The following is a 176,667-nucleotide window of genomic DNA, read 5'->3' as shown; positions in this document are numbered from 1 at the left end:
CCCGGCATAAGAAAAAGCCCAGGTCACGGGCTATGTGACCTGGACTTTCCTTGAGCCGCCTTCGGGATTCGAACCCGAGACCTACGCATTACGAGTGCGTTGCTCTGGCCATCTGAGCTAAGGCGGCGCGCTGTCCGCACTATGGTGCGATCAGCAACGTCGGTAAGTCTACACAGTTTCCCGAGGTGCTCTGACCACAGCCCAAAAGCGTGGCTCCGGGGTGTGCGCCGACGCCTATGAGCAGTGCTTCTGGCTGGTCGGCAGGGTGCCCTTGAGCAGGTAGGCATCGATGCTCGAGTCGATGCAGCGGCTGCCTCGGCCGTACGCCGTGTGGCCGTCGCCGTCGTAGGTCAGGAGCCTCGCGGAGGAGAGCTGGGAGGCGAGGGACCGGGCCCAGGGGTACGGCGTCGCGGGGTCGCGGGTCGTGCCCACCACCAGGATCGGCGCCGCCCCCTTGGCCTCGATGCGGTGCGGCTGCCCCGTCGTTCTCACCGGCCAGTAGGCGCAGTTCAGCGACGCCCAGGCCAGGCCCTCGCCGAAGACCGGCGACGCCTTCTCGAACGCCGGGAGCGCTCGCTCCACCTCCTCGGGGGTCGAGAACGCGGACGGCAGGTCCAGGCAGCTCACGGCCGCGTTCGCGAACATCAGGTTCGTGTACCTGCCGTCCGCGTCCCGCTGGTAGTAGCTGTCCGAGAGGACGAGCAGGCCCGCGCCGTCGTTCTTCCGCATCGCCGAGGTCAGCGCCTCCCGCAACTGGGGCCAGGCCTCCTGGTCGTACATCGCCGCGATCACCCCGGTCGTGGCCAGGGCCTCGCCGAGCTTGCGGCCGTCCGCGTCACCCGCCGGGATGGGGGACGCGTCGAGCTTCTTGAAGAACGCCTTCAGGTTCCGCCCGGCCTTCGCCGGTGACGTGCCGGGACCGCCGAGCGGACAGTCCGCTCGGCGGACACAGTCCTTCGCGAACGCCTGGAACGCCGTCTCGAAGCCTGCCGTCTGCTGCTCGTTGGTCCGACGGGCCGACAGGGCGGGGTCCATCGCGCCGTCCAGCACCAGTCGCCCGGCCCGGTCCGGGAACAGGCCCGCGTACGTCGCCCCGAGGAACGTCCCGTAGGACGCGCCCACGTAGTTCAGCCGCTGGTCTCCCAGCACCGCGCGCAGGATGTCCATGTCCCGGGCCGCCTCGGTCGTGGAGACATGGCGCAGCAGATCCGGCGTGTGCTCGCTGCAACCCCGCGCGAACCGCTTGAAGGTGTCGACGAGTTGCTTCTCCTCCTTCTTGTCGTCCGGGGTCACGTCGGCCTGTGTGTACGCGTCCATCTGACGGCCGGTGAGGCAGCGGACGGGCTCGCTGCGGGCCACGCCGCGCGGGTCGACGGCGACCATGTCGTAGCGGGCGCGGATCTCCGCCGGGTAGCCGACACCGGCGTACTGCTGGAGATAGGCGACCGCCGAGCCGCCCGGCCCGCCCGGGTTCACCAGGAGCGAGCCGAGGGGCTTGCCCCGGCCCGTGGCCTTCTTGCGCGCGACGGCCAGCCGGACGTCGCCCGACGCCGGCTTGGCGTAGTCGCGCGGCGCCTTCATCGTGGTGCACTCGAAGCCGGGGACGCCGCACGCGCGCCAGGTCAGCTTCTGCGCGTAGTACGGGGCCAGCGTCGACGGCGTGGACCGGGGCAGCGGGGCCAGGACCTCGCCCTGCGCCGTCTTCGAACTCCCGGTCGAGCAGGCCGAGGCGAGGAGCGCGGTGGCGAGCAGCACGCCGCCCGTGCGCACCAGGTGCGGCGGGCGCGGTACGCCGAAGGAACCGAGGAAGCGGGACGCGCGGGAGCGGCGGAGCGGTCCGGAAGTGCGCCTGATCTGCATTTCCCGAGCGTAACCACGCATGCCGCACTGATCGCCGTCCGTCGCGCATGCCCCTCGTACGAGTGACGGAGTCAGGCAGCCCGAGTCAACCGGTCTCAGGTTCCGTCACCTGTAAGAGGTGGCCCCGGCAGTCCTGTCGCCCTCAAGAGGCAGCCCTGCGTCACCCCGCCCGCAGCGCCATCGTCATCGCCTCCACCGCCAGCAAGGGCGCCACATTGCGGTCCAGGGCCGTCCGGCACGCGGCGATGGCCTCGATACGCCGCAGCGTGGACTCTGGCGTACCGCCGCGGGCCAGGCGCTCCAGGGCGTCCTCCGCGTCCGTGTTGGCGAGGGCCGTGCGCGAGCCGAGCTGGAGGGCGAGGACATCGCGGTAGAAGCCGGTGAGGTCGGTGAGGGCCTGGTCCAGGCTGTCGCGCTGCGTGCGCGTTCTGCGGCGCTTCTGCTTGTCCTCCAGCTCCTTCATCACCCCCGCGGTGCCACGCGGCATACGACCGCCCTGCACCGCGCCGAGCGCCGCCTTCAGCTCCTCGGTCTCCTTGGCGTCGAGCTCCTCCGCGAGCTGCTTGGAGTCCTCCGTGGCGGCGTCGACCAGTTCCTGCGCGGCCCGGAGACAGCCACCGATGTCGTCGACCCTCAGGGGGAGCTTCAGCACCGTGGCCCGGCGCTCCCGCGCGCGCTCGTCCGTGGCCAGGCGGCGGGCGCGGTCGACATGGCCCTGGGTGGCACGGGCGGCGGCGTCCGCGATCGCGGGCTCGATGCCGTCACGACGTACGAGCATGTCGGCGACGGCCGCCACGGAAGGCGTGCTCAGGTTCAGGTGGCGGCAGCGGGAGCGGATCGTCGGCAGGACGTCCTCCAGGGACGGCGCGCACAGCAGCCAGACCGTGCGCGGGGCCGGCTCCTCCACTGCCTTCAGGACCGCGTTGGCCGACTTCTCGTTCAGCCGCTCGGCGTCCTCCACGAGGATCACCTGCCAGCGGCCGTTCGCCGGAGACGTGAACGACTTACGGACGGTGTCACGCATGTCGTCGGCGAGGATCTGCGTGCCCACGGCGGCGACCGTGGTCACGTCCGCGTGCGTACCGACCAGCGCGGTGTGGCAGCCGTCGCAGAAGCCGCAGCCGGGGCCGCCACCGAGCGCGCGGTCGGGGCTCACGCACTGCAGCGCCGCCGCGAACGCCCGCGCCGCCTGCGTACGCCCCGCGCCGGGCGGGCCCGTGAACAGCCAGGCATGCGTCATCTTGGACGCCTCGGGCGGCGCGGCGTCGGTTGCCGCCGCGGTGACCAGGGCATCAGCGTCACGGGCGGCCGCGTCGAGCTGCTCGCTCACCTTCGCCTGGCCCACCAGGTCGTCCCACACGGTCATGGGAGACCGCCCTTCCGTCGTTCTTCCCGTCGTTCTTCGCCCCACCGCGATCCATTGTGCGGGTCACCACTGACAGCGGGGTCGGGCGGCGGCACGAAGTCGTGCCTCGGTCCGGCCCCAACCCCGGCGGGCCCGGTCGGGCCCAGCCCCAGGGTCAGCGCCGCCCGCGCCCCTGGCCCTCGTCCCGACCGTCGTCGTCGCGGGGGCCGAGCAGTTCGTCCGCCAGGGTCGGCAGGTCGTCCAGCGGGGTCTCCTCCGCCCAGTCCGGGCGGCGCCGACGGGTCGGCCGGCCTTCGGTGTCCATCTGCGGCAGCTCGCGCGTACGGTCCTCGGCCCCGTCCGGTCGCGGCGCCGGGCGCTCGTCGCGGAAGAAGCCCTGCGGCACACGGCGCGCGGGGTCGTCCCCGACGGCGGGCAGCACGGCCGTCTCGTCGGAGGCACCCGGCGCCACCGGCGGGCGCACCGCCGTCTCGTCGGCCGAACCCTGCGGTATCGGCAGCTTCGCCGTGGTCTCCGCGTCGGACTCGGGGGCCTGCACCGCCGGAAGGACAGCGGTCTCGTCCGCGGCCCCGCCCGGCACGTTCGACGGCGTGATCAGCGGGGTGGGCACGGTGATCTCGTTGTCGGGCGTGGCCGCGTCGCGCGGCTCGTGCCGCTCACGCGACTCATGCGGCTCGTGTCGCGTGGAGTCCGCCGACGCTCCGGTGGCCGTGCCCCTGGCCGGTGTGGCGGCCGAGGTCGCCGCCTCGGCCGCGGCCCGGCGTGCCTCCTCCGCGCGCAGCAGCGCCTCCTCGGCCTTCCGCTGCTTGTCCAGACGCCGCGCCTCGGCCTCGGCGTGCAGCCGGGCCTCCTCCTCGGCCTGCCTGCGCAGCCGCTCTTCCTCGGCCTTCCTGCGCGCTTCCTCGGCCGCCCGCGCCTGTTCCTCGGCCAGCAGCCGCGCCTTCTCCTCCTCGGCACGACGACGGGCTTCCTCGGCCCGCTGCCGGGCCTCCTCCGCCTGTCGCTCGGCCTCGCGCCGCTGCGCCTCCTCCAGCTCGCGCCGCTTGCGCTCCTCCTCCTCGGCCCGAAGCCTGGCGAGCTGCTCCTGGCGCTCGCGCTCCAGCCGCTCTTCCTCGGCCTTGCGCGCGGCCTCTTCCTCGGCCTTCCTCCGGGCTTCTTCCTCGGCCTTCTTGCGCGCCTCCTCCTGGGCCCTCACCTCGGCCTCGGACAGCGGCAGCATCTGGTCGAGCCGATGCCGGATCGCGGTCGTGACCGCCTCGGGATCCTGCCCGGCGTCGACGACCAGGTAGCGGCCGGGGGCCGCGGCGGCCAGGGCGAGGAAGCCGGAGCGCACGCGCGCGTGGAACTCGGCCGGTTCCGACTCCAGCCGGTCCGGCGCCTCGGTGAACCGCTCACGCGCGGTCTCCGGCGCGACGTCCAGCAGGACGGTCAGATGCGGGACGAGGCCATCGGTGGCCCAGCGGTTGATCCGGGCGATCTCCGTCGGGGACAGGTCGCGGCCCGCGCCCTGGTAGGCCACCGACGAGTCGATGTACCGGTCCGAGATCACGACCGCGCCCCGCTCCAGGGCCGGACGGACGACCGTGTCCACGTGCTCCGCGCGGTCCGCCGCGTACAGCAGCGCCTCCGCGCGGTGCGACAGACCGGCGCTGGAGACGTCCAGCAGGATCGACCGCAGCCGCTTGCCGACGGGCGTGGCGCCCGGCTCGCGGGTCAGCACGACCTCGTGCCCCTTGGCCCGGATCCACTCGGCGAGCGCCTCGGCCTGGGTGGACTTGCCCGCGCCGTCGCCGCCCTCCAGGGCGATGAAGAAGCCAGCGGCAGCGGGCTCCTCCACGGGGTCGTCACCGCCCCGCAGCGCATCGCGCAGATCGTGTCGCAGCGGAACGCCGGAGCGGTCGTCGGCCTTGGCGAGGACCAGGGCGGCGACCGGCAGCAGCAGCGCGCCGACCAGCATCAGGACGAAGGCGGCACCGCCGTGTTCGAACACGAACTTGCCGTTCTCCAGCCGGTGCGGCCCGATGAGCCCGGCGACCACCGGTGCCACCAGCGCTCCCAGCGCGACGAAGACCCGTACGACCGCGTGCAGGTGCTCGGTCGTCCGGGCGCGGCGGTGGTCCTCGGTCTCCTGGTCGAGCAGCGCGTGGCCGATGTTCGCGGCGGCGCCCGCGCCGACGCCCGCGAGCGCCACGATCAGCAGCACGCTGGTGACGTCCGGGACGAGACCCGCGGCGAGCAGCGCGACACCGGTGAAGGCGATCGCCAGCGCGAGCAGCCGACGGCGCGAGAAGGACGGCAGCATGTGAGGCGCCGTACGGATACCGACGGCCGTACCGCCGGTCAGCGCGAGGATCAGCAGCCCGTACGTCACCGGGCCGCCGTTCAGGTCCGTGGCCTGCGGGGCGGAGACGGCGACGACGGCCGAGACGGCTCCGGCGACCGCCGCGCAGGCGAGCACCAGGAGCAGGATCGCGCCCGTACGGCCCTTGTCGACGACCGTGCCCGTCCGGGGGCGGCGCAGGCCCTCCAGCGGCGACCGCGCGCGGGGCGTGCGGGTGTCGGGCAGTTCGAGGAAGGTGATCAGCGACAGGGAGGCGGCGAACAGCCCGGCCGCGACGTAGGCGGAGAGGGCCGCGTGGTGCTGGTCGAACCAGGCGATGCCCGTGCCGAGCAGGTTGTTCAGCAGCGACGCCACGACGATCCCGGCGGCGGCCAGGGGCACCGCCACGAACCGCGTACGCAGCGAGAGGCGCCGCAGCGCGTCCAGATGGTCCGGCAGCGGGCGCACCGTGGCGCCTTCCGGGGGCGGCGCGGGCAGCAGGGCGGGCGCCGCGCTCTCGCGGCACACGTTCCAGAAGCGTTCGGCGACGCCGGTCAGGAAGGCGGTGATCAGCAGCGCCGCGAGGGCGTTCGCCGGAGTCCAGTCGATCCACAGGGGGGCGACGATCAGCAGGGCGGCTCGCAGTCCGTCCGCGCCGACCATGGTCCAGCGGCGGTCGAGCGGCCCCTCCTGAGAGGTCAGCGCGGTGAGCGGGCCGAGCAGGACGGCGCCGAAGAGCAGCGTGGCGAGGATGCGCGCGCCGAAGACGGTCGCGATAGCGAACGACACGCCTCGGTAGCCGCCGCCGAAGGAGCCCTCGGTGACGGCCGCCTGGAAGGCGAGCAGGACCAGGACCAGAAGGGCGAGAACGTCGCCGACGCCGCCCACGAGCTGGGCGCTCCACAACCGCTTGAACTGCGGCCTGCGCAGCAGGGCGCGGACGGCGCGCTCGCGTGAATCCGCGATCAGGGCGTCGTCGGGGGCCGGGGTGTGGGCCGTTGGCTGCTCGGCTCGCGTCATGCTTTCAGCCTATCGGCAGCCACGGACAGTCCGGTGCTGCTGCCCGAACACGCGCACGCCCCGACACCAAAGTGTTGCCGGGGCGCATCGCGCAAACCATGACGGACCGCCGAGAAGACGCACGGCGGCCCGCTGGGGAGAACGCGCGGGCTCAGTCCTCCGCGGCCTTCGAGGCGGCGGACGCCGCCGTCTTCCGAGCCGTGGTCTTCTTCGCGGCCGCGGTCGTCTTCTTGGCCGTGGTCTTCTTCGCGGCCGTCTTCTTCGCCGCCGTCGACGTCGCCTTCTTGGCCGTCGTCTTCTTGGCGGTGGTCTTCTTGGCCGCGGCCTTCTTCGCCGTCTTCTTGGCGGGCCCCTTGGCCCGCTTCTCCGCGAGCAGCTCGAAGCCGCGCTCCGGAGTGATCGTCTCGACGCTGTCGCTCGACCGCAGGGTCGCGTTGGTCTCACCGTCGGTGACGTACGGCCCGAAGCGACCGTCCTTGACGACGACCGGCTTGCCGCTGACCGGGTCCGCGCCCAGTTCCTTCAGCGGCGGCTTGGCCGCGGCGCGCCCCCGCTGCTTCGGCTGGGCGTAGATCGCCTCCGCCTCCGCGAGCGTGATCGTGAAGAGCTGCTCCTCGGACTCGAGCGAACGCGAGTCCGTGCCCTTCTTCAGATACGGCCCGTAGCGCCCGTTCTGAGCGGTGATCTCGACGCCCTCCGCGTCCTGGCCGACCACCCTCGGCAGGGACATCAGCCGCAGCGCGTCGGCGAGCGTCACCGTGTCCAGGGACATCGACTTGAACAGCGAGGCCGTACGCGGCTTGATCGCGTTCTTGCCCGTCTTCGGGGTGCCCTCGGGCAGGATCTCCGTGACGTACGGGCCGTAGCGGCCGTCCTTGGCGACGATCGGCCGGTTCGTCTCGGGGTCCGTGCCCAGCGGGCGCTCCCCGCTCGGCTTGGCGAGCAGTTCCTCGGCCAGCTCGACGGTCAGCTCGTCCGGCGCGAGGTCGGCCGGGATGTCGGCACGCTGGTGCTTCTCGGAGTCCTTCTCACCGCGCTCGATGTACGGACCGTAGCGGCCGACCCGCAGCACGATGTCGTGGCCCACGGGGAACGACGACACCTCGCGCGCGTCGATCGCGCCCAGGTCAGTCACCAGTTCCTTGAGGCCGCCGAGGTGGTCCCCGTCGCCGTTGCCGGCCTCCGCGGCGCCGCCGTCGCCCGTGCCCTCGCCGAAGTAGAACCGCTTCAGCCACGGCACGGCCCGCGCCTCGCCGCGGGCGATGCGGTCGAGGTCGTCCTCCATCTTGGCGGTGAAGTCGTAGTCGACAAGCCGCCCGAAGTGCTTCTCCAGGAGGTTGACCACGGCGAAGGACAGGAAGGACGGGACGAGGGCCGTGCCCTTCTTGAACACATAGCCGCGGTCCAGGATCGTGCCGATGATCGACGCGTACGTCGACGGGCGGCCGATCTCGCGCTCTTCCAGCTCCTTGACCAGGGAGGCCTCGGTGTAGCGAGCCGGGGGCTTGGTCGCGTGGCCGTCGGCGGTGATCTCCTCGGCGGTCAGCGCGTCGCCCTCGGCGACCTGCGGCAGCCGGCGCTCGCGGTCGTCCAGCTCGGCGTTCGGGTCGTCGGCGCCCTCGACGTAGGCCTTCAGGAAGCCGTGGAAGGTGATCGTCTTGCCGGACGCGCTGAACACGGCGTCGCGCCCGTCGGCGGCCGTGCCACCGATCCGGACCGTGACCGAGTCACCCGTGGCGTCCTTCATCTGCGAGGCGACGGTCCGCTTCCAGATCAGCTCGTAGAGCCTGAACTGGTCGCCGGACAGCCCCGTCTCCGCCGGGGTGCGGAAGCGGTCGCCCGACGGGCGGATCGCCTCGTGCGCCTCCTGCGCGTTCTTGACCTTGCCCGCGTACGTACGCGGCTGCTGCGGCAGGTAGTCGGCGCCGTACAACTGCGTGACCTGGGCTCGGGCCGCCGCGACCGCCGTGTCCGACAGCGTCGTGGAGTCCGTACGCATGTACGTGATGTAGCCGTTCTCGTACAGCTTCTGCGCGATCTGCATCGTGGCCTTCGCGCCGAAGCCGAGCTTGCGGCTGGCCTCCTGCTGCAGCGTCGTCGTACGGAACGGCGCGTACGGCGAGCGGCGGTACGGCTTGGACTCGACCGAGCGCACCGCGAACCGCGTGTCCTGCAGGGCGGCGGCCAGCGCGCGGGCGTTGTCCTCGTCGAGGTGGAGCGTGTTCGCGCTCTTCAGGCGGCCCAGCGAGTCGAAGTCACGGCCCTGCGCGACCCGCTTGCCGTCGACCGTCGCGAGCCGTGCCACCAGGGACGACGGGTCGGACGGGTCACCGGCGCGGCCGGTCCCGAACGTGCCGGTCAGGTCCCAGTACGAGGCGGAGCGGAACGCCATGCGCTCGCGCTCGCGCTCCACGACGAGCCGCGTGGCCACGGACTGGACACGGCCGGCCGACAGCCGGGGCATGACCTTCTTCCACAGGACGGGAGAGACCTCGTAGCCGTAGAGGCGGTCGAGGATGCGCCGGGTCTCCTGGGCGTCGACCAGCTTCTTGTTCAGCTCGCGCGGGTTGCGCACGGCCTCCTGGATCGCGTCCTTGGTGATCTCGTGGAACACCATCCGCTTGACCGGGACCTTCGGCTTCAGCACCTCCTGGAGGTGCCACGCGATGGCCTCGCCCTCGCGGTCCTCATCGGTGGCGAGGAAGAGCTCGTCGGAGTCGCGCAGCAGCTCCTTGAGCTTCTTGACCTGCGCCTTCTTGTCGGCGTTGACGACGTAGATCGGCTGGAAGTCATGATCGACGTCCACCCCGAGACGCCGGACCTCGCCCGTGTACTTCTCCGGCACCTCGGCGGCGCCGCTCGGAAGATCGCGAATGTGCCCGACGCTCGCCTCGACGATGTAGCCGGGGCCGAGGTAGCCCTTGATCGTCTTCGCCTTGGCAGGCGACTCGACGATGACGAGTCGGCGGCCGCCCTGTGCGGTCTCGCTGGTCGGGGACAACTTCGCTCTTCTCTCCGGTCGACGTTGGCGCCTCCCCAGGCCTTCGTCTGGGGGTCGGATCATGGTGGCGCTGCGGACTGTGACGGTACATCCCGTCCTCGTGTCGAAGGGGAAAAGCCCACAACGGCCACTCGAACGGTAACCCGACTACCACCATTCCTGCCGCCCGGAGTGTCCGGCATCTCCTCGAACCCTATTCGGAGCGTTACCCTCCGGTTACTGGGCTCTCCGGCGTCGTACTGCGGGGAAACCGCGACGTCACAGGCCGTGTGAGCGCCGCGCCACGGCGCGATCCCCGCCAGGGCGACGACGCGCGCGTGGGCGGCATGCGACGTGGCTCACACCGCGGCCACGGTCAGCCGCGGCGTTGGCTGGTTTCGCTTCCCGCGGAGCCGCCCCCTTACCGCACCGGCTCCAAGAACCCCTGCTCGATCAGCAGCCGGATCTGGGCGGGCGTCCGATCGCGCAGCAACACCGGGTCCTCGCCGACGAGCTGGGCGATGGCGTCGAGGATGCGCCCGGCGCTCAGCGTGCCGTCGCACACGCCCGCGAAGCCCGCGCCGACCGTGTCCACCTTGGTGGCGCGGCGCATGCCGCGGTGCTGGCGCAGCACCACGTGCTCGGGGTCCTCGGCGCCGGGCAGCCCGACCTGTTCCTGGACGATCTCGGCGGCGAGCCTGAAGTGCCCGGCGAGCAGGGCCGCGTCGTCGTGCGCCCGCAGGTAGTCGACGCGGTCGAAGTGCGCGCGCACGGTGTCGCCGAGGGGCTGTTCGACCGGGTGCGGCCACTCCTCGACCGTGATCGAGGGCTCGGCGGCATCGGTCCTGCGCAGGGCGATCCAGCCGAAGCCGACCGCCCGTACCTTGCGCGCCTCGAACTCGTCGAGCCACGCGTCGTACCGCGCCTGGTACTCCGTCGCGTCACGGCGGTGGTCTCCGGCGTCGCGCAGCCACAACTCGGCGTACTGCATGACGTCCTGGACCTCGCGCTGCACGATCCAGGCGTCACAGCCGCGCGGCACCCAGGAGCGCAGCCGGTCCTGCCAGTCCTCCCCTTCGACGTGCTGCCAGTTGGCGAGGAACTGCGCGAACCCGCCCTGGTTCAGCCGCTCCCCCGCCTGCTGAACGAGCGCGCGGCACAGATCGTCCCCGCTCATGCCGCCGTCGCGGTAGGTGAGCCGGGCGCCGGGCGAGATCACGAAGGGCGGGTTCGACACGATCAGGTCGTACGTCTCGCCGTCCTGGACCGGTTCGAAGAGCGAGCCCTGGCGCAGATCCGCGGCCGGGGCGCCGGACAGCGCCAGCGTGAGCGCGGTGATGTGCAGCGCGCGCGGGTTGACGTCGGTCGCGGTCACGCGCGTGGCGTGCCGGGTGGCGTGCAGCGCCTGGATGCCGGAGCCGGTGCCGAGGTCGAGGGCAGCGCCGACGGGGGGCCGTACGGTGATCCCGGCGAGGGTGGTGGAGGCGCCGCCGACGCCCAGGACGACGTTCTCCTCCGGGCTGCCGATGCCGCCCGCCCCGCCGACCGCGCAGCCGAGGTCGGACACGATGAACCAGTCCTCGCCGCCGGGCCCGCCGTAGGGCCGGACGTCCACGGTCGCGGCGACCTCGTCCGTGCCGGTGCGCAGCAGCCAGCCGGCCGCCACGCACCCGTCGACGGGCAGCACACCCGCCACGCGCGCGTGCGGCACGGGCTGTTGCAACAGGAACAGCCGTACGAGCGCCTCCACCGGGGTGTCTCCGCGCGTCGCCCGGAGCGCGGGGACGGTCTCGCTCCGGGCGAGCGCCGCGTACGCGGGTGCGCCGAGCAGTTCGAGCAGCCCGTCGGCGGTGAAGGAGGCCGCGAGCAGGGCGTCACGCAGCTCCGCGGTGACGTCGGCGTGGTCGAGGGAAGGCAGGGTGGCCGGACTGGAGTTACTCACGCCCCCATTGTGGCGTGGGAAGTCCCGTCGCCGGTGTCCCCCGCTGCGGGAGCCCGTTCCTCATTGCTCCGCGCGTACGCGCATGCGTCCGTACGCGCGCACGGAGATACGTACGCGCGTACGGAGGGCGCCGGGCGCGCCGCTCAGCCGGCCGACGGCGAAGCGGACGCGGAACCGGGCTTCTTGCAGCTCTCCACCTTCGCCATCGCCTTGCCGACGTCGCCCTCCACGAGCTTGTTCATCGCGTCGTCCCCGATCTTGCTCAGCTCCTGGCTCTGCTTCGCTATCCCGTTGAGCCCTACGACGAACTTCGTCTGGTCCTTGGTGTCGAGTTCGTCCGCCTGCTTCTTCAGATCGGCGTACGCCGTGGCCTTGTCGTTGAGCTCCTTGACGGCCTTCTTCTGCTTGGCCGCGCCGTCGTCCACATCCGGCGCCCCCGCCTTCTCGAAGGCCGCCCCGACGCCCTTGTGACCGTCGGACAGGTCCTGGAAGGCCTGGGCGTAGGTCTTCTGGACCTCCTTCGGCGGCCTGGCCTCCGACTTGCCCTCCTCCAGCGCGGCGTTGGCCTCGGAGATCTTCTTCACCTGCGGCTTCGTCGCGTCACAGACCTTCGTGGCCCAGGCCGTCAGCTTCTCGTCGTTCCCACCGCTGCTGGAGCATCCCGACAGCGCCAGTGCCAGTACCGCACCGCCGGACAGTGCGGCAGCAAGCTTCTTGTTCACCGGATTGGTCCCTTCCATGGCTCTCTCGGCCCCGGAAGATACACGCCGCCTGGCCGACGCCCGGGTGCCGAATGCCGCGTATGCCCGTCGTTGCGGCTGTTTGCCCCGGGCGAGAGAAGGCTCACGGGAGGGGACGGAAGGCGAGCGCACACGAACCGGGCGGGCGCACGGCGTCGTGATGAACGCTGTGCGCCCGCCCGGTCGGCGCATGTCCGGCCGCGGCGGGCCGGATGCGCGAGGGGGTGCCGGGGAACCGGCTAGGACACCACCGCCGGATCGGCTGACTTGGCGACCCTCTCGGCCTCGCCCTCCTCGTCACCGACCGCGATCCCGCGCCGCTTGGAGACGTACACGGCGAACATGATCACGAGCAGGGAGAGGACGGCGATCAGGATCCGGACGCCGACGTTCCGGTCACTGCCGTACGAGAACTTGATGACCGCCGGCGCGATGAGCAGGGAGACCAGGTTCATCACCTTCAGCAGCGGGTTGATCGCCGGGCCCGCGGTGTCCTTGAAGGGGTCGCCGACCGTGTCGCCGATCACCGTCGCCGCGTGCGCCTCGCTGCCCTTGCCGCCGTGATGGCCGTCCTCGACGAGCTTCTTGGCGTTGTCCCAGGCGCCACCGGAGTTGGCGAGGAAGACCGCCATCAGCGTGCCGGCGCCGATCGCGCCCGCGAGGAACGCGCCGAGCGCGCCGACGCCGAACGTGAACCCGACGGCGATGGGCGCCATGACGGCGAGCAGACCCGGTGTGGCCAGCTCCCTGAGGGCGTCCTTGGTGCAGATGTCGACGACCCTGCCGTACTCGGGCTGCTGCGTGTAATCCATGATCCCGGGCTTCTCGCGGAACTGCCGCCGCACCTCGAAGACCACCGCGCCCGCCGACCGCGACACCGCGTTGATCGCCAGCCCCGAGAAGAGGAAGACGACCGCCGCGCCCACGATCAGGCCGACCAGGTTGTTGGGCTGCGAGATGTCCATGATCAGGCTCAGCGGTCCGCCGTCCCCGACCCTCTCGCCCACGTTCTGGGCGGCCGTGGTGATCGCGTCACGGTACGAGCCGAACAGCGCCGAGGCCGCGAGCACGGCCGTGGCGATGGCGATGCCCTTGGTGATGGCCTTGGTGGTGTTGCCGACGGCGTCCAGGTCGGTGAGCACCTGCGCGCCCGAGCCCACGACGTCGCCGGACATCTCGGCGATGCCCTGGGCGTTGTCGGAGACCGGGCCGAAGGTGTCCATCGCGACGATCACGCCGACCGTGGTGAGCAGGCCCGTACCGGCCAGCGCCACCGCGAACAGCGCCAGCATGATCGATGTGCCGCCGAGCAGGAACGCCCCGTACACGCCGAGTCCGATCAACAGCGCGGTGTAGACGGCGGATTCCAGACCGACGGAGACACCGGCGAGGACCACGGTGGCGGGCCCGGTCAGTGAGGTCTTCCCGATGTCCCGCACGGGACGGCGGTTGGTCTCGGTGAAGTAGCCGGTCAACTGCTGGATCACGGCGGCGAGCAGGATGCCGATCGCCACGGCGACCAGCGCGAGGATCCGCGGGTCACCGCTCTTGGCCCGGATCGTCACGTCGGAGACGCCCGTGAGGTCGGCGTACGACGACGGCAGATAGCTGAAGACGGCCACGGCGACCAGCGCCAGCGAGATCAGCGCGGAGATGAAAAAACCCCGGTTGATCGCCGACATGCCACTGCGGTCGGCGCGGCGGGGTGCCACCGCGAAGATGCCGATCATCGCGGTCACGACGCCGATCGCGGGCACGATCAGCGGGAAGGCCAGCCCGGAGTCACCGAACGCCGCCTTGCCGAGGATCAGCGCGGCGACGAGCGTGACGGCGTACGACTCGAAGAGGTCGGCCGCCATACCGGCGCAGTCGCCGACGTTGTCGCCCACGTTGTCGGCGATGGTCGCGGCATTGCGCGGGTCGTCCTCCGGAATGCCCTGCTCGACCTTGCCGACCAGGTCGGCGCCGACGTCGGCGGCCTTGGTGAAGATGCCGCCGCCGACACGCATGAACATGGCGATCAGCGCCGCACCGAGGCCGAAGCCCTCCAGGACCTTCGGCGCGTTCGCGGCGTACACGAGCACCACACAGGAGGCGCCCAGCAACCCGAGCCCCACCGTGAACATGCCGACGACGCCGCCCGTACGGAAAGCGATCTTCATGGCCTTGTGCGAAACGGCAGTGAGATCCTTCTCCGGTTCGCCCGCCGCCGGGGTCGCCTCGCGCGCCGCCGCGGCGACGCGCACATTGCTTCGTACGGCGAGCCACATACCGATATAACCGGTGGCCGCCGAGAACGCGGCACCGATCAGGAAGAACACCGAGCGTCCGGCACGCTGATTCCAGTCGTCCGCGGGCAGCAGCATGAGGAGAAAGAACACGATCACGGCGAATACGCCGAGCGTGCGCAACTGCCGTGCCAGATAGGCGTTGGCGCCTTCCTGGACCGCCGCCGCGATCTTCTTCATGCTGTCGGTGCCCTCGCCCGCCGCGAGTACTTGCCGCACCAGGATTCCGGCGACCACGAGGGCCGCCAGGGCCACCGCCCCGATGACCATCACGATGTGACGGTTGCTGTCGGTCAGTACGGCGGCTGCGAGGGAAGTGGGGTAGTGAAACTGCTGAGGGGTGGAAAGCCCCGCCATTCGTCCTCCTTGACGCTTGGGCTGAGCTCAAGATGTGGACGGATTGTAGGTAGCGGAACCCGGTCAAAACAGGGCCAGGTAAACGGAAACGAGCCTTCACGCGCTCTTCAGCAAAAGATCGTGCGCGAGGCATTGAACCCGAAAGCGGTAATGCCTCAAAGACATTGACGAGATGGACGCTTGATCAAATTATCGCGCAAATGACGGTGAAGCAATTCATGGATTGCGGTAGGACTGTACAAAAAGAAGGGCCCTGTCCATGTTCTGGACGGGGCCCTTCTGTGGTGACTCGTATGGGGTGACTCGTGTGGGGCGGTGAGCAGAGGGGGTGCGAGGAGGGTCAGGCGGGGAGCGTGCCGGGCGGCATGGTCGGCCAGCTCATCCTGATCAGTCCGCCGTCCTTGCCGGCGGACACCTCGACGTCGTCGACGAGGCCCTTGATGACCGCGAGGCCCATCTCGTCCTCCTCGGTCTCCGCATCCGGATCGGCGGCACCGGGTCCACCCGGTGCTCCACCGATCGGCGCATGCGGCGCCTCGTCGCCGACCTCGATGGAGAACTGCTTCTCCTCCTCGGTCAGCATCACCCGCACCGGCGCCGAGATGCCGCTGCTCTGGTGCAGTCCGACGGCACGAGAACAGGCCTCGCCCACGGCAAGCCTGACCTCGTCGAGTACGGCCTCGTCCACCCCGGCCCTGCGCGCCACCGCTGCCGCCACCAGTCGGGCGGTCCTGACGTGCTCGGGCAACGCGCTGAAGCGGAGCTCAACGGTGGCCATACATCCCCCTCGGAACTTCGGGCGTGGGGTCCGGGAACCGGGCCGCACGAGCCCGGCACCCCTACTTGCTTCTGCCGTCTCCGGGCATCTCGGCCCGGAACCGGTCAGTCGGTAGCCGCCACCGCTTCCTCGACCGAGGTGTGGATCGGGAACACCTTGGTGAGGCCGGTGATGCGGAAGATCTTGAGAATGCGCTCCTGGTTGCACACCAGCCGCAGGGAGCCCTCATGGGCACGCACGCGCTTCAGGCCGCCTACCAGCACGCCGAGCCCGGTGGAGTCGAGGAAGTCCACGCCCTCCATGTCGACGACGAGGTGGAAATTCCCGTCGTTCACCAGCTCGACCAACTGCTCACGCAGCTTGGGCGCGGTATATACGTCGATTTCGCCACCGACCTCGACGACCGTACGATCGCCGACGGTACGGGTCGACAGGGACAGGTCCACGGATCCTCCAGCACCTTGCTATCGAGCGGTCGTCCCTCGGGACACCTCGGCAGAGCCCCCGGGACGGTTCGCCAGCCGCGATGGCATTCAATCACTTACCGGCAGGCGTGCACGACGCCTTGGTCCCATTGTCCGTCACGCCAGTGACACACTCGGTGCCGATGGCCAAGAATCACCGATCCGATCGACCCACGGCGGACCCCGTGGCCCGCCTTGCCCCGGACACGGTCCTGAACCGGCTCGCCGCGGGGCCGAGCCGGGCTGCGCGCATCACCCATACGGAGCACCTGCCCTCACGCGAGGGCCGCCATGCCATCTGGCCGGACAGGATCCGCTCCGAGGTCATCGCCGCCGTCCAAGCCGCGGGCATCGAGCACCCCTGGGCCCACCAGGCGGTCGCCGCCGAGCACGCCCTGGACGGCGACTCGGTGGTCGTCGCCACGGGCACCGCCTCGGGCAAGTCGCTCGCCTACCTGGTGCCGGTGCTGTCGCGCCTGATGGAGGGCGCGGAGGCCCCGAACGGGCGCGGCGCGACCGCCCTGTACCTCGCCCCGACGAAGGCGCTGGCAGCGGATCAGTGCCGATCCGTGAAGGAACTTTCACAACCTCTGGGCACGGCGGTCCGCGCGGCCGTGTACGACGGTGACACGCCGCCCGAGGAACGCGAATGGGTACGCCAGTACGCCACCTACGTCCTCACCAACCCCGACATGCTGCACCGCGGCATATTGCCCTCCCATCCACGCTGGTCCTCCTTCCTCCGCGCCCTGAAGTACGTCGTCATCGACGAGTGCCACACCTACCGCGGCGTCTTCGGCTCCCATGTCGCCCAGGTCCTGCGCCGTCTGCGCCGCGTCTGCGCCCGCTACGGCTCCTCTCCCGTCTTCCTGCTCGCCTCCGCGACCGCCGCCGAGCCCTCGGTGGCCGCGGGCCGCCTCACCGGCCTCCCGGTCGTCGAGGTGGCCGACGACGCCTCCCCCCGCGGCGACCTGGTCTTCGCCCTCTGGGAGCCCCCGCTCACCGAACTGCATGGCGAGAAGGGCGCGCCCGTCCGCCGCACGGCCACCGCCGAGACCGCCGATCTGCTGACCGACCTGACCGTGCAGGGCGTCCGCTCGGTCGCCTTCGTACGCTCCCGCCGCGGCGCCGAGCTGATCTCGGTGATCGCCCAGGAACGTCTGGCCGAAATCGATCGCTCCCTGGCCCGCCGGGTGGCCGCGTACCGCGGCGGCTACCTCCCCGAGGAGCGCCGCGCTCTCGAACGCGCCCTCCACTCCGGTGAACTCCTCGGCCTGGCCGCCACCACCGCACTCGAACTCGGCGTCGATGTCTCGGGCCTGGACGCCGTCCTCATCGCCGGCTACCCGGGGACCCGGTCCTCGCTGTGGCAGCAGGCGGGCCGCGCCGGCCGGGCCGGACAGGGCGCCCTGGCGGTCCTGGTCGCCCGCGACGACCCGCTGGACACCTTCCTCGTCCACCATCCCGAGGCCCTCTTCGCCCAGCCGGTCGAGTCCACCGTCCTCGATCCGGACAACCCCTACGTCCTCGCCCCGCACTTGTGCGCCGCTGCCGCCGAACTCCCGCTGACGGACGAGGATCTGGAGCTGTTCGGACCCGCCTGCGAGGCACTGCTGCCGCAGTTGGAAGCCGCGAAGCTGCTCCGTCGCCGGACGAAGGCCTGGCACTGGACCCGCCGTGAGCGGGCCGCCGACCTCGCCGACATCCGCGGCCAGGGCGGGCGTCCCGTGCAGGTCGTCGAGACGGGCACCGGGCGACTGCTCGGCACGGTCGACGCCGGCGCCGCGCACACGACGGTGCACGAAGGGGCGGTCCATCTGCACCAGGGCCGTACGTATCTGGTGCGCTCCCTCGACCTGGAGGACTCGGTCGCCCTGGTCGAGCAGGCCGACCCGCCGTATTCGACGATCGCCCGCGACACGACGTCCGTCTCCGTCCTGGAGACCGACATCGAGGTCCCTTGGGGCAAGGGGCGGCTGTGCTACGGATCCGTCGAGGTCACCAACCAGGTCGTCTCCTTCCTCCGTCGACGTGTGATCACCGGTGAGGTGCTGGGCGAGACGAAACTGGACCTCCCTCCTCGTACGCTGCGCACCCGTGCCGTGTGGTGGACGGTCACCGAGGACCAACTGGACCAGGCCCGGATCAACCCGGAGATCCTCGGCGGCGCCCTGCACGCCGCCGAACACGCCTCGATCGGCATGCTTCCGCTGTTCGCCACCTGCGACCGCTGGGACATCGGCGGCGTCTCCGTCCCGCTCCACCCGGACACCCTGCTGCCCACGGTCTTCGTGTACGACGGCCACCCGGGCGGCGCGGGCTTCGCGGAGCGCGCCTTCCACACAGCCCGTGCCTGGCTGACCGCCACCCGCCAGGCCATCGCCTCCTGCGAGTGCGAGGCGGGCTGCCCGTCCTGCATCCAGTCCCCCAAGTGCGGCAACGGCAACGACCCGCTGCACAAGAGGGGGGCGGTGCGCCTTCTCACGGTGCTGTTGCGCGGGGCACCGGAGGAGAAGGAGAGCCCGGCGGCCGAGCCGCAGGAGGAGAGCCGGGCGGCGCCGGGGACACCGTCGTCGGCCCCACCGGATCCGCCGGGCCCGCTCTCGCCCTGACCTCGGCGGAGAGCGGCCCCACGGCCGTCGCCGCCGTGACGTCCGAGACGCCACCCATGACGACGCACCGCAGCAGCCGGCTGTCCTGGGCTTCCGTGACGCGGTGCGCCACGGCGCACGCCGCCTCGCTTCCCTCCATCCAGTGATCGGCGGCGGCAAGCGCCGCCAGGTCGGCCGCGGCGGCGGCACGATGACGCGCCAGCACGGCCTTCCCCTGGAACAGCAGCACCCCGAACACGGCGCACAGAGCACCGATCAGGCACACCACCCAGACGGTCGCCGAGCCGCGGTCCGAACTCAGCGACCGCATCCGGGTGTTGAAGGCCGTCGGCCCGGAGCGCCGGCTCTCTCCCGTCGGCCCGCGCTGTCTCACGTGCCCGCCCGCCGGTTCACATCTCCTCACTGGCGCACCCCCATCGTGTCCTCCGCCAACGCCACTGCTTCTTGGCGCACTTCGAGCGGCAGTGCGGCCGGACCCGGCGTGCGGGCGAGGACCGTCACATGCACCAGGTCGCCCTGGCGGCTCGTGGTGACCTTCGCTCCCTTCGGCGCGGCCCGCGCCGCCGTGTCCTCCACCACACCGGGTGACTCCTGCCGGGCTGCCGCGCGAGCCCCTGCCCGAGCGGCGTCCACACACTGAATCTGCGCGGACACGGCCAGCAAGGCCCAGACGAAGACTCCGAGGACGAAGACCAGGACGGGCAGGACGACCGCGGCCTCCGCCGTCACGAACCCACCGTCCCGGCGCCCTCCGCGGCGTCCGAGGCGCCCCTTCTCCCCGTCACATCCGGACATCGAGCGCCCGCTTCACGATTCCCTGCAGTTCCTCGCTGACCTGCCCGCTCGTCAACACCTTGTAGAGGAGCGCCGCGAAGGCCACTGCCGCGATAATGCCGACGGCGTACTCCGATGTGACCATGCCCGCGTCCCCGCGCACGGCCGCCCGTACCCGCCCTGTCAACGCCCGCATCCGGGCTCGTACTCGTTCTGATTTGCTCATCTCAACCCCCGTGCAGTTCTCGTCCTGTCGACCTGACCGATCTGTTCGCTCCGCTGGAACCGATCGGTCCGTCCGGCGCCTCCCGGCCACCGGGCTCATCCGATCCGTCGTCGTTCACCGCGTACCGCGCGCGGTCATCCGCCACCTCCTTTCAGAAGCCCTCCCGCGAGTCCGATCACGACGGGGAGCACCCCGACCGCGATGAAGGCGGGCAGGAAGCACAGCCCCACCGGCGCGGTGACCATGACGCCCGCCCGGCGCGCCCGTGCCGTCGCCGCGCGCCCCCACTCCGCACGGGCCTGTGTCGCGAGGCGCCCGACGGGCACGGCCGCCGGTACGCCGGAGTCACCCGCCCGTTCCAGGAGCCGTGCCAGCGCTCCGGCGCCGGGGAGGGCGGCCAGCCGCCGCCAGGCATCGGCCGGGTCGCCGCCGAGCCGTACCTCGGCCGCCCCGCGGGCCAGTCGTTCGCCGACCGGGCCGCCCAGCGCCTCGCCCACCGCCTGGGCGGCCGACACGGGGCTCGCGCCCGCGGTGATGCACGCCGCCAGCAGATCCGCGGCCAGCGGAAGCCGACGGGCCACTTCGGCGGGGTCGTAGTCCCGCGTGAGACGGTCGCGTTCCTCCCGGGCTCGCCACCGCTTCACACCGATTCCGGTGATCGCCCCGGCGACCAGTCCGCCCACGCCCCCGATCAGCGCCCACCCGCCGCACAGCGCCCCCACGACCGGCAACCACCGCCGAACGGCGTTCCGCACTTCGTTCCGCCGCACACCGTCGGGCACCGGGCCCGCCCGCGCCCGCGCACCGCGTCGAGCGAAGGACATCCAGGGAATTCCCGAACTGCCGTCCTCACACGTGCCGTTCTGTGCCAGCGCCGCATCCAGCCGACGCCGCACTCTGCGCTCACGTCCTGCCGTGACGAGCAGCCACGCCGCCCAGCACAGCGCGGACGCTCCCCAGACCACTTCCCACCTGTGGACGGTCTCGGCGCTCATGCCGCCTCCGCTCCTCGCACGATCCGCAGCGCCCACCACAGCCCCACGCCCTCCAGCACGCCGCCGAGCACGAGGCAGGCCAGACCCGCGCCCGTGTGCAGCAGTACGTGCAGTGGGCGGGCGCCGAGCCCGGTGCCGAGCAGCAGGCCGAGGATCGGCAGGCCCGCGAGCAGCACCGCCGTCGAACGGGCCCCCGCCAACTGGGCCTGTAGATCGGCTCGTTGATCTCGCTCGGCTCGCAGCGCCGCCTCCAGCCGGTCGAGCCCGGAGGCCAGGCCCGCGCCACGGTCCACGGCCACTCGCCAGCACGCGGCAAGTCCCGACAATCCGTCGGCGCCCGGCTGCTGTGCCGCTCGGGCGAGTGCGCCCGGCACATCCCCGCCGAACCGCGCTGCCGCCAGCACCGTCGCCTGGGCCTCGCCGAGGCCACCACCGTCGCGGGCCACGCGCAACAGCGCCTCTCCGGGTTGGCACCCCGCGCGCACCTCCCCGGCGAGCGCCCCGCACAGCGCGATCACCGCCTCGCCGCGCCGGTCGCGCGCCAGGCGTGCCTCCCGCGCGAGCCGCACCCGGCGCAGCAGCGGCACACCACCGGCTCCGGCCAGCAGGGGCAGGACGGACGCACCGAGCACCGCGATCACCGCGCCCACGGCGACCGACCACCACTCGGCCCGCAGCCTCCGCACGCGTGCGCGGCCCCCTGCCCAGGGCGGGGAACCGCCCCCTGGCGCCTCGCCACCGCCCGTGACCAGCAGCCGGGCTCGCCGCCCCGTGGTACTCGAGGCGCTCATCACCCACGCCGCCGTACCGGCACACACCAGCCCCGCACCCACCGACAGCTGTCCGACCTCCGTCACGGCGCCCCACTCCCCTCTCTCCCACCTCGCAGCAGCTCCCGCAGCCGCTCCCAGCCCCGCTCGCGGGTGAACGCCGTGGCGCCCCACCGCAGCGCGGGCACGGTCACCACCAGGCCCGACGTGTCCCGTTCCAGCACATGGACCTCCGCGATCCGGCGCCGCCCGTTCCGGTCGCGCACCAGGTGGAGAACCACCGACAGCGCAGCCGCCAATTGGCTGTGCAGCGCGGCACGGTCCAGGCCCGCCGCCGTCCCGAGCGCCTCCAGCCGGGCCGGCACCTGCGCCGCCGCGTTCGCGTGGAGCGTGCCGCAGCCGCCCTCGTGCCCGGTGTTCAGGGCGGCGAGCAGGGACACCACCTCGGGGCCGCGTACCTCGCCGACGACCAGCCGATCGGGTCTCATCCGCAACGCCTGCCGCACCAAGTCCTCGAGCTGGACGAGCCCCACGCCCTCCTGGTTCGCGGGCCGTCCTTCCAGACGCACCACATGGGGATGGTCGGGCCGCAGCTCCGCCGAGTCCTCTGCCAGCACGATCCGTTCGGACGGCGGCACCATGCCCAGCAGCGCGCTCAGGAGCGTGGTCTTCCCCGAACCGGTCCCGCCACTGATCACATAGGAGAGCCGAGAAGTGATCAGCGCCCGCAGCACCCGGTCCCCACCCGGCGGCACCGTCCCCGCCGTGACCAGTTCGTCAAGGGTGAACGCCCTTGGCCGTACGACCCGCAGGGACAGACAGGTCGAGCCGACCGCGACGGGTGGCAGAACCGCATGGAGCCGGGTGCCGTCCGGCAGTCGGGCATCGACCCAGGGTCTGGCGTCGTCGAGCCGCCGCCCCGCAATGGCCGCCAGGCGTTGCGCGAGACGGCGTACGGCCGACGCGTCGGGAAAGGACACCGGTGTCAGCTCCAGCCCACCGCCCCGGTCCACCCATACCCGATCCGGGGCCGCCACCAGGACGTCGGTCACGGCCGGATCGGCGAGCAGGGGGTCCAACGGGCCGCTGCCGACCAACTCGGAGCGCAACTGGTGGGCAGCGCCCAGCACTTCCGCGTCCCCGAGCACCTTTCCCTGCGCCCGCAGGGCCTGTGCCACATGCGCGGGAGTCGGCTCGGCCCCGCTCTCGGCCAGCCACTGCCGCACGCCGTCCAACAGCCGTGCGCGTTCACCGAATTCGGTCGCGCCCTCACGGCTCTCTCCCGTCCGCGCGCCCAACCTCGCGTCAGCGCCCGCGCCCACCGGCTCAGCCCAGCCCGTACTCATGCGTCCGTCCCCCGCCCCGCCGACGCCCGCTCCCAGAAGGCCGAGCAGAACCGGGCGAGCGGCCCCCGCGCCGCTCCGCCGGGCGGCACCGAGCCGTCCGGCGGCGGTGTCTCGTACGGCACTTCGCCGACCAGGGACAGTCCCAGCAGCCGCGCCACCTCACGGTCGTCGAGGCCGGGCGCGTACGGCCCTCGTACCGCGATCCGCAGATCGGCCAGGACCATGCCGACGGCCGTCGCCACCCGCCGGGCGGCGGCGATCGCGCGCAGTTCGGCAGGGACCACCAACACCCCGACATCCACTTGGACAAGGACTTCCGCCACGCCCTCGTCGACGCGGCGCGGAAGGTCGACGACGACCGCGCCACCACGCCGCCGGCCCGCGGCGAGGACCGCACGAACCGCCTGCGGCGGGACGGCGACCGTGTCGCCGCGGTCCCAGCTCAGTACCCGCAGTGCGTGCAGCTTGGGCAGGGACTCCTCCAGGGCGCCTCCGCCGACCCGGCCGCGGGAGGCGGCGAACGCCGGCCAGCGCAGTCCTTCGGCGGTCTCTCCTCCGAGGAGCACATCGAGCCCGCCGCCCAGGGGGTCGGCGTCCACGAGCAGCGTGCGCGTCCCCTCTCGTGCCGAGGTGACGGCCAGGGCGCAGGCCAGTGTGGACGCGCCGGCTCCGCCGCGGCCTCCCATGACGCCCACGGTGAGCGCGGGCCTGCCCACGCCCTCGGCCACGTCGGCGATGCGGTCGACAAGCCATTGCTCGCCGTCCGGCAGCAGCAGGACATGGTCGGCGCCGATCTCCACGGCCCGCCGCCAGACATCGGAATCGTCCTGATCCCGCCCGACCAGCACCACTCCGCGTCTGCGCACGGCCCCGCGTACGCGGCGCACCGCATCGTCGCCGACGATGACAAGCGGCGCGGCCTCCCAACTGCCCCGGGGCCGGGGCACCCCGGGATGGACCTCCGGTCTGGCGCCCGCCGCCGCGCACAAGCGCAGCAGGTCGTCGAGGAGTTCGGCGTCCTCGGTGACGATCAGCGGCCCGCTCCGCCCTTCGGCGACGGCCGCCCCGTCCTGTGTGATGGCTCCCGCCACGATCTCCAGCCCCCTTCGCTGCGTCTTCCGCCCGGCGCGCGGAGCCCTTGCGGCCCCGCGCTTCCCGCTCGTGCGGAGAACCGGCAACCGGCCTCCATATGAACGGCCGATACGAACCGGCCATACGCGCTCGACAAACCGAACCGGCCATCAACTCGCAGTCGGTGGGAGCGCGCTGGAATCACGGTGCAGCGATCCCGGAAATCATGTGGATCTTGGTCGAAAACTGTGGACTGCTGAGTGGTTGTGAATATCGCTGTCACCCATAACGGTGAGCCCTCGACGACTTCCACAGAGCAGCGCGGCAGCTACGTACCGTGACGGATCTTGGGAGTGAGCGATCATCGCGCGGAGAGCCGCTGCGAAGCTCCGGGACGGACCGAGCAGAGGCGAAAACCCACCCGGACATGCGACGACCCCCGCCGGGGGGGAGAGCGGGGGTCGTCCCCACGGCCGACTCGGGGGGGGAGGAGTCGGACCGGGTTAGCACGGTCGCGAACGATCCGTGACTTCCATGGTGTACCCGAGAGCCTTCTCAGGCAAACCCACACGCCTCACCTTACGCCGAATGGTGGGCGCCTATGCTCGGAGCCGTGGAAAACCACTCCTTGCCCCGGACAGCGGCCTTCTTTGATCTGGACAAGACGGTCATTGCGAAGTCGAGCGCACTCACCTTCAGCAAGTCCTTCTACCAAGGCGGACTGATCAACCGCAGAGCCGCCTTGCGTACCGCATACACCCAGTTCGTGTTCCTGGCGGGCGGCGCCGACCACGACCAGATGGAACGGATGCGCGAGTATCTGTCCGCGCTGTGCCGCGGTTGGAACGTCCGACAGGTCAAAGAGATCGTCGCCGAGACGCTTCACGACCTGATCGACCCCATCATCTACGACGAGGCCGCCTCCCTCATCGAGGGCCACCACACCGCCGGACGCGACGTCGTGATCGTGTCCACATCAGGCGCCGAGGTGGTCGAACCGATCGGTCATCTGCTCGGCGCCGACCGGGTGGTGGCCACCCGGCTGGCCGTGGGCGACGACGGCTGCTTCACAGGCGAGGTGGAGTACTACGCGTACGGACCGACGAAGGCGGAGGCGGTCAGGGAACTCGCCGAGTCCGAGGGGTACGACCTCTCACGCTGCTACGCCTACAGCGACTCGATGACCGACCTGCCGATGCTGGAGTCCGTCGGCCACCCGCACGCGGTGAACCCGGACCGGGCGCTGCGCCGTGAGGCACTCGCGCGTGAGTGGCCGATTCTGGACTTCCATCGACCGGTCCCGCTCAAGCAGCGGCTGTCCGTACGGCCGCGCCCCGCGCTCGTCGCAGCGGCCGCGATAGGCGCGGCAGCGGCGACAGCAGGACTGGTCTGGTACGCGAACCGACGACGGACACCAGCCGTGTGAACCCACGCGGGCGCCCGCGAGCTCACATCACGCGCCCGGTTCGTACCTCTTTGAGTAGGAAAGTAAAGAAGCACATCCAGGACTTCCACTCGCTCCGGCCCTGGAGTACAAAGGACTTAAGGCCCGCGAGACCAAAGGAAGCCATCCGAAAGGATCACCTTTATAACGCAACTGGCCCCACGGACCGAAGCATGAACACTGGGCACCCACGCGACGTCGACCCGTCGATTACGGGCCAGCCGCACCAGGACACGGGCAGAGGTACCCGACCTGATGGGCAACACATCGAGGACGCTTGGTAACCCGATGGACATGCCAGCGGCGGTACGAGATCTCGTACCGCCGCAACTCTGCGACAAGGGGCCCGCACCGGGCCCTTCCTCATGACCAGGTGCCGCCCAGGGACTACGCCGCGCCGCGCTGGAGCGCCTCGCAGACCGCGGTGGACTCGCGGGCGCCCAGCTCGACCGCCTTCGCACAATGGGCGATCCACACCGCCATGCCCTCCGGGGTGCCGGACGCATAGCCGTCGAGCGCCGCCGCATAGGCCGCGCGCCCCAGTTCCGCGTGTCCGACCTCCGCCGAACAGACCGCCTTCGGGTCGAGACCGCTCCCTACGAGGACGATGCGCTGGGCGGCCCGCGCGACCAAGCCGTTGTGGGATGTGAAGGGACGCAGGGCGAGGAGTTCGCCGTGCACGACAGCCGCGGTGACGAGGGCGGGGGCCGAACCACCCGCGACGATCAACTCGGACAGTCCATCGAGGCGACCCGACACCTCGGCCGCGCCGGGCAACGGCAGTTCCACGAGCGGCTCGTCGACGAGCTCGCCGTCCTGCCGCGGGCGCCCCACTCCGAGGCCGGAGTCCGCAGCCGCCACCAAGTGCAGCCGCGCCAGCACCCGAAGGGGCGACTGCCGCCAGATGGACAGCAGTTGCCCGGCCTCCGCGGTCAGCCTGAGAGCCGCGCCGACTGTACGGGCCTCGTCCTCACCGCTGAAGTCCGTGCGCCGACGCACCTCCTCCAGAGCCCAGTCAGCCCCGGACAGCGCCGCCGAACCGCGCGCACCGCGCAGCGCCGCCTCGGAGGTGATCTCGTTGCTGCGGCGCCGCATGATCCGGTGTCCGTAGACCCGGTCCACGGCCTTGCGTACGGACTCCACGGACTCGGCCACACCGGGCAGCGTCCCCAGGGCCGCAAGCGGATCGGTCGCACCTGTCGAACTCATGAGTACGACCCTACGCACCCTCACATCCCTTCCTTCGAAGGAGTGGTCTTCTTCACGCCCGGCTACCACGCACAGCCATCACGCGGCTACGCTTTGTGAACATGAAAATTGCTTTCGTCGGGAAGGGCGGCAGCGGCAAGACCACCCTGTCCTCCCTGTTCATCCGCCATCTCGCCGCCGTCGGAGCACCCGTCGTCGCAGTCGATGCCGACATCAACCAGCACCTCGGGGCCGCGCTCGGGCTGGACGAGGAGAAGGCCAGAGCGCTGCCCGCCATGGGGGAGCGACTGCCACTGATCAAGGAGTACCTGCGCGGCTCGAACCCGCGGATCGCCTCCGCGGAAACGATGATCAAGACCACCCCGCCCGGCGCGGGCTCACGGCTGCTGCGCGTACGGGAAGACAACCCGGTGTACGACGCCTGCGCGCATCCGGTGCGACTCGACGAGGCCGGCGTCCGGTTGATGGTGACCGGCCCCTTCACCGACGCCGATCTGGGGGTGGCCTGCTACCACTCCAAGACGGGAGCGGTGGAGCTGTGTCTGAACCACCTGGTGGACAGCCGTGACGAGTACGTCGTGGTCGACATGACGGCGGGTTCGGACTCCTTCGCCTCCGGCATGTTCACCCGCTTCGACATCACCTTCCTCGTCGCCGAGCCGACCCGGAAGGGGGTCTCCGTCTACCGCCAGTACAAGGAGTACGCCCGCGACTTCGGGGTCGTCCTGAAGGTCGTCGGCAACAAGGTGCAGGGCCAGGACGACATCGACTTCCTCCAGGCGGAGGTCGGTGACGATCTCCTCGTCACGATCGGGCACTCGGACTGGGTGCGTTCCATGGAGAAGGGCCACCCGCCCCGGTTCGAACTCCTCGAGGACGCCAACCGCCGCTCGCTGCGCGTTCTCCAGATGGCCACGGACGCCACGTACGAACTGCGCGACTGGGAACGCTACACACGCCAGATGGTTCACTTCCACCTGAAGAACGCGGCGAGTTGGGGCAATGAGCGCACCGGTGCCGACCTGGCGGCACAGGTCGACCCTGAGTTCGTCCTCGGCGAGGGCCTGACCGCTGCGGCGTGAGTGCCCTGCGGAATGTGTCGGGGGCTCCTGGGCCTTGGCCCCCGACCGGTCAACCATGAAGCGGCATTCCATGGTCTGCCGCTTGTAGGGATGTTCGGGGAAGGGTGCGCGCCGCATCGACGGACTCCGTAGTCCTTCCCCTCCTCCCCACCCCTGCGCCTGTCCCCCTGGGTCGGGCCCGGCTACCCACACCGGCAGCACCCGAAGCCGCGAAAGCCGAGGCCGGGGGCCGCCTCCACGAAGCTCTTCCGCCCGTCAGGCCGAGCGGCCCCGAGCCTCCGGGTCCTGCGGGACCGCCGCCCTCCGCACGCCGCCTCTGAGCGGCTCATCCCGGCGAGCAGCCGGCAGTCGCGGTGGTGCAGGTCGCAGCCAGAGCAATGCCCGCGACGGTTCGGTGTCGCGGGCGGCTTCCCTCGAATTGCCTTCTTCGGCAGGGGCCGCTGCCCTGCCAGGCGCTCCGCGGCGTCATACGGACCCCGGCCGCCCTCGACACACAGTCCGGTCCAGGGAATCTGAGCCGTCAGCATGTCTTGTATGACAAGCAGATGAAATGACTCGTTCACCCCTCCGGGTGACTCATTGCCCTATTCACTCTGATCTTCGATACGCTTCCTTTACCTTGCATTGCGACCCATTTACCCAGTGTTGGAATATCCCGCCGCTGAGCGTCGGGACCCACCGCCGCGCCCCGACCCCGGCCCCTCAGGCCCGGGGGCCACCTGTTCCGCGACCGCGCCGCACCGGAGAAGAGGGAACATGTCCGCCTGCGTCCCCGCCCGCGCCGCCGACTCGACTCGGACGAAGCGCCTTCATCCACCCCACAGTCCACCGCCGACCCCGCCCCGCCGCTTTCGCATCGCGGGCGCCGATCTGTCGGCCTCTCTCGCGGTCTTCCTGATCGCCCTCCCCCTGTCCCTCGGTATCGCCCTCGCCACCGGTGCCCCGCTCCAGGCCGGTCTGGTCGCCGCAGCCGTCGGAGGACTTGTCGCAGGTCGGCTCGGCGGCTCCCCGCTTCAGGTCAGCGGCCCCGCCGCCGGACTCACCGTGGTCACCGCCGATCTCATCCAGCGCTACGGATGGCGTACGACCTGCGCCGTCACCGTTCTCGCCGGTCTCGCCCAACTCGGCCTCGGCTGCCTGCGCGTGGCGCGTACGGCGCTTGCCGTCAGCCCCGCGATCGTGCACGGCATGCTCGCCGGTATCGGCGTGACCATCGCCATGGCCCAGCTCCATATCGTGCTCGGGGGCACCCCACAGAGCGCGGTCCTCGACAACCTCCGAGCACTGCCCGCGCAGTTGGCGCGCCTGCATCCGGCCGCCCTGTCCGTGAGCGCGCTGACCCTGGCCGTCCTGCTCGTCTGGCCGCGGCTTCCCGGGCGGCCGGGGCGCCTCCTGCGCAAGGTCCCGGCCGCGCTCGTCGCCGTCGCCGCGGCCACCACGACCGCCTCCGTCACCGGGCTCAGCCTGCCCAGGGTCGATCTTCCGTCCTGGCGCAGCCATGCGACGGCCGGGCTTCCCGAAGGACCCGTGCTCGGTATCGCCGCCGCTGTCCTCACCATCACGCTGGTGTGCAGCGTGCAGTCGCTCCTCGGCGCCGTCGCCGTGGACAAGCTGGCGGCCGGGCGCGATCCGCATCTCGGTCGCTCCGACCTCGACCGCGAGCTGCTCGGACAGGGTGCCGCGAACGTCGTCTCGGGCTCGCTCGGCGGGCTGCCGGTCGCGGGCGTCGCCGTCCGGAGTTCGGCGAACGTGCGGTCCGGCGCCATCAGCCGGAACTCCACGATGCTGCACGGCGTTTGGGTAGTAGTGGCCGCGCTGCTGATGGTGCCGCTGCTCGAGCTGATCCCCCTCGCCTCGCTCGCCGCGCTGGTGATGGCCGTCGGCATCCAGATGGTGTCCCTGCACCACATCCGCACGGTCACTCGCCACCGAGAAGTGCTGGTGTACGCCGTCACCGGCCTCGGCGTCGTCTTCCTGGGCGTGCTGCAAGGAGTGGCCTTGGGCGTCGGCATGGCCGTGGCTGTCGCCCTGCACCGCCTCGCCCATACCCGCATCACCCATGAGGAGAAGGCGGGAGTCCACCACGTACGCGTACGAGGGCAGTTGACGTTCCTCGCGGTACCTCGGCTGAGCCGAGCACTGCATCTGGTGCCCGCGGGGGCGAACGCCGTGGTGGAGCTGGACGGATCGTTCATGGACCACGCGGCGTACGAGTCCCTCCAGGACTGGCAGAAGACGCATCGCGCGCGGGGCGGCACCGTCGACCTCACCGGCCGCGCCGGAACCCATGTCGCGGGCCCAGAGGCTCCCACGCTCACGGAAGACGCGGAGACCGCCGAGGAGACCGCGTGCCGGTGCGGGCCCTGGACCCCTTGGCGCAACCACCAGTGCGAGCGCCCGGCATTCGCGCAGGCCGACGGCCACCCGGACGAGCCGACGGAGGGTTCGCGAGCAAGCGGGCATCAACTCGCCCGTGGGATCAGCGCGTTCCAGCGGAACACCGCGCCGCTGGTGCGCCATGAGCTGGCTCGCCTCGCGCGCGAAGGGCAGCGGCCCTCACAGCTCTTCCTGACCTGCGCCGACTCAAGGCTCGTCACATCGATGATCACCTCCAGCGGTCCCGGCGATCTCTTCGTCGTCCGCAATGTCGGCAACCTGGTGCCGCTGCCCGGCATGGAGAGCGGGGACGACTCGGTGGCCGCAGCGATCGAGTACGCGGTGGACGTCTTGCTGGTGCGGTCCATCACGGTCTGCGGCCATTCCGGATGCGGGGCGATGCAGGCCCTGCTCGGCTCGGAACCGGGCGCCCCCCGGACCTCGCTCAGACGGTGGCTGCGGCATGGCCTGCCGAGCATGGAGCGCATGGCCGACGGGAGCAGACCCGCGGCCCGGATCGCCGGGCGGGCGTCGGCGGATGCGACCGAGCAACTGTGCTTGGTCAATGTGGTGCAGCAACTGGAGCATCTGCGAGCGCACGATGCCGTGGGCCGGGCCCTGAGCGAGTGCCGGCTCGAACTCCACGGGATGTACTTCCACGTGGGCGAGGCCCAGGCATATCTGCTCGCCGCCTCCGAGGAGGACGCGGTCTTCGACCGGGTGGGGGCGGCCGGGGAGCTGCGCAGCCCGGCATGACATCGCGGCAGTGCGCGGTACACACCAGGCGCCGCGCACCGCCGCTCCCGAAAGGGAACATCACCCGAGGAATGCCTCCCGTCGGAAGATCTTGAAATTGACCCTGGATCGCATCGCTTTGGGCTGATAAACATTTAGGGGCAATCCGGCGTGAGTCCGGCTCCGAGGCAAGACCTTGAAACGGCATTCCGGTGCGCACCCGCCTTCCCGAGAAGGCGCGAACAGCAGGGGATCCCTGTCACAGACCCTCAGGCACAAACGCGACAACCATCGCCCGAGATGAACCGGGGCGGCGGAGCATACGTGACCTGAAGGGGAATCTGTTCACCGACAGAACCCCCAACAGGTCTAAACCAATTTTCCGTCGACCCTTGTCACCGAGCCCCCAGGTCTGATGAGCTGTGGCCTGGGACACAACGGACACCCCGGGAAAGGGAGATGTCGTGAGCAACGAAAGCCTGGCCAATCTGCTCAAGGAAGAGCGCAGGTTCGCGCCGCCCGCCGACCTGGCCGCAGCCGCCAACGTCACGGCAGAGGCGTACGAACAGGCCAAGGCTGACAGGCTCGGCTTCTGGGCCGAGCAGGCCCGGCGGCTGACCTGGGCCAAGGCGCCGACCGAGACCCTGGACTGGTCGAACCCGCCGTTCGCCAAGTGGTTCAAGGACGGCACGCTCAACGTCGCCTACAACTGCGTCGACCGGCATGTCGAGGCGGGGAACGGCGAGCGCGTCGCCCTGCACTTCGAGGGCGAGCCGGGTGACAGCCGCGCCATCACCTACGCCGAGCTCAAGGACGAGGTCTCCAAGGCCGCGAACGCCCTGCTGGAGCTGGGGGTCCGCAAGGGCGACCGGGTCGCCGTCTATATGCCGATGATCCCCGAGACCGCGATCGCGATGCTGGCCTGCGCCCGCATCGGCGCCACCCACTCCGTCGTCTTCGGCGGCTTCTCGGCGGACGCGCTGGCCACCCGTATCCAGGACGCCGACGCCAAGGTCGTCATCACCTCGGACGGGGGCTACCGGCGCGGCAAGCCGTCCGCCCTCAAGCCGGCCGTCGACGACGCCATCGACCGGGTGGACAACGTCGAGCATGTGCTCGTCGTGCGTCGTACGGGCCAGGAGGTCGCCTGGTCCGAGGGCCGGGACGTGTGGTGGCACGAGATCACCGAGCGGCAGTCGGCCGAGCACACGCCCGAGGCGTTCGACGCCGAACACCCGCTGTTCATCCTGTACACGTCCGGTACGACGGGTAAGCCGAAGGGCATCCTCCACACCTCCGGCGGCTATCTCACGCAGGCGTCCTACACCCACCACGCCGTCTTCGACCTCAAGCCGGAGACGGACGTGTTCTGGTGTACGGCGGACGTCGGCTGGGTCACCGGGCACTCGTACATCGTGTACGGGCCGCTGGCCAACGGCGCGACCCAGGTCATGTACGAGGGCACGCCCGACACGCCGCACCAGGGCCGCTTCTGGGAGATCGTGCAGAAGTACGGGGTGACGATCCTGTACACGGCGCCCACGGCCATCCGTACGTTCATGAAGTGGGGCGACGACATCCCCGCCAAGTTCGACCTGTCGTCGCTGCGGGTGCTGGGGTCCGTCGGTGAGCCGATCAACCCCGAGGCCTGGATGTGGTACCGCAAGCACATCGGCGCGGACCGTACGCCGATCGTGGACACGTGGTGGCAGACCGAGACCGGCACGATGATGATCTCGCCGCTGCCCGGCGTGACCGAGACCAAGCCGGGGTCGGCCCAGCGACCGCTGCCGGGCATCTCCGCCACGGTGGTCGACGACGAGGGCAACGAGGTGGCGAACGGAGGCGGCGGCTATCTCGTGCTCACCGAGCCGTGGCCGTCGATGCTGCGCACCATCTGGGGAGACGACCAGCGGTACCTCGACACGTACTGGTCCCGGTTCGAGGGCAAGTACTTCGCCGGGGACGGTGCGAAGAAGGACGACGACGGGGACATCTGGCTCCTCGGACGCGTCGACGACGTGATGCTCGTGTCCGGACACAACATCTCGACGACGGAGGTCGAGTCGGCCCTGGTGTCGCATCCGGCGGTCGCCGAGGCGGCGGTCGTGGGCGCGGCGGACGAGACGACGGGCCAGGCGATCGTGGCGTTCGTGATCCTGCGGGGTTCTGCGACCGAGGACGACAATCTCACCAATGACCTGCGCAACCACGTCGGTGCGACGCTCGGGCCGATCGCCAAGCCGAAGCGGATCCTGCCGGTGACGGAGCTGCCCAAGACGCGTTCCGGGAAGATCATGCGGCGCCTGCTGCGGGATGTCGCCGAGAACCGCCAGCTCGGGGATGTCACGACGCTGATCGACCCGGACGTCCTACGGCACCTCTCTTCCGGATTTGGAGAACAGAAAGCTCGGTGACGCGGACGTACTGGTTTCACGGATGCAGATAGCGTACGTCGCATCGCTGACGGTATGAAGAACCGCTCCGCGAGCAGCGACGAGGACTGAGTCCCGCATCTGAAGGGCCAGGATCGGCACGTTCGGTCCTGGCCCTTCGTCATGCCCATGCTTTTCGTGCGTAAAGTTTCCAATCCGCCCAGCAGTGGTGTAAGACTGACATGCCAGGTGTTACTGCAACAAACTCCTGACATGGACATATCGAAGTTTACGGATCAAACTACCGATCTTGGTGGTTGCCATGTTGAAATCGAAAGAAGTTTCGAACGGCAACACTTCGGGGTGATCCATGTCTTCGCATCGTCGTCGTCGACCTGCCGGTCTGGTTAAGACCAGCGCAGGAGCCGCCAGCATCGCCCTCACCATGGGCTGGCTGGCCTTCGTCGGAATCCGTGGACCAGTCCCAGACGACACAGCTAACGTCGACACCACCGTCGATGACGGTGGCCTCGACCGCCCCGCCAAGAAGCGCAGCGGCGCAAAGTCAGGGATGAAGGTCCCTGACGACTGGAAGACGATAGAAACCCAGGGCCAGCAGGCCGTCCAGGACGACGCCACAGCGCCTGCCGACACCCAGCCGGCCAACGTCCCCAGCCCCGCCCCGAACGACCCGCAGGCGCTCACTCAGGGCATCGCTCCGCCCTCATCCAGCAGTGCGCCCGTCACCCAGCCGGACACGGATAGGCCGAACGCCCCGGCCAAGCCCAAGGCGCCGGCCAAGAAGCCTCACCCCTCTACTCCAGTCCAGGCGCCACCCCGCGACAGCCGGCCGAAAGATGACGACGACTTCGGGCGGACCGTCACCGTCGTGCCGGACGACGATGACGAGCAGGGAGACTTCGACGGCGACGGAGACGAGGACGTGTTCGACCATCTCGGCCACCTGATCAACCAACTGAAGCCCAGGTTCGGGCCGATGCTGCGTCCAGCTCCGGTCCCGCCTGGCCTGTTCCAGTCCCCGTCAGAGCCGGATGAAACCCGGCCGGACGACCGGTCCAACACCCCGTCGTCGCCCGCTGATCCCGAGGTCTTCGAGGTGTAGCTCCGAGGCGGAACTGAGCCCTCCTCACTGCTGAGTTGAGGAGGGCTCGTTCGGCGTACGCTGGCTGGGAAGGGTGGTGACGCATGTCGGATGAACTCGCAAACAACGTACGGCGGTACCGACGCGCGAAGGGGCTCAGCCAAGAACAGCTTGCGCACCGAGCGGGCCTCTCGGTAGGGCCAGTCCGCAGGATCGAGCAAGGCGACGACGGGGTCCGCATGGAGACCCTTCACGCCCTCGCTCGTGCCCTCGGAGTGAAGACCTCAGACCTGATGTCGGCCGGGAACCCCCGTCCGATCCAGCTCGACGACCCGAACAGCCAGAACCTGCGCGAGCTACGTATCGCGCTCACCCCGGCGATCAGCCTCGGCCCGTCCGCCGCCCCGGCCGGCGAGGAGCCAGACCTGCGTCGGCTGCGGCGCATGGCGCACGACAGCGCCGTCCTCTACTACGGCGACAGTTACGCGAGCGTCGCCGCGGAGTTCCCGAACCTCATCAGGGCCGCAAACGACGCCGTGGCGTACTACGACTCCGGCGAGGAGCGCCTGAAGGCCCTCGTGGTCCGCTCCCAGGTGCTGCGGCTAATCAGCCAGTACCTGACGCAGATCAGGCAGTACGACCTCGCCTACAGCGCCGCTAGAGGCGCCATCGAGGACGGGCGCGAGGGCGGAGACCAGCTTGCCGCCGCCTCGGGAGTCGGCGGGATGTGCTGGACGCTCATCCGGACCGAGCGCTTCGACGAGGCCGAAGACATCGCCATCGCCGCGATGGACATCGTGGAGCCGAGAATCATGGGCGCCACCCCCGACGAATACGCGACGTGGGGCGGCCTGGCCATGGAGGCGGCGGCTGCGGCGGTGCGGAACAACCGTCCCGAGGAGGCCAAGGCCCTGCGGAAGGCCGCCGCCACTGCCGCGAAGGCGGTGGGCAAGACGCACAAGAACATCCTGCGTCACTGGTCGATGTTCGGTCCCGTCACGGTCACCATGAAGGAGCTGGAGGACTACATGATCGCGGGCGACGCGCGATCCGTGGTCCGCAAGTCCCGCGAGGAAGAGACCCTTCAAGAGAAGAACTGGAAGCGGCTCGGCGGACCAAGCACCAACGACGGGAACCGCTACCGCCTTGATGTGGCGCGAGCGCAGGTCCGCTCTGGTGACCCGACGGCCGCGATGGAGGACCTTTCGGCCCTGGCGACAACCGCGCCCGAGTGGTTCCGTCATCAGGCGTCCGCCGCTATCACCTTCGAGGAGATCGCGAAGAAGCGCCGGACCCTCACGGCAGAGATGCGTGAGGTGGCGGCCCACCTGGGCGTATTCGTCTAACTACACACCGCTGATGCACTTCTGACGGGCCGTCGTCCGAAGTGCATCGTTGCGTGCCTGGCTCGCCATCGTCGCCCCTCATAACGTCGAAGCATGGCCACGACGGAGAGAGATGGGACGGCCGTATCGCCCAACGACTGCGAGATCGGCACGCTGGTGTTGGACATCAGCAAGGACGTGCCCGGTGTAGTCATGGGCCACTACGGCGGAGACCGCGTGCAGCTTCGCCCTGTCGCGGGCGGCACGGAGTGGGACGCCTTCCGGGTAAGGCGCCTCACTGCGCGCGAGGAGCTGCGGGTTCGCAACTCGGCTCGCAACGAGATGACGAGGAAGGGCCTGTGAGCGGCCCGAAGGCGATCATCCGCCACGCCACGTGGAACCTCATACCCGACCGTGAGCCGGACGCCGAGCCCGTGACGCACCAGATGGAGTGCGCGGTATGCGGCGAGCAGTCGGGCGCCAACGGGTCGTGGGAGCCTCCCCAGACCTGGGCGCTGGAGCACTCCGGTCGTAACCCGAGCCACCACACCTATCGCGAGATCATCACCAGGCCCTGGCGCACCTGGATGCAGCGGTGATCGGCCGCTTACTGCGGCGCTACGCCGGGCCCGTCTTCATCTTCGTGATCACGGCCTCGATCGGCTACGTCTTCGCCGCTGCGTACCTGGTGATGAACCCCTGAGACCGGCCCCGCCCTTGCAGTCGTTCCCCCGTGACGCTCGGGCGGGGCCTTCCAGACGAAGGAGGCCGCCCCGTGGCCACCATCAAGGCCCCAGGCCATCCGGTCACGGCCTACGCGCTGATCACTGACCTTTCCGGACGGCTTCTAGCGGTCCGCGGTAAACGGGCCACCAAGTGGCACCTGCCGGGCGGCATCGTGGAGGCCGGTGAATCGCCGCTCGACGCGGTGTGCCGAGAGGTCCGCGAAGAGCTGGACCTGACGGCCGGCATACGCGAAACCGACCTGGTCCTGGTGGAGTGGATACAGTCGCGCACATCGGAGGCACGCCCCCGCCTCGTCTTCCTGTTCGCGGGGCCGGTGCTCGATGCCGCCAAGTCAGCGCAGATCTCGCTACAACATGCAGAGCTGGACGCGTGGCGCTGGATGCCGCGCGAGGACTTTCCGGCCCTGCTGCATCCGACCGTAGCCCGACGGGTCGTGAATCCGTTACAGCTTCCCGGAGGGTCCACCTACCGGGAGAGACGAATAGAAGGGACAACCCCGCAGTGACGTTCCCCAAGCGTGTGATGCGCATCGGCACTCGAAGCTCACCGCTGGCACTCGCCCAGGTCGACAACGTGTCGGACCTGCTCCGCAAGATCGAGCCCGATCTTCAGATCGAGGTCGTCCCCGTGACGACGGAGGCCGATCGGTGGCAGGGCGACCTGGCGCAACTCGGCGGCAAGGGCTTATTCGTACGTGAGATCGACCAGATGCTCCAGCACGGGCAGGTCGACATGGCCGTCCACTGCATCAAGGACGTGCCGGGCGATGTGCCGATGCCACGCGGCCTGATCTTCGCCGCGTACCTTCCCCGCGATGACGTGCACGACGTGCTGCTCGTTCCGGAGGGGTCCGACGTGAAGTCACTCGATGACCTCCCGGCTGGCGCCACTGTCGCCACGTCCGCCGTGCGCCGCAAGGCTCAGGTCAGTCGCGTGCGGCCGGACCTCAACGTCGTGCGGGTCCGCGGCCTGGTCGGTACGCGCATCGAAAAGCTCGACGGACACAAGCCCATGGATCACAAGCTGGACGCGATGATCCTGGCGCGGGCCGGGCTGGAACGCCTCGGCCTCGCCGACCGGGCCCGGTACGTCTTCGAGATCGGTGAGATGCTGCCTGCCGTGGGTGCCGGCGCGCTCGGGCTGGAGTGCCGCAGGGATGACGGCGATGTCGCCCATCTGCTCCAGCAGCTCAACCACGAGAAGACCATGACCGAGATCACCGCCGAGCGGGTCATGCTCCATGGTCTGCGCGGGCACTGCAACAGCCCCATCGCGGGGCACTGTGTCACAGACCCCGACGGGCAGCTCAGTCTGCGCGGCATGGTGTTCTCGCGCGACGGCTCGAAGTTCGTGCACGCCCAGTTCTGGGGCGAGTCGATGAACGACCCCGCCGTGCTGGGCAGCCGCGTGTGCGCCGAGCTGCTGCGGCAGGGCGCCCGAGACATCATCGAGGGCATCCCGCACTGACGCGGAAATAGGCGAAGACCCCCCACCCATCGCGGGCAGGGGGTCTTCGTGCGTCTGGTCAGCCGCCGAGCTTCTTCTGGAGCTTGGCCTGCTGCTTCATCAGCTTCGTCTGCTTCTTCGCCTGCTTCTTCGTGGCCTTGGTGTAGGCCGCGGTGCGCTCCTTGTCCGAGCGGAAGTCGACGGCGCCGAGCGTGCCGACGGAAAGGGTCTTGCGGATGATCCCCACGGTGGATGTTCTCCCCTGGTAGTGCTGTGGTGCCTGCGTCCCACACGAAGGGGGCGCACATGAACATCATGCACGCCCCCACTGACAACGGGCTTATCGGACTGGGCAGGCTCCGGTCGCACAGTTCTCGTCCGTCGAGTCCTCGATCGAGGTCAGCTCGTAGGCCGCGAACTCTTCGGCGGTGATCCGCTCGTACGGGGCCTGGGCTCGGGTGCCGTCCGGCATCAGGGTCGTGCCCTTCAGGTCCGGGAGCCACGACTGGATGATCGCGGCGGCCTCGTCGACCTCGTACTTGCCCTCGGGGAAGTTCGCCGTGAACGACACCGCGTTGTCCGCGTACTCGGCCTGGTACATGGCCTGGAAGGCGAGCATCGCGTTCAGGTCGATCTCGTCCGCCGACTCCACGATCGCCGGGTCATAGCCCATCGTCTCGACCTCGGCGACCAGCTTCTCCTTGGTCGGGTACGTGACGACCATGGTGTTACCGGACTGGTCATAGATGCACTGCTCGACCTCGAAGCCGTCGAGCATGGCCTGCTCGACCGTGGCGGCCTGGGCCGGGTCGGGCATCGAGAACCGGACGCGACGCTTGAAGTGACGGGCGTAGATCGGGTGGATGCCCTCGGTCACGCCGGGGAGCTTGGCGATCGAACCGGTCGGCGCCACCGTCGTGACCTTCACCGGCTCCGGGACACGGAGGGCGAAGGCGTACTCGCGGGCCTGGTCGCGGACCACGTCGTACAGGTCGTTCAGCAGGTTGCGGAACTCGTACCGGTGCGGGGCGTCGGAGTAGCGGATGCCCTGCTTGGCGAGGAACGCCTGCACTCCCAGGTGGCCGACGCCGACGCGCCGCTCGGTGTGCATGATGTGGCGCTGCTCGTCGTCGGTCATGTCGCCGTAGGTGGCCCGGATCAGGAAACGGGTCATCAACTCATGAGCCCGGCGTAGCCCCTTGCGGTCGACCGGATCGCCCTGACGCTTCGGGGCGAAGTGGTCTAGGTTCACGTGACCGAGCACGCACGCGCCGGTCGGGGGAAGCGCGATCTCGCCGCACGGGTTGGTGGCGATGACCTCGTTCACCTCACCCTCGTTGGAGTACGAGCTGTTCCAGTAGCCGGGCTCGCCGTTCAGCAACATGCCGGCGACCGCCTGATGGTGGACACGAGCGGCCTCGGAGTGCAGTCCGTGGGTCGGCTCGCTCAGGGCTCGGATGAACCGCTGGTCGATCTCGACCGAGATGTTCGTGGTCCAGTGCTTCGAGCCGTCCGCCTTGCACGCCAGGAAGTCGTCGATGAACGGGTCGTCCCAGGCGCAGATCGCCATGCGGGCCGAGCGGCGGACACCGCCCGAGACGACGCACTCCGCCACGGCGTGGTCGATCTCCATCGCCTCGGTGGGGGTGAGGTACGGGTAGACCGCCCACTCGCCGACCTCGCGGGCCGCCTTGGACAGGATGCGGCCGGCCTCCTGGAGCATCCGGGCGAAGGGTCCGGGGCCGCTCGCGGTGCCGCCGAACGTCTTCAGCCTGGAGCCCTTGCAGCGGACTCGGCTCACGTCGTACACGCGGTCGGCGTGCTTGACCTCGTCGTCCGTCATGAACGTGTCGATCAGGTCCACCAGGGCGTCGGCCCAGCCCTCGCGGGAGTCCTCGACCTCGAAGGCGCCGGCCCAGTCCGAGTCATACTCGGTGGACAGCAGACCCGCGGCCTTCATCTCCTCGTAGTCCTGGTGCGCCGGGTCGCATACGACGTGCACCTTCAGCTCGCGGCGCGGTGCGCCGTACTGCTTGAGGTACTTCGAGCTGTAGTTGGCTCCGACGCCGCCGCCTTCCATCAGGCGCATGAAGGTGAACTCGAAGTGCCGGGACAGCTTCTCGCCCCACGGGGCGACGTGGCAGTTGAACAGGTACTGCCTGCCCTTGATGCCCGTGGCCCACAGGTGCCGGCCGGCCGGGATGATGGCGAACTCGTCCATGTACGAGACCAGTTCGTCGTACTCGTCCTTGGCGGCCTGCGGCCAGGCGTCCATGTCGGTGCCGTGGACGAGGGCGAGGCTGCCCTTGGCGACGCGACGAACGGTGTCGGGCCACTGCTCCTTCGAGCCGTTGGCCAGGGTCCGGGAGTACGTCCGGTCGTAGACGACCTTGCCGGACGGGCCGAACGGGACGTCGAAGTTGGTGCTCACTAAGTGGGGTTCTCCTTGTCAGTCTTACACACTTGGGTCAGCGAGGGGGCGGGCCGCTACGCCCGCCCCGGTCCTCGCTTCGTTACGCGGCTGCCAGTTCCGGGAGGGAGTCGTAGCCGTCCACGTAGGTCTCGCCGTTCAGCCAGGCCGTCAGCTTCCCGACGCCCCGCTCCAGGTAGTAGGCGACCGTCTGGCGTCGCACTCCCAGGTAGGCGGCGATGGCCTCCTGGTCCTCGTCGAGCACGTACCGCAGGAGGACGCTCTGCCGTTCCCGCTCGCTCAGCTCGGTCTGCCTCCAGCCCCGCCGGACATCGGCGAGAGAGGCGTAGATGGTGTTGCCGTGGCTCGGGTCGCTGTAGCCCTTGGGCATCCCGTCCTCGACGTAGGTCTCGGACTTGATCCCGTAGGCGGCCTCGGGGTCGAACAGGTACGGCAAGACGTGCTCGACCTCGGCCCGCTGGTAGCCGGCCATCAGGCGGCACCGCCGGCCAGTGCCTCGTAGGAGGCGTGCGACGTGCGCCGCTTGGCCTCGGTGAGGAATTTGTCCCGCAGGCGCTGGTGCAGCCAGCGGTGCAGTACGCCGTTCCCCTGCGCGAGCGCGGCTCGCGCCTTGCGGTGACGGGTGACGAGGACGATCCGCGCCTCCTGGTAGGCGTCCTCGACCTCCAGGGTCAGGCCGTAGTCGCGGCCGAAGGAGCGGGCCACCGTACGGGCGATGTCGTCCACGCCCTCCTCGGCCAGCAGGGACCAGTCCGCGTGTGCGGCCTCCGCGGTCTCGGCTGTCGGGTTGTCGATCTCGATCAGGTTCACTGGCTGACTACCTCCTTCACGGGCACGCGCCCGTCCTTGGTCACCGCGACGATCAGTCCGGGGGCTCCGGTCGGCCCCTTCGAGTGGCGCCACCACGTCGACTCGGATTCCAGGGCCGGCACCTGGATGAAGGTGCGCGGGCCGTCCGCCTCGATGAACTCGTGGTGCAGGTGGCCGGCGAGCAGGATGTCCGCCTGGTGCATGGCGGAGTCCTTGTTGAACGCCTGGCCCTTCCACCAGTCGAAGTGTTTGCCGGGCCGGAACTGGTGGCCGTGCGCGTGGGCGACGACCGAACCGGAGCACTCGACCAGGACGATCAGCTCGTCCGTGTCCGGCGCGTAGAACTCGACGTGACCGAACTTGTCAGGGTTCAGGTCGGCCGCGTCCTTGACCGCGATCAGTGACTCCACGTCGTGGCTGTCGTCGTACCGGGTCACGCCCTTGCCGCTGATACGGACGGCCTGATCGTGGTTGCCGGGGACGGCCGCCATCGTCAGGCGGTTGACCAGCGGCGCGAAGGTGAGCAGCGCGTGCAGCTTCACCCGCCGGTCGAGGCGGATCTGCTCGGTCAGCGTCAGGCCGGTGCGCCAGGAGTTCGCGCCTCCCTGGGAGACGAACCCTTCGATGTGGTCGCCGAGCCAGGCGATGTGTACGTGCTCGATGTCGAAGCGCTCGCGGTACCAGGCCAGTTGCCGGGCGGCCTCGTTGATGCAGTCGATCGCGCGGGCCAGGGTGCCCTCGACTCCGTCGCCGTCGATCTTGCCGAACTGGGTATCCCCCAGGGCCACGATGAACGTGTGGTCGCCCTCGTGGTCGCTCGGGCCGGTGTCGATGGCGTGCCGCTCGATGATCTCCAGCAGCTCGTCGATCGACTCCCGCTCGATGGTCTCACTTACACACCTGCGGGCGAAGGAGAACCGGGTCGAGATCCCGGTGTCCCCGCTGGCCATCGTCCACTCCGAGGAGCGGAAGCCGGTGACCGTCCACTCCGCGGGGTTCAGGCCCTGCCGCTCCAGGACGGAGACGGCCTCGGACTCGTTGGCCTCGAAGGTCTCGCCGCGCACAGTGACGTCCGCACTGTCCCCGCTGATCTCGATCTGGCGGGTGAAGTCCTTGTCCGGGTTGGTCTTGCGGCCGGCGACCGGCGGGGCGGTCGGCTTGGCGAGCAGTGCGTCCACCAGGTCAGACACTGGTCACCCCCTCTCGGCGCAGTGCGCGCCTGTACGTACGGATGGTTGATGCGGAGACGGGATGGCCGTTCTGCGCGAGGATCGCTGAGATCACTTCTGCCGGGGTGCTGGAGGTGACGAGGGCCTGGACCAGGGCGGCCTTCTCCTCGTCCTCCAGCGCGGCGTGTATGGCCTCCAAGGTGGGGCCGGGCCTACCGGGCAGGCTCACGGCATCAGCCCCATCTCGGTGGCCCAGTACGCCTGGACCAGCTCGAAGGTTTCCTCGCGGGTGAAGCCTTCCTCGCGCAGCGCCTTACGCAGGTCGCCGACGATGGATGCCGCCCGCTTCACCGCGCCGTAGTGGTCGAAGACGAGGTCGGTGTCCGGCAGCTCCAGGCCCTCGATGTCCTCGAACTCCTCGTCGCTCACCGGGCGGCCCCGTCGAGCTGCTGCACCTTGGCCAGGGCGACGGCGGCCAGATGAAGCAGGGCCTGGCGCAGCTTGGCCGGGTCATCCTGGGCGAGCGCGTCCGAGGCGTTCGTCATCAGGGCGGAGTCCAGGCCCCCGCCGGCCTTCATCGAGTGGTCGGCCCAGGACTCGGCCCGCAGCCCGTAGTGGGCTCGGGCCTGGCCGGGCACGTCCCTCAGATGGGCGGCCGGCACGCGAGCGATGAGCGGCTTGACCTCGTCGACCAGCCTGGTCATCGGGTCGGCCGGCTTCCGCGGTGCGCGCTTCGGCTTCTCGGTCGTCATGGTCTCGATAGGCTGTCCCACTATCACACCTCTTCGTTGATCAGGGACAGGAGCGCTTCTGCGCCGCCTGCCATGTAGGTGTCGGTCACGTCGCCCGCTCGCAGCCGTACGGCCTTCGCGGAGCGGAGCTGGCGGGTGATCTTCGCCGAGAACTCGGCGCCGGCCTCGTCTGGATCTCCCCACACCCATACGCGGGAGAACCCGGCCAGCATCCTGCGGTGGCGTCCCTGCCACACGTTGGCGCCGGGGGCGCCCACTGCGTGCAGTCCGACCTTGCGCAAGATCCGGGCGTCCAGCTCGCCCTCGGTGACGTGGATCGTGTCGCCGGCCTGATGGATGGCGTCGACCCCGTACATGCGCGGGATGTCGTCCTTGATGGTGTTGTACTTGCCGTGAAAGAAGTCCCGGTGGTTGTGCTCCTGGAGGCAGCGGAACCGGATCGTCAGCGGCTTGCCGTTGCGGTCCAGGTATGGGATCGCCAGCATGTTGCGGTACTTCGCATGGCCGGGGAGCGGGTCAGCGACGACGCCAAGTCGGGCTGAAACTGCCTCCTCCCGACCGATTCCCCTTGCGTGCAGATACTGAGCGACCTCCGCCGTAAGCGCTCCTTCGTACGCCTCCGTCGCCTCTTCCAGCGTCTCCCTCTGGGAGGCCGAGAGTGGCCGCAAGGGCTCGTGCTCCTCGGAAATCGGTCTCCTCCTTCAACATGATCATCGTGTAACTGTCCCCGCCCTGGCCGCAGGAGTGGCACTTCCACAGGCCGGCGTCGATCTTGTAGGACATCGACGGGGTGTTGTCCTCGTGGAGCGGGCAGTGGGCCATGCCCGTGTTCCGCTCCGAGTTGAAGTCCAGCTCGTAGTGCTCCATCACGGAGTCGAGCGTGGGCTTCGCGTCCTGGCTGTCGTCGTGGTCGCGGTCTCCGACTCGGCGGTACCTCACAGCGTCACCTCGAAGAACTCCTCCACTCCCAGGGTCGCGGCCAGGTCTGCGTCCGGGTCTTCGATGTAGGCGAAGAACGCCTCCGCCTCGTCGAACGCCTTGTCGTAGTCGACGTCGTCCGTCCCCATGAAGCCGATCACTTCGGCTCCAGGCCGAAGTAGCGCTCTACCGTGGTGAGGACGTACGCCCGGCGCCAGTTGTGGCCGCGCCGCTTGACGATGACGACGCCTTCCACATCCTGTGGATCGAGCCCGCGGTTCTTGCGGAAGTGCTCGGCCTCCGCCTCCATCTCCTTGATGAAGGTCGACGGCTCGAACTTGGCGTTCTTGGCCTCGATGACCAGGTACTTGCCGAGCCGGCGGATGACCAGGTCGCCCTCATCGTCCGTGCCGTTGAGATGCAGCCGCTCGATGTCGTACTGCTCCCCGCGGAAGCCGTCCCGCAGGTCCGCTTCCCAGTCGGCACCCTTGCGCTTGTTCCGCGCTGCCGCGCCTGTCACTCTATCACACTCCGCTATGAGTTGAACGCGAACTTCGTCGGCGACCACTCCTCAGTCGCCGGGACCGCCTTCGCGGCCTGGATGATCTGCCTGGGCTCAGCACGGCGGAAGCGCGTGTACTCGGGCTCGCAGATCATCGTGGTGTAGCGCTGCGCCGTGGGGTCGCACGGCCCCATGCGCTGCTTGATGCAGGCGACGTGATACGCCATCGACGTCGGGTCCAGCGCGACGGACAGGGCCAGCTCGGGCTTCTCCGACAAGCCGCCCTTCACCTGGTCCCGTGAAGGCGGGTTCCACGGCTGCGTCTTGGCCTCCCACGCCTTGTCACTCGCGTGGTGCAGGATCATGACGGTCGCCCCGGTGTCACGAGCCAGCTCCGTGCAACCCTGCATGACGGCCATCTGCTCGGTGTAGTCCGACTCGGCGTTCTCGAAGTCCATCAGGTTGTCGAACACGATGACCTCGGGGTACGCGTCCCACAGCTCGATGTACGCCTCGATCTCCTCGTCGATCTGCCGCCAGGTGATCGGGCTGCCGAACGAGAAGGTGATCCGGCTGTCGGCCAGCGCATCGAGGTATGCCTGCCGGTACTTGCCGCCCTCCGCCATGCCGGCCTCGACCATCTCGGTCGTGTCCCTGGTGGCCATCGACGCCAGCCGTGATGACGCCGTGAAGGCGCTCATGTCGGCGGAGAAGTACAGCGTCGGCAGGTTCATCTGAGCGACCCAGAACAGGGCGAAGCCCGACTTCTGCGTACCGGAGCGGCCGGCAACCATCACGACCTCGCCGTGACGGGGGCGAACTCCAGCGGCGTACAGATCCTCGAACGCCTCTACGCGGGGAAGCTCTTTGCCCGACTCTGCATGGAGTGCCAGAGACCTACCAGGGGTGAGCACTTCGGGGGGTTCTCCTCTCCGAGGACGACGACTCGCCGGATGCCGGCGGAAGCGATGAGGGTGGTGCAGGCCGGACACGGCTTGCGGGTGGCGTACAGGGTGGCGGCCTGCAACTCGTACGGCGGGATGCCCTTGTCCAGGACGTCCTCGATCGCGTTGCGCTCGGCGTGTGTGGCCGCACAGTTGAAGTAGTTCGAGTCCCGCTCGCACTCCTCGACGGAGAGCAGACCGCGGGGGCAGTTACCGGCGCTCGCACAGCCGGGCAGACCCGGCGGCAGACCGTTGTAGCCGAGCCCGATCACTCGGTGCTTGCGGCTCAGGATCACGGCGCCCACCTGGGCGCGCGTACAGTCGGCTCGCGTCGACACGGCCTCGGCAAGACCCAAGGCCCACTCATCCCAGCTTGGTCGCACTGGGACCTCCTCTCTCGGGGCGAATCGCCCCGGCATCGACCCCCTTTCCGGTCGCTCGCCATGTCTTACTTACACACTCGGGTCAGTCGAAGTCGGGGGCGTCGTTCACGGCCGCCTCCGCCTTGGCCTCGCGCTCGTTGGCGTACGCGATGACCTTGTTGCGGACGGACGCGTCGGTCAGCGGACGCCACACCCACGCCGGACGCTGGCCCGGCTTCTTCGGGGGGATCTGGTCGAGGGTCACGATCGTGGCGCCGCCGACGATGGTCTCCAGGTCGCGGGCGAGGATCGTCTGCTCGATGCGCTGGCCCTTGGTGATCTCGGGGGTGCCGGCGTCGAGCTGGCCCTGGTCGCGGAAGACGGTGATGTCTGCGAGGACGGAGTCCTTCGGGCCGTTCGGGGTGGGGCGCTGTCGCTCGAAGGAGTGGACCTCGACGAGGAAGGCCACAGAGCCGTGCACGTCCGCCGGCTTGAACCAACCGCCAGCCTGGACCGGGATGTCGATGATGTTGAGAGCCACTAAGTTCGTTCTCCTTGTGTTCGGTGAAGGTGTTCGGTGTTACTGCGGTGAGGTCAGGCCGGGAGGGACTTGCCCTTGGCCTTGTAGGCGTCCATGACGGACGAGTCAGAGAAGAAGGACTGGTTCGCCGCCCAGACCTTCTTGAGGTCGGCGCGGTTCGTCTGCTTGGCGATCTCGCCCAAGATCCAGGCGTTCTTGTCCTGCTCGGGCGTGGAGGCCGGCGCCTGGTCGGCGATGGTGACCGGCTGGCTCGTGCCGATGCTGGCCCACGGGTCACCCTGCGGCTTCGGCTTGGCCGGCTCCGCCAGCTCCTGTGCGATGACCGTCGCTCCGAGCTGGGAGGCGATCAGGCCCTTGCCGTGCGCCAGGTTCGTCGCGTTGGTGACGATGTCTGATAGCGTCAGGCCAGTCACACTATCACGATCGATGCCGAAGAAGTCCAGGATGTCTTCGCGGACCTCCCCCGCGTTCCCCTTGAAAACGGCCCACGTGTCGTCGTAGCTCTTGCCGTACTTGATGGTGACGGTGATACCTCGGGCTTCACTCACTCGCTCTGTCGTTCCTCTCTCGCGGACCTTGTCACTCTATCACACTCTCAGGCGACTGAAGCGGCTTTGCTCGATGTGACCTGCGCCACGAACCGCTTCATCGCCTTGCGCCCCTTGGAGCGTAGCTCCCGGATGCGAAGCGCCAGCTCAGCGGCCTCCCACCCGAGATTCAGGTCGACCCAGTACAGCGTGCACTCCCCCTTGCCCGCAGGCAGGTGGATGATGATGCCCCAGTCCTGGTTGACCGTCGGCAGCGGACTGTACGCCGCCTCCGCCTCTTGTAGTTCTATCACACGCTTCTTGAAAGAAGCGACCGCGGACTTGTCCTGGGCGTTCACCGGGAAGCGCGCGAAGTCGTACTTCACCCCGCGCGAGTAGCACGCGAGCTGTGCCGCCATCTTCAGGCCGCCGTAGTCCACGGAGCCCGTCTTCACGTCACAGATGAAGTTGCCCGAGACCGGCTCGCCGTCAGGCCCAGGCCCGTCATACTCGGCCATGCGGTCGAAGGTGCCGGCCACGCCCAACTCGTCGACCACGACGAACTGTTCGACGGCAACCACCTTCAGCGGGGACGTCTCCATGAGGTACGCCGCCATGTCCTCGACGTCCTGAGCGGGCAGGCCGGCGGGTAGCGGTTGGCCGGCGTCCACCAGCTCCGACAGCGTGTGCAGGTGCGTACCGCGCTCGCGCTTGTCGTTGGCGCCCGAGGCGTCGGTCGCCTGCTCGGCTAGGCCGTTGAGCGTCTTCTTGTCCGCCGGGTCCTCGGGGTTGAGGGGCCGCGCCTTCTCCACCAGGTCCGGGCGCTTCGTCGCGCCGACCAGGACCATACGCTTGCCCCAGTCGATGAGGGCCGACTTGTCCTCGATGCAGTCGATGAACGTCGTCGTGCGGGTGTAGCCCTTCGGCTTGCCGCCGCCCCTCGGGACGACGATCGGCCGGCCCCAACCGTCACGCGGTACAGAGTGGTTCGGGTGGACGGGGGCTTGCGGGATGTCGATCAGGTTCAGGCTCACGCGCTCACGCCCTCGGGGTCGGTCTCGCACAGGTACTGGACGATGTTGCCGTCCTCGTCAAACTCGGGTTCGTACTCAAAGTCGTCGACCAGCTCCAACCCCATCTGCGCCAGGAAGTCGAGCAGTTCCTTCATGATCCTGGTGTCGTAGCCGTCGGCGTCGGTCACGAGCCGGTAGTCCTCTTCCTCGTAGTCGATGAAGACCTTGATGCGCCCCTCGTCCGCGACGAGGTTCGTTCGCTCAAGGACTGCTGCACGCACTGCCCCACCCCCAGGGTGTGTAAGTATGACCAACCGATGGACGGATCTTTGCACACGGTGAGCGCGACCGTCAAGCTGGCAAAGATTTAAGTTCGGTTAGAACTTACACGTGATCTTGTATGTCACACGTAAGTAGTTGAACCCTCCAGCAACACAAAAGACCCCCTCCGAAAAGGGGGTCTTACCAGATCCAGGGCGACTGCGGATCAGGCAGAACGCTCATCAGCGTTCCGGCGCAAGGTGGTCTTCTGTTCCGGCTGGCGGATGATGTCCTCATCCGATTCCTCGCGCGGCACGTAGAAGAAACCGTCAACGGTGTCCGGGTCGTAGTGAACGACCGCGTTCTCCTCGTCCAGCATCTGACGCCAGGAGTCCAGGCGCTTCAGGTTGCCCTCGGAGATTTCCAGGCCAGCGCGCTTGCGGCCTTCGATGCGCAGCATCATCAGCGGATAGAGCTGACGGTGCTCCTTATTCACCGCCCACGGAATCAGCTCGTCGTTCCGGGCGATGCGGCGGTCCAGCCCGCGCCGGTAACGGAAGTTACCCCACGCGGAAGGCTTCATATCGATGTTGTACTTCCGCTTGTATTCCTCGGTCATCGCCTTGTAGGTCCAGCCCTCCCTGAACCATCTGATGACTTCCTGCTCGTCCTGGATCTTCTTCGCGCCCATCTTGTTCCCCTCCGTGAAGTTCAGACCGCGAATCGGATAACCTCTCCGCTTCGCGTCGCACTTACACTGGCATTACTTACATGATCTTGTCAACCTCACACACCGGTACACTCAGTGTGCCGCCGCGAGCCATCAGGAGCAAGGGATGAAGATCAAAGTCGAGGTCACTGCGTGCGACCTGGACAAGGAGATGCCGGCCAAGACGTACGCGATCACGGTCGACGGCGAGACGCACGAGCTGGACCTGTGCGCCAAGGACGCCAAGCCGATCGAGGAGTTGATCACCGCCTCACTCAAGGCCCGAGAGGAAGAGCCGGCCGCGAAGATCGCGGTCCCTCCTATGCAGTTCACGCCGCCCGCGCCTCCCCCGCGCAAGGTCGCTGCCGCGCCGAGCACGGCCAAGAAGGCAGCCGTACCAGCCAAAAAGGCAGGTGGCAGGCGCCGCCCCAAGATCGTCAGCATGGCCGAGATCGAGGCGCAGAAGGCCGCCCAGCAGGCCGAGAACTGAGACGCGAAGAACGCCCCCGCCGACCACATCAGGTCAGCGGGGGCGTTCTGTGTTACTCGTCGTCGGTCTCGCCGTTCGGCTGCACATACACACCCAGTGCGGTCAGTGCATGGACCGCGGCGGCCACCTTCGGCTCGTCGGCGAAGTACAGGGTGGCCAGGCCGGCGAGCGCGCCGAGTGTGGCGACGACCGCCTTGGCGTACGGCTGCCACGTCTTCGGCAGGAGCGGAAGGATCAGGGCAGCGGGCTTCTTGTGCCTGGCCACTGGCATCACGCCTTCACGGTGAAGCCGCGCTTGTCGCCGAGCTTCTTCAGTGTGGTCGAGCCGGGGATGCCGTCCGCGTCCGCGCCCGAGAAGCCGAGCTTGCGCTGCCAGGCCGCGTACGCCGCGACGGTCGTCGAGCCGAAAGAGCCGTCCTTCGCGTACGTCGCGGACAGCAGGCCCTCCTTGTTCAGCGCGGCCTCGACGATCTTCACATCAGCCGCGTGCGTGGTGCCGCCCTGCGGGAGGCCGGGGTCACGCTTCGCCGCAGCGACCACGTTTGCCACGCTCACGGACGGCTTCGAGGGGGCCGGCGCCGGGGCGGACGTACCGCCGGCCAGCGCGATCAGGCGGGCAACCGGGAAGTTGCCGGGGTCGCCGTGGTCGTTCTCCGGAACGTGCTGGTGACCGCAGATCCCGTTGAAGTTCGTCCACTCGGAGAACGACATGCGCTGACCGTTCTTCGATCCGTAGCTCGACGGGTACGACAGCCACGGCTTCGAGGTGGACTTCAGCGGGATCGGGTAGGTGGCGGTCAGCCACTTCACCAGCTTGGCCAGGCCGGCGAGCTGGGCATCGGTGGCCTTCGGCCAGAAGACGCCAGGGCCGCCCGAGTCGCAGGTGCCCACCAACTCGATCTGCACCGCGTTCAGTGTGTTGGTCTGCACGCCGCCGGGCGCGTTGACCAGAGCGCGAGCGGACTCGTTGGCGTAGAAGTGCTGACGCACCGAGCCGTCCGCCTTGACGGTGAACGTCGGCGCCACGGAGCCGCCCGAGTAGTCCGGCCAGCTACCGCCCTCAGTGGTGTGCAGGACGATCACGTTCGGGTGCGGCATGGTGTCGCCGGGGTACTTCGAGTGGAACCACTGCGAGGTGCTGTCCGCACCGGGGTAGATGTGCGCAGTCACGAAAGGGTGCCTCCTTCAGGCATGACGAAGGCCCCGCCCCCGAGCTGGGGACAGGGCCTTCGAGAGGGATGGGTCAGGCCGCGGTGGCGGCCACGTGGTCGTCGAGCCGTTCAGCCACCGCCAGGCGCTCGCGGCGCTCGTGGGCGATGTCCGAGCGGAGGCCGGCGATCTCCTCGCCGTGCCGCTCCTGGAGCGCAAGAACCCGGTCGATGCGGTGAGCCACCGCGTCCAGGTCGTCGCGCAGATTCGTCGAGTGGGTGTTGGCCACCTGGTCCCGCGCCTCGGCCGCGTGCTCGCGGACCTCGTTGATCGCGTTGGACTGGCGGCGCAGCAGCTCGACGACGACGCCGACCAGGGCGACCGCCACCGTGCTGCCAGCCGTCACGACGGAGACCTGAACGGTCGGGTCGAGCGCGAGGGGCGCGGTCACGCCTTGGCCTCCAGGGCGGCCAGGCGCTCGGACAGGTCAGCGATCTGTGCGGCCTGGCGCTGCACGACCGGCACCAGGGCGACGCCCAGCAGGTCGTAGCGCAGGCCGTCCACCTCGCCGTCGAGGTAGTTGATCAGCCAAGGCAGGTGCGGCTCGACCTCTTCGGCGATCAGGCCGACCTCGTCCTTGTTGCCCTCCCGTACGGTCCCCCGGTCGTCGACCGTGGTCTTGCGGTCGTAGATCACCGGGCGCAGCGCCAGGACGCCGTCGGGGTCAACCTCGAAGTCGCGGACGTTCTCCTTGAACTTGATCGAGGAGGTGTTGCGGCAGAAGTTGTGGGAGCCGTCGACCCACACCGCGTAGTAGGTGCCGCTCCCGCCGACGCTGTACGAGTGCGGCCGATCGGAGCCGTTGGCCCGGCTGATCGTGCCGCCCGAGGTCAGGTAGTTCGAGTGGGAGTGAGACGACGGCGCGAACGTGGTCGGCTTGGAGGTGATCGACGCCCAGGTGTGCGAGTGGGTGGCCGGCGCGAACGTGGACGGCTTGCCCGTGATCGAGTCCCACGTGTGGGTGTGCGAGCTGGGCGCGTAGGTCGCCGGCTTGTTCAGCACGTCCGCCCAGTCGTGCGTGTGCGCACTCGGCTTGAACGTGGTCGGCTTGTTGTTGACCTCGGTCCAGTCGTGCGTGTGCGGGGCCGGAACGAAGTCGTTGGGCCGACCGCTGATGGACGACCAGGTGACGGTCGGCGCAAGGTCGTTCCACCTGGTGCCGTCCCAGAACTCCCAGGCGTTGGTCGAGGTGTTCAGGCCGAGCCGGCCGATCCGCGGGTTCTCCGGTCGGGTGGCCGTGGTCCAGCCACCCACCGTGTTGCCGATGAACCGGCGCTCACTCGTCACGGCCGTGGCCGTGATAGTGGCCGCACCCACGGCGACGTTGACCTGGGCCAGCGGGAACTCGTAGACGTTGGTGTCGGACTGGGTCAGGGCCGGCACTCCACCGCCGGGCGTCCCCTTAACCACGGCGATCGTGATCTGGTTCGCGGCCGGGTCCAGACGCAGCACGATGCGGTCGATGCGGACGCTCGTCGAGGCCGCTTCGATCGGGACGATCTCGGTGTCCGTGGACTGCACCGCATGTCCGCGCACCAGCGCGAAGCCGGGATTCACCTTGACCTGCATCCCGGAGCTGTCGGCGTAGACGCCGAAGGCCGAGCCGTTGACGCTGTCGGCGACGCCGGTCGACTGAAGCTCGCGGAACAGGTACGAGAACTGACCCTCGCTGACGGCCTGGTCGTCGAAGGGGTAGGAGGTTATAGACACTCGGGGGGTCCTTCCGGGGGAACGGAAAGGCCCCCGAGATCAGTGCTCGGGGGCCTTGCGGGAGGGGTGCGGCAGATGGTCAGGCTTGGATGGAGACCTGGGTCTTCGTTTCCGAGATCTCCTCGCCGGCCGCGAAGGCGTAGTAGCCGGGGAAGGCTCCGCCGCGCGGGAGGTTGGCGATGATGGCGTCCAGGGCCGCCTTGACGATCTGGGACCGCTGCTCGTTGGAGAGGCCGCCGAGCGGGTCGACGCCGGCCGCGTCGGTGAACGAGACGCGGACCTTGTCGTAAGCCTTCTCGTCGCTGGTTCCGAATCGGACGACGCCGCCAGTCACAAGAGACACTGCTGAGTGATTCCTTTCGGTTGGGCGCTTACGCGAGCGCCATGATGCAGGGGTCATGGTCGAGCCTCATGCTCGACGGGGTGAACGAGGCGGGCAGTGTGGTCTGCCCGGCGATGTAGCCGGCCCGCATGAACGCGGTGCCGAGCAGGTGGAAGTTCGCCGGGTTCGAGGGGGACTGGTTCTCGATGTGCATGTAGTAGAAGTCCGTCGCTGCCCCGGCCGGCATCAGGAACGCCGCCCAGTACCTGCCGGGCTGCAAGGTGTAGCTCGCCTTGAGGCTGAGCGGCACGGCGCCGACATGGTTGTCCTTGGCGTTGGCCGGGGTGCCGGCCTCCTGCCCTGCGGCAGGAACGTTCGATAGGGCCGTGTCGCCCGTGTAGGCCAGGCGCTTACCTGTCGAGTCGTAGATGCCCGCCATGAAGCGCGCGCTCTGGGCGACCGTAGATCCGCCCCAGCCGCGAGCGAACATGACCACCTTGCTGACCGTGGTCGGCTCGGTGATGTTCATGCCCGCCAGGTACATGCGCTGGATCGCGGCGGCCTTGATGACGCCGACTTCCTTGGTGGTGCTGCTCCAGTCCCTCGGGTTGGGGATCGAGGCCGGGTCGACAGACCATGCCTGGAAGCCGAGCGACTGCGGGGTCCACACGTTGCGCGGGGCTGCGGTGGGCATCTGTGCGGCCGGGAGCCGCTTGTCCGTGCCCAGCGAGGCGACACCGGAGGCCGCGCCCTTCTGCGATGCCGGGATGGCGGAGACGTCCGTGGCGGTCAGGCTGATGTCGGGGCCGGTCTTCCCGTTCACCGTGTTCACGCTGCCGTCGCCGGGGTCACCCTTCGGACCCTGCGGACCAACCGGCCCCTGCGGGCCGACGTCACCCTTTGGCCCGGCCGGTCCGATGTCGCCCTTCGGACCCTGCGGGCCTGCGGCGCCTGTGTCGCCCTTCGGGCCGGCTGGACCGGCCGGGCCCGTCGCCCCGGTCAGTCCCGTTGGGCCGACGTCGCCCTTGTCGCCCTTCGGGCCGGTCGCCCCGGTCGCTCCGGTAGGGCCGACGACGCCGGAATCCTCGGGGGCCGGCCATACGCTCAGTCCCACTTACGCGACCTCCACTCCGCTGACGTGCAGCGAGCACTGTGCGCCGCTGCCCTGCACTTCGATGGCCTCGCCCTCGGCGAGCACCTGGTTGATCTCCACGGTCAGGACGCCCTTGGCGGCGATGCCGACAGCTGAGAGGAGATCCCAGCCGCCGAGCTTGACCGTGACGGAGCCGGCCGCACTGCCCGTGTTCGCCGCGACGATGTTCGTCACGATCGCGGTGTTGCCGTCGGGCACCGTGTAGACCTCGGTCGCCGAGGCCGGGGCGCTGCCCCGGAAGAAGTTGATCGGCGTCGCCACCTACCACACCCCCATGATCGCCATGATGTCGTCGCCGCCCGCGCTGTCCGCGCGCTCTAGATGGGAGACGCGCTTCTCGGCCTTGGCCATGCGCTTGTGCATGGCGACGTCGAGGTTGAAGCCGGTCGGGTCGCCGAGTGCGGCGCCGACCTGGAAGCCGGACGAGCTGGCCTTGAGGGCCAGGCCGGTCACGTTCGACTTCAGTTCCTGGTCATCGACTACGACCGCGACGCGGTCGCCCAGGCCCCAGTCAGTGCCGAAGACCATCGTTGAGTCCTCCATGGGGACGAGTTGGATGTCGACGGCGGTGAACCCGGCATCGGCCAGGGCCTCGTCGCCGGCCTGCTGAAGCTCGGCCCAGTCGTCGGTCTGGCGCTGGTCGATCCACTGCTCGATGCGCCGGTCCCAGTCAGCCTCGGCCTGGAGGCTGGTGTCGTTGTCGATCTGGAGGAGCTGCCGGTTGGTCATCTCGCCCTGTCCGGCGACGATCGCTCGGGTCACGCCGGGGGCGGAGATGGACGCGCGCTGGCCGGACAGGGTGCCGTTCAGCACGTCCAGGCGGATGAAGTCGGACCTGTCTTGCACCTTGTACGTCTCGAAGACGAGTCCGTCACCACGCTGTATGACGCGGAAACCGAGGTCGCCCAGCAGGGCCAGCTCGGTGAGCAGGTTGCCCAGCACTGGGAAGCGTGCGGATTTCTTCACCTGCGGCCCGCGGCCGAAGTCGTCGCCCATCGTCAGACGCTGTCTACGCCGAGGCGCCGGGGCGCCCGGACCGACGTTGGCCCGGACGAACCCGTGCATGACACTCTCTGCCGGACCCTGTCTGACGTCGTGCGCCAGCTTCTGCGTGGCGCCGTCAGGGTTTGTCGGCTCGGGGAAGGCAAGCATGTCCCGCAGGATGACGTCGTCTGTCACGCCCTCGAAGACGACCGACCCGCCAGGGTCTTCCGGCGTGGACGCCGACTCGAACTTCGTCATCGGCCCGGACATCAGGGTGTAGCTCGGGCCGGTCACGATGAGCCCGGAGCCGGGCGTACGCAGGACCGGGGTCAGCGGATGCTCGGACCCGAGGGTCAGCTTCCATGAGCCGACGTTGTTGAACGCATCCGTCATCTCGAAGATCAGCTCCTCGGGCCGGACGAGACCGACCCGAGTCAGCGACTTGTCCCGCACTTCGACAGTGATGTCAGCGAGTCGCACTATCACACCACCATCCACTTGCGCGGCTGCCAGGAGCAGACGATCGACGAGTCCTTCGTGATGTCGAGCAGGGACGCCTCTGCCGTGGACAGGCCGGGCTTGACCGTCCAGAAGCGCGGGGCCGCGGCCAGCTCGTTGTAGCGGTTGGCGCCGGACTGGTCGGCGACCGTGCCCCTCTTGGTGTCGATCGTCAGCGTCTCGCCGGCCGCCAGCTTGCCGTTCCAGCGCAGCCGCTCGCCGCTGGGCGAGGTCGCCGTGAACGTCCGGCCAGGACCGCGCACCTGCCACACCGGGTACGCCTCGGCGTCACCGGAGTTGTCGAGCTGGATCTCACCGATCGCCTGCGACGGTGCGACGTTCAGCTTGGCCAGGCTGGACAGGAACGCCTTCGATGACGCCCCGGTGATGCGCCGGGTCTGCGTGTCCGACGACGTCCAGTACGGGTCAGGCGCCCGGAAGGAGAGGACCGTCTCGAACTCGCGCTCACCGGTCGTCTCCACGCCGTACGTGAACTCGCCGCCGCCCGTGCGGTAGATGACGGTTGACCAGCGGGTGCCGTCGTCGTTCTGGAGCGTCAGCGTGCAGCGGTCGGCCACGGCCAGGGCCAGCCGGGACAGGCGGGCCTGAAGGTCGTCACGGTCGCGCGCCAGGATCTCCAGGGCTATGTCGATGTCCCTGGACTGGACGCGCTTGCGGCGGTACACAGCACCGTCCCCGGCCCCTTCGAGCCACTGGACAGCGACGGGGGGCAGGCCGAAGCCTGTCGCCCCCGTCTTGGCCTGGTAGCCCAGGCCCTTGTCCGCGATCTCGTTGAGGTCGAGGTTGTCTGTGCCGCTGCTCAAGATGAGCTTCGGCAAGACCGAATCACCATCCCATCCGTGCTCGGTTGGCCGCGGCGAACAGGTCTTCCTCGGGGAGGGAGGAACCCGGTGCTGCGTAGTAGTTGAGAACCTTCGTGGTGCCGCCCACCTGGCCGGCGAGTGCGGCAGCGACTGCGGAGGACACGCCTCGTGCGGTGCCTGCGCCCTTGATCTCCGGGGCGTCGAACTGGGTGCCGGCCACGTCCTCGGTCAGCCCCTTCAGGGACTGGCGCACCGCGTCGTAGCGGGACTCCAGGCCCTTGATGAAGCCGTCGATCACGAGGACACCGGCGTCGACGAGGAGCACCTTGTCCAGGGACTCCGGACCCTTCCAGTCCTTCAGCTTGTCCGTCAGGCTGCCCAGGGTGTCCTTGACGCTGCCGAACATGCCGGTGATGCCGGAGATGAAGCCCTTGATGAGTTCGATGCCGGCGTTCTTCAGGGTCGACCCGAGGTTGCCGAGCGCTTCCTTCGCTCTGGAGGGGAGCTTCTTCACCTCGGACACGGCCTTGCCCAGCCAGGTGGTGACCGTCGAGACCATCTCGGAGAACTTGGTCTTCGTCGTGGAGACGACGTTGGACCAGCCGGACGTGAAGAACGACTTGATGCTGTTCAGTCCGTCCAGCGCCTTACTTCCGAGGTTCGAGAAGAAGTCGGTGAAGCCCGACTTGATCGCGTTCCAGGCGTCGACACCGAACTGCTTGACGAGGTTCCAGCCGTCCTTGAACGCGGTACCGATAGCCGTCAGGCCCTTCTTCGCCGAGCCGAGAACGCTGACCGACAGCCACGTGATCAGGGCGCCGAGGATCGTGTCCCACAGGCCCTTCAGGAACTGCCAGATGCCGTTCCACAGATCCTCGAACCCCTGCTTCAGCAGGTCCCAGTTGCCGGTGAAGATGCCCTTGAAGACGCCGATCCAGATCTCGAAGTAGCCCTTGACCATGTTCCAGACGCCCTTGAAGATCTCGACGAAACCTTCGAGGACCAGGGCCACACCGTTGATCGCGGCGACCAGCGTTCCGGCCAGCAGCTCGACAACGAACTCGATGGCCGGCGCGAGGATCGGCATCAGGAAGTCGACGACCTTCTGGAGCGCTTCCAGGAACGGCATCAGCGCCTGGACCAGCCGGTTGAACGCTTCCATCAGCAGCGGAAGGATCGCGCTGGCGATGTTCGTGATCACCGGGATCAGCGGCATCAGGACCGCTTCCAGGATCTGGAGCAGCACTTCCACCAGCGGCATCGCCGCCTGGACGACACCGGCAAGGAACTCGGCGACGACCGGCAGGATCGGAGCCAGGCCCGAGATCAACTGTGCGATCAGCGGAGCGACGGCACTCAGGAGCTGGCCGAACGCCTCGACCACGACCGGGAGGACTGCGGACAGTGCCTGGAACGCGGTACCGAGTGCGTCCTTGATGACCGGCACCAACTGGGCGATGACCGGGCTGAGCTGCTGGAAGACGCCCGTCAGGCTGGAGCCCAACAGGTCGATGATCGGCAGGATCGCCGGGGTCAGGGCGGTGAACGCGTTCGCCAGCGGAGTCAGCGCGGCTGCGATGAGCGGGCCGAGCTGCGCGGCGAGCGCACCCATGATCGTCATGACCGCGCCGAGCGCCTGGCCCAGCGGGGCGAGGACGGGCAGTACGCCGTTCACGCCTTGCTGGAGTCCGTCGAACAGGGCGTGGACGCCAGAGATCACCGCGGGCTGGTTCAGCGCTGCGGCGATACCGCCCACGGCGGTGCCGATGATCGCGCCGACCTGCGGCAGGATGCTCGTCAGGAGCGAGACCAGCTCGGACAGAAACGCCTTGACCTGCGGCCCGGACGTGGTGGCGATCTCACTCATCGCCTGGTGCGCGCTGTAGAACAACATGCGCATCGCGTCCTGGGCGCCGGACGAGTCGATGATCTCGTGGATACTGCCGAGCGTTTCGCGGAGCATCCCGAGGGTGGAGCCGCCCGCCTCGGTCGCGGCGCGGGCGATGCCGGCGAGGATGCCGCCGGTCTCGTACAGGACTCCGCCGAGGTCCTTCAGGGACTGGATGCCTGCGTCGATCTCTTCCTTGAGGCCGGCGTCGCCCTTCTGGTTCAGCCAGTTCGACGCCTTCTCGGCGATGTCGACGAACCAGCCCGCGAGCTGCGGGAGGTAGCCGGCGCCGACCCTTCCCAGGGTTGTGATGATGTTGGCGAACGCCTCGGTGCCGCCCGTGGCGATGTCGATCGACTTCGAGAGGTCGGCGAACATGCCGGCCAGCTCGGGCGCGAGGGACGACTGGATCGACTTGGCGAACCCGCCGAAGAACTGGCCGATCTGAGTGGACGTCTCAGCGAAGCCCTTGCGCAGCTCGGGCAAGACGCTGTTGATCATGTCCTGGATCGGGGCCTTGGCCTCGGCCCAGAAGTTGTTGCTGATCAGGTCCTGGAGTGCGGAGAGTTGCCCCTTGACCTCGGGCAGAACCTTGTTGAAGTCCTTCAGTGCGGCGACGGTGGCACCGATACCGATCGCCATGCCGCCGAGAATTCCGGGCAGGGCCAGCGACGTTGCGCCGATCTGCGCGAGCGACGCGGACAGGGCGGCGAGGTTGCTGACCGCCGTCAGGCCCCAGCCCGCCAGGCCGGCGATGGCTGAGGCGAGCGTGCCGACGATCGGCACGTTCCTGTCCAGGTTCTTCAGGACGTTGTTCAGCCTCTCGAAGGTGTCGCCGAGCACGCGCGCACCGGACAGCGCCTTCAGCATCGTCGCCGTCGCGGTGTACGCGGACATGTTGACCTTCGGGAAGATGTCCACGACACGGTTCCGCGTCAGCCGGGCCAGCGACAGAGCCACCGCGGCCACCGCACCGTGCTTGATCTCGGGCTCGATCTCCGACTTCAGGTTGTCGATCTTGTCCTGGAGGTCGTCGATCTCCCGCTCGACCTTGCGCTTGGCGACCGCGTCCATCTCGGGCGTGATCTTCGCCTTCAGGTCTTCCATCTGATGGAAGGCGGCTTCGAGCTGCCGCTTGATGGAGGCGACTTCCTTCTCGTCGAGCTTGGGGTTGACCTTGATGTCGTCGAGCTGCGACTTGATCCGGTCGACCATGGCCTGCGCCTCGGCGTGGTTCCAGGCCAGGGTGACTTCGGCGTGCAGGTCGAGCCGCTTCTGGATGTCCTCGCGGGCCGCCTTCAGCGACTCCTCGTCCATGCCGACGTGGAGGTTGACCGGCTTCAGGTTGGCCAGCTCGGCGTCGAGCCGGGCCAGCGCCTGCCGCAGCGAAGCTTCGTCGTCGAAGTCGACCTTCAGGTCCATCTTCAGGTCGTTGGCCAGCATGTCGCGGGCCGCGAGCAGGGACGCCTCGTCCACGTTGACGTCGATGTCGACCGAGCGGAGCTTGGACAGCTCGGCGTCGATCCGGGCGATGGCTGCCTGGATCGAGCCCTGCGAGGACTCGTCCACGGTCAGCTTGATCTTGCGGACCTGGTTCAGCCGCTCGTCGAACATGTCGAGCGCGGCCTTGATCGAGTCCTCGTCGATGTCGACAGGGATCGTCACCTCGCCGAGCCGGTTCAGCTCCGACTTCAGTCGGGCGATGGCGGCCTGAAGGGATGCCTCGTCGTCGAGGTTGACCTTGAGGTTGATGTCCTTCAGGGCCTGCTGCGCCTGGGTGTGGATCTTCTGGGCCTGGGCCTTGAGGTCGTCGGCGTCGAGGACGACCTTGGCCTTGACCTCCAGACCCTTCTCGGCCCTCTCCAGCTCGGCTCTGGCTTCTTCCTTGAACTTGCTCGTGTCGGGCAGGATCTTGATCGCTACGCGACCAACGATCTGACCTTCAGGCATGGGCCTACCTCCGGGCGCTGAACTGCTTGTAGATGTCCGCCACAGAGATGCGGCGCTTGGACTTCCCCTTGGCGGCCTTCTTGACCTTGGGCCTGGGCCACTCCGGGAACTTGGGCGCCTTCTTGCCCCAGTTGCCGGTAGCGCGAGTGTTCTGGTTGAGCGCGTCGAAGATGTCGGCCGTCATGTGGCGATCGACGCCCCAGCCAAGATGCTCCCTACCGCCCGACGCGAGGGCGTGAGTCAGGGAGGTGTCGGGGAGCCTCCGCACCAGAAGATGGACGAGGGCCGGCGAGGGCCCCCGACCTTCCACCACGTCCACGAGGTTGATCCCGTAGTAGAAGAGGAGGTCGGGGTAGACGCCTTCGCCGTACTCGTCGATCAGGTGCGCGAGGCTCAGGCTTCCCCCGCCTGAGTGCCCTTGGTGTAGGTCTCGAAGATCGACGCGAGCAGGGCGAGGTCGCCGGCCACCTGGTCGATCAGCGTCTCCGCGGCCTTCTTGTCCTTCGCCACCAGGCGGATCGCGTCGGCCAGGACTTCGCCCTGGTCCACGGCCTCGTCGCCGTCGAGCTTGTCCTGGAGGCCGGCCAGCTCATCCCGCTCGGCCTTGGCGAGGCGCAGCGGGTTGCGCAGGACGGCCGTGGTCTTGTCGTCGATCTTGATGTCGGTCGAGCCGTACTTCGCGTCAGCGGCGGCGCGGATGTCGTCGAGAGAGAACGTGGCCATGGGGTGCGGACCTCCAGGGGGTTGAAGAAGAACAGGGGGCGGACCAGGGGAAGGGCCTCCGGGAGGAGGCCCCCGGTGTGCAGGCGGGTCCGCAGTCGCACTTGCACACCGGAGGAGTTAGGGGTGGGCGATCAGGCGCCCGTGCCGTCCTCGGCCGGCTTCTCCTCGTCCGGCGCCTCGCCGAGCGGGGTGATCGCGTACGACCACTTGTTGGAGCCGAGGGGCATCGGCTTCACGCCGAGCGGCAGGCCGGCCAGCGACTCGGTGTCGCCGAAGGACAGGTCGTCGCTGCGGTAGATCTCGGCCTTCGGTGCGTAGATGGCGAAGTGGTTCTCGCCGTCCACGAACACCGCGAGGAACGCGCACGTGGTGGGGGTCGGGTCGGTCGGGACGCCCACGGTGCCGTCCGGCAGGACGGGCGCGTTCGAGCCGTAGTACAGCTTCAGGCCGGGGACGTCGAACTGCTGGAGCGTGAAGCTCAGCGTCTCCGTGCGGGCGCTGTACTTGGTGCGCAGGCTCTTGTTCTGGAGCGAGCCGATCGTGGTCGCGTCACCGCCCTCGGAGGTGATCGACAGGATCTCGTCCAGGCTGGTGTGACCGACCGCCTCCCACGGGGACAGCGGGCTCAGCAGGTCGTCAGGGATCTCGGTACCGACCGGAGCGGTGAGGTAGTTACCGCTTCCGATGACGAGAGTTGCGGCATCGTTCAGTGCCACTCGGGGTCTCCTTACTCGCCCGGCGTGTCTTACTTACACACCTGGCTGTGGGGTTACAGAGGGAAGGGCTTGGCGCGCGGCTTGCGGATGTCGACCTGGAAGACCGTCTCGTACCGCCACACGCCGGTCGGGAGGTCGGCGTACTGGACCGGTCCCGTGGACGTCGCCCAGTCGGTCGTGCGCCTCGGCGCCGACAGCATGTCCACGCGGGTGATGTGGCCGCGCCCCGGATAGACCTTCTGCGTCATCCAGGCGTCACGCAGTACGACACGGACCGCCTCGGACAGGATCGACGCGTCCGCGTCGCCGTCCGGGTCCTCGCAGAACGTCTGCACGATCACGCGGGCGGAGTCCGTGAACCGGTCATCGCCGGTCCAGATGCCGTACGTCGTGTCGCGGCGGACGAGGGCGAAGGGGAAGACCTGGTCCCGCTCGATGAGCGACTGGACGCTGATGCCGGGGAGGCCATCTCGCAGGACGGCCAGGAGCAGGTCTTCGACAGGGGACAGCTCGGCGAGCGCTTTAATCTCGGCGGGTAGTCCGGCCACCGCGGCGACCCCCCTTCTTCATGCGGATCTTCACGTGCCGCTTGACCTTGGCGCCGCCCTTGAGCTTGTGCGGCAGCTTCGCGGCGTCGGTCAGGACGTACGTACCGCCCATGGCGCCGACCGTGTACTTGGTGACGGTCTTGCCGTCGGAGTCCAGGAGGGTCACGTCGTAGGCGTTGCGGCCCAGCTCGATGGACAGGGCGGAGTTCGGGTTGCCGCCCTGGTTGTTGGGCGAGGCGTCCGACAGCGTCACGTAGCGGTCGACGCGACCCCGCTCGGTACCGATCTCGGCGCCGCTGACGTCGGGCACTCCCCCACGATGCGCGTTGCCGGCAGATCGAAGCCGGGCCAGGTTCTCCTCGGCGCGCACGCGGATCTCGAACTGGACCTCTTCGAGCGAGAGTTGGACGCCGTCGATCAGGCCGATGAACTGCTCGAACTTCTTACCGTCGACCCTCTTCTCCCACTCGATCTTCACGGCCGCTCCCGGATGTCGATCGACCAGTGCCGGGTCTTGCGCTCGCCGTGGTGGTAGGCCGGCGGCGTGACGATGTCCCACTGGGTGCCGAGCACTTCCACCCGCGACCACAGGGTCACGTCGGGCAGGTCGGCGTCCACGATCATGCGGATGATGTTGATCTGCTGCTGACCGGGAACCTCGGCCCGCGCGGAACGCTGCGGGATCAGCGCGCACCGCACATCGATCGGGCCGTTCGGGTCGGCGACGATCACCTTGTTGCCCCGGCTGTCGATGTGCACGACGGTCTTCCAGACCTTCGCCGGGATGCCGCGCCTGCGCTGACGGCTGCTCACCAGGGCTCCACCTCATCGGCGTACAGGGGGAACTCCTTGCCGACCGGGTCGACGGGCACCAGGCCCGCGCCCGTCGGACGGCGTACCGACCGCCAGGCGGTCACGCCTACGGTGTAGAGACCGGAGTTGCGACCGGCCAGGCCGGCGAGCAGCTTCTGCTCCTCGGCGGTGAAGTAGACGGTGCCCGCGTTCTCGCCGGCCGCGTCGTTCCAGGCCAGCGTCTCGTCGCCAGCGCGCGACTGCACGTACCCGTCCGGGTTGCGCATGTATCGCGTGGCTGCCTTCAGGGTCAGCGTGCGCACCATGCGCGGGGCGGACTCCTCGGGCCAGTCACGCCCGTAGTGCGCGGCCAGGTCGGAGGCGTCCTCCAGGGCGTTGGCTGCGATGCGCTCCTCGTCAGCGTCGAGCGTCCAGTCCAGTCGCCCCTTCAGGTCTTCGAGGGTGGCGTAAGCCACGTGAGTCTCCTTGCTCGTCGGGGCGAGAAGGGGCAGGGTGTCAGACTTACACACTCTGCCCCGACTCAGTGACTGGATCAGGCAGCCGGCGCAGCGACGCCAGTGATCTTGGCCAGCTCCTGCGCCTTGGCGTCCGGGCCGTCAGCGTCGGGCAGGACGTCCACGGACGCGTCGAGGTCGAGCTTGATCGCGCGGACGAAGTGCTCGTGCTCGGAGACGAACGCCTGGCCGGTCGTCGCGTCGCGGCCGATCAGGATGTCGGACACGGAGCGGAAGCCCTTGTAGGTGTTCACGATCGAGCGGTCCGTGAAGCGGGTCGCGTCGTAGTCGCGAATCCAGCGCAGTGCCACGCCGTTGTAGGAGGCGGAGGCGCCGAACGGGACGGACTGCGGGACGGACGGGGCGCCGGTCGCGAAGATGAACGCGGACTGCGTCATCGCGATGGCCTGGTCCGCGGGCAGCTCGTTGGAGACGACGATGTTGAAGCCGTAGCGACGGCCGATGGTGGCCTCACGCAGGGAGGACACGGCCTCGGACTCGCCGACGTTGGAGGCCAGGTTCAGCTCCGCGTCGGCAAGCAGCTCGGTCTCCCAGTCGGTGCCGACCAGGAGGGTGCGCTGCTCCTTCGGGACGCGGAACTTGTTCAGCACGTCGCGGGCGCGGATCAGGGTCCGGCGCAGGTCGCGGCCGGCGACCTTGCCGCCGAGGGTGACGGCGTAGTCCTGGTCCAGGGCGTAGTCGACGGCCTGGTACTCCAGACCGCGGCCCACGGCTTCGGTCTGCTTGGCCATGAGCTTGGCCCAGCCGTTGAGGTCGAAGTCGTTCTGCTCGTCGGTGAGCTGGAGCGCCGAGTAGATGTCCCCGCCGAAGGTGACCTGGACGGTCTTCTCGGCGTAGGTGTCGAACTGGATCTCCTTGGTCCGGTCGTTACGGAAGCCGTAGGACCGGAACGGCAGAACGCCTTCGACCTTGACGTTGATGGCGTCGTTCTTGGCGCCCTTGAACTGGTCGATGCCCTCGCGCTGGAAGACGGCCGGGACGACCAGGGCCTCTTCGAGGGCGACCGCCGCAGTCGCGGCGATCTTCTCGGGCTTGATCACATCGTGCGGGGTGTAAGCCACGGGGATGGTTCTCCTGTCGGTAGGGGGAGGGAGGCTCGGCGTGTCTCACTTACACACCGGCGCCAGAAGGGGGAAGCTCAGTACCTGCGCGAACGCGCAGCCCGAGCGGCCTTGACCGGGTCGAAGTCCTCGTCGCCATCGGACGGCGTCAGACCGCCGCCCAGGGACTCGGGAGCCGGCGGGGCGACGAGCTTCTGAAGCTCCTTCGCGTCGGCGTCCAGCTCCTCGGGCGTCGAACCCGTCAGGCGCTTGGCCAGGGCCGGCGGCAGCTCGTACTTGGCCGCCACGTTGTTGAGCAGGATCTGCCGCTCCAGCGCCTCGACCTGACCGCGCAGCTCGGACGTGGCGGCCTCGAACTCCTCCAGCGTCTTGGCGCCAGAGAGCTTGGCTTCCGTCTCACGGAGCTTGGTGCGGTAGTTCGCGGCCTCGGCGTTCGCGTCGGTGAGCTTCTTGCGAAGCACTTCCGGGGGAACGGACTCCTCGGCCGGCTTCTCCTCGGTCGACTCCGCGCTGTCGCCCTGGGGGGTCTCGCCCTCCGGGGGCGTCTGCGGGGTCTCCTCGTTCGGAGCCTCTTCGATGCTGGGGGTTTCCTGCTCGGGCACTCTCACGCCTCCTGGACGTTCGGGGGTGTCTGCCGCGCCTCCTGGGCTGCGGCCTTCTGTTCTTGGCGGATGAACCGCCTCCAGGCGGACACGGCCGCCTTACCGGTGAGGCCGCGGGTGACCTTCGGCCACAGCTCCTCGTACCGGCGATTCAGCTCGTACAAGTCCGAGCCCTTGTACTGCTCGCGCGCGAACACGGGTTCGGCGTAGCAGTGACAGTTGTCGTGGTACTTGTCCCCGTCGCCGTACGCGGCCGACTTCAACGACCGGTAGACGGGGCCACGAGAGATGAGCATCGCGCACCACCCGCAGGGGGTGCCGGTGCGCGAAAGTCTGATGTAGCCGATGACGCGGCGGTCCTTCTCCATGTGGTTCCAGACCGCTGCTCGACCACCGTTCATCACCAGGCGCTCGGCGGTTGCTGCCTGCCGGGCGCCGGCCTGCTGGTGGGCTTCCTCGCGCGTCTTGTCGATGTCCTTGGCGGGCTTGCCGGTGTCGAGCTTGGAGTTCTTGCGCTCCAGGTTCGCGGGGCCGAGGGCTTCAAGGACGACCTTGGCCTCGGCTTCTGCCTCGCGCTCGATCCGGTCCTCGTCGTCGCGCAGGTTCGGCAGCTCCTCCACGAGAATCCGGTCGTCGTCCGGCTTGTCGTCCGCCTCCGGGGCGGGCGCCTTGTCGGGCTTCGCGTCGTCTCCAGCAGGGCTGTGCACGGGACGGTCGTCCTTGGCCTTCGACTCCTCCAGGGAGCCGTCAGCCGCATCGCCCGTCAGCGCAGCGAACTCACGTCGCAAGGTCTCCAGGGTCACGTACCTGGGCTCTGGGTGGTACGGATCGGCCACCGTCCGGCCCGTGCGCAGAGCACGGACCAGGCGGTAGTAGGCGCGAGCCAGATCCCGGCTCATGCGCCGCCGAGTCATCACCAGCGTGATGGCCCGGCGCAGCCATGCCGTGGACGTGGCGGCCCTCGCGTTCTGCGGGACCGCCTGCCACAGCTTCATCGCCTCCTCGACGGTGCCCGCCCCGATCTGGGTCAAGGCCACCTGGAAGGCAGCGGACGCGCGGTCAGCCTCAGCCTGTCGGGCTGCGGACGTCACGCTGCGATCAGCTCCTCATCCGGACTCGCCGGCACCGAGGAGGCCGGAGGAGTCGCGCGGGTGAGCGCACTGGCGAGCTGGCCGACGGAGTCGTCCTCCTCGGCCATGTCTAGCCAGTCCTCGTACTCGGTCTGCGTGACACCCGGAACCCGCTTCCACAGGCCCTTCCTCGGGATGCCAAGCTGCTCGGCGAGCTTGCCCAGAGCGTCAGCGGCCTGCGCCAGCGAACGCGACTCCATGTCGCGCCACTGCACTTCGCCGTGGAAGTTCTCGGCCGACGACGCGTCGCCCTCCAGCTCGGCGGCCAACCTGAAGACCCGTTCCCACGCCTCGCCGAAGACGGACTGGAACTCGGCGACCTTCCGCTGGAGCGCTGTCTCCGCGGCGAGCAGGGCCTCTGCACTCAGGTTGGCGATCTGGCCAAGGAGGTGGTGGGGCGGGGTCTGGGAGACCGCGGCGAGGTGCCGGATGCTCATGTCGATCGAGTCGATCAGCGAGCTGACCGGCCCGGCCGGCAGGCTGCCGAACTTGGCGTCGGGGTCCTCCGCGAACAAGAAGCGGCGCGCGTTGTGGTTGATCTGCGCAGGCATCGGGTTGCCGGCCTCGTCGAGCTTGGGCCGGCTGTCGACCGCCAGCTCGGGGTCAGTGGTGACCTTGCCTTCGGCGTCGACCATCTCCATCTGCATGGGCGGAGCCATGCCGGTCGCGTACCGGACCTCGTGCGAGGTGTACGTCTGCGCCACGAGGAGATCGAAGACGGTCTGGTTGATGCGGTCCTGAAGCGCGATCATCGGCTCGACCACGCCGACCGTGCGGCCTTCGAGGTCGACCGAGGCGGCGAACCGGGTGACCGGGCACTCGCTCGCGCCGTGACGCTTCAGCCGGGCCACGCTCACGCTGTCCGCGTCGCTCTTGGACTTGTAGGTGACGGCGTACTCGTAAGTGCCGTCCCACATCCGGGCCTTGCCCTTGGCGTCGCCCTTCGGCGGCGTCACGATCGTCAGCGCCGCGTACGGCGTCTCGTCGTTCGCCGGGTCCTCGTACAGGGCGGCCGTCCGCTTCGCGGACAGGCCCTTCGAGGTGACGCCCTTCTTGGCCTTCTCCGTCAAGACGAAGGAGTGACCGAAGCCGAGCGCGCCCCGGTAGATCGCGGACTGCCGCGCGTCGAGGCGCGAGCGCTGCCAGTGGGACCACTCGACCGACTTCGAGGCCGGCGCGTCCGGCAGGCCGCCGTCAGCTGAGGCACCCGAGCGGAAGCCGTCTACGTACAGGGCCTGGGCGGGTGTCCCCACGAGGAGGGGAACCCAGTTCGAGACGGCCCGCTTGGCGAGCAGCTTGTACTCGTCGTCCGCCTGGGGCGGCATGTACGGGTCGTCGTGCTCGCCTCGGATGTAGCGGTCGATCCGCCCCATCCGGCCCTCGTCACGATCGAGGATGGCGAGGAGTTCCTTCGCCAGCGATGCGGGGCTGGTATCGGCCATGCCCTCACCACCTTTCGTGTCGCACTATCACAGCGCTACAGGAAGTAACCTCGGCCCGAGCGCTGACGGGCCTTCTTGCCGCGGGCGCGCAGGTCGTACAGCGCCTCGTGCGCGAGCATCAGCGCGGCGTACGCATCGACCTTCTTTGGCGACTCGCGACTCTCCTTGCCGAAGGAGATGCCGTAGTTGTTCGACCGGCGACGTGCGTTCAGCGCGTGCCGGCGCAAGGTCAAGTCGCCGTCGTAGCGGAGCTTCTTGTCGAAGACCGACCGCATCAGGCGCTCGTGCGCCATCGTCGACAGCTTCAGTGACGACCGCATGTCCCAGCCGATCCGGTCCTTGCCGACCGGCGAACGGACCGCCAGTCCCTCGCCGTACAGCTCGTCCCACTCGGAGATGTAGGACTCCCAGAGGGCGACGTCGGCGTAGAAGCCCTGCACGGCGAACGTGCGGAAGGCGTCATGCACGGCCGAGTCGACCTCGGCCCGAGGGACGGACCAGCCGTCACCGCGCGGGCCGTCAGGCTTCTCCCACAGCCCGAGCACGAACGCGCACATGTCCCGTACGCGGATCGCGACCAGGGCCGTGGCGTCGTCGGTCTTGCCGCCATCGAAGCCCATGACGATCTCGTCGCCCGGCTGGAGCGTGGAACCCTCGTGGAGGATGTCCGCCCACTGCTCGGGGCCGTACAAGGCGTCTTCCTCGGCGACGATCTGGTTGAACCACATGCGCCGCGAGCGCGACGCCGCGATCGTCGCGTCCATGATGGACTGGATGATCGTGTCGACGTTCAGCCAGACCGCGTCACCGCGGATCTTCGGCAGGACGATCCGAATCGCCTCGACCGTAAGCGGCGTCTTGGGATGCGCCTCGATCGAGTCGTACATGAAGCCGATGTCGACGGCCTTGCCCTCGCGGATCTTCTCGAAGGCTTCGCGCATCCGCTCGGCGACAGAGTCTTCGCCAGGCAGGTAAGCGTTGGTGATCGCCAGGTACCGCGAGTCCTTCTTGGTCGCGTTACCGTCGATCGTGGCGTACATCTTGTCGCCGTTGTTGCCGCTGACCCAGTGGTGGGTCTCGTTGAGAACTACGAACGTGGACCGTTAAGGACCGCGCCCCCTCAAGGGCGCGATAACTACTTGTCACCGCCTCAAGGCGCTGACGGCCGCCGTTCGCGCGGATCAGTTCGGCGCCGGCCTTGATGCCGTACGTCTCGATCAGCTTGTCCGACATCAGCGACGGGAACAACGTCATCGTGTTCCGCGTCTGATCGCGGCTGACGGCCGCGACCTGAACCCACGCCTGCGGGTGAGGAACGCCTACCGGCTCGCCGGCCTCGTCGAAGTGCGAGAAGCGCGACGGCCCAACGAACTCGACCATGCAGACGACGGCGAGAAGCGGGTCCTTGCCCCAGCCCTTGAGCCGCTGGAGTACGCCCTTGCGGTAGGCGAAGCGGCCGTTCTCGTCGACCGCGTACCACCACAGCGTCCAGCGCAGTTGCTCACGGGTGAACTTCCACGGGCCACCGTTCTCGGCCTTCAGGTACTCCGCGCACCAGCCGGCGATCTGCCAGCCCAGCGTGCGCTGCGGGAGCTTCCACTGACCGAAGGCGTCCTTCTGCCAGGTCGGCCCGAAGAACGACGGCTCCAGGGCCTCGATCTCCTCGGTGGTGAGTTGTGCCGTAGCCATAACTCACCCCCCAAGGGTCACTGCGCGAGCCCCAGATCCTTCTTGTAGTCCGCGATGGCGAGAACGGCGGCAGAGTCCTGCTCGTCCTCGGGCTCGGAAAGTTCGATGCGCACACGGCGCCGGTCGCCCTCGGCGACAAGCAGTCGCTCGAAGGCGGAGTAGATGGTCTGCAACATCTGCCCGCTGCGCTTGCCCGACTTCTTGTAGTGGGACAAGTCCTCGCACAGCGAGTAGGCGAACGCCCAGTCGGAGTTCTGGTAGAAGTCCGCCTGGCCGGAACTCTTCAGCGAGTCCCACAGTCGGCGGGCGATGGGGTGCCAGTCGCGATCCGCGTTGGGGATCTTGACCGGCTTCATCTCGCCCTTGGTGACCGGCTGCTGATCACTGCCCTTACGGGCTCGGGGGCGAGCCAGGTCGGCTTCTCGGTTGGGTACGGGGCCAGGCACCTGGCTCACCTCCTCAGTCAGTCGAGGACGCTCAGCGCGTCCGTCAGTGCGGCGCCGATCCGCGCGCCTGTGAAGCGCGAGATCTCTTGGCCGTCGCGGATGAACACGACGGTCGGCACAGCGGAGATCTCGAAGAGGTTCGCCATGCCGACGTCGGTGGTTACGTCGATGCGCTCGGGCTCGACCGAGCGGGCCTCCAGCTCCTTCAGGAGGAGCGGGCCGAACCCGCGGCATGGCCGGCACATCGGGGACGGGAAGTACAGAACTCTGGTCACACCCAGCCGCCCGTCAGGAAGTGGGCGAGCAGCCAGGCCATGAGCGCGAGCAGGGAGAAGCGGCGCAGTCGCACCCAGCCCGAGGGCTGGCCGGCTGATGGCCGCTCGGTGCCGAACCACTTCCAGACGTGCTCGCTGAGGGTGTCGCCCTCGGTCTTGTTGAAGAGGGCCTTGCCCTCGATCGTGCAGAAGGCCGCGAGCCATCCGACCCACAACCAGGACCAGGTGGTCACCGCGGTGTTCCTTCCGATGAAGTCGAGCCCCCTGGGGTAGCGACCAGGGGGCGAGGCACCACGCCAGGGAGAGGAGGGCCTGGGGTGCCGGCCGGCGCTCTACGAGCAGGGGAGGACTCGGAGCTGCCGGGATTACAGGAGACCCGGATGGGCCTCGTCGCGTCGGAACCTCTTGGCGATCTGCCGGCGCTTCGCGGCGCTCGCCTCGGCTCCTTCGCGTGATGACTTGCGCTGGTGATGCCATCCGCAGAGCGATCTCAGGTTGGCTTCTCGATGATCATCGCCAGCGACGATGTGGTCCACGTCAGTGGCCAGCTCCTCGCACCGCACGCCGTTGTCGTCGCGCGCTGTGCAGCGATGGCCGTCTCGCCGAAGGACTCGCCTGCGGATGCGGTCCCAGTCTGCCGGGAGCCTGCTTCTGCGGTCTGAGTTTCGCCACTGAGGCAACGTCCGTCACCTCCTGGCCGTGGAAGTTGACCCCCTCGACGACGTCCTACCTGGCGTCCAGGTAGCTGCCCGAAGCTGTCGACCCGAGGGGAAGTACAGAGCTGAAGAAGTACGTGGCTACGTTCAGAGGGGCGCTTCGCGCCCCCACTGGCCAAGCCTCAACTACGTCAGTAGGAAGCATCAGCGAGGCCCGAAAGGGCCTTCAGCCTGCCAGTTCGTCTAGCCGCTAACGTCTTACATATATACATACGGAGGCTCGGGAGCCTCGCGCAGAGAACTTCCGAGGTGACGCCTGTCACACTTACACAGGCAGGCTGACGGCCAGAGCCGGCGCCGCCTCGCGGCGGCGGACAGAGTCAGTCGCAACGGCGAGAAGGTGTCAGCGGAAGGGGTGCCCTACCGGGCACCGCAGAGCCGTCCCACTGGCAGGCTGGGGGCGGCTGAGCCGCCCGCGCAGAGCTGGCCGGCTGTACGTCTGGTCGCCGCACAGCGGCGCTCTGATGCCGGCACTCTGTGCAGCACCCCGTACGGGAACGCGGTACACGCTCCCCGACTCCGCACAGCGGCGCTCTGATGCCGGCACTCTGTGCAGCGCTCTGCGGCGCTCTGGCGGCCGTGCTGACCAGCGAGGACAGGGCCCGCGGCGAAGCGCCGGCCTCCCCTGATCGACCTTGGAACCGTGGCAGAATCTCGGCTGCTATCACATGGCGGTCGGCAAAAATTCCCGGAAGGGGACACCCCCCACCCTGCGCGCTCCCGCTGGCCTCGCCGTCGCCTCCCCAGGCCGCCGCCGCCCGCTCACGCGTACGCGCAGGTACCCGCGCACGGACGCACGCGCACGGACGCACGCAGGCACGCAGGTACCCGCGCCCAGGGGCACACGCGTGCAGGTGCCCGCGCCACGCAGGCACACAGGCAGGCAGGCAGGGCAGGGACGGGCCGCTACGGGCCGAACGGGCAGGGCGGGGCACAACTCCCCAGGGGCCGCGTGAGCGGGCCGGAAAACGGCGTCTGACCTGCGGAAACGGCCGATCCGGAGTGGGTGCGCATCGAGCCGCCAGCACGAACAGACAGAACCGGACAGACCAGACAGGTGCAAGGACCGACCGGACAAGTGTGGTGCGCGCCACATCGGTCACGTCGTCGCAGGTCAGACAGGGTGCGAGTGTCCGAATCGAGCCCGCCTACCCCTCGAACCCGGTGTGTTAGTTGGACAACGGCTTGGCGGGTGTGAAAGAAAGACATCACACCGCAGCGACACCGGGCCGCAGCGGACAGACCGAAAGGGGCAGGACATGAGCGCGAATCGCAAGCGCGACGCATACGGACCCGGTCCGTAACTCCAGCAAGTGCCGGAGTCTGACCGGGCCGAAAGCGGATCGAAGCGGGTGAGAGGCCACTCTCGCGGACCTGCCTAGTGATGTGGACCAGCCAGTCGTGACCAGGAAACGGTTGTCCCGAAGCGCTTGTACCGCGTCATGGCGGCAGGAAACGGGGGCCGGTGAAAGCGAAGCGGTGCGCCCGCCGAGCTAAGCCCAAGTCCTCAGTCAGGGATGCTCGCCGTTTCCCGCTCCCCAGGGAGTGCCCTACCGCCCCAACGAACGGGAGGTGAGCAAAGGGACCGACGGTTGGTCCTCATGGCGGTAGGGCGCAACCTGGGGGCGGGAACGGGGCCTAGTCCACCCCGTTCCGCGAAACGGACCGCAGTACCCAGCAACACCCGCACCACCCGCGCCCGGTAGGCGCACGCCGAACCCTTGACCACTGCCCGACTCCGACACTCGCGCGTCACTCCCACCGACGGTGGGAGGTACCGCAGTACCGAGCTTTGGGGACACGTTCACACCACGGCCCATGTCGCCCTACCGCCCGCAACCGGTCGGGGCGGGGAGAACGGAGCGCACGAGCGTTGCCGCCCCCGCCCCTGTACCGGCACGCCTTCAGGCAAGCCGGCCTGTCCGGAGTGCCCGATGGGGTGCCAGTTCCCGGCCCCCTTGTACCCACCTACCGATGGAGGATCACCATGGCTGTTTCGCTCGAAAAGGCGTCCGACTGGATCTGCCTGTCCGACCTCGCCCGCGAGTTGGGCGTAAGCCGCGCTACGCCGACCAACTGGCACCAGCGCCACGCCGACTTCCCGCACATCGAGACCCTGGGCGGCATGTCCTACGTCAAGCGTCAGGACGTCTACGCCTGGCTCGACAAGGGCAACCGCTGGGAGACGATCCAGCGTCGCCAGGCTGTCGCCGCCGAGCGTAAGCCGCGTGTACGTAAGGACGTCGGGGAGATCCTGCGCCTGATCGCTGAGCATGAGGAAGCGCTGAAGCGGCTTCACCGTGAGCTGCGCCGCGCACAGAGTTCGCAGACCAACGTGTGATAGACTGACATCGTCAGCGGGGCGCGAGTAGCCACAACCCGAGTGCAAGTCCGGGGCGTCCACCCAACCTGTGATAGACTGACCACCAGACACCGGAGGACATCCAGTGATCAGCTACACCAGCACCGCCCGCTACAAGGCCGCCCTTCGCTCCGCTCGGTTCGCCTCCGACCGGATCGCCGACGCCACTTCCAAGCCCGAAGAGATGCCCCAGGACGCCCGGTACTTCCTGACCGACGACAGCCAGGCCGGCTTCGGGGTGACCTCTGACGGCACGCTCATCGGCCTGTTCTCCCGCGTCAAAGGCCGCGGGGATGTCCTGGTCAACGCAGCCATCCGCGAGGGTGCCCGACTGCTTGACTGCTTCGACGGCTTCTTGCCGTCGTACTACGCCGGGTACGGCTTCCGCGAGACGGAGCGCGTGGCCAACTGGACGCCGGGCGAACCGGACGTCGTCTTCATGGCCCTGAACCACTGAGCATGTGTGTTAGGTTGACAATGTCAGCGGGGAGACCGGCAGACACCAGGCGTTCAAGTCCCTGGCTCCCGCTACTCGACACGCACCGGGTGTGTTAGAGTGACCGAGAGGAACCCATCATGACCGTGTCCCTTGAGAAGGCCATCTCCCCCGAGGCTGCCGTTGCCGCCCTCAAGCTGGAGAACGAGCGTCTGGCCGCCTCCCTGGAGCTGATCGCCGCCGACCTGGAGCGCACCCAGAAGGGCTACGGCAGCCTGGAGGCCCGCTACTCCAACCTGCACGGCACCCTCCAGCGCGAGCAGGGCGAGGCGCGTGCCGCCCGCGAGAAGTACGGCAAGCTGCGCCACGAGGCCCACGGCTTGCTCCGCGACCTGATCACCGAGTACGACCTGGACGAGTACCGCGAGGACATCAGCAAGAAGGCCGAGGCGATCGGCCTGGACGCCCTCAACTACAGCTACAAGGGCGCCATAACCGTCCGCTTCGACTTCGAGGGCCTGCGCAAGCAGGACGGCACCGAGGTCACCGAGGACGACCTGCGCGCCTGGCTGGACTTCAGCCTCCGCTCGACGTCCAAGCTCGAAGAGGCCGACTACTACGACTACGACGTGACCGACGTCGACCTTGAGCTTGAGTGACTGTGTAAGTAAGACCTAGGAGGCTGGCATCAGCCAAGGGAGACCGGCAGCCGCCAGGGTTCGAGGCCCTGGCTCCCACTCGGACGGCAGGCATCGCCGCCAGTCCCCATCCCCAGCCCACCCCGAGAAGGGACCTTCCATGACCCCGCACGCCCTCGACAGGGACACCCTCGACTCGATCGCCCTCCGCTCCCTCTCCCGCCCGTCCGATGCCTACTTCTGGGACGACCGCCTCTACGAGACCCACGGCGCGGTCCTGCACTGGGCCGAGCGGAGCGATGACCTCCTTGAGGAGTCCAACTACCTGACCGCCCTGGGCCGCATCCGGGCCGCCGCCGACAACGGCCGAACCGACACCGAGATCTCCGACGCGCACGTCATCGACGGATCGGCCCGACACTTCGCCTTCGGCTCCATGCGCACCATCTACGTCCAGGTCCGCGAGGACGCCGACCCCTGCGAGACCTGCCAGGAAGGCCAGGAAGGCGCCGCCTACTGGGTGTTCACCTTCAGGAGCGGGCGGGAGGTCGTCTTCTGCGACGACTGCCGCGACGAGTTCGACGACTTGGGTCTGACCTACGAGCCGCGGCTGTCCGCGTACACCGCCGCGTTCGTCGAGGCCGCCAAGATCCTGACCGAGTTGGAGGGCTACCCGATCCTCGACGAGTCGGACCACTCCGAGCGCGAGTGGAACGCCTTCCAGAAGACCCTCACCGAGGCGATCGAGCACGCGCAGAAGGGCTACTGGGGCGACTCGGACCAGCAGGCGCAGGAGATCGCCGAGCGGTACCACAACGACTACTCCGCCACGCACCGCAACGAGTGGGTTCGCGCGGAAGACGTGGACTGGAGCGTCGTCGCCAAGGAGTACGCCGCGCGCCGCGACGCCTACTTCTCCGAGCTGGCCAACACCTACCTGAACGCGCCCATCGAAGGGCAGCTCGTCCTCGCCTGAGTGTGTTAGGCGGACAGGGAGACCGGCAGGCATCCAGGTTCGAGCCCTGGGCTCCCACCATCGCGGACCTACCGCGAGCAGCAACCAAGGGGAGAGATCACCTTGAGCATCGACACCAGCCTCCTGCGTCAGACCCTCCTGCCCCTCGCCAAGGTGTTCGGCGACGGCATGACCGCCGACCATGTCGGATCGACGTTCACCTGCCGCGAGGCCGACGACATCGCCGTGACCCTGTGGGTCACCGGCCACCAGGACGCCGCCGTGACCTGGCTCGAAGGCCACACCGAGGGCGAGGACTGGGAAGACCTGCACGCCCACGAGTACGACGAGGAGAAGGACGCCGACCGGCAGTCGCCGCGAGTCTTCGACGAGAAGGAGATCCGCGAGTACCTGCGCGCGGAGTCCAAGCACTACCTCGACGCCCTCTTCGAGATCGCCCACGCCTGATGGACATCGCAGTCATCGGTCTGCGGATCGAGAACCGGTACGAGGACGGCACGGAGATCGAGACCACGTCCGTGGTCACCGTGCCGCTCCCCCTCCCCGACGAGGACACGGTCGAGCGGTCGGACTGGGAGTACGACCACATCTTCCCCGAGACCGGCACCGGCCAGGAGCACGGGGACGCCTGGTACGACGTCGAGGTCACCTCCTCGTCGGCCTCCGAACTACTCGGCCTGACCTTCGAGTTCGGCTACTGACCACCACCGCGGGGGCGGTACCCGCCGCCCCGCACTGAGGAGAGACCCATGCCCACCTTCACCGTGACCTTCGTCGAGACCGTGGAGTACGAGGTCACCGTCGAGGCCGAGGACGAGTACGAGGCCGAGGACGTGGCGAAGAAAGTCCTCTGCCAGTCCGACGACCCCGACGCGGAGTTCGGGACCGGAGTCCTGAACCGCGAAGCCACCGAGACCACCGAGCACATCGAGGAAGCCGCCTGATGGCTGCCGTACTGACCGACCGCATCACCGAGGCCCTGACCGACGAGAACGTCCAGGACATCATCGACATCGCCTCGGAGGGAGGCATCACCTACTGGGCGATCGAACCGACCGTCGAGGAGTTCGCCGGCCTGCCCGACGGCAAGGCGTACACCATCGTCGAGGGCGAGGATGCCCGCTGGCTCGGCGGGGGGCGCGAGGTCGAGGGAGTCCACTACCTCAGCCGTAATCAGATCCGCTGGGCGTACGCGAAGCTGCTCGACCTGAACCAGGAGTACGTGAACCGCGAGTACCACGGGTACATCGTGCAGTCCTGGATCGACCGCACCGACAAGGGCGGGATCGACACCTGCATGATCGACGCCGGGGCGGCCGACGCCCTGGTCCAGGTGGCCATCTTCGATGAGGTTCGGTACGGCTGAACCTGAGTGTGTAAGACTGGCCGAAAGTGATAGGCTGACACCGTCAGTAGGGAGACCGGCAGACACCGGGGTTCGAGTCCCCGGCTCCCGCCCATCCGACGCAGACAGCAACACCCACCCGAGAGGAACCAACCACCCATGAAGATCGAGCGCGAGGCGTACGAGGTCGAGACCCAGGCGGGCACCTTCTACGCGACGGTCGTCTCCGCCGAGCGGGACACCCGGTACGACTACGAGAAGGACGAGCCGATCGAGACCTTCACCCCCCGCGTGTGGCTGAGCACCGACCCCGACTTCAAGGGCAACGTCGAGCGCGGGCACGTGAAGATCCGAGGTCGCAAGTACACCACCGAGTACACCTTCAAGCGCCTGGTCGACGACCGGATGCACGTGGACCGCGACGGCAACCCTCTGAAGTGGTCGGTCGACCACAAGACCTACAACCGAGGCCGCCGCAACGACCGGGGCAGCCAGGTCGACATGCAGGCGAAGGCGTACAGCACGCTGCGCGACCTGGAGTCCGAGGCTCTGGACAAGTTCGAGGAGGAGTACCCCGACTGGCGGACGGAGAGTATCCGTCGACTGTTCGAGCACGAGCGCGACCGCCACGACGCGGAGGCGAAGGCGCTGCTCCGCGAGGTCGCGAAGGAGCAGACCGAGGCCGCGAAGTGGGAGGCCCGCCTGACTGAGCTGGCCGGCTGACCCTGCACGACTGACGGGAGCGGGGCCGAGGTGAGATCGGCCCCCCTCCCTGCTCCCCAACGATACGAGAGGAGTCCCTGGTGGGACGTATGAAGGACCTGAGCATCGACCTGATCAGCTACGAGGCGGACGAGTTGGAGGTCGACGAGATCTTGGACCTGTTCGCCACCCTGATCAGCAGCGGGATGGCGTGGACTCTCCAGGGTCACTACGGCAAATCCGCGGAGGCCCTGATCGAGCAGGGCCTGATCAGCCCGGAGGGTGACGTGCTGGTGGAGCTGATCCCGGCATGAGCAAGCCCCGACAGCTGAGTGCCCGAGTCGACGACGAGCTGGCCCGCCACATCGAAACCCTGGCCCCCACGGGCCTGACCTACAGCGAGATCGTCAAGCGGTCGGTCGCCCTGTTCACCGAGGTCTACCGGACGGCCGTGATCAACGGGGTCGCCGAGCCGCACGAGATCCCCCAACTGACCGCGTACCGCTACCAGCTCCCGCCCAAGTGGACGCCCCCGCCGCCCCGTACCGGTGCCCTGAACCTCCCCCGCCTCAACCTCCAGAAGGAGACCGCAGCATGAACGTCCGCCAGTCCCTCACCACCGCCGCAAGCCGCGCCCGCGGTCTCGTGAAGACCATCGCGCCCAAGGCCGCCATCGTCGTGCCTGTCGCCGCCGGCTTCCTCCTCGCCACCGCTATCCAGGCTGTCGAGCCGGCTGGGCCCGTCGCCGACAACGGGCCGATCGCCTCGGCCAGCGCGGCCGATTCGGCTCTGCCTGGCCTGCCTGTCCGTGCGTGCGCCGACGACTTCGACGATCGCAACTGCTACTGGGACGCGGCCAAGCGCGGGAACGGCAAGGGCTACTCGTACTACGTCGACCGTGCGGGCACCGTGACGTACCTGAACCCGAAGCTGAACGACGTCGGGAAGCGGCTGGCCTGGATCGACGAGAACAAGAAGGCCCACCGCGAGTACTGGGGCAACGTCTGGGGTCACCGGCTGTGCTGGGCCAAGGTCGACGAGACCTCGTACATCACCTGCTTCGACGGCTACAAGACCACGACCTGATCACAGGACCACCTGTGTAAGTCTGACAGGGTGACCGGCAGGCACCAGGGTTCGAGCCCCTGGCACCCACTCACCTGACCACCCCTGATCCAGCTCGTGAGAGGACGCAAGATCGTGAAGTGCATCGTTGCCAGTAGCCAGGCCGTTCGTTGCAAGAACGACGCGAGCAGCCGCAAGGACGGGCTGTGCACGGCCCACCGTTCCCGCATCGCCCGTTGGGGCCACGTCGGCGCTGACATCCCGCTCCGTGAGTACATCCGAGTCGCCGACATCGCCGCCCCGAAGTACCTGAAGGGCAACACCGATGAGGAGAAGTTCTTCAACGCGATCGTCTGGTCCGGCGGTCACCAGATCTGGACCGGCGGCACCTGCAAGTCGACCGGCCTCGGCCAGCTCAGCTACAACGGCTACAACCAGACCGCCGGCCGAGTCGCCTGGCTGATCCACTGCGGCCCCCTCCCCAGGGGGGTGCGCGTGACCCCCACCTGCGGTAACCGGCTGTGCGTCCGGCTGTCCCACCTCCAGGCGGTGTACGCCAACGGTGAGCCGTACGTGGACCTGAGCCCGGCCGAGCTGGATGAGCTGGCAGGGGTGTGAAAGAGTGACAAAGTTCGGATGGGTGCGCACTGACGGCGAGTGGAAGTGGCGCCCCGACATCGAGACGCAGATGGCCGAGATCACCGGCGGCCTGTACGGCGAGGAGTACGAGGACCGGCGCCGCGAGCTGGACGAACTCGTCGATGCAGTCCGCCGAGAGTGGGCGGCCAAGCTCCGCCAGGCCGCGGACGACCTGCCCGACCCCATGGGCAAACACTTCTACACCGGCACCGGCATGATCCACGCCGCCGACCTGCTCGACCCCGACAAGGAGGACCCGGAGTGAGTGACGCACTGCTCGTCGGCCTGGCTGGATACGCCAGATCCGGCAAGGACTCGGCCGCCAAGGCGCTGGTCGAGGGGGGCTGGAGGCGAGACGCCTTCGCCGACCGCCTGAAGGCGTTCCTGTACCGACAGAACCCGCTGATCCCCACCTACCCCGACGCCCCGCCCGCCCGGCTGGTCAACCTGATCGCCGCCCACGGCTGGGAGGGGGCGAAGGAGAAGTTCCCGGAGGTGCGGCGCTTGCTGCACTCCACGGGTACCGATGCCGGCCGAGTGACACTGGGCGAGGATGTCTGGGTTGAGGCCCTGTTCAGGGAGTACGAGCCCGACCGTGAGGCGCTGGTGATCAGCGACGTCCGCTACTCGAACGAGGCCCGCGCCGTCCGAGCCGCTGGCGGCGTGACGATCTGGATCGAGCGGCCCGGAGTCGGTCCGGTCAAGGATGAGCACGGCCGCCCGTACCCGTCCGAGGTGGCGCTGAAGAACTGGAAGTTCGACGCCACCCTGACCAACGACGGCAGCCTGGAAGACCTGCGGGACCGCCTGCTGGGCGTCACCGTGCTGGCCGGCCAGTTCCTGACCGCAGCCTGAGTGTGATAGTGTGACCAAGCAAGCTGAGAGGAACCGAGCAGTGAACGACCCCATCAAGAGCGTGGAGTTGACCGTCCGGCAGCAGGTCAGCCACGAGCTGGAGAACCTGAAGGGCAACCTCCGCACTCTCGTCGAGAAGTACGAAACCAAGGAGCAGGGGCGGGATGACGCCACCCTGCCCTACCGCAACGAGGACGGCGACGTCACCGACTGCTACCGCTACGACGAGCTTCGCACCGACCAGGCGTACGAGGCCGAAGAAGACCTGGGGGTCCTCCTGGGCGAACTGGCCGGCCTCCTCGCCAAGCATGTGTGATAGAGAGACAGTGGAACTGTGAAAGCAACGATGAGCCGAGACAACAAGCTCCGCTTCGACCTGCGGGTCACGCACCGAGTGGGGGTCGCAGAGATGGCGTCCGCACTGGCTTGCGCCTACCGCGACCACGAGATCTTCGAGGACGGTCCCCTGCCGGACTTGAGCAGGGCCAAGGTGATGGCCGCGGTGAAGCGGACCCTCCACGAGAGGGGGGCGGACTTCATCGAAGGGTGGGCGGATCACCTCACGGAAGCCGAGACCGAGTCGATGTGGGACTGGGCGACAGAGCAGGTACGCAGTGCCTTCCCCGAGCTGGAGCCGGCGACCGAGGGACAGGGGTGAGCGGGATGGATATCGAGTACGGCGTCTTCGAAGACGGCGAGTGCTTCTACGACCAGTTGTACGGCGAGGCCGGCCGCCAGATAGGGGAGGGGATCGCGCAGGACATGCGCGAAGGCCCGGAGGGCGAGGGGCACATCTACGAGTGCACCGCGGTCTGCCCGAGCCATCCAGACCGGCCGCGCCACTCCTGCCCCGAGTGCACTGCATGAGGCTCACCCCGCGCAAGCATGAAGTCCAGGCGCTCGTCGACATCCTGACAGACCCTGGCTTCGCGAGCCCGGAGGACATGGCCAAGGCCGTCTTGAAGGAGGCGGCCTCCATCCTCCAGATGCGAGACCTATGGGTGATGACCCACCGTTGGGCGGATGGATCGAAGGGGCTGAACTACGGCCCCTTCGGGTCGCTCGCCGAGTGCGAAGCCTTCGCCAAGAAGCTGGCGTTCGGCGGGACTGGCCGAGCCATCCCCCTGACTTCCTCGGGTATCACTCTCGCCAACCACGACGGCAAGAAGAACTGGCCCGGCTACTGCTACGCCCCCGACTGTGGCCACCCGCCCTTCACCCACTCCTCGGCCGGCGCCGCCCGAGGCGCCTGCCAGTTGACCGACTGCGCGTGCTCGAAGTTCGTGAAGGACGCCCCGAAGACCAGGAAGTAAGGAGCACCACCCCCGATGACGTACAAGACCGTTGACTGGATGGCCTGCGACTGCGGCATGAAGCGCGCGTTCGCCTCCCGGCAGGACGCAGAGAAGGCCATGGGTCGAGCCCAGGCCAAGCGCACGCGACGAGCTGACGCCCGCGGCACGCGGCGCGGCCTGAAGGTGGAAGGCCGGGTGTACGCCTGCGAGTTCGGGGGCTGGCACCTGACGAGCATGTCCCGCAAGAGGTATGAGGAGCTGATCGCCGCGTGAAGACCGTCATCAACCAGAAGCGAGTGTGTTAGTGCGACCGAATCCGAGGAGTGCGCCCTTCTATGTCGCAGCGTTCGCCCTTGCCCTGCTGATTCTGCCCCTTGTTGCCTCGCCGGCCGATGCGCCCGGCGCCGAGACCCCCATCGTCAACCGCCAGAAGGACATCGCCCCGTGACCATCACCTACCGGTCCGACATCACCGTCCAGCCCCTGCGCACCAGCGCCATGGACTACGACGTCGTCCAAGCGGCCCGAGTGAGCACGCTCGGCGCCGACGCGGTCGCCTCGGACGGCTCGACCGAGGGCCTGATCAACTTTCTGATGCGGGACCGGCACGGCAGCCCGTTCGAGCACAACTCGATGACGTTCCTGATCCAGGCGCCGATCTTCGTGGCCCGTGAGTGGTTCCGGCACCGGGCCGGCTGGTCGTACAACGAGGAGAGCGGCCGATACCGCGAGCTGAAGCCGGTTTTCTACATCCCGGCCGAGGACCGGGACCTGGTGCAGGTCGGCAAGCCCGGCCAGTACCACTTCGAGCCTGGCACCCAGCTCCAGTACGGCGTGATGTGGGACGTGGCCCGCGAGGGCTACCGCCACGCCTGGAACTCCTACCAGGTGATGCTCCGCGCCGGCATCGCCCGCGAGGTGGCCCGTACGGTCCTCCCGGTCGGCATCTACACCTCGTTCTTCGCCACCTGCAACGCCCGCTCGCTGATGCACTTCCTGAGCTTGCGGACCGCGGACAAGGCGGCCCTGTTCCCGAGCTTCCCCCAGCGGGAGATCGAGATGGCGGCCAAGCAGATGGAGGCGCACTTCGCCGAGCACATGCCCGTCACGCACGCCGCGTACGTCAGGAACCGGAGGGTCGCCCCGTGAGCGTCCAGTACCCGCAGGTGAGGACAGAGTGGCGCGAGACGGACTGGAGCAAGGAGAAGCGGACCCGGTTCGCGGCCCTGATCCTTCGCCTCCTCGCCGATGACGACGACGAGGAAGGCGATAGTAAGACATAGGCGCTGGCCGTCCTATCACGTCGTAGGTTAGATTTACACACAGTCCCACGGAGGCATCCCGCCAAGGGGTGCCTCCTTTGTGTGTAAGGGAGACCTGCGTGAACAAGACCTTTCCGCCTGGTCAGAGGATGCGTCGCCGTTGGCGCGTAGCCATATACCGGCGTGTTAGTACGTCAAAGCAGGTCGACGGCTTCGGTCTGGACGCGCAGGATGAGCTGTGCCGTCGCTGGCTGGACCTGATGCTGGGCGTAGGGAACTACCTCATCGTCGACACCTACACAGACGGCGGCATATCCGGGAAGCTCCGCGAGCGCGAAGACCTGGACCGCATGAACGCGGACATCGCCGCCGGCAAGGTCGACCTGGTCATCTTCGGCAAGCTCGACCGCATCGGCCGCACGATGAAGAACATCCACCGCTGGGTCTATGACACCCAGGACATCGAGGTGGAGCGGGGTCGCAACGTCCGCATCGTCACGGCGGACAACCGGATCGACTCCGAGGGCGACATGTTCGAGGTCACGCTTGCCCTCCTGGCTTACATGGCGGAGATGGAGCACGCGCTGATCCTGGAGCGCACCATGTCCGGCCGTATCCAGAAGGTCATGGCGGGCGGCTGGCCGCACGGCGGCATCCCGTACGGCTACATGATCGACCCCGAGACCGGGGACGTCGTGGTCAACCCGCTGGAGGCCGTGATCGTCGAGAAGGCCGTCGAGTTCCTGGTCGACTCCCCCGAGCGCCTGACGCGCGGCGAGGTCGCCAAGAAGCTGAACGCCCTGGGCTACCGGACCCGCAAGGGCCACCTGTGGGACGGCAGCAACCTCGCGCAGCGGATCAAGAAGGCCCTGGCTGGGTTCGTCGAGTTCACCTTCGCCGCCGGCACCGAGGACGAGCAGGTCCACGTACTCACACTGCCCCAGATCATCCCCGGCGAGCGCGCCCTCGCCGCACTCGCGGCGTTCGAGCGGTCGGCGAAGACCAAGAGCGCGTCGAGCAGCTACCCCCTTTCGACCCGCCTGATCAGCCTGTGCGGGGCGGGCATGGTCGGCGGCATCGACAAGCGGAGCGGCACCCGTAAGTACCGGTGCCAGAAGGTGCGCGAGGGGGCCGAGTATGAGCACGAGTGCCAGTCGCTGTACGCGGACGACGTCGAGCAGGCCGTCATGGCGGAGGTGTCCAGCCTCGTCGCCGACCGGGACCGGCTGCATGAGCTGATCAAGGAAGCGCTCGGCACGACCCCGACCCGTCTGGAGTCCTACCGTCGCAGGCTCGCCGAGATCGACGAGACGATGGAGAAGAAGCGCAAGACCCGGAAGAAGGCCATCGCCCGGCTGGTCGCGGCCGTCGAGATCGATGACGACGACGAGGACGACGACTTCGCCCAGGAGATGCGGCAGGAGATCGCGGAGCTGAAGGAGCGGTACAAGGAAGAGGAGGGCGACCTCCTCCAGGAGCGGGAACGGGTCGAGTCCTGGATCGCTGACGTTGAGGCTGAAGAGGATCGAGCCCTTCAGGTGCTGGCTGCTGCGGACAAGCTGCGCACCAAGATCGGCAAGCTGTCAAAGCGCGAGCAGGCAGACCTCATCGAGATGCTTGACATCCGGGTGCAGGTTGAGGGCACGGCGAAGGTGCACCGCTCGGGCAACGTGGACCCGATCTCGAAGTGGCACTGGGACACCGGCACCAAGGTGCCCGCGGAGCTGACCGACGAGATGTGGGAGAAGGTCAGCTTGATCGTCTCGAACACGCAGAAGTGGAAGGACGTGCGCGGTGCGTTCGATGTCCTGCTGGAGAAGGTCCGCACTGGCCGGACGTGGATGGAGTACGACAAGAGCGATCGTCTGGGCGGCCGGTCGTACGGCTCGATGATGCGCCGGGTCCGGCACTGGGATGAGAGCGGGGAGTACCGGCAGGCGCTGAAGGTCCTGTCCTCGTACGCCTCGGTGCCCGCCGCTCCTCAGTTCTCGCTGCCGCCGATGCGGATCACAGGAGCTATCGATCGCGGCCCTGGTCAGGGTGTTTCCGCAGGTCAGGGACGGGATTCCAGGAACGGTAAGACTGGGGAAGCGGCGGTACCGAGTCGATGGACTCCTCGGTGATGGACCTGATCCAGACGAAGCTGCCGGCGACGCCGAGCGACGACTGAGGGGTATGACCCGCCCCTGGGGGCGCCCGACCGCACGGCGGGCGCCCCTCTCGTCGGGGGAGCCACCAGCAACCACCCAAGAACCATCTGCAAGGGAGCCCACCCACATAGCAAGGATTTGGTAAAGTAGAGCGTTCTAGGTGTGCCGGGAAGTCTGGTCGGCAAGCCCGTCGTGCGTTGTCTCGCGACGGTCTTCCTTGTCGTACCACCCTGGAGGTCCCCGCCGTGGCCGCGCCCCGCACCCGTAACCGCTCGACATTCCTCGGACGCCTCTCGCTCCCCGAGCGGACCTTCGTCGCGGATGCGCTGCGCACCGAGACCGTCGGCGGCGTGCTGCTCCTGCTCTCCGCGATCGCCGCGCTGATCTGGGCGAACGCACCCGCCCTGCGCGGCAGCTACGAGACCATCAGCGACTACCACCTCGGGCCCGCCTCCCTCGGGCTCCATCTGTCCATCGGACACTGGGCCGCCGACGGCCTTCTCGCGATCTTCTTCTTCGTCGCCGGGATCGAGCTCAAGCGGGAACTGGTCGCGGGAGAGCTGCGCGACCCCCGCGCCGCCGTGCTCCCCGTGATCGCCGCGCTCTGCGGCATGGCCGTACCCGCGATCGTCTACGCCGTCACCAGCGCCACCGGCGGCGGTTCCCTCGCCGGCTGGGCGGTTCCCACGGCCACCGACATCGCCTTCGCGCTCGCCGTTCTCGCCGTCATCGGCACCTCCCTGCCCTCCTCCCTGCGCGCGTTCCTGCTCACCCTCGCCGTGGTCGACGACCTGGGCGCGATCCTGATCATCGCGATCTTCTTCCCGCACGGTCTGAACTTCGCCGCCCTCGTCGGCGCCGTCGTCGGCCTCGCCGTGTTCTGGGTGCTGCTGCGCAAGGGCGTGCGCGGCTGGTACGTGTACGTCCCGCTCGCCCTGGTCATCTGGGGGCTGATGTACAACAGCGGCATCCACGCCACCATCGCCGGTGTGGCCATGGGCCTGATGCTGCGCTGCCACCGTCACGAGGGCGAGGAGCGGTCCCCGGGCGAGCGCATCGAGCACCTCGTACGGCCGCTGTCGGCCGGTCTTGTGGTGCCGCTGTTCGCGCTGTTCAGCGCGGGCGCGGTGATCTCCGGCGGAGCCCTCGTGGACGTGTTCACGAAGCCGGAGACGCTCGGCGTCGTGCTCGGTCTCGTCGTCGGCAAGACGATCGGTGTGTTCGGGGGCACCTGGCTGACCGTGCGCTTCACCCGGGCCTCGCTCAGCGACGACCTTGCCTGGCCCGATGTGTTCGCCGTCGCTTCCCTGGCAGGCATCGGCTTCACGGTCTCGCTGCTCATCGGCGAACTGGCCTTCGAGGGCGACGCGGTGCTCACGAGCGAGGTCAAGGCCGCCGTCCTCACCGGGTCGCTGATCGCGGCCGTCTTCGCGACCGCACTGCTGAAGGTGCGCAACGCCAAGTACCGCGCCCTGTGCGAGGACGAGGAGCGCGACGAGGATCTCGACGGCGTGCCGGACGTCTACGAACAGGACGATCCCGCGTACCACCTGCGCATGGCCGAGATCTACGAGCGCAAAGCCGCCGAGCATCGCAGGCTCGCCCTGCTGACGTCAGCCGAGAGCGACACCTCGAACGACACGTCGAACGACTCACCGGCCGGTCCGACGGCCGACGCGACGGACGACGGCCGCCCCTGAGCAGCGGGCGGCGAGCCTGCCGAGAAGCGGCGGTCCGACCGATGTGACGGGCGGCACGCTTCGCCGAAGTGGCCGGGCGGGCAGTCACGGAGATGGGGCGTCCGGCATGATCTGAGACGTCCACCGAACTTCGCGACATCCGCGGAGTACGCACGCAGAGAGCAGGGAGACCGCGATGAGCGCACCCGATGGCAGCCCGGTCGGCGCCGAACAGACCATCGGCCAACTGTTCGCCTCGGCGACGACCGAGATGTCCGCGCTGGTGCACGACGAGATCGCACTGGCGAAGGCCCAGCTCAAGCGGGACGTCAAGCGCGGCGCGATGAGCGGACTGCTGCTCTCGGCCGCGGGCGCCGTGCTGCTGTTCTCCTTGCCGATGCTGAGCTTCGCGTTGGCGTACGGGATCCGGACCTGGACCGCGTGGAACCTGGCCCTCTGCTTCCTGACGTCGTTCGGCGCGAACGTGGTGGTCGCCGTGGTGCTCGGGCTCATCGGGGCCGCCATCGCGAAGAAGGCCAAGAAGAGCCAGGGCCCGCAGAAGGTCGCCGCGTCGATGAAGGAGACCGCGGGCGTCCTCCAGGCCGCCAAGCCGCACCCCCGCCTCCCGCACCAGGCCGACACCGCGCTCGAGGCTGTGGCACGCTCGTCTTCATGACGGACCCCGCCACTCCTTCGGCGCAGCCCACCTCGGTCGTACGGCTCGACGTACCCGGCGGGAGGGAGGTGACCCACCGCGACGTCGCGGCCAACGGTGCCCGCTTCCACATCGCGGAGCTGGGCGAGGGCCCGCTGGTCCTGCTGTTGCACGGCTTCCCGCAGTTCTGGTGGGCCTGGCGGCACCAACTGGTCGCGCTCGCCGACGCGGGCTTCCGGGCCGTGGCGATGGATCTGCGCGGGGTCGGCGGCAGCGACCGTACGCCGCGCGGCTACGACCCCGCGAACCTGGCGCTCGACATCACCGGCGTCGTACGGTCCCTGGGCGAGCCCGACGCCGCGCTCGTGGGGCATGACCTGGGCGGATACCTGGCCTGGACGGCGGCCGTGATGCGTCCGAAGCTCGTCCGGCGGCTCGTGGTCTCCTCGATGCCGCATCCGCGGCGCTGGCGGGCGGCGATGACGCGCGACGTCAAGCAGACGGCCGCGAGTTCCTACATCTGGGGGTTCCAGCGGCCCTGGATCCCCGAGCGACGCCTCACCGCCGACGACGCCGCCCTGGTCGGACGGCTGCTCCGGGACTGGTCGGGCCCGCGGCTGCCGGACGACGAGGCCGTGGAGACGTATCGGCGTGCCATGTGCATCCCCTCCACGGCGCACTGCTCCATCGAGCCGTACCGCTGGCTGGTGCGCTCCCTGGCCCGGCCCGACGGCATCCAGTTCAACCGGCGTATGAAGCGGCCCGTACGGGTGCCGACCCTTCATCTGCACGGTTCGCTGGACCCCGTGATGCGCACCAGGAGCGCGGCGGGATCGGGCGAGTACGTCGAGGCGCCGTACCGCTGGCGGCTGTTCGACGGGCTGGGGCACTTCCCGCACGAGGAGGACCCGATCGCGTTCTCCTCCGAGCTGATCAACTGGCTGAAGGATCCCGAGCCCGATCGGTGAGCTGCCCGATCCCGGGATCACAGGGCAGCCGGACGGCAGCGCATCCCGTCGGTGACGGCTCGCATGCGCCCGGTATCCGGACGCGAACGGTTGTTCCTCGTTCGGCCACACATGCCCGGCGCATAGGCCAATTGGGGAGCCCCGAGGCGGTTATCGACCTTGGGGCAGGGGCAGACGTCGGGGTATGAGCTGGACGCACGACTACAGTGACGTAGCACGTAACCGCCGCTCGACCACTGGTCCGAGCACCCGCCAGGGGGGCGCCCCGCAGATGCCGGACACGGACCCGAGAGTGGGCATCCCGCGCATTCTGCGCCGCCGGGCCCGCTGGGTCTCGGTCCGCCTGCGCCACCCGCGCGGCTGACCCGTCTCCGCGAGCGGCTGCCCTACCCCCGGAACACCGGAACGTACGTCACAGAGCGCAGCGGTCGCTGTTCACCTGTTGGTTCGCCGAGCTCCCCTTGAGGATGTCCTCCTGGATCTCGTCCGAGGTGAGGGCGTACCCGGTGTCGGCGTCGTCCAGGGACTTCGCGAAGACCACGCCGTAGACCCTGCCGTCGGGAGTGAGCAGCGGGCCGCCGGAGTTGCCCTGACGGACGGTCGCGTACAGCGAGTACACATCGCGGTGGACCGTGCCGCGGTGGTAGATGTCCGGGCCGTTGGCCGTGATGCGACCGCGGACGCGCGCGGGCTGGACGTTGTACGAGCCGTTCTCCGGGAAGCCCGCGACGATCGCGCTGCTGCCGCTGGCCGCGTCGGCGGTGGTGAACCGCAGCGCGGGCGCGCTCAGATCCGGTACATCCAGTACCGCGATGTCGCGCCGCCAGTCGTAGAGGACGACCTTCGCGTCGTACTTCCGGCCCTCGCCGCCTATCTGCACCGTGGGCTCGTCGACCCCGCCGACGACATGCGCGTTCGTCATCACCCGGCGGTTGTCGAAGACGAAGCCCGTGCCCTCGAGGACCTTGCCGCAACTCTGCGCCGTACCCACGACCTTGACGATGGAGTGCTGGGCGCGGGTGGCGACCGCGCTCCTCGCGAGGGCCGGGTCGGGCGGCTGGACGTCGGTGATGGGTTCGTTCGCGAAGGGGCTGAAGACCTGGGGGAAGCCGTTCTGCGCGAGGACCGAGGAGAAGTCCGCGAACCAGATGTCGGCCTGCTCGGGCAGGGCACGGGAGACGCCGAGGAGCACCTTGGAGCCGCGGACCTCCTTGCCCAGCGTCGGCAGCGTCGTACCGGCGAGGGCCGAGCCGATCAGCCAGGCGACCAGGAGCATCGCGACCACGTTGACGAGGGCGCCGCCCGTGGCGTCCAGGGCGCGGGCCGGGGACCAAGTGATGTACCGGCGCAGCTTGTTGCCGAGGTGGGTGGTCAGGGTCTGGCCGACGGACGCGCAGACGATCACGATGGCGACCGCGATCACCGCGAGGGTCGTGCTCACCTCGCGCTCGTCCGTCGCCTTGTCCCAGATGAAGGGGAGCAGATAGACGGCGACCAGGCCGCCACCCAGGAAGCCGATGACCGACAGGATGCCCACGACGAAGCCCTGGCGATAGCCGACGATCGCGAACCACACGGCGGCGACCAGCAACAGGATGTCCAGCACGTTCACTGCGTCAAGCCTCGCCTCGTCACTCTCCGGTCGCCGTCGCCGGGCCGGGGGTCCGGCCCGCCGGACGGCGGCCGTGGGGCACGGCGTCCCCCGAAAAACACAGCACGGTAGGTCACCCTGTCATGACCGCCAGTCGAGCGGGACCTGCTTGTCGTGGTCCCAGGGCCGCTCCCAGCCCGCGAAGTGCAGCAACCGGTCGATGACGCCGGCCGTGAAGCCCCAGACGAGGGCCGATTCGACCAGGAATGCCGGACCCTGGTGGCCTCTGGGGTGGATGGCGGTGACGCGGTTGGCGGGGTTCGTGAGATCCGCCACGGAGACCGTGAAGACCCGCGCCGTCTCGTTCGGATCGACGACGCCGATCGGGCTCTTCTCCCGCCACCAGCCGAGGACGGGCGTCACGACGAAGCCGCTGACCGGGATGTAGAGCTTGGGAAGCACACCGAAGAGCTGGACGCCGCCGGGGTCGAGCCCGGTCTCCTCCTCAGCCTCGCGCAGCGCCGCCCGCAGCGGCCCCCCGGCCATCGGGTCGCCGTCCTCGGGGTCGAGGGCGCCGCCGGGGAACGAGGGCTGTCCGGCGTGCGAGCGCAGCGAACTGGCGCGCTCCAGCAGCAGCAACTCGGGGCCGCGATCGCCCTCACCGAGCAGGACCAGCACGGCCGACTGACGCCCCGAGCCGTTCTCCGGCGGCAGGAAGCGGCTGAGCTGGAGCGGCTCCACGTCCGCCACGACCCGTACGACCGGGTCGAGCCAGCCGGGCAGGCCCTCCGCGCTCAGCCGCAGTTGTCCACTGCCCTGGTCGCTCATGTGGTTCGTATCGCTCGCGTGCGTCATCGCCACCCCCGTTCTGCCGATCCCAACGCCCGCGGAACCGCGGATCGTTCCGAAAGTCCCTCGTGTGGGTGTCCTCGCCCGCTGTCCGTCACCGCCCCGCTGTCCGTCACCGCGGGGAGCCGTCCTCCCGTACGCCGTACGGTCCCGCGCCTCCGCCTCACCCGGCCCCCAGCGGCCGGGCCGGAATGCCGCCCGCGTCGAGGTAGGCCCGTGGCGGCTTGAGGCGCTGACCCGGGAAGCCGCCCTTCTCGTACTTCAGCAGCTTCTTCGCCTTCTCTGGGTCCGTCTCGCCCTCGCCGTACGCCGGGCAGAGCGGGGCGATCGGGCAGGCGCCGCACGCCGGCTTGCGGGCGTGGCAGATACGGCGGCCGTGGAAGATCACATGGTGCGACAGCATCGTCCAGTCGCTCTTGGGGAAGAGCGCGCCGACGGCCGCCTCGATCTTGTCCGGGTCGGTCTCGTCGGTCCACTGCCAGCGGCGGACGAGACGCTGGAAGTGCGTGTCGACAGTGAGTCCCGGTCGGCCGAAGGCGTTGCCGAGCACCACGAAGGCGGTCTTGCGACCGACGCCGGGCAGCGTGACGAGATCCTCCAGGCGGCCGGGGACCTCGCCGCCGAACTGCTCCACCAGGGCCTTGGAGAGCCCGATCACCGACCTGGTCTTGGCCCGGAAGAAGCCGGTCGGACGCAGGATCTCCTCGACCTCCTCCGGGTTGGCCGCGGCGAGGTCCTCGGGGGTCGGGTACCGGGCGAAGAGGCCCGGGGTGGTCTGGTTCACCCGCAGGTCGGTCGTCTGCGCGGACAGGACCGTCGCGACGATCAGCTCGAAGGGGTTCTCGAAGTCCAACTCCGGGTGGGCGTACGGGTACAGCTCGGCGAGTTCACGGTTGATACGGCGGGCTCGGCGGACCAGGGCGGTACGGGACTCGTCCCTGAGGGGCTTGACCGTGACGGTCTTCGCCGGAGCGGCGCCCTTGACGGTGACCGTGGCGTCCGCGGCGACGGCCTCGACGGAGGCGGGCCTTCTCTTCGCGGCGGACTTCTTGGGTGCGGCCTTCTTGGGGGCGGTGGTCGCGGTGGGCGTGGCCTTCTTGGCGGCGCCCTTCTTGGCCGCCGTCCCCTCGGCCGCCGTGGCCTTGGCTGCGGTCTTCTTCGCGATGGCCTTCTTCGCCGCGGCCTTCTTCGCGGGGGCCGCGCCCTTCTCGGCGGCAGCCTTCTTCGCGACGGCCCTCTCGGCGGCAGCCTTCTTGGCAGGGCGTTTCGTCACCGCTTCCCCAGAAGCCGCTTTCGCTCCCTTTGCCGGGTTTCCACCACCGCCAGGCCCTCGTTCGCCCACAGCGGAATCGCGACGTGCAACCACCCGTCCAGCTCCCTTGGCCTGTGCTCTCACCGGCGATTTGGACACCCGGCCAGCCTAAGGCCCGGCACCGACATCCGCCCCGGACCGGCAAGATCAGCCCCCAATTGGCCCCCTGCTGCATCCCGCGGCGCACCCGTGCGGCATCCTTGTGACAGATCACACTGTTTGGACCGTCCGGCAAAATGGGGAACACGGACCCCTGGTACACGGGGGAGCAAGATCCCCTGAGCAGGTCGACAAGGAGAGAACTCGTGGACGACGTTCTGCGGCGCGCCCCGCTGTTCGCGGCGCTCGATGACGAGCAGGCCGCGGAGCTGCGCGCCTCCATGAGTGAGGTGACCCTCGCCCGCGGCGACTCGCTGTTCCACGAGGGCGACCCCGGTGACCGCCTCTACGTGGTCATGGACGGCAAGGTCAAGCTGCATCGCGCGTCCCCCGATGGCCGCGAGAACATGCTGGCGGTGCTCGGCCCCGGTGAGCTGATCGGCGAGCTGTCGCTGTTCGACCCGGGTCCGCGTACGGCGACGGCGACCGCGCTGACCGAGGTCAAGCTGCTGGGCCTGGGCCACGGCGACCTCCAGCCGTGGCTGAACGCCCGGCCCGAGGTGGCCGCCGCCCTGCTGCGCGCCGTCGCCCGGCGCCTGCGCAAGACCAACGACCAGATGTCCGACCTGGTCTTCTCGGACGTGCCCGGCCGTGTGGCCCGCGCGCTGCTGGACCTCTCGCGACGGTTCGGCGTGCAGTCCGAGGAAGGCATCCACGTGGTGCACGACCTCACGCAGGAGGAGCTGGCCCAGCTCGTCGGCGCCTCGCGCGAGACGGTCAACAAGGCCCTGGCGGACTTCGCCGGACGCGGATGGCTGCGCCTGGAGGCGCGCGCCGTGATCCTGCTGGACGTGGAGCGCCTGGCGAAGCGCTCGCGCTGACGCGCGGGTCCGCGCCTCACGACGACGGGTCCCGTTCTCCGAGGAGACGGGGCCCTTTGCCGTTCGTCCCCGCTGAAGCACCGGACGGGCGGCCGGGCCGATATCCCCTCGCCTCCCGCCACGAACTCCTGGCACAGTCGCCGCATGGACAGCGCGCCGCCGCACGACGGGCACGGGCAGAACAAGGGCCTCGACGCCCACGGGTACATCCGCCGTGAGGGCGCCCTCGGGCTCGTGCCCGACGCCTTCCGGCCCGTCGTCGAGGCCGTTCGTGTGCGGCTCTCCGACGTCCTCGGGGCGCGGATGAGCAGCGCGTACCTCTACGGATCGATTCCACGCGGCACCGCACGCGTGGGGCGCAGCGACCTCGATCTGCTGATCGCGCTGCGCGAGGAGCCCACCGGCGCGGACCACGACGACGTCCGCGCGCTCGGCGACGCGCTCGACGCGGAGTTCCGGCAGATCGACGGCGTGGGGACGCTGCTCTTCAGCCGGGCGCGGCTGCTGAGCGAGCCGGAGACGTACGACCTGGGCTGGTTCGTGGCCTGCCTGTGCACGCCGCTGACCGGCGAGGACCTCGCCGAGCGGCTGCCGCGCTACCGGCCCGACTCCCGCCTCGCGCGGGAGACGAACGGAGATCTCGCGCTGCACCTGGCGCGGTGGCGCACGCGGATCCCCGAAGCGGTCACCGAGGAGGCCCGTCGCGCGCTCGTACGCGGCGTCTCCCGCCATCTCGTCCGTACGGGCTTCACCCTCGTCATGCCGCGCTGGAACGGCTGGACCAGCGACCTGGCACGGATGGCCGAGGCGTTCGCCGCGTACTACCCCGGACGAGCCGATCAGTTGCGCGCGGCGGCGGTCCTCGGCCGCGAGCCGCACGGCGATCCGGCCGTCCTGCGGTCGTACGTCGACGATCTCGGCCCCTGGCTCGCCGACGAGTACGCGCGCGTGCACGGCCTCAAGGCACCGCGCCCCGTCACGCCACCGCGCCCCTGAGCGCCGTCACGGGCTCAGATCAGCCCGTGTTCCCTCAGGTACTCCAACTGCGCCCGCACCGACAGCTCGGCCGCCGGCCACAGGGAGCGGTCCACGTCCGCGTACACATGGGCCACGACCTCGTCCGGGGCGCGATGGCCGTTCTCGACCGCCGTCTCCACCTGGGCGAGGCGATGGGCGCGATGGGCCAGGTAGTACTCGATGGCGCCCTGGGCGTCCTCCAGGACGGGCCCGTGGCCCGGGAGCACGGTGTGGACGCCGTCGTCGACGACGAGCGACCTGAGGCGGCGCAGGGAGTCCAGATAGTCCCCCAGGCGGCCGTCCGGGTGGGCCACGACGGTCGTACCGCGGCCCAGGACGGTGTCACCCGTCAGCACGGCCCGGTCGGCCGGGAGATGGAAGCAGAGGGAGTCCGCGGTGTGGCCGGGCGTCGGTACGACGCGCAGCTCCAGACCGCCGACGGTGACGACGTCGCCGTGGCCCAGCCCCTCGTCACCGAGCCGGAGCGCCGGGTCGAGGGCACGCACCTTGGTGTGCGTCAGCTCGGCGAACCGTGCGGCGCCCTCGGCGTGGTCGGCATGGCCGTGCGTGAGCAGGGTGAGCGCGATCCGCTTGCCGGACCTCTCCGCCGTACCGATGACATGGCGCAGGTGTCCCTCGTCGAGCGGGCCGGGATCGATCACCACCGCCGTCTCGGATCCGGGCTCGGAGACGATCCAGGTGTTGGTGCCGTCGAGGGTCATCGCCGACGCGTTGGGCGCGAGGACGTTCACCGCGCGCGCGGTCGCCGGACCCGAGAGCACTCCGCCGCGCGGCTGGCCGGGCAGAGCTGCGGCGTCCGTCATGCGAAGACACCTTCCGTCGCGTAGGTCATGCGGTCGCTCCACCCGTCGGGATGTGCTTCGTGAACTCGTCGTGGCCGGGCCAGGACAGCACGATCTCGCCGTTCTCCAGCCGGGCCTCGGCCAGCACGGGGGTCAGATCACGGCCGGGCGCCGCCTTCAGCGTGTCGGCGGCGCTCCCGTACGGGATCAACTGACGCAGGGTCGCGATGGTCGGCGGCATCATCAGCAGCTCGCCCCGGTCGTACGAGACGGCGGCGTCGGCCGGGCGGATCCACACCGTGCGGTCGGCCTCCGTGGAGGCGTTGCGCGTGCGCTGCCCCTCGGGGAGCGCGGCCACGAAGAACCAGGTGTCGTAACGGCGGCTCTCGAACTCCGGGGTGATCCAGCGCGTCCACGCGCCGAGCAGGTCGGAGCGCAGCACGAGCCCCCTGCGGTCGAGGAACTCGGCGAAGGAGAGGTCGCGCGCGACCAGCGCCGCGCGGTCCGCCTCCCAGTCGTCGCCCGTGGTGTCGCCGACCACCGTCCGCGCGGTGGGCCCCGCGAGCAGGACGCCCGCCTCCTCGTACGTCTCCCGGACGGCGGCGCAGACGACGGCCTGCGCGGACGTCTCGTCGACGCCGAGGCGTCGCGCCCACCACGCGCGCGTGGGACCCGCCCAGCCGATGGTCAGGTCGTCGTCACGGGGGTCCACCCCACCGCCCGGATACGCGTACGCGCCTCCGGCGAAGGCCATGGAGGCGCGTCTGCGCAGCATGTGGACGACAGGGGCGCCGTCGGTGTCCTTGAGGAGCATGACGGTGGCCGCGCGCTTCGGAGCGACCGGAGCGAGCGTGCCCTCCGCGAGCGCGCGGATCCGCTCTGGCCACTCCGGTGGAAACCACTGCCCATTCGCCATGGCCGGAGGCTATCCCGTAGGGAGCGAATGTTCGAGAGGTAGTGATCACCGCGCCAGGATCGCGAACCGGCGCCCGGCAGGCACCGTGCGCCTACGCCTCCGTCAGCTCCACCTGGATCTCGACCTCGACCGGAGCGTCCAGCGGAAGCACCGCCACACCGACGGCGCTGCGGGCGTGCACGCCCTTGTCGCCGAGGACCTCGGCCAGCAGCTCGCTGGCGCCGTTGATGACACCCGGCTGGCCCGTGAAGTCCGCGGCCGACGCGACGAAGCCGACGACCTTCACCACGCGCGCGATGCGATCCAGGTCGCCCGCCACCGACTTCACCGCGGCGAGCGCGTTCAGGGCGCACGTACGGGCCAGGTCCTTGGCCTCCTCGGCGGTGACCTCGGCGCCCACCTTGCCGATGACCGGAAGCTTGCCGTCCACCATCGGCAACTGGCCGGAGGTGTACACATACACCCCGGACCGCACGGCGGGCTGGTAGGCGGCGAGGGGCGGGACGACCTCCGGGAGCGTCAGGCCCAGTTCGGCCAGGCGGGACTCGACTGCGCTCATGCCTGCTTCTCCCGCTTCAGGTAAGCCACCAGCTGTTCGGGGTTGTTCGGTCCGGGAACGACCTGGACGAGCTCCCAGCCGTCCTCGCCCCAGGTGTCCAGAATCTGCTTCGTGGCATGGACGAGCAGCGGCACAGTAGCGTATTCCCACTTGGTCATGGGCCGACTGTAGCCCCTGCGGCGCACGGGTCATGTGGCCGACCGTGCCCGCCGGTGCGACGGGCCCGGGGCCGACCGCGAAGGCAGTTGTCCACAGCCTCCCGCGTGACCCGAGCGAGGACTGGTTAGGCTCGAAGGCGTGAGCAGGCTCCAGGTCGTCAGCGGCAAGGGCGGGACCGGAAAGACCACGGTCGCCGCGGCACTCGCGCTCGCCCTCGCGACCGAGGGCAAGCGCACTCTTCTGGTCGAGGTCGAGGGCAGACAAGGAATCGCACAACTCTTCGAGACAGAAGCGCTCCCGTACGAGGAGCGGAAGATCGCGGTGGCTCCGGGAGGCGGCGAGGTCTACGCACTGGCGATCGACCCCGAGCTGGCCCTGCTGGACTACCTCCAGATGTTCTACAAGCTGGGCACCGCGGGCCGGGCCCTGAAGAAGCTCGGCGCCATCGACTTCGCCACCACCATCGCGCCGGGCCTCAGAGACGTGCTCCTCACGGGCAAGGCGTGTGAGGCCGTCCGCAGGAAGGACAAGAGCGGCCGGTTCGCGTACGACTACGTGGTGATGGACGCGCCCCCCACCGGCCGCGTCACCCGCTTCCTGAACGTGAACGACGAGGTCGCCGGACTCGCCAAGATCGGCCCGATACACAATCAGGCGCAGGCCGTGATGCGGGTGCTGAAGTCCCCGGCGACGGCGGTGCATCTGGTGACGCTCCTGGAGGAGATGCCCGTTCAGGAGACCGTGGACGGGATCGCCGAACTGCGCGCGGCGGGGCTGCCGGTGGGGCGGGTCATCGTGAACATGGTGCGCCCCACGGTCCTGGACCAGGCGGAGCTGGAGTTCGCGCACACCGCGCCCCCGTCGGCCATCGCCGCGTCCCTGTCGGGCGCCGGGCTCGGCGGCGCGGGCCGCGGCGAACTCGCGGAGCGGCTGGTGGCCCCCCTGCTGCGGCAGGCCGACGAGTACGCGGAGCGGTTCGCCCTGGAGCGCGAACAGCGCGCTGTCCTCAAGGAGTTGGACCTGCCGCTGCACGAACTGCCGCTGCTCGCCGAGGGGATGGACCTGGCGGGCCTGTACGAACTGGCCACGGAACTGCGTCAGCAAGGGATCTCATGAACTCGGACCCGGCCGCCACGCACGACGACACGGCCTTCGCTCCCGATACGACCCCTCCCCCTGCCACGGCGCCCCCGCACGCGTTGACCCCCGCACGCCTCCTGGAGGTCGACCCCCTCCTCGACGACCCGAAGACCCGCATCATCGTGTGCTGCGGCTCCGGCGGCGTCGGCAAGACGACCACCGCCGCGGCCCTCGGCCTGCGTGCGGCCGAGCGCGGCCGGAAGGTGGTCGTCCTCACGATCGACCCGGCCCGCCGGCTCGCCCAGTCGATGGGCATCGACGCGCTCGACAACACCCCGCGGCGCGTGAAGGGCATCGAGGAGGCGGCGGGCGGCGAACTGCACGCCATGATGCTCGACATGAAGCGCACGTTCGACGAGATCGTCGAGGCGCACGCGGACCGCGAGCGCGCGGCGGCCATCCTGAGCAACCCCTTCTACCAGTCACTCTCGGCGGGCTTCGCGGGCACGCAGGAGTACATGGCGATGGAGAAGCTCGGGCAACTGCGCGCGCGGGACGAGTGGGACCTCATCGTCGTCGACACACCGCCCTCGCGCTCGGCGCTGGACTTCCTCGACGCCCCCAAGCGGCTCGGGTCCTTCCTGGACGGCAAGCTCATCCGCGTCCTGATGGCCCCGGCGAAGGTGGGCGGACGCGCGGGGATGAAGTTCCTGAACGTCGGGATGTCGATGATGACGGGCGCTCTCGGGAAGCTGCTCGGGGGCCAACTCCTGAAGGACGTCCAGACGTTCGTGGCCGCGATGGACACCATGTTCGGCGGCTTCCGTACGCGCGCGGACGCCACCTACAAGCTGTTGCAGGCGCCCGGTACGGCGTTCTTGGTGGTGGCGGCCCCGGAGCGGGACGCGCTGCGCGAGGCCGCGTACTTCGTGGAACGCCTGGCCGCCGAGGACATGCCGCTGGCCGGTCTGGTGCTCAACCGGGTGCACAGCAGCGGCGCGGCCCAGCTGTCGGCCGAGCGGGCGCTCGCGGCGGCGGAAAATCTTGAAGAGGCTCGCATTGTGGATCAGGAGGGCGGGAAAGCTGGACTTCGTAACTCTCCTGACACGTACGGCAGTTCAGAATCGTCACCATCCGAAGAGTCCGTTCCCGACGAAGGCTCCCCCGCCGCCGCGGACATGGACCGAAGCGCCCGGCACATCACCGCGGGCCTGTTGAGGCTGCACGCCGAGCGCATGCGCCTGCTCTTCCGTGAGCAGCGCACCCGGGACCGCTTCACCGCGCTCCACCCCGAGGTGGCGGTGGCGGATGTCGGAGCGCTGCCCGGTGACGTCCACGATCTCGTGGGACTGCGGGACATCGGGGACCGGCTCGCGGCCAACTGGCCTGAGCCTGCCGAGGAGTACGACGCGCACGCGTGAGGGGTGAGGGGTGCAGTCGCCTGCCTGGACGAGTCATCCGTCCTGACGTCCACCCTGACGGCCGTGCTCGTCGGCGGCGAACAGCCGCACCCGGTACCAGCGGGCCGCCCTCAGCCCACCGCCGCGTAGTTCTCGTAGACCTCTTCCTCATCCAGGGGAAGCAGGCCCGCTCCGCGCTCGTACTCCGTACGCGCGGTCTCCAGCAGGCGCCGCCACGAGGTGACGGTCGGCCGCCTGCGCAGCAGTGCGCGGCGCTCCCTTTCCGTCATCCCGCCCCACACGCCGAACTCGACGCGGTTGTCCAGCGCGTCGGCCAGGCACTCCGTGCGTACCGGGCATCCGGTGCACACCGCCTTGGCCCTGTTCTGCGCTGCTCCTTGAACGAACAGTTCATCCGGATCGGTAGTGCGGCAGGCAGCCTGCGCACTCCAGTCGGTTACCCAGCCCATACCGGCGCCGTCCTCTCCCGAATCGAGGCTCCCCCACGGCGGCAGCGGCATATTCACCGCCGCCAGTTGAGGACGTTACGGAAGGTGGACACAGCGCAACACCCCCTTCGGGCCCAATCTTGAATGGCCCGAACGGACTATGGGTAAGCGGCAGATCACCCGGGGGAGTGAGCTGACGACAAGCGCGTCTTTCCCGGCATATCAGGGCAGTTCGGCCAGGTCACAACGGGCACCCGATGACACACAAGGCGATTTCGGGCACGCGTCCAACAGAAGAGTCAGGGAACAGTGGAACGATTCGGGGGCGCCGGACGTCCAGGTAGCGTGGCCCTACTGCCGTGACAGTTGAGAGCAGCTTAGGCCAAGGCATCTATGCGTGTCCGGCAAACGAGAACGTAGGCTGCCCCCATGCCAAAGAAGCGCTCGGGCGCGGGAGTCTCCCCCGTGCAGCAGGCCGCCAAGTTCCTCGGAGTGAGTGTCCTCGCCGGGGCGGTGATGGCCGGCATCGCGATGCCCGCGGCCGGTGCGCTCGGGCTCGCGGCCAAGGGATCGGTCCAGGGGTTCGACGACATCCCGGACGACCTGAAGAGCCCGCCACTGAGCCAGCGCACCACCATCCTCGACAGCCAGGGCGGCCAGATCGCCTCGGTCTACTCGCGTGACCGCACGGTGGTGAGCCTCAAGGACATGTCGCCGTACATGCCGAAGGCGCTCGTTGCGATCGAGGACTCCCGCTTCTACGAGCACGGCGCGATCGACCTGAAGGGCGTGCTGCGCGCGCTCAACCAGAACGCGCAGAACGGCGGAGTGGCCCAGGGCGCCTCCACGCTCACCCAGCAGTTGGTGAAGAACTACTTCGTGGAGGAGGCCGGAGACGACCCGGACCAGGTCGCCCAGGCCACCCAGCAGACCATGGGCCGCAAGGTCCGCGAACTGAAGTACGCGATCCGGCTCGAGGAGAAGCTCGGCAAGAAGAAGATCCTCGAGAACTATCTGAACATCACGTTCTTCGGCCAGCAGGCGTACGGCGTCGAGGCCGCTTCGCAGCGCTACTTCTCCAAGCCCGCCAAGGATCTCAGCCTCCCGGAAGCGGCGTTGCTCGCGGGCCTCGTCCAGTCGCCCACACGGTACGACCCCATACGCGACCCGGAGGAAGGCAAGAAGCGACGCGACGTCGTGCTCCAGCGCATGGCCCAGGTGCACGCGATATCCCAGGCGGAGGCCGACAAGGCCAAGGCGACCGACCTCGGACTGCATGTCAGCCGGCCCAAGAACGGCTGCATCACGGCGGTCAGGGGCGCCGGGTTCTTCTGCAACTACGTCAAGCAGGCCTTCCTCAGCGACCCCGTCTTCGGCAAGACCCGGGCCGACCGGCAGAAGATCTGGAACCAGGGCGGCCTCACCATCCGCACCACGCTCGACCCGCAGGCGCAGGACTCCGTACAGGCCTCGATGAAGGCGCACGTGAACGCGGCCGACTCGGTCGCCTCGGCGGCCACCCTGGTCGAGCCGGGCACGGGCAAGATCCTCGCCATGGGCCAGTCCCGGCAGTACGGCACCGGCAAGAACGAGACCGAGTACAACTACTCGGTCGACCACAGCATGGGCGGGTCCAACTTCGGCTTCCCCACCGGTTCGACGTTCAAGCCGTTCGTGGCGGCAGCCGCGCTGGAGCAGGGCCGCCCGGCCACACAGGAGTACTCGTCGCCGTACCAGATGGCCTACCCCGGCCCCGTACAGACGTGCAGCGGCAAGCCCTGGGTCAACCAGGGCGGCGACACCGTGGAGAACGAGAACACGTCGGAGCACGGGCCGTACCGGATGAAGGAGGCGATGGCGAAGTCGGTCAACACCTACTTCGTGCAGATGATCGCCGACACCGGCCTCTGCCCGGTGATGAACGTCATCGACAAGCTGCATGTGGTGCAGGGCAACGGAACGAAGCTTCCCGAAGTGCCCGCGATCGCCCTCGGTTCGAAGGGCATCTCCCCGCTGACCATGGCGAGCGCGTACGCCGCCTTCGCCTCGCGAGGCACCTACTGCACCCCGATCGCCATCGAGTCGATCACGCAGAAGGCCGACGGCCGGCAGAAGTCCCTGCCGGTACCGAAGTCGACCTGCTCACGGGCCATGTCCGAGACGACCGCGGACACCGTCAACGCGCTGCTGCGCGGCGTGATCGACTCCGGTACGGGCAAGCAGGCCGGTCTCAGCGACCGTGACAACGCCGGTAAGACCGGTACGACGGACGGGCGCAAGAACGCCTGGTTCGTCGGCTACACGCCGAACCTGTCCGGCGCCGTCTGGGTCGGCAGCTCCACCCAGCAGGTCGAGATGGTGAACATCAGCATCGGCGGCGTCTGGCACGACAAGGTGTACGGAGCCGACGTACCGGGTCCGATCTGGCGCGACGCCATGACCGGCGCCCTCTCGGGCAAGGACTCCCCGTCGTTCAACCGCGTCGACATCCCGGACGCCGACAAGGGCAAGCCCGACAACGGGGGCGACGGGCGCGGCCACGGCGGCCGTGGCGGAGACGGCCACAAGGGCGGTGGCGGAGACGGCGCCACGGACGGCGGCGGTCTCATCGGAGGTCTGACCACCGGGGGCACGGGCGAGCTCCCGACGCCTTCGCTCCCCGAGGGATTCGTCCAGGGCAAGAACAACGGCCCCGGAGGCCGGCGCTGACGCCCGCGCCTCGGGCGTTTCACACCTGGTGACGGTCATACACGCCGGGCGCAGCACTTCATGTCGCTGCGCCCGGCGTGGACGTTCCGGCGTCGAAGTTCCGGCGTCCGAACGGGACTTGACGGGCCGCGTTCGGCTTCGGCTTCGGCTTCGGCTTCGGCTTCGGCTTCGAAGAGAACGGCCGGGTCAGCCCGCCAGCAGTTCCTTCACGAGGGCGGCCACCCGCCCGCCCTCGGCCTGACCCGCGACCTTCGGGTTCACGATCTTCATGACCTGGCCCATGGCGCGCGGGCCCTCGGCACCGGCCGCCTTGGCCTCCTCGACGGCCTGGGCGACGATCTGCCGCAGCTCGTCGTCGGACAGTTGCTTGGGCAGGTACGCGGCGAGCAGCTCGCCCTCCGCCTTCTCCCGCTCGGCCTGCTCGGCGCGACCGCCCTGCGCGAAGGCCTCGGCGGCCTCACGGCGCTTCTTCGCCTCACGGGTGATCACCTTGGTGATCTCCTCGTCGGAGAGTTCGCGCTTCTCCTTGCCCGCGACCTCCTCCTTGGTGATCGCGGCGAGTGTCAGCCGGAGCGTCGAGGAGCGGAGCTCGTCACGCTCCTTGATCGCGGCGTTGAGGTCTGCGTGCAGCTTCGACTTGAGCGTGGTCATGACGCCGATTGTCGCAGGTACGACGGGCCGACCGCCCGTTGATTTCCAGGGGTTCGCGGAAGGTTCCCCACGTATCGCGCGGTCCTCGCGCCCTCGAAGACACAGCACCGATGGCCGTCCAGAGGGTTGCCCAGGGGGTTGTCCACACGGTGTGCCCCGTCGGCCCGGCCGTGGTTGTCCACAGGCGTGCACGCGATGTCCTGCGACTCTGCCACGATGGTCATATGCGCGCGCGATACGGAGTACCCCTGGGAATCACGGCGGTTGCCGCCGCCGGACTGCTGTACTCGGCCGGGTTCGAGGCCCGTTCCTTCCGGCTCCGCCGGGTGACGGTCCCGGTCCTGCCTCCGGGGACACGCCCTCTGCGTGTGCTCCAGGTCTCCGACATCCACATGGTGAGCGGTCAGCGCAAGAAGCAGCGGTGGCTGCGCTCGCTGGCGGGGCTCCGCCCGGACTTCGTGATCAACACCGGGGACAACCTCTCCGACCCGGAGGGCGTGCCCGAGGTGCTGGACGCGCTGGGCCCGCTGATGACCTTCCCGGGGGCGTACGTCTTCGGTTCGAACGACTACTACGGCCCCAAACTCCGCAACCCCGCCCGCTACCTGGTGGAGAAGACGAAGGGCCAGCACGGCCTGAACGGCAACGCACCCGTGGTCGGCGCTCTCCACAACCCGTGGGAGGACCTGCGCGACGGCTTCGACGCGGCGGGCTGGCAGAACCTGACGAACACGCGGGGGACGCTGAAGATCGAGGGCCTGGAGATCGAGCTGACGGGCCTGGACGACCCGCACATCAAGCGCGATCGGTACGCGCGCGTGGCCGGCGGCCCCTCCGCCGCGGCGGACTTCTCGATGGGCGTGGTCCACGCCCCGTATCTGCGCACCCTGGACGCGTTCACGGCGGACGGCTACCCGCTGATCCTGGCGGGCCACACCCACGGCGGCCAGCTCTGCATCCCCTTCTACGGCGCCCTGGTCACCAACTGCGACCTGGACACGGACCGGGTGAAGGGCCTGTCCCGGCACATGGCCCAGGGACAGACGTCCTACCTGCACGTATCGGCGGGCTGCGGCACGAACCGCTACACACCGGTACGGTTCGCGTGCCCGCCGGAGGCGACGCTGCTGACGCTGGTGGGACGGGAGTAGCCAGGGCCGACGGGAGAAGCCAGGCCGACTGGACCGGCGAGGCCTGCGGCCCGCGGCCGTAACCCACAAGGATCACCCACATCGCCCGTTCCGCCCACCCCGCTTAGCGTGAGGGCATGATCGTGCGGATACCCAAGGACATCCCTGATCTCCCCGCGGTGCCGGGCCGACCGAGGCCGCTGCCGTCGGCCGTCCCCACCGCCGCCGTGGTGGCTCCTGCGTACCGCCCGGTCGCGGCCACCTGCCGCCTGCTGGTAGCGCTGGTGGCCGCGGCGGCGGTGAGCGCCGACCTGCTCCTAGGCAGCCCGGTCCGGGTGCTGAGCTACTTCACGATCCAGGCCAACGCGCTCCTCGCGGTGGTCTTCGCACTGTCGGCATGGCGGGCGTGGACGGCCCGCCGCCCTCTGTCACCGCTGATGACCGGCGGCACGCTCTTCTACGCCTTGATCGCGGGCCTGGTCTACCACGTGGTCCTGGTGCACGAACCCGGCGTCTTCTCGATGACGGGCCCGACCGGCGCGCTCACGGGCTGGCCCGCGCTCACCAACCACCTCCTGCACACCCTGACACCGGCCGCGGCCCTGCTCGACTGGCTGCTCCTGACGAGCCCGGCCCCGCTGGGCCTCCGGCACGCGGCGAAGTGGCTGCCGTACCCCCTGGCGTATCTGGCGTTCTCCCTCGCCCGCGGAGAACTGCTCCCACCAGGCGCGCCGGACCGCTACCTCTACCCGTTCCTGGACGCGGCCCAGCTCGGTTACAAGAGCGTCCTCGCCAACGCGCTCCTGCTCGGCCTGTCGTTCTTCGGCCTGGCCCTCCTCATGATCGTCACCGACCACCTCCGCCCGACCCCCACCCGCCGCCGCCCGAATACCGGATTTCGCGTCTAGCCACCCGTGGGCTAAAGTAAACGACGTCGCCGCGACAAGCAGCGACATCGGGGTGTAGCGCAGCTTGGCAGCGCGCTTCGTTCGGGACGAAGAGGTCGTGGGTTCAAATCCCGCCACCCCGACGCTGGTCAAAGCCCAGATACTGATATCAGTATCTGGGCTTTGACGTGCTCGGGGGCCAAAGGATTCTGATCAAACCTCGCGGGCGGTTGCCTCGCGCCGCTGAGCAATGATCACGTCCATGGCCTCCGCACCCTGTGTGATGACTGGCCGGATCTGCTTACGGTAGACGGCCTCCGTCGTTACCTGGCTCGTGTGCCCGACAAGCTGCGCGATGCGCTCCAACGGGATGCCGTGGTCCGAGAGCAGCGAGACGAAGCCGCGCCGCAGCTCGGCGCGACGTCCACTCCGGTTCCAGTCCGGCCCTCTTGACGATGGCCTTGAAGTCATGCCGAACGTTGGCCGCATCGAGCGGCTCACCGGTCCGGGTCGTGAAGACGCGACCGGTCGGGCTCCACTCCACCCCTCTCGATGACCGTTCCTGCTTCTGCCACCGCTTGTGCTCTTCGAGGACGTCGACCACCTGCCGCGGCAGGCCGATGGTCCGACGGCTCTTCCTGGTCTTGGTCTCGCCGTGCTTGCGCACCGAGCGCCACACGGCGACGTGCGGCGGAGTGCCGTCCTGCGTCGGGGGCCGAACAGGGGGCCAAACGATTCGATGGAAGCCGGACGACAACGGACAGTCGGCGCCGTACAGCGCCCAGCCCGTCGGCCACTTCACCAGGTCGTGAACCGTGAGAGTGGCGTTCGGGACGAAGAGGTCGTGGGCTCTGATCCCGCCACCTCGAGGCTGGCAGAGGCCCCATAGGAACGTTCCTACGTGGCCTCATGCAGCCGCTTGCGTCCCCTGGTCGACCTCGACCACCAACTCGTCCAGAGCCGCACGCGCGAGAGGAACGAAGCGCCGCCGCATGTCCTCCACGAGAGGGCCCGTTTCCGCAGCTGAGGAGCGATAGCGATCCTTCTGCTCATCAGTCAGCGGCCCCTTACTCAGTTCCATCAGGTACTGGATGGGCGGGTGCATGTGCCGATCTATGGCTTCGGCGTACTCGGCACCAGCCTGCGCCACACCAGCGGGTCCTTCGAGCTCAACCGTGGTCGCCGCCTGCCGAGTCGCACGTACCGCGTCGATGGCTGCACCACGCCTTATGTCATAACGATCCTGGTCGTAGGGCTCCAGCGTCAGCCGTGCCAGTTGCCAGATAGCCCCCTGCGCTTCATGAGCTGCATCCAGCAAGCCTTGGTAAGCAGCTTGTCGACGATCCCGGCGCCACCTCTGGTGCTCGACCCGTAGTTCACGAAGCGCAGCGCGATCTTGTGCGGCCTCTTGGCGTATCTGCTGCCGTTCCAGAGCCTCATTCTTTCGCCGCTCAATCCGAGCAGTCACAAACGCCGTCAGTCCGCTGCCCAGCAGCGTGCCGACGATCGCGATGGCCGTGGTCATCAAGGTGCTCGTCACAGGGAGACATTGTGAAGCACGGCTACGCTCCCATCCGGGCGATCCGCGCAAAGCCGCCTCCGTCCAAGCAGCCTTCCTCAGAAGGCTGCACTCGATCCCGATATTCGGCGTGCTCACATCCACGGGACATGTGGCATCGCCCCCACCTGGGTGGGAGCCGTAACGCTGGGGCGTAGTTCAGTCGTCGGCGCGCTTCTCAATGGCCCGACGATGCGGCCCGCGCCGTGGCGTATGGCCTGGGCGACGTCGGAGTGCCACGGCAGCCGTGAGGTGGGGGGCCAGACCGACGAGAGGCGCTGGGAGAAATTGGGGAGAAGTCCTTCTCCCCACGCCCCTGGGGAGCCTCGCGAGACCAACGCACACCAAGGCCTCGACCTGCGTAGATAGCTTCGTGGCTAGCTCTCGATCTTGCCCGGACCTTATTCGGGACGAAGAGGTCGTGGGTTCAAATCCCGCCACCCTGCCGCTGATCAGAGGCCAGGTACTGATATCAGTACCTGGCCTCTGTCGTGCTCGGGGGCCAAACAGGGGGCCAACGGATTCTGATCAAGACTCGCGGACGGTCGCCTCGTGCCGCTGAGCGAAGATCATGTCCATGGCCTCCGCGCCCTGCTGCTTACGTTAGACGGCCTCCGTCGTCGCCTGGCTCGTGTGCCCGGCGAGCTGAGCGATGCGCTCCAACGGGATGCCGTGGTCCGAGAGCAGCGAGACGAAGCCGTGCCGCAGCTCGCGCGGCGTCCACTCCGGTTCCAGTCCGGCCCTCTTGACGATGGCCTTGAAGTCATGCCGGACGTTGGCCGCATCGAGCGGCTCGCCGGTCCGGAATGTGAAGACGCGGGTCGGACTCCACTCCATCCCTCTTGCTGCCCGCTCCTACTTCTGCCACCGCTTGGGTTCATCGAGGACGTCGACGCCCTGCCGCGGCAGGGCGATGGTCCGACGGCTCTTCCTGGTCTTGGTCTCGCCGTGCTTGCGCACCGAGCGCCACACGGCGACGTGCGGCGGGATGCCCTCCCGCGTCTCCAGAAAGACGTGATCACACGTTGAGGGGCCGCGCCTCCTCCGTGCGGACGCCGCTGCTCTCGACGCCCCAGTGTCAGTGCCGGATGGCACGGTATGCGTACAACCAGGCGGATGGGGGAGCGGGACATGACGGTGATTCCGAGTGGGCGACGGATGGAACAGGCAGCAGTGAACGCTCTGCGCACACTCCTGCAGAGTCACGATCACGTCGTAGAGGAGATCTCGGGGCAGAACGACTATGGCGAGGACCTCTATGTCACCTTCGCTGACGCCGGGCGGGTGACCAACGACGTCATCAAGGTGCAGGTGAAGGGCGGCGTCTCATGGAGACGGTCGTACGGCTACGCAGTACCGGTGCGACAGCACTCCGAGACGTGGGCAAACGGCAATGTGCCCGTGTTCTGTGTCGTCTTTGACCCGGACACAGAACAGTTGTACTGGGCGAACGCTACGAAGCAACTCCGTGTTGGAGGGCAGAAGGGCCGCCGGCCGCGCACCATCAGGCTGTCTGGAACATCGGTGCTGGACGCCAACACCTTGGCGGACTTCGTGAATGAAGCCCGTACCTACGTCGGCGGGTATCGGGGGCGGAACGCTGTTCTGAGTCATCTCGGAGAGATGGCGGGCGTCGTCTTCGATCGCTCAGACCACGTCCTGCACTGGGTCAATGAGTTCGATGAGCAGTTGATCTTCTGGCAGCGCCCTGGGGAGTCTTACGCCACGCTTCTGCACAGTGACCTCGACTGGGATCCGATCCCGATCATGCCCGGCGGGTTGCTCCTGCCCGGCGCATGGACCCAAGGACTCGATTTCGGCGGAGACTTCCCAGAGGAGTTGCGGCGGAACTCGCCGATCCCGGTCATCAGCGGCGTGATCCTGAACATGCCGGAGGCCCTGTGGCTCGCCTCCTGCTTCTCCACGACGGAACGGTTCCGGCGTGGTGTTGAGGTGCCGAGCTGAAAGGGCTGCCGACCACCACACACGCTCGGCTGACGGACTGACAGCGATGGCGTCACCGGCTCGCGTAACCCACTCCTGGAGCGATGCGTACTAGGCGCACTGAGCAGCCGTTCGCCGCAACTGTCCGTGTGGTCGGGGAGTCGTACCCTCCATGGCCGATGAACGTGCGCAGCACAGCGTGAGGTTGTCGCCCGGGGTCTCCACAGCAGCGGGCGTCGGGGGTCTGGCTCTCGCCGCTGTGGCGAGTTGGGGCAGTCCTTTGCTCGTCGTGTGGGGGCGGGTGGTTCCCGGCTGGGGGGTGAGTGCGGCTCTTCTTGTCGTGGCCCTCGTTCTCCGTTCGGTCCTTCTGCGGAAGGCGGGCAGATGGACACGGCTGGGGAGCAAGCTGCTGATCGTCGCGGCGGTGCTCGGCACTGCGGGAGGAGCCGTGGCCGATCTGGTCTACGACGCGAAGTACCACGTACTGCACCCCGCGGGGCCGGGCGGCTGTACGGCCGTGGTGCGGGAGACGTCCTTTCTCGTCAGCGGCAACGGCGAGGCGTACGCGGTGGGACGCACCGGCCTGGCCCTGGGCACGTCGGGATCCTGGACGGTCGACGACGGTTACCGGCCCGTCGACGCAGGCACATACGAGTTGGACTGGGGGTGGGACGGCGGCCGTCTGCGCATCCACGGCACGACCACCGATCCGGTCATCCGCGGGGGAGCGGCCGACATCGACTGCTGGTGGTGACGCCGGGCGCCCTCACCGGCGTACCGGGCGAGGCGTGAACAGCGCGACGACAGCCGGCGCCGACCTGTGCGCCCCGCCGCCCCGACCGACCGCTATGCCCGCGCCGTCAGCTTCCTCGTCGCGTCGTCCAGGCGGGTCAGCACGCGGTCCCTGCCGAGCAGTTCCATGGACTCGAACAGGGGGAGGCCGACCGTTCGGCCGGTGAGGGCGACCCGGACGGGGGCCTGGGCCTTGCCGAGCTTCAGGCCGTGCTTCTCGCCGACGGCGAGCAGGACGGCCTTCAGGGCGTCCGCCGTCCAGTCGGCGACGGCGGCCAGTTCCGCGCGGGTGTCCGCCAGGATGCCGTCGGCGCCCGGCTTCATCGCCTTGTTCCACGACGCCTCGTCCTGGACCGGCTCGTCGAGGAACAGGAAGTCCACGGAGTCGGTGATCTCGGAGAGCAGCGTCAGCCGGGTCTGGGCCAGCGGGGCCACCGCCTCGAAGACCGACGGGTCGAACGCCTCCGGGCGCCACGGCGCGTACGGGGCGACGAGCCACGGTGCGCAGGCGGTGGCGAACTGCTCCACCGACAGGGCGCGGATGTAGTCGCCGTTGAACGCCGTCAGCTTCTTCACGTCGAAGAAGGCCGGGGCGGTGTTCACGTCCTCGATCCGGAAGAGCCGCTCCAGCTCCTCGTACGGCATGATCTCCCGGTCGCCGCCCGGACCCCAGCCGAGGAGCATGAGGTAGTTCACCATCGCCTCGGGCAGGAAGCCCTCGGCGAGGTAGTCCTCCAGCGCCACCTTGTCGCGGCGCTTGGACAGCTTCTGCCGCTTCTCGTTGACGATCACCGGCAGATGCGCCCACATCGGCGGCACGGCGCCGAGCGCCTCCCACAGCAACTGCTGCTTCGGCGTGTTCGACAGATGCTCCTCACCGCGGATGACCTGCGTGATCCCCTCGTCCAGGTCGTCCACGACGTTGGCGAGCAGGAAGACCGGGGACCCGTCACCGCGGGCGATCACGAAGTCCTCGATCGCGCTGTTCGGGAACGCCGGCTCCCCGCGGACCAGGTCGACCACGACGGTCTCGCCCTCGTCCGGCGTACGGAACCGCAGGGCCCGCCCCGTCTCGAAGGCCAGCCCCCGGTCCCGGCAGAACCCGTCGTACCCGAGGTGCTCCGACCCCGTGCGCTCCTTCAGCTCCTCGCGGGTGCAGTCGCAGTAGTACGCCCGGCCGGCCGCGAAGAGCCGCTGGGCCGCCTCGCGGTGCCGGTCGGCGTTGTGCGACTGGAAGTACGGGCCTTCGAAGACCGGGTCCTCGCCATGGATGCCGATCGCCGCGAGCGCGTTGATGATGCCGTCGGTCCACTCGGGCTTGTTGCGGGCCGTGTCCGTGTCCTCGATCCGCAGGACGAACGTGCCGCCGGACTGTCGCGCCACCGCCCAGTTGTAGAGAGCGGACCGGGCGCCACCGACATGGAACATGCCGGTCGGGGAAGGGGCGAAACGAACACGAACCGGGGCATCAGACATGCGCTCAAGGGTACCGATGGCCTCGGGCATCAGGCATAGTGCGGTCGGAGGACGGCGTGGGTGCCGGGGAGGCGCCCGAGGAAGAGGGGGAAATGGGCCGGAGACGTTACGTCGCCCGGGGTGTGCCGGGTGGGTATCGCATCTGGGACAACCACGGACGTCGGTGGTGGGGCGATCTCTACGAGTTGTGCCCCGACGATCTGCTGGTCGAGCTCAACGGCACGGCGGATCCCGCACGGATCACGGCCCTGCTGAGGCGCTACCGTGCGCTGAAGCGATAGCTGAGGCGACAGGAGAACAGCCATGGCGTTATCCACCGCGTTCACCGAACTGCTCGGTGTGGAACATCCGATCGCCCTGGCCCCGATGGGCGGTTCGGCCGGGGGCGCCCTGGCCGCGGCGGTCTCGCGCGGCGGCGGTCTCGGGCTGCTGGGCAGCGGGAACGGCGACCAGGAGTGGCTGGAGCGCGAGTTGCCCGTCCTGGCCGGTGAACGGGCCGGGAAGCCATGGGGCATCGGCTTCCTGACCTGGGCAACCGACGTCGACGCGGTGGCGCGGGCGTTGGAGCACCGGCCCACGGCGGTGATGTTGTCCTTCGGCGACCCCGGTCCGTACGTGGAGCGCGTGCGCAGTACGGGTACGACGCTGATCTTGCAGGTCACCACGCTGGAGGAGGCCCGCAGGGCGGTGGATCTGGGCGCCGATGTGATCGTGGCGCAGGGCACCGAGGCCGGTGGGCACGGCGCCCGGCAGGGGCGCTCCACGCTGCCGTTCGTGCCGGTCGTGGTGGACCTCGCGGGGCCCGTGCCCGTGCTGGCGGCCGGGGGGATCGCCGACGGCCGCGGCGTCGCGGCGGCCCTGGCGCTGGGCGCCGCCGGAGCGTTGCTCGGCACCCGCTTCCAGGCCACGCCCGAGGCCCTGGTCGCCCCCGCGACGGCCCAGGCGATCGTCGAGGGGCGCGGGGAGGACACCGAGCGCAACAGCGTGCTGGACATCGCCCGCGGCTCGGCCTGGCCGACGAGGTACACGGCACGCACCCTCGGCCACCCGTTCCTCGAGGACTGGCGGGGCCGGGAGGACGAACTCGCGGGCGCGCCGCAGGCCCGGCAGGCCTACGAGGACGCGGTCGCCCGGGGAGAGATCCCCGCCCTGCCGCGGTGGGCCGGGGAGGCCGTCGACCTCATCGAGGACCTCCCGTCCGCGGCCGACCTGGTCGGCACCCTGGCCGCCCAGGCCGAGACCGCGCTGAGCCGAGCCGGGAGGCGCTGATCCCGGGCGCCCGGTTCACGGCCGGTGTGGTGCCGCGGCCTGCGCCTCGTCACTCCTCGTCCGCCGTGGTCACCGGGCGCGTCAGGCCCGGTTCCGGCGCTTCCTTCTCCAGGGTTCGCAGGTGCAGGACATCGCCGATGAACAGGTCGTAGGCCAGCACCCCGACCACGCCGCCGATCAGCGGGCCGACCAAGGGGATCCAGAAGTACGCGCTGAAGCTGCCCGCTTGGGTGCCGGGCATCGCGAGGGACCCCCAGCCCGCCACCCAGGTGAACAGGCGTGGCCCCAGGTCCCGGGCGGGGTTGATGGCGTACCCCGCGTTGGCCCCGTACGACATGCCGATGGCGGCGACCACGAAGCCGATCACCAGCGGGCCCAGGTTGGCCTTCACCGCGGTGTTGCGCAGGTCGATGACCGCCGCCACGAACATGACCAGGAACGCCGTGCCGACGATCTGGTCCACCAGGGGGCCCCAGACACTTCCGTGGAAGTACGGCGCGGGGAACGTCCCGAAGATCGAGAAGGAGGCGAGCGTGTGGCCGTTCGTCTTCGGCCCGGTCACGGCGTGGTCGAAGGCGTTGATCGCGTCGTGGTAGACGGCGTACACCAACGCGGCCCCGACGAACGCGCCGACCAGTTGCGCGCCCATGTACGGAAGGACCTTGGGCCAGGGGAACTTGCGGCGGATCGCGAACGCCAGCGTGATCGCCGGATTGAGGTGCGCGCCGCTGACACCGCCCGCGACGTAGACGCCGAAGGTCACGGCCATGGCCCAGCCCCAGGTGATCAGGAGCCAGTCGCCCGCGCCGAGGAAGAAGGTGGTCGGTCCCGCGGTCCGGCCCGATCCCGGCAGGGCGGCGACCGCCATGGCCACCACACCGCATCCGAAGGCGACGATGACCAGCGTCCCGAGGAACTCTGCGAGGCATTCACCGAGCAGGCCCCCTCGGCGTCCCAGCCGGGAGGGTCTGATCAGGGGCGGAACTTCCACCGGCATGATGGCCCCCTCAGGGACTGCATGATGGCCCCCCTCAGGGACGGTTCGCGTGCGGTGGCCCGTCCGTCGTCACGGGCCGTGGCACACGACCGAGTATGGCCCAGGGACCGTCACCCCGCTCATCGCCGACCGCCGTTCCTCGGCGCCCCGTTCACGCCGCTCTCGCGCGCGTTTCCCGACGGGCGACGGCCTGCCCCTGTGCAACCACCGTCACCGGCAGGCAGTCTTTCCCACCGTGGCAGGGCTTCCGCAGCAGAACGGATCGGTCGACATCGCGGCGCACATGGTGGTGTGCGGGGACGACGGGCTCGCGCACCGGCTCGCCGCCGAGTTGCGCGGTGTGTACGGCGAACAGGTGACCCTCGTCGTCCCGTCCGCCGAACGGGGCGCCCGGCGGCCGGTGGTGGGCCGCGCGGCGCGGGCCTCGGGGCTGCTCGACCGGGTCTCCGCCGCCGTCACGCGCGCGACGGGCAGCACCTCCCTGACGGAGGGGCGCACCACCGCCGCGGGTGGCCGTACCGCCGAACCCCCTGGCCCCGAACGCGTGATCGAGGCTGCCGAGGCGTCCGAGGCCGTCCTCGCCGCAGCCGGTGTGGAGCGGGCGGCGGCGCTGGCGCTCGTCTATGACGACGACGAGACCAACATCCGGGCCGCGCTCACCGCCCGTCGCCTCAATCCACGACTGCGGCTCGTCCTGCGGCTCTACAACCGGCGGTTGGGGCTGCACATCGAGGAACTCCTCGACCAGGCGGCCACGTTGGCCTCCGGCGGACCCGACGGGGAACAGGGGGCGTTCGACGCGTCGACGACCGTGCTCTCCGACGCCGACACGGCCGCGCCCGCGCTGGCCGCGACCGCCGTCGCCGGTACCAGCAAGGTCGTTCAGACGGAGGGGCTGATGCTGCGGGCCGTGGAACGGCCGCCGCCCGCCCCCGGTCAGGTCGCCGACCCCGGTCTGTGCACCCTGGCGCTGCTGTCCGCGACGGCCGGTGACCCCGCCGGCGCCGACGGGGCCGAGGACAGCGGCGAGCACGGGCCTCGACTCCTGCCCGACGAACGAGAGGTGGCCCAGGCCACCGGACACGGCACCGTCGTCCTGGAGACCGTCTCGTACGCCGGTCCCCCGCTGTCGGCCGGGCGCCGTGTCATACCGCTCGGCTCACTGCTGTCGCGGCGGCTGCTCTGGTCGTTCGCGACGCTCGCGGGCTGTGTGCTCGCCCTCGCGATCGCGTCGATGGCCGTCACCGGCAAGGACCCGCTCCAGGCCACGTATCTGACGCTGCTCGACCTGTTCGCGATCGACGACCCGGCCATCGGCGAGCCCCTCGGACGGCAGGTTCTCCAACTGCTGTCCGGGCTGGTCGGGTTGCCGCTGCTGCCGGTCCTGCTGGCGGCCGTGCTGGAGGCGCTCGGCACGTTCCGCAGCGGCACCGCGCTGCGCAGACCGCCGCGCGGGCTGTCGGGCCATGTGGTGCTGCTCGGCGTCGGCAAGATCGGCACACGCGTCATGACCCGGCTGCGGGAACTGAAGATCCCCGTGGTGTGCGTGGAGGGGGATCCGGACGCGCGAGGGCTCGCGACCGCGCGGCGCCTGCGGGTGCCCGTCGTCCTCGGCGATGTGACGCAGGAAGGCGTCCTGGAGTCCGCCAAGATCCACCGGGCGCATGCGCTGCTCGCGCTGACCAGCGCGGACACCACGAACCTGGAGGCCGTTCTGTACGCGCGCTCCGTACGTCCCGATCTCCCGGTCGTCCTGCGCCTGTACGACGACGACTTCGCGACCGCCGTCTACCGCACCCTGCGCGCCGCGCATCCGAACGCCCTGACGCGGAGCCGCAGCGTGTCGCACCTGGCCGCGCCCGCGTTCGCCGGGGCCATGCTGGGGCGGCAGATCCTCGGGGCGATCCCGGTGGAACGGCGGGTCCTACTGTTCGCCGCCGTGGACGTGGCCGGGCATCCCCAACTGGAGGGGCGGACGGTCGCGGAGGCGTTCCGTGCGGGGGCGTGGCGCGTCCTCGCCCTGGACACCGCCGCGCCGGGCGAGCGGAACCAGGCGGCCGACCCGGAGGCGGCCACCCCCGCCGACCGGCCCTCGGGCCTGATCTGGGACCTGCCCTCGACCTACGTCCTGCGCCCCGAGGACCGGGTGGTCCTGGCGGCGACCCGCCGCGGCCTGGCCGAACTCCTCGGCCGCAGGCAGCGGGAGACGGCCGGGGCGTGAGGGTCAGGGCCTGAGGGCCAGGGAGAGGCTGGGCCTGAGGGCCAGGGTCTGAGGGGCTGGGCTTGAGAGGCTGGGCCTGAGCGGGCTCCGGACGCCAGGTATCGCCCCTGGTCACAGCGTTGGCCGGGAGAGTTGTCCACAGGTTGGCGACCTCCCCCGACGAATGTCGGCCGAGCCAGGCACTATGGGGCCATGACTGAGAGCAACGGGTCCACCTCGCCCGAGCGCGGCGGGGACATGCCGGACTGGGAGAAGCGCTTCCGGGCGCCGCGGGTGTCGCTGCCGGACTGGGCGGAGGACGCGCCGCACCGCTCGCTGTTCGTCTCCAACGCGACGGGGACGTACGAGCTGTACGCGTGGGACCGCACGACGGGCGAGCAGCGCCAGGTCACGGACCGGCCGAACGGCACGACGGACGGCGTCCTCTCGCCGGACGGCGAGTGGATCTGGTGGTTCGACGACAAGGACGGGGACGAGTTCGGGATCTGGAGACGCCAGCGGTTCACGCCCGACACGGACGCCGCTGATGCGGACGCCTCCGGTGTCGACCAGCCGGCCGCTCCCGGGCTCGAACCCTCCTATCCGGCCGGACTCGCGATCGGGCGGGACGGGCGGACGGCCGTCGTGGGCCGCTCGACCGATCAGGACGGGTCGACGATCCATCTGGTGCGGGCCGGTCAGGACCCGCTGGAGATCTACCGGCACCGGGAGTCGGCCGGGGTGGGCGACCTCGCGCACGACGGCTCGCTGATCGTGATCGAGCACACCGAGCACGGCGACGCGATGCACTCGGCGCTGCGCGTGCTGCGGCCGGACGGTACGACGGTCGCGGAGCTGGACGACACCAAGGACGGCACGGTCGAGCTGGGCCTGGAGGTGCTGGGCTTCGCCCCGGTCGACGGCGACACGCGCCTGCTGATCGGGCACCAGCGGCGCGGCCGGTGGGAGCCGATGGTGTGGGACGTCGTCTCGGGCGAGGAGACGGACCTGGCGCTGGAGCTGCCGGGCGATGTGGCCGCCGAGTGGTATCCGGACGGCTCCGCGCTGCTGGTCGTGCACAGCTTCGAGGCCCGCAGCGAGCTGTTCCGCTACGACCTCGCGACGCACGAGCTGGTCCGGGTGGCGACGCCGCCGGGCATGTTGTCCGGGGCGACGGCCCGGCCCGACGGGTCGGTGGAGTTCCTGTGGTCGTCGGCGGCCGAGCCGCCGGTGGTGCGGTCGACGTCGGGCGAGGTCGTGCTGGATCCGCCGGGCATGCGGGCGCCCGGGTCGGTGCCCGTGGAGGACGTGTGGGTGGACGGGCCGGGTGGCCGCATCCACGCGCTGGTGCAGAAGCCCGCCGGGGCGAGCGGCCCGCTGCCGACGGTCTTCGACATCCACGGCGGTCCGACCTGGCACGACAACGACTCGTTCGCGGCGGGCCCGGCGGCCTGGGTGGACCACGGGTACGCGGTGGTGCGGGTCAACTACCGGGGCTCGACGGGGTACGGGCGCGAGTGGACGGACGCGCTCAAGCACCGGGTCGGGCTGATCGAGCTGGAGGACATCGCGGCGGTGCGGGAGTGGGCGGTCTCGTCCGGGCTCGCGGATCCGGAGCGGCTCGTCCTGACGGGCGGTTCGTGGGGCGGCTATCTGACGCTCCTCGGGCTCGGTACGCAGCCGGAGGCGTGGACGGTCGGAATCGCGGCGGTCCCGGTCGCTGACTACGTCACGGCGTACCACGACGAGATGGAGGCGCTGAAGGCCATGGACCGAACGCTGCTCGGGGGCACGCCCGAGGAGGTCCCGGAACGGTTCGAGGCGTCGTCGCCGCTCACGTACGTCGACGCGGTGAAGGCCCCGGTGTACATCTCGGCGGGCGTGAACGACCCCCGGTGCCCGATCCGCCAGGTCGAGAACTACGTGGACCGGCTCGCGGCGCGGGACGCGGTGCACGAGGTGTACCGGTACGACGCGGGGCACGGCTCGCTGGTGGTCGACGAGCGCGTCAAGCAGGTGCGGCTCGAGCTGGACTTCGCCCAGCGGCATCTGCGGAACTGAGCGGAGCGGCGTCCGCCCCGGTGCGGCGGACACGACCCGTCCGTGGGGTGCCTCTGCGGGGGCCCCACGGGCGGGATCACAAGAGCGGCACCGTACCGTGGAAGGCGTGTACCGGTTTCTGCTGACGCCCCGCTGGTGGGCGATCAACGTCTTCGTGCTGCTGGCGATCCCCTTCTGCATCTACATGGGGTCGTGGCAGTTGGGCCGGTTCGAGACCCGGGTGGACGATCACCGCACGGCGAACGAGCAGGTCACCGAGGGCGCGAAGGAGGCGGCCCGTCCCCTGGACAAGCTGCTTCCGGTGACCGCCGAGACGACCGGGAGGCAGGTCACGGCCACCGGGCGGTACGGGGAGCAGTTGCTCGTTCCGGACCGGGAGCTGGACCAGAAGCAGGGGTTCTACGTGCTGAGCCTGCTGCGGACCGACGCGGGCAAGGCGGTGCCGGTCGTGCGGGGCTGGCTGCCGGGTGCCGCGGACGCCGCGAAGGTCCCGGCCGCGCCGAGCGGCACGGTCACCGTCACCGGGGCGCTGCAGGCGTCGGAGAACCCGGGGTCGAACGGCGGGCGCGGAGGCGGGCTGCCCGAAGGCCAGACCGGGTCGATCAGCTCGGCGTCCCTGGTGAACCTGGTGCCGTACGACGTGTACGACGCGTGGATCACCCTCGACCGGGCCGACAGCGGTATGAAGGCGGTACCGGCGACCGTCCCCGAGGGGGCCGGGCTGGATCTGAAGGCGTTCCAGAACCTCGGCTACACCTGCGAGTGGTTCGTCTTCGCGGGCTTCACGGTCTTCATGTGGTTCCGGCTGCTGCGCCGTGAGGTGGAGGACGCGCGGGACGCGGCACTGGGCCTCGTGGCGGTGGAAGCGGCGGCCTCCGGGGGCGCGGGCCCCGCCGACAAGCCGGCGCCCCAGGAGACCGAGGCCGAGACCGAGCACCCGGCGGAGGCCGCCGGAAGCCAGGCGCGGACCACGTCCTGACCCGCACCGCTCCCGGCCGCACGCCTCACGGGCTCGCGCGCCGCACGAGCCGGGTGCCCACCCGGCTCGCTCAGCCCACCCGGCTCGCCCGGCTCACTCAGCCGTAAGGATCCCCGTGCGATAGACCGTCCCCGCGCAGGCGTTGGGGATCGTCGCGCTGGCGGTCGCGGAGCCGGTGGCCGGGGTGTGCGAAACCACCACACTGCCGTCGGCCGCGCCCTCCTCCAGCATCAACTGGGGCGACATGCCCTCGGTCTGTGTGATGACCGTGTCGTCGCCCGTGCTGCTGCTGGACGTGGGGGTCGGGTCCGGGGACGGGCCGTCGCCGCCGCCTTCCTCACCGCCCGGACCACCCGTGCCGCCGCCCGTACCGCCCGTGGAGGAACAGGTCTCCGAGGGGACCCAGGCGAACTTGACCTCGTAGGCGCCCTTCGGCGGAAGCACCAGCGAGGTGACGTTCTGGGACGGCTCGGGCAGCGCGGAGGCCGCGTCGCCCGAGACATGGTTCAGCACGCTGATCTTGGACGGGTCCGCCGAGCCCTGGGCGACCGCGAAGACGCTGCCCGCACTGGAGACGGTGCAGCTCGAGGCCGAGGTGTTGGTGACGCGGAAGGTGCCGTAGACCGCGCCCGTGGCGTCCGGGCCGCCCTCGCTCGCGATGCCGTTGCCGAGCTGGCCCGCCGTACACGCGCTCGCGCTCTGTGCGGAGGCGGTCGGGTCGGCGCCGCCGCTGTCCTCGCCCTTCCCGCCCTTGTCCTGGTCGTCCTTGCCCTTCGGGTGGTCCTTGTCTTCCTTGTCCGCGGCCGTCCCCGAGGTGCCGGCCGAGCCGCCGGCGCCGCTGTCCGCGTCGCCCTTGCCCTTGCCGGTGTGCTCCTGGGCCTGAGTGGCATGACCGGCGATGGACGGGTCGGCGTCGTCCCCCGCGCTGTGCGAGACATGGACGAAGGCCGGAATCGCGGTGCCGATGAACAGCGCGGCGGCTGCCATACCGATCACGGCCTGCCGCTTGCGGGCCCGCCGGGCGGGCACCGCGCGCCGCAGATACTCCAGGCTGCCCTCGCGCGGCTCGATGCCGCCCACCGTGTCGTGGAGCATCCGCCGCAGCGCCAGCTCGTCCGAGCCGAGCCCTTCGGGCACCGCCCCGGCGCCCTCGGCACCATCGGCGTCCTCGGCGTCACCGGGCTCCGGCCCGGCCGCGCCCGGTCCCCCGAGTACGGCGGCCAGCCGGTTCCGTCCCGCGGTCAGGCCCTCACCGCCCGCGCCGGGGAGGTCGGTGTCGGCGGCGGTGGCCGCGTGGTCCGATCCGGCTTCGGGCCGGGCCTGGTCCTCGGGGCGGTGGTTCACAGTTCCGTTCCCAGCATGCTGCTCGTCGTCCTCGCACGGCTCCGGCCGGTCCGTCGGCTCGTGCCATGCGTAGGGTTCGTGTCGTTCGTGGAAGCCGCGGCCCCGTGAGGAGCCGCGCCGCTCGTCGTTGTCGCTCATACCGTCGCCCCCATGGCGACGCGGAGCGCCGCGATACCGCGCGAACCGTACGCCTTCACCGACCCCAGCGATATCCCCAGCGTCTCCGCCACCTGAGCCTCGGTCATATCGGCGAAGTACCGCAGCACCAGGACCTCGCGCTGGCGGCGCTGGAGTCCCTTCATCGCCGCGATCAGGGAGTCGCGCTCCAACTGGTCGTAGGCGCCTTCCTCGGCGCTCGCCATGTCCGGCATGGGCTTGGACAGCAGCTTGAGGCCGAGGATGCGGCGCCGCAGCGTCGAACGCGAGAGGTTGACGACGGTCTGCCGGAGATACGCCAGCGTCTTCTCCGGGTCGCGGACGCGCTTGCGCGCCGAGTGGACGCGGATGAACGCCTCCTGGACGACGTCCTCGCAGGAGGCGGTGTCGTCGAGGAGAAGGGCCGCGAGACCCAGCAGAGAGCGGTAGTGCGTGCGATAGGTCTCGGTGAGATGGTCGACCGTGGTACCGGCGGCCATCGTCTCGTCAGCGCCGTCGCGCTGATGCGGAATGCGGGCGGGCCGCGCTGCTGGCATGGGGGCGATCACCGGCATGCCACTGGACGTGCTGCCGGGCATGCGGGGGCGGCGGGGCGGCCGAAGGGCCGCGCCTCTCGGCCGCGCCGTGGTGAATTCGAGTACCTGTGCCACGCCAGTTGGACACGTCTCCCCCCGCCAGGGTTGTACGCGACTGGCATCACGTTCGCGTCCGGCGGCATGTCCGCGTGCACGTTCCGCCATGCGCCCCCCGGCGCACCCGGCCGTGCGTCAAGTGCCCTCATGCGTACCAGCTCTTCCCCTATGCCCCATGTACGGTGGCGTCCGACCCCCGAGGGTGACGGCAAAGACGCTCCCCCACCCGCTGGCAGTTGCAGAGCGACACGGAGACACCTCCTCGAACACCCGCAGGAACCCGGTCACATGGCCCGGGTTCTTGATCGATCCGTCGAACGTTCACAGATCCTACAAAGGTTCGACCCATGAACAGACGGTTCCCGGCCGCTCTGTTCGAGCACCGCACGGCCCGCCGCGGCAGAGGGAACGGCAGCCGCGGCGCCGGGCGGGGGGCCGTCAGGGCGCCGGGAACTCCCCGGCCACCAACTCCGCGATCTGCGCGGTGTTCAGGGCCGCGCCCTTGCGCAAGTTGTCGCCGCAGACGAACAGTTCGAGCGCGGTCGGATCGTCGAGGGCCCGGCGCACCCGGCCCACCCAGGTCGGATCCGTGCCCACCACGTCCGCGGGCGTGGGGAATTCACCCGCCGCCGGGTTGTCGAAGAGGACGACACCGGGCGCGGTCGCGAGGATCTCGCGGGCCCGGTCGACCGTGACCTCGCCCTCGAAGCGGGCGTGGACCGTGAGGGAGTGCGCCGTGACCACGGGCACCCGGACACAGGTGACGGCCACGGGCAGCTCCGGCAGCCCCAGGACCTTGCGGGACTCGTCGCGGACCGTCATCTCCTCCGAGGACCAGCCGTCCTCGCGAGGCGACCCGGCCCACGGCACGACGTTCAGCGCGACCGGCTCCGGGAACGGCCCCGTGTGCTCGCCCACCGCGCGCCGCAGATCACCCGGGCTCGTCCCCAGCTCCGTACCGGCCACGAGCGACAGTTGCCGCCGCAGGGTGTCGATGCCCGCGCGCCCCGCGCCGCTCGCGGCCTGGTACGAGGAGACGACCAGCTCGCGCAGCCCGAACTCGGCGTGCAGCGCGCCGAGCGCCACGATCATCGAGAGGGTCGTGCAGTGCGGGCTGGCGATGATGCCGCGCGAACGCACCCGCGCGGCATGCGGGTTGACTTCCGGAACGACCAGGGGCACATCGGGGTCCATCCGGAACGCGCCCGAATTGTCCACCACCACCGCGCCCTTGGCGACGGCGACCGGCGCCCACTGGCGCGCGACCTCGTCCGGGACGTCGAACATCGCCACGTCGACGCCGAAGAACGCCTCCTCGTCGAGCGCGACGACCTCGACCTCCTCGCCGCGCACGGTCAGCTTGCGGCCGACCGAGCGCGGCGAGGCGATCAGGCGGATCTCGCCCCAGATGTCCGCGTGTTGGGACAGGATCTGGAGCATGACGGAGCCCACGGCCCCGGTCGCTCCCACGACGGCGAGCGTCGGCCTGTCGGCCCGCGCCGTCATCGGCGCCCCGTCAGGGCCTGCCCGGCATCGCCCCCGCGGGGGAGGGCGGTCATCGACCGGTGCCCCCGTAGACGACGGCCTCGTCGCTGTCGGAGTCCAGGCCGAACGCGGTGTGCACCGCGCAGACCGCTCCCGGGACGTCGTCCGCGCGCGTCACCACGGAGATACGGATCTCGGAGGTCGAGATCAGCTCGATGTTCACGCCCGCGTCGCTCAGCGCCTCGAAGAAGGCCGCCGTGACACCCGGGTTCGTCTTCATGCCCGCGCCGACGAGCGAGATCTTGCCGATCTGGTCGTCGTAGCGCAGCGAGTCGAAGCCGATCGAGTTCTCGGCCTTGTTCAGCGCGTTGATCGCCTTGCGCCCGTCGGTCTTCGGGAGCGTGAAGGAGATGTCCGTCAGTCCGGTCGCCGCTGCCGACACGTTCTGCACGACCATGTCGATGTTGATCTCGGCATCGGCGATGGCCCGGAAGATCGAGGCGGCCTCGCCCGGCTTGTCCGGCACACCGACGACCGTGATCTTGGCCTCGGAGGTGTCGTGAGCGACACCCGAGATGATGGCCTGCTCCACCTTCTTGTCCCCTTGCTGAATCGGCTCGCTGCTGACCCACGTGCCCTGCAACCCGCTGAAGGAGGAGCGTACGTGGATCGGGATGTTGTAGCGACGCGCGTACTCCACACAGCGGTGGAGCAGCACCTTGGACCCGGACGCGGCCAGTTCGAGCATGTCCTCGAACGAGATCCAGTCGATCTTCCGGGCCTTCTTCACCACCCGCGGGTCGGCGGTGAACACACCGTCGACATCGGTGTAGATCTCGCAGACCTCGGCGTCGAGGGCGGCGGCGAGGGCGACGGCCGTGGTGTCCGACCCGCCGCGCCCCAGCGTGGTGATGTCCTTCTTGTCCTGGCTGACGCCCTGGAACCCGGCGACGATGGCGATGTTGCCCTCGTCGAGGGCGGTCCGGATACGGCCCGGCGTGACGTCGATGATCCGGGCCTTGTTGTGGACCGAGTCGGTGATGACACCCGCCTGGCTGCCCGTGAACGACTGTGCCTTGTGCCCCAGGTTCTTGATCGCCATGGCCAGAAGGGCCATCGAGATCCGTTCCCCGGCCGTCAGCAGCATGTCGAGTTCACGCCCGGCAGGGATCGGGGAAACCTGCTCCGCGAGATCGATCAGCTCATCCGTCGTGTCGCCCATCGCGGAAACGACGACGACAACATCGTTGCCGTTCTTCTTCGCTTCCACGATCCGTTTGGCGACGCGCTTGATGCCCTCGGCATCGGCAACGGAGGAACCTCCGTACTTCTGCACGACCAGGCCCACGTGCGCTCCTCGCTCAGTCCGTCTCTTTCCGCACCTGCCACCTGCACATGTGCGGTGCAGTGCGGTCGGCTCAGTCTATCGAGCGACCGAATTCCCATTCCGGGATACCGCATGGTGAGATATTCCGCCTCACCCGCACCGCCCCGGCATTCTTCGGGCCCGCCCCTCGGAAGGGCGACGGATTCACCGCCGTTCCGCCAAGGGACTTCGTCCGCTCCGCACGGCGTCTGCCCCGGCTCGGACGCGGTACGCGAAAACGTGCCCTGTGTCACAGAAGAAATCTCCGGGGCGGGGCTCGCGCATTAGAGTGCGGCCGTGCGCTTACTCCTGGTGGAAGACGACGAGACGGTTGCCGAATCGCTCCTGCGGGTGGTGCCGGGCGGCTCGGTGGACCGGGTCACCACGGGCGCGGCGGCGCTGGCCCACCCCGGCCCGTACGACGTCGTACTCCTCGATCTCGACCTGCCGGACGACGACGGCTCGGCCGTGCTCAGGGAGCTGGTGCGGCGCGGCGGGGGCACCGGTCATCGTGCTGTGCGCACGCGGCGATCACGCCGCCCGGCAGCTCGCCCACCAACTGGGCGCCGACGACTACGTGGGGAAGCCGTTCGAGGCGAGCGAGGTGCTCGCGCGGATCAGAGCGGTGGTGCGGCTGCCCCGTGCGCTGCGGCAGCCCGGCGACGGCCCGGAGCGCCATGGCACCCGGCTGACGATCGACCGCGCGACCGCGCGCGTCCACGTGGACGGCGAGGAGGTCACGCTCTCGCTCAAGGAGTACGACTTCCTCGTGTGCCTGGCCGATGCGCCCGCGACGGTGCGGACCCGCCGCCTGCTCCTGAAGGAGGTCTGGCGCACGGACTGGCACGGCCCGGCGACGGAGCTGGACGTGTGCGCGGCACGGCTGCGCCGAAAGCTGGCGGGCGCGGTCACGATCGAGTCCGTACGGGACGTCGGGTTCCGTCTGATGGTTCCGGAAGGCGACTTGGCGGAGTCCGCCGACTGACGCTTGCCTGGCTCTCGGGCGGGGTCAGGTGACCGAGCGCAGCCCGAGCGGTCCGGCGATCTCCCGGGCCATGACCCGGCCCGCCTCCTCCGCGAGGGTGTCGTCGCCGAGGCCCTGGTCGGTGTCGAGGCCGTTCAGCTCCTCCAGCGGCTGGTTCAGCCGCACATGCGCGACCACGGACTGAAGGGCGCGCAGCGCCGCGGACGCGGTCGAGCCCCAGTTGGAGAAGTACGAGAACTGCCACCACCACAGCGCCTCCGTGGTGCGGCCGGCGCGGTAGTGGACCATGCCGTGGCGCAGGTCCGTGATGACGTCCGCGAGGTCGTCGGAGATCCGGGCCGGGACCGGGGCCTTGCGCGGCTCGTACGGGTCGAAGACCTCCGAGTAGACGTCGACCGGCTCCAGCATGGCGGCGAGGTGCTCGCGCAGGTCGTCCGCGTCGGGCTCCGGGCCGGGGTCCGGCTCGTAGCGCTCCTCGGGCACGATGTCCGCGTGCGCGCCGAGGCGACCGCCCGCCAGCAGCAACTGGGAGACCTCCAGCAGGAGGAAGGAGATCGTCGATTCGGGCTCGTCCCCCTTGGCGACCTCCGTGACGGCGACCAGGAAGCTCTCGATCTGGTCGGCGATCTGCACCGCGAAGTCGTCCGGGTCCTGCGTCGTGGAGTGCAGCGTGGCGTCAGACATCTAGGAGTCGTCTCCCCTCGAAGGCGCGGCCGAGGGTGACCTCGTCCGCGTATTCCAGATCGCCGCCCACCGGGAGGCCGCTGGCCAGCCGGGTGACCTTGAGGCCCATGGGCTTGATCATGCGGGCGAGGTACGTGGCCGTGGCCTCGCCTTCCAGATTCGGGTCCGTGGCCAGGATCAGCTCGGTCACCGTGCCGTCGGCCAGCCGCGCGAGCAGTTCCCGGATCCGCAGGTCGTCCGGGCCCACGCCCTCGATCGGACTGATCGCGCCGCCGAGTACGTGGTACTTGCCGCGGAACTCACGGGTGCGCTCGATCGCGACGACGTCCTTCGGCTCCTCCACCACGCAGATCACCGACGGGTCGCGGCGCGCGTCACGGCAGATGCCGCACAGCTCCTCCTGCGCGACATTGCCGCAGGTCGCGCAGAAGCGGACCTTCTCCTTGACCTCGAGCAGCGCCTGGGCGAGCCGACGGACGTCGGTCGGCTCGGCCTGGAGAATGTGGAAGGCGATCCGCTGCGCGCTCTTGGGACCGACGCCGGGCAGTCGCCCCAGTTCGTCGATGAGGTCCTGAACCACGCCTTCGTACAACGGACTGCCTTTCGCGAAAGAGCTTCGGTACCAACGTAGCCGGGCTCGTTCCCCGGTTCGCGGGGAGGTGGCCCCTGCCTCCGGTCAGGAGGCACGGGCCGATGGACTCAGAACGGCAGGCCGGGGATGCCGCCGCCGCCCAGGCCCTGGGCCAGCGGGCCGAGCTTCTGCTGCTGGAGCGCCTGCGCGTTGTCATGTGCGGCCTTGACGGCCGCGACGATCAGGTCGGCGAGGGTCTCGGTGTCCTCCGGGTCCACCGCCTTGGGGTCGATCACCAGGCCGCGCAGCTCGCCGGAGCCGGTGACCGTGGCCTTCACCAGGCCACCGCCCGCCTGGCCGTCGACCTCGGTCCGCGCCAGTTCCTCCTGGGCCTGGGCGAGGTCCTGCTGCATCTTCTGGGCCTGCTGCAGCAACTGCTGCATATTGGGCTGGCCACCACCGGGAATCACGATGAAGCTCCTGGTTTCGAACGGTACGACTGTCAGGGTTTCGCACGGCTGTCAGGGCGGAGTGTGCCGCCTGGCACGAGCCTACGTGGTCACCGGAACGCGCGCTGCGGTAGTCCGTCCGGACTTGCCGCGCCCCCGCTACGGCACTCTTTCGAGTGAGTTTGAGAGTGGCCTCATACCTGACCAAGCCCCACTTCCGGGCGGAAATGCGGTGAAACCGGGAGCCTCACCACCCCGCGGAAGGTAGGAAGGATGCGGCGCTTCAGCACCATGCGTCACCAGGAACGCGCGGAGCGTGCGTCGCGGAACGTTGGAGCCGTACGTAGGGAGTGCCGGGTGAGTCAGCCGGAGATGCAGCCCGAGGGGCCGCCCCGGAGGGGGCGGGGCGATGGTGCGGCGGGGCTGCGGCCGGGCGACCTCCTGGGGCGGCCGTTCCCACAGGGCGACTGGGGGGAGCCCGCGCCGCGCCTGGACGAGCTGTACCGCTGGGTGGAGGACCGCGCGCTGGAGACGGTCACCTGGTATCTCGCGGACCGGGTGGCGAAGCGGCGGTGGGCGCTGCTGCTGCGCGGGGGCGCCGCGCTCGGCGCGGTCTGCGGGGCCGCGCTGCCGCTGCTCGATCTGAGCGGGGTGATGACCGGGGTCGCGCCCTGGGCGTATCTGTCGCTGCTGCTCGGGGTGGCGTGTGTGGCCGCGGACCGGTTCTTCGGGGTGACGTCGGGCTGGATGCGGGATGTGGCGACCGCGCAGGCGGTGCAACGGCGGCTCCAGGCGCTCCAGTTCGACTGGGCGGCGGAGAGCGTGCGCGAGGTGCTCGGACCGGCGGAGGGGACCGCGGGAGAGGCGGCGGAGCGCTGCCTCGTGGTGCTGCGGCGGTTCTCGGAGGACATGGTGGAGCTGGTACGGGCGGAGACGGCGGACTGGATGACGGAGTTCCGGACGGGGTCGGCGCCGCTGAGCATCCAGAGCGCGGGGGCGTCCGCGCCCCGGCCGGAGGGCACGGCGCCCGGCCGGTTCGTCCCGCCGACGGGGGCCCGCCCGAACATGCCGCGGCAGCGGCCCCCGGAAGCGCGCTGAGGGCTGTCCCGCGGCCCCGGCGTCAGTCCGCCCTGGTGAACGTCAGGGTCGCCCCGGTGGTCGTGTTCAGGCGCTCGAGGCGGCCGTCCGGCAGGAGCGTCAGCTCCGTCGGCTCGCCCGGCGCGCAGGACTCCGCCGGGCCGGCCGAGACCTTGGACGGGCCGATCTCCACCGGACCGTCGCCGCTGGGCCGCTCGGTCAGGTTCGCCAGGAAGAGGCAGTGGTACGTGGCGCCGTTGTCGGCGGGCCCGTCCGCCGACAGGGAGAGCACGGTGTCCCCGACCTCGCCCTGCTGGATGACCAGCCGCCGGGTGTGGTGCCCCTTGTCGTTGTCGATCGAGGTGTCCCAGGTGCCGAGGTAGGCCGTGGGGAGGAGGCCCGCCTCGGGCGACCGCGAGGCCGGTGTCGAGGGCGGCCCCGAGGTCGTGCCCCGGGTGGGGGCGTCGGAGGTGGTCGGGCCGGGGCTCGTGGCCACCGTGCTGCCGCCGCCCCGGGTGCTCCCGTCGCCGCGCATCAGCGCGTACACCGAGCCGCCCGCGCCGATCGCGACCACCACGGCGGCAATGAGCAGCGCCACGGTGGAGCGGCTGCTTCTGCGCCGGGGCGGCGGCTGTCCCGGATCGCCCTGTCCCGGATCGCCGTAGGGGTGCCCCGCGTACGGCGGCGGGCCGTAGGCCGGTGTCGAGCCGAGGGCGGGCCCGTAGCCCGGCGCCGGGGCGCCGCCCCAGCCGCCGCCCTGCGGGGGTCCGTACGCGGGCGCCGGGGGCTGGGGATGCTGCTGCGGGAAGCCGTAGGCCGGGTGCGCGGCGGGCGGCTGTGCGACGGGCGGGACGTCCGGCGGGGAGTAGGCCGGGTGCGCGGCGGGCGGGACGTCCGGCGGGGGCGGGTGCCCGGAGCCGACGGCCTGGGTGGGCAGCCGGTCCAGGTCGGCGGGTCCGGGCGGCGGCGAGACCGCGCCGTCCGGGGCGTCGGCCGCGGGCGCGTGCTCCGGGGAGGCCTCGGGCGCGCCGCCCGCCGGGGCCGACCCCGGCCGCTTGACCAGGTCGACAGGGGCGGCCGCAGAAGCCGTGGGAGCCGGGGCGTCCTCCTCCGGGTCCTCCGTGTCCAGCAGGCGCACCGCCTGGCGGCCGAGCTGGGCGACCAGCGCGCTCGGCAGCCAGGGGTCCCGGCTCCGCCCGCCGGAGACCGTGTCCTCGGCGCCCGTACGCTCCAGGATCTGCGCCGGGGTGGGCCGTGCCGCCGGGTCCTTGCGCAGACAGTCCCGTACGAGATCGGCGAGTTCCTCGGGCAGGTCCGTGAGGTCGGGCTCCTCCTGCGCGATACGGAACATCAGCGCGTGCGCCCCGCTGCCCGCGGCGCCGAAGGGAAGGGCGCCCGTGGCCGCGAACGCGAGGACGGACCCCAGGCAGAAGACGTCGCACGCGGGCGTGATCCGGTCGCCGCGCACCTGCTCGGGCGCCATGAACCCGGGCGACCCGACGAACGCGCCGGTCCGGGTGAGCCCGTCGTCGGTCAGGGTCTCCAGGGCGCGGGCGATACCGAAGTCGATGACCCGCGGCCCGTCGATGGTCACCAGGACGTTGGACGGCTTGAGGTCGCGATGGATGAGCCCGGCCGCGTGGATGTCCTGGAGGGCATGGGCGAGCCCGGCGGCCAGGATGCGCACCGAGCGCTCCGGCAGGGGGCCGTGGTCGTGCGAGATCACGGTCTGGAGGGTGGGTCCGGCCACGTATCCCGTGGCGACCCAGGGGATCGCGGCCTCGGTGTCCGCGTCGAGGACGGGCGCGGTCCAGTGGCCGCCGACCCGCCGCGCGGCCCGCACCTCCTGCCGGAAGCGGGCCCGGAACTCCTCCCGCTCGGCCAGCTCCTGCCGTACGAGCTTGACGGCGACGGTACGGCCCCGGTCGGAGCGGGCCAGATACACGCTCCCCATGCCTCCGGCGCCGAGCCGCGCGAGCAGCCGGTACGCCCCGATCCGCGGTGGATCCCCCGCCGCGAGCTTCTCCATCGCCGCGTCACCTTCCCCCCTGTGTGGGCGACAGCCAGAGGATAGTGCTGTCCGCGGACCGTGCTGTCCGTCGTAGAGGAAGTCGGTCGGGGCGGCGCCCGCGGTTCCGTGACGGCCCGCCACTCCCCCGTCTGTGTCCGTCGACTGCCCCGCCCATGTCCGTCGACTGCCCCGTCCGCGGCTGTCGGCACGCGACAACCTGTCGCGGAAACCCATCGTCCGCAGACAGGACGCCCATGTCACGTCCTCGCCCGGCCCACCTACCCTCGGGCCCATGACGCCTCAGACCGATCCCCAGGCCGGCGCCGCCGTCAAGGCCGCGGACCGTGCGCATGTCTTCCACTCCTGGTCAGCTCAGGACCTCATCGACCCGCTCGCCGTCGCCGGGGCGGAAGGGTCGTACTTCTGGGACTACGACGGCAACCGCTACCTCGACTTCGCGAGCGGGCTCGTCTACACCAACATCGGCTACCAGCACCCGAAGGTCGTCGCCGCGATCCAGGAACAGGCCGGCAAGCTGGCCACGTTCGCGCCCGCCTTCGCCATCGAGGCCCGGTCGGAGGCGGCCCGGCTGATCGCCGAGCGCACCCCCGGCGACCTCGACAAGATCTTCTTCACCAACGGCGGCGCCGACGCGGTCGAGCACGCCGTGCGGATGGCCCGGCTGCACACCGGCCGCTCCAAGGTGCTCTCCGCGTACCGCTCGTACCACGGCGGCACCCAGCAGGCCGTCAACATCACCGGGGATCCGCGCCGTTGGCCCTCCGACAGCGGCACGGCGGGCGTCGTCCACTTCTGGGCGCCGTACCTGTACCGCTCGCGCTTCTACGCCGAGACCGAGCAGCAGGAGTGCGAGCGGGCGCTGGAGCACCTGGAGACGACCATCGCCTTCGAGGGTCCGGGCACCATCGCCGCGCTGATCCTGGAGACGATTCCGGGCACCGCCGGGATCATGGTCCCGCCGCGCGGCTACCTCGCGGGCGTGCGCGACCTGTGCGACAAGTACGGGATCGTCTTCGTCCTCGACGAGGTGATGGCCGGGTTCGGCCGTACCGGCGAGTGGTTCGCGGCGGACCTCTTCGAGGTGACCCCCGACCTGATGACCTTCGCCAAGGGCGTGAACTCCGGCTATGTGCCGCTCGGCGGCGTCGCCATCTCCGGGAAGATCGCGGAGACCTTCGCCAAGCGGCCCTACCCGGGCGGTCTGACCTACTCCGGGCACCCCCTGGCCTGCGCCGCGGCCGTCGCCACGATCAACGTGATGGCCGAGGAGGGCGTCGTCGCGAACGCCGCCGTCGTCGGCGCGCAGGTCATCGAGCCGGGCCTGCGCGAACTGGCCGCACGGCACCCCTCGGTGGGCGAGGTGCGCGGCGTCGGCATGTTCTGGGCCCTGGAGTTGGTGAAGAACCGCGAGACGCGCGAGCCGCTCGTGCCGTACAACGCGGCCGGTGAGGCCAACGCGCCGATGGCCGCCTTCGCCGCCACCGCGAAGGCGAACGGCCTGTGGCCCTTCGTCAACATGAACCGTACGCACGTCGTTCCGCCCTGCACCATCACCGAGGCGGAGGCCAAGGAAGGCCTCGCCGCCCTGGACACGGCGCTGTCGGTGGCCGACAAGTACACGGAGCAGTGAACGGCGGTACCCCGACCCCCCACCGCGTAAGGTGACGTGCTCCGAGCAACACGACAGGAACACGTATTCGTACGCGGATGGGGGACCCAGACCACCATGGCCGGCATTGGCGCCGTTACCCGAAGCACCCTGCGGCAGCAGATCGCGGACGCGCTGCGCGACGAGGTGCTGGCCGGCCGGCTCCAACCGGGGCAGGAGTTCACGGTGAAGGAGATCGCCGAGCAGTACGGCGTCTCCGCCACCCCCGTCCGCGAGGCCCTGGTCGACCTGTCGGCGCAGGGCCTGCTGGACGCCGTGCAGCACCGCGGCTTCGAGGTCCACGCCTACTCGCTGAGCGACTACCGCGCCATGCTCGAGGCCCGCGGTCTCATCACCGACGGCCTCTTCCGCCGCCTCATCGATGCCGAGGGCAAGGCCGTCGGCGAGGCCCCCCGGCACAGCCTCGCGCTCGGGCCGATACGCCGCCGCGGCGAGGAGGCCGCCCGCGCCGCGACCGCCGGTGATCTGAACATCCTCATCGGCTACGACCTGCGCTTCTGGCGTGAGGTGAGCGCCCTGGTCGGCAACCCCTACCTCGCCGACTTCCTGCATCGGCTGCGGGTGCGGTCCTGGGTGTGCGCGGTCCAGCATCTACGCGGGTCGACCGGCCTCGGGGACCGGCTGTGGTCCGGACACCCCCGTCTCGTGGACGCCCTCGTGCACCACGACCCCGTCGCGGCGCACGCCGTGGTCACCGACTACCACGCGCACTCCCTCGGACTGCTCGGGCAACCGGCCGAATGAGCGCTCCGGCGACGGAGTCGATCCTCTGTGGGTAGGAGACCTGGCACAGCCGCGGCGCCCACGCCGACTACGCTGCCTGCACCACACCGATAAACCGAGGAGCTTACCGTTGGCCTGTGACCTGTGGCTGGTCCCGCTTGTCGACGTGTTGTGCCACACCCCCGACAACCCGTTCGCCGAGGAACTCGCCCTCTACGACCGGGCGCTGGTCGAGGTCGGACTGCCTCCGGTGCCGATCTACCAGTACATGCCGGGGCTGAACGGCGAGGTGGCACCGGTCGCGGGCTTCGACTACGAGGCGCTGCACTTCCTGCGCCGCGCCTATCTCCTCCAGCTCTCCGGCCTCGCCGTCACCCCGGTCGACGAACTGGGCGGCGACTACGAGCAGTTGCTGGAGATGTTCGAGGCGACGGCCCAGCAGTCGCATCTGGTGTGGCACTACGACCACGCGGGCGCGTATCTCCCGATCGACTTCGCCCATCCGCTCTCCAACGACGAACTCCTGGAGACCGGTGGCCCGTTGGGGTCCAGCCAAGCGCTGCTGCGGGAGCTGGAGTTCGTGGCCCCCGCGATCGGCATCGACCCGGCCAACCCGCCCGCCGCCCCCGAACCCCCGCTCGCCCCCACGGAGTTGGAGGAACCGGCCGCCACGGCCCCCCACGACCCGAGCCCCTTCGCCCGCGAACGGCACGTCTGGCTGGGCCTCCACGCGGCGGCGACGCGCAGCCTGGCGCAGGGCTCGATGATCGTCTTCGGCTGACCCCACCAGGGCGCCCGCCCGGACTACGACGTCGACTTCACCGTCAGGTCGCCGTTCGTCGTCGACAGGTCGAGGCGGTACGTGCCCGCCGGGTCGTTGTCGAAGTCCACGTTCTTGTCGCCGTGGGAGGTGTCCGCCGAGATCCGGTACTTGGCGGGCGGGGCGGTGACCGTGAGGCTGCCGTTGGACGTGCGCGCCTTGATGTTCTCCGGGACGGCCGTCCGGATCGTCACCTCGCCGTTCGACGTCTGTGTGTCGATGTCGCCGCCCTTGCCACCCTTGACGTCGACGCCGCCGTTGGACGTGCGCAGCTTCACGGGGCCCGTCGCGTCGGTCACCGCGATCTGGCCGTTGCTCGTGTGCACGTCGACCGCGCCGGTGCCGGTCAGCGTGAGGCCCCCGTCGGAGGTGCCTCCCGTCACCGGGAGACCGGCGGGCACCTTGACGGTGTAGTCGATCCCGCAGTCCTTGCCGCAGCCGGAGAGCGTCAGGACGCCGTCCTCGACGTGGAAGGACGTACCGCTCGGCTTGTCACCGCGGTAGTCGACCTTGCGATGCACGGAGATCGTGGAGACGTGGGCCGAGGCGTCCACCTTCACACCCCCGTGCTCGTTGTCGAGCCGGACCGAGGTGACCTTCCCGGACACCTCGGCGTCGTCCTCGAAGGTCTTCTGGCCGAGGGCCGAGCACGCGGACAGGCCGCCGACCGTGAGTGCGGCCAGAGCCACCGCTGTCAGGACGCGAGTGTGTGAGCGACGCATGAAAGTCCCCCCGTACGGACCGAGTTGAGTCGTTGATCAATCATCGGGATCCTACCGAGCCGTACTCTCGCCGGCGCTGGAGAAGCCGCGACGGCCGGTGCAGCGGACTGTGCACCGGCCGTCGTGGCGAAGCTCCCCGTGGAGCTACCCGTCAGATGAACGAGTTGATCTCGATCGTCTCGTCCCGGCCCGGACCCACGCCGATCGCGGAGATCGGGGCGCCGGACATCTCCTCCAGGGCCTTGACGTAGGCCTGGGCGTTCTTCGGGAGGTCGGAGAACGTCTTGGCCTTCGTGATGTCCTCCTGCCAGCCGGGCAGGTACTCGTAGACGGGCTTCGCGTGGTGGAAGTCGGTCTGGGAGTAGGGCAGTTCCTCGACCCGGCGGCCGTCGATCTCGTAGGCGACACAGACCGGGATCTGCTCCCAGCCCGTGAGCACGTCGAGCTTGGTCAGGAAGAAGTCGGTGAGACCGTTCACGCGGGTCGCGTACCGGGCGATCACCGCGTCGAACCAGCCGCAGCGGCGGTCACGGCCGGTGGTGACACCGCGCTCGCCGCCGATGGTGCGCAGCGCCTCGCCGTCCTTGTCGAGCAGCTCGGTCGGGAAGGGCCCCGAGCCGACGCGCGTGGTGTACGCCTTCAGGATGCCGATGACGCGGCCGATCTTCGTCGGACCGACGCCCGCGCCCGTGCAGGCGCCGCCCGCCGTCGGGTTGGACGACGTCACGAACGGATACGTGCCGTGGTCGATGTCCAGCAGCGTGCCCTGGCCGCCCTCGAAGAGGACCACCTTGTCGTCGTCGAGCGCCTGGTTGAGGACCAGGACGGTGTCGGCGACGTACGGCTTGATCTGCTCGGCGTAGCCCAGCAGCTCCTCGACCACCTGGTCGACGGCGATGGCGCGCCGGTTGTAGAGCTTGGTGAGGAGCTGGTTCTTGACGTCGAGGGCCGCCTCCACCTTCTGGGTGAGGATGGACTCGTCGTAGAGGTCCTGCACACGGATACCGACGCGGTTGATCTTGTCCGCGTAGGTCGGGCCGATGCCCCGCCCCGTCGTACCGATCTTGCGCTTTCCGAGGAAGCGTTCCGTCACCTTGTCGACGGTGACGTTGTACGGCGTGATGATGTGCGCGTTTCCGCTGATCAGGAGCTTGGACGTGTCGACGCCACGCTCGTTCAGACCGCTCAGCTCGGAGAGCAGGACCGACGGGTCGACGACAACACCGTTGCCGATGACGGGCGTACAACCGGGCGACAGAATGCCGGAAGGGAGGAGGTGGAGCGCATACTTCTGGTCACCTACGACCACCGTGTGGCCGGCGTTGTTGCCGCCCTGGTAGCGCACCACATAGTCCACTGACCCACCGAGCAGGTCGGTGGCCTTTCCCTTGCCTTCGTCACCCCACTGAGCACCGAGCAGCACAAGTGCGGGCACGCGCGTACACCCCTTCCGGGCGGGGCATGTCCAGGGTCAGGGGGCGTACGCGGAGGGTCCACCGCCGCGTGCACCGCGACCGTCGTTGGCCGCAACCGTCGGACCGGATGCCCCGGAATAGACGAAGCCCCTGGCGCAATAGCGCAAGGGGCTCTTGCACAAAGATGCTACCCGAGGAAGCGAGGCAGGACCGAGGTGGCGACTTCCGACCAGCTTCTCGTGGTCATCGACCCGGTCGCCCGTCGCAGTGACGGTGAGGCGGTACGAATCGCGAAAGACGTGCTCAGCGGGGGTGCGACGACCAAGGTGTGCCTCCCGGACGGTCCGGAGGAATTCGCCCGCGCGCTGTCGCGCAGGGGGTCCAGGCGGCCGGTGGTCGTGGGCGACGACGGTGCGCTGCTGCGCGCGGTGGGCGTGCTGCACCGCAGGCGGGAGCTGGCCACGACGGGCCTGTCCCTGGTGCCGGTCGGGACCGGCCTGTCGCTGGCGCGGTCGCTGGGGGTGCCGACGGGGGCGGTGGCGGCGGCGCGGGCGGTGCTGGACGGGGTGGAGCGACGCCTCGACCTGCTGGTGGACGACAGCGACGGGGTGGTCCTCGGGGGCCTGCGGATCCCGTCCGCACCGGGCGTCGCCGCCGTGCCGACGGCCCGGGACGCCACGCCCGTCCGGCCGTGGCTGCGGATGCGCACGTCCCTCGTCCGCACGCTGACGCCGCGCCCGCCCCGGAGCACGGCCTCCCCCGGGCCCTCGCGGCTGCGGGTCGAGGTCGACGGGGTGATGCTGATCGACTTGGACCAGCCGCTGGAGGGGGTGACCGTGACCCCGGGGGGTCCGGGCCTGGCCGAGGTCGAGGTCCACCCGACACCCCTGGGGAACCCGCTGCGGATGAGCGGGCGCCGGGTGACGGTCTCGGGAACGGACTTCCGCTACCGAGCGGACGCGGCGATCGCGGGACCGGTACGGACCCGGACGTGGGTGGTGAGAGAGGCGGCGTGGGGGCTCACGCTGCCTTCCGGCGGGGGTGCGGGGGCCGAAGGGGTCCTCTGAGACCTGGCGGGACCCCGACGCCTAGGGTGCCGTGCCAGACGCCGCGGGGCTGGGGGCACCTCCCGGCCGAAGGCTGGGGGAGGGACTTTCGAAACACGCCCTAGGGGGCCTCCTGGCCGAAGAGTTCGTCGCGATGGACTCGCCAGCGCTGCATGACCTGGGAGAGTTCGTCCGCCATGAACTCGAAGAAGGCGACCGTCTCCGCCATGCGCCGACCCGCGGGGGTCTCCGCCCCGAGGCTGTCGACGCCCTCGCGCAGTGCGCGTTCCCAGCGCTTGAGCACCGCGTCGCGGTTGGTGATCGCCTCGTACCACTGGTCGCTGTGCACCCGGTAGCGCTCGCGCCGCGAGCCGGGCTCGCGCTCACGGCGGACCATGTGCTGCTGGGCCAGATAGCGCACCGCGCCGGAGACGGCGGCCGGGCTGACCTGGAGCAGCTCCCCCAGCTCCGCGGCGGTCATCGCGCCGGAGTCGGAGGACAGCAGCGCCGCGAAGACCCGCGACGGCATCCGTGCCATCCCGGCCTCGACGAGCTGCGCCGCGAAGCCCTCCACGAAGGACGACACCGCCTTCGGGTCCCGCTCCACCGCGCTCGACTCCGCCATCTCTGGTCCTCCCTCTCCCCGTTCGGCCGCCATGTCCCAGTGTATCCCGCTCAATTTATACGCTTCCTTAACTTCACAAATTTCTGAAAGAAGCGTACGTTCTGAACCATGACGAAGGCCATCACCGTCTCCGGACTCCACAAGGCGTTCGGGACGACTCACGCGCTGGACGGGCTCGACCTGACCGTCGAGACGGGCGAAGTACACGGCTTCCTCGGCCCGAACGGCGCCGGGAAGTCCACCACCATCCGGGTCCTGCTGGGCCTGCTGCGCGCCGACTCCGGCGCGACCCAGGTGCTCGGCAAGGACCCGTGGAAGGACGCCGTGGAGCTCCACCGCCGCGTCGCGTACGTCCCGGGTGACGTCACCCTGTGGCGCAACCTCTCGGGCGGAGAGGTCATCGACCTGTTCGGCCGGCTGCGCGGAGGCCTCGACCAGCGGCGCCGGACGGAGCTGATCGAGCGGTTCGAACTGGACCCGACGAAGAAGGGGCGGACCTACTCCAAGGGCAACCGCCAGAAGGTCGCCCTCGTCGCGGCCTTCGCCTCGGACGTCGATCTGCTGATCCTGGACGAGCCGACGTCGGGCCTCGACCCGCTGATGGAAGAGGTCTTCCAGCGCTGTGTGGCGGAGGAGCGCGACCGCGGCCGGACGGTCCTGCTGTCGAGCCACATCCTGAGCGAGGTCGAGGAACTCTGCGACCGGGTGAGCATCATCCGCAAGGGACGCACGGTCGAGAGCGGCTCGCTCGCCGATCTGCGCCATCTGACCCGGACGAGCGTCACCGCCGAACTCGCCGGACCGCCGAACGGGCTCGCGCATCTGCCCGGCGTCCATGACCTCGACATCCAGGGGCTCCGCGTCCGGCTTCAGGTCGACACGGACAAGCTGGACGCGGTCCTCCGGTCGCTGAGCGAGTCGGGCGTACGGTCGCTGACGTCGACGCCGCCCACCCTGGAGGAGCTGTTCCTGCGGCACTACCAGGAGGACCTCCAGGAGAACGTCCGGGCAGCGGCGGTGCGGTCATGAGCGTCGCAGCACCGGCGGCCCCGGCACGTGCCGCCCGCTCCGGTCAACTGACCAGCACCGGCACGCTGTTGAGGTTCGCGTTGCGCCGGGACCGGGTGCTGATCCCGGTCTGGGTCGCGGTGAACGCGCTGATGGTCCTGTCGATGCCGGGCACCCTCAAGGGCCTGTACGACACCCCGGCCGCGCGCGCCGACCTGGTCGGCCAGTTGGCCACCAACCCGTCGCTGCGCGCCATGGTCGGACCGCTCTTCGGCGACTCGATCGGCGCGCTCACCGCCTGGCGCGCCGGTGTCTACGCCGGGCTGCTCGCCGCGGTGACGAGCCTGCTCGTCGTCGTACGGCACACCCGGGACGAGGAGGAGAGCGGACGGCAGGAGCTGATCTCGTCGGCGCGGGTGGGACGACGCGCCCCGCTGACGGCGGCGCTGCTGGCCGCGGCGGTCGCGAACGGCGTACTGGCGCTGCTGATCGCCGGGGGCCTCGCGGGCCAGGGCGGCGCCGGGGCGCTGGCGACGGGGCTGGGGATCGCCGGGGTGGGCATGGTGTTCGCCACGATGACGGCGATCGTCGTCCAACTGACCGAGAGCGCGCGGCTGGCCCGCGGGCTGACGAGCGCGGTGCTCGGCGCGGCCTTCGTCCTGCGCGCGGCGGGCGACGCGGCGACCGACGACGGCTCGTCGGTGCTGACCTGGCTCTCGCCGCTCGGCTGGCTGGAGAACGTACGGCCGTACGCGGACGAGCGCTGGTGGGTGCTGCTGCTGCTCGTGGCGGCGACCGCGGCCCAGGGCGCGGTGGCCTACGTCCTGGCGGGCCGCCGCGACCTCGGCATGAGCTTCCTGCCCACCCGGCCGGGCCCCGCCGCCGGACGCCTGGGCTCGACGGGCGCGCTCGCCTGGCGGTTGCAGCGCGGGAGCGTGCTGGGCTGGAGCATCGGCTTCTTCGTCGCGGGCGTCGTCTACGGCGGGCTGGCGGACGGCGCGACCGACCTCGTCGGCGACAACGCCAAGGCGCGCGAGATCTTCCAGCGCATGGGTGGCCACGCCGCGCTCACGGACGCGTTCCTCTCGGCGATGGTGGGGATGATGGGCCTGGTCGCGGCCCTGTACATCGTGTCGGCCGTCCTGCGCCTCGCGGGCGAGGAGACCTCGGGACGGACGGAGCCGGTCCTGGCGAACGCGGTGGGCCGACTGCGCTGGGCCGCCGGTCATCTCGTGATCGCGTTCGGCGGCGCGGCCCTGATCATGGTGGTGGCGAGCCTGGGCTTCATGGTGGGCTTCGGCGGGAAGCCCGGCCCGATCCTGGGCGCCTGCCTGGTACAGCTCCCCGCGGTCTGGGTGATCGGCGGCATCGCGGTCCTGCTCTACGGGGTACTGCCCCGGGGCGCGATGGCGGCGTGGGCGGTGGCCGGGGTGACGCTGCTGATCGGCTGGGTGGGCCCCGCCCTGAACGTCCCGCGCCTCGTCCTGGACCTCTCGCCCTTCGGCCATCTGCCGAAGCTGCCGGGCGGGGAGATGCAGTGGACCCCCGTACTCGTCCTGACGGTGCTGGCGGCAGCGCTGGTGGCCGGGGGGCTGGCGGGACTGCGGAAGCGGGACATGAGCGGCTGAGGACACCTCGGCCGGCCCAGCCGCCGCCCCGGATCATCGGCTGATCACCGAACAGGTGATCAGCCGACGTCCACGTGCAGGCCCTTCAGGCCCCTCATCACGAAGTTCGGCCTGCGGTCCGGGGGAGTCGCGAGGCGCAGGTCCGGGGCCCGGGTCAGCAACGCCCGCATCGACGCCGCCAGTTCGACGCGGGCCAAGGGGGCGCCGATGCAGTAGTGGATGCCCGCGCTGAAGGAGATGTGCGGGTTGTCCTCGCGGGTCAGGTCCAGGCGGTCCGGGGTGTCGAACACCGCGGGGTCGTGGTTCGCCGAGCCGAAGAGCATCGCGATCTCCGCGCCGCGCGGGATCACCGTGCCGTCGATCTCGATCTCGTCCAGCACCCAGCGTTCGAAGAGCTGGAGCGGGGTGTCGTAGCGCAGCAGTTCCTCCACGGCGGAGGGGACGAGCGTGTGGTCCGCGCGCAGGGCCGCGAGCTGGTCCGGGTGGCGCAGCAGGGCCCACCAGCCGTTCACCGTCGCGTTCACGGTCGCCTCGTGGCCCGCGTTCAGCAGCAGCACACAGGTCGAGATCATCTCCTGCTCGGTGAGGCGCTCGCCCTCGTCGTACGCTGCGATCAGGCCCGAGATCAGGTCCTCGCCGGGGTCCCGGCGGCGCGCGGCGATCAGGTCGCGCAGATACGCGGAGAACTCCACCGACGCCCGCACCGCCCGGTGGGCCGTCTCCGGCGCCGGGTTCAGCTCGTACATCCCGCAGATGTCCGCCGACCAGGGCCGCAGTCGGGCGCGGTCGGCCTCGGGGATGCCCAGCATCTCGGCGATCACCGCGACCGGCAGCGGTTCGGCGACCTCGGTGAGCAGATCGCCGCCGCCCGCCGCGACCAGGCGGGCGGCCAGGTCGTCGGCCAGTCGGTGCACATACGGTGCGAGCCGCTCCACGGTCCGCGGGGTGAACGCCTTGGAGACCAGGCGCCGGATGCGGGTGTGGTCCGGCGGCTCCAGGTCGAGCATGCCGTGGTCGTTCAGCGTGTGGAACGGCTCCTGCTCGGGCGGCGGCGCCGTCCGCCCGAAGTCCTCGTGGCTGAACCGGTGTTGATAGGTCCGGCCCAGGCGCCGGTCGCGCAGCAGCGCCGAGACGTCCGCGTGGTGCGGGACCAGCCACTGGTCCGTGGGCTCGTAGTAGTGCACCCGGCCGCGCGCACGCAGCTCGGCATAGGCGGGGTACGGGTCGGCGACGAACGCCGGGTCCCAGGGGTCGAAGGCGAGAGCGGGCGGTACGGCCATGTCCGGACGCTAGCCGCGCCGCCCCGCGTTGACCAGACGCGCCGCCGAGGCCGCGGCCGGCTCAGCCCGGTGTCACCAGCCGGGCCTCGTAGGCGAACACCGCCGCCTGGGTGCGGTCGCGCAGGCCCAACTTCACCAGGATGCGGCTCACATGGGTCTTGATCGTGGACTCGGCGACCACCAGCCGCGTCGCGATCTCCGCGTTGGACAGCCCCTTCGCGATGAGGACCAGCACCTCTGTCTCGCGCTCGGTCAGATCGCCGTACGCCTGGGCGTGGGGGGCGGGCCGCAGGCCCGTGGACAGCTTCGCGAACTCCGCGATCAGCCGCTTGGTCACCGAGGGGGCCAGCAACGCCTCGCCGGAGGCCACCACCCGTACCCCTTCGGCCAGTTGGCGGGCCGAGGCGTCCTTGAGGAGGAAGCCGGAGGCGCCCGCCCGCAGCGCCTGGTACACATACTCGTCGAGGTCGAACGTGGTCAGCACCAGCACCTTCGCCGCGCCGTCCGCCGCGACGATCTCCCGGGTCGCCTCGAGGCCGTTCAGCTCCGGCATGCGGATGTCCATCAGCACGACGTCCGGGGCCAGTTCGCGGACCCGCTCGACCGCCTCCCTGCCGTTGACCGCCTCCCCGACGACCTCGATGTCGGGCATCGCCCCGAGCAGCACCGAGAAGCCCTCGCGGACCATCATCTGGTCGTCGGCGATCAGTACGCGGATCGTGCCGGTCGTCACGCGGGATCCTCCGCCTGGGCCGTCGGCAGGAACACCGTCACCTCATACCCTCCGTCGTCCGTGACCGCCGCCGTGATCTGCCCGTCCAGCATCGAGACGCGCTCACGCATGCCCGTGATGCCGTGTCCCGCCCCGTGCGTGGACTTCGCCGGCCTGACCTGGGGCGGCGGGCCGTTGACTATACGCAGGCCCAGCCCGCCGAGGACATAGCCGATCTCCACCCGGGCCGTGGCGCCCGGCGCGTGCCGCAGGGTGTTGCTGAGGGCCTCCTGGACGATGCGGTACGCCGACAGCTCGACGCCCTGCGGGAGTTCGCGCACCGCGCCCGTCGTGACCTTCTCGACGGACAGGCCCGCGCCCCGCACATTGGCCAGCAGAGCGTCGAGATCGGCCAGGGTGGGCTGGGGGGCGTCCGGGGCCTCGTAGTCCTCCGCGCGTACGACGCCGAGGACGCGGCGCAGTTCGGTCAGGGCCGCCACCGCGTTCTCCCGGATCGTGGCGAAGGCCTTCTCCAGCTCCGGCGGCGGGTTCTCCACACGGTAGGGCGCGGCCTCGGCCTGGATGGCGACCACGGACATGTGGTGGGCGACCACGTCGTGCAACTCGCGGGCGATGGTGGTGCGTTCCTCCAGCAGGGTGCGCCGGGAGCGCTCCTGCGCCGTCTCCGTCCGGTGCGCGGTCACCTCGCGCGCGGCGGCGCGCCGTACGTGCCAGACGGTGACGGCCAGCAGGACGAACGCGGACAGGATCAGGAAGGGCGCGGTGTTGACATAGGAATGCTCGTAGCCGAAGAGGCTCTGGGCCAGCAGCCCGTAGGCCCCGGTGACCAGCCACATCCAGGCCGCCGCGCGCGGCCGGGTCCGGATCGCCACGACGGTCAGCACGACGAGGTGGGAGAAGAAGTTGCCGGGCCTGAACGGCCAGGCGTCCGGTGTCATCCCCCCGATCGTCGAGACCGCGGTCGCCCCGAGGGACAGCCAGAAGGCCCCGACCGGGCGGACGAGCGTCAGCAGCACCGGGACCAGCACCAGCAGCCCGGCCGGTACCACCGGGAAGGCTCCGGTGTGCGACCCGGCGACCAGCATGCCGATCACGCCGAGCGCCGCCACCACGGCGTGCGGGGTCCAGGCCGCGTACTCGCGCATCCGGCCCGGCAGCCGCCCGGTCAGTCGGCCGTCGACGCTCATCCGGGGCAGCGGCCGGTAGGCGAAGGCGTCCTGGAACAGGTCCTGCCGCAGCCCGCGCAGGGCGTCCACGGCCAGCCGGTACTCCATGCTGCGGGACGCGGCCCCGCCGCCGGGTCGCGTGGTCTGCGTCTGGGGTGTCTCGGTCACCTGGCCACGGTAGGTCGCCGAGAGGGGCGCGGTCGTCACCAGTGAGAGGGGTCCTCGGGGATCCGTCTGAAGTACTACGGGGCCTCGGCCCGGTACGGACTCGGGTACGGGTACGGGGTCAGTAGCCCGACGGCCGTACCAGCCCCGACTCGTAGGCGAACACCGCGGCCTGAGTGCGGTCGCGCAGGCCCGACTTCACCAGGATGCGGCCCACATGCGTCTTCACCGTCTGCTCGGCCACGACGAGCCGCCCGGCGATCTCCGCGTTCGACAGACCCTGCGCGATGAGCGCGAGGACCTCCGTCTCCCGCTCGGTGAGATCTCCGACCCGTGCCTTGAGCGGGGCCCGCGGGGTGCTGTCGAGCCGGGAGAACTCGGCGATCAGACGCCGGGTGATCCCGGGGGCCAGCAGGGCGTCGCCCGCCGCCACCACCCGTACGGCTTCGGCGAGTTGGTCGGCGGAGGCGTCCTTGAGCAGGAAGCCGGAGGCCCCGGCGCGCAGGGCGTCGTACACGTACTCGTCGAGGTCGAAGGTGGTGAGCACCAGGACCTTGGGGTGCGGGGTCTTCGCGGTGATGCGGCGGGTGGCCTCGATGCCGCTGAGTTCGGGCATGCGGATGTCCATCAGGACGACGTCCGGGGCGAGTTCGGCGGCCCGCGCGATCGCGTCGAGGCCGTCGACGGCCTGCCCGACGACCTCGATGTCGGGCTGCACGTTGAGCAGCACCGTGAAGCCCTGCCGGACCATCATCTGGTCGTCGGCTATCAGGACGCGGATGGCGGGGCTCGTCATCGGTTCTCTTCTCCTGTCGGGCCGTCGGGCCGGTCACCCGGCTCGTCGTCGGGCTCGTCATCGGGTGGGAGGTCTGCCGGGCTGGGCAGGAAGCAGGTCACGGCGAATCCGCCGCTCGATGTCTCGGACGTGACGAGGGTGCCACCGAGCATCGCGGCACGCTCCCGCATCCCGAGCAGGCCGTGGCCCGCCCCCGGTGACGGTGAAGCCGGGCGCGTGGGGCGGGAGTTGACGACCCGCACCTGCACGCCCCGTGGAACGTAGCCGAGTTCGACCCGGACGGTGGAACCGGGCGCGTGCCGCAGCGCGTTGCTGAGGGCCTCCTGGACGATCCGGTACGCCGACAGCTCCACGCCGGAGGGCAGCGGGCGCACCTCACCGGTGGTCTCGGTCTCGACCTCCAGGCCCGCGGCGCGGGTGTTCTCCACCAGGGCGTCGAGCCGGTCGAGGGTGGGCTGCGGGGAGTCGGGGGCCGTGCCGGTGCCGCTGCCGATGCCGTACGGGTCCTCGGGGTTCTCCGCGCGCAGGACGCCGAGGACGCGGCGCAGTTCGGTGAGGGCCTCCAGCGCGTTCGCGCGGATGCCGTCCAGGTTCTCCCGCAGTTCGTCGGGCGGGTCCTTCACCAGGTGCGGGGCGACCTGGGCCTGGATGGAGATGACCGACATGTGGTGCGCGACGACGTCGTGCAGTTCGCGGGCGATGCGGTTGCGCTCCTCCAGGAGGGTGCGGCGGGCGCGCTCCTCGGCGGTGACGGTGCTGAGTTCGTCGAGTCGGGTCCGGGCCTCGCGTCGGCCGCGCAGCACGCCGCCGACGAGGACGACGACGAGGAAGACGACCAGCGCCGCCGGTGCGGTCTGCGAGGTTCTCACGGGGGCGGGCACGCAGAGGAGGGTCACCGCGGCGGTCACCGCGAGGACCTCGGCGCAGACGCGGGTGCGGGCCCGCAGAGCGAGCAGGAGCAGGACGACGGCGCACGCGAGGATGGACTGTGCCGTCCAGGGCCACGGCGGCAGGGACGCGGCACCCGGAAGCGGACGCGGTACGCCGACCGGATGCGGGACGACGAGCGCGGGCACCGCGGTGGACTCGGGCGACCGGGCGGACGGGGTGGTCAGCCGGGCGAACTGGTTGGCCACGACCATCGCCGCCAGCGACAGCCACCAGGCGGGCAGCGGACGCCACAGGGCGAGCACGACGGCCCCGCCCTGGACGAGCGCGATCGCCAGGGCAAGCCCGCTGGGCAGGCCGTAGTCGCCGGTCAGTTCGTTCGGCGCGGCGACCGTCAGGAGCAGCGCGATCAGGCCGACCAGGACATGCGGCGCGAGGCCGAGGCCGCGCGGACGCGACAGCGGCGGCAGGGGGGCGGCAGCGAACGTCCCCAGGTCGTCCCACAGGACCCGTGACAGCCTCCGCAAGCGGCGCGGCTTCTCGGGCCGGGCCACCTGCTCGGGCCCGGCCACCGGTTCTCGCCTCGCCGACGCCTCCCCCATCCGGACCACCCTAGGCACTGTCGATCACCCTGACTACGGCCGCCCGGCCCGGCGGACGGCCACCACGCGGGAGCCCCGGGCCCGGCGCGGCCCCTGTTCATGGATGCGGAACGTGTACCAGCACAGGGCGAGGACCAGGGCGAACACCGGCAGCCAGGCCAGCCGGGCGGCCACCCAGCCCAGGTCCTCGGGGGCGGTGTGCAGGCCCGGCAGGTGCCCGGCGAGCAGGCCGGTGGCGGTGGTCGCCATCAGGGCCGTCTGATGCCAGAGGAAGATCGTCATCGCGGAGAGGTTCACCAGCGCCACCGCCGCCCAGGCCAGGGGCCGTCGCATCGCCCGGCGCAGCGGTTCCCGCAGCAGCAGGGCCAGTCCGCACTGGGCGAGGCCGAAGGTGACCGCGGCCAGGGTCGGCGGGTCGAGGTTCGAGACGGCGGCGCCCGGAACGCCGACCATCGACGCCGGGTAACCGGCGAACACCACCAGCGCCGCGGTGGCCACTGCGCCGCACACCAGCAGCACCCAGCCCGCGCGGCGGCCGGTCAGCTCGCCGCGCGTCCAGCTCGCGCCCAGCGTGTACGGCACGAGCCAGCCCGCCGCGACGTTCACCCAGCCGAGCCAGGACGGCCCGCCGAGCCCGAAGCGGATCAGGTCGACGTGGAGGACGACGGCCAGGGGCCACAGCGGACTCAGCCGGGTCAGCAGCGGTGTCGCGGCCGTCAGCGCGGCGAAGACCAGCAGGAACCACAGCGGCGACAGGGCCAGCTTCACCAGGGTGTGGACCGTGTCGCCGTCCGCGCCGGACACCAGCAGACAGACCGTCGCGACCGTCCACAGCGTCAGGACCGCGGCGACGGGCCGGAACAGCCGGGCCGTACGGGCGCGCAGCCACGCCCCGTACGAGACGCCGCGCGCGCGTGCACTCGCGTACCCCTTGGTGGCCACATGGCCGCCCACCAGGAAGAACACGGCGAGCGTCTGGAACGCCCAGGAGATCGGGGTGAGCCAGGGCATGAAGTGCAGCGGGCTCGCGGTGCGCAGCGTGGCGCCGTCGGCGACCAGGGCGGTCACCAGCCAGTGGCCCACGACGACACCGAGGATCGCGAAGGCCCGCAGGGCGTCGACGGCGCGGTCCCGCTCCACGGGGGTGGCGGCGTCCACACGACGGGCCACGGTACGGAGGGTGCGTACGGGGCGCGGCGGCCGGTGGACGTCAACGGCCTTGGGTGCGGGGGCGGTTGCGATGCTCGCGGTGAGGACCGGCCGGTGGTGCCTCGTCCGGTCACGCATGGTCCGCCTCCGGTGTCCGGCCGAGCACGATCCGCGCGAGGTTGGCCACGCTGACCGAGCCCGGTGCGAAGTAGTCGCTGTGGCCGCCGTCGCCCGCGTCGAAGATCCGGGCGCCGTACGCCGGGGACACCGGGTCGGTGCCGAAGCCGACGGTCGTGCCGAACGCCGTCACCCGCGTGTGGGGCACATCGGCGATCCAGTCGCGGGCGCCGCGGGCCGCCCAGACGCGGGCGCGGGTGTGCAGGTCGGCGGCGGAGTCCACGCCGGTGCCGGGGCTGCCGACGAGGACGATGTCCCGTACGTCGGCGGCGGGCGCGGTGCGGGCGCAGACGACCGTGCCGTAGGAGTGGCAGAGGAGCGAGACATGAGCCGACGGGCCCACCAGGCCGCGCAGTTGACGCAGGAAGCGCGTCAGTCCGGGGGCCGCCTGCTCGGCCCGGCCCGGCGTGAGGGCGTCGGTGCTGAGCATCCGGGGCGTGTCGTAGCCGAGCCAGGCGATGACGGCGGTGCGGGGGCCCGTGCGGTGGTGCAGGGCGAGCGCGCCCGCGCGGAGGCGCCCGTAGGACTCCAGGGTCGTGTCGGAGCCGGGGACCAGGACCGCGATGTGCTCCGCCCGGGTCAGGTCGCCGAAGACCTCCGTCGCGCGTCCCGTGCCCCGGCCGTCGAAGGCCAGCAGGTCCCGGGACGTGGCGGCCAGCGCGCGGTCCGCCGCGGCGCGACGTCGGTCACCGGCCGCCGCGGCCATCCGCGCGGCCTCGGCGGCGCCCGCGCGGTTGGCCGCGTAGACCGTGGGGAGCGTGGCCGCCGACAGCGGGGGAAGCGCCGCCGGGGGCGGGGCCGGGACCTGGGGGCGCCCGGCGGCGGAGAGGGGCACGACGACACCGCCCACGACCAGGGCGGCGAGCAGCGCGCGCCACAGGCGGCCGGGGCGTGCGCCCGTCCGGCGCCCGGAGCCGCGCGTCGCCCTCTCGGTCTCGGCGCTCGCCGGTCCGCTCCCCCGTGGCCTCATGCCGCCCTCCCCTTCTGCCGGGCCGCTCAACGGCCTGCTCAGGAAGGGAAGTTACGAAGCGCGACGCGTCGTCGGCATCACGCCGGAGAACTCATCTCCGAGGTAGCTCTCAGGTATGACGGGTATGACGGAGCGGTCCGACGACTGCTCCATCTCGCCCTGTCCGTACGGGCGTCGGCGAGCGGCCTGGCTACCACGCGAGCTGCGCGATCTCCTCCGCCACCACCGCGCACGCGTCCGCGGCCGGGTCGATCAGCGGGAAGTGGCCCACGTCCTCCAGGAGGGTGAGGCCGACGACCTCGCCCGCCTTCGCCGCCGCGTCCGCGTACGACTCGGCGACCGCCTGCGGGACCACGTTGTCCGTACGGCCCTGGACGAGCGTCGTGGCGATACCGGTGGGGAGCAGCAGCGCCGGGTCCGTGTAGGGCTGCCGCTGTGCGAACAACGTCTGTCCACCGAGCAGTTGGCCCGCCGCACCGCCGCACACACCCAGCTCCTCGGCTCGGTGGAAGTCCGCGATCGGGGCGAGCGCCACGACACCGCGCAGCGGGGCCGGACGCTCCGTACGCCACGGGGCGTCCGACGGCAGGACATGGCGGGCCGCGATCCACAGCGCGAGGTGGCCGCCCGCCGAGTGGCCGGTGATCACCGTGCGGCGCACATCGGCCTGCGGCAGCGCCGCGCCGACCAGACCCGGCAGCGCGTCGAGCGCCGCCGCGACGTCGTCGAAGGTCTCCGGCCAGCGGCCCGCGACCGGCAACTCGGCGCCGTCCCCGCCCGGTTGCGTATGCGTGCCGTCGTCCGGGCCGCCCCTGCGGTACTCGACGTTCGCCACGGCGAAGCCGCGACGGGCCAGGAAGTCCGCGAACGGGGTGATGTGCAGGCGGTCGTAGGGCGCACGCCACGCGCCGCCGTGCAGCACGACCACGAGAGGGGCGGGCCCACCGGCCTCCTCCCCCTGCCGCGGGGCATAGAAGTCGATCACCTGGTCCGGGTGGTCGCCGTAGGCGGCGGTGGCGTCGGGCTCCACCGGCGGGTGCGCGAAGAGGGACGCCTCCTCCGCGTCGGCGGCATCGGCGGACGCGCCGTCCGGGCTTACGGAATCATGGCGCGCGGCGGCGTCCGGCATGCTCCAACCTCTCAGTGACGGAACGGAATTCGGTACGCGGTGGCCGGAATCCGACCGGCCGCCCGCGGGGACCGTACCAGGCGGGTGACCTGCGCTCCCATGGGGTTGTTCACGCACGGTGAGGCCATGGCGAACGCGACGTCCGGCGGTGGCGGGCGCGATGGTCCGCGGTGGCGGGCGCGACGTTCCCGCCGCCCCGCCCGCCACCGCCGAAGCGCCTCAGCGCAGCGTCTTCGCCAGGATCCGGGCCGCCCGCTCCACGTCCGCGAAGCCCACGTACAGCGGCGTGAAGCCGAACCGCAGCACGTCCGGCGGCCGGAAGTCACCGACCACACCGCCCGCGATCAGTCGCTTCATCACCTCGCCCGCGTCGGCGCAGCGCAGCGCCACCTGGCTGCCCCGCTCCGCGTGCGCGGCGGGCGTCAGGGACTCGACCGCGCCCTCGGGGACGTACGCGCTCACGCACTCCAGGAAGAAGTCCGTGAGCGCGAGGGACTTGGCGCGCACGGCCTCGATCGAGACGCCTTCCCACACCTCGAGCGCCGCCTCCAGCGCGAGCATCGACAGGATGTCCGGGGTGCCGACCCGACCGCGCGGCGCGCCCGCCGCCGGTGCGTAGTCGGCGCTCATCCCGAACGGGTCCGTGTGCGAGTTCCAGCCCGGCAGCGGGGAGTCGAAGCGGTCCTGCGCCTCCCGGCGCACATACAGGTACGCCGGTGAACCCGGCCCGCCGTTCAGGTACTTGTAGGTGCAGCCGACCGCCAGATCGACCCCGTGGACGTCCAGCCCGACCGGCAGCGCGCCCGCGCTGTGGCACAGGTCCCAGACGGCGTACGCGCCCGCCGCGTGCACGGCGGCCGTCAGGGACGGCAGATCGTGCAACCGGCCGGTGCGGTAGTCGACGTGGTTCAGCAGGACCGCCGCCGTCCGCCCGGACAGCGCCTCGGGCACCTGCGCCGGGGTCACCGGGCGCAGCGTGCACCCCGTCATCCGGGCCGCCGAGGCGGCGATATAGCCGTCCGTCGGGAACGTCGTCGCGTCGACGAGGATCTCGTCCCGCCCGTCCCCGTCCTCGGCGGCCATGCGGACGGCCGCCACCAGGGCCTTGAAGACGTTCACGCTGGTCGAGTCGCCGACCACGATCTGTCCGGGGGCCGCCCCGACCAGCGGGGCGATGCGGTCGCCGATCCGCTCCGGCGCCGTCCACCAGCCGCTCTCCTCCCAGGAGCGGATCCGCAGCGATCCCCACTGCCTGCGGACGACGTCCTCCAGCCTGCCGGGAACGGCCGCGGGCAGCGCGCCCAGCGAGTTCCCGTCGAGGTAGACCGCGTCGTCGAGCACGAACTGCCCGCGCTGCGCGGCCAGTTCGTCGGCCGCGTCCAACTCCTGTGCTTTCGCCGTCAGTTCAGACATAGGACCGCGCCGTCCACAGCTCGGGGAACACGCTCTTCTGCGCCCGCTTCTCCAGCCAGGCCACCCCGGCGGAGCCGCCCGTACCGGCCTTGGCGCCCATCGCGCGCCGGGTGGCCAGCAGATGGTCGTTGCGCCAGCGCCACACCAGTTCGGCGACGTCGGTCAACGCCTCGCCGAGCCGGGCGAGTTCGCCCTCCGGATCACCGCGGTAGATCTCGGCCCAGACCGCCTCGACCTGCTCCGAGGGCTCGTAGCGCCGGGAGACGTCGCGGGTGAGCAGGGCGTCCGGGATCACGTGGCCGCGGCGCGCGAGCAGCCGCAGCACCTCGTCGTACAGGCACGGCTCGTGCAGCGCCTTCTCCAGATCGGCGTGGGCGCGCGGCGCGCCCCGGTGCGGGACGAGCATGGACGCGGACTTCTCGCCGAGCAGGAACTCCAGGCGGCGGTACATCACCGACTGGAAGCCGGAGCCCTCGCCGAGGGCCGAGCGGTAGGCGTTGAACTGGGCGGGCGTGAGCTGGGCCAGGGGCCGCCAGGACGCGTTCAGCGCCTCCAGCTCCCGCGCGGATCTCTTCAGCGCGTCGATCGCCGCCGGTACCCGGTCCTCGGTCAGGGCCTGCGCGGCGGTCTCCCACTCATGGACGAGGACGGTGAACCACAGCTCCATGACCTGGGTGGTGACCAGGAAGACCATCTCTCCGGGGTCGTCGGAGAGGGTGTGCTGGAGATGGGTGAGGACGTCCGCCTTCACATAGTCCTCGTACGGCGTCGTGCCTTGGAAGTCGAGATGCGGAGTCTCGGGCTCCTGAGCCGCGTGGGACTGGTGAGCCGGTTGGGACATCGCTGTCTCCTGTGGGTGTGCTCGGGTAGCGGTCCGCCCCTGCCGATGCCGGCACGGGGGCCCCGGTCCCCACCTGGCATCCTGCGCAACACACCCGCGCACCGCAAGGCCCGCCCGGCAGCGGGCGGGCCCTGATCCGGGGCCGGCCCGGCTAGCCGAGCGTCTGGGCGGCGGTCGGCGAGGAGTCCTTGAGGAACTGCGTGCAGCGCTCGTACTCCTCCTGCTCGCCGATGCCCTCGGCGGCGCGGGCGAGGGCGTGCAGGGCGCGCAGGAAGCCGCGGTTGGGCTCGTGCTCCCACGGCACGGGGCCGTGGCCCTTCCAGCCGCCCCGCCGCAGGGAGTCCAGGCCGCGGTGGTAGCCCGTTCGGGCGTAGGCGTACGACTCGACGACCGCGCCGCGCTCGAAGGCGTCGTCGGCCAACTGCGCCCAGGCCAGCGAGGAGGCGGGGTAGCGGGCGGCGACCTCGGCGGGCGCGGTCCCGTTCGCGAGCAGCTCGCGCGGCTCCGGGTCGTCGGGGAGACGGGTCGGGGGCGGGCCCCCGAGGAGGTTCTCGTGAAGAGTCATGGGACCAGTGTGGAGCACCACCCCGGGACCGTGACCGACGGTGTCGGCACTGGCTAATGCTTCGTGCCGGGCGTGCTCGGTTCCCGGCTGGTGCTTCGTGCCGGGCGTGCTCGGGCTAGGGCCTCTCGCGCTTCGTGCCGGGTGCGCCCGGTCCGCGGCGTGGCTCCAGCGGTGGGGTCGTCACGCAGCCGTGGACGCGGCACTCGGGGCGGCGGCCGTCCGGTGCCTGACGGCGGATCGTGGCGAAGGCGAGTACCGCCCCGGCCACCAGGACCCCCGCGCAGATCGGCATCGCGCGCCGGAACGCGGCGTCGAAGGCGTCCGCCGAGCGGTACGCCTCCGGGCCCATCCCGGCGAGCAGCGGCAGCGCGGCCACCGCGACCAGACCGGCCGCGCGGGCCGCCGCGTTGTTGATACCGCTGGCCAGACCGGCCTGGCCGGTGTCCACCGAGGCGAGCACGGTGGCCGTCAGGGGCGCGACCAGGGTGACCATGCCCGCACCCATGACCAGCAGCGCGGGCAGCACGTCGACGACATACCCGGCGTCCTTGCCGACGCGCAGCATCAGCAGCAGCCCGGCCGCGCACAGCAGCGGGCCGACGGTGAGCGGGATACGCGGCCCGATGCGTTCGGCGAGGGCGCCCGAGCGGGACGAGAAGAGCAGCATGAGGACGGTCGTGGGCAGCAGCGCGGTACCGGCGCGCAGCGCCGAGTAGCCCGCCACCACCTGGAGCTGGAGCGCGGTGAGGAAGAAGAAGCCGCCGAACGCCGCGTAGACGCAGAGGGTCACCAGGTTGACCGCGGTGAACTGGCGGGAGGCGAAGACGGCGGGCGGCATCATCGGGTTGTCGCGGTGCCTCTCGATGTACACGAAGGCGGCGCCCGCGGCGATCCCCGCGAGCGCCGTGACGACCACGGGCAGGGAACCGCCGCGGGCCTCGATGAGCGCGTACGTCACCAGGGCGAGGGACAGCGCGCCCAGGGCCGCGCCGAGGACGTCGAACCGGCCGGGGGCGCGGGCGCCGGAGGACTCGGGGACATGCCGCAGGGCGATGGGCGCGCAGACCAGCGCCAGCGGGATGTTGAGCAGGAACACCCAGCGCCAGCCGGGGCCGTCCACCAGCCAGCCGCCGAGGAACGGCCCGATGGCCGCACCGATGCCGCCGAACCCGGACCACAGACCCACCGCCCGCGCACGGTCGTCGGGGTGGAACGAGGCCTGGATGAGCGCGAGCGAGCCGGGCGTGAGCAGGGCGCCGCCGACGCCCTGGAGCGTACGGGCGGCGATGAGGATGCCGGTGCCGGGGGCGAAGCCGCACAGCAGCGAGGCGGCGGCGAACCAGACGACCCCGAGGACGAAGATCCGGCGGCGGCCGAAGCGGTCGCCGAGCGCGCCGCCGAGGAGCAGCAGACCGGCGAGCGTGACCAGATAGGCGTTGACGGTCCACTGGAGCGCGGCGAGGCTCGCGTCGAAATCGCGGCCGATGTGGGGCAGGGCGACGTTGACGACGGTGGAGTCCAGCAGCACCATGCTGGAGCCGAGCACGGTCGTCAGCAGGATCCACTTCCCCTGCGGGGAGCCGAACCTGACGGCGGGGACCTGCCGCGCGACGTCAGCCATGCCGCGATCATCCCGCGGCGAGGGGCACGTGGCCAGAGGGCGAGGAGCCCGGCGCCGCGATGGCACCGGGCTCCTCGTGACAGCCGCTCACCGGCTGAACCGAGTCGTCGAGCGGGTTACTTCGCCCGCGTACCGGCCGACCGGAGGTGGCCGCAGGCCTCGACGACGCGCTTGGCCATCGACGCCTCGGCCACCTTGCCCCACGTGCGCGGGTCGTAGGTCTTCTTGGAGCCGACCTCGCCGTCGACCTTCAGGACGCCGTCGTAGTTCTTGAACATGTGGTCGGCGACCGGACGCGTGAAGGCGTACTGCGTGTCGGTGTCGATGTTCATCTTGACCACGCCGTTCTCCAGCGCCGTCAGGATCTCCTGCTCGCTGGAGCCGGAGCCGCCGTGGAAGACGAAGTCGAACGGCTGGCTGCCGGCGGGCTGCCCGTACCGGGCGGCGACACCCTCGTTCAGCTCCTTCAGCAGGTCGGGGCGCAGGACCACGTTGCCCGGCTTGTACACGCCGTGCACATTGCCGAACGAGGCGGCCAGCAGATAGCGGCCCTTGTCGCCCAGGCCCAGCGCCTCGGCCGTGCGGAGCGCGTCGTCGACCGTGGTGTAGAGGGAGTCGTTGATCTCGTGGGAGACGCCGTCCTCCTCGCCGCCGGTCGGGGTGATCTCGACCTCCAGGATGATCTTCGCGGCGCGGGCGCGCTCCAGCAGCTCCTGGGCGATCTTGAGGTTGTCGGCGAGGGTCTCCGCGGAGCCGTCCCACATGTGGGACTGGAACAGCGGGTTCTCACCGCGGGCGACGCGCTTCTCGGAGAGCGCCAGCAGCGGGCGGACGTACCCGTCGAGCTTGTCCTTCGGGCAGTGGTCCGTGTGCAGCGCGATGTTGACCGGGTACTTCTCGGCGACGATGTGCGCGAACTCGGCCAGCGCCACGGCGCCGGTGACCATGTCCTTGCTGTACTGGCCGCCCAGGAACTCGGCGCCACCCGTGGAGATCTGGACGATGCCGTCGCTCTCGGCCTCCGCGAAGCCGCGCAGCGCAGCGTGCAGGGTCTGGGAGGAGGTCACGTTGATGGCCGGGTAGGCGAACTTGCCTGCCTTCGCCCGGTCGAGCATCTCGTTGTAGACCTCGGGGGTTGCGATGGGCATCTGTCCGCTCCTTGTATGTGCGGGGTGACGTACTGCTCTTTACGGCCCTGACCTAGGGGGCGACATCATCGTCATCCCCATCTTTCCAGACTTGCCCCGTTGCCAGGCCCGGACGTCCCGGCCTGTGGACAACCCCGCGACCGACCGCCGACCGGCCGACCGCGACACCGACCGGCCGTCAGTCCAGGCCCAGCTCGTCCTTGCCGTACGCGAAGAGGTACGGCACCCCGGCGCCTTCCTGGATCTTCTCGGCGACACCCATGTCCCGGTCGACGATCGTCGCGACGGCGACCACCTCGGCGCCCGCCTCCCGTACCGCCTCCACCGCGGTGAGCGGGGAGCCGCCCGTGGTCGAGGTGTCCTCGACGACCAGGACCCGGCGGCCCTTGATCTCCGGGCCCTCCACGCGCCGCTGCAGGCCGTGCGCCTTGGCCGCCTTGCGGACGACGAAGGCGTCCAGCTTGCGGCCGCGCGCCACCGCCGCGTGCAGCATGGCCGTCGCGACCGGGTCCGCGCCCATGGTCAGACCGCCGACCGCGTCGAACTCCAGGTCCTCGGTCAGGTCGAGCAGCACCTGGCCGACCAGCGGCGCGGACTCGCCGTCGAGGGTGATGCGGCGCAGGTCGACGTAGTAGTCGGCCTCCAGACCCGAGGAGAGGGTCACCTTGCCGTGCACCACGGCCTTGTCCTTGATCTGCTGCAGAAGGGCGCCACGAACGTCACTCATACGGGCCAGCTTACGGGCGCCGCAGGGCCCCGTGACGCACCGCACCTCACAGGCGGCGCCAGCGCCAGGTGGTCGAGGCCTCCAGCGGCTCGATGGGCGTGACCAGGCGGGGAAGGGTGTTGAGGCCATTGGGCGGCCCGGTCTGCGGCTCCACGCACACCGCCTCCGGCTGCTCGTCGTACACCACCACCCACTCCTCACGGCTGGTGACGTTCAGCTCCAGCTTCTTTGGCCAGGTCAGCGTGACGTCGACGCCGTCGGGCATGCCGAAGCAGTCGTCCCACGGGCCCGGCTTCGGATCCACGCGATGCCCGGTGGGCAACTGGTCCTCGCCGCGCTCCTCCTGCCAGGCCGGGGTGAAGTCGAGGCGTACGTCCGCGCCGCCGAGGCTGCGGTTGAACCAGGGGTGCCAGCCGAGCTGGGCCGGGAACGAGGACGCGAACGTCTCCACGGACATGGTGAGCGTGAGGGCGTCCTCGCCGAGGGACACGACCTGGGTGACATGGCCGGTGTGGGGCCAGGGGGCGGCCAGGTCGTAGGTGAGAACGGCCTCGGTCCGGTCCGCGCGGGCCACCCGCCAGGCGGCGTCCCGGGCGGTGCCGTGGATGGCGTGCGGCGGGGCGTTGAGGGGCATCTGATGGACCGTGCCGCCGTCGCGGAACCTGCCGTCCCGGATCCGCCCGCACCAGGGCACCATCGGGAAGCACCCGAACCGCTCACCCTGGCGCAGCAGTTCCGTACCGCCGACGCGCAGGCTCGTCACGCGCCCGCCGTTGCCCGGCGCCAGCACCACTTCCGCGTCTCCCGCGGCCAACGTGATCTCGTCGTTGCTCACGAGGCGACCCTACTGGGACCCGTCGACGGGCGGGCGCCGACGGGCAGACGGGCATGGGTACGCCCTGCGGTGACCCATCGGCGCACCTGTGGCGGCCCGTCAGCGGCGGCGGCGCAGCAGTCGTCCCGCCACGATCGCCGAGGCCACGAGCAGGGCCGCCGCCGGCGCTGCCCAGCGCAGGGTCGCGGTGGACGCGACGGTCTCCGGGGCGGGGACCGGGGCGTAACGGCCGCGCGGGGGCGCGTGATCGACCTCTTCGGCGCTGCGGCCGATCATCGTGCGCCGGGCGTGCGCCGCCTCCGCAGGGGGTTCGTCCTCGTCGGCGAAGCCCCGTGCGGCACGGCGGTCGGAACGGCGGTCGGCATCGGAACCACGCGCGGAGTCCTCCTCGTCGGCGAACGGATCGAGGGAGGACGGGGGCACCTCGGTCTCGAAGACCGACGGCGCCGGAGGCTCCGCCCGCTGCTCGGCGGACTTCGGGGACGCCGCCGTGGCCTCCCCTTCCCCGAGGCGCTGCGCGAACCGCCCGAGCAGCCGCGCCGCCGCCGCGGTCACCGTGTCACCGGGCAGCTCCGCGATCCTGCCGTCAGCCGTGGCCGCGGCCGTGAAGGCGACCGTCGTGCCGTCCGGGGCCGCACGCAGGCGTACGGCCAGCGACAGCTTCACCGTGCCGCTGCCGCGCGCCTCCGTCGCCTCGCCCTCCAGCGTGTACGGGCCGTCGCCGTCGCCCGTGACCCGCAGGGCGCCGCGATAGGTGATCGTGTGGCCCCCGATCCGTACCTTCAGCCGACCGGCGACGGGCTCCTTGCCCGCGTCCTGCTGGAACCCGGGGATCGCGCGGGCCACCCGGGCGGGGTCGGCCAGCGCCTCGCCGAGCCGCTCGACAGGAACCGGTACGAACACCTCATGCTCCATGTCAGCCGAGCCTACCCAGCCTGGCCCGGCACGCACCCATGCAGCACAGGATTCGCGACCGCCGCCCGCGTATCCGCCCGCCACGGGGCGCCCGGCTCATCCGCCGTACCGCGGATGCACCAGCGTCGACACCGGCAGCCCGCGCACCCGGGTCCGCTCCACCGCGCGCGCGTCCTCCCCGAGGGCGGCGCGGGTCAGCGTGCGGGGGCGCGGCCCGCCCGGGTCCAGGGTGAGCGCCGGGCGGCTTCGGGCGGCCAGGACGAAACCCCAGTCGCCTCCCGTCGCGTGCGCGTGCTCGGGCTCCGGGGCGCGCCCGGCGACGCGGTACGGGGCCGTCCGCAGGCCCGCGGCGCGGATCGTCGTCTCGACCGTCCAGTAGGCGCGCGGGGCCGCGGCCACCGGGCCCGCGTGCACCACCAGCCGGCCGCCGGGGGCGAGGACCCGCCGGGCCAGGCCGTAGAACTCCTGTGCGTACAGCTTGGTGCTGGAGGTGTCGCCGGGCTCCGGGAGGTCCGCGATCACGACGTCGTACGTCCGCCGGGTCTGCCTCAGCCAGTCGAACGCGTCCGCCGTCCGCACCCGGACGCGCGGGTCGGCGAAGGCGCGGTCGTTGAGCGCGGCCAGGGCCCGGTCGCTGCGGGCCAGGCGGACCAGCGCCGGGTCCGGTTCGACCACCTCGACCCGGCGCACGCCGGGATGCCGCAGCGCCTCGCGCGCCGCGAGGCCGTCGCCGCCGCCGAGGACCAGCACGCGCGCGTGGGGGCCGCCGCTCAGCGCGGGCAGCACGAGCGCCTCGTGGTAGCGGCGTTCGTCGCGGCTGCTCGCCCGCAACCGGCCGTCGAGGAAGAGAGCGAGGGGGCGGCCTCGGACACCGCCGGTGAGCACCACCTCCTGGGCGCCGGTCTGCAAGGCGACCCGTACCTGCCCGCCGTACATCGCCTGGCGGGCCGCCCGCTCGAAGTCGTCGACCAGGAGGGCCGCCGTGCCGAGCACGGCCAGCACGAGGACGTTGGTGACCAGCAGCAGCCGTCTGCCGCGGCGGGACAGGTCCCGCCGGAACAGGCCGAGGGCGAGGGCGCCGCCCGCGACCGCGTTGACCGCGCCCGTGAGCAGGGCGCCCGTCAACTGGCCGAACCACGGCAGCAGCAGGAAGGGGAACGCGAGACCGCCGACCAGCGCGCCCACGTAGTCCGCCGCGAACAGGTCCGCGACCGCGCCGCCCGCGTCCTGGCGGCGGATGCGCTGGATCAGCTCCATGAGCAGCGGCACCTCGGCGCCGATGAGCAGCCCGATGGCGAGCGAGAAGACGACCAGCAGACAGCGCGGGCCGCCCGGCCCGCCACCGCCCCAGGCGAAGACCGCGTACAGGGCCATCGCACTGCACCCGCCGACGAGCGCGAGCGCCGCCTCGAGGGCGCCGAAGCCCGCGGCGGCCCGGCAGCGCAGCCGCTTCGCGGCGAGCGAGCCGATCCCCATCGCGAAGACCATCACGGACAGCACGATGGAGGCCTGCGTGACCGAGTCGCCGATCAAGTACGAGGCGAGGGCGACGAGTTCGAGTTCGTACACCAGGCCGCAGGCCGCGCAGACGAACACGCCGACGAGGACGAGGAACCGTCCGGTGCCGGGGCGTACGGGCAGCCGCGCCTGACCGAGGGCGCCCTCCCCCCAGGGGGCCGGGGCGCCGGGTGGTGCGGGCGCGTGCGGTTCGATCACGTTCGGAACGCTACGTCGGACTTGTGAGACACCTTGTCACCCACAGGTGTGGACTTCCGTCGGCCCCTTAACGTCCACCCGCGTTCGCGTCGCCACCAACTGACTGTCCTGCGGGTACGCGTGCCACGTGCGCCACTGGACCTGGCCCTCGCGGCGCTGGGCCACCATGGCCGTGAACGCGTGCGGACTGCCGGGGAAGACGCCCGCCAGGCCGTGGGGATGGTCGGAGACCAGGGCCAGCAGCTCCTGGGCCCGGCCCTCGAAGGAGGGCGGGGACAGGACCTCGACCCGGGCCGCGAATTCGTACTCCCAGTCGCCGACCCGCTCGGCGACCCCCAGCGGCAGCGGGGTGCTGGAGCCGGGGATGCAGGCCACGGTCTCCGAGCAGGTGCCCCGCGCCTCCTTGAGGAGCACCTGGTGGGACGCGCCGAGCAGTCTCAACTGGAGCTGCGCGCCGGAGAGTTCGAGGTCGAGCGTGGCCAGCGCGGGCAGCGGCTCCCGGCCCAGGGTCCAGGCGAGGTCGGCCGCGCGGGTATCGGTGTAGGAGGTGTTCAGGGTCGTGAGCATGGATCGGCTCCGCTAGGACACACAGGGGGAGGGGTTCCAGCGCACCCGGTCGGGCACCGGGGATCGGCCGACTCTGACTCTGCCGACCGGGCGGAACGTCCGGGTGGGCCCGGTCCGGAGCAGCGCTGCGGTCATGGGGTCCGCAGGGCCTCCGGGGGCTGCGTTGATGAGTGAGAGCGAACCACGAACTGCGCCGCCGCAACAGCGTTTTTACCCAAGTCCGTACGGTTTTCATCTCACTGAGGGCTCCCCAGCGCACCCGCCCGACCAAGGCGTACGCCCGAAGCGCGGGACGGGGTGGCGTACGCCCTGATCCCGCGCGCTGCCGAGCGCACGCCCTACGCGTGACACCACTGACGTGCGCTCCCGCGCCCGGCCGGACGAGTGACGCGTCCGGCTCCCGGCGGTGTCAGTTACCGCCGCCGCACCCTCCGCCCCCGCCGCACGAGGACCCGCCACCGCAGGAGTGGCCGCCCCCGCCGCAGGAATGGCCGCCACCGCACGAGTGGTGCCCGCCCGAATGCCCGCCCGAATGTCCACCCGAGTGGCCACCCGAATGTCCGCCCGAGTGCCCACCCGACGACGAATCGTTGTCGGACCCCGCCCACCAGCTCCCGCTGTCGCCGCCGGTGCCACCACTGCTCGCGCTGCCACCACTGCTGCTACCGCTGCCGCCGCGCAGCCGCTTCCCGCCCCGCGCCGACCCCGACGACCCGCGCACCGACCCGCGCGCGGACGTCCCGCGCCCCACCGGCCGCTGCGGAACCCGCTTGGTCCTACGGCTCCTGACCACCAGGAACACCACCACGATGCCGACGACCGCCAGCCCGATACGGGTGATCATGACGTCGCCCCCCTCTCGTCTCCCCCGACCTTCGGTTCCCCGAAGCGACCCGCCGTGGGTCCCTTCGTGACCAGGGAATGCCCCATGTCCCACTTGCCGAAGCAGAGTTGAGGAACTCCAGAGCTTGGGCGCAGGATGGCGCCCATGACCTCCAGCGCGCGACCCCTCCTCAACCGTCGGCTCGCCGAGTTCGGGACGACGATCTTCGCCGAGATGTCGGCCCTCGCCCTGAGCACCGGGGCGATCAACCTCGGACAGGGATTCCCCGACACGGACGGCCCGGAAGAGATCCGTGAGGCCGCCGTGCGGGCGCTGCGCGACGGGCGCGGCAACCAGTACCCGCCGGGCCCCGGCGTCCCCGAACTGCGGACGGCCGTCGCCGCGCACCAGCAGCGGTGGTACGGGCTCACGTACGACCCCGACACCGAGGTGCTGGTCACCGCGGGCGCGACCGAGGCGATCGCCGCGACCCTGCTCGCGCTGGTCGAACCCGGCGACGAGGTGATCGCCCTGGAGCCGTACTACGACTCGTACGCCGCCTGCATCGCCATGGCGGGCGGGCGACGCGTGCCGGTCACCCTGCGCCCGCAGGACGGCCCTGACGCCGTCTTCCGGCTGGATCTCGACGAACTGCGGGACGCCGTCACCGACCGCACCCGGCTGCTGCTGATCAACACCCCGCACAACCCCACCGGAACCGTGCTCACGCGGGACGAGTTGCAGGCGATCGCGGACCTCGCCGTCGAGCGCGATCTGCTCGTCGTCACCGACGAGGTCTACGAGCATCTGGTCTTCGACGGCGAGCACCTGCCCCTCGCGTCCTTCCCCGGGATGCGCGAGCGCACCGTGACCCTCTCCTCCGGCGGCAAGAGCTTCTCGTTCACCGGCTGGAAGGTCGGCTGGGTGACAGCCGCGCCCGCGCTGATCAGCGCGGTGCGCTCGGCCAAGCAGTTCCTGACGTACGTGTCGTCCGGGCCGTTCCAGTACGCCGTCGCCGAGGCCCTCGCGCTCCCGGACAGCTACTACGAGGCGCTCAGGACGGAGCTGCGCGCCAAGCGGGACCTGCTGGCCTCGGGGCTCTCCCGGGCCGGCTTCTCGGTGTTCCGGCCCGCGGGCACGTACTTCGTCACCACCGACATCCGCCCCCTCGGCGAGAGCGACGGCTTCGCCTTCTGCCGCGCCCTGCCGAAGCGCGCGGGGGTCGTCGCCATCCCGAACGCGGTCTTCTACGACCACCGCGAGGCGGGCGCCCCCTTCGTCCGCTTCGCCTTCTGCAAGCGCACGGAGGTCCTGGAGGACGCGGTCCAGCGGCTCACGGCCCTGGCGGGCTGACGGGGCGGCCGGGCGCGAGGTCTGTCCACAGCCTGTGGATGACATCGCGCCCCCGCGAGCGCCGGGCACGGATACGGACGACGCGGATACGGACAGCGAGAGCCCGGCCGGGGCACGCCGTCGTGGTGACGCGCGCCCCGGCCGGGCTCTCCTCCGGGGGCCTCGGGCCCCCTACTCTTCGTCGGTCTCGGGGCGGTCCGTGCGGTCCGTGCGGTCCGTACCGTCCGTGCCGTCGACGTCCTCGGCGAGGCCGAGCTGCTCCACGAGCCACCGGTCGAACTCGATGGCGGCCCGCACCCAGCTCACGGTCGAGGAGACGAAGTGCTCCAGGCTGACACCCGTGCCGATCAGCATCTGCGCCTCACCGATGAGGCGGACGGTGCCGTCGTCATGCGTGTGGGTGTAGACCTTGGGCCACAGGGTGCGCCGGTTCCAGTCGTCGAGAGACTCCAGCAACTGCGGCTTCTCGTCGATCTTGTGCGGCCGGTCGTAGAACGTCCGCACCGAGAAGACCTGCTGCTCCCCCTCGCCGCGGAACATGAAGTACGTACGGAACTCCTCCCACGGCGCGACGAGGTCACCCTCTTCGTCGACAACGTGCTTGAGCTCCATCTGGTCCAGGAGCTGCTTCACAAGGTCCTGATCCGGAACGACGGGGCCCGCCGGTCCTTGCGGCTGCGGTTCGGGCTGGCCCCCGAAATTCGGAATCGAGGACGGGTCGATGCTCACCGTGTTCTTCCCTTCGTACGGATTCCGCCATCCTCCCTCATCCGGGGCGGGGGGTGGCAAGACCTGACCGGGTCGTGTCAGCCAAGGGCTGACACGACCCGGTGGCCCCGGACTCGCGCGGCGCTCCTACAGCGTCTTCCCGGTCGCCCGGCCCACGGTCAGGCCGTCGCCGGAGGCGGCCACCCGGACCGTGTCGCCGTCCTTGACCTCGCCGCTCAGGATTTCCCTGGCGAGCCGGTCGCCGATGGCGGTCTGGACGAGGCGGCGCAGCGGGCGGGCACCGTACGCCGGGTCGTTGCCCTCGTCCGCGAGCCAGGCCAGCGCCTCGGGCGTGATCTCCAGGGTCAGCCGCCGCTCGGCCAGCCGCGCAGCGAGCCGGTCGATCTGGAGCCGGGCGATCCGCTGGAGTTCGTCCTTCTCCAGGGCCGAGAAGACCACCAGGTCGTCCAGCCGGTTGAGGAACTCCGGCTTGAAGGACACCCGGACGACCTCCAGCACCTGCTCCTTCTTCTCCGCGGCGCTCGTGACCGGGTCGACGAGGAACTGGCTGCCCAGGTTCGAGGTGAGGATCAGGATGGTGTTGCGGAAGTCGACCGTCCGCCCCTGGCCGTCCGTCAGCCGTCCGTCGTCCAGGACCTGGAGCAGGATGTCGAAGACCTCGGGGTGCGCCTTCTCGACCTCGTCCAGCAGGACCACGCTGTACGGGCGCCGGCGCACCGCCTCGGTGAGCTGGCCGCCCTCCTCGTAGCCGACGTATCCGGGCGGGGCGCCGACCAGCCGGGCGACGCTGTGCTTCTCGCTGTACTCCGACATGTCGATCCGGACCATCGCCCGCTCGTCGTCGAAGAGGAAGTCGGCGAGCGCCTTGGCCAGTTCGGTCTTGCCGACGCCGGTCGGGCCGAGGAAGAGGAACGAGCCGGTCGGGCGGTCCGGGTCGGCGATACCGGCACGGCTGCGGCGTACGGCGTCCGAGACCGCGCGGACGGCTTCGGTCTGGCCGATGAGCCGCCTGCCGATCTCCTCCTCCATGCGCAGCAGCTTCTGGGTCTCGCCCTCCAGGAGGCGTCCGGCGGGGATGCCGGTCCAGGAGGCGACGACGTCCGCGATGTCGTCGGCGCCGACCTCGTCCTTGACCATCGTGTCCTTGGCGGCCTCCTCCTCGGCCTGCGAGGCGGCCTCCAACTCCTTCTCGACGGTGGGGATCTCGCCGTACAGCAGCTTGGAGGCGCTGTCGAAGTCCCCGTCGCGCTGGGCGCGTTCGGCCTGGCCGCGCAGGTCGTCCAGGCGCTCCTTCAGCTCACCGACGCGGTTGAGGGACTGCTTCTCCTTCTCCCAGCGGGCGGTCAGGCCGCGCAACTCCTCCTCCTTGTCGGCGAGATCGCGGCGCAGCTTGTCCAGGCGCTCCCTGGAGGCCTGGTCGGTCTCCTTGCTCAGCGCCAGCTCCTCCATCTTCAACCGGTCGACGGATCGCTGGAGTTCGTCGATCTCGACCGGAGAGGAGTCGATCTCCATCCGCAGCCGCGAGGCCGACTCGTCCACCAGGTCGATGGCCTTGTCGGGCAGGAAGCGGGAGGTGATGTAGCGGTCGGAGAGGGTGGCCGCGGCCACCAGCGCGCTGTCCGCGATCTGGACCTTGTGGTGGGCCTCGTAGCGGCCCTTGAGCCCGCGCAGGATCGCGATGGTGTCCTCGACGGTCGGCTCGGCGACCAGCACCTGCTGGAAGCGCCGCTCCAGGGCCGGGTCCTTCTCGATCCGCTCGCGGTACTCGTCCAGGGTCGTGGCGCCGACCATGCGCAGCTCGCCGCGGGCCAGCATCGGCTTGAGCATGTTGCCGGCGTCCATGGCGGAGTCGCCTCCGGCACCGGCGCCCACGACGGTGTGCAGCTCGTCGATGAAGGTGATGATCTGGCCGTCGGAGTCCTTGATCTCGGCGAGGACGGTCTTCAGGCGCTCCTCGAACTCACCGCGGTACTTCGCGCCCGCGACCATGGCGCCCAGGTCGAGCGCGACCAGCCGCTTGTTCCTGAGGGATTCGGGCACGTCGCCCTTCACGATCCGCTGGGCGAGCCCCTCGACCACGGCGGTCTTGCCGACGCCGGGCTCACCGATGAGGACCGGGTTGTTCTTCGTCCGGCGGGACAGCACCTGGACGACGCGGCGGATCTCGTGGTCCCGGCCGATGACCGGGTCCAGCTTGCCCTCGCGCGCGGCGGCGGTGAAGTCGGTGCCGAACTTCTCGAGCGCCTTGTACTGGCCCTCCGGGTCCGGGGTCGTCACCCGGCGTCCTCCCCTGCTCTTCTGGAACGCGTCCGACAGCTTCTTCGCGTCGGCGCCGTGCTGGGAGAGTACGTCGCCCGCGGCGCCGCCCTTCGCGGCGATCCCGATGAGCAGATGCTCGGTGGAGAGGTACTCGTCACCGAGGTCCTTGGCGCGCTTGCTCGCGTCGGCGATCACGGCGAGCAGCTCGCGGTTCGGCTGGGGCGGCGCGACGGTCGAGCCGGTCACGCTCGGCAGCGCGGCAAGTACGCGTTCGACGCCGCCGCGTACGGACGCCTGGTCGGCGTCCACGGCGGCCAGCAGATCGATGATGTTCTCGTTGTCCTGCCCCTCGAGCAGCGCGAGGAGCAGGTGGGCGGGGGTGAGGTCCGGGTGCCCCTCGGACACGGCACGGTTGGTTGCCGCGTTGATCGCGTCCCGGCTCCTGTTGGTCAGCTCGGCGTCCACGTTCGCGTTCTCCTCCTTGCGTCCGGCAGCGCTCAGCCGTCTCCACTCGCACGATGACTTGAGCAACGTGCACAAAGTTGAGTCTATTCCACTCAAGGTGGCGGGAGGGAGGGGGACCGGTCGAGTTCCGATCCGGTCCGGGCATGCGAACGCCCCGCTGCCGCACGAGCGGCGAGGCGGGGCGGGTGACCGCGGGTCGCGTACGCGGGGAAACGACAGCGGCGTCACCGTGTTCAGGTCACGGTGACGCCGCTGCGGGGGGAAGCACCTGAGCGATTCTTGCGACGGGGGATCGCGTCAGGCGCTGCGGGGGGTAGCTGAGAGAGTGCGTACGTCCGGGGTCTCGGACTGTGCCAGCCGATGGTCGCGCTGGTCGAGGTTCACAAAGATCATTCCGTACCGTATGGCACACCGGACGGGACGCGGCGCCCCCCGAGGCCGCCGCATGAGCCGGTACGCCCGTACGTCGTCGTCCTCGTCACGGGTGACCACCACCGGCTCCCCGAACACAGTCACCATCAACGAGTCACCGTTGTGCGGTATCGCGGTGGCCAGGTCGATGAAGTGCCAGCCGGAGCGGTAGGCGGTGGCCATCTCGCGCCGGAACGAGCGATCGTCGGGAGGGGTGGTCACGTCAGCTCCAGGCTTGGTCTGCCGATGCCGTGGACGCGTTCACCGGCCACTTGGTGTCCGCGGGCGACACAGGCCACTTGGTGTCACCGGGCCACTTGGTGTCCACCTGCACGACCGGCCACTTCGTGTCCACCGGCACCACCGGCCACTTCGTGTCACCGGCGGGCGATACAGGCCACTTCGTGTCACCGGCGGGCGATACGGGCCACTTGGTGTCGCCGGCGGGCGATACAGGCCACTTCGTGTCGCCAGGCCACTTGGTGTCCGCCTGCACGACCGGCCACTTCGTGTCACCAGGCCACTTCGTGTCCGCCTGCACAACCGGCCACTTGGTGTCCGTGGGTGAAACCGGCCACTTGGTGTCCGCCTGCGCCACCGGCCACTTGGTGTCTCCCGGCCACTTCGTGTCCACGGGCACAACCGGCCACTTCGTGTCACCGGCGGGCGAAACAGGCCACTTCGTGTCACCAGGCCACTTCGTGTCCGCCGGTACCACCGGCCACTTCGTGTCACCAGGCCACTTCGTGTCCGCCTGCACAACCGGCCACTTGGTGTCACCAGGCCACTTCGTGTCCACGGGCGAAACCGGCGACTTGCTGTCTGCCGAAACCGGCCACTTCGTATCCGCCGGAAGATGACTCTTCGCGGCAGAGAGGCCACCAAGTGCTCCAAAGGCCACAGCGGCGGAGAAGGCGGCGACAAGTACCGAGCGAAGCGTTTTCTTTCCCATTGTCAGCTTCGTCCTCACTTGAGAGTCCCCTTTCCCCCGTCCGATACGACGATGGCTCATTCGGGCACGTCATGGCCACACGATCGGTGCATCATGTTCCTGCATGTTCAGGACCCTGGGGGGTGGAGATTTGCCAGTGAATCAGACCAATGCGACACATCCCCATACGGCAACCGAACTGTGCGACACAGGTGGCCGACTTTATGCGGACGCCCTGCGCTCAGGACGTATCGCCCGCCGTGACGTGGAACCGGCGCCCTGTCTCATCGAGTTCGCCCTGCTCTACCCCGATCCCGACGACCCGGACTGGCTGCGCCCCGTCCCGCCCGCCGTCGCCCTGGCGCAGCGTCTCAACCCCATCGAGCGCGAGATAGCGGAGAACCGGCGACGGTCCGTTCAACTCTCCGAAGCTTTCGAGCCGTTCATGGCGCTCAGCGCCCAGACCACGGCCAACACCCACTCGATCTCGGTGCTGGAGGGCAGCGACCGCATCAACGCCGCGCTCGACCTCGCCACGACGCAGTGCCAGAGCAAGGTGCTCACCGTCCAGCCGAGCAACCGCTTCTCCGAACGCACCATCCTTCAGGGGCTCGACCGCGACAAGGCACTGGTCGAACGTGATGTGCGCATCCAGACGCTGTATCAGCACACGGTCCGGTTCAACTTCGAGCAACTCGCCTATGTCTCCCGGCTGACCAACGGCAAGGTGGAGTACCGCACCATCGACGAACTCGTGGAGCGCCTCATCATCTGCGACGAGACCGTCGCCTTCATCCCCACCCGCGACGACCAGCAGGTCGCGCTGGAGCTGCGCCACCCCGGGCTCGTCCGCTACCTCATCAAGGTCTTCGAGTTCATGTGGAACCGCGCGGTCCCGCTGACCGCGGGCGCCCCCTACCGGACCGCCCCCGACGGCATCACCGACATCCAGCACTCCATCGCCAAACTCCTGGTGGAGGGCCATGTGGACGAGGCCATCGCCCGGCGCCTGGGCATGAACGTCCGCACCTGCCGCGCCCATATCGCCAAGCTGGCCACGGCCCTCGGCAGCGGCAGCCGCGCCCAACTCGGCTTCCTCATCGCCCGGTCGGGGATCCTGAACCAGGACTCCTGAGCGCGCTCACAGACCGGCCGGGCCCTTCGGAACACCGGACGCCGGGACGGGCCGCGGGCGCGGGGGTCCGTCCAGGCCCGCCTGGGCGATACGGACGCCCAACTGCGTACGGCTCGCCGCGCCCAGCGTCTCCGAGAGCCGGGCGATGTGCGCGCGGCAGGTCCGCACGCTGATCCCCAGGCGTTCGGCGATCACCGCGTCCTGGTGGCCCTCCGCGAGCAGCGCCGCGATCGAGCGCTCCCGCAGGCTGATGCCGTCGATGCCCGTCTCCGGGAGCGGAGATGCCAGCGGGACCGCCAGTTGCCACAGCCGCTCGAAGACCGTCACCAAGTAGTCGATCAGCGCCGGGTGGCGCAGTTCGAGGGCGACCGTGCGGTCCGTGTTGGCCGGGATGAAGGCGACCGTGCGGTCGAAGAGGATCAGCCGCTCGGGCACCTCGTCCAGGGTGCGCGCCTGGGCCGCGTCGCCCATCAGCTCCATATAGGTGCGCAGTCCCTGGCCGTGCCGGGCGACATGGGTGTACAGGTCGCGCATCCGCACGCCCCGGCGGCGCATCTCCAGCGCCCGGTGGAGCCCTTCGGTGAGTTCGTCCTCGCGGCGGATCCCGCCCGGCTGGACCGCCAGCACCTCGCTCGTACAGCGCTCGGTCGCCTCGTCCATCGCGGCCCGGATCCGCGTCAGCCCGTCCAGGACGCGGATCGCCATGCCCTTCGCCAGGCCCTGCTCCCGGCCGCCGAGCCCGGCGTACCACTCGACCGCGGCGACCGCCGTCCCGACCCGCGCCTGGCTCGCGCGCACCTCCTTGTGCATGCCGCGCAGCAGCCGGGTCATGACCTCCTGCGGGGAGGTCGGCACCAGCCGGTCCATGTCGTCGGGGTCGGGGTGCAGCAGCCCCAGCTCCAGCAGGCAGGGCACCGCCGCGCCGTCGGCGCGGGGCACCCGGCCGCGGCTCACCGCCCGGGAGTACAGGGCGTGTCCGGCCTCGCAGAGCCGGTCAGCACCGTGCGGATGCGTGTCCGACCCGTGCCCGGCCATCTTCCACCCCTGGCTCCGTTCCTGGCTTCGGCGGCTGCGCGACGCGACGTGCCGGCGCCGTCCCTGGCATGCGCCCGTACGGCGCTCCCGTCGCGCTCCGCACGCCTTCGCAGCGCAACTATGCGCGGCCCCGCCCGCCTCCGCAACACGGCTCCGCCCCGTCAACGCCCGGAATCCGCACGGAACATCCGGGAATCTTCCCGCCGCGGGACCTTCCGTCGTGCTGCGGCGGGCCGACCGGGCGGCACGGGCCCGGAGGCTACTTCAGACCGATCGCCGCGCAGGCCGAACGGTAGGGAGCGGTGCAGATGTCCTCGACGGTGTAGATCTCGTCCCGGAGGACCGTCTCCTTGATGGTGTTCTTCTTGAGCGCGACCACGGGCACCAGCATCGCCGGGATCCGCTTCTGCGTCGGGCTGTCGACCTTGTCACGGGTCAGCGCGTCGAACTCGATGGAGCGGCCCTGGACCTTGGCCACCGCCATCTCCGCGGCGGTGTTCGCCTCCTCGCGGTACGACTTGTACACGCTCATGTACTGGCTGCCCGCCACGATCCGCTGCACCGCGTCCAGGTCGGCGTCCTGCCCCGTCACCGGCGGCATCTTGCTCGCGCCCGCCGCCTTCAGCGCGTCGATGACACCGCCCGCCATGCCGTCGTTCGCGGAGTAGACGGCGGCGATGTTGCCGACGCCCACGGACTGGATCGCCTGCACCATGTTCGCCTGGGCGTTCTCCGGCTTCCAGTCCTTGGTGTCGTAGGACTTGACGATGTTCACCTTGCCCTGGAGCTCGCTGAGCGCGCCCTTCTTGAACTGCGCCGCGTTGGGGTCGGTGTCCGCGCCGTTCATCATGACGACCTTGCTGCCGGCCACCTTGTCGCCGAGCGCCTCGATGATCGCGCGGGCCTGCACCTCGCCGACGAGTTCGTTGTCGAAGGAGATGTACGCGTCGATCGGGCCCTGTGCGAGCCGGTCGTAGGCGATGACCGGGATCCCCGCGTCCTTGGCCTTCTTCACCTCCGGCGCGATGGCCTGGGCGTCCACGGCGTCGAGGAGCACCACGTCCACCTTGTCGCTGATCATCTGGCCGAGCTGCTTGCTCTGCCGGTCCGCGTCCGCCTCGGCGTTGGCGTAGCTGACGCGGCCCTGGTTCGCGGTGAGAGAGGCGACCTGCTGCTTGATGATCGGGTAGTCGAACTTCTCGTAGCGCTTGTTCTCCTTCTCCGGCAGAAGGAGGCCCACCGTGATGTCGTTGCCCTTCTTCTCCACGGAGTCGCCGCCCCCGCCGCCGAAGACACCGCACGCGGTGAGGGAGAAGGCCGCCGTGGCGGCGGCCAGGGCGATGCAGGTACGGCGCACAGCGGTCCTACGGGTGGTACGAGCGTTCACATCAGGTGCCTTCCGGGCGGGGGAGCAGCATTGCGACCCAGGTGGCTGAAAGCCAACGTTGCGACGGTACGCACCGTCAAGGAGTACCGGTTAACGAGATGGCAACAGGGACAGCGTGGAAGCAGTGTGAAAGTCAAGGGAGTTTCACGTGAGAGGCCTTCACCTCTCCTCGCACGCCGGGCACTTCACCCTGACCTGGGCCTACGCCGCGCGCAGCACCCCGTCAACTGCCGTGCGCGGCAACGCCGTTCGGCGCCTCTCGCGCCGCGCGCCCGGCCTCGCGGATTCGCACCGGCACACATGCACGCGCGCGCCCGACGGCTCCGCGCGGCCTCCTCACGGCCGCCGCCCCGCCCACGAGGGGGATATGACTCCTGTCACACTCGCCGTCGACACCGTCGCGCCCGACGCCGAACGCCCGGCCGGGAATCCCCGGCCGGGCGTTCGTACGGACTGTCTCAGCGCGTCATTCCGACGGATGCTGCTGCCGCTTGGGCCGCCACACCACCAGCGCGCTGGTCTGCTGCACCTCCTGGTACGGCACCAGATCACGGCGGTAGGAGGCGTGGACGGCGGCCTCGCGCTGCCGCATCGTCGCCGCCGCGCCGTCCAGCGCCGACTCCAGTTCCGCGACGCGGGACTGAAGTGCGGTGACCTGGTTCTCCAGTTCGATGATGCGCTTGATTCCGGCCAGGTTGATGCCCTCGTCCTGCGACAACTGCTGCACCTGGCGCAGCAGGGCGATGTCGCGGGCCGAGTAGCGCCGGCCCCGGCCGGCCGTACGGTCCGGGGACACCAGGCCCAGGCGGTCGTACTGGCGCAGGGTCTGCGGGTGCAGACCGGAGAGCTGGGCCGCCACCGAAATGACGTAGACCGGGGTCTCCTCGGTCAGTTCGTACGGGTTGCGTCGACGGCCGTCCATCTCCTTATGCTCCCTTCGCGGCCTGGAACAGCTCCGAGCGCGGATCCTCTCCCGCGGTCGCCTCGCGATACGCCTCCAGCGCCTCACGAGCCTTCCCCGACAGATCCTTCGGGACACTCACCTCGACGGTGACCAGCAGATCACCTCGGGTGCCGTCCGTACGGGCCGCGCCCTTGCCGCGGGCGCGCATCGTGCGCCCGTTGGGTGTGCCCTCGGGCAGCTTCAGCCGCACCGGGGGCCCGCCGAGGGTGGGCACCTGGATCTCGGCGCCGAGCGCCGCCTCCGCGAACGTCACCGGCACGGTCACCGTGAGGTTGTCGCCCTTGCGACCGAAGACCGGGTGCGCGTTCACATGGACGACGACGTACAGGTCACCGGCCGGACCGCCCCGCTCGCCGGGTGCGCCCTTGCCGCGCAGGCGGATGCGCTGCCCGTCGGACACCCCGGCCGGGATGCGGACCTGCATCGTCCGGGACGACTTCGCCCGGCCGCTGCCCTTGCAGACGTCGCAGGGGTGCTCCGCGATCAGACCGCGGCCCTTGCAGTCCGGGCACGGGTCGGTCAGCGAGAAGCCGCCGCCCGAGCCGCGCGCCACCTGTCCGGTGCCGACGCAGGTCGGGCACACCCGGGGGGTGCCGTTCTTGTCGCCGGTGCCCGAACAGGCCTTGCACGGGGACTGCGAGGACATGCGCAGCGGTACCGTCGCGCCGTCCGCCGCCTCCATGAAGCTCAGCGTGACCTCGGACTCGACGTCCTGGCCGCGCCGCGGCTGCGTGCGCGTGCCCGCGCCGCCGCCGCGGTTGAACAGGCCGCCGAAGACGTCACCGATCCCGCCGCCGCCGAAGTTGCCTCCGGCGCCGCCGCCCTGACCACCGAAGAGATCGCCGAGGTCGAAGTTGAACGAGCCGCCGCCCGCTCCGGGTCCGGGGCGGAAGCCACCGTTGCCGAAGAGGGCGCGGGCCTCGTCGTACTCCTTGCGCTTCTTGGGATCGGCGAGGACGTCGTTCGCCTCGGAGATCTCCTTGAAACGTTCCTCCGCCTTGGCGTTGCCCTTGTTGGCGTCCGGGTGGAACTCGCGGGCGAGCTTCCGGTACGCCTTCTTGATCTCGGCCTCGGTGGCGTCCTTGGGGACGCCGAGGACCTTGTAGAAGTCCTTCTCGATGAAGTCCTTGGTGCTCATCCCCGACGCCCCTCCTTCCTTTCCGCGTGGAGCTCCGAAGGGATCTCCCCGTGGATCCGCGTGACTACGTCAGCCCTCGTCCGGGCCACCGTTCTCCTTGTCGTCGGCCGCCTCGCCCGTCTCCTCGGCCTTGACCGTCTGCGCCCCCGGCTGCGGCTCGGCGACGGCCACCCGCGCGGGGCGGATGGTGCGCTCGCCGAAGCGGTACCCGGGCTGGAGGATCGCGACGCAGGTCGTCTCCGTCACGTCCGGCGCGTACGAGTGCATCAGGGCCTCGTGGATCGTCGGGTCGAAGGGCTCGCCCTCCTTGCCGAACTGCTGGAGACCCATCTTCGCCACGACGGTCTCCAGCGACTCGGCGACGGACTTGAACCCGCCGACTAGCTCGCTGTGGTCCCGTGCGCGGCCGATGTCGTCGAGCACGGGCAGCAGCTCGTTCAGGAGATTCGCGACGGCGATCTCCTTGACCGCGGCCCGGTCACGCTCGACGCGGCGCCGGTAGTTCTGGTACTCGGCCTGGAGCCGCTGGAGGTCCGCGGTGCGCTCGTTGAGCGCGGTACGGGCCTGGTCCAGCTCTGCCACCAGTCCGGCGGACTGTGCGTCCCCCGCCGGGGCCGCCGCCTCCTCCGAAGAGGGGGAGGCGGCCTTCGGCTCGGCGTCCTCAGGGGTGGCGCCGGAGGGGACGTCGGGCTTCTCCTCGAAGCCCGGGGTCTCCTCCGTCACGCGGCACCGTCCTTGCGCTCGTCGTCCACGATCTCGGCGTCGACCACGTCGTCGTCCGCCTTGGCCCCGGCGCCACCGGCGGCGGCACCGCCCGCGGCCTGCTGGCCCTGGGCGTCGGCGTACATGGCCTGGCCGAGCTTCTGCGAGACGGCCGCGACCTTCTCCGTGGCCGTACGGATCTCGGCCGTGTCCTCACCCTTGAGCTTGTCCTTCAGCTCGGTGATCGCCGTCTCGACCTCGGTCTTGACCTCGGCCGGGACCTTGTCCTCGTTGTCCTTGAGGAACTTCTCCGTCTGGTAGACGAGCTGCTCGCCCTGGTTGCGGACCTCGGCGGCCTCGCGGCGGCGGTGGTCCTCCTCCGCGTACTGCTCGGCCTCCTGGCGCATCCGGTCGACCTCGTCCTTCGGCAGCGAGGAGCCGCCGGTGACGGTCATCTTCTGCTCCTTGCCCGTGCCGAGGTCCTTCGCGGTCACGTGCATGATGCCGTTGGCGTCGATGTCGAAGGACACCTCGATCTGCGGGACACCACGCGGCGCCGGCGGCAGACCGGTCAGCTCGAACATCCCGAGCTTCTTGTTGTACGCCGCGATCTCGCGCTCGCCCTGGTAGACCTGGATCTGCACGGACGGCTGGTTGTCCTCGGCCGTGGTGAAGATCTCGGACCGCTTGGTCGGGATCGTGGTGTTGCGCTCGATCAGCTTGGTCATGATGCCGCCCTTGGTCTCGATACCGAGGGACAGCGGGGTCACGTCGAGGAGCAGGACGTCCTTGACCTCACCCTTGAGGACACCGGCCTGGAGCGAGGCGCCGATGGCGACGACCTCGTCCGGGTTCACACCCTTGTTGGCCTCCTTGCCGCCGGTCAGCTCCTTGACGAGCTCGGCGACGGCGGGCATACGGGTGGAGCCACCGACGAGGACCACGTGGTCGATCTCGCCGAGGGAGATGCCGGCGTCCTTGATGACGTTGTGGAACGGCGTCTTGCAGCGCTCCAGGAGGTCGGCCGTGAGCTGCTGGAACTGCGCCCGGGTGAGCTTCTCGTCCAGGTGCAGCGGGCCCTCGGCGGAAGCCGTGATGTAGGGCAGGTTGATCGAGGTCTCGGTGGACGAGGACAGCTCGATCTTGGCCTTCTCCGCGGCCTCACGCAGGCGCTGGAGGGCCATCTTGTCCTTGGAGAGGTCCACGCCGTGGCCGGAGTGGAACTGCTTCACCAGGTAGTCGACGACGCGCTGGTCCCAGTCGTCACCACCGAGGTGGTTGTCACCGTTGGTGGCCTTCACCTCGACGACGCCGTCGCCGATCTCCAGCAGGGACACGTCGAAGGTGCCGCCGCCGAGGTCGAAGACGAGGATGATCTGCTCGTCCTTGTCGAGGCCGTAGGCCAGCGCCGCCGCGGTCGGCTCGTTGACGATGCGCAGGACGTTCAGGCCCGCGATCTCGCCGGCCTCCTTCGTCGCCTGGCGCTCGGAGTCGTTGAAGTAGGCCGGGACGGTGATGACCGCGTCGGTCACCTTCTCACCCAGGTAGGCCTCGGCGTCGCGCTTCAGCTTCTGGAGGATGAAGGCCGACATCTGCTGCGGGTTGAAGGTCTTCCCGTCCAGCTCGATCTTCCAGTCGGTGCCCATGTGGCGCTTCACGGACCGGATGGTCCGGTCGACGTTGGTGACCGCCTGACGCTTGGCCACCTCGCCGACGAGCACCTCGCCGTTCTTCGCGAAGGCGACGACGGACGGCGTGGTCCTGGCGCCCTCGGCGTTGGTGATGACGGTGGGCTCGCCGCCTTCCAGAACGCTGACGACGGAGTTAGTCGTGCCCAGGTCGATGCCGACCGCACGTGCCATTTCGATTCCTCCAACTGACTTGAGTGGAACAGGCTCAAGGATGCATGACGCCCCGGCCCGGCGTCAACAGACCTGAGTCAACCTGACTCAACTTATGTTCGACGCCACACAGCAACAGCAACGAATGCCGGAACAGACCAGTTCCGTCTTGGCGGACAGGCTCCGACCTGGGATGCCCCGTGGCGCGTTCGTTTCGGTCGGACGGGAAGGACGGCTCGGACCGGCGGACCGGGAGGCAAGGGTTCCCACAGCGACGCAGATCACCGCGCACGGCATTACAGTGCGCCAGAGATATGGGTAGTCTCAGACGGACTGCATAAGTTACCGCTTAGTAATTGCCCTTCGGAGTACACAGGACGTACATCGGAGGGAGGAAACCCCCTCGCAGGCCCGAGGAGCCCCAATGCAACTCGCCGCGATCATCGTGTCGCTGGTACTGATCGTGGTCGGCGTGGCACTGTTCGGCCGCGCCGTCCTACAGATCGTCGCCCATATGCGGCTCGGCCAGCCCGTGCCCGCCGGGACCCGCACCGACGATCCGAAGCAGCGCACCCTCACCGTGGTCAAGGAGTTCCTCGGCCACACCCGGATGAACCGCTGGGGCGTCGTCGGCGTCGCGCACTGGTTCGTGGCGGTGGGCTTCTTCACCCTCCTGCTGACCATCGTCAACGCGATCGGCCAGCTCTTCCAGGCCGACTGGATCCTGCCGATCCTCGGTGAGTGGGCCCCGTACAACGTCTACGTCGAGTTCATCGGCACGATGACAATCATCGGCATCCTCGCCCTGATCGTGATCCGCCAGCTCAGCAAGCCGAACAAGCCGGGCCGCAAGTCCCGCTTCGCCGGTTCCAACTTCGGCCAGGCGTACTTCGTCGAGTGCGTCATCCTCATCGTCGGCGTCTGCATCTTCATGCTGCACGCCCTCGAAGGCGCCCAGCACCACGTGGACGGCTACGAGGCCTCGTTCTTCATCTCGTACCCGGTGGTCTCCTGGCTCGAGGGCATGGACCTCTCCACGCTCCAGAACCTCACGTACTTCTTCGCGGGCCTGAAGATCGCGACCTCCTTCATCTGGATGATCACGGTCGCCCTGAAGACCGACATGGGCGTGGCCTGGCACCGCTTCCTCGCCTTCCCCAACATCTGGTTCAAGCGCGAGGCCGACGGCGGTACGGCCCTCGGTGCCCTGCCGCCGATGACCTCGGGCGGCAAGACGATCGACTTCACCGACCCCGGCGAGGACGACGTCTTCGGTGTCTCCCAGATCGAGCACTTCTCCTGGAAGGGCCTGCTGGACTTCTCCACCTGCACCGAGTGCGGTCGCTGCCAGTCGCAGTGCCCGGCGTGGAACACCGGCAAGCCGCTCTCCCCGAAGCTGCTGATCATGTCGCTGCGCGACCACGCGCACGCCAAGGCCCCGTACCTGCTGGCCGGTGGCGGCAAGACCATGGAGGGCGAGGAGAAGGCCTCGGCCGAGGCCCTCGCCGATGTCCCCGCCGCCGCGCTCGCGGAGGCCGAGCGCCCGCTGATCGGCACCGCGGAAGAGAACGGCGTCATCGACCCGGACGTCCTGTGGTCCTGCACCACCTGCGGCGCCTGTGTCGAGCAGTGCCCGGTCGACATCGAGCACGTCGACCACATCGTCGACATGCGCCGCTACCAGGTGATGATCGAGTCCGCGTTCCCGTCCGAGGCGGGCACGATGCTCAAGAACCTGGAGAAGAAGGGCAACCCCTGGGGCCTGGCCAAGAAGCAGCGCCTGGAGTGGACCAAGGAGGTCGACTTCGACGTCCCGGTCGTCGGCAAGGACATCGAGGACCTGTCCGAGGTCGAGTACCTGTACTGGGTCGGCTGCGCCGGTGCCCTGGAGGACCGCGCCAAGAAGACGACGAAGGCGTTCGCCGAACTCCTGCACATCGCGGGCGTGAAGTTCGCGATCATGGGCGGCGACGAGAAGTGCACCGGTGACTCCGCCCGCCGCCTGGGCAACGAGCCCCTGTTCCAGGAGCTCGGCATGGAGAACGTCGCCGCGCTGAACATGGCGTTCGGTGAGGACGACGACGATCCCGCGACGAAGAAGCCGAAGTCGGCCAAGAAGATCGTCGCGACCTGCCCGCACTGCCTGAACACCCTGGGCAACGAGTACCCGCAGCTCGGCGGCGACTACGAGGTCATCCACCACACGCAGTTGCTCCAGCACCTCGTGGACGAGGGCAAGCTGATCCCCGTCACGCCGGTCGAGGGCATCATCACCTACCACGACCCGTGCTACCTGGGCCGTCACAACAAGATCTACACGCCCCCGCGCGAGATCATCGGTAAGGTCCCGGGCCTGCGCAACGAGGAGATGCACCGCCACAAGGAGCGCGGCTTCTGCTGTGGCGCCGGTGGTGCCCGGATGTGGATGGAAGAGCGGATCGGCAAGCGCATCAACGACGAGCGCGTCGACGAGGCCCTGTCGCTCAACCCCGACATCGTCTCGACGGCCTGCCCGTTCTGCCTCGTCATGCTGACCGACTCGGTCAACGGCAAGAAGAACGACGGCAAGGCCAAGGAGTCCATCCAGGTCGTCGACGTCGCCCAGTTGCTCCTCGACTCCGTCAGGACGCCGGCCGACCCGAGCGACGACGAGCAGGCGTCGAGCGAGCCGGAGCCCGAGCCGGTGAAGTAGCCGACGTTCCACCCCCGCACCACGGCAGAGGCCGGAGTCGCAGCCCGCGACTCCGGCCTCTGCCGTCTGTGCTTCCCCCAAACCCCAAGAGGCCACGAGCGCCCCCTGATTCCCGGCCTCGGGCCCCCTAGGGGATGTCACAGCTCGGCCGCAATGCCGCTCCCCCGGCCCTGGGCCGGTACGTCACCCTCCGGAACCAGGTACGTTCGAAGGCGTGGCTGGATTCAGGAACGGGCGCGGCCGACCGGACCGTGCCCCTCAAGGGCGACCGCAACATCCTCCGTACGGACAGCAGGCCCCGCAGGGCCCCTCGTACGGCTACCCCGCCGCGCCGCAGCAGCAGTACGGCAGACCACAGCCCTACGGCGGTCAGCCGCAGTGGCAGGAGCCGCAGGGGCACGGCGAGCCGGAGTACTTCGGCGACGCCGACCCGGGCTACCAGCAGCCCGTGGACCCGTACGCGGCCAACAACCCTGGCAGCACCCAGGCGTTCGCCCTGGGCGAGGACCCGTACAGCGACGCCGAGACCTACCGCGCGGGCCAGGCCGCCGCTCCGCCGATCGGGCCGCGCCTGCACTGGAAGCAGCTGCTGCCGGGCATCGTGACGTCCCCGAACCGCACGTTCCTGCAGATGCGGGACTACACGATGTGGGGCCCGGCCCTGATCGTGACGTTCCTGTACGGCCTGCTCGCGGTCTTCGGCTTCGACCAGGCCCGTGAGGACGCGATCAACGCCACCCTGGCGAACGCGATACCCATCGTGCTGACGACGGCCGTGGCGATGGCGCTCAGCTCGTTCATCCTGGGCGTGGTGACCCACACCCTGGCCCGTCAGCTCGGCGGCGACGGCGCCTGGCAGCCCACGGTCGGCCTCTCGATGCTGATCATGTCCCTCACGGACGCGCCCCGCCTGTTCGTCGCGATGTTCTTCGGCGGCGACGCGGCCTTCGTCCAACTCCTGGGCTGGGCGACGTGGGTGGCGGCCGGGGCACTGCTGACCCTGATGGTCTCCAAGTCCCATGACCTGCCGTGGCCCAAGGCGCTGGGGGCGTCGGCGATCCAGTTGATCGCGATCCTGTCGATCATCAAGCTGGGCACGTTCTAGGGCCTGTTCAGAGCCTGGAACGAAAACGATGAGGCCGGGGCCTTTGCCCCGGCCACACGATTCTTCGACGCTCCTTCGACTCTCCGAGCCGTACGCGCGTCCGCGACGGCTCGGCCCGGTCCTCGGACCTACGCGTCGAGCACCTGCCCGGCCCGCTTCACGACCGGCTCGTCCACGCTCCAGGGGAAGTTGATCCAGTCGTCCGTACGCTTCCAGACGTACTCGCACTTCACGAGCGAGTGGGACTTCTCGTAGATCACCGCGGAGCGGACCTCGGCGACGGTCTCCAGGCAGAAGTCGTGCACCAGCTTCAGCGTCTTGCCGGTGTCCGCCACGTCGTCGGCGATCAGCACCTTCTTGTCGGTGAAGTCGATCGCGTTCGGGACGGGCGCGAGCATGACGGGCATCGCCAACGTGGTGCCCACACCCGTGTAGAACTCGACGTTCACCAGGTGGATGTTCTTGCAGTCCAGCGCGTACGCCAGACCGCCCGCGACGAACACTCCGCCCCGCGCGATGCTGAGCACGATGTCGGGCTCGAAGCCGTCATCGGCGATGGTCTGGGCCAGTTCGCGGACGGCGCGGCCGAACGTCTCGTAGCTGAGGTTCTCTCGTATGTCGTTCGTCATGATCTCGCTCACACCTGGGTCCGATGGAAGTTGAGGAAGG

Annotated in this window: 181 protein-coding genes, 2 tRNA genes and 2 pseudogenes (1 of these 185 cut by a window edge); 66 read left to right on the top strand and 119 right to left on the bottom strand. The window is 69.9% G+C overall.

Annotated elements, in window-relative coordinates; translation table 11 throughout:
* Positions 1 to 53 precede the first annotated feature (53 nt).
* The 10 genes from ACZ60T_RS21770 to bldG form a co-directional block, all read right to left on the bottom strand.
* A tRNA-Thr gene (locus tag ACZ60T_RS21770) sits at positions 54 to 127 on the bottom strand.
* Positions 128 to 234: 107 nt separating this feature from the next.
* Entirely contained in the window at positions 235 to 1,860 is a 1,626-nt protein-coding gene (locus ACZ60T_RS21765; RefSeq protein ID WP_365631571.1) for an alpha/beta hydrolase, read from the bottom strand.
* A gap of 160 nt (positions 1,861 to 2,020) precedes the next feature.
* Positions 2,021 to 3,226, bottom strand: coding sequence for a DNA polymerase III subunit delta' (locus ACZ60T_RS21760; RefSeq protein ID WP_469667353.1), 1,206 nt, complete (start codon positions 3,224 to 3,226; stop codon positions 2,021 to 2,023).
* A 154-nt stretch (positions 3,227 to 3,380) separates the two neighbouring features.
* Complete coding sequence (gene tmk / locus ACZ60T_RS21755) at positions 3,381 to 6,566, bottom strand: dTMP kinase (protein ID WP_469667352.1); 3,186 nt, start codon at positions 6,564 to 6,566, stop codon at positions 3,381 to 3,383.
* Between the two features lie 151 nt (positions 6,567 to 6,717).
* Entirely contained in the window at positions 6,718 to 9,567 is a 2,850-nt protein-coding gene (topA, locus tag ACZ60T_RS21750; RefSeq protein WP_469667351.1) for a type I DNA topoisomerase, read from the bottom strand.
* A gap of 400 nt (positions 9,568 to 9,967) precedes the next feature.
* Positions 9,968 to 11,488 (bottom strand): DUF7059 domain-containing protein, encoded by a 1,521-nt coding sequence (locus ACZ60T_RS21745; protein WP_469667349.1) that lies wholly within the window; start codon positions 11,486 to 11,488, stop codon positions 9,968 to 9,970.
* Between the two features lie 143 nt (positions 11,489 to 11,631).
* Positions 11,632 to 12,228 carry a small secreted protein gene (locus tag ACZ60T_RS21740; RefSeq protein WP_365631561.1) on the bottom strand — a complete coding sequence of 199 codons (597 nt, stop codon included), beginning with the start codon at positions 12,226 to 12,228 and terminating at the stop codon, positions 11,632 to 11,634.
* Between the two features lie 239 nt (positions 12,229 to 12,467).
* Entirely contained in the window at positions 12,468 to 14,873 is a 2,406-nt protein-coding gene (locus ACZ60T_RS21735; RefSeq protein ID WP_469667348.1) for a sodium-translocating pyrophosphatase, read from the bottom strand.
* 340 nt (positions 14,874 to 15,213) lie between these two features.
* Positions 15,214 to 15,651, bottom strand: a complete 438-nt coding sequence (locus tag ACZ60T_RS21730; RefSeq protein ID WP_365631557.1) for an ATP-binding protein — start codon at positions 15,649 to 15,651, stop codon at positions 15,214 to 15,216.
* A gap of 104 nt (positions 15,652 to 15,755) precedes the next feature.
* Complete coding sequence (gene bldG, locus ACZ60T_RS21725) at positions 15,756 to 16,097, bottom strand: anti-sigma factor antagonist BldG (RefSeq protein ID WP_010986038.1); 342 nt, start codon at positions 16,095 to 16,097, stop codon at positions 15,756 to 15,758.
* Positions 16,098 to 16,177: 80 nt separating this feature from the next.
* Between bldG and ACZ60T_RS21720 the strand changes: the two genes are divergently transcribed.
* Complete coding sequence (locus ACZ60T_RS21720; RefSeq protein ID WP_469667346.1) at positions 16,178 to 18,727, top strand: DEAD/DEAH box helicase; 2,550 nt, start codon at positions 16,178 to 16,180, stop codon at positions 18,725 to 18,727.
* 40 nt (positions 18,728 to 18,767) lie between these two features.
* On the opposite strand, the pseudogene ACZ60T_RS21715 reads toward ACZ60T_RS21720, so the two are convergent.
* From ACZ60T_RS21715 to ssd, 7 genes and pseudogenes are all read right to left on the bottom strand, one after another.
* Positions 18,768 to 19,037, bottom strand: a pseudogene (locus ACZ60T_RS21715) (Rv3654c family TadE-like protein); the annotation flags it as partial.
* Positions 19,038 to 19,126: 89 nt separating this feature from the next.
* Positions 19,127 to 19,456, bottom strand: coding sequence for a TadE family type IV pilus minor pilin (locus ACZ60T_RS21710; RefSeq protein WP_365631553.1), 330 nt, complete (start codon positions 19,454 to 19,456; stop codon positions 19,127 to 19,129).
* A gap of 52 nt (positions 19,457 to 19,508) precedes the next feature.
* Positions 19,509 to 19,727 (bottom strand): DUF4244 domain-containing protein, encoded by a 219-nt coding sequence (locus ACZ60T_RS21705; RefSeq protein WP_469667345.1) that lies wholly within the window; start codon positions 19,725 to 19,727, stop codon positions 19,509 to 19,511.
* 134 nt (positions 19,728 to 19,861) lie between these two features.
* Positions 19,862 to 20,722, bottom strand: coding sequence for a type II secretion system F family protein (locus ACZ60T_RS21700; RefSeq protein ID WP_469667344.1), 861 nt, complete (start codon positions 20,720 to 20,722; stop codon positions 19,862 to 19,864).
* Entirely contained in the window at positions 20,719 to 21,513 is a 795-nt protein-coding gene (locus ACZ60T_RS21695) for a type II secretion system F family protein (RefSeq protein WP_469667343.1), read from the bottom strand. Before ACZ60T_RS21695 ends, ACZ60T_RS21700 begins: the two co-directional genes overlap by 4 nt.
* A gap of 62 nt (positions 21,514 to 21,575) precedes the next feature.
* Positions 21,576 to 22,838, bottom strand: a complete 1,263-nt coding sequence (locus tag ACZ60T_RS21690) for a TadA family conjugal transfer-associated ATPase (protein ID WP_469667342.1) — start codon at positions 22,836 to 22,838, stop codon at positions 21,576 to 21,578.
* The gene (gene ssd, locus ACZ60T_RS21685) at positions 22,835 to 23,929 is read right to left on the bottom strand and encodes a septum site-determining protein Ssd (RefSeq protein WP_469667341.1); all 1,095 of its coding nucleotides are present in this window, start codon (positions 23,927 to 23,929) and stop codon (positions 22,835 to 22,837) included. The genes ACZ60T_RS21690 and ssd overlap by 4 nt, the downstream gene beginning before the upstream one ends.
* 581 nt (positions 23,930 to 24,510) lie before the next feature.
* On the opposite strand from ssd, the gene ACZ60T_RS21680 reads away from it, so the two are divergent.
* Positions 24,511 to 25,335, top strand: a complete 825-nt coding sequence (locus tag ACZ60T_RS21680) for an HAD family hydrolase (protein ID WP_469667339.1) — start codon at positions 24,511 to 24,513, stop codon at positions 25,333 to 25,335.
* Between the two features lie 405 nt (positions 25,336 to 25,740).
* Here the strand turns inward: ACZ60T_RS21680 and ACZ60T_RS21675 are convergent, their stop codons facing one another.
* Positions 25,741 to 26,562 carry a Fic family protein gene (locus ACZ60T_RS21675; protein ID WP_469667338.1) on the bottom strand — a complete coding sequence of 274 codons (822 nt, stop codon included), beginning with the start codon at positions 26,560 to 26,562 and terminating at the stop codon, positions 25,741 to 25,743.
* 101 nt (positions 26,563 to 26,663) lie between these two features.
* Here ACZ60T_RS21675 and ACZ60T_RS21670 point away from each other — a divergent pair, with 101 nt between their 5' ends.
* The 9 genes from ACZ60T_RS21670 (at position 26,664) to hemC (ending at position 37,771) form a co-directional block, all read left to right on the top strand.
* Positions 26,664 to 27,644, top strand: a complete 981-nt coding sequence (locus ACZ60T_RS21670; RefSeq protein WP_365631539.1) for an ATP-binding protein — start codon at positions 26,664 to 26,666, stop codon at positions 27,642 to 27,644.
* Between the two features lie 756 nt (positions 27,645 to 28,400).
* Positions 28,401 to 30,776 carry a bifunctional SulP family inorganic anion transporter/carbonic anhydrase gene (locus tag ACZ60T_RS21665; RefSeq protein ID WP_469667337.1) on the top strand — a complete coding sequence of 792 codons (2,376 nt, stop codon included), beginning with the start codon at positions 28,401 to 28,403 and terminating at the stop codon, positions 30,774 to 30,776.
* Positions 30,777 to 31,177: 401 nt separating this feature from the next.
* Positions 31,178 to 33,172, top strand: coding sequence for an acetate--CoA ligase (gene acs, locus ACZ60T_RS21660; RefSeq protein ID WP_469667335.1), 1,995 nt, complete (start codon positions 31,178 to 31,180; stop codon positions 33,170 to 33,172).
* A gap of 403 nt (positions 33,173 to 33,575) precedes the next feature.
* Positions 33,576 to 34,253 carry a hypothetical protein gene (locus ACZ60T_RS21655; RefSeq protein WP_469667334.1) on the top strand — a complete coding sequence of 226 codons (678 nt, stop codon included), beginning with the start codon at positions 33,576 to 33,578 and terminating at the stop codon, positions 34,251 to 34,253.
* A gap of 83 nt (positions 34,254 to 34,336) precedes the next feature.
* Positions 34,337 to 35,578: a helix-turn-helix domain-containing protein gene (locus ACZ60T_RS21650; protein WP_469667332.1), complete on the top strand. Its 1,242-nt coding sequence runs from the start codon at positions 34,337 to 34,339 to the stop codon at positions 35,576 to 35,578.
* Between the two features lie 93 nt (positions 35,579 to 35,671).
* Positions 35,672 to 35,920, top strand: coding sequence for a hypothetical protein (locus ACZ60T_RS21645; RefSeq protein ID WP_469667331.1), 249 nt, complete (start codon positions 35,672 to 35,674; stop codon positions 35,918 to 35,920).
* Positions 35,917 to 36,156, top strand: a complete 240-nt coding sequence (locus ACZ60T_RS21640) for a DUF7848 domain-containing protein (protein ID WP_469667329.1) — start codon at positions 35,917 to 35,919, stop codon at positions 36,154 to 36,156. Before ACZ60T_RS21645 ends, ACZ60T_RS21640 begins: the two co-directional genes overlap by 4 nt.
* 176 nt (positions 36,157 to 36,332) lie before the next feature.
* Positions 36,333 to 36,809, top strand: coding sequence for an NUDIX domain-containing protein (locus ACZ60T_RS21635; protein ID WP_469667327.1), 477 nt, complete (start codon positions 36,333 to 36,335; stop codon positions 36,807 to 36,809).
* 17 nt (positions 36,810 to 36,826) lie between these two features.
* Positions 36,827 to 37,771, top strand: a complete 945-nt coding sequence (gene hemC, locus ACZ60T_RS21630; protein ID WP_469667373.1) for a hydroxymethylbilane synthase — start codon at positions 36,827 to 36,829, stop codon at positions 37,769 to 37,771.
* 58 nt (positions 37,772 to 37,829) lie between these two features.
* On the opposite strand, the gene ACZ60T_RS21625 is transcribed toward hemC, so the two are convergent.
* From ACZ60T_RS21625 to ACZ60T_RS21535, 19 genes are all read right to left on the bottom strand, one after another.
* Complete coding sequence (locus ACZ60T_RS21625) at positions 37,830 to 37,997, bottom strand: hypothetical protein (RefSeq protein WP_469667325.1); 168 nt, start codon at positions 37,995 to 37,997, stop codon at positions 37,830 to 37,832.
* A gap of 93 nt (positions 37,998 to 38,090) precedes the next feature.
* On the bottom strand, positions 38,091 to 40,181 hold the full coding sequence (gene nrdJ / locus ACZ60T_RS21620) for a ribonucleoside-triphosphate reductase, adenosylcobalamin-dependent (RefSeq protein ID WP_469667323.1): 2,091 nt from the start codon (positions 40,179 to 40,181) through the stop codon (positions 38,091 to 38,093).
* 82 nt (positions 40,182 to 40,263) lie between these two features.
* On the bottom strand, positions 40,264 to 40,653 hold the full coding sequence (locus tag ACZ60T_RS21615) for a sigma factor-like helix-turn-helix DNA-binding protein (protein ID WP_469667321.1): 390 nt from the start codon (positions 40,651 to 40,653) through the stop codon (positions 40,264 to 40,266).
* On the bottom strand, positions 40,653 to 40,991 hold the full coding sequence (locus ACZ60T_RS21610) for a hypothetical protein (protein ID WP_469667320.1): 339 nt from the start codon (positions 40,989 to 40,991) through the stop codon (positions 40,653 to 40,655). The genes ACZ60T_RS21615 and ACZ60T_RS21610 overlap by 1 nt, the downstream gene beginning before the upstream one ends.
* Complete coding sequence (locus tag ACZ60T_RS21605) at positions 40,988 to 42,181, bottom strand: hypothetical protein (RefSeq protein WP_469667319.1); 1,194 nt, start codon at positions 42,179 to 42,181, stop codon at positions 40,988 to 40,990. The genes ACZ60T_RS21610 and ACZ60T_RS21605 overlap by 4 nt, the downstream gene beginning before the upstream one ends.
* Positions 42,174 to 42,389, bottom strand: a complete 216-nt coding sequence (locus tag ACZ60T_RS21600) for a hypothetical protein (RefSeq protein ID WP_469667318.1) — start codon at positions 42,387 to 42,389, stop codon at positions 42,174 to 42,176. The genes ACZ60T_RS21605 and ACZ60T_RS21600 overlap by 8 nt, the downstream gene beginning before the upstream one ends.
* On the bottom strand, positions 42,386 to 42,589 hold the full coding sequence (locus tag ACZ60T_RS21595) for a DUF7187 family protein (RefSeq protein ID WP_469667317.1): 204 nt from the start codon (positions 42,587 to 42,589) through the stop codon (positions 42,386 to 42,388). The genes ACZ60T_RS21600 and ACZ60T_RS21595 overlap by 4 nt, the downstream gene beginning before the upstream one ends.
* Entirely contained in the window at positions 42,586 to 42,933 is a 348-nt protein-coding gene (locus tag ACZ60T_RS21590) for a hypothetical protein (RefSeq protein WP_469667316.1), read from the bottom strand. The genes ACZ60T_RS21595 and ACZ60T_RS21590 overlap by 4 nt, the downstream gene beginning before the upstream one ends.
* A 2-nt stretch (positions 42,934 to 42,935) precedes the next feature.
* Positions 42,936 to 43,397: a toprim domain-containing protein gene (locus ACZ60T_RS21585; protein WP_469667315.1), complete on the bottom strand. Its 462-nt coding sequence runs from the start codon at positions 43,395 to 43,397 to the stop codon at positions 42,936 to 42,938.
* Positions 43,398 to 43,428: 31 nt separating this feature from the next.
* Positions 43,429 to 43,734: a CHC2 zinc finger domain-containing protein gene (locus tag ACZ60T_RS21580; RefSeq protein ID WP_469667371.1), complete on the bottom strand. Its 306-nt coding sequence runs from the start codon at positions 43,732 to 43,734 to the stop codon at positions 43,429 to 43,431.
* Positions 43,735 to 43,847: 113 nt separating this feature from the next.
* Positions 43,848 to 43,991, bottom strand: a complete 144-nt coding sequence (locus ACZ60T_RS21575) for a DUF7215 family protein (protein WP_469667313.1) — start codon at positions 43,989 to 43,991, stop codon at positions 43,848 to 43,850.
* Entirely contained in the window at positions 43,988 to 44,350 is a 363-nt protein-coding gene (locus ACZ60T_RS21570) for a hypothetical protein (RefSeq protein ID WP_469667312.1), read from the bottom strand. Before ACZ60T_RS21570 ends, ACZ60T_RS21575 begins: the two co-directional genes overlap by 4 nt.
* A 14-nt stretch (positions 44,351 to 44,364) precedes the next feature.
* Complete coding sequence (locus ACZ60T_RS21565) at positions 44,365 to 45,246, bottom strand: AAA family ATPase (protein WP_469667311.1); 882 nt, start codon at positions 45,244 to 45,246, stop codon at positions 44,365 to 44,367.
* The gene (locus ACZ60T_RS21560; protein WP_469667310.1) at positions 45,183 to 45,695 is read right to left on the bottom strand and encodes a deoxycytidylate deaminase; all 513 of its coding nucleotides are present in this window, start codon (positions 45,693 to 45,695) and stop codon (positions 45,183 to 45,185) included. The genes ACZ60T_RS21565 and ACZ60T_RS21560 overlap by 64 nt, the downstream gene beginning before the upstream one ends.
* 46 nt (positions 45,696 to 45,741) lie before the next feature.
* A complete protein-coding gene (locus ACZ60T_RS21555) occupies positions 45,742 to 46,179 on the bottom strand; it encodes a hypothetical protein (RefSeq protein ID WP_469667308.1) in 438 nt (145 codons plus the stop codon).
* A 53-nt stretch (positions 46,180 to 46,232) separates the two neighbouring features.
* A complete protein-coding gene (locus ACZ60T_RS21550; protein ID WP_469667307.1) occupies positions 46,233 to 46,727 on the bottom strand; it encodes a hypothetical protein in 495 nt (164 codons plus the stop codon).
* Positions 46,728 to 46,774: 47 nt separating this feature from the next.
* Positions 46,775 to 47,740 (bottom strand): hypothetical protein, encoded by a 966-nt coding sequence (locus ACZ60T_RS21545; protein WP_469667305.1) that lies wholly within the window; start codon positions 47,738 to 47,740, stop codon positions 46,775 to 46,777.
* Positions 47,737 to 48,000 carry a hypothetical protein gene (locus tag ACZ60T_RS21540; RefSeq protein ID WP_469667303.1) on the bottom strand — a complete coding sequence of 88 codons (264 nt, stop codon included), beginning with the start codon at positions 47,998 to 48,000 and terminating at the stop codon, positions 47,737 to 47,739. The genes ACZ60T_RS21545 and ACZ60T_RS21540 overlap by 4 nt, the downstream gene beginning before the upstream one ends.
* A gap of 206 nt (positions 48,001 to 48,206) precedes the next feature.
* Entirely contained in the window at positions 48,207 to 48,671 is a 465-nt protein-coding gene (locus tag ACZ60T_RS21535) for a hypothetical protein (protein WP_469667301.1), read from the bottom strand.
* 145 nt (positions 48,672 to 48,816) lie between these two features.
* Here ACZ60T_RS21535 and ACZ60T_RS21530 point away from each other — a divergent pair, with 145 nt between their 5' ends.
* The gene (locus ACZ60T_RS21530; RefSeq protein ID WP_469667300.1) at positions 48,817 to 49,179 is read left to right on the top strand and encodes a hypothetical protein; all 363 of its coding nucleotides are present in this window, start codon (positions 48,817 to 48,819) and stop codon (positions 49,177 to 49,179) included.
* Between the two features lie 52 nt (positions 49,180 to 49,231).
* Here ACZ60T_RS21530 and ACZ60T_RS21525 read toward each other — a convergent pair whose 3' ends face one another.
* The 26 genes from ACZ60T_RS21525 to ACZ60T_RS21400 form a co-directional block, all read right to left on the bottom strand.
* Complete coding sequence (locus ACZ60T_RS21525) at positions 49,232 to 49,444, bottom strand: DUF7439 family protein (RefSeq protein WP_469667299.1); 213 nt, start codon at positions 49,442 to 49,444, stop codon at positions 49,232 to 49,234.
* Between the two features lie 5 nt (positions 49,445 to 49,449).
* Positions 49,450 to 50,349, bottom strand: a complete 900-nt coding sequence (locus ACZ60T_RS21520; protein WP_469667298.1) for an N-acetylmuramoyl-L-alanine amidase — start codon at positions 50,347 to 50,349, stop codon at positions 49,450 to 49,452.
* 73 nt (positions 50,350 to 50,422) lie between these two features.
* On the bottom strand, positions 50,423 to 50,779 hold the full coding sequence (locus ACZ60T_RS21515) for a DUF2746 domain-containing protein (protein ID WP_469667296.1): 357 nt from the start codon (positions 50,777 to 50,779) through the stop codon (positions 50,423 to 50,425).
* Positions 50,776 to 52,098 carry a tail fiber domain-containing protein gene (locus ACZ60T_RS21510; protein WP_469667295.1) on the bottom strand — a complete coding sequence of 441 codons (1,323 nt, stop codon included), beginning with the start codon at positions 52,096 to 52,098 and terminating at the stop codon, positions 50,776 to 50,778. The genes ACZ60T_RS21515 and ACZ60T_RS21510 overlap by 4 nt, the downstream gene beginning before the upstream one ends.
* Positions 52,099 to 52,177: 79 nt before the next feature.
* Positions 52,178 to 52,441: a hypothetical protein gene (locus ACZ60T_RS21505; RefSeq protein ID WP_469667294.1), complete on the bottom strand. Its 264-nt coding sequence runs from the start codon at positions 52,439 to 52,441 to the stop codon at positions 52,178 to 52,180.
* Positions 52,442 to 52,469: 28 nt separating this feature from the next.
* Positions 52,470 to 53,243 (bottom strand): hypothetical protein, encoded by a 774-nt coding sequence (locus ACZ60T_RS21500; protein ID WP_469667293.1) that lies wholly within the window; start codon positions 53,241 to 53,243, stop codon positions 52,470 to 52,472.
* A 291-nt stretch (positions 53,244 to 53,534) separates the two neighbouring features.
* Positions 53,535 to 53,834 (bottom strand): hypothetical protein, encoded by a 300-nt coding sequence (locus ACZ60T_RS21495; protein WP_469667292.1) that lies wholly within the window; start codon positions 53,832 to 53,834, stop codon positions 53,535 to 53,537.
* Positions 53,835 to 55,037 carry a siphovirus ReqiPepy6 Gp37-like family protein gene (locus tag ACZ60T_RS21490; RefSeq protein WP_469667290.1) on the bottom strand — a complete coding sequence of 401 codons (1,203 nt, stop codon included), beginning with the start codon at positions 55,035 to 55,037 and terminating at the stop codon, positions 53,835 to 53,837.
* 2 nt (positions 55,038 to 55,039) lie between these two features.
* On the bottom strand, positions 55,040 to 55,879 hold the full coding sequence (locus ACZ60T_RS21485) for a phage distal tail protein (protein WP_469667289.1): 840 nt from the start codon (positions 55,877 to 55,879) through the stop codon (positions 55,040 to 55,042).
* A 22-nt stretch (positions 55,880 to 55,901) separates the two neighbouring features.
* Positions 55,902 to 59,717 carry a hypothetical protein gene (locus ACZ60T_RS21480; protein WP_469667287.1) on the bottom strand — a complete coding sequence of 1,272 codons (3,816 nt, stop codon included), beginning with the start codon at positions 59,715 to 59,717 and terminating at the stop codon, positions 55,902 to 55,904.
* Between the two features lie 4 nt (positions 59,718 to 59,721).
* Positions 59,722 to 59,901: a hypothetical protein gene (locus ACZ60T_RS21475; RefSeq protein WP_469667286.1), complete on the bottom strand. Its 180-nt coding sequence runs from the start codon at positions 59,899 to 59,901 to the stop codon at positions 59,722 to 59,724.
* A 209-nt stretch (positions 59,902 to 60,110) separates the two neighbouring features.
* Positions 60,111 to 60,440 carry a phage tail assembly protein gene (locus tag ACZ60T_RS21470; protein WP_469667285.1) on the bottom strand — a complete coding sequence of 110 codons (330 nt, stop codon included), beginning with the start codon at positions 60,438 to 60,440 and terminating at the stop codon, positions 60,111 to 60,113.
* A gap of 131 nt (positions 60,441 to 60,571) precedes the next feature.
* On the bottom strand, positions 60,572 to 61,156 hold the full coding sequence (locus ACZ60T_RS21465; protein ID WP_469667284.1) for a phage tail tube protein: 585 nt from the start codon (positions 61,154 to 61,156) through the stop codon (positions 60,572 to 60,574).
* Positions 61,157 to 61,209: 53 nt separating this feature from the next.
* Positions 61,210 to 61,704: a hypothetical protein gene (locus ACZ60T_RS21460; protein WP_469667282.1), complete on the bottom strand. Its 495-nt coding sequence runs from the start codon at positions 61,702 to 61,704 to the stop codon at positions 61,210 to 61,212.
* Positions 61,679 to 62,182, bottom strand: coding sequence for a hypothetical protein (locus tag ACZ60T_RS21455; protein ID WP_469667281.1), 504 nt, complete (start codon positions 62,180 to 62,182; stop codon positions 61,679 to 61,681). Before ACZ60T_RS21455 ends, ACZ60T_RS21460 begins: the two co-directional genes overlap by 26 nt.
* Positions 62,179 to 62,517 carry a phage head-tail adapter protein gene (locus ACZ60T_RS21450; RefSeq protein ID WP_469667280.1) on the bottom strand — a complete coding sequence of 113 codons (339 nt, stop codon included), beginning with the start codon at positions 62,515 to 62,517 and terminating at the stop codon, positions 62,179 to 62,181. The genes ACZ60T_RS21455 and ACZ60T_RS21450 overlap by 4 nt, the downstream gene beginning before the upstream one ends.
* On the bottom strand, positions 62,514 to 62,972 hold the full coding sequence (locus ACZ60T_RS21445; RefSeq protein ID WP_469667279.1) for a hypothetical protein: 459 nt from the start codon (positions 62,970 to 62,972) through the stop codon (positions 62,514 to 62,516). The genes ACZ60T_RS21450 and ACZ60T_RS21445 overlap by 4 nt, the downstream gene beginning before the upstream one ends.
* A gap of 77 nt (positions 62,973 to 63,049) precedes the next feature.
* The gene (locus ACZ60T_RS21440; protein ID WP_469667278.1) at positions 63,050 to 64,093 is read right to left on the bottom strand and encodes a hypothetical protein; all 1,044 of its coding nucleotides are present in this window, start codon (positions 64,091 to 64,093) and stop codon (positions 63,050 to 63,052) included.
* Between the two features lie 77 nt (positions 64,094 to 64,170).
* Positions 64,171 to 64,695 carry a hypothetical protein gene (locus ACZ60T_RS21435; RefSeq protein ID WP_469667277.1) on the bottom strand — a complete coding sequence of 175 codons (525 nt, stop codon included), beginning with the start codon at positions 64,693 to 64,695 and terminating at the stop codon, positions 64,171 to 64,173.
* 2 nt (positions 64,696 to 64,697) lie between these two features.
* The gene (locus ACZ60T_RS21430) at positions 64,698 to 65,732 is read right to left on the bottom strand and encodes a VG15 protein (RefSeq protein WP_469667370.1); all 1,035 of its coding nucleotides are present in this window, start codon (positions 65,730 to 65,732) and stop codon (positions 64,698 to 64,700) included.
* A gap of 50 nt (positions 65,733 to 65,782) precedes the next feature.
* Positions 65,783 to 67,267 (bottom strand): phage portal protein, encoded by a 1,485-nt coding sequence (locus tag ACZ60T_RS21425; protein WP_469667276.1) that lies wholly within the window; start codon positions 67,265 to 67,267, stop codon positions 65,783 to 65,785.
* A gap of 35 nt (positions 67,268 to 67,302) precedes the next feature.
* On the bottom strand, positions 67,303 to 68,307 hold the full coding sequence (locus ACZ60T_RS21420; protein WP_469667275.1) for a terminase: 1,005 nt from the start codon (positions 68,305 to 68,307) through the stop codon (positions 67,303 to 67,305).
* Positions 68,285 to 68,956 (bottom strand): hypothetical protein, encoded by a 672-nt coding sequence (locus tag ACZ60T_RS21415; protein WP_469667274.1) that lies wholly within the window; start codon positions 68,954 to 68,956, stop codon positions 68,285 to 68,287. The genes ACZ60T_RS21420 and ACZ60T_RS21415 overlap by 23 nt, the downstream gene beginning before the upstream one ends.
* 17 nt (positions 68,957 to 68,973) lie before the next feature.
* Positions 68,974 to 69,411, bottom strand: coding sequence for a phage terminase small subunit (locus tag ACZ60T_RS21410; RefSeq protein ID WP_469667273.1), 438 nt, complete (start codon positions 69,409 to 69,411; stop codon positions 68,974 to 68,976).
* Between the two features lie 8 nt (positions 69,412 to 69,419).
* Positions 69,420 to 69,677: a thioredoxin family protein gene (locus tag ACZ60T_RS21405; protein ID WP_469667272.1), complete on the bottom strand. Its 258-nt coding sequence runs from the start codon at positions 69,675 to 69,677 to the stop codon at positions 69,420 to 69,422.
* Entirely contained in the window at positions 69,674 to 69,910 is a 237-nt protein-coding gene (locus tag ACZ60T_RS21400) for a hypothetical protein (RefSeq protein ID WP_469667271.1), read from the bottom strand. The genes ACZ60T_RS21405 and ACZ60T_RS21400 overlap by 4 nt, the downstream gene beginning before the upstream one ends.
* A gap of 2,470 nt (positions 69,911 to 72,380) precedes the next feature.
* On the opposite strand from ACZ60T_RS21400, the gene ACZ60T_RS21395 reads away from it, so the two are divergent.
* The 27 genes from ACZ60T_RS21395 to ACZ60T_RS21265 all read left to right on the top strand — a co-directional run bounded on the left by ACZ60T_RS21395 (position 72,381) and on the right by ACZ60T_RS21265 (position 87,784).
* On the top strand, positions 72,381 to 72,734 hold the full coding sequence (locus tag ACZ60T_RS21395; RefSeq protein WP_469667270.1) for a hypothetical protein: 354 nt from the start codon (positions 72,381 to 72,383) through the stop codon (positions 72,732 to 72,734).
* 106 nt (positions 72,735 to 72,840) lie between these two features.
* Positions 72,841 to 73,212 (top strand): hypothetical protein, encoded by a 372-nt coding sequence (locus tag ACZ60T_RS21390; protein ID WP_469667269.1) that lies wholly within the window; start codon positions 72,841 to 72,843, stop codon positions 73,210 to 73,212.
* A gap of 119 nt (positions 73,213 to 73,331) precedes the next feature.
* A complete protein-coding gene (locus ACZ60T_RS21385) occupies positions 73,332 to 73,850 on the top strand; it encodes a hypothetical protein (RefSeq protein ID WP_469667268.1) in 519 nt (172 codons plus the stop codon).
* A gap of 139 nt (positions 73,851 to 73,989) precedes the next feature.
* Entirely contained in the window at positions 73,990 to 74,805 is an 816-nt protein-coding gene (locus tag ACZ60T_RS21380) for a hypothetical protein (protein WP_469667267.1), read from the top strand.
* A 102-nt stretch (positions 74,806 to 74,907) separates the two neighbouring features.
* Entirely contained in the window at positions 74,908 to 75,252 is a 345-nt protein-coding gene (locus tag ACZ60T_RS21375) for a hypothetical protein (protein ID WP_469667265.1), read from the top strand.
* A complete protein-coding gene (locus tag ACZ60T_RS21370; RefSeq protein ID WP_469667263.1) occupies positions 75,252 to 75,506 on the top strand; it encodes a hypothetical protein in 255 nt (84 codons plus the stop codon). The genes ACZ60T_RS21375 and ACZ60T_RS21370 overlap by 1 nt, the downstream gene beginning before the upstream one ends.
* Before the next feature lie 48 nt (positions 75,507 to 75,554).
* Positions 75,555 to 75,749, top strand: a complete 195-nt coding sequence (locus ACZ60T_RS21365) for a hypothetical protein (RefSeq protein ID WP_469667261.1) — start codon at positions 75,555 to 75,557, stop codon at positions 75,747 to 75,749.
* Positions 75,749 to 76,171 carry a hypothetical protein gene (locus ACZ60T_RS21360; RefSeq protein WP_469667260.1) on the top strand — a complete coding sequence of 141 codons (423 nt, stop codon included), beginning with the start codon at positions 75,749 to 75,751 and terminating at the stop codon, positions 76,169 to 76,171. Before ACZ60T_RS21365 ends, ACZ60T_RS21360 begins: the two co-directional genes overlap by 1 nt.
* 138 nt (positions 76,172 to 76,309) lie before the next feature.
* Complete coding sequence (locus tag ACZ60T_RS21355) at positions 76,310 to 76,873, top strand: hypothetical protein (RefSeq protein WP_469667259.1); 564 nt, start codon at positions 76,310 to 76,312, stop codon at positions 76,871 to 76,873.
* Positions 76,874 to 76,962: 89 nt separating this feature from the next.
* Positions 76,963 to 77,166, top strand: a complete 204-nt coding sequence (locus tag ACZ60T_RS21350; RefSeq protein ID WP_469667369.1) for a DUF7417 domain-containing protein — start codon at positions 76,963 to 76,965, stop codon at positions 77,164 to 77,166.
* Positions 77,163 to 77,450 (top strand): hypothetical protein, encoded by a 288-nt coding sequence (locus ACZ60T_RS21345; RefSeq protein ID WP_469667258.1) that lies wholly within the window; start codon positions 77,163 to 77,165, stop codon positions 77,448 to 77,450. The genes ACZ60T_RS21350 and ACZ60T_RS21345 overlap by 4 nt, the downstream gene beginning before the upstream one ends.
* Positions 77,447 to 77,938 carry a hypothetical protein gene (locus ACZ60T_RS21340; RefSeq protein ID WP_469667257.1) on the top strand — a complete coding sequence of 164 codons (492 nt, stop codon included), beginning with the start codon at positions 77,447 to 77,449 and terminating at the stop codon, positions 77,936 to 77,938. The genes ACZ60T_RS21345 and ACZ60T_RS21340 overlap by 4 nt, the downstream gene beginning before the upstream one ends.
* Before the next feature lie 114 nt (positions 77,939 to 78,052).
* A complete protein-coding gene (locus ACZ60T_RS21335; RefSeq protein WP_469667256.1) occupies positions 78,053 to 78,535 on the top strand; it encodes an HNH endonuclease in 483 nt (160 codons plus the stop codon).
* 4 nt (positions 78,536 to 78,539) lie between these two features.
* The gene (locus tag ACZ60T_RS21330; protein WP_469667255.1) at positions 78,540 to 78,821 is read left to right on the top strand and encodes a hypothetical protein; all 282 of its coding nucleotides are present in this window, start codon (positions 78,540 to 78,542) and stop codon (positions 78,819 to 78,821) included.
* Positions 78,818 to 79,411, top strand: a complete 594-nt coding sequence (locus tag ACZ60T_RS21325) for a deoxynucleotide monophosphate kinase family protein (protein WP_469667254.1) — start codon at positions 78,818 to 78,820, stop codon at positions 79,409 to 79,411. Before ACZ60T_RS21330 ends, ACZ60T_RS21325 begins: the two co-directional genes overlap by 4 nt.
* A gap of 40 nt (positions 79,412 to 79,451) precedes the next feature.
* Positions 79,452 to 79,727: a hypothetical protein gene (locus tag ACZ60T_RS21320; RefSeq protein WP_469667253.1), complete on the top strand. Its 276-nt coding sequence runs from the start codon at positions 79,452 to 79,454 to the stop codon at positions 79,725 to 79,727.
* Positions 79,728 to 79,757: 30 nt separating this feature from the next.
* Positions 79,758 to 80,069, top strand: a complete 312-nt coding sequence (locus ACZ60T_RS21315; RefSeq protein WP_469667252.1) for a hypothetical protein — start codon at positions 79,758 to 79,760, stop codon at positions 80,067 to 80,069.
* A gap of 5 nt (positions 80,070 to 80,074) precedes the next feature.
* Positions 80,075 to 80,278: a hypothetical protein gene (locus ACZ60T_RS21310; RefSeq protein ID WP_469667251.1), complete on the top strand. Its 204-nt coding sequence runs from the start codon at positions 80,075 to 80,077 to the stop codon at positions 80,276 to 80,278.
* On the top strand, positions 80,275 to 80,724 hold the full coding sequence (locus ACZ60T_RS21305; RefSeq protein ID WP_469667250.1) for a hypothetical protein: 450 nt from the start codon (positions 80,275 to 80,277) through the stop codon (positions 80,722 to 80,724). The genes ACZ60T_RS21310 and ACZ60T_RS21305 overlap by 4 nt, the downstream gene beginning before the upstream one ends.
* Before the next feature lie 15 nt (positions 80,725 to 80,739).
* The gene (locus ACZ60T_RS21300; protein ID WP_469667249.1) at positions 80,740 to 80,979 is read left to right on the top strand and encodes a hypothetical protein; all 240 of its coding nucleotides are present in this window, start codon (positions 80,740 to 80,742) and stop codon (positions 80,977 to 80,979) included.
* A 225-nt stretch (positions 80,980 to 81,204) separates the two neighbouring features.
* Positions 81,205 to 81,855: an FAD-dependent thymidylate synthase gene (thyX, locus tag ACZ60T_RS21295; protein ID WP_469667368.1), complete on the top strand. Its 651-nt coding sequence runs from the start codon at positions 81,205 to 81,207 to the stop codon at positions 81,853 to 81,855.
* Positions 81,852 to 81,989, top strand: a complete 138-nt coding sequence (locus ACZ60T_RS21290; RefSeq protein WP_469667248.1) for a hypothetical protein — start codon at positions 81,852 to 81,854, stop codon at positions 81,987 to 81,989. Before thyX ends, ACZ60T_RS21290 begins: the two co-directional genes overlap by 4 nt.
* A 98-nt stretch (positions 81,990 to 82,087) precedes the next feature.
* Positions 82,088 to 84,091 (top strand): recombinase family protein, encoded by a 2,004-nt coding sequence (locus ACZ60T_RS21285; RefSeq protein ID WP_469667247.1) that lies wholly within the window; start codon positions 82,088 to 82,090, stop codon positions 84,089 to 84,091.
* A gap of 272 nt (positions 84,092 to 84,363) precedes the next feature.
* Positions 84,364 to 85,818, top strand: a complete 1,455-nt coding sequence (gene nhaA / locus ACZ60T_RS21280) for a Na+/H+ antiporter NhaA (protein WP_469667246.1) — start codon at positions 84,364 to 84,366, stop codon at positions 85,816 to 85,818.
* Between the two features lie 175 nt (positions 85,819 to 85,993).
* Complete coding sequence (locus ACZ60T_RS21275; RefSeq protein ID WP_365631531.1) at positions 85,994 to 86,473, top strand: phage holin family protein; 480 nt, start codon at positions 85,994 to 85,996, stop codon at positions 86,471 to 86,473.
* A complete protein-coding gene (locus tag ACZ60T_RS21270; protein ID WP_365631529.1) occupies positions 86,470 to 87,420 on the top strand; it encodes an alpha/beta fold hydrolase in 951 nt (316 codons plus the stop codon). Before ACZ60T_RS21275 ends, ACZ60T_RS21270 begins: the two co-directional genes overlap by 4 nt.
* A gap of 184 nt (positions 87,421 to 87,604) precedes the next feature.
* Positions 87,605 to 87,784 (top strand): hypothetical protein, encoded by a 180-nt coding sequence (locus ACZ60T_RS21265; protein ID WP_365631527.1) that lies wholly within the window; start codon positions 87,605 to 87,607, stop codon positions 87,782 to 87,784.
* A 48-nt stretch (positions 87,785 to 87,832) separates the two neighbouring features.
* On the opposite strand, the gene ACZ60T_RS21260 is transcribed toward ACZ60T_RS21265, so the two are convergent.
* From ACZ60T_RS21260 to nth, 3 genes are all read right to left on the bottom strand, one after another.
* A complete protein-coding gene (locus tag ACZ60T_RS21260; RefSeq protein ID WP_365631525.1) occupies positions 87,833 to 89,032 on the bottom strand; it encodes a MarP family serine protease in 1,200 nt (399 codons plus the stop codon).
* Positions 89,033 to 89,152: 120 nt separating this feature from the next.
* Complete coding sequence (locus ACZ60T_RS21255) at positions 89,153 to 89,866, bottom strand: NUDIX hydrolase (RefSeq protein WP_469667245.1); 714 nt, start codon at positions 89,864 to 89,866, stop codon at positions 89,153 to 89,155.
* Between the two features lie 157 nt (positions 89,867 to 90,023).
* On the bottom strand, positions 90,024 to 91,133 hold the full coding sequence (gene nth / locus ACZ60T_RS21250; RefSeq protein ID WP_469667244.1) for an endonuclease III: 1,110 nt from the start codon (positions 91,131 to 91,133) through the stop codon (positions 90,024 to 90,026).
* A 344-nt stretch (positions 91,134 to 91,477) separates the two neighbouring features.
* On the opposite strand from nth, the gene ACZ60T_RS21245 reads away from it, so the two are divergent.
* The gene (locus tag ACZ60T_RS21245) at positions 91,478 to 92,152 is read left to right on the top strand and encodes a Crp/Fnr family transcriptional regulator (protein ID WP_071367581.1); all 675 of its coding nucleotides are present in this window, start codon (positions 91,478 to 91,480) and stop codon (positions 92,150 to 92,152) included.
* A 144-nt stretch (positions 92,153 to 92,296) separates the two neighbouring features.
* Entirely contained in the window at positions 92,297 to 93,148 is an 852-nt protein-coding gene (locus ACZ60T_RS21240; protein WP_469667243.1) for a nucleotidyltransferase, read from the top strand.
* A gap of 14 nt (positions 93,149 to 93,162) precedes the next feature.
* Here ACZ60T_RS21240 and ACZ60T_RS21235 read toward each other — a convergent pair whose 3' ends face one another.
* From ACZ60T_RS21235 to ACZ60T_RS21220, 4 genes are all read right to left on the bottom strand, one after another.
* Complete coding sequence (locus ACZ60T_RS21235) at positions 93,163 to 93,993, bottom strand: MBL fold metallo-hydrolase (RefSeq protein ID WP_365631516.1); 831 nt, start codon at positions 93,991 to 93,993, stop codon at positions 93,163 to 93,165.
* 25 nt (positions 93,994 to 94,018) lie between these two features.
* A complete protein-coding gene (locus ACZ60T_RS21230) occupies positions 94,019 to 94,888 on the bottom strand; it encodes an NUDIX hydrolase (RefSeq protein ID WP_469667242.1) in 870 nt (289 codons plus the stop codon).
* Positions 94,889 to 94,979: 91 nt separating this feature from the next.
* Entirely contained in the window at positions 94,980 to 95,447 is a 468-nt protein-coding gene (locus ACZ60T_RS21225; protein ID WP_365631512.1) for a RidA family protein, read from the bottom strand.
* Complete coding sequence (locus ACZ60T_RS21220) at positions 95,444 to 95,605, bottom strand: DUF4177 domain-containing protein (RefSeq protein ID WP_003975360.1); 162 nt, start codon at positions 95,603 to 95,605, stop codon at positions 95,444 to 95,446. Before ACZ60T_RS21220 ends, ACZ60T_RS21225 begins: the two co-directional genes overlap by 4 nt.
* A gap of 139 nt (positions 95,606 to 95,744) precedes the next feature.
* On the opposite strand from ACZ60T_RS21220, the gene bagA reads away from it, so the two are divergent.
* Both bagA and bagB read left to right on the top strand, forming a co-directional pair.
* Entirely contained in the window at positions 95,745 to 96,722 is a 978-nt protein-coding gene (gene bagA / locus ACZ60T_RS21215; RefSeq protein WP_469667240.1) for an ATPase BagA, read from the top strand.
* On the top strand, positions 96,719 to 98,107 hold the full coding sequence (gene bagB / locus ACZ60T_RS21210) for an ATPase BagB (protein ID WP_365631508.1): 1,389 nt from the start codon (positions 96,719 to 96,721) through the stop codon (positions 98,105 to 98,107). The genes bagA and bagB overlap by 4 nt, the downstream gene beginning before the upstream one ends.
* Positions 98,108 to 98,217: 110 nt before the next feature.
* On the opposite strand, the gene wblA is transcribed toward bagB, so the two are convergent.
* Positions 98,218 to 98,556 (bottom strand): transcriptional regulator WblA, encoded by a 339-nt coding sequence (gene wblA / locus ACZ60T_RS21205; RefSeq protein WP_059133594.1) that lies wholly within the window; start codon positions 98,554 to 98,556, stop codon positions 98,218 to 98,220.
* A 408-nt stretch (positions 98,557 to 98,964) separates the two neighbouring features.
* Between wblA and ACZ60T_RS21200 the strand changes: the two genes are divergently transcribed.
* Positions 98,965 to 101,244 carry a transglycosylase domain-containing protein gene (locus ACZ60T_RS21200; protein ID WP_469667239.1) on the top strand — a complete coding sequence of 760 codons (2,280 nt, stop codon included), beginning with the start codon at positions 98,965 to 98,967 and terminating at the stop codon, positions 101,242 to 101,244.
* A 186-nt stretch (positions 101,245 to 101,430) separates the two neighbouring features.
* Here ACZ60T_RS21200 and ACZ60T_RS21195 read toward each other — a convergent pair whose 3' ends face one another.
* The gene (locus ACZ60T_RS21195; protein ID WP_365631504.1) at positions 101,431 to 101,895 is read right to left on the bottom strand and encodes a GatB/YqeY domain-containing protein; all 465 of its coding nucleotides are present in this window, start codon (positions 101,893 to 101,895) and stop codon (positions 101,431 to 101,433) included.
* A 224-nt stretch (positions 101,896 to 102,119) separates the two neighbouring features.
* On the opposite strand from ACZ60T_RS21195, the gene ACZ60T_RS21190 reads away from it, so the two are divergent.
* The 3 genes from ACZ60T_RS21190 to ACZ60T_RS21180 all read left to right on the top strand — a co-directional run bounded on the left by ACZ60T_RS21190 (position 102,120) and on the right by ACZ60T_RS21180 (position 104,055).
* A complete protein-coding gene (locus ACZ60T_RS21190) occupies positions 102,120 to 103,046 on the top strand; it encodes a metallophosphoesterase (protein ID WP_469667238.1) in 927 nt (308 codons plus the stop codon).
* Between the two features lie 116 nt (positions 103,047 to 103,162).
* Entirely contained in the window at positions 103,163 to 103,933 is a 771-nt protein-coding gene (locus ACZ60T_RS21185) for a Pr6Pr family membrane protein (protein WP_469667237.1), read from the top strand.
* 48 nt (positions 103,934 to 103,981) lie between these two features.
* Positions 103,982 to 104,055 (top strand) — tRNA-Pro (locus ACZ60T_RS21180).
* A gap of 70 nt (positions 104,056 to 104,125) precedes the next feature.
* On the opposite strand, the pseudogene ACZ60T_RS21175 reads toward ACZ60T_RS21180, so the two are convergent.
* The 3 genes and pseudogenes from ACZ60T_RS21175 to ACZ60T_RS21165 all read right to left on the bottom strand — a co-directional run.
* Positions 104,126 to 104,624, bottom strand: a pseudogene (locus tag ACZ60T_RS21175) (tyrosine-type recombinase/integrase); the annotation flags it as partial.
* A gap of 195 nt (positions 104,625 to 104,819) precedes the next feature.
* Entirely contained in the window at positions 104,820 to 105,452 is a 633-nt protein-coding gene (locus ACZ60T_RS21170) for a cation:proton antiporter (protein ID WP_365631468.1), read from the bottom strand.
* A gap of 621 nt (positions 105,453 to 106,073) precedes the next feature.
* Positions 106,074 to 106,307, bottom strand: coding sequence for a tyrosine-type recombinase/integrase (locus ACZ60T_RS21165; RefSeq protein ID WP_469667236.1), 234 nt, complete (start codon positions 106,305 to 106,307; stop codon positions 106,074 to 106,076).
* 294 nt (positions 106,308 to 106,601) lie between these two features.
* Here ACZ60T_RS21165 and ACZ60T_RS21160 point away from each other — a divergent pair, with 294 nt between their 5' ends.
* Together ACZ60T_RS21160 and ACZ60T_RS21155 are read left to right on the top strand one after the other, a co-directional pair.
* A complete protein-coding gene (locus tag ACZ60T_RS21160; RefSeq protein WP_469667235.1) occupies positions 106,602 to 107,435 on the top strand; it encodes a DUF4365 domain-containing protein in 834 nt (277 codons plus the stop codon).
* Positions 107,436 to 107,754: 319 nt separating this feature from the next.
* Positions 107,755 to 108,168: a hypothetical protein gene (locus tag ACZ60T_RS21155; RefSeq protein ID WP_469667234.1), complete on the top strand. Its 414-nt coding sequence runs from the start codon at positions 107,755 to 107,757 to the stop codon at positions 108,166 to 108,168.
* A 92-nt stretch (positions 108,169 to 108,260) separates the two neighbouring features.
* On the opposite strand, the gene gltX is transcribed toward ACZ60T_RS21155, so the two are convergent.
* On the bottom strand, positions 108,261 to 109,634 hold the full coding sequence (gene gltX, locus ACZ60T_RS21150) for a glutamate--tRNA ligase (protein ID WP_469667367.1): 1,374 nt from the start codon (positions 109,632 to 109,634) through the stop codon (positions 108,261 to 108,263).
* A gap of 140 nt (positions 109,635 to 109,774) precedes the next feature.
* Here gltX and ACZ60T_RS21145 point away from each other — a divergent pair, with 140 nt between their 5' ends.
* Entirely contained in the window at positions 109,775 to 109,963 is a 189-nt protein-coding gene (locus ACZ60T_RS21145) for a hypothetical protein (RefSeq protein ID WP_469667233.1), read from the top strand.
* A 22-nt stretch (positions 109,964 to 109,985) separates the two neighbouring features.
* Positions 109,986 to 110,951: an NAD(P)H-dependent flavin oxidoreductase gene (locus ACZ60T_RS21140; RefSeq protein ID WP_469667232.1), complete on the top strand. Its 966-nt coding sequence runs from the start codon at positions 109,986 to 109,988 to the stop codon at positions 110,949 to 110,951.
* A 49-nt stretch (positions 110,952 to 111,000) separates the two neighbouring features.
* On the opposite strand, the gene ACZ60T_RS21135 is transcribed toward ACZ60T_RS21140, so the two are convergent.
* A complete protein-coding gene (locus tag ACZ60T_RS21135) occupies positions 111,001 to 111,948 on the bottom strand; it encodes an MIP/aquaporin family protein (RefSeq protein ID WP_469667231.1) in 948 nt (315 codons plus the stop codon).
* A gap of 283 nt (positions 111,949 to 112,231) precedes the next feature.
* Here ACZ60T_RS21135 and ACZ60T_RS21130 point away from each other — a divergent pair, with 283 nt between their 5' ends.
* The 3 genes from ACZ60T_RS21130 (at position 112,232) to ACZ60T_RS21120 (ending at position 117,188) form a co-directional block, all read left to right on the top strand.
* Positions 112,232 to 114,169 carry a potassium channel family protein gene (locus ACZ60T_RS21130; protein ID WP_469667366.1) on the top strand — a complete coding sequence of 646 codons (1,938 nt, stop codon included), beginning with the start codon at positions 112,232 to 112,234 and terminating at the stop codon, positions 114,167 to 114,169.
* 192 nt (positions 114,170 to 114,361) lie between these two features.
* Positions 114,362 to 116,209: a S9 family peptidase gene (locus tag ACZ60T_RS21125; protein ID WP_365631454.1), complete on the top strand. Its 1,848-nt coding sequence runs from the start codon at positions 114,362 to 114,364 to the stop codon at positions 116,207 to 116,209.
* 106 nt (positions 116,210 to 116,315) lie between these two features.
* Positions 116,316 to 117,188 (top strand): SURF1 family protein, encoded by an 873-nt coding sequence (locus tag ACZ60T_RS21120; RefSeq protein ID WP_469667230.1) that lies wholly within the window; start codon positions 116,316 to 116,318, stop codon positions 117,186 to 117,188.
* A 93-nt stretch (positions 117,189 to 117,281) separates the two neighbouring features.
* Here the strand turns inward: ACZ60T_RS21120 and ACZ60T_RS21115 are convergent, their stop codons facing one another.
* From ACZ60T_RS21115 to ACZ60T_RS21095, 5 genes are all read right to left on the bottom strand, one after another.
* A complete protein-coding gene (locus ACZ60T_RS21115; RefSeq protein ID WP_469667229.1) occupies positions 117,282 to 118,670 on the bottom strand; it encodes a hypothetical protein in 1,389 nt (462 codons plus the stop codon).
* Complete coding sequence (locus ACZ60T_RS21110; RefSeq protein WP_365631448.1) at positions 118,667 to 119,242, bottom strand: SigE family RNA polymerase sigma factor; 576 nt, start codon at positions 119,240 to 119,242, stop codon at positions 118,667 to 118,669. Before ACZ60T_RS21110 ends, ACZ60T_RS21115 begins: the two co-directional genes overlap by 4 nt.
* Positions 119,243 to 119,758: 516 nt before the next feature.
* Complete coding sequence (locus tag ACZ60T_RS21105) at positions 119,759 to 120,826, bottom strand: aspartate-semialdehyde dehydrogenase (protein WP_469667228.1); 1,068 nt, start codon at positions 120,824 to 120,826, stop codon at positions 119,759 to 119,761.
* Positions 120,827 to 120,875: 49 nt separating this feature from the next.
* Positions 120,876 to 122,153: an aspartate kinase gene (locus ACZ60T_RS21100; RefSeq protein WP_365631444.1), complete on the bottom strand. Its 1,278-nt coding sequence runs from the start codon at positions 122,151 to 122,153 to the stop codon at positions 120,876 to 120,878.
* Between the two features lie 321 nt (positions 122,154 to 122,474).
* Positions 122,475 to 122,681 carry a hypothetical protein gene (locus ACZ60T_RS21095; RefSeq protein ID WP_469667227.1) on the bottom strand — a complete coding sequence of 69 codons (207 nt, stop codon included), beginning with the start codon at positions 122,679 to 122,681 and terminating at the stop codon, positions 122,475 to 122,477.
* Between the two features lies 1 nt (position 122,682).
* Between ACZ60T_RS21095 and ACZ60T_RS21090 the strand changes: the two genes are divergently transcribed.
* A complete protein-coding gene (locus ACZ60T_RS21090) occupies positions 122,683 to 123,156 on the top strand; it encodes a response regulator transcription factor (RefSeq protein WP_469667226.1) in 474 nt (157 codons plus the stop codon).
* A gap of 24 nt (positions 123,157 to 123,180) precedes the next feature.
* On the opposite strand, the gene ACZ60T_RS21085 is transcribed toward ACZ60T_RS21090, so the two are convergent.
* From ACZ60T_RS21085 to ACZ60T_RS21075, 3 genes are all read right to left on the bottom strand, one after another.
* Positions 123,181 to 123,840: a DUF5063 domain-containing protein gene (locus ACZ60T_RS21085; protein ID WP_365631440.1), complete on the bottom strand. Its 660-nt coding sequence runs from the start codon at positions 123,838 to 123,840 to the stop codon at positions 123,181 to 123,183.
* Positions 123,833 to 124,432 (bottom strand): recombination mediator RecR, encoded by a 600-nt coding sequence (gene recR, locus ACZ60T_RS21080; protein ID WP_469667225.1) that lies wholly within the window; start codon positions 124,430 to 124,432, stop codon positions 123,833 to 123,835. Before recR ends, ACZ60T_RS21085 begins: the two co-directional genes overlap by 8 nt.
* 107 nt (positions 124,433 to 124,539) lie before the next feature.
* Positions 124,540 to 124,881: a YbaB/EbfC family nucleoid-associated protein gene (locus ACZ60T_RS21075; protein WP_365631436.1), complete on the bottom strand. Its 342-nt coding sequence runs from the start codon at positions 124,879 to 124,881 to the stop codon at positions 124,540 to 124,542.
* Positions 124,882 to 125,217: 336 nt separating this feature from the next.
* Between ACZ60T_RS21075 and ACZ60T_RS21070 the strand changes: the two genes are divergently transcribed.
* Positions 125,218 to 125,958 carry an SLATT domain-containing protein gene (locus ACZ60T_RS21070; RefSeq protein WP_252425122.1) on the top strand — a complete coding sequence of 247 codons (741 nt, stop codon included), beginning with the start codon at positions 125,218 to 125,220 and terminating at the stop codon, positions 125,956 to 125,958.
* Positions 125,959 to 125,980: 22 nt separating this feature from the next.
* Here the strand turns inward: ACZ60T_RS21070 and ACZ60T_RS21065 are convergent, their stop codons facing one another.
* Positions 125,981 to 127,966, bottom strand: a complete 1,986-nt coding sequence (locus ACZ60T_RS21065) for a serine/threonine-protein kinase (RefSeq protein WP_469667223.1) — start codon at positions 127,964 to 127,966, stop codon at positions 125,981 to 125,983.
* A gap of 274 nt (positions 127,967 to 128,240) precedes the next feature.
* Here ACZ60T_RS21065 and ACZ60T_RS21060 point away from each other — a divergent pair, with 274 nt between their 5' ends.
* The 3 genes from ACZ60T_RS21060 (at position 128,241) to ACZ60T_RS21050 (ending at position 131,142) form a co-directional block, all read left to right on the top strand.
* Positions 128,241 to 129,599: an aspartate aminotransferase family protein gene (locus ACZ60T_RS21060; protein ID WP_365631430.1), complete on the top strand. Its 1,359-nt coding sequence runs from the start codon at positions 128,241 to 128,243 to the stop codon at positions 129,597 to 129,599.
* Between the two features lie 96 nt (positions 129,600 to 129,695).
* Positions 129,696 to 130,382, top strand: a complete 687-nt coding sequence (locus ACZ60T_RS21055; protein ID WP_469667222.1) for a GntR family transcriptional regulator — start codon at positions 129,696 to 129,698, stop codon at positions 130,380 to 130,382.
* A 109-nt stretch (positions 130,383 to 130,491) separates the two neighbouring features.
* Positions 130,492 to 131,142: a hypothetical protein gene (locus ACZ60T_RS21050; RefSeq protein WP_469667221.1), complete on the top strand. Its 651-nt coding sequence runs from the start codon at positions 130,492 to 130,494 to the stop codon at positions 131,140 to 131,142.
* A 23-nt stretch (positions 131,143 to 131,165) separates the two neighbouring features.
* Here ACZ60T_RS21050 and ACZ60T_RS21045 read toward each other — a convergent pair whose 3' ends face one another.
* A complete protein-coding gene (locus tag ACZ60T_RS21045) occupies positions 131,166 to 131,870 on the bottom strand; it encodes a DUF4097 family beta strand repeat-containing protein (protein WP_469667220.1) in 705 nt (234 codons plus the stop codon).
* A gap of 184 nt (positions 131,871 to 132,054) precedes the next feature.
* Entirely contained in the window at positions 132,055 to 133,338 is a 1,284-nt protein-coding gene (locus ACZ60T_RS21040) for an adenylosuccinate synthase (RefSeq protein WP_365631422.1), read from the bottom strand.
* 195 nt (positions 133,339 to 133,533) lie between these two features.
* Here ACZ60T_RS21040 and ACZ60T_RS21035 point away from each other — a divergent pair, with 195 nt between their 5' ends.
* A complete protein-coding gene (locus ACZ60T_RS21035; protein WP_365631420.1) occupies positions 133,534 to 134,385 on the top strand; it encodes a diacylglycerol kinase family protein in 852 nt (283 codons plus the stop codon).
* Between the two features lie 100 nt (positions 134,386 to 134,485).
* Here ACZ60T_RS21035 and ACZ60T_RS21030 read toward each other — a convergent pair whose 3' ends face one another.
* The gene (locus ACZ60T_RS21030) at positions 134,486 to 134,989 is read right to left on the bottom strand and encodes a GbsR/MarR family transcriptional regulator (RefSeq protein ID WP_365631418.1); all 504 of its coding nucleotides are present in this window, start codon (positions 134,987 to 134,989) and stop codon (positions 134,486 to 134,488) included.
* A gap of 108 nt (positions 134,990 to 135,097) precedes the next feature.
* Between ACZ60T_RS21030 and ACZ60T_RS21025 the strand changes: the two genes are divergently transcribed.
* Entirely contained in the window at positions 135,098 to 136,018 is a 921-nt protein-coding gene (locus tag ACZ60T_RS21025; RefSeq protein WP_365631416.1) for an ABC transporter ATP-binding protein, read from the top strand.
* Positions 136,015 to 137,625 (top strand): ABC transporter permease, encoded by a 1,611-nt coding sequence (locus tag ACZ60T_RS21020; RefSeq protein WP_469667219.1) that lies wholly within the window; start codon positions 136,015 to 136,017, stop codon positions 137,623 to 137,625. Before ACZ60T_RS21025 ends, ACZ60T_RS21020 begins: the two co-directional genes overlap by 4 nt.
* Positions 137,626 to 137,684: 59 nt before the next feature.
* Here the strand turns inward: ACZ60T_RS21020 and ACZ60T_RS21015 are convergent, their stop codons facing one another.
* From ACZ60T_RS21015 to ACZ60T_RS20930, 18 genes are all read right to left on the bottom strand, one after another.
* Positions 137,685 to 138,905, bottom strand: coding sequence for a cytochrome P450 (locus tag ACZ60T_RS21015; protein ID WP_469667218.1), 1,221 nt, complete (start codon positions 138,903 to 138,905; stop codon positions 137,685 to 137,687).
* A 61-nt stretch (positions 138,906 to 138,966) separates the two neighbouring features.
* On the bottom strand, positions 138,967 to 139,638 hold the full coding sequence (locus ACZ60T_RS21010; RefSeq protein ID WP_469667217.1) for a response regulator: 672 nt from the start codon (positions 139,636 to 139,638) through the stop codon (positions 138,967 to 138,969).
* Positions 139,635 to 140,972, bottom strand: coding sequence for a sensor histidine kinase (locus ACZ60T_RS21005; protein WP_469667216.1), 1,338 nt, complete (start codon positions 140,970 to 140,972; stop codon positions 139,635 to 139,637). Before ACZ60T_RS21005 ends, ACZ60T_RS21010 begins: the two co-directional genes overlap by 4 nt.
* A gap of 118 nt (positions 140,973 to 141,090) precedes the next feature.
* Positions 141,091 to 141,765: a response regulator gene (locus tag ACZ60T_RS21000; protein ID WP_469667215.1), complete on the bottom strand. Its 675-nt coding sequence runs from the start codon at positions 141,763 to 141,765 to the stop codon at positions 141,091 to 141,093.
* Positions 141,762 to 143,255 carry a sensor histidine kinase gene (locus ACZ60T_RS20995; RefSeq protein ID WP_469667214.1) on the bottom strand — a complete coding sequence of 498 codons (1,494 nt, stop codon included), beginning with the start codon at positions 143,253 to 143,255 and terminating at the stop codon, positions 141,762 to 141,764. Before ACZ60T_RS20995 ends, ACZ60T_RS21000 begins: the two co-directional genes overlap by 4 nt.
* Before the next feature lie 33 nt (positions 143,256 to 143,288).
* Positions 143,289 to 144,542 carry an acyltransferase family protein gene (locus ACZ60T_RS20990; protein WP_469667213.1) on the bottom strand — a complete coding sequence of 418 codons (1,254 nt, stop codon included), beginning with the start codon at positions 144,540 to 144,542 and terminating at the stop codon, positions 143,289 to 143,291.
* Positions 144,535 to 145,551, bottom strand: coding sequence for an alpha/beta hydrolase (locus ACZ60T_RS20985; RefSeq protein ID WP_469667212.1), 1,017 nt, complete (start codon positions 145,549 to 145,551; stop codon positions 144,535 to 144,537). Before ACZ60T_RS20985 ends, ACZ60T_RS20990 begins: the two co-directional genes overlap by 8 nt.
* Before the next feature lie 190 nt (positions 145,552 to 145,741).
* Positions 145,742 to 146,680 (bottom strand): alpha/beta hydrolase family protein, encoded by a 939-nt coding sequence (locus ACZ60T_RS20980; protein ID WP_469667211.1) that lies wholly within the window; start codon positions 146,678 to 146,680, stop codon positions 145,742 to 145,744.
* Between the two features lie 219 nt (positions 146,681 to 146,899).
* Entirely contained in the window at positions 146,900 to 148,093 is a 1,194-nt protein-coding gene (gene kynU / locus ACZ60T_RS20975; protein WP_469667210.1) for a kynureninase, read from the bottom strand.
* Positions 148,086 to 148,934, bottom strand: coding sequence for a tryptophan 2,3-dioxygenase family protein (locus tag ACZ60T_RS20970; RefSeq protein ID WP_469667209.1), 849 nt, complete (start codon positions 148,932 to 148,934; stop codon positions 148,086 to 148,088). Before ACZ60T_RS20970 ends, kynU begins: the two co-directional genes overlap by 8 nt.
* Before the next feature lie 151 nt (positions 148,935 to 149,085).
* Entirely contained in the window at positions 149,086 to 149,499 is a 414-nt protein-coding gene (locus tag ACZ60T_RS20965; protein ID WP_365631392.1) for a DUF3151 domain-containing protein, read from the bottom strand.
* 115 nt (positions 149,500 to 149,614) lie between these two features.
* Positions 149,615 to 151,120: an MFS transporter gene (locus tag ACZ60T_RS20960; protein ID WP_469667208.1), complete on the bottom strand. Its 1,506-nt coding sequence runs from the start codon at positions 151,118 to 151,120 to the stop codon at positions 149,615 to 149,617.
* 116 nt (positions 151,121 to 151,236) lie between these two features.
* Entirely contained in the window at positions 151,237 to 152,268 is a 1,032-nt protein-coding gene (fbaA, locus tag ACZ60T_RS20955) for a class II fructose-bisphosphate aldolase (protein WP_365631388.1), read from the bottom strand.
* 178 nt (positions 152,269 to 152,446) lie between these two features.
* On the bottom strand, positions 152,447 to 152,995 hold the full coding sequence (gene pyrE, locus ACZ60T_RS20950) for an orotate phosphoribosyltransferase (protein WP_469667207.1): 549 nt from the start codon (positions 152,993 to 152,995) through the stop codon (positions 152,447 to 152,449).
* A 46-nt stretch (positions 152,996 to 153,041) separates the two neighbouring features.
* Positions 153,042 to 153,830 (bottom strand): aldose epimerase family protein, encoded by a 789-nt coding sequence (locus ACZ60T_RS20945; RefSeq protein ID WP_365631384.1) that lies wholly within the window; start codon positions 153,828 to 153,830, stop codon positions 153,042 to 153,044.
* A gap of 99 nt (positions 153,831 to 153,929) precedes the next feature.
* Entirely contained in the window at positions 153,930 to 154,745 is an 816-nt protein-coding gene (locus ACZ60T_RS20940) for an SRPBCC domain-containing protein (RefSeq protein WP_469667206.1), read from the bottom strand.
* Between the two features lie 96 nt (positions 154,746 to 154,841).
* Positions 154,842 to 156,461 (bottom strand): polyamine aminopropyltransferase, encoded by a 1,620-nt coding sequence (locus ACZ60T_RS20935; protein ID WP_469667205.1) that lies wholly within the window; start codon positions 156,459 to 156,461, stop codon positions 154,842 to 154,844.
* Positions 156,462 to 156,497: 36 nt separating this feature from the next.
* The gene (locus tag ACZ60T_RS20930; RefSeq protein WP_365631378.1) at positions 156,498 to 157,028 is read right to left on the bottom strand and encodes a DUF2617 family protein; all 531 of its coding nucleotides are present in this window, start codon (positions 157,026 to 157,028) and stop codon (positions 156,498 to 156,500) included.
* A gap of 979 nt (positions 157,029 to 158,007) precedes the next feature.
* Here ACZ60T_RS20930 and ACZ60T_RS20925 point away from each other — a divergent pair.
* A complete protein-coding gene (locus ACZ60T_RS20925; RefSeq protein WP_469667204.1) occupies positions 158,008 to 159,204 on the top strand; it encodes a pyridoxal phosphate-dependent aminotransferase in 1,197 nt (398 codons plus the stop codon).
* Positions 159,205 to 159,375: 171 nt separating this feature from the next.
* Here ACZ60T_RS20925 and ACZ60T_RS20920 read toward each other — a convergent pair whose 3' ends face one another.
* From ACZ60T_RS20920 to ACZ60T_RS20905, 4 genes are all read right to left on the bottom strand, one after another.
* A complete protein-coding gene (locus tag ACZ60T_RS20920) occupies positions 159,376 to 159,933 on the bottom strand; it encodes a type III secretion system chaperone family protein (protein ID WP_469667203.1) in 558 nt (185 codons plus the stop codon).
* Positions 159,934 to 160,059: 126 nt separating this feature from the next.
* Positions 160,060 to 162,657: an ATP-dependent chaperone ClpB gene (gene clpB, locus ACZ60T_RS20915; RefSeq protein WP_365628381.1), complete on the bottom strand. Its 2,598-nt coding sequence runs from the start codon at positions 162,655 to 162,657 to the stop codon at positions 160,060 to 160,062.
* Between the two features lie 297 nt (positions 162,658 to 162,954).
* On the bottom strand, positions 162,955 to 163,290 hold the full coding sequence (locus ACZ60T_RS20910; RefSeq protein WP_365628384.1) for a hypothetical protein: 336 nt from the start codon (positions 163,288 to 163,290) through the stop codon (positions 162,955 to 162,957).
* Between the two features lies 1 nt (position 163,291).
* Entirely contained in the window at positions 163,292 to 164,038 is a 747-nt protein-coding gene (locus ACZ60T_RS20905; protein ID WP_469667202.1) for a hypothetical protein, read from the bottom strand.
* 85 nt (positions 164,039 to 164,123) lie between these two features.
* Between ACZ60T_RS20905 and ACZ60T_RS20900 the strand changes: the two genes are divergently transcribed.
* Positions 164,124 to 165,134, top strand: a complete 1,011-nt coding sequence (locus tag ACZ60T_RS20900) for a helix-turn-helix transcriptional regulator (protein ID WP_469667201.1) — start codon at positions 164,124 to 164,126, stop codon at positions 165,132 to 165,134.
* A gap of 6 nt (positions 165,135 to 165,140) precedes the next feature.
* On the opposite strand, the gene ACZ60T_RS20895 is transcribed toward ACZ60T_RS20900, so the two are convergent.
* The 6 genes from ACZ60T_RS20895 to dnaK form a co-directional block, all read right to left on the bottom strand.
* The gene (locus tag ACZ60T_RS20895; RefSeq protein WP_469667200.1) at positions 165,141 to 166,169 is read right to left on the bottom strand and encodes a helix-turn-helix transcriptional regulator; all 1,029 of its coding nucleotides are present in this window, start codon (positions 166,167 to 166,169) and stop codon (positions 165,141 to 165,143) included.
* 259 nt (positions 166,170 to 166,428) lie between these two features.
* On the bottom strand, positions 166,429 to 167,526 hold the full coding sequence (locus ACZ60T_RS20890; protein ID WP_469667198.1) for a sugar ABC transporter substrate-binding protein: 1,098 nt from the start codon (positions 167,524 to 167,526) through the stop codon (positions 166,429 to 166,431).
* A 496-nt stretch (positions 167,527 to 168,022) separates the two neighbouring features.
* The gene (locus ACZ60T_RS20885; protein ID WP_252425157.1) at positions 168,023 to 168,478 is read right to left on the bottom strand and encodes a heat shock protein transcriptional repressor HspR; all 456 of its coding nucleotides are present in this window, start codon (positions 168,476 to 168,478) and stop codon (positions 168,023 to 168,025) included.
* A 4-nt stretch (positions 168,479 to 168,482) separates the two neighbouring features.
* Positions 168,483 to 169,658 carry a molecular chaperone DnaJ gene (gene dnaJ / locus ACZ60T_RS20880; protein ID WP_365628401.1) on the bottom strand — a complete coding sequence of 392 codons (1,176 nt, stop codon included), beginning with the start codon at positions 169,656 to 169,658 and terminating at the stop codon, positions 168,483 to 168,485.
* A 69-nt stretch (positions 169,659 to 169,727) separates the two neighbouring features.
* Complete coding sequence (gene grpE / locus ACZ60T_RS20875; protein ID WP_252425159.1) at positions 169,728 to 170,381, bottom strand: nucleotide exchange factor GrpE; 654 nt, start codon at positions 170,379 to 170,381, stop codon at positions 169,728 to 169,730.
* Complete coding sequence (gene dnaK, locus ACZ60T_RS20870) at positions 170,378 to 172,222, bottom strand: molecular chaperone DnaK (protein ID WP_365628404.1); 1,845 nt, start codon at positions 172,220 to 172,222, stop codon at positions 170,378 to 170,380. Before dnaK ends, grpE begins: the two co-directional genes overlap by 4 nt.
* A gap of 403 nt (positions 172,223 to 172,625) precedes the next feature.
* On the opposite strand from dnaK, the gene ACZ60T_RS20865 reads away from it, so the two are divergent.
* Entirely contained in the window at positions 172,626 to 174,893 is a 2,268-nt protein-coding gene (locus ACZ60T_RS20865) for a (Fe-S)-binding protein (RefSeq protein WP_365628408.1), read from the top strand.
* 214 nt (positions 174,894 to 175,107) lie between these two features.
* On the top strand, positions 175,108 to 175,998 hold the full coding sequence (locus ACZ60T_RS20860) for a Yip1 family protein (protein ID WP_469667196.1): 891 nt from the start codon (positions 175,108 to 175,110) through the stop codon (positions 175,996 to 175,998).
* Positions 175,999 to 176,126: 128 nt separating this feature from the next.
* On the opposite strand, the gene ACZ60T_RS20855 is transcribed toward ACZ60T_RS20860, so the two are convergent.
* Together ACZ60T_RS20855 and dcd are read right to left on the bottom strand one after the other, a co-directional pair.
* A complete protein-coding gene (locus tag ACZ60T_RS20855; RefSeq protein WP_365628414.1) occupies positions 176,127 to 176,627 on the bottom strand; it encodes a phosphoribosyltransferase in 501 nt (166 codons plus the stop codon).
* Positions 176,628 to 176,635: 8 nt separating this feature from the next.
* Positions 176,636 to 176,667, bottom strand: partial view of a dCTP deaminase gene (gene dcd, locus ACZ60T_RS20850; RefSeq protein WP_365628417.1) — the 3' portion only. 544 nt of this gene lie beyond the right edge of the window; only the last 32 of its 576 coding nucleotides appear in the window; its start codon lies beyond the right edge, outside the window; it ends in the stop codon at positions 176,636 to 176,638.

It is taken from the genome of Streptomyces sp. NPDC104371 (genome assembly GCF_055583785.1).
This window is presented reverse-complemented; position numbering and strand designations above follow the sequence as displayed.

Coding starts and splice junctions, on each gene's coding strand:
- ACZ60T_RS21760 (WP_469667353.1), bottom strand. CDS start 3,226: ATGACCGTGTGGGACGACCTGGTGGGCCAGGCGAAGGTGAGCGAGCAG.
- ACZ60T_RS20970 (WP_469667209.1), bottom strand. CDS start 148,934: ATGTCCCAACCGGCTCACCAGTCCCACGCGGCTCAGGAGCCCGAGACT.
- ACZ60T_RS21370 (WP_469667263.1), top strand. CDS start 75,252: ATGGACATCGCAGTCATCGGTCTGCGGATCGAGAACCGGTACGAGGAC.
- ACZ60T_RS21385 (WP_469667268.1), top strand. CDS start 73,332: ATGACCGTGTCCCTTGAGAAGGCCATCTCCCCCGAGGCTGCCGTTGCC.
- ACZ60T_RS21110 (WP_365631448.1), bottom strand. CDS start 119,242: ATGCCGGTGATCGCCCCCATGCCAGCAGCGCGGCCCGCCCGCATTCCG.
- ACZ60T_RS21670 (WP_365631539.1), top strand. CDS start 26,664: ATGAAAATTGCTTTCGTCGGGAAGGGCGGCAGCGGCAAGACCACCCTG.
- ACZ60T_RS21355 (WP_469667259.1), top strand. CDS start 76,310: ATGAAGATCGAGCGCGAGGCGTACGAGGTCGAGACCCAGGCGGGCACC.
- ACZ60T_RS21000 (WP_469667215.1), bottom strand. CDS start 141,765: ATGACGAGCCCCGCCATCCGCGTCCTGATAGCCGACGACCAGATGATG.
- ACZ60T_RS21240 (WP_469667243.1), top strand. CDS start 92,297: ATGGACAGCGCGCCGCCGCACGACGGGCACGGGCAGAACAAGGGCCTC.
- pyrE (WP_469667207.1), bottom strand. CDS start 152,995: ATGAGTGACGTTCGTGGCGCCCTTCTGCAGCAGATCAAGGACAAGGCC.
- ACZ60T_RS21315 (WP_469667252.1), top strand. CDS start 79,758: ATGAGCCGAGACAACAAGCTCCGCTTCGACCTGCGGGTCACGCACCGA.
- ACZ60T_RS20990 (WP_469667213.1), bottom strand. CDS start 144,542: ATGCGTGACCGGACGAGGCACCACCGGCCGGTCCTCACCGCGAGCATC.
- ACZ60T_RS21015 (WP_469667218.1), bottom strand. CDS start 138,905: ATGGCCGTACCGCCCGCTCTCGCCTTCGACCCCTGGGACCCGGCGTTC.
- ACZ60T_RS21665 (WP_469667337.1), top strand. CDS start 28,401: ATGTCCGCCTGCGTCCCCGCCCGCGCCGCCGACTCGACTCGGACGAAG.
- ACZ60T_RS21025 (WP_365631416.1), top strand. CDS start 135,098: ATGACGAAGGCCATCACCGTCTCCGGACTCCACAAGGCGTTCGGGACG.
- ACZ60T_RS21650 (WP_469667332.1), top strand. CDS start 34,337: ATGTCGGATGAACTCGCAAACAACGTACGGCGGTACCGACGCGCGAAG.
- ACZ60T_RS21480 (WP_469667287.1), bottom strand. CDS start 59,717: ATGCCTGAAGGTCAGATCGTTGGTCGCGTAGCGATCAAGATCCTGCCC.
- ACZ60T_RS21470 (WP_469667285.1), bottom strand. CDS start 60,440: ATGGCCACGTTCTCTCTCGACGACATCCGCGCCGCCGCTGACGCGAAG.
- wblA (WP_059133594.1), bottom strand. CDS start 98,556: ATGGGCTGGGTAACCGACTGGAGTGCGCAGGCTGCCTGCCGCACTACC.
- ACZ60T_RS21030 (WP_365631418.1), bottom strand. CDS start 134,989: ATGGCGGAGTCGAGCGCGGTGGAGCGGGACCCGAAGGCGGTGTCGTCC.
- ACZ60T_RS21195 (WP_365631504.1), bottom strand. CDS start 101,895: ATGACCACGCTCAAGTCGAAGCTGCACGCAGACCTCAACGCCGCGATC.
- ACZ60T_RS20980 (WP_469667211.1), bottom strand. CDS start 146,680: ATGCCGGACGCCGCCGCGCGCCATGATTCCGTAAGCCCGGACGGCGCG.
- tmk (WP_469667352.1), bottom strand. CDS start 6,566: ATGACGCGAGCCGAGCAGCCAACGGCCCACACCCCGGCCCCCGACGAC.
- ACZ60T_RS21700 (WP_469667344.1), bottom strand. CDS start 20,722: ATGAGCGCCGAGACCGTCCACAGGTGGGAAGTGGTCTGGGGAGCGTCC.
- ACZ60T_RS21740 (WP_365631561.1), bottom strand. CDS start 12,228: ATGGAAGGGACCAATCCGGTGAACAAGAAGCTTGCTGCCGCACTGTCC.
- ACZ60T_RS20995 (WP_469667214.1), bottom strand. CDS start 143,255: ATGGGGGAGGCGTCGGCGAGGCGAGAACCGGTGGCCGGGCCCGAGCAG.
- ACZ60T_RS21690 (WP_469667342.1), bottom strand. CDS start 22,838: ATGAGTACGGGCTGGGCTGAGCCGGTGGGCGCGGGCGCTGACGCGAGG.
- ACZ60T_RS21580 (WP_469667371.1), bottom strand. CDS start 43,734: ATGGCCCACTGCCCGCTCCACGAGGACAACACCCCGTCGATGTCCTAC.
- ACZ60T_RS21125 (WP_365631454.1), top strand. CDS start 114,362: ATGACTGAGAGCAACGGGTCCACCTCGCCCGAGCGCGGCGGGGACATG.
- ACZ60T_RS21360 (WP_469667260.1), top strand. CDS start 75,749: ATGGCTGCCGTACTGACCGACCGCATCACCGAGGCCCTGACCGACGAG.
- ACZ60T_RS21380 (WP_469667267.1), top strand. CDS start 73,990: ATGACCCCGCACGCCCTCGACAGGGACACCCTCGACTCGATCGCCCTC.
- ACZ60T_RS21530 (WP_469667300.1), top strand. CDS start 48,817: ATGAAGATCAAAGTCGAGGTCACTGCGTGCGACCTGGACAAGGAGATG.
- ACZ60T_RS20925 (WP_469667204.1), top strand. CDS start 158,008: ATGGCGCCCATGACCTCCAGCGCGCGACCCCTCCTCAACCGTCGGCTC.
- ACZ60T_RS20885 (WP_252425157.1), bottom strand. CDS start 168,478: ATGGACGGCCGTCGACGCAACCCGTACGAACTGACCGAGGAGACCCCG.
- ACZ60T_RS21200 (WP_469667239.1), top strand. CDS start 98,965: ATGCCAAAGAAGCGCTCGGGCGCGGGAGTCTCCCCCGTGCAGCAGGCC.
- ACZ60T_RS21675 (WP_469667338.1), bottom strand. CDS start 26,562: ATGAGTTCGACAGGTGCGACCGATCCGCTTGCGGCCCTGGGGACGCTG.
- ACZ60T_RS21705 (WP_469667345.1), bottom strand. CDS start 19,727: ATGAGCAAATCAGAACGAGTACGAGCCCGGATGCGGGCGTTGACAGGG.
- ACZ60T_RS21535 (WP_469667301.1), bottom strand. CDS start 48,671: ATGGGCGCGAAGAAGATCCAGGACGAGCAGGAAGTCATCAGATGGTTC.
- ACZ60T_RS21230 (WP_469667242.1), bottom strand. CDS start 94,888: ATGGCGAATGGGCAGTGGTTTCCACCGGAGTGGCCAGAGCGGATCCGC.
- ACZ60T_RS21420 (WP_469667275.1), bottom strand. CDS start 68,307: ATGTACGCCACGATCGACGGTAACGCGACCAAGAAGGACTCGCGGTAC.
- ACZ60T_RS21165 (WP_469667236.1), bottom strand. CDS start 106,307: ATGGAGTGGAGTCCGACCCGCGTCTTCACATTCCGGACCGGCGAGCCG.
- ACZ60T_RS20895 (WP_469667200.1), bottom strand. CDS start 166,169: ATGGCCGGGCACGGGTCGGACACGCATCCGCACGGTGCTGACCGGCTC.
- ACZ60T_RS21305 (WP_469667250.1), top strand. CDS start 80,275: ATGAGGCTCACCCCGCGCAAGCATGAAGTCCAGGCGCTCGTCGACATC.
- ACZ60T_RS21225 (WP_365631512.1), bottom strand. CDS start 95,447: ATGAGCGCAGTCGAGTCCCGCCTGGCCGAACTGGGCCTGACGCTCCCG.
- ACZ60T_RS21560 (WP_469667310.1), bottom strand. CDS start 45,695: ATGCCGGGGCGATTCGCCCCGAGAGAGGAGGTCCCAGTGCGACCAAGC.
- dnaJ (WP_365628401.1), bottom strand. CDS start 169,658: ATGAGCACCAAGGACTTCATCGAGAAGGACTTCTACAAGGTCCTCGGC.
- ACZ60T_RS20960 (WP_469667208.1), bottom strand. CDS start 151,120: ATGGCTGACGTCGCGCGGCAGGTCCCCGCCGTCAGGTTCGGCTCCCCG.
- ACZ60T_RS21235 (WP_365631516.1), bottom strand. CDS start 93,993: ATGACGGACGCCGCAGCTCTGCCCGGCCAGCCGCGCGGCGGAGTGCTC.
- ACZ60T_RS21350 (WP_469667369.1), top strand. CDS start 76,963: ATGAAGGACCTGAGCATCGACCTGATCAGCTACGAGGCGGACGAGTTG.
- ACZ60T_RS21255 (WP_469667245.1), bottom strand. CDS start 89,866: ATGACGCACGCGAGCGATACGAACCACATGAGCGACCAGGGCAGTGGA.
- ACZ60T_RS21345 (WP_469667258.1), top strand. CDS start 77,163: ATGAGCAAGCCCCGACAGCTGAGTGCCCGAGTCGACGACGAGCTGGCC.
- ACZ60T_RS21735 (WP_469667348.1), bottom strand. CDS start 14,873: ATGGCGGGGCTTTCCACCCCTCAGCAGTTTCACTACCCCACTTCCCTC.
- thyX (WP_469667368.1), top strand. CDS start 81,205: ATGGACTACGACGTCGTCCAAGCGGCCCGAGTGAGCACGCTCGGCGCC.
- ACZ60T_RS20940 (WP_469667206.1), bottom strand. CDS start 154,745: ATGGAGCATGAGGTGTTCGTACCGGTTCCTGTCGAGCGGCTCGGCGAG.
- gltX (WP_469667367.1), bottom strand. CDS start 109,634: ATGTTCCATGTCGGTGGCGCCCGGTCCGCTCTCTACAACTGGGCGGTG.
- fbaA (WP_365631388.1), bottom strand. CDS start 152,268: ATGCCCATCGCAACCCCCGAGGTCTACAACGAGATGCTCGACCGGGCG.
- ACZ60T_RS21730 (WP_365631557.1), bottom strand. CDS start 15,651: ATGGCCACCGTTGAGCTCCGCTTCAGCGCGTTGCCCGAGCACGTCAGG.
- ACZ60T_RS21680 (WP_469667339.1), top strand. CDS start 24,511: ATGCTCGGAGCCGTGGAAAACCACTCCTTGCCCCGGACAGCGGCCTTC.
- ACZ60T_RS21105 (WP_469667228.1), bottom strand. CDS start 120,826: ATGACGGCGCGGGCCGACAGGCCGACGCTCGCCGTCGTGGGAGCGACC.
- ACZ60T_RS21310 (WP_469667251.1), top strand. CDS start 80,075: ATGGATATCGAGTACGGCGTCTTCGAAGACGGCGAGTGCTTCTACGAC.
- ACZ60T_RS21720 (WP_469667346.1), top strand. CDS start 16,178: ATGGCATTCAATCACTTACCGGCAGGCGTGCACGACGCCTTGGTCCCA.
- ACZ60T_RS20900 (WP_469667201.1), top strand. CDS start 164,124: ATGTTCAGGACCCTGGGGGGTGGAGATTTGCCAGTGAATCAGACCAAT.
- ACZ60T_RS21085 (WP_365631440.1), bottom strand. CDS start 123,840: ATGTCTGACGCCACGCTGCACTCCACGACGCAGGACCCGGACGACTTC.
- ACZ60T_RS21270 (WP_365631529.1), top strand. CDS start 86,470: ATGACGGACCCCGCCACTCCTTCGGCGCAGCCCACCTCGGTCGTACGG.
- ACZ60T_RS21475 (WP_469667286.1), bottom strand. CDS start 59,901: ATGACGGCCGACATCTTCGACGCGCTCAACCAGAACACTCGCGCTACC.
- ACZ60T_RS20985 (WP_469667212.1), bottom strand. CDS start 145,551: ATGAGGCCACGGGGGAGCGGACCGGCGAGCGCCGAGACCGAGAGGGCG.
- kynU (WP_469667210.1), bottom strand. CDS start 148,093: ATGTCTGAACTGACGGCGAAAGCACAGGAGTTGGACGCGGCCGACGAA.
- ACZ60T_RS20865 (WP_365628408.1), top strand. CDS start 172,626: ATGCAACTCGCCGCGATCATCGTGTCGCTGGTACTGATCGTGGTCGGC.
- ACZ60T_RS21340 (WP_469667257.1), top strand. CDS start 77,447: ATGAACGTCCGCCAGTCCCTCACCACCGCCGCAAGCCGCGCCCGCGGT.
- ACZ60T_RS21185 (WP_469667237.1), top strand. CDS start 103,163: ATGATCGTGCGGATACCCAAGGACATCCCTGATCTCCCCGCGGTGCCG.
- ACZ60T_RS21695 (WP_469667343.1), bottom strand. CDS start 21,513: ATGAGCGCCTCGAGTACCACGGGGCGGCGAGCCCGGCTGCTGGTCACG.
- ACZ60T_RS21055 (WP_469667222.1), top strand. CDS start 129,696: ATGGCCGGCATTGGCGCCGTTACCCGAAGCACCCTGCGGCAGCAGATC.
- ACZ60T_RS21655 (WP_469667334.1), top strand. CDS start 33,576: ATGGGCTGGCTGGCCTTCGTCGGAATCCGTGGACCAGTCCCAGACGAC.
- dnaK (WP_365628404.1), bottom strand. CDS start 172,222: ATGGCACGTGCGGTCGGCATCGACCTGGGCACGACTAACTCCGTCGTC.
- ACZ60T_RS21145 (WP_469667233.1), top strand. CDS start 109,775: ATGGGCCGGAGACGTTACGTCGCCCGGGGTGTGCCGGGTGGGTATCGC.
- ACZ60T_RS21645 (WP_469667331.1), top strand. CDS start 35,672: ATGGCCACGACGGAGAGAGATGGGACGGCCGTATCGCCCAACGACTGC.
- ACZ60T_RS21395 (WP_469667270.1), top strand. CDS start 72,381: ATGGCTGTTTCGCTCGAAAAGGCGTCCGACTGGATCTGCCTGTCCGAC.
- ACZ60T_RS21300 (WP_469667249.1), top strand. CDS start 80,740: ATGACGTACAAGACCGTTGACTGGATGGCCTGCGACTGCGGCATGAAG.
- ACZ60T_RS21765 (WP_365631571.1), bottom strand. CDS start 1,860: ATGCAGATCAGGCGCACTTCCGGACCGCTCCGCCGCTCCCGCGCGTCC.
- ACZ60T_RS21585 (WP_469667315.1), bottom strand. CDS start 43,397: ATGCTGGCGATCCCATACCTGGACCGCAACGGCAAGCCGCTGACGATC.
- ACZ60T_RS21415 (WP_469667274.1), bottom strand. CDS start 68,956: ATGGCTACGGCACAACTCACCACCGAGGAGATCGAGGCCCTGGAGCCG.
- ACZ60T_RS21425 (WP_469667276.1), bottom strand. CDS start 67,267: ATGGCCGATACCAGCCCCGCATCGCTGGCGAAGGAACTCCTCGCCATC.
- ACZ60T_RS21135 (WP_469667231.1), bottom strand. CDS start 111,948: ATGCCGGTGGAAGTTCCGCCCCTGATCAGACCCTCCCGGCTGGGACGC.
- ACZ60T_RS21190 (WP_469667238.1), top strand. CDS start 102,120: ATGCGCGCGCGATACGGAGTACCCCTGGGAATCACGGCGGTTGCCGCC.
- ACZ60T_RS21095 (WP_469667227.1), bottom strand. CDS start 122,681: ATGACCGGTGCCCCCGCCGCGCCGCACCAGCTCCCTGAGCACGGCCGA.
- ACZ60T_RS21140 (WP_469667232.1), top strand. CDS start 109,986: ATGGCGTTATCCACCGCGTTCACCGAACTGCTCGGTGTGGAACATCCG.
- ACZ60T_RS21275 (WP_365631531.1), top strand. CDS start 85,994: ATGAGCGCACCCGATGGCAGCCCGGTCGGCGCCGAACAGACCATCGGC.
- ACZ60T_RS21220 (WP_003975360.1), bottom strand. CDS start 95,605: ATGACCAAGTGGGAATACGCTACTGTGCCGCTGCTCGTCCATGCCACG.
- ACZ60T_RS21160 (WP_469667235.1), top strand. CDS start 106,602: ATGACGGTGATTCCGAGTGGGCGACGGATGGAACAGGCAGCAGTGAAC.
- ACZ60T_RS21615 (WP_469667321.1), bottom strand. CDS start 40,653: ATGGCCGGCTACCAGCGGGCCGAGGTCGAGCACGTCTTGCCGTACCTG.
- ACZ60T_RS21115 (WP_469667229.1), bottom strand. CDS start 118,670: ATGAGCGACAACGACGAGCGGCGCGGCTCCTCACGGGGCCGCGGCTTC.
- ACZ60T_RS21365 (WP_469667261.1), top strand. CDS start 75,555: ATGCCCACCTTCACCGTGACCTTCGTCGAGACCGTGGAGTACGAGGTC.
- ACZ60T_RS20965 (WP_365631392.1), bottom strand. CDS start 149,499: ATGACTCTTCACGAGAACCTCCTCGGGGGCCCGCCCCCGACCCGTCTC.
- ACZ60T_RS21065 (WP_469667223.1), bottom strand. CDS start 127,966: ATGGAGAAGCTCGCGGCGGGGGATCCACCGCGGATCGGGGCGTACCGG.
- ACZ60T_RS21130 (WP_469667366.1), top strand. CDS start 112,232: ATGGTGGTGTGCGGGGACGACGGGCTCGCGCACCGGCTCGCCGCCGAG.
- ACZ60T_RS20855 (WP_365628414.1), bottom strand. CDS start 176,627: ATGACGAACGACATACGAGAGAACCTCAGCTACGAGACGTTCGGCCGC.
- ACZ60T_RS21020 (WP_469667219.1), top strand. CDS start 136,015: ATGAGCGTCGCAGCACCGGCGGCCCCGGCACGTGCCGCCCGCTCCGGT.
- ACZ60T_RS20930 (WP_365631378.1), bottom strand. CDS start 157,028: ATGCTCACGACCCTGAACACCTCCTACACCGATACCCGCGCGGCCGAC.
- ACZ60T_RS21060 (WP_365631430.1), top strand. CDS start 128,241: ATGACGCCTCAGACCGATCCCCAGGCCGGCGCCGCCGTCAAGGCCGCG.
- bagB (WP_365631508.1), top strand. CDS start 96,719: ATGAACTCGGACCCGGCCGCCACGCACGACGACACGGCCTTCGCTCCC.
- hemC (WP_469667373.1), top strand. CDS start 36,827: ATGCGCATCGGCACTCGAAGCTCACCGCTGGCACTCGCCCAGGTCGAC.
- ACZ60T_RS21265 (WP_365631527.1), top strand. CDS start 87,605: ATGAGCTGGACGCACGACTACAGTGACGTAGCACGTAACCGCCGCTCG.